The sequence below is a fragment of the Microvirga sp. M2 genome (genome assembly GCF_047497095.1).
In the GTDB taxonomy this organism is placed as follows: domain Bacteria; phylum Pseudomonadota; class Alphaproteobacteria; order Rhizobiales; family Beijerinckiaceae; genus Microvirga.
On record NZ_CP134063.1, the window covers coordinates 507701 to 734586 of the forward strand.

The 226886-nt window shown below is 64.7% G+C and carries 208 protein-coding genes, 1 tRNA gene and 2 pseudogenes (2 of these 211 running past the window's edge); 115 read left to right on the forward strand and 96 right to left on the reverse strand.

The genetic code is table 11. The features are described 5' to 3' along the window. The 7 genes from mdh to RE429_RS02485 form a co-directional block, all read left to right on the forward strand. Positions 1–205, forward strand: the 3' end of a protein-coding gene (gene mdh, locus RE429_RS02455) for a malate dehydrogenase (RefSeq protein WP_414472800.1). Its footprint begins 758 nt before the window's first position; 205 of the gene's 963 nt are visible here — the last part of the coding sequence; its start codon lies off the left edge, out of view; its stop codon occupies positions 203–205. 107 nt (positions 206–312) lie between these two features. Beyond that, positions 313–1512, forward strand: coding sequence for an ADP-forming succinate--CoA ligase subunit beta (sucC, locus tag RE429_RS02460; RefSeq protein WP_414472801.1), 1200 nt, complete (start codon positions 313–315; stop codon positions 1510–1512). A 12-nt stretch (positions 1513–1524) separates the two neighbouring features. After that, positions 1525–2412 (forward strand): succinate--CoA ligase subunit alpha, encoded by an 888-nt coding sequence (gene sucD / locus RE429_RS02465; RefSeq protein WP_370435847.1) that lies wholly within the window; start codon positions 1525–1527, stop codon positions 2410–2412. Positions 2413–2470: 58 nt separating this feature from the next. Next, a complete protein-coding gene (locus RE429_RS02470; protein ID WP_414472802.1) occupies positions 2471–5431 on the forward strand; it encodes a 2-oxoglutarate dehydrogenase E1 component in 2961 nt (986 codons plus the stop codon). Positions 5432–5493: 62 nt separating this feature from the next. Continuing rightward, on the forward strand, positions 5494–6723 hold the full coding sequence (odhB, locus tag RE429_RS02475; RefSeq protein WP_414472803.1) for a 2-oxoglutarate dehydrogenase complex dihydrolipoyllysine-residue succinyltransferase: 1230 nt from the start codon (positions 5494–5496) through the stop codon (positions 6721–6723). A 122-nt stretch (positions 6724–6845) separates the two neighbouring features. Next, positions 6846–8246 (forward strand): dihydrolipoyl dehydrogenase, encoded by a 1401-nt coding sequence (gene lpdA / locus RE429_RS02480; protein WP_414472804.1) that lies wholly within the window; start codon positions 6846–6848, stop codon positions 8244–8246. 9 nt (positions 8247–8255) lie between these two features. Beyond that, the gene (locus RE429_RS02485; protein WP_414472805.1) at positions 8256–8882 is read left to right on the forward strand and encodes a thymidine kinase; all 627 of its coding nucleotides are present in this window, start codon (positions 8256–8258) and stop codon (positions 8880–8882) included. A gap of 91 nt (positions 8883–8973) precedes the next feature. Here the strand turns inward: RE429_RS02485 and RE429_RS02490 are convergent, their stop codons facing one another. Beyond that, positions 8974–9954 (reverse strand): tyrosine recombinase XerC, encoded by a 981-nt coding sequence (locus RE429_RS02490; RefSeq protein WP_414472806.1) that lies wholly within the window; start codon positions 9952–9954, stop codon positions 8974–8976. A 93-nt stretch (positions 9955–10047) separates the two neighbouring features. Between RE429_RS02490 and RE429_RS02495 the strand changes: the two genes are divergently transcribed. Together RE429_RS02495 and RE429_RS02500 are read left to right on the forward strand one after the other, a co-directional pair. Further along, positions 10048–10668, forward strand: coding sequence for a class I SAM-dependent methyltransferase (locus RE429_RS02495; protein ID WP_414472807.1), 621 nt, complete (start codon positions 10048–10050; stop codon positions 10666–10668). Positions 10669–10710: 42 nt separating this feature from the next. Next, positions 10711–12873 carry a primosomal protein N' gene (locus RE429_RS02500; RefSeq protein ID WP_414472808.1) on the forward strand — a complete coding sequence of 721 codons (2163 nt, stop codon included), beginning with the start codon at positions 10711–10713 and terminating at the stop codon, positions 12871–12873. Here RE429_RS02500 and RE429_RS02505 read toward each other — a convergent pair. Then, a complete protein-coding gene (locus RE429_RS02505; RefSeq protein ID WP_414472809.1) occupies positions 12842–13120 on the reverse strand; it encodes a hypothetical protein in 279 nt (92 codons plus the stop codon). The genes RE429_RS02500 and RE429_RS02505 overlap by 32 nt on opposite strands. 350 nt (positions 13121–13470) lie before the next feature. Here RE429_RS02505 and RE429_RS02510 point away from each other — a divergent pair, with 350 nt between their 5' ends. From RE429_RS02510 to RE429_RS02540, 7 genes are all read left to right on the forward strand, one after another. Beyond that, positions 13471–14031: a histidine phosphatase family protein gene (locus RE429_RS02510; protein WP_414472810.1), complete on the forward strand. Its 561-nt coding sequence runs from the start codon at positions 13471–13473 to the stop codon at positions 14029–14031. 298 nt (positions 14032–14329) lie between these two features. Next, a complete protein-coding gene (locus RE429_RS02515) occupies positions 14330–14902 on the forward strand; it encodes a F0F1 ATP synthase subunit delta (protein WP_414472811.1) in 573 nt (190 codons plus the stop codon). Next, on the forward strand, positions 14902–16431 hold the full coding sequence (gene atpA, locus RE429_RS02520) for a F0F1 ATP synthase subunit alpha (protein WP_414472812.1): 1530 nt from the start codon (positions 14902–14904) through the stop codon (positions 16429–16431). Before RE429_RS02515 ends, atpA begins: the two co-directional genes overlap by 1 nt. A 37-nt stretch (positions 16432–16468) precedes the next feature. Further along, entirely contained in the window at positions 16469–17341 is an 873-nt protein-coding gene (locus tag RE429_RS02525) for a F0F1 ATP synthase subunit gamma (RefSeq protein WP_414472813.1), read from the forward strand. A 21-nt stretch (positions 17342–17362) separates the two neighbouring features. Then, a complete protein-coding gene (atpD, locus tag RE429_RS02530) occupies positions 17363–18817 on the forward strand; it encodes a F0F1 ATP synthase subunit beta (RefSeq protein WP_370435860.1) in 1455 nt (484 codons plus the stop codon). A gap of 113 nt (positions 18818–18930) precedes the next feature. Beyond that, positions 18931–19332 carry a F0F1 ATP synthase subunit epsilon gene (locus tag RE429_RS02535; RefSeq protein ID WP_414472814.1) on the forward strand — a complete coding sequence of 134 codons (402 nt, stop codon included), beginning with the start codon at positions 18931–18933 and terminating at the stop codon, positions 19330–19332. A gap of 38 nt (positions 19333–19370) precedes the next feature. Next, positions 19371–19880 carry a 2'-5' RNA ligase family protein gene (locus RE429_RS02540; protein WP_414472815.1) on the forward strand — a complete coding sequence of 170 codons (510 nt, stop codon included), beginning with the start codon at positions 19371–19373 and terminating at the stop codon, positions 19878–19880. Between the two features lie 103 nt (positions 19881–19983). Here the strand turns inward: RE429_RS02540 and putA are convergent, their stop codons facing one another. Beyond that, positions 19984–23082 (reverse strand): bifunctional proline dehydrogenase/L-glutamate gamma-semialdehyde dehydrogenase PutA, encoded by a 3099-nt coding sequence (putA, locus tag RE429_RS02545; RefSeq protein ID WP_414472816.1) that lies wholly within the window; start codon positions 23080–23082, stop codon positions 19984–19986. A gap of 112 nt (positions 23083–23194) precedes the next feature. On the opposite strand from putA, the gene RE429_RS02550 reads away from it, so the two are divergent. Further along, a complete protein-coding gene (locus tag RE429_RS02550) occupies positions 23195–23656 on the forward strand; it encodes an Lrp/AsnC ligand binding domain-containing protein (RefSeq protein ID WP_414472817.1) in 462 nt (153 codons plus the stop codon). 62 nt (positions 23657–23718) lie between these two features. On the opposite strand, the gene RE429_RS02555 is transcribed toward RE429_RS02550, so the two are convergent. Then, positions 23719–24753, reverse strand: coding sequence for a TerC family protein (locus RE429_RS02555; RefSeq protein ID WP_414472818.1), 1035 nt, complete (start codon positions 24751–24753; stop codon positions 23719–23721). Positions 24754–25003: 250 nt separating this feature from the next. Here RE429_RS02555 and RE429_RS02560 point away from each other — a divergent pair, with 250 nt between their 5' ends. Then, the gene (locus RE429_RS02560; RefSeq protein ID WP_414472819.1) at positions 25004–26041 is read left to right on the forward strand and encodes an ABC transporter substrate-binding protein; all 1038 of its coding nucleotides are present in this window, start codon (positions 25004–25006) and stop codon (positions 26039–26041) included. Positions 26042–26275: 234 nt separating this feature from the next. Here RE429_RS02560 and RE429_RS02565 read toward each other — a convergent pair whose 3' ends face one another. The 3 genes from RE429_RS02565 to RE429_RS02575 form a co-directional block, all read right to left on the reverse strand. Beyond that, a complete protein-coding gene (locus RE429_RS02565) occupies positions 26276–27427 on the reverse strand; it encodes a CobW family GTP-binding protein (RefSeq protein WP_414472820.1) in 1152 nt (383 codons plus the stop codon). 3 nt (positions 27428–27430) lie between these two features. Continuing rightward, the gene (locus RE429_RS02570; protein ID WP_414472821.1) at positions 27431–28336 is read right to left on the reverse strand and encodes a DMT family transporter; all 906 of its coding nucleotides are present in this window, start codon (positions 28334–28336) and stop codon (positions 27431–27433) included. A gap of 200 nt (positions 28337–28536) precedes the next feature. Continuing rightward, positions 28537–29874 carry a D-alanyl-D-alanine carboxypeptidase family protein gene (locus RE429_RS02575; RefSeq protein ID WP_414472822.1) on the reverse strand — a complete coding sequence of 446 codons (1338 nt, stop codon included), beginning with the start codon at positions 29872–29874 and terminating at the stop codon, positions 28537–28539. Positions 29875–30180: 306 nt separating this feature from the next. Here RE429_RS02575 and RE429_RS02580 point away from each other — a divergent pair, with 306 nt between their 5' ends. Beyond that, positions 30181–31335 carry a 2OG-Fe(II) oxygenase gene (locus RE429_RS02580; RefSeq protein ID WP_414472823.1) on the forward strand — a complete coding sequence of 385 codons (1155 nt, stop codon included), beginning with the start codon at positions 30181–30183 and terminating at the stop codon, positions 31333–31335. On the opposite strand, the gene RE429_RS02585 is transcribed toward RE429_RS02580, so the two are convergent. Together RE429_RS02585 and RE429_RS02590 are read right to left on the reverse strand one after the other, a co-directional pair. Continuing rightward, positions 31323–31727 carry an NUDIX hydrolase gene (locus RE429_RS02585; protein ID WP_414472824.1) on the reverse strand — a complete coding sequence of 135 codons (405 nt, stop codon included), beginning with the start codon at positions 31725–31727 and terminating at the stop codon, positions 31323–31325. The two genes, RE429_RS02580 and RE429_RS02585, sit on opposite strands and share 13 nt — an antisense overlap. After that, entirely contained in the window at positions 31724–32302 is a 579-nt protein-coding gene (locus RE429_RS02590; protein ID WP_414472825.1) for a TIGR00730 family Rossman fold protein, read from the reverse strand. Before RE429_RS02590 ends, RE429_RS02585 begins: the two co-directional genes overlap by 4 nt. Positions 32303–32453: 151 nt before the next feature. On the opposite strand from RE429_RS02590, the gene RE429_RS02595 reads away from it, so the two are divergent. Further along, on the forward strand, positions 32454–33620 hold the full coding sequence (locus RE429_RS02595) for an acetyl-CoA acetyltransferase (protein WP_414472826.1): 1167 nt from the start codon (positions 32454–32456) through the stop codon (positions 33618–33620). A gap of 118 nt (positions 33621–33738) precedes the next feature. On the opposite strand, the gene RE429_RS02600 is transcribed toward RE429_RS02595, so the two are convergent. Continuing rightward, positions 33739–34005 carry a BolA family protein gene (locus RE429_RS02600; protein ID WP_414472827.1) on the reverse strand — a complete coding sequence of 89 codons (267 nt, stop codon included), beginning with the start codon at positions 34003–34005 and terminating at the stop codon, positions 33739–33741. Between the two features lie 89 nt (positions 34006–34094). On the opposite strand from RE429_RS02600, the gene RE429_RS02605 reads away from it, so the two are divergent. From RE429_RS02605 to RE429_RS02620, 4 genes are all read left to right on the forward strand, one after another. Then, positions 34095–34724 carry a J domain-containing protein gene (locus RE429_RS02605; protein WP_414472828.1) on the forward strand — a complete coding sequence of 210 codons (630 nt, stop codon included), beginning with the start codon at positions 34095–34097 and terminating at the stop codon, positions 34722–34724. 114 nt (positions 34725–34838) lie between these two features. Further along, positions 34839–35828: a cobaltochelatase subunit CobS gene (cobS, locus tag RE429_RS02610; RefSeq protein ID WP_370435876.1), complete on the forward strand. Its 990-nt coding sequence runs from the start codon at positions 34839–34841 to the stop codon at positions 35826–35828. Between the two features lie 139 nt (positions 35829–35967). Further along, a complete protein-coding gene (gene cobT, locus RE429_RS02615; RefSeq protein WP_414472829.1) occupies positions 35968–37863 on the forward strand; it encodes a cobaltochelatase subunit CobT in 1896 nt (631 codons plus the stop codon). Further along, on the forward strand, positions 37860–38879 hold the full coding sequence (locus RE429_RS02620) for an esterase-like activity of phytase family protein (RefSeq protein ID WP_414472830.1): 1020 nt from the start codon (positions 37860–37862) through the stop codon (positions 38877–38879). The genes cobT and RE429_RS02620 overlap by 4 nt, the downstream gene beginning before the upstream one ends. Before the next feature lie 42 nt (positions 38880–38921). Here the strand turns inward: RE429_RS02620 and RE429_RS02625 are convergent, their stop codons facing one another. Both RE429_RS02625 and rpmB read right to left on the reverse strand, forming a co-directional pair. Then, complete coding sequence (locus tag RE429_RS02625; RefSeq protein ID WP_414472831.1) at positions 38922–39551, reverse strand: queuosine precursor transporter; 630 nt, start codon at positions 39549–39551, stop codon at positions 38922–38924. Positions 39552–39695: 144 nt separating this feature from the next. Beyond that, complete coding sequence (gene rpmB, locus RE429_RS02630) at positions 39696–39986, reverse strand: 50S ribosomal protein L28 (protein ID WP_370435880.1); 291 nt, start codon at positions 39984–39986, stop codon at positions 39696–39698. A gap of 242 nt (positions 39987–40228) precedes the next feature. Between rpmB and RE429_RS02635 the strand changes: the two genes are divergently transcribed. From RE429_RS02635 to RE429_RS02660, 6 genes are all read left to right on the forward strand, one after another. Continuing rightward, positions 40229–41095: a DUF3108 domain-containing protein gene (locus RE429_RS02635; RefSeq protein WP_414472832.1), complete on the forward strand. Its 867-nt coding sequence runs from the start codon at positions 40229–40231 to the stop codon at positions 41093–41095. Between the two features lie 192 nt (positions 41096–41287). Next, on the forward strand, positions 41288–44464 hold the full coding sequence (locus RE429_RS02640; RefSeq protein ID WP_414472833.1) for a helicase-related protein: 3177 nt from the start codon (positions 41288–41290) through the stop codon (positions 44462–44464). A 9-nt stretch (positions 44465–44473) separates the two neighbouring features. After that, positions 44474–44776 carry an RNA-binding S4 domain-containing protein gene (locus tag RE429_RS02645; protein ID WP_414472834.1) on the forward strand — a complete coding sequence of 101 codons (303 nt, stop codon included), beginning with the start codon at positions 44474–44476 and terminating at the stop codon, positions 44774–44776. 51 nt (positions 44777–44827) lie between these two features. After that, on the forward strand, positions 44828–45166 hold the full coding sequence (fdxA, locus tag RE429_RS02650) for a ferredoxin FdxA (protein ID WP_414472835.1): 339 nt from the start codon (positions 44828–44830) through the stop codon (positions 45164–45166). Between the two features lie 445 nt (positions 45167–45611). Next, positions 45612–46196, forward strand: a complete 585-nt coding sequence (locus tag RE429_RS02655; protein WP_414472836.1) for a CarD family transcriptional regulator — start codon at positions 45612–45614, stop codon at positions 46194–46196. 174 nt (positions 46197–46370) lie between these two features. Beyond that, positions 46371–47243, forward strand: a complete 873-nt coding sequence (locus RE429_RS02660; RefSeq protein ID WP_370435886.1) for an RNA polymerase factor sigma-32 — start codon at positions 46371–46373, stop codon at positions 47241–47243. Positions 47244–47417: 174 nt separating this feature from the next. On the opposite strand, the gene RE429_RS02665 is transcribed toward RE429_RS02660, so the two are convergent. The 4 genes from RE429_RS02665 to RE429_RS02680 all read right to left on the reverse strand — a co-directional run bounded on the left by RE429_RS02665 (position 47418) and on the right by RE429_RS02680 (position 51632). After that, entirely contained in the window at positions 47418–48842 is a 1425-nt protein-coding gene (locus tag RE429_RS02665) for a M48 family metalloprotease (protein ID WP_414472837.1), read from the reverse strand. Positions 48843–48848: 6 nt separating this feature from the next. Beyond that, entirely contained in the window at positions 48849–49679 is an 831-nt protein-coding gene (locus tag RE429_RS02670) for a thermonuclease family protein (protein WP_414472838.1), read from the reverse strand. A 206-nt stretch (positions 49680–49885) separates the two neighbouring features. Then, complete coding sequence (locus tag RE429_RS02675) at positions 49886–50230, reverse strand: hypothetical protein (protein WP_414472839.1); 345 nt, start codon at positions 50228–50230, stop codon at positions 49886–49888. After that, complete coding sequence (locus tag RE429_RS02680; protein ID WP_414472840.1) at positions 50202–51632, reverse strand: type II and III secretion system protein family protein; 1431 nt, start codon at positions 51630–51632, stop codon at positions 50202–50204. The genes RE429_RS02675 and RE429_RS02680 overlap by 29 nt, the downstream gene beginning before the upstream one ends. Before the next feature lie 447 nt (positions 51633–52079). Here RE429_RS02680 and RE429_RS02685 point away from each other — a divergent pair, with 447 nt between their 5' ends. From RE429_RS02685 to RE429_RS02735, 11 genes are all read left to right on the forward strand, one after another. Beyond that, positions 52080–52595 carry a tetratricopeptide repeat protein gene (locus RE429_RS02685; protein ID WP_414472841.1) on the forward strand — a complete coding sequence of 172 codons (516 nt, stop codon included), beginning with the start codon at positions 52080–52082 and terminating at the stop codon, positions 52593–52595. A gap of 329 nt (positions 52596–52924) precedes the next feature. Then, a complete protein-coding gene (locus RE429_RS02690; RefSeq protein WP_414472842.1) occupies positions 52925–53098 on the forward strand; it encodes a Flp family type IVb pilin in 174 nt (57 codons plus the stop codon). A gap of 92 nt (positions 53099–53190) precedes the next feature. Beyond that, positions 53191–53706 carry a prepilin peptidase gene (locus RE429_RS02695; protein WP_414472843.1) on the forward strand — a complete coding sequence of 172 codons (516 nt, stop codon included), beginning with the start codon at positions 53191–53193 and terminating at the stop codon, positions 53704–53706. Positions 53707–53752: 46 nt separating this feature from the next. Further along, entirely contained in the window at positions 53753–54517 is a 765-nt protein-coding gene (cpaB, locus tag RE429_RS02700) for a Flp pilus assembly protein CpaB (RefSeq protein ID WP_414472844.1), read from the forward strand. A gap of 101 nt (positions 54518–54618) precedes the next feature. Then, the gene (locus tag RE429_RS02705) at positions 54619–55989 is read left to right on the forward strand and encodes an AAA family ATPase (RefSeq protein WP_414472845.1); all 1371 of its coding nucleotides are present in this window, start codon (positions 54619–54621) and stop codon (positions 55987–55989) included. Between the two features lie 17 nt (positions 55990–56006). Further along, positions 56007–56597 carry a hypothetical protein gene (locus tag RE429_RS02710; RefSeq protein ID WP_414472846.1) on the forward strand — a complete coding sequence of 197 codons (591 nt, stop codon included), beginning with the start codon at positions 56007–56009 and terminating at the stop codon, positions 56595–56597. Between the two features lie 86 nt (positions 56598–56683). Continuing rightward, complete coding sequence (locus RE429_RS02715; RefSeq protein ID WP_414472847.1) at positions 56684–57007, forward strand: hypothetical protein; 324 nt, start codon at positions 56684–56686, stop codon at positions 57005–57007. A 281-nt stretch (positions 57008–57288) separates the two neighbouring features. Next, positions 57289–58773: a CpaF family protein gene (locus RE429_RS02720; protein WP_414472848.1), complete on the forward strand. Its 1485-nt coding sequence runs from the start codon at positions 57289–57291 to the stop codon at positions 58771–58773. A gap of 22 nt (positions 58774–58795) precedes the next feature. Then, the gene (locus RE429_RS02725; RefSeq protein ID WP_414472849.1) at positions 58796–59788 is read left to right on the forward strand and encodes a type II secretion system F family protein; all 993 of its coding nucleotides are present in this window, start codon (positions 58796–58798) and stop codon (positions 59786–59788) included. A 9-nt stretch (positions 59789–59797) separates the two neighbouring features. Beyond that, a complete protein-coding gene (locus tag RE429_RS02730) occupies positions 59798–60769 on the forward strand; it encodes a type II secretion system F family protein (protein WP_414472850.1) in 972 nt (323 codons plus the stop codon). An 11-nt stretch (positions 60770–60780) separates the two neighbouring features. Then, a complete protein-coding gene (locus RE429_RS02735) occupies positions 60781–62112 on the forward strand; it encodes a TadE/TadG family type IV pilus assembly protein (protein WP_414472851.1) in 1332 nt (443 codons plus the stop codon). A gap of 567 nt (positions 62113–62679) precedes the next feature. Here the strand turns inward: RE429_RS02735 and RE429_RS02740 are convergent. Beyond that, positions 62680–65322 (reverse strand): ATP-binding protein, encoded by a 2643-nt coding sequence (locus tag RE429_RS02740; protein WP_414472852.1) that lies wholly within the window; start codon positions 65320–65322, stop codon positions 62680–62682. Between the two features lie 120 nt (positions 65323–65442). Then, positions 65443–66126, reverse strand: a complete 684-nt coding sequence (locus tag RE429_RS02745; protein WP_414472853.1) for a response regulator transcription factor — start codon at positions 66124–66126, stop codon at positions 65443–65445. A 698-nt stretch (positions 66127–66824) separates the two neighbouring features. On the opposite strand from RE429_RS02745, the gene RE429_RS02750 reads away from it, so the two are divergent. Then, positions 66825–67583: an outer membrane protein gene (locus RE429_RS02750; protein ID WP_414472854.1), complete on the forward strand. Its 759-nt coding sequence runs from the start codon at positions 66825–66827 to the stop codon at positions 67581–67583. A gap of 74 nt (positions 67584–67657) precedes the next feature. On the opposite strand, the gene RE429_RS02755 is transcribed toward RE429_RS02750, so the two are convergent. Then, a complete protein-coding gene (locus tag RE429_RS02755) occupies positions 67658–67870 on the reverse strand; it encodes a sugar phosphorylase (protein ID WP_370435892.1) in 213 nt (70 codons plus the stop codon). 361 nt (positions 67871–68231) lie between these two features. Here RE429_RS02755 and RE429_RS02760 point away from each other — a divergent pair. Beyond that, positions 68232–68308: transfer RNA gene (locus tag RE429_RS02760), tRNA-Arg, on the forward strand. Positions 68309–69298: 990 nt separating this feature from the next. Here the strand turns inward: RE429_RS02760 and RE429_RS02765 are convergent. Then, entirely contained in the window at positions 69299–70219 is a 921-nt protein-coding gene (locus RE429_RS02765) for a LysR substrate-binding domain-containing protein (protein ID WP_414472855.1), read from the reverse strand. A gap of 90 nt (positions 70220–70309) precedes the next feature. On the opposite strand from RE429_RS02765, the gene RE429_RS02770 reads away from it, so the two are divergent. Next, positions 70310–71200, forward strand: a complete 891-nt coding sequence (locus RE429_RS02770; RefSeq protein ID WP_414472856.1) for a DMT family transporter — start codon at positions 70310–70312, stop codon at positions 71198–71200. Between the two features lie 323 nt (positions 71201–71523). Here RE429_RS02770 and RE429_RS02775 read toward each other — a convergent pair whose 3' ends face one another. Then, entirely contained in the window at positions 71524–72246 is a 723-nt protein-coding gene (locus RE429_RS02775) for a RibD family protein (protein WP_414472857.1), read from the reverse strand. An 89-nt stretch (positions 72247–72335) separates the two neighbouring features. On the opposite strand from RE429_RS02775, the gene RE429_RS02780 reads away from it, so the two are divergent. Next, on the forward strand, positions 72336–72509 hold the full coding sequence (locus RE429_RS02780) for a hypothetical protein (protein ID WP_414472858.1): 174 nt from the start codon (positions 72336–72338) through the stop codon (positions 72507–72509). Between the two features lie 115 nt (positions 72510–72624). On the opposite strand, the gene RE429_RS02785 is transcribed toward RE429_RS02780, so the two are convergent. From RE429_RS02785 to RE429_RS02805, 5 genes are all read right to left on the reverse strand, one after another. Then, complete coding sequence (locus RE429_RS02785) at positions 72625–72855, reverse strand: tautomerase family protein (protein ID WP_414472859.1); 231 nt, start codon at positions 72853–72855, stop codon at positions 72625–72627. 128 nt (positions 72856–72983) lie between these two features. Next, positions 72984–73364 carry a DUF2255 family protein gene (locus RE429_RS02790; protein ID WP_414472860.1) on the reverse strand — a complete coding sequence of 127 codons (381 nt, stop codon included), beginning with the start codon at positions 73362–73364 and terminating at the stop codon, positions 72984–72986. A gap of 16 nt (positions 73365–73380) precedes the next feature. After that, the gene (locus RE429_RS02795) at positions 73381–73875 is read right to left on the reverse strand and encodes a cyclophilin-like fold protein (protein ID WP_414472861.1); all 495 of its coding nucleotides are present in this window, start codon (positions 73873–73875) and stop codon (positions 73381–73383) included. Positions 73876–73916: 41 nt separating this feature from the next. Then, entirely contained in the window at positions 73917–74312 is a 396-nt protein-coding gene (locus tag RE429_RS02800) for a cupin domain-containing protein (RefSeq protein ID WP_414472862.1), read from the reverse strand. Positions 74313–74413: 101 nt separating this feature from the next. Then, positions 74414–75613 carry an arabinose transporter gene (locus RE429_RS02805; RefSeq protein WP_414472863.1) on the reverse strand — a complete coding sequence of 400 codons (1200 nt, stop codon included), beginning with the start codon at positions 75611–75613 and terminating at the stop codon, positions 74414–74416. A gap of 130 nt (positions 75614–75743) precedes the next feature. On the opposite strand from RE429_RS02805, the gene RE429_RS02810 reads away from it, so the two are divergent. Both RE429_RS02810 and RE429_RS02815 read left to right on the forward strand, forming a co-directional pair. Then, positions 75744–76640, forward strand: a complete 897-nt coding sequence (locus tag RE429_RS02810) for a LysR family transcriptional regulator (protein WP_414472864.1) — start codon at positions 75744–75746, stop codon at positions 76638–76640. 713 nt (positions 76641–77353) lie between these two features. Then, a complete protein-coding gene (locus RE429_RS02815) occupies positions 77354–78301 on the forward strand; it encodes an aldo/keto reductase (protein WP_414472865.1) in 948 nt (315 codons plus the stop codon). Between the two features lie 210 nt (positions 78302–78511). Here RE429_RS02815 and RE429_RS02820 read toward each other — a convergent pair whose 3' ends face one another. Beyond that, positions 78512–79405, reverse strand: a complete 894-nt coding sequence (locus tag RE429_RS02820) for a LysR family transcriptional regulator (protein ID WP_414472866.1) — start codon at positions 79403–79405, stop codon at positions 78512–78514. A 180-nt stretch (positions 79406–79585) separates the two neighbouring features. On the opposite strand from RE429_RS02820, the gene RE429_RS02825 reads away from it, so the two are divergent. The 6 genes from RE429_RS02825 (at position 79586) to RE429_RS02850 (ending at position 84586) form a co-directional block, all read left to right on the forward strand. Continuing rightward, positions 79586–80641, forward strand: coding sequence for an alpha/beta hydrolase (locus RE429_RS02825; RefSeq protein WP_414472867.1), 1056 nt, complete (start codon positions 79586–79588; stop codon positions 80639–80641). An 81-nt stretch (positions 80642–80722) separates the two neighbouring features. Next, entirely contained in the window at positions 80723–81949 is a 1227-nt protein-coding gene (locus RE429_RS02830; RefSeq protein ID WP_414472868.1) for an MFS transporter, read from the forward strand. 46 nt (positions 81950–81995) lie between these two features. Next, positions 81996–82406, forward strand: coding sequence for a cyclophilin-like fold protein (locus RE429_RS02835; protein WP_414472869.1), 411 nt, complete (start codon positions 81996–81998; stop codon positions 82404–82406). Positions 82407–82618: 212 nt separating this feature from the next. Further along, positions 82619–83161: a hypothetical protein gene (locus RE429_RS02840; protein ID WP_414472870.1), complete on the forward strand. Its 543-nt coding sequence runs from the start codon at positions 82619–82621 to the stop codon at positions 83159–83161. 172 nt (positions 83162–83333) lie between these two features. Then, a complete protein-coding gene (locus RE429_RS02845; protein WP_414472871.1) occupies positions 83334–83819 on the forward strand; it encodes a hypothetical protein in 486 nt (161 codons plus the stop codon). Positions 83820–84343: 524 nt separating this feature from the next. Further along, positions 84344–84586, forward strand: a complete 243-nt coding sequence (locus RE429_RS02850) for a hypothetical protein (protein WP_414472872.1) — start codon at positions 84344–84346, stop codon at positions 84584–84586. Between the two features lie 212 nt (positions 84587–84798). Here the strand turns inward: RE429_RS02850 and RE429_RS02855 are convergent, their stop codons facing one another. Beyond that, positions 84799–85041 (reverse strand): DUF6894 family protein, encoded by a 243-nt coding sequence (locus RE429_RS02855; RefSeq protein ID WP_414472873.1) that lies wholly within the window; start codon positions 85039–85041, stop codon positions 84799–84801. Positions 85042–85303: 262 nt separating this feature from the next. Between RE429_RS02855 and RE429_RS02860 the strand changes: the two genes are divergently transcribed. From RE429_RS02860 to RE429_RS02890, 7 genes and pseudogenes are all read left to right on the forward strand, one after another. After that, positions 85304–86044 (forward strand): Crp/Fnr family transcriptional regulator, encoded by a 741-nt coding sequence (locus RE429_RS02860; protein ID WP_414472874.1) that lies wholly within the window; start codon positions 85304–85306, stop codon positions 86042–86044. 181 nt (positions 86045–86225) lie between these two features. Then, positions 86226–86462, forward strand: coding sequence for a hypothetical protein (locus RE429_RS02865; protein WP_414472875.1), 237 nt, complete (start codon positions 86226–86228; stop codon positions 86460–86462). A 430-nt stretch (positions 86463–86892) separates the two neighbouring features. Beyond that, a pseudogene (locus RE429_RS02870) lies at positions 86893–87095 on the forward strand (IS5/IS1182 family transposase); the annotation flags it as partial. Between the two features lie 218 nt (positions 87096–87313). Further along, the gene (locus RE429_RS02875; RefSeq protein WP_414472876.1) at positions 87314–87664 is read left to right on the forward strand and encodes a HigA family addiction module antitoxin; all 351 of its coding nucleotides are present in this window, start codon (positions 87314–87316) and stop codon (positions 87662–87664) included. Next, positions 87654–89150, forward strand: a complete 1497-nt coding sequence (locus RE429_RS02880; RefSeq protein ID WP_414472877.1) for an ATPase domain-containing protein — start codon at positions 87654–87656, stop codon at positions 89148–89150. The genes RE429_RS02875 and RE429_RS02880 overlap by 11 nt, the downstream gene beginning before the upstream one ends. A gap of 2 nt (positions 89151–89152) precedes the next feature. Continuing rightward, a complete protein-coding gene (locus RE429_RS02885; RefSeq protein ID WP_414472878.1) occupies positions 89153–91903 on the forward strand; it encodes a PAS domain S-box protein in 2751 nt (916 codons plus the stop codon). Between the two features lie 69 nt (positions 91904–91972). Beyond that, entirely contained in the window at positions 91973–92110 is a 138-nt protein-coding gene (locus tag RE429_RS02890; protein ID WP_414472879.1) for a hypothetical protein, read from the forward strand. 986 nt (positions 92111–93096) lie between these two features. Here RE429_RS02890 and RE429_RS02895 read toward each other — a convergent pair. Next, positions 93097–93558, reverse strand: a complete 462-nt coding sequence (locus RE429_RS02895) for an N-acetyltransferase family protein (protein ID WP_414472880.1) — start codon at positions 93556–93558, stop codon at positions 93097–93099. 129 nt (positions 93559–93687) lie between these two features. On the opposite strand from RE429_RS02895, the gene RE429_RS02900 reads away from it, so the two are divergent. Continuing rightward, positions 93688–93876, forward strand: a complete 189-nt coding sequence (locus RE429_RS02900) for a hypothetical protein (RefSeq protein WP_414472881.1) — start codon at positions 93688–93690, stop codon at positions 93874–93876. 84 nt (positions 93877–93960) lie between these two features. Here the strand turns inward: RE429_RS02900 and RE429_RS02905 are convergent, their stop codons facing one another. From RE429_RS02905 to RE429_RS02920, 4 genes are all read right to left on the reverse strand, one after another. Then, entirely contained in the window at positions 93961–94203 is a 243-nt protein-coding gene (locus RE429_RS02905; protein WP_414472882.1) for a hypothetical protein, read from the reverse strand. Between the two features lie 221 nt (positions 94204–94424). Then, positions 94425–96278 carry an ATP-binding protein gene (locus RE429_RS02910; protein ID WP_414472883.1) on the reverse strand — a complete coding sequence of 618 codons (1854 nt, stop codon included), beginning with the start codon at positions 96276–96278 and terminating at the stop codon, positions 94425–94427. Beyond that, on the reverse strand, positions 96275–97525 hold the full coding sequence (locus tag RE429_RS02915) for an SIR2 family protein (RefSeq protein WP_414472884.1): 1251 nt from the start codon (positions 97523–97525) through the stop codon (positions 96275–96277). The genes RE429_RS02910 and RE429_RS02915 overlap by 4 nt, the downstream gene beginning before the upstream one ends. Before the next feature lie 192 nt (positions 97526–97717). Continuing rightward, a complete protein-coding gene (locus RE429_RS02920) occupies positions 97718–98077 on the reverse strand; it encodes a helix-turn-helix domain-containing protein (RefSeq protein WP_414472885.1) in 360 nt (119 codons plus the stop codon). 96 nt (positions 98078–98173) lie between these two features. On the opposite strand from RE429_RS02920, the gene RE429_RS02925 reads away from it, so the two are divergent. The 5 genes from RE429_RS02925 to RE429_RS02945 all read left to right on the forward strand — a co-directional run bounded on the left by RE429_RS02925 (position 98174) and on the right by RE429_RS02945 (position 102689). Beyond that, the gene (locus tag RE429_RS02925; RefSeq protein ID WP_414472886.1) at positions 98174–98869 is read left to right on the forward strand and encodes a hypothetical protein; all 696 of its coding nucleotides are present in this window, start codon (positions 98174–98176) and stop codon (positions 98867–98869) included. Between the two features lie 99 nt (positions 98870–98968). Continuing rightward, positions 98969–99364, forward strand: coding sequence for a DUF6634 family protein (locus RE429_RS02930; protein WP_414472887.1), 396 nt, complete (start codon positions 98969–98971; stop codon positions 99362–99364). Positions 99365–99379: 15 nt separating this feature from the next. Then, a complete protein-coding gene (locus RE429_RS02935; RefSeq protein WP_414472888.1) occupies positions 99380–100972 on the forward strand; it encodes an AAA family ATPase in 1593 nt (530 codons plus the stop codon). A 270-nt stretch (positions 100973–101242) separates the two neighbouring features. After that, positions 101243–101674: a hypothetical protein gene (locus RE429_RS02940; protein WP_414472889.1), complete on the forward strand. Its 432-nt coding sequence runs from the start codon at positions 101243–101245 to the stop codon at positions 101672–101674. Positions 101675–101756: 82 nt separating this feature from the next. Continuing rightward, the gene (locus RE429_RS02945; RefSeq protein ID WP_414472890.1) at positions 101757–102689 is read left to right on the forward strand and encodes an IS481 family transposase; all 933 of its coding nucleotides are present in this window, start codon (positions 101757–101759) and stop codon (positions 102687–102689) included. Between the two features lie 13 nt (positions 102690–102702). On the opposite strand, the gene RE429_RS02950 is transcribed toward RE429_RS02945, so the two are convergent. Next, the gene (locus tag RE429_RS02950) at positions 102703–103713 is read right to left on the reverse strand and encodes an IS1595 family transposase (protein WP_414472891.1); all 1011 of its coding nucleotides are present in this window, start codon (positions 103711–103713) and stop codon (positions 102703–102705) included. A 510-nt stretch (positions 103714–104223) separates the two neighbouring features. On the opposite strand from RE429_RS02950, the gene RE429_RS02955 reads away from it, so the two are divergent. Further along, the gene (locus RE429_RS02955; protein WP_414472892.1) at positions 104224–106242 is read left to right on the forward strand and encodes an amidohydrolase; all 2019 of its coding nucleotides are present in this window, start codon (positions 104224–104226) and stop codon (positions 106240–106242) included. 176 nt (positions 106243–106418) lie between these two features. Here RE429_RS02955 and RE429_RS02960 read toward each other — a convergent pair whose 3' ends face one another. From RE429_RS02960 to RE429_RS02995, 8 genes are all read right to left on the reverse strand, one after another. Beyond that, positions 106419–107492 (reverse strand): tyrosine-type recombinase/integrase, encoded by a 1074-nt coding sequence (locus RE429_RS02960; protein ID WP_414472893.1) that lies wholly within the window; start codon positions 107490–107492, stop codon positions 106419–106421. Further along, positions 107489–107716, reverse strand: coding sequence for a hypothetical protein (locus tag RE429_RS02965; RefSeq protein WP_414472894.1), 228 nt, complete (start codon positions 107714–107716; stop codon positions 107489–107491). The genes RE429_RS02960 and RE429_RS02965 overlap by 4 nt, the downstream gene beginning before the upstream one ends. A gap of 1540 nt (positions 107717–109256) precedes the next feature. Then, a complete protein-coding gene (locus tag RE429_RS02970; RefSeq protein ID WP_414472895.1) occupies positions 109257–111989 on the reverse strand; it encodes an AMP-binding protein in 2733 nt (910 codons plus the stop codon). A 224-nt stretch (positions 111990–112213) separates the two neighbouring features. Then, entirely contained in the window at positions 112214–114439 is a 2226-nt protein-coding gene (locus tag RE429_RS02975) for a PAS domain S-box protein (protein ID WP_414472896.1), read from the reverse strand. 243 nt (positions 114440–114682) lie between these two features. Further along, entirely contained in the window at positions 114683–115555 is an 873-nt protein-coding gene (locus tag RE429_RS02980) for a TonB family protein (protein WP_414472897.1), read from the reverse strand. A gap of 14 nt (positions 115556–115569) precedes the next feature. Beyond that, a complete protein-coding gene (locus RE429_RS02985) occupies positions 115570–116013 on the reverse strand; it encodes an ExbD/TolR family protein (RefSeq protein ID WP_414472898.1) in 444 nt (147 codons plus the stop codon). After that, positions 116013–116699 carry a MotA/TolQ/ExbB proton channel family protein gene (locus RE429_RS02990; protein ID WP_414472899.1) on the reverse strand — a complete coding sequence of 229 codons (687 nt, stop codon included), beginning with the start codon at positions 116697–116699 and terminating at the stop codon, positions 116013–116015. The genes RE429_RS02985 and RE429_RS02990 overlap by 1 nt, the downstream gene beginning before the upstream one ends. Positions 116700–116709: 10 nt before the next feature. Beyond that, on the reverse strand, positions 116710–117174 hold the full coding sequence (locus tag RE429_RS02995; protein WP_414472900.1) for a Tat pathway signal protein: 465 nt from the start codon (positions 117172–117174) through the stop codon (positions 116710–116712). Positions 117175–117825: 651 nt separating this feature from the next. On the opposite strand from RE429_RS02995, the gene RE429_RS03000 reads away from it, so the two are divergent. Further along, positions 117826–118017 (forward strand): hypothetical protein, encoded by a 192-nt coding sequence (locus RE429_RS03000; protein WP_414472901.1) that lies wholly within the window; start codon positions 117826–117828, stop codon positions 118015–118017. A gap of 94 nt (positions 118018–118111) precedes the next feature. Here the strand turns inward: RE429_RS03000 and RE429_RS03005 are convergent, their stop codons facing one another. Continuing rightward, positions 118112–119074, reverse strand: coding sequence for a catechol 2,3-dioxygenase (locus RE429_RS03005; RefSeq protein WP_414472902.1), 963 nt, complete (start codon positions 119072–119074; stop codon positions 118112–118114). A 234-nt stretch (positions 119075–119308) separates the two neighbouring features. Next, on the reverse strand, positions 119309–120196 hold the full coding sequence (locus tag RE429_RS03010) for a LysR family transcriptional regulator (RefSeq protein WP_414472903.1): 888 nt from the start codon (positions 120194–120196) through the stop codon (positions 119309–119311). A 187-nt stretch (positions 120197–120383) separates the two neighbouring features. Here RE429_RS03010 and RE429_RS03015 point away from each other — a divergent pair, with 187 nt between their 5' ends. The 7 genes from RE429_RS03015 to RE429_RS03045 all read left to right on the forward strand — a co-directional run bounded on the left by RE429_RS03015 (position 120384) and on the right by RE429_RS03045 (position 127345). Next, the gene (locus RE429_RS03015) at positions 120384–121406 is read left to right on the forward strand and encodes a Bug family tripartite tricarboxylate transporter substrate binding protein (protein WP_414472904.1); all 1023 of its coding nucleotides are present in this window, start codon (positions 120384–120386) and stop codon (positions 121404–121406) included. A 160-nt stretch (positions 121407–121566) separates the two neighbouring features. Further along, on the forward strand, positions 121567–122742 hold the full coding sequence (locus tag RE429_RS03020; RefSeq protein ID WP_414472905.1) for an ABC transporter substrate-binding protein: 1176 nt from the start codon (positions 121567–121569) through the stop codon (positions 122740–122742). 94 nt (positions 122743–122836) lie between these two features. Continuing rightward, complete coding sequence (locus RE429_RS03025) at positions 122837–123691, forward strand: branched-chain amino acid ABC transporter permease (protein WP_414472906.1); 855 nt, start codon at positions 122837–122839, stop codon at positions 123689–123691. Continuing rightward, on the forward strand, positions 123681–124739 hold the full coding sequence (locus tag RE429_RS03030) for a branched-chain amino acid ABC transporter permease (RefSeq protein ID WP_414472907.1): 1059 nt from the start codon (positions 123681–123683) through the stop codon (positions 124737–124739). Before RE429_RS03025 ends, RE429_RS03030 begins: the two co-directional genes overlap by 11 nt. A 1-nt stretch (position 124740) precedes the next feature. Continuing rightward, positions 124741–125493 (forward strand): ABC transporter ATP-binding protein, encoded by a 753-nt coding sequence (locus RE429_RS03035; RefSeq protein WP_414472908.1) that lies wholly within the window; start codon positions 124741–124743, stop codon positions 125491–125493. Then, positions 125486–126220 carry an ABC transporter ATP-binding protein gene (locus RE429_RS03040; protein ID WP_414472909.1) on the forward strand — a complete coding sequence of 245 codons (735 nt, stop codon included), beginning with the start codon at positions 125486–125488 and terminating at the stop codon, positions 126218–126220. The genes RE429_RS03035 and RE429_RS03040 overlap by 8 nt, the downstream gene beginning before the upstream one ends. Positions 126221–126244: 24 nt before the next feature. Beyond that, a complete protein-coding gene (locus tag RE429_RS03045; protein WP_414472910.1) occupies positions 126245–127345 on the forward strand; it encodes a 5-methyltetrahydropteroyltriglutamate--homocysteine S-methyltransferase in 1101 nt (366 codons plus the stop codon). A 78-nt stretch (positions 127346–127423) separates the two neighbouring features. Here the strand turns inward: RE429_RS03045 and RE429_RS03050 are convergent, their stop codons facing one another. The 3 genes from RE429_RS03050 to RE429_RS03060 all read right to left on the reverse strand — a co-directional run bounded on the left by RE429_RS03050 (position 127424) and on the right by RE429_RS03060 (position 131657). Then, the gene (locus RE429_RS03050; protein WP_414472911.1) at positions 127424–128293 is read right to left on the reverse strand and encodes a DUF1206 domain-containing protein; all 870 of its coding nucleotides are present in this window, start codon (positions 128291–128293) and stop codon (positions 127424–127426) included. A 199-nt stretch (positions 128294–128492) separates the two neighbouring features. Then, positions 128493–129293: a YoaK family protein gene (locus RE429_RS03055; RefSeq protein WP_414472912.1), complete on the reverse strand. Its 801-nt coding sequence runs from the start codon at positions 129291–129293 to the stop codon at positions 128493–128495. A gap of 129 nt (positions 129294–129422) precedes the next feature. Further along, positions 129423–131657 carry a glycoside hydrolase family 3 N-terminal domain-containing protein gene (locus RE429_RS03060; RefSeq protein WP_414472913.1) on the reverse strand — a complete coding sequence of 745 codons (2235 nt, stop codon included), beginning with the start codon at positions 131655–131657 and terminating at the stop codon, positions 129423–129425. A 142-nt stretch (positions 131658–131799) separates the two neighbouring features. Between RE429_RS03060 and RE429_RS03065 the strand changes: the two genes are divergently transcribed. Beyond that, the gene (locus tag RE429_RS03065) at positions 131800–133278 is read left to right on the forward strand and encodes a response regulator (protein ID WP_414472914.1); all 1479 of its coding nucleotides are present in this window, start codon (positions 131800–131802) and stop codon (positions 133276–133278) included. A 6-nt stretch (positions 133279–133284) separates the two neighbouring features. On the opposite strand, the gene RE429_RS03070 is transcribed toward RE429_RS03065, so the two are convergent. Beyond that, a complete protein-coding gene (locus RE429_RS03070; protein WP_414472915.1) occupies positions 133285–133986 on the reverse strand; it encodes a gamma-glutamyl-gamma-aminobutyrate hydrolase family protein in 702 nt (233 codons plus the stop codon). After that, entirely contained in the window at positions 133983–134960 is a 978-nt protein-coding gene (locus tag RE429_RS03075; RefSeq protein WP_414472916.1) for an amidoligase family protein, read from the reverse strand. The genes RE429_RS03070 and RE429_RS03075 overlap by 4 nt, the downstream gene beginning before the upstream one ends. A gap of 132 nt (positions 134961–135092) precedes the next feature. Between RE429_RS03075 and RE429_RS03080 the strand changes: the two genes are divergently transcribed. Then, positions 135093–136541 (forward strand): MATE family efflux transporter, encoded by a 1449-nt coding sequence (locus RE429_RS03080; RefSeq protein ID WP_414472917.1) that lies wholly within the window; start codon positions 135093–135095, stop codon positions 136539–136541. Between the two features lie 63 nt (positions 136542–136604). On the opposite strand, the gene RE429_RS03085 is transcribed toward RE429_RS03080, so the two are convergent. From RE429_RS03085 to crtI, 8 genes are all read right to left on the reverse strand, one after another. After that, positions 136605–137891, reverse strand: coding sequence for an FAD-dependent oxidoreductase (locus RE429_RS03085; RefSeq protein ID WP_414472918.1), 1287 nt, complete (start codon positions 137889–137891; stop codon positions 136605–136607). Beyond that, positions 137888–139561 carry a squalene/phytoene synthase family protein gene (locus RE429_RS03090; protein WP_414472919.1) on the reverse strand — a complete coding sequence of 558 codons (1674 nt, stop codon included), beginning with the start codon at positions 139559–139561 and terminating at the stop codon, positions 137888–137890. Before RE429_RS03090 ends, RE429_RS03085 begins: the two co-directional genes overlap by 4 nt. Positions 139562–139565: 4 nt before the next feature. Next, positions 139566–140669, reverse strand: a complete 1104-nt coding sequence (locus RE429_RS03095) for a glycosyltransferase (RefSeq protein ID WP_414472920.1) — start codon at positions 140667–140669, stop codon at positions 139566–139568. Further along, complete coding sequence (locus tag RE429_RS03100; protein WP_414474287.1) at positions 140666–141406, reverse strand: lysophospholipid acyltransferase family protein; 741 nt, start codon at positions 141404–141406, stop codon at positions 140666–140668. The genes RE429_RS03095 and RE429_RS03100 overlap by 4 nt, the downstream gene beginning before the upstream one ends. A gap of 92 nt (positions 141407–141498) precedes the next feature. After that, positions 141499–143034 (reverse strand): phytoene desaturase family protein, encoded by a 1536-nt coding sequence (locus RE429_RS03105; protein WP_414472921.1) that lies wholly within the window; start codon positions 143032–143034, stop codon positions 141499–141501. Positions 143035–143164: 130 nt separating this feature from the next. Continuing rightward, a complete protein-coding gene (locus RE429_RS03110; protein WP_414472922.1) occupies positions 143165–144247 on the reverse strand; it encodes an SAM-dependent methyltransferase in 1083 nt (360 codons plus the stop codon). Positions 144248–144254: 7 nt separating this feature from the next. Beyond that, a complete protein-coding gene (locus RE429_RS03115) occupies positions 144255–144659 on the reverse strand; it encodes a DUF2141 domain-containing protein (RefSeq protein ID WP_414472923.1) in 405 nt (134 codons plus the stop codon). Positions 144660–144669: 10 nt separating this feature from the next. Further along, positions 144670–146220 carry a phytoene desaturase family protein gene (crtI, locus tag RE429_RS03120; RefSeq protein WP_414472924.1) on the reverse strand — a complete coding sequence of 517 codons (1551 nt, stop codon included), beginning with the start codon at positions 146218–146220 and terminating at the stop codon, positions 144670–144672. Between the two features lie 300 nt (positions 146221–146520). Here crtI and RE429_RS03125 point away from each other — a divergent pair, with 300 nt between their 5' ends. The 7 genes from RE429_RS03125 to RE429_RS03155 all read left to right on the forward strand — a co-directional run bounded on the left by RE429_RS03125 (position 146521) and on the right by RE429_RS03155 (position 153071). Further along, entirely contained in the window at positions 146521–146934 is a 414-nt protein-coding gene (locus RE429_RS03125) for a septal ring lytic transglycosylase RlpA family protein (RefSeq protein ID WP_414472925.1), read from the forward strand. Positions 146935–147102: 168 nt separating this feature from the next. Beyond that, on the forward strand, positions 147103–147369 hold the full coding sequence (locus RE429_RS03130) for a hypothetical protein (RefSeq protein WP_414472926.1): 267 nt from the start codon (positions 147103–147105) through the stop codon (positions 147367–147369). Between the two features lie 102 nt (positions 147370–147471). Next, complete coding sequence (locus tag RE429_RS03135; RefSeq protein WP_414472927.1) at positions 147472–147777, forward strand: hypothetical protein; 306 nt, start codon at positions 147472–147474, stop codon at positions 147775–147777. Positions 147778–148019: 242 nt separating this feature from the next. Continuing rightward, a complete protein-coding gene (locus RE429_RS03140; RefSeq protein ID WP_414472928.1) occupies positions 148020–148256 on the forward strand; it encodes a polyhydroxyalkanoic acid system family protein in 237 nt (78 codons plus the stop codon). Positions 148257–148449: 193 nt separating this feature from the next. Further along, positions 148450–149667 carry a glycosyltransferase family 1 protein gene (locus RE429_RS03145; RefSeq protein ID WP_414472929.1) on the forward strand — a complete coding sequence of 406 codons (1218 nt, stop codon included), beginning with the start codon at positions 148450–148452 and terminating at the stop codon, positions 149665–149667. Positions 149668–149672: 5 nt separating this feature from the next. Beyond that, positions 149673–150827, forward strand: a complete 1155-nt coding sequence (glf, locus tag RE429_RS03150) for a UDP-galactopyranose mutase (protein ID WP_414472930.1) — start codon at positions 149673–149675, stop codon at positions 150825–150827. Between the two features lie 72 nt (positions 150828–150899). Further along, positions 150900–153071 (forward strand): family 1 glycosylhydrolase, encoded by a 2172-nt coding sequence (locus RE429_RS03155; RefSeq protein WP_414472931.1) that lies wholly within the window; start codon positions 150900–150902, stop codon positions 153069–153071. A 142-nt stretch (positions 153072–153213) separates the two neighbouring features. On the opposite strand, the gene RE429_RS03160 is transcribed toward RE429_RS03155, so the two are convergent. Next, complete coding sequence (locus RE429_RS03160) at positions 153214–155964, reverse strand: glycoside hydrolase family 2 protein (protein ID WP_414472932.1); 2751 nt, start codon at positions 155962–155964, stop codon at positions 153214–153216. A 338-nt stretch (positions 155965–156302) separates the two neighbouring features. Here RE429_RS03160 and RE429_RS03165 point away from each other — a divergent pair, with 338 nt between their 5' ends. The 6 genes from RE429_RS03165 (at position 156303) to RE429_RS03190 (ending at position 164757) form a co-directional block, all read left to right on the forward strand. Further along, positions 156303–156593 carry a hypothetical protein gene (locus tag RE429_RS03165; RefSeq protein WP_414472933.1) on the forward strand — a complete coding sequence of 97 codons (291 nt, stop codon included), beginning with the start codon at positions 156303–156305 and terminating at the stop codon, positions 156591–156593. Positions 156594–156733: 140 nt separating this feature from the next. Continuing rightward, complete coding sequence (locus tag RE429_RS03170) at positions 156734–159295, forward strand: DUF3772 domain-containing protein (RefSeq protein WP_414472934.1); 2562 nt, start codon at positions 156734–156736, stop codon at positions 159293–159295. Further along, the gene (locus RE429_RS03175) at positions 159292–159789 is read left to right on the forward strand and encodes a CAP domain-containing protein (protein ID WP_414472935.1); all 498 of its coding nucleotides are present in this window, start codon (positions 159292–159294) and stop codon (positions 159787–159789) included. The genes RE429_RS03170 and RE429_RS03175 overlap by 4 nt, the downstream gene beginning before the upstream one ends. Before the next feature lie 135 nt (positions 159790–159924). Beyond that, complete coding sequence (locus RE429_RS03180; RefSeq protein ID WP_414472936.1) at positions 159925–161943, forward strand: SbmA/BacA-like family transporter; 2019 nt, start codon at positions 159925–159927, stop codon at positions 161941–161943. A gap of 108 nt (positions 161944–162051) precedes the next feature. Next, entirely contained in the window at positions 162052–163854 is a 1803-nt protein-coding gene (locus RE429_RS03185) for a glucan ABC transporter ATP-binding protein/ permease (RefSeq protein ID WP_414472937.1), read from the forward strand. A gap of 27 nt (positions 163855–163881) precedes the next feature. Beyond that, on the forward strand, positions 163882–164757 hold the full coding sequence (locus tag RE429_RS03190) for an alpha/beta fold hydrolase (protein WP_414474288.1): 876 nt from the start codon (positions 163882–163884) through the stop codon (positions 164755–164757). A gap of 9 nt (positions 164758–164766) precedes the next feature. Here RE429_RS03190 and RE429_RS03195 read toward each other — a convergent pair whose 3' ends face one another. From RE429_RS03195 to RE429_RS03205, 3 genes are read right to left on the reverse strand one after another with little or no spacing between them, the layout of a single operon-like run. Continuing rightward, positions 164767–166068, reverse strand: a complete 1302-nt coding sequence (locus tag RE429_RS03195) for an HlyC/CorC family transporter (RefSeq protein ID WP_414472938.1) — start codon at positions 166066–166068, stop codon at positions 164767–164769. A gap of 2 nt (positions 166069–166070) precedes the next feature. Next, positions 166071–167213 carry a 3-dehydroquinate synthase gene (aroB, locus tag RE429_RS03200; protein ID WP_414472939.1) on the reverse strand — a complete coding sequence of 381 codons (1143 nt, stop codon included), beginning with the start codon at positions 167211–167213 and terminating at the stop codon, positions 166071–166073. Beyond that, the gene (locus tag RE429_RS03205) at positions 167210–167839 is read right to left on the reverse strand and encodes a shikimate kinase (RefSeq protein WP_414472940.1); all 630 of its coding nucleotides are present in this window, start codon (positions 167837–167839) and stop codon (positions 167210–167212) included. Before RE429_RS03205 ends, aroB begins: the two co-directional genes overlap by 4 nt. Before the next feature lie 134 nt (positions 167840–167973). Here RE429_RS03205 and RE429_RS03210 point away from each other — a divergent pair, with 134 nt between their 5' ends. Together RE429_RS03210 and xerD are read left to right on the forward strand one after the other, a co-directional pair. Beyond that, positions 167974–168123 carry a histidine kinase gene (locus RE429_RS03210; RefSeq protein WP_370435939.1) on the forward strand — a complete coding sequence of 50 codons (150 nt, stop codon included), beginning with the start codon at positions 167974–167976 and terminating at the stop codon, positions 168121–168123. Beyond that, positions 168120–169052, forward strand: a complete 933-nt coding sequence (gene xerD, locus RE429_RS03215) for a site-specific tyrosine recombinase XerD (protein WP_414472941.1) — start codon at positions 168120–168122, stop codon at positions 169050–169052. The genes RE429_RS03210 and xerD overlap by 4 nt, the downstream gene beginning before the upstream one ends. Positions 169053–169195: 143 nt before the next feature. Here the strand turns inward: xerD and metW are convergent, their stop codons facing one another. Then, entirely contained in the window at positions 169196–169780 is a 585-nt protein-coding gene (metW, locus tag RE429_RS03220) for a methionine biosynthesis protein MetW (RefSeq protein WP_414474289.1), read from the reverse strand. Positions 169781–169839: 59 nt separating this feature from the next. Continuing rightward, a complete protein-coding gene (gene metX / locus RE429_RS03225; protein ID WP_414472942.1) occupies positions 169840–171009 on the reverse strand; it encodes a homoserine O-acetyltransferase MetX in 1170 nt (389 codons plus the stop codon). 197 nt (positions 171010–171206) lie between these two features. Here metX and RE429_RS03230 point away from each other — a divergent pair, with 197 nt between their 5' ends. Genes RE429_RS03230 through RE429_RS03240 form a run of 3 tightly spaced genes read left to right on the forward strand, consistent with a single transcriptional unit; the run spans position 171207 to position 174146 of the window. Next, the gene (locus RE429_RS03230) at positions 171207–172046 is read left to right on the forward strand and encodes a chorismate mutase (protein WP_414472943.1); all 840 of its coding nucleotides are present in this window, start codon (positions 171207–171209) and stop codon (positions 172044–172046) included. Between the two features lie 47 nt (positions 172047–172093). Then, positions 172094–173203 carry a histidinol-phosphate transaminase gene (gene hisC, locus RE429_RS03235; RefSeq protein ID WP_414472944.1) on the forward strand — a complete coding sequence of 370 codons (1110 nt, stop codon included), beginning with the start codon at positions 172094–172096 and terminating at the stop codon, positions 173201–173203. After that, entirely contained in the window at positions 173196–174146 is a 951-nt protein-coding gene (locus RE429_RS03240) for a prephenate/arogenate dehydrogenase family protein (protein ID WP_414472945.1), read from the forward strand. The genes hisC and RE429_RS03240 overlap by 8 nt, the downstream gene beginning before the upstream one ends. A gap of 158 nt (positions 174147–174304) precedes the next feature. Here RE429_RS03240 and RE429_RS03245 read toward each other — a convergent pair whose 3' ends face one another. Continuing rightward, on the reverse strand, positions 174305–175354 hold the full coding sequence (locus RE429_RS03245) for a DUF2125 domain-containing protein (RefSeq protein ID WP_414472946.1): 1050 nt from the start codon (positions 175352–175354) through the stop codon (positions 174305–174307). A gap of 123 nt (positions 175355–175477) precedes the next feature. On the opposite strand from RE429_RS03245, the gene RE429_RS03250 reads away from it, so the two are divergent. After that, positions 175478–176014, forward strand: coding sequence for a gamma-glutamylcyclotransferase (locus RE429_RS03250; protein ID WP_414472947.1), 537 nt, complete (start codon positions 175478–175480; stop codon positions 176012–176014). On the opposite strand, the gene RE429_RS03255 is transcribed toward RE429_RS03250, so the two are convergent. The 5 genes from RE429_RS03255 to RE429_RS03275 form a co-directional block, all read right to left on the reverse strand. After that, positions 176002–176400 carry a hypothetical protein gene (locus RE429_RS03255; RefSeq protein ID WP_414472948.1) on the reverse strand — a complete coding sequence of 133 codons (399 nt, stop codon included), beginning with the start codon at positions 176398–176400 and terminating at the stop codon, positions 176002–176004. The genes RE429_RS03250 and RE429_RS03255 overlap by 13 nt on opposite strands. A 230-nt stretch (positions 176401–176630) precedes the next feature. Then, positions 176631–177371, reverse strand: coding sequence for a lysophospholipid acyltransferase family protein (locus RE429_RS03260; protein WP_414472949.1), 741 nt, complete (start codon positions 177369–177371; stop codon positions 176631–176633). Between the two features lie 181 nt (positions 177372–177552). Continuing rightward, positions 177553–178290, reverse strand: coding sequence for a YdcF family protein (locus RE429_RS03265; RefSeq protein ID WP_414474290.1), 738 nt, complete (start codon positions 178288–178290; stop codon positions 177553–177555). Between the two features lie 135 nt (positions 178291–178425). Further along, the gene (locus RE429_RS03270; protein ID WP_414472950.1) at positions 178426–179406 is read right to left on the reverse strand and encodes a cell division protein FtsX; all 981 of its coding nucleotides are present in this window, start codon (positions 179404–179406) and stop codon (positions 178426–178428) included. A 5-nt stretch (positions 179407–179411) separates the two neighbouring features. Further along, positions 179412–180035 carry a cell division ATP-binding protein FtsE gene (locus tag RE429_RS03275; RefSeq protein WP_414474291.1) on the reverse strand — a complete coding sequence of 208 codons (624 nt, stop codon included), beginning with the start codon at positions 180033–180035 and terminating at the stop codon, positions 179412–179414. A gap of 371 nt (positions 180036–180406) precedes the next feature. Between RE429_RS03275 and hpt the strand changes: the two genes are divergently transcribed. Continuing rightward, positions 180407–180976: a hypoxanthine phosphoribosyltransferase gene (gene hpt, locus RE429_RS03280; protein WP_414472951.1), complete on the forward strand. Its 570-nt coding sequence runs from the start codon at positions 180407–180409 to the stop codon at positions 180974–180976. Between the two features lie 160 nt (positions 180977–181136). Here the strand turns inward: hpt and RE429_RS03285 are convergent, their stop codons facing one another. Next, on the reverse strand, positions 181137–181646 hold the full coding sequence (locus RE429_RS03285) for a TspO/MBR family protein (RefSeq protein WP_414472952.1): 510 nt from the start codon (positions 181644–181646) through the stop codon (positions 181137–181139). Positions 181647–181740: 94 nt separating this feature from the next. On the opposite strand from RE429_RS03285, the gene RE429_RS03290 reads away from it, so the two are divergent. The 3 genes from RE429_RS03290 (at position 181741) to RE429_RS03300 (ending at position 186129) form a co-directional block, all read left to right on the forward strand. After that, entirely contained in the window at positions 181741–182895 is a 1155-nt protein-coding gene (locus RE429_RS03290; protein ID WP_414472953.1) for a trans-sulfuration enzyme family protein, read from the forward strand. Positions 182896–183092: 197 nt separating this feature from the next. Continuing rightward, positions 183093–185036, forward strand: a complete 1944-nt coding sequence (locus RE429_RS03295; protein ID WP_414472954.1) for a bifunctional 2',3'-cyclic-nucleotide 2'-phosphodiesterase/3'-nucleotidase — start codon at positions 183093–183095, stop codon at positions 185034–185036. A gap of 370 nt (positions 185037–185406) precedes the next feature. Then, complete coding sequence (locus tag RE429_RS03300; RefSeq protein WP_414472955.1) at positions 185407–186129, forward strand: hypothetical protein; 723 nt, start codon at positions 185407–185409, stop codon at positions 186127–186129. A 19-nt stretch (positions 186130–186148) separates the two neighbouring features. Here RE429_RS03300 and RE429_RS03305 read toward each other — a convergent pair whose 3' ends face one another. Next, positions 186149–187036: a YihY/virulence factor BrkB family protein gene (locus RE429_RS03305; protein WP_414472956.1), complete on the reverse strand. Its 888-nt coding sequence runs from the start codon at positions 187034–187036 to the stop codon at positions 186149–186151. A gap of 476 nt (positions 187037–187512) precedes the next feature. Between RE429_RS03305 and RE429_RS03310 the strand changes: the two genes are divergently transcribed. Further along, a complete protein-coding gene (locus tag RE429_RS03310) occupies positions 187513–188367 on the forward strand; it encodes a DMT family transporter (protein WP_414472957.1) in 855 nt (284 codons plus the stop codon). 54 nt (positions 188368–188421) lie between these two features. On the opposite strand, the gene RE429_RS03315 is transcribed toward RE429_RS03310, so the two are convergent. The 4 genes from RE429_RS03315 to RE429_RS03330 form a co-directional block, all read right to left on the reverse strand. Further along, complete coding sequence (locus tag RE429_RS03315; protein WP_414472958.1) at positions 188422–188589, reverse strand: hypothetical protein; 168 nt, start codon at positions 188587–188589, stop codon at positions 188422–188424. A 127-nt stretch (positions 188590–188716) separates the two neighbouring features. Further along, positions 188717–189805 carry a TRAP transporter substrate-binding protein gene (locus tag RE429_RS03320; protein WP_414472959.1) on the reverse strand — a complete coding sequence of 363 codons (1089 nt, stop codon included), beginning with the start codon at positions 189803–189805 and terminating at the stop codon, positions 188717–188719. 187 nt (positions 189806–189992) lie between these two features. Then, complete coding sequence (locus tag RE429_RS03325) at positions 189993–190499, reverse strand: hypothetical protein (RefSeq protein WP_414472960.1); 507 nt, start codon at positions 190497–190499, stop codon at positions 189993–189995. A gap of 161 nt (positions 190500–190660) precedes the next feature. Continuing rightward, positions 190661–191470, reverse strand: coding sequence for a DUF4142 domain-containing protein (locus RE429_RS03330; protein WP_414472961.1), 810 nt, complete (start codon positions 191468–191470; stop codon positions 190661–190663). Positions 191471–191609: 139 nt separating this feature from the next. Between RE429_RS03330 and RE429_RS03335 the strand changes: the two genes are divergently transcribed. Beyond that, a complete protein-coding gene (locus RE429_RS03335; protein WP_414472962.1) occupies positions 191610–192716 on the forward strand; it encodes a S1C family serine protease in 1107 nt (368 codons plus the stop codon). Between the two features lie 94 nt (positions 192717–192810). Further along, complete coding sequence (gene hpf, locus RE429_RS03340; protein ID WP_414472963.1) at positions 192811–193215, forward strand: ribosome hibernation-promoting factor, HPF/YfiA family; 405 nt, start codon at positions 192811–192813, stop codon at positions 193213–193215. 342 nt (positions 193216–193557) lie between these two features. Here hpf and clpB read toward each other — a convergent pair whose 3' ends face one another. After that, the gene (gene clpB, locus RE429_RS03345) at positions 193558–196182 is read right to left on the reverse strand and encodes an ATP-dependent chaperone ClpB (RefSeq protein WP_414472964.1); all 2625 of its coding nucleotides are present in this window, start codon (positions 196180–196182) and stop codon (positions 193558–193560) included. Between the two features lie 189 nt (positions 196183–196371). Between clpB and RE429_RS03350 the strand changes: the two genes are divergently transcribed. From RE429_RS03350 to RE429_RS03360, 3 genes are all read left to right on the forward strand, one after another. After that, positions 196372–196695, forward strand: a complete 324-nt coding sequence (locus RE429_RS03350; RefSeq protein WP_414472965.1) for a hypothetical protein — start codon at positions 196372–196374, stop codon at positions 196693–196695. A gap of 6 nt (positions 196696–196701) precedes the next feature. Beyond that, a complete protein-coding gene (locus RE429_RS03355; RefSeq protein ID WP_414472966.1) occupies positions 196702–196971 on the forward strand; it encodes a hypothetical protein in 270 nt (89 codons plus the stop codon). Between the two features lie 196 nt (positions 196972–197167). Continuing rightward, a complete protein-coding gene (locus RE429_RS03360; RefSeq protein WP_414472967.1) occupies positions 197168–197950 on the forward strand; it encodes an MOSC domain-containing protein in 783 nt (260 codons plus the stop codon). 138 nt (positions 197951–198088) lie between these two features. Here the strand turns inward: RE429_RS03360 and RE429_RS03365 are convergent, their stop codons facing one another. The 6 genes and pseudogenes from RE429_RS03365 to RE429_RS03390 form a co-directional block, all read right to left on the reverse strand. Beyond that, positions 198089–198994, reverse strand: a complete 906-nt coding sequence (locus tag RE429_RS03365) for a DUF4167 domain-containing protein (RefSeq protein ID WP_414472968.1) — start codon at positions 198992–198994, stop codon at positions 198089–198091. Between the two features lie 381 nt (positions 198995–199375). Continuing rightward, complete coding sequence (prmC, locus tag RE429_RS03370; protein ID WP_414472969.1) at positions 199376–200230, reverse strand: peptide chain release factor N(5)-glutamine methyltransferase; 855 nt, start codon at positions 200228–200230, stop codon at positions 199376–199378. Next, positions 200227–200370: pseudogene (locus tag RE429_RS03375) on the reverse strand (FosX/FosE/FosI family fosfomycin resistance thiol transferase); the annotation flags it as partial. The pseudogene RE429_RS03375 and the gene prmC, both read right to left, overlap by 4 nt. A gap of 494 nt (positions 200371–200864) precedes the next feature. Then, a complete protein-coding gene (gene prfA / locus RE429_RS03380; RefSeq protein ID WP_414472970.1) occupies positions 200865–201953 on the reverse strand; it encodes a peptide chain release factor 1 in 1089 nt (362 codons plus the stop codon). Then, a complete protein-coding gene (gene ptsP, locus RE429_RS03385; RefSeq protein ID WP_414472971.1) occupies positions 201953–204220 on the reverse strand; it encodes a phosphoenolpyruvate--protein phosphotransferase in 2268 nt (755 codons plus the stop codon). Before ptsP ends, prfA begins: the two co-directional genes overlap by 1 nt. Positions 204221–204323: 103 nt before the next feature. Beyond that, entirely contained in the window at positions 204324–205562 is a 1239-nt protein-coding gene (locus RE429_RS03390; protein ID WP_414472972.1) for an aspartate kinase, read from the reverse strand. A 130-nt stretch (positions 205563–205692) separates the two neighbouring features. Here RE429_RS03390 and ubiG point away from each other — a divergent pair, with 130 nt between their 5' ends. Then, a complete protein-coding gene (ubiG, locus tag RE429_RS03395; RefSeq protein ID WP_414472973.1) occupies positions 205693–206436 on the forward strand; it encodes a bifunctional 2-polyprenyl-6-hydroxyphenol methylase/3-demethylubiquinol 3-O-methyltransferase UbiG in 744 nt (247 codons plus the stop codon). On the opposite strand, the gene nhaA is transcribed toward ubiG, so the two are convergent. Both nhaA and RE429_RS03405 read right to left on the reverse strand, forming a co-directional pair. Next, positions 206409–207623, reverse strand: coding sequence for a Na+/H+ antiporter NhaA (gene nhaA, locus RE429_RS03400; protein WP_414472974.1), 1215 nt, complete (start codon positions 207621–207623; stop codon positions 206409–206411). The two genes, ubiG and nhaA, sit on opposite strands and share 28 nt — an antisense overlap. Before the next feature lie 279 nt (positions 207624–207902). Then, positions 207903–208427, reverse strand: a complete 525-nt coding sequence (locus RE429_RS03405; RefSeq protein ID WP_414472975.1) for a metallophosphoesterase family protein — start codon at positions 208425–208427, stop codon at positions 207903–207905. A 273-nt stretch (positions 208428–208700) separates the two neighbouring features. Between RE429_RS03405 and RE429_RS03410 the strand changes: the two genes are divergently transcribed. Beyond that, the gene (locus tag RE429_RS03410) at positions 208701–209030 is read left to right on the forward strand and encodes a hypothetical protein (RefSeq protein ID WP_414472976.1); all 330 of its coding nucleotides are present in this window, start codon (positions 208701–208703) and stop codon (positions 209028–209030) included. A gap of 3 nt (positions 209031–209033) precedes the next feature. On the opposite strand, the gene RE429_RS03415 is transcribed toward RE429_RS03410, so the two are convergent. From RE429_RS03415 to RE429_RS03430, 4 genes are read right to left on the reverse strand one after another with little or no spacing between them, the layout of a single operon-like run. After that, positions 209034–209477: a DUF1178 family protein gene (locus tag RE429_RS03415; RefSeq protein ID WP_414472977.1), complete on the reverse strand. Its 444-nt coding sequence runs from the start codon at positions 209475–209477 to the stop codon at positions 209034–209036. A 36-nt stretch (positions 209478–209513) separates the two neighbouring features. Beyond that, positions 209514–210380, reverse strand: a complete 867-nt coding sequence (locus tag RE429_RS03420) for a carbon-nitrogen hydrolase family protein (protein ID WP_414472978.1) — start codon at positions 210378–210380, stop codon at positions 209514–209516. A gap of 14 nt (positions 210381–210394) precedes the next feature. After that, positions 210395–210652: a glutaredoxin 3 gene (grxC, locus tag RE429_RS03425; RefSeq protein ID WP_414472979.1), complete on the reverse strand. Its 258-nt coding sequence runs from the start codon at positions 210650–210652 to the stop codon at positions 210395–210397. Between the two features lie 48 nt (positions 210653–210700). Then, positions 210701–211408, reverse strand: coding sequence for a ComF family protein (locus tag RE429_RS03430; RefSeq protein WP_414472980.1), 708 nt, complete (start codon positions 211406–211408; stop codon positions 210701–210703). Positions 211409–211617: 209 nt separating this feature from the next. On the opposite strand from RE429_RS03430, the gene RE429_RS03435 reads away from it, so the two are divergent. The 4 genes from RE429_RS03435 (at position 211618) to RE429_RS03450 (ending at position 214453) form a co-directional block, all read left to right on the forward strand. Further along, positions 211618–212499, forward strand: coding sequence for a class I SAM-dependent methyltransferase (locus RE429_RS03435; RefSeq protein WP_414472981.1), 882 nt, complete (start codon positions 211618–211620; stop codon positions 212497–212499). Between the two features lie 78 nt (positions 212500–212577). Then, entirely contained in the window at positions 212578–212763 is a 186-nt protein-coding gene (locus tag RE429_RS03440) for a hypothetical protein (protein ID WP_414474293.1), read from the forward strand. 98 nt (positions 212764–212861) lie between these two features. Next, entirely contained in the window at positions 212862–214010 is a 1149-nt protein-coding gene (locus RE429_RS03445) for an iron-containing alcohol dehydrogenase (protein WP_414472982.1), read from the forward strand. Positions 214011–214018: 8 nt separating this feature from the next. Beyond that, entirely contained in the window at positions 214019–214453 is a 435-nt protein-coding gene (locus tag RE429_RS03450) for an acyl-CoA thioesterase (protein WP_414472983.1), read from the forward strand. Here the strand turns inward: RE429_RS03450 and RE429_RS03455 are convergent. The 4 genes from RE429_RS03455 to RE429_RS03470 form a co-directional block, all read right to left on the reverse strand. Further along, positions 214437–215363, reverse strand: a complete 927-nt coding sequence (locus tag RE429_RS03455) for a DMT family transporter (RefSeq protein WP_414472984.1) — start codon at positions 215361–215363, stop codon at positions 214437–214439. The two genes, RE429_RS03450 and RE429_RS03455, sit on opposite strands and share 17 nt — an antisense overlap. A 9-nt stretch (positions 215364–215372) precedes the next feature. After that, positions 215373–215786, reverse strand: a complete 414-nt coding sequence (gene mutT / locus RE429_RS03460; protein WP_414472985.1) for an 8-oxo-dGTP diphosphatase MutT — start codon at positions 215784–215786, stop codon at positions 215373–215375. A 12-nt stretch (positions 215787–215798) separates the two neighbouring features. After that, positions 215799–217040: a bifunctional glutamate N-acetyltransferase/amino-acid acetyltransferase ArgJ gene (gene argJ / locus RE429_RS03465; protein ID WP_414472986.1), complete on the reverse strand. Its 1242-nt coding sequence runs from the start codon at positions 217038–217040 to the stop codon at positions 215799–215801. A 548-nt stretch (positions 217041–217588) separates the two neighbouring features. Further along, complete coding sequence (locus RE429_RS03470) at positions 217589–218485, reverse strand: peptidylprolyl isomerase (protein WP_414472987.1); 897 nt, start codon at positions 218483–218485, stop codon at positions 217589–217591. A 253-nt stretch (positions 218486–218738) separates the two neighbouring features. On the opposite strand from RE429_RS03470, the gene secA reads away from it, so the two are divergent. Both secA and RE429_RS03480 read left to right on the forward strand, forming a co-directional pair. Continuing rightward, entirely contained in the window at positions 218739–221552 is a 2814-nt protein-coding gene (gene secA / locus RE429_RS03475) for a preprotein translocase subunit SecA (RefSeq protein ID WP_414472988.1), read from the forward strand. Between the two features lie 225 nt (positions 221553–221777). Continuing rightward, positions 221778–222239, forward strand: coding sequence for an N-acetyltransferase family protein (locus RE429_RS03480; RefSeq protein WP_414472989.1), 462 nt, complete (start codon positions 221778–221780; stop codon positions 222237–222239). Between the two features lie 306 nt (positions 222240–222545). Here RE429_RS03480 and RE429_RS03485 read toward each other — a convergent pair whose 3' ends face one another. The 4 genes from RE429_RS03485 to RE429_RS03500 all read right to left on the reverse strand — a co-directional run bounded on the left by RE429_RS03485 (position 222546) and on the right by RE429_RS03500 (position 226659). Then, a complete protein-coding gene (locus RE429_RS03485) occupies positions 222546–223463 on the reverse strand; it encodes an oxygenase MpaB family protein (RefSeq protein WP_414472990.1) in 918 nt (305 codons plus the stop codon). 238 nt (positions 223464–223701) lie between these two features. Continuing rightward, positions 223702–224964, reverse strand: coding sequence for a L,D-transpeptidase family protein (locus RE429_RS03490; RefSeq protein ID WP_414472991.1), 1263 nt, complete (start codon positions 224962–224964; stop codon positions 223702–223704). Between the two features lie 239 nt (positions 224965–225203). Beyond that, positions 225204–226157 carry an acetyl-CoA carboxylase carboxyltransferase subunit alpha gene (locus RE429_RS03495; protein ID WP_414472992.1) on the reverse strand — a complete coding sequence of 318 codons (954 nt, stop codon included), beginning with the start codon at positions 226155–226157 and terminating at the stop codon, positions 225204–225206. 82 nt (positions 226158–226239) lie between these two features. After that, positions 226240–226659 (reverse strand): DUF2306 domain-containing protein, encoded by a 420-nt coding sequence (locus RE429_RS03500; RefSeq protein WP_414472993.1) that lies wholly within the window; start codon positions 226657–226659, stop codon positions 226240–226242. A gap of 63 nt (positions 226660–226722) precedes the next feature. Here RE429_RS03500 and RE429_RS03505 point away from each other — a divergent pair, with 63 nt between their 5' ends. Further along, positions 226723–226886, forward strand: partial view of a TetR/AcrR family transcriptional regulator gene (locus RE429_RS03505; protein WP_414472994.1) — the 5' end (the start) only. Its footprint extends 445 nt past the window's final position; only the first 164 of its 609 coding nucleotides appear in the window; the start codon lies at positions 226723–226725; its stop codon lies beyond the right edge, outside the window.

The following is a 226886-nucleotide window of genomic DNA, read 5'->3' on the forward strand; positions in this document are numbered from 1 at the left end:
TCTGCCCTGCGCCGCCTACCTGAACGGCCAGTACGGCGTGACGGACATGTTCGTCGGCGTGCCGATCGTGATCGGCGAGAACGGCGTGGAGCGCGTCGTCGAGGTCGAGTTCTCGGCGGACGAGAAGGCCATGTTCGAGAAGTCGGTGGCGTCCGTGCAGGGCCTCGTGGACGCCTGCAAACAAATCAATCCGTCGCTTGCATAAACACTGTACGTCATGGCCGGCCCGGGCCGGCCATCCACGTCTTCAACCGCCACGCTTCGAGGGCGTGGATGCCGGGGCGAGCCCCGGCATGACGGAGAGGAAAACACATGAATATCCATGAATATCAGGGCAAAGCCGTTCTGCGGGAGTTCGGCCTGCCCGTCTCCAATGGCGTCGCCATCTTCTCCGCCGAAGAGGCGGAGGCCGCTGCAAAGCAGCTCGGCGGCCCTCTCTGGGTCGTGAAGTCCCAGATCCACGCGGGCGGCCGCGGCAAGGGCAAGTTCAAGGAGGCCGAGGCCGGCGAGAAGGGCGGCGTGCGGCTCGCCAAGTCGGTCGAGGAGGTGAAGGAATTCGCCAAGCAGATGCTCGGCAAGACCCTCGTGACCGTGCAGACCGGCGAGGCCGGCAAGCAGGTCAACCGCCTCTACATCGAGGACGGCTCCGACATCCAGCGCGAGCTCTATCTCTCCATGCTCGTCGACCGCGCCACGGGCCAGGTCGCCTTCGTGGTCTCCACCGAGGGCGGCATGGACATCGAGCAGGTCGCCCACGACACCCCTGAGAAGATCGTCACCTTCTCGGTCGACCCGGCCACCGGCGTCATGCCGCATCACGGCCGCACGGTCGCCAAGGCTCTCGGCCTCAAGGGCCCGCTCGCCAAGGAGGCCGAGGATCTGGTCACGAAGCTCTACAAGGCCTTCACCGCGAAGGACATGGAGATGCTCGAGATCAACCCGCTGATCGTCACCAAGGACGGTCACCTCAAGTGCCTCGACGCCAAGATCTCCTTCGACGGCAACGCTCTCTACCGTCACCCCGACGTGGTTGCGCTGCGCGACATCACGGAAGAGGACGAGAAGGAGATCGAGGCCTCCAAGTACGATCTCGCCTATATCGCCCTCGACGGCACCATCGGCTGCATGGTCAACGGCGCGGGCCTTGCCATGGCGACGCTGGACATCATCAAGCTCTACGGCGAAGAGCCCGCGAACTTCCTCGATGTCGGCGGCGGCGCTTCCGAAGAGAAGGTGACGGCGGCGTTCAAGATCATCACCGCCGACCCGAACGTGAAGGGTATTCTCGTCAACATCTTCGGCGGCATCATGAAGTGCGACGTCATCGCCCGCGGCGTTCTCGCGGCCGTGAAGGCGGTCGGCCTGCAGGTTCCGCTGGTGGTCCGCCTCGAGGGCACGAACGTCGAAGAGGGCAAGAAGATCATCCGCGAGTCGGGCCTCAACGTGATTCCGGCCGACGACCTCGACGACGCCGCCCAGAAGATCGTGAACGCCGTGCGCGGCGGAAAGTAAGGTTTCGAGCTGATGTCCATCCTGATCGACAAGAACACCAAGGTCATCTGCCAGGGCTTCACCGGCAAGAACGGGACCTTCCACTCCGAGCAGGCCATCGCCTACGGCACCAAGATGGTCGGCGGCACCTCGCCGGGCAAAGGCGGCTCCACGCATCTGGGCCTTCCCGTGTTCGACACGGTGATGGAAGCCCGCGAGGCGACCGGCGCCGACGCTTCCGTGGTCTATGTTCCGCCCCCGGGCGCGGCCGACGCCATCTGCGAGGCGATCGCCGCCGAGATCCCGCTCATCGTCTGCATCACGGAAGGCATTCCGGTGCAGGACATGGTGAAGGTGAAGCGCTCGCTCTCGGGCTCCAAGTCGCGCCTCATCGGCCCGAACTGCCCCGGCATCGTGACGGCGGGTGAATCGAAGATCGGCATCATGCCGGCCAACATCTTCAAGCCCGGTTCCGTCGGCATCGTGTCGCGCTCCGGCACGCTGACCTACGAGGCCGTGTTCCAGACCACGAGCGAGGGCCTCGGCCAGACCACTGCCGTCGGCATCGGCGGCGATCCGGTCAAGGGTACCGAGTTCATCGACATGCTCGACATGTTCCTGTCCGACCCCAAGACGGAATCGATCATCATGATCGGCGAGATCGGCGGTTCGGCCGAGGAAGAGGCGGCCGAGTTCATCGCCCGCGAGGCCAAGAAGGGCCGCAAGAAGCCGATGGTCGGCTTCATCGCCGGCCGGACGGCGCCTCCCGGACGCCGCATGGGCCATGCCGGCGCGATCATCTCCGGCGGCAAGGGCGGTGCGGAAGACAAGATCGCCGCCATGGAAGCCGCGGGGATCCGCGTATCGCCATCCCCAGCCCGCCTCGGCAAGACTCTCGTCGAGGTTCTCAAGGGTCAATAACAAGAACAGGCCGCCCCGCTGTCGGGGCGGCCGATCAGCTTTTGGATTGTAGGTTGCCATGGCACGCCAAGACGCCAACGAAAACTTCCTGAACACCGCTTTCCTCTATGGGGCCAATGCGTCCTATATCGAGGAACTCCAGGCCCGCTACGAGAAGGATCCGTCCTCGGTCGATGCCGAGTGGCAGGCGTTCTTCGGCGCGCTGAAGGACGACAAGCAGGCTGTCGAGAAGGCGGCCAAAGGTCCCTCCTGGGAAAAGCCGAACTGGCCGATCCACGCCAACGGCGAGCTGATCTCCGCGCTCGACGGCAACTGGGCCCAGGTCGAGAAAGCCGTCGGCGACAAGATCAAGGCGAAGGCCAAGGACAAGGGCGCCGAGATCAGTCAGGCCGACGTGCAGCAGGCGACCCGCGATTCCGTGCGCGCCATCATGCTGATCCGCTCCTACCGGGTGCGCGGCCATCTCCACGCCAAGCTCGACCCGCTCGGCATCAACCCGCGTCAGAGCGACGAGGAACTGCATCCGTCCCACTACGGCTTCACGGAGGCCGACTGGGACCGCAAGATCTTCCTCGACAACGTGCTCGGCCTCGAATTCGGCACGATCCGCGAGATCGTCGCGATCCTCGAGCGCACCTATTGCCAGACCCTCGGGGTCGAATTCATGCATATCTCCGATCCGGTCGAGAAGGCCTGGATCCAGGAGCGCATCGAAGGGCCCGATAAGGAGATCTCCTTCACGAAGGAAGGCAAGCGCGCCATCCTCAACAAGCTGGTCGAGGCCGAGGGCTTCGAGAAGTTTCTCGATCTCAAATACACCGGCACCAAGCGGTTCGGCCTGGATGGCAGCGAGTCGCTCATTCCGGCGCTCGAACAGATCATCAAGCGCGGCGGCAATCTCGGCGTGCAGGAGATCGTGCTCGGCATGGCCCATCGCGGCCGTCTCAACGTTCTCACGCAGGTGATGGGCAAGCCCCACCGCGCCCTGTTCCACGAGTTCAAGGGCGGCTCCTTCGCGCCCGACGACGTGGAAGGCTCCGGCGACGTGAAGTACCATCTCGGCGCTTCCTCGGATCGCACCTTCGACGGCAACAACGTCCACCTGTCGCTCACGGCGAACCCCTCGCATCTCGAGATCGTCGATCCCGTGGTGCTCGGCAAGGTTCGCGCCAAGCAGGACCAGCACGGCTGCACGCCGGAGAACCGCAGCGCCGTGATGCCGCTCCTCATCCACGGCGACGCGGCCTTCGCGGGACAGGGCGTCGTGGCGGAGTGCCTCGGGCTCTCCGGCCTGCGCGGTCACCGCACCGGCGGATCGATCCATTTCATCATCAACAACCAGATCGGCTTCACGACCGATCCGCGCTTCTCGCGCTCCTCGCCTTATCCGTCGGACGTCGCCAAGATGGTCGAGGCGCCGATCTTCCACGTGAACGGCGACGATCCTGAGGCCGTGGTGTTCGCCGCCAAGGTTGCGACCGAATACCGTCAGCGCTTCCAGAAGCCCGTCGTCATCGACATGTTCTGCTATCGCCGCTTCGGCCACAACGAAGGCGACGAGCCGTCGTTCACGCAGCCGCTGATGTACCGCAAGATCCGGTCGCATCCGTCGATCACGGAGGTCTATACCAGGAAGCTCCTCGACGAGGGAATCGTCACCGAGGCCGACATCGAGGAGATGAAGAACAGCTGGCGTTCCAAGCTCGACGCCGAGTTCGACATCGCGTCCAACTACAAGCCCAACAAGGCCGACTGGCTCGACGGCCGCTGGTCGGGCCTCAAGGCCGTGCGCGAGGACCAGGACGATCCGCGCCGCGGCAAGACGGGCGTGTCGGTGGAAACCCTGCAGCAGATCGGCAAGGCGCTGACCTCGGTTCCCGAAGGATTCCACGTTCACCGCACGATCCAGCGCTTCCTCGACAACCGCAAGAAGATGCTGGAAACCGGCGAGGGAATCGACTGGGCCATGGCCGAGGCGCTCGCCTTCGGTTCGCTGCTCGTCGAAGGCCATCGCGTGCGCCTGTCCGGCCAGGATTGCGAGCGCGGCACCTTCTCGCAGCGCCACTCCGTCCTGACCGACCAGGAGAACGAGGAGCGTTACACCAACCTCAACCACATCAACGAGAAGCAGGCCCGCTACGAGGTCATCAACTCGATGCTCTCGGAAGAGGCGGTGCTGGGTTTCGAGTACGGCTACACCCTCTCCGAGCCGAACGCGCTGACCCTGTGGGAGGCGCAGTTCGGCGACTTCGCCAACGGCGCGCAGGTGGTGTTCGACCAGTTCATCTCGTCGGGCGAGCGCAAGTGGCTGCGCATGTCGGGTCTCGTATGCCTTCTGCCGCACGGCTATGAAGGCCAGGGCCCCGAGCACTCCTCGGCCCGTCTGGAGCGCTATCTCCAGATGTGCGCCGAGGACAACATGCAGGTGGCCTACTGCTCGACGCCCGCCAACTACTTCCACATCCTGCGCCGTCAGCTGAAGCGCGACTTCCGCAAGCCGCTGATCCTGATGACGCCGAAGAGCCTGCTGCGTCACAAACGCTGCACCTCGACGCTCGCCGCGATCTCGGAGGGCACGTCCTTCCATCGCGTCCTGCAGGACGATGCGCAGACGGGCCGCGACGGCATCAAGCTGGTCAAGGACGACAAGATCCGGCGCGTGGTGATCTGCACCGGCAAGGTCTATTACGACCTGCTCGAAGAGCGCGAGAAGCGCGGGCTGGACGACGTCTACCTGCTGCGCGTCGAGCAGCTCTATCCCTTCCCGGCAAAGTCGCTGGCGGCCGAGCTCTCGCGCTTCAAGAAGGCTGATGTGGTGTGGTGCCAGGAGGAGCCGAAGAACATGGGCTCCTGGAACTTCGTCGAGCCCTATCTCGAATGGGTGCTCAAGACGGCGGGCTCCAAGGTGGACCGTCCGCGCTATGTGGGCCGTCCTGCTTCCGCCGCCACCGCCACCGGCCTGATGTCCAAGCATCTCGCCCAGCTCCAGGCATTCCTCGACGAGGCTTTCGCGGCTTAACCCCCGCGAAGGCTCTCATCCTGTCCCCGTGCCCCGGCACGCCCGAAAAGACTAGAACGAACATGGCAACCGAAATCCGCGTACCCACTCTCGGCGAATCCGTTTCAGAGGCCACCATCGGCCGCTGGTTCAAGAAGCCCGGCGACCCCGTGAAGGCCGACGAGCCCGTTCTCGAGCTCGAGACCGACAAGGTCACTCTCGAGGTCAATGCTCCCGCGAGCGGCACTCTCGGCGAGATCGTCGCCAAGGACGGCGAGACGGTCGAACCGGGCGCGGTGCTCGGCTCGATCGTCGAAGGCGGCGCGGCTGCCTCGGCTCCCGCCGCCCCGAAGGCAGAAGCCCCCAAGGCCGCTGCTCCGGCTCCTGCCGTTTCCGCTCCGGCTCCGGCCGCGCCCGGCGCCGCCAAGGATCACGGCCCCGCCGTGGCCCGTCTGGCGGCCGAAAGCGGGGTCAGCCCGGCAGGCGTTCCCGGCACCGGCAAGGACGGCCGCGTGACGAAGGGCGACATGCTCGCGGCGATCGCCACCGGCGCTGCGGCCCCGGCGCCTGCCGCTCCGGTCTCCGTGCGGGCTCCTTCCGCTCCGGCCGATGCCGAGCGTGAAGAGCGCGTGAAGATGACGAAGCTGCGCCAGACCATCGCGCGCCGCCTGAAGGACGCCCAGAACACCGCCGCCATGCTCACCACGTTCAACGACGTGGACATGAGCGCCGTGATGAACCTGCGCAGCCAGTACAAGGACGTGTTCGAGAAGAAGCACGGCACCAAGCTCGGATTCATGGGCTTCTTCACCAAGGCCGTGATCCAGGCTCTGAAGGACGTTCCGGCCGTGAACGCCGAGATCGACGGACAGGACCTCGTCTACAAGAACTACTACCACATCGGCATCGCGGTCGGCACCGACAAGGGCCTCGTGGTTCCGGTGGTGCGCAACGCGGATCTCCTATCGGTCGCCGGCATCGAGAAGACCATCGCGGATTTCGGACGCCGCGCCCGCGACGGCAAGCTCGGCATCGATGAGATGCAGGGCGGCACCTTCACCATCACCAACGGCGGCATCTACGGCTCGCTCATGTCGACGCCGATCCTCAATGCGCCCCAATCGGGCATTCTGGGCATGCACCGCATCGAGGAGCGCCCGGTGGTCCGCAACGGCCAAGTGGTCGTGCGCCCGATGATGTATCTCGCGCTGTCCTACGATCACCGCATCGTGGACGGAAAGGAAGCCGTGACCTTCCTCGTTCGCGTCAAGGACGCCCTCGAGGATCCGGCCCGCCTCGTTCTCGACCTGTAAGATCCATCTTTCATTCGGCGTCATGGCCGGGCCAGCCCCGGCCATCCACGACTTCAAACCTTCTGAGACAAGACGTGGATGCCCGGATCAAGTCCGGGCATCGCGTTAAGTGGAGACAAAAGATGTCCTACGACCTCATCGTCATCGGCACGGGTCCCGGCGGCTACGTGGCCGCCATCCGGGCCGCGCAGCTCGGCCTCAAGACCGCCGTCGTCGAGAAGCGCAAGACCCATGGCGGCACCTGCCTCAACGTGGGCTGCATTCCCTCGAAGGCGCTGCTCCATGCCTCGCATATGTTCGAGGACGCGCGCGATCACTTCGCCGGTCTCGGCATCGGCGTTTCCACCCCGAAGCTCGATCTGAAGACCATGCAGGCCTTCAAGCAGGAAGGCGTCGACGGCAACACCAAGGGCGTCGAGTTCCTGCTCAAGAAGAACAAGATCGACGCCTTCCACGGCACCGCGCGCATCGCCGCCGTCGGCCAGGTCGAGGTGACCGGCGAGGACGGCTCCAACCAGATCCTCCAGACCAGGAACATCCTCATCGCCACGGGCTCCGACGTGACGCGTCTGCCCGGAATCGAGATCGACGAGAAGGTGGTGGTCTCCTCCACCGGGGCGCTCGAACTCGACGGCGTGCCGAAGCGCCTCGTGGTGATCGGCGCCGGCGTGATCGGCCTCGAGCTCGGCTCCGTCTGGCGCCGTTTGGGCTCCGAGGTGACGGTCGTGGAATATCTCGACCGCATCCTGCCCGGCATGGACGGCGAGGTCGCCAAGAACTTCCAGCGCATCCTGTCCAAGCAGGGCTTCCAGTTCAAGCTCGGCGCGAAGGTCACCGGCGTCGAGAAGACCGCCAAGGGCGCGACGCTCACCTACGAGCCCGCCGCCGGCGGCGCCGCAGACACCATCGAAGCCGATGTGGTGCTCGTGGCCGTGGGCCGCGTGCCCTATACGCAGGGTCTCGGCCTCGACCGTGCGGGCGTCCAGCTCGACAGCCGCGGTCGTATTCAGACCGACGCGCATTTTGCCACCAACGTGACGGGTATCTACGCCATCGGCGACGTGATCGCCGGCCCGATGCTCGCGCACAAGGCAGAGGACGAGGGCGTCGCCGTGGCGGAGATCCTCGCCGGCAAGGCGGGCCACGTGAATTACGACGTGATCCCGAGCGTGGTCTACACGTTTCCCGAGGTCGCCTCCGTCGGCAGGACGGAAGAGGAGCTGAAAGCCGCGGGCGTCGCGTACAACGTCGGCAAGTTCCCCTTCACGGCCAACGGCCGCGCCAAGGTGAACCGGACCACGGACGGCTTCGTGAAGATCCTGGCGGACGCTTCCACCGACAAGGTGCTCGGCGTGCACATCATCGGCCCCGAGGCCGGCAACCTCATTCACGAGGCGGCCGTCGCCATGGAGTTCGGCGCGTCGTCCGAGGACATCGCCCGCACCTGCCACGCGCACCCCACCCTCGCGGAAGCTGTGAAGGAAGCAGCCCTCGCGGTGGAGAAGCGCGCCATCCATATGTAATATGGATTCATGGCAAAACTCCACTTCCTCTACTCGGTGATGAATGCGGGCAAGACCACGCATCTCCTGCAGGTTCGTCACAACTACATCGAGAACGGCGGCCATGTGCTGCTGTTCACGAGCCCCATCGACGACCGGTTCGGCGTCGGCAAGGTGAAATCGCGCATCGGCATCGAAGCCGATGCGACGGTTCTGAGGAAGGACGAGGCCGTCGACGCCATCGTGGCGGCCGAGCACGCCAGGAGGAAGGTCACGGCAATCCTCATCGACGAGGTGCAGTTCATGACGGCCGACCAGGTCCGCCAACTCGCCTGGATCGTCGATGAGCTCGGCATCCCGGTCATGGCCTACGGCCTCAAGAACAACGTGTACGGCACGCTGTTCAGCGAAGCGATCCAGGCGATGATGGCCCTGGCCGACGACTTTCAGGAGATCAAGCAGCTCTGTCATTGCGGCCGAAAGGCCACGATGATCCTGAAGTTCGACCCGAACGGCGAGCCCGTGCGCTCGGGCGAGGTGGTCGAGGTCGGCGGCGAGAACCGCTACGTGTCGGTCTGCCGTCCGCATTGGACGAAGGGCGATATCGGCCCCGCCGCGCGCCAGCTTCTGGCCCAGGCCGTCATCGCGGCGGAATAAGGACGTCCGCGGGACCGACGGCAGGCGTTCGTCCGCTCTGTTCCGAAAGCGAGCCCGGGCCGGCTTTGCCGCCCGGGAGGATGACGGACGGCTACTTTGCCCGCGCCCTCGGATGCGCCGCGTCGAAAGCCTCCATGAGCCGTGCCGCGTCCACCTTCGTGTAGAGCTGCGTCGTCGAGAGCGACGCATGGCCCAGAAGCTCCTGGATGCCGCGCAGATCGCCGCCCTTGGCGAGAAGATGCGTGGCGAAGGAATGGCGCAGGGCGTGCGGCGTCGCGCTGTCGGGAAGTCCCAAAGCGCCGCGCAGCTCCTCCACCGCGAGCTGAATGATGCGGGGCGACAGCGGTCCTCCGCGCGCACCGACGAAGAGCGGGCCTTCCGGCGGGACGGCATAGGGGCAAAGGTGAAGGTATTCCTCGACCGCGCGCTGGATCGGCGGAATCACGGGAACGCTGCGCATCTTGCTGCCCTTGCCCGTTACCGTGATCGAATCGATCCCGTTGACGGGCGCATCCCGGCGCTGAAGGCCGAGCGCCTCGGAAATGCGCAGGCCCGCGCCGTAGAGCAGCGACAGCACGGCGGCGTCGCGGGCCAGGATCCAGGGCTTGCGGGCCTCGGAGGCGCGGGTCTCCTTGTCGGTCACCGCCACGGCGGACGAGGCGGAGAGGGGACGCGGCAGGTTCTTGTCGACCTTCGGCGAGCGGATCGCCGCAAAGGCGGAGGCCGTGCCGTGGCCCTCCCGCTCGAGATGGCGCGCGAAGGAACGCAAGGCCGCGAGCTGGCGCATGAGCGAGCGGCTTCCCACGGCCTTCATGCGGCGGGCGGCGAGAAAAGACCGGATATCGAGCGGCTTCAGGCCGAGCACGCCTTTGATGGAGGGGGGCTCGCCCAGATGCTCCGTGAGGAAGGTCAGGAACTGCCGCAGGTCGCGCCCATAGGCCTCCACGGTCTTGGGCGAGAGCCGCCGCTCCTTCGCAAGGCCGTTGAGCCAGGCGATGACCTCCCGGCGGGTATCCTCCGCGCCGGGCAGGACGAGATCGAGGGCTGAAGGTTGGTTCTGTCCGTTGGTCACGGGCCCAATATCGGACGGTGATCTTGCCAAATGATGAAACAGGACGTCCATTGGGGATTGTAATACTGTTTAATTCCCATGGGGAGGATGGATGTGAGCGCCCATGAAGGACATGTGCCGGGCACAGCCGGCTATGCCGAGGCAGCCGATTCGCTGGTCGATTCATATGAGAGCATCACCTTCGAGGATGTCTATCGCCCGGTCCTGGATCTTCTCCCGACAAACGGCCTGGCCCTCGATATCGGGGCGGGGACCGGCCGCGACGCGGCCGCGCTGGCGGCCAGGGGATTTCGCGTCCACGCGGCCGAGCCGACGGCGGAAATGCGCGCGCATGCCCGGCGCCTTCATCCCGATCTCGGCATCGTATGGACGGACGACGCCCTGCCGGATCTCGCGCAGCCGCGTGCCGAAGGTCTCCGCTTCGACCTCATTCTGATGACGGCCGTGTGGATGCATCTCGACGCGGCAGAGCGCGAGAGAGCGCTTCCGAACATCGTTCACCTGCTCGCTCCGGGCGGGCGCTTGTTCATGACGGTGAGAAAGGGCCCTGTTCCGCCGGGACGATGCATGTTCCCCATTCCGATCGAACCGTTGATTGCGGCGGCGAGGACATCCGGCCTCCGTCTTCTGCGGAGCTGCGACTTCCCGGATGTCCTCGGCCGTCACGACGTCAGCTGGACCCTGCTTGCCTTCGAGAGGGAAAATCGGGTCTAAGCATGTCGACCCGATGCACGAGATGGATCCGTTCGTTCTCCGATGGCCTCCAAGATTGCCGATGTCCTCATTCCGCTGGCGCTGGATACGGCCTATTCCTATGCCGTGCCGGACGATCTCCCGCTCGAGGAGGGCGATGTCGTGCAGGTGCCGCTCGCGACCCGGGAGGTGGCGGGCGTCGTGTGGGCCCTGCGCGAAGGGCAGGGCGCCAATTTCAAGAAGGTGACGGGTCTTCTCGAAGGGCCGAATCTGTCGCCTAAGATGCGCAAGTTCATCGATTGGGTGTCCTGGTACACCCTGTCGCCCAAGGGCTCCGCACTCGCCATGAGCCTGAAGTTTCCCGATCCGGACCGTACGGAGGTCGTGCGGGTGGGCGTCAGGCTCACCGAGAGCAGGCCCAAGCGGATGACGCCCGCGCGGCAGAGAGTGATCGAGGTCGCGCAGGATGGCGTGGTGCGCCTGAAGAGCGAGCTTGCCCATGCGGCCGGCGTCAGCCCCGGCGTCATCGACGGGCTCATCGACGAGAACGTTCTCGAAACGCTGACGCTTCTGCAGGAGCCGGTGGCCGGACGGCCCGATCCCGGTTTCGGCGACACCACGCTTTCCGATGGCCAGGGAGAGGCCGCGAGGGCGCTCGTCGCCGCCTCGGGCGAGGAGCACCCGCCCGTCATCCTGCTCGAAGGCGTGACCGGATCCGGGAAGACGGAGGTGTATTTCGAGGCGGTGGCCGAGGCCGTCCGGAACGGCAGGCAGGCTCTGATCCTCATGCCGGAAATCGCCCTCACGGCGCAGTTCCTCGACCGGTTCGCCGCGCGATTCGGGGTCAAGCCCGCGACCTGGCATTCGGGAGTCACGGGCCGCAAGCGCGAGCGACTCTATGCGGCGATCGCCTCGGGCGAGGTCAAGGTGGTGGCGGGCGCGCGCTCGGCTCTGTTCCTGCCCTACGCGGATCTTTCGCTCATCGTGGTCGATGAGGAGCACGAGACCGCCTACAAGCAGGATGACGGCGTGCACTACCATGCCCGCGACATGGCGGTGGTGCGGGGCAAGATCGAAAACGCCATGGTGGTCCTGGCCTCGGCCACACCGTCCATCGAGAGCCGGGTGAATGCGGAGCGCGGACGCTATCGCCACGTCAAGCTCCCAGAGCGCTTCGGCGGACGCTCCATGCCGCAGATCCGCGCCGTGGACCTGCGGCGCGAGCAGGTCCCGAAGGGGCGCTGGCTCTCGCCCTCGCTCGTCGCCTGTGTGGAGGAAACTCTCGGGCGCGGCGAGCAGGCGCTGCTCTTCCTCAACCGCCGGGGATATGCGCCGCTCACGCTCTGCCGTGCCTGCGCCCATCGCTACGAATGCCCGAACTGCTCGGCCTGGCTGGTGGAGCACCGCTTCAGGCGCGCCCTCGTGTGCCATCATTGCGGTCATGTGGAGCGCACGCCGCACGCCTGCGTGGAATGCGGCAGCATCGATTCGCTGGTGCCCTGCGGGCCCGGCGTGGAGCGGATCGCCGAGGAGGTGGCCGAGCTCTTCCCCGACAAGCGCTCCATCGTGCTCTCCAGCGACTTCCCGGGCGGTACGGAGCGGCTGCGGGCGGAACTCGCCGCCATTGCGGCGGGCGAGGTCGACATCGTCATCGGCACCCAGCTCGTGGCGAAGGGGCATAATTTCCCGCTCATGACCCTGGTCGGCGTGCTGGATGCCGATATCGGCCTGACCTCCGGCGATCCGCGCGCCGCGGAGCGAACCTTCCAGATGCTCCAGCAGGTGACGGGCCGCGCCGGGCGCGGCGAGAAGCCGGGGAGGGCGCTCGTCCAGACCTGGCAGCCGGACCATCCGGTCATCGCCGCCCTGGTTTCCGGCGATGCGGAGCGATTCTACGAGGAGGAGACCCGCGTCCGCGAGATGGCGGGCCTGCCGCCCTTCGGACGGCTCGCGTCGCTGATCGTATCGGCGGAGGACCGGGCGGTCGCCGAAGCCCATGCCAGGGCCATGGCCCTGGTGGCGGAGCCGCCTCCAGGCGTCATGGTGCTCGGGCCCGCCGAGGCGCCGCTCGCCCTGATCCGGGGGCGTTATCGCTACAGGCTGCTGGCGAAGACGGAGCGGGAGGTCGATCTCCAGGGCTATCTCCGTGCCTGGATGACCCGTTGTCCGAAGGCGAGGGGCAGCATCCGCGTGTCTATCGACGTGGATCCGCAGAGCTTTCTGTAAGAGCGTTCTCTGCAAGGCTGACCGCGGCGGTCTCGCCGGGCTGCACCCGAATGCCCTTCGGGGCGAGCACGAGGATGGGCTCGCGCGGAGCCGGCCAGGAAGCGAGCTCGGAGAAAGCGAGCTCGGAGGAAGCGACCTTGGAGGACGCGACCTTGGCGCGCACCGTCCTTTCGATCGCCGGGGGCAGGAAGGGATAGCTCCAGAACAGGCCCAAGGCGAGCAGGGTGAAACCGGCGAACAGGCGCATGGGAGCCTCCTTGGGTGAACCACGCATGGCAGCGCCGGTCGCAGAATCGAAATCACGTTTCAGGCTGTAACATTGCGATTCCGAGAATCTTCTCACGCAAAACCGGTTCCCACTTTTGGGTTCGATGCTCTAATGGTGTCGCCCGGCTCCGGCTTCTCAAGGGCGCAAAGGCATATCTGCGAGCGCGTACCTCGATCGGGTCGACCCGAAGACGGTTTTGTGATCGGAAGCGCCTCGCGCGGAAGGGCAGATCCGGCCCTGCGCCCGATGCGCCGGTTGACAATGAACACCGGACGGATCCGCGAAGGTGGATTTCACATTTCCGTCCGGTTCTCCAGCGAAAGGACCCCATGCCCAAGATCGTTCACTGCATCCGCCACGGCCAATCCACCTTCAACGCCCGTTTCGCCGAAACCGGCGAGGACCCGCTGCATTTCGATGCACCGCTCACCGAGCTCGGTCTCAGACAGGTGCAGGAGCGGGCCCGCGAGCTGCACCGGCACCCTTACGAGCTCGTCATCACCACGCCGCTCACCCGGGCGATCCAGACGACCATGGGGCTGTTCGGCGACCATCCGGCGACGCCTCCGATCCATGTGGAATGCCTCCATCGGGAGCATCTGGAGAGCAGCTGCGACGTGGGGCGCGCGCCGGCCCTGCTGATGCAGGACTTTCCGCACCTCACCTTCGACCACCTGGCCGAGGTCTGGTGGCACAATGAGGGCGAGCCGGACCCGCGCGGCTTCGTCTATGAGCCGGGCCACATCTTCGAGGGCCGGGTCGAGCAGTTCCGGCGCTGGCTCGAGGACCGGCCGGAGCGGATGATCGCCGTCGTGGGACACGGCACCTTCTTCAGCCGGCTCACCGGCCGGTCCCTCGGCAATTGCGAGGTCGCCGTCCTGGAACTCTGACCCGGACCTCTGACCCGGACCTTCCGCGCAACGGGCGATGCGGCCCGCGAAAAGTTCGGGCCGGCACGAAACTGCAATCCGTCCCCGGGGCGATGCTTCCGGGCGGGCTCACCGAATTTTTACAGGCCGCTCCTGGCTTAGCTCGCCTTGCGTCCCGGGAAAACCCATGCTAGTGCACCCCCGCCTATGGGCGGAGACGGTCCCGCCTAAGGCTCACTTCCATCGACCCGACGGGTTTCCCGACAGCTCGCTTCAAAGCTCGCCGGTGAGAAACCCGTAACTTGAGAGAGACGATTACGTGGCGCAAAGCGGTTCGCAAGAAGGACCCCTCCTGTCGGGCGTAGCGTTGCGCTATGCATCGGCGCTGTTCGAGCTCGCTCGGGAGGCCAACGCCGTGGACGCCGTCGCCGGCGACCTCGGCCGCTTCGAAGAGATGATCCGGGGCAGCGAAGACCTGCGGCGCCTGATCCGCAACCCCGTTTTCACGGCTGAAGAGCAGTCCCGCGTGATGGATGCCCTCCTGGCGAAGGCCGGAATCGCGGGCCTGGCGGGCAACTTCATCCGCCTGGTGGCCTCCAAGCGCCGCCTCTTCGCCCTTCCGGACATGATTCGCGCCTATCAGGGGTACGTGTCCGACGCGAAGGGGATCGTCCGGGCTCACGTGACCCTGGCAGAGACTCCGTCGGATGCCGTTCTCAACGAAATCAAGGCGGCGCTGCGCGACGTCGCCAAGGCTGACGTCGCTGTCGACGTCAAGATCGACCCGAGCCTCATCGGCGGCCTCATCGTGAAGATGGGTTCCCGCATGGTGGACGCATCGGTGCGCACCAAACTCAATTCCATTCGTCTAGCGATGAAAGAGGTCCGCTGATGGACATTCGAGCCGCTGAGATCTCCGCGATCCTCAAAGAGCAGATCAAGAACTTCGGCACCGAGGCTGAAGTCACCGAAGTCGGTCAGGTCCTGTCCGTCGGTGACGGTATCGCCCGTTGCTACGGCCTCGACAAGGTCCAGGCCGGCGAGATGGTCGAATTCGAGAGCGGCGTGCGCGGCATGGCCCTCAACCTCGAGACCGACAACGTCGGCGTCGTGATCTTCGGCTCCGACCGCGAGATCGCCGAAGGCCAGACCGTGAAGCGCACGGGCGCCATCGTGGACGTGCCGGTCGGCAAGGGCCTCCTCGGCCGCGTCGTCGACGCCCTGGGCAACCCCATCGACGGCAAGGGCCCGATCGAGTTCACCGAGCGTCGCCGCGTCGACGTGAAGGCTCCCGGCATCATTCCGCGCAAGTCGGTGCACGAGCCGATGGCGACGGGCCTCAAGGCCATCGACGCCCTCATCCCGGTCGGCCGCGGCCAGCGCGAGCTGATCATCGGCGACCGTCAGACCGGCAAGACCGCGATCGCCCTCGACACGATCCTGAACCAGAAGCCGCTCAACCAGGGCAACGACGAATCGCAGAAGCTGTACTGCGTGTACGTCGCCGTCGGCCAGAAGCGCTCCACGGTCGCTCAGTTCGTGAAGGCCCTCGAGGACAACGGCGCTCTGGAATACTCCATCGTCGTCGCCGCGACCGCTTCCGATCCGGCCCCGATGCAGTTCCTGGCTCCCTTCGCCGGCTGCGCCATGGGCGAGTTCTTCCGCGACAACGGCATGCACGCCGTGATCACCTACGACGACCTGTCCAAGCAGGCCGTCGCCTACCGCCAGATGTCGCTTCTGCTCCGCCGTCCTCCGGGCCGCGAGGCTTACCCCGGCGACGTTTTCTACCTGCACTCCCGCCTGCTGGAGCGCGCCGCGAAGCTGAACGACGCCAACGGCGCCGGCTCGCTCACCGCTCTGCCGGTCATCGAGACGCAGGCGAACGACGTGTCGGCCTACATCCCGACCAACGTGATCTCGATCACCGACGGCCAGATCTTCCTCGAGACGGATCTGTTCTACCAGGGCATCCGCCCGGCCGTGAACGTCGGCCTCTCCGTGTCACGCGTGGGCTCCTCGGCCCAGACGAAGGCGATGAAGAAGGTCGCGGGCAAGATCAAGGGCGAGCTGGCGCAGTACCGCGAGATGGCGGCCTTCGCTCAGTTCGGCTCCGATCTCGACGCCACGACGCAGCGCCTTCTGAACCGCGGCTCGCGCCTGACCGAACTCCTGAAGCAGCCGCAGTTCTCGCCGCTGAAGATGGAAGAGCAGGTCGCCGTGATCTATGCGGGCGTCAACGGCTACCTCGACAACCTGCCGCTCAACCGCGTGCGCGCTTTCGAGGATGGTCTTCTGGCGCTCCTGCGCGGCAAGCACGCCGACATCCTGGAATCGATCCGCGCTTCCAAGGACCTGTCGAGCGACACCGAAGCGAAGCTCAAGGACGTCGTCCAGGCCTTCGCAAAGTCGTTCTCGTAAGATCCAGCCGGAATTCCGGAGAGGGTAGGGCCGCTCGATGCCGAGCTTGAAAGACCTTCGTAACCGCATCGCCTCGGTCAAGGCGACGCAGAAGATCACCAAGGCCATGCAGATGGTCGCCGCCGCGAAGCTGCGCCGCGCGCAGACCGCGGCGGAGGCCGCGCGTCCCTATGCGGAGCGCATGGCCACGGTGCTCGGCAATCTCGCGTCCGGCATCACGGTCGGGCCCGAGACGCCGCGTCTGCTGGCCGGAACGGGCGCCGACCGGGTTCATCTCCTGGTCGTCTGCACGGCCGAGCGCGGCCTGTGCGGTGCGTTCAACTCCTCGATCGCGCGTCTTGCCCGCGAGCACGCCAACCGGCTCCTCGCCGAAGGCAAGACGGTCAAGATCATCTGCGTCGGCAAGAAGGGCTACGATATCCTGCGTCGCCAGTTCGCCGCGCAGATCATCGATCTCGTCGATCTCCGCTCCGTGCGTCAGATCGGCTTCGAGCAGGCGGATCAGATCGCCCAGAAGGTGCTCGGCCTCTTCGAGGCCGGTGAATTCGATGTGGCAACTCTGTTCTACTCGCGGTTCCGCTCCGTGATCGCCCAGATCCCGACCGCGCAGCAGATCATTCCCGCCCAGATCGAAGCCACCGGCACCGCATCGGACGCGGTCTACGATTACGAGCCCGACGAGGGCGAGATTCTGACGACGCTCCTGCCGCGCAATCTCACGGTTCAGGTCTTCCGCGCGCTCCTGGAGAACGCCGCCTCCGAACAGGGCGCCCGCATGAGCGCCATGGACAACGCGACCCGCAACGCGGGCGAGATGATCAAGAAGCAGACGATGACCTACAACCGGTCGCGTCAGGCGATGATCACCAAGGAACTGATCGAAATCATTTCGGGCGCCGAGGCGCTCTGACGAATCCGAGAGGAGCCTCACATGGCTAACACCGCTAATCCCGCCGGCAACGTCGGCCACATCACGCAGGTCATCGGCGCCGTCGTCGACGTGCAGTTCGAGGGCCATCTCCCCGAGATCCTCAACGCTCTCGAGACCACCAACCAGGGCAACCGCCTGGTGCTCGAAGTCTCGCAGCAGCTCGGCGAGAACACCGTGCGCTGCATCGCCATGGACACCTCCGAGGGTCTGGTGCGCGGCCAGGAAGTTACCGACACCGGAGCCCCGATCTCCGTGCCGGTCGGAGCCGCCACCCTCGGCCGCATCATGAACGTCATCGGCGAGCCCGTGGACGAGGCCGGCCCCATCGTTGGCGAGACCGAGCGCGCCATCCACCAGCCCGCTCCGTCCTATGCCGAGCAGTCCACCGAGGGCCAGATCCTCGTGACGGGCATCAAGGTCGTCGACCTGCTCGCTCCCTACGCCAAGGGCGGTAAGATCGGCCTCTTCGGCGGTGCAGGCGTCGGCAAGACCGTGCTCATCATGGAGCTCATCAACAACGTCGCGAAGGCGCACGGCGGCTACTCCGTGTTCGCCGGCGTCGGCGAGCGCACCCGCGAAGGCAACGACCTCTATCATGAGATGATCGAATCGCGCGTAAACGTGAACCCGGCCGAGAACAACGGCTCGGCCGCCGGTTCCAAATGCGCTCTCGTGTACGGCCAGATGAACGAGCCCCCGGGCGCCCGCGCCCGCGTCGCGCTCACCGGCCTGACGGTCGCCGAGCACTTCCGCGACCAGGGCCAGGACGTGCTGTTCTTCGTGGACAACATCTTCCGCTTCACCCAGGCAGGGTCCGAGGTGTCGGCGCTTCTCGGCCGTATCCCCTCGGCCGTGGGCTATCAGCCGACGCTCTCCACCGACATGGGCGCCCTGCAGGAGCGCATCACCACCACCACCAAGGGCTCGATCACCTCGGTGCAGGCCATCTACGTGCCCGCAGACGATCTGACCGACCCGGCGCCGGCCACGTCCTTCGCCCACCTCGACGCCACGACCGTGCTGTCGCGTTCGATCGCCGAGAAGGGCATCTACCCGGCCGTGGACCCGCTCGACTCGACCTCGCGCATGCTGTCCGCCGCCATCGTCGGCGAGGAGCACTACAACGTCGCCCGTCAGGTCCAGCAGGTGCTGCAGCGCTACAAGGCGCTCCAGGACATCATCGCGATCCTGGGCATGGACGAGCTCTCGGAAGAGGACAAGCTCTCCGTGGCCCGCGCCCGCAAGATCGAGCGCTTCCTGTCGCAGCCCTTCCACGTGGCGGAAGTGTTCACCGGCTCGCCCGGCAAGCTCGTCGCGCTTGAAGACACCATCAAGGGCTTCAAGGGCCTCGTCGACGGCCAGTACGATCACCTCCCTGAGGCCGCCTTCTACATGGTCGGCACCATCGAGGAAGCGATCGAGAAGGCCCAGCGCCTCGCGGCCGAAGCTGCTTAATTGAACGTATGGCTCGTCCCGGAGCGTGCCCTCACGCTCCGGGACTCGCTTTTAAAGCCTGTCTCCAACGACCCCGGACCGCTCCCTCGAGCGGCGGATGACGAGAAGTTCAGATGGCCACCTTCACTTTCGAACTCGTCGCTCCCGAGCGCGTGCTGTTCTCAGGCTCCGTCGACGCGGTTGTCCTGCCCGCGAGCGAAGGCGACATGACGGTTCTCGCCGGTCACGCGCCGACGATGACGACCCTCAAGACCGGCTTCCTCGTCATCACGAGCAATCCCGGCAACGGCCGTCGGGTGCTGGTGCGCGGCGGATTCGCCGACATCAACCAGAACGGCCTCACGGTGCTGGCCGAGCGCGCTCTTCCCGAGGAGGAGCTGACGCAGGAGGTCCTGGACAAGGAAATCCTCCAGGCCGAGATGATCTGGGACTCCACCGCGGAGCCCGCCGCCAAGCACGCCGCCGAATCGACCATCGCGCAGCTGCGCGAAGCCAAGGCGGCGCTGAACTACTGAATCGAAACAACCCGGCCCCGAGCCGGGTTTTTCTTGGCATGACCAAGTCTGCGCCTCTGATCCTGACCCTTGCTCTCGACGAGCGCTCCTTCGCCTTTCTCGACGAAAAGAGGCGGCGCTATTTCCCGCCCGAGCGAAACTTCATTCCGGCGCATCTGACGCTATTCCACCAGCTGCCCGGCGAGCGGGTTGCCGCCATCCAGGATGTCCTTGAACGAACCTGCCGGGAACGGGCCCGATTCCCGCTGAGCGTCACCGGCCTGCTCTCGCTCGGACGCGGCGTCGCCTACACGCTCGACGCTCCCGAACTCACGGGTTTTCGCAGCGGCCTCGCTCGTGAATGGGCGCCCTGGCTGACGGCTCAGGACAGGCAGAAGCACCGGCCCCACGTCACGGTCCAGAACAACGTCGATCCCAAAGACGCGAGCGACCTGCTGGCAAGGCTCACGGCCGAGTTCGTGCCGTTCGAAGCCACAGGCATCGGGGTGGATCTCTGGTGGTATCGCGGCGGTCCGTGGGAGCAAGTCGGGCGCTCCGCGTTCCGTTGACCGGCAAGGCAGTCCCTCTGACCGGCAAGGCAGTCCCCGGCTCCGAAGATGGAGATGCCCGGTGCAAGACCGGGCATCACGGGAGACACGAGCGATCCGACGATTACTCGCCCATCGCAATCAGATTGGCGTTTCCGCCCGCAGCCGCCGTGTTGATCGTCACGGTCTGCTCCGTTGCGAACCGCAGCAGGTAGTGAGGGCCGCCCGCCTTCGGGCCCGTGCCCGACAGGCCATGGCCGCCGAAGGGCTGCACGCCGACCACAGCGCCGATCATGTTGCGGTTCACATAGACATTGCCCACGGAGAGCGCATCGACGATGCGTTTCACGGTGGCGTCGATGCGCGAGTGAACCCCGAGCGTCAGGCCATATCCCGTCCCCTCGACGGCCTGAATCACGTCCTTGAGGCGATTGGCCTTGTACCGCACCACGTGCAGCACCGGGCCGAACACCTCCTGGGCCAGATCGTGCGGCCGGTTGAGTTCGAAAATATGCGGCGCCACGAAGGTCCCCGCGCCGGGCGCGGTGCCCGCGTAGCGCACCTTCGCCTGCGTCTGCATGGCGGCGATATGGGCGTCGAGCTTGTCTTTCGCCTCGCGGTCGATCACCGGCCCCACCTGGACCGAAATGTCCCGCGGATCGCCTAGCTTCAGTTCGCGGGCATTGCCCGCGATCATCTCGATCATCCGGTCCGCCACGTCCTCCTGCACGCACAGGAGCCGCAGGGCCGAGCAGCGCTGGCCCGCCGAACGGAAGGCCGACATCACCACGTCGTCGGCGACTTGCTCCGGAAGCGCCGTCGCGTCGACGATCATGGCGTTGATGCCGCCGGTTTCCGCGATCAGCGGGACGATGGCCGCATCCTTGTTCGCGAGGGTCCGGTTGATGATTCGAGCCACCTCGGTCGAGCCGGTGAACACGACGCCCGCCACATCCCTGTGCTCGACGAGGCGCGCGCCCACGCGGCCGTCACCCGGAACGAGATGAAGGGCGGTCTTCGGCACGCCCGCCTCATGCAGCATGCGAACCGCCATATCGGCGATCAGCGGCGTCTGCTCGGCGGGCTTCGCCACGACGGCGTTGCCCGCCATCAGGGCCGCGCTCACCTGCCCGAGGAAGATCGCGAGCGGGAAATTCCAGGGAGAGATCGCCACGAACACGCCGCGTCCCCGCAGGCGCAGCACGTTGCTCTCGCCGGTCGGCCCGGGCATCGCCTCGCCGGAGCCGAAGAGCGTCCGGCCCTGGACCGCGTAATAGCGGCAGAAATCGACCGCTTCACGGACTTCCGAAAGCGCGTCGTCGAGGGTCTTGCCCGCCTCGATCTGCAGCAGATGCAGCAGCGCGCCGCGTCGCTCCTCCAGGAGATCGGCCGCCCGCTCCAGTGCTTTGGCGCGGACATCGGCATCCGTACGGCTCCAGGGACCGAAGCCCGCCCAGGCCGACGCCATGGCGCGGTCGGCGACCTCCGGCGTCGCTTCCGCCACCTGGCCGACGACCGTCGTTCCGTCGACGGGGCTGACGACCGGGCGCGTCTCCCCGGGCGCGGCTTTGCCGTCGATCAGGGGATCGGCGCGGAAGCTCCGCTGGCCCGCCTGCGAGATCTCCTTGAGCAACCCTTCGAGCGAGGTACGATGACCGAACTCCACGCCCTTCGAATTGGCGCGCCCGGCTCCGTAGAGGTCGCGGGGCAGCGGCACCTTCGGGTGCCGCGCCTGATCGGCCGAGACGATGATGTCGGCCGGCCGCTTGAGCAGGGCCTCCACCGGCACGTTCGGATCGGCAGCCACCGACACGAAGGAGGAGTTCGCGCCGTTCTCCAGCAGGCGGCGCACGAGATAGGCCAGCAGATCGCGGTGGCCGCCGACCGGCGCATAGGCGCGGCAGGCCAGGCCCGGATTGTCCTCCAGCAGGCGCGCATAGAGCGCTTCGCCCATGCCGTGCAGACGCTGGAATTCGTAGCCCTCCGTGCCGCCGGCGCGCTCGAGAATGGACGCGACCGTGAGGGCGTTGTGGGTGGCGAATTGCGGATAGATGCGCGGGCGCAGGCTGAGCATCTTCTCGGCGCAGGCGACGTAATGCAGGTCCGTCATCGCCTTGCGGGTGAAGACCGGATAATCGTCGAGCCCGCGCTCCTGGGCGCGCTTGACCTCGGTGTCCCAGTAGGCACCCTTCACGAGACGCACCATCATCTGGCGATCATGGCGTTCAGCGATGGCCGCGATCGCGTCGACCACGGAGCCCGCGCGCTTCTGATAGGCCTGAATGGCAAGGCCGAAGCCCTTCCAGTCCGCCAGCGACGGATCGGCCACCACGGCCTCGATCACCTCGAGCGAGAGTTCGAGACGGTCGGCTTCCTCGGCATCGATGGTGAAGTTGAGGTCGTAGGACTTCGCCTGCTGGGCGAGCTGGATCACCAGAGGGACGAGCTCGCGCATCACCCGGTCGCGGCTCGTCGCCTCGTAACGCGGGTGCAGCGCCGAGAGCTTCACGGAAATACCGGGGCGGTTCGGCAGCGGCTCGTTGCCGGCCGAGCGGCCGATGGCGTCGATGGCGGAGGCGTAGGACTCGAAGTAGCGCCGCGCGTCATCCGCCGTGCGGGCTCCTTCGCCCAGCATGTCGAAGGAGTAACGATAGATGCGGCCCTTGGAGGAAGAGGCGCGCTTGAGCGCCTCCTCGATCGTTTGGCCCAGTACGAAGTGGTTGCCCATCACGCGCATGGCCTGACGGGTGGCGGTGCGGACGGCGGGAACACCGATGCGCTTCGTGAGCTGGCCCAGGATGCTCTCCGGCGTCTCTCCCGGCTGGATCACCCGGGCCGTGATGCCGAGCGCCCAGGCCGAAGCCGAAACAAGGAAGGCATCGGACTTCGCCTCGTGCCCGGCGAAATCCGCCTGGCCGAGCTTGTCCTCGATGAGCTTGTCGGCGGTGGCGGCATCGGGCACCCGCAGCAGCGCTTCCGCCAGCACCATGAGGGCCAGGCCCTCCTTGGTGGAAAGGGCATATTCCCGCAGCATCTCCTCCACTCCGCCGAGGCCGCTGCCCTTGGCCCGGATGGCCTCGATCAATCGCGTGGCGCGCTCGTCCACGCGGTGTTCACGCTCCGGAGGCAGGCGGGAGCTCGCCAGAAGGCGGGCGGCGATCGCCTTGTCGTCCTCGGCGAAGGGCGGATTGAAGGAAAGCGCGATGCTGGGGTTGAAGGTCATGGTGGGCCTCTGAAAGTTTCCCAACATATAAGCGGTCCCCGGCCGCGTTTCGATGGCAATATTACGGCTTTGTCCTTAAGATATGCGGCCAAGCTGGCAAACAGGCGTGAAAATGACGGAAATTGACCGGATCGATAGGAAGATCCTGAAGCTGTTGCAGCAAGATGGCAGGATTTCCACGGTGGACCTCGCCGAGCAGGTCGGCCTTTCGGCGACCTCCACCGGCGACCGGGTGAAGCGCCTGCAGCGGGAGGGCTATATCGCGGGCTTCGGGGCGAGGCTCGATCCCCATCGGCTCGGCCTGGAGCTTCTGGTCTTCGTGGAAGTCTCCCTCGACAAGACCACGCCGGACGTCTTCGAGAAATTCGCGGACGCCGTGAAGCGGGCACCCGAGGTTCTCGAATGCCACATGGTGGCGGGCGGGTTCGACTATCTGGTCAAGACGCGCGTCGCCGACATGGGAGCCTACCGCCATTTCCTCGGAGAGATCCTGCTGGCGCTGCCCGGCGTCAAGGAGACCCGCACCTATGCGGTGATGGAGGAGGTCAAGAGCGACGGCGTGCTGCCGGTCTGATGCCGTTGCACGATCATGGCCGGATCAGGTCCGGCCATGACGTCTTCAGGAGGCGACGGGAATCAGCCGGCGACCCGGTCGCCTTCAGGAGCTTCGTCGCGTGTTTTCCAGAGGCTCCACCCCACGCCCGCGGCCAGGATCGCGAAGGTCACGCCGAGCGAGACCGGAGCCGGGATCTTCGCAAGGCCCAAAAGGTCGGCCACGAAGATCTTGGAGCCGATGAAGATCAGCACGAATGCCAGGGCGTATTTCAGGTAATGGAAGCGGTGCACCATGGCGGCGAGCGCGAAATAGAGCGCGCGCAGGCCCAGGATCGCGAAGATGTTCGACGTGTAGACGATGAACGGGTCCGTCGTGATGGCGAAGATGGCCGGAACCGAATCCACGGCGAAGATCACGTCCGCGATTTCGACGAGCACGAGCGCCATGAAGAGCGGCGTCATGAACCACGCGAGCCTGCCGGTCTTCGGATGCGGCTTCTTCACGAAGAAGTGCTGACCATGGTGTTCGTCGGTGACATTGAAGCGCCGCCGCATGAAGCCGATCACCGGATTCTTCCCGATGTCGTATTCCGTGTCCGAGAAGGCGAGCATCTTCACGCCCGTGCCGATGAGGAACGCGGCGAAGAGATAGAGCACCCATGAGAACTGGGAGATCACCGCCGCGCCGAAGCCGATCATGAGGGCGCGCAGGAGGATGACGCCCAGAATGCCCCAGAACAGCACCCGATGCTGATAGAGGCGCGGCACGGCGAAGAAGGAGAAGATCATGGCGATGACGAACACGTTGTCCATCGCCAGCGCCTTTTCGACCGCAAAGCCGGTCAGGTAGTTCATGCCCGCCTCGGGGCCGATGTGCCACCAGACGAAGCCGCCGAAGGCGACGCCGAGGGTGATGTAGAAGGCGCTCATGAGAAGACTCTCGCGCACGCCGATCTCGCGGTGCTTGCGATGCAGCACGCCGAGGTCGAGGACGAGAAGAGCGACGACGATTCCAAAGAAGGCAAGCCACATCCATAAAGGCGTGCCAAGCCAGCTTAAGCCCAAGACTTCAAGCATATGACCGAACCCGTTGTTGAACCACGTCGGTTCCGACATCGCAGGGCTTCATGCGCCTGCCAGAGGGGCCCGGTCACCGACGAAAGCCAACATGGGGACGGTATCGGAACGCTTCAAGGACCCCGCGAACGGAAGGGGACGCTCAATTTTTCGTCAGATCACGGCCCTCAGGGCAAGCCTGTCCGGGCAACGGGCTTGACCCGGCGCACCGATCTGTTTGCATGGGTCCCAACCAGGCAAAGCTGGCATTCGGGACAGCTCGGCTAGAACAGAGGTGGTGGTAGTGGTGATGGTGTCGGAACGTTCGACGAAGGCGCAATGGGTCAGGGGGCTTCTGGCCGGTGCCGCGGTGCTTTTCGGCACTGTCGTCGCGCAGGCGCAGACTCCCGTGCGGTTTTCCCTCGACTGGCGCTGGGAGGGCCCGGCGGCTCCCTTCGCGGTGGCGCTCGACAAGGGCTATTTCAAGGCCGAGGGACTGGACGTCACGATCGATCCGGGAGCGGGCTCCCGCGAGCCGATCTCGCGCGTCGCCTCCGGCACTTACGACGCGGGCCTGGGCGACGTGAACTCGCTGGTGCGCTTCCGCGACGAGAATTCCGGCACGGACATCAAGGCGGTCATGATGATGTACGACCGCCCGCCCTTCGCGATCATCGGCCGCAAAAGCCGTGGCATCACCAAGGACGTCTCGAGCCTGCAGGGCAAGACGTTCGGTGCGCCGGCCGGGGACGGCGCCTTTGCGCAATGGCCGATCTTCAAGGCGGTCAACTCCATCGACGATTCCAGCATGAAGTTCGAGAATGTGGGGTTCCCGGTCCGCGAGCCGATGCTGGCGCAGGGCGAAGTCGATGCCGTGTTCGGCTTCGCCATGTCGTCCTATATCAACCTGAAGTCCCGCGGCGTGCCGGCCGACGACATCATCGTCCTGCTCATGAGCGATTACGGCGTGGATCTCTACGGCAACGCCATCATCGTGTCGGAGACGTTCGCGAAGGAGAAGCCCGAAGCCGTGAAGGGTCTTCTGCGTGCGATCATGAAGGGCGTGCACGACACGATCAAGGATCCGGCAAGCGCCGTGGATTCGGTCATCAGGCGCAACGACGTCGCCAAGAAGGACGTGGAGCTCGAGCGTCTCAAAATGGTGCTGGAGCAGAACATGATCACGCCCTGGGTGAAGGAGAACGGCTTCGGCGGCATCGACCAGGAGCGTTTCTCCAGGGCTCTCGACCAGATCGGGTTGACCTTCAGCTACAAGAAGAAGCCGACCGTGGAGAGCGTGTTCACGGACGAGTTTCTTCCCGCGGCCGATCAGCGGAAAGTGAACTGAGGCATTCCGGGGCCCGGGCGCAGTCGTGACCGGGCCGCTTTCATGCGACATGAAAGCGGCCCGCAGCATGATCCTGGCGGGCTTCGGGCTCGCCGTGGCGTTCCCGTGCAGGCGGGGATCCATACGATGCTCTAGAGCCTTTTCCATGAACTTCGGTTCATGGAAAAGGCTCTTGTTGTTTGAGAAAGACGCCTTTTCTTCGCAAAACCGGCACCCACTTTTGCGGAAAAGGCTCTAGCGCCTCAGCGACAAGGGATTGTCCGAGAGCGCGGCCGCATCGGGCTGGTCGACGGCGGGACGTCCGAGAAAGGCGTTCCAGAGCTTTTCCACCGTCTCGCGCTCCAGGTCGTCCACGATGAAGACGAGACGGCTGCGCCGGTCCTCGTTCGGCCAGCGCGGCAGGATGGCCGGAACATGGATCACGTGCTGCACGCCGTGAATGACCACGGGATGCTCCGGATCTTCCGCGAGAGCGACGAGCCCCTTCACGCGCAGGAGCTTCGCGCCTTGAGTGGAGCGGAGCAGATCCAGGAACATGTCGAGCGTGCCCTGGCGGATCGGCCGGTCGCTGGTGAGGCAGAAGGCGCGGATACGCTCGTCGTGCCGGTTCACGTCGTGATGGTGATGATGGTCGTGACGACCGTGATGGCCATGGTGATGATGCCCGTGCCGATGGGCGTGGCTCGCATGCTCGGCCTCTTCCACGGCTTCCGTCTTCAGCCACTCGGCCACGTCGGCGATCCTGCCCTCGAGATCGAACAGACCGCCCGCGACGATCTCGCCCACCGGTGCGTCGCCTTCGAGAACGGTTGCGCCCGGGTTGAGCCGGTGCAGTCTTTCCCTCAGGCCGTCGAGGGCTGCCCTGTCCTGGGCCAGATCCGTCTTGGTCAGGACGATCCGCTCCGCGACGGCCGCCTGCTTCACCGCTTCACGATGCGCATCGAGGGTTTGGGGGCCGTTCACCGCATCGATGACCGTCACCACGCCCTCGACCGCGTAGCGCATGGACAGATACGGGTGATAGAGCACGGCGTGGAGAATGGGCGCAGGATCGGCGAGACCCGTGGTCTCGATGATCACGCGCCTGAAGGGCATGATGCGCTCGTTGTCGCGCTTGCGCAGAAGATCCTCGAGAGTTGCGATCAGATCGCCCCGTACGGTGCAGCACAGGCAGCCTGCGGACAGAAGCACCATGCCCTCGTCGATCGTCTCCACGAGCAGATGGTCGAGGCCGATCTCTCCGAACTCGTTGATGATCACGACCGTATCCTGCAGCGCCGGATCCTTCAGCATCCGGTTGAGAAGGGTGGTCTTGCCCGCTCCCAGGAAGCCCGTGAGGATCGTCAGCGGGATCGGTTGAGGCGGGGTCATGGGCGTGTTCGTCATGGCTCAATCCGCAATCGGAATCAGAAGGGCGTTCTTCAGACGGCGCTGTTCCAGAAGAACGTTGGCGATGATGGCGGCCAGCACAAGGGTGCCGCCCGCGACCTGTATCGGAGAAAGGACCTCGTCCAGGATCAGCGCCGAGACGACGGAGGCGACCACCGGCTCCGTGCAGAAGATGATGCCGGCCGCGACCGCCGGGATCCGCCCGAGAGCCAGGAGCTGGAGCACGAAGCCGCCGACATAGCCGCCGATGGTCATCGCGACCGCGAAAGGAGCCAGGGCCAGGGTCGACGGCGGCGCGAGCTGCCCGGCCACGAGGCTGACGAGGATGGCGGTGGGCAGCACGATCAGCTGAACCCAGAACACCTTCGCCACCACGTCCGTTTTCGCGCAGCGCGCCGCCGCGAAGAACTGGACGGCCGTCCCGACGCTGCCGCCGAAGGCGAGCGCCAGGCCGCGCCAGTCGAGGCCCGTGAAGGCCGGGCCCACGACCAGGCAGACGCCCGCGGATGCGACCGCGGCTACGCCTAGAAGCTCAGGCGTCAGGGGCGTCTTCTCCACGAGCGGGTTCGTCAGGACGATGATGATCGGATAGGTGTAGAAGACCACCGCGGCGACCGTCACCGGAATGAACGCGACGGAGGACAGATAGCAGATGCCCTGCATGGCGCTGGCGATGCCGAGCAGGAGAAGCTGTCCTCGCTCCTTTCGGACCATGGCGAGCGAACGCCGCGCCATCAGGGCCACGGCGGCCACGAGCGCCAGCATCACGAAAACGCGGTAGACCACGATGGCCGACCCGCTGGCGCCGGCAAAGGAGGCCATGCGCGCGAAGACGATGTTGAAGCCGTACAGGCCGGCGGAGCCGATGGCGAGGACGAGGCCGGAGGCGTGGGCGGAGCGCGTCATGTCGAGGAGGGGGTTCGCGGAATGTGTAACCGTTCGCCCGGATCGCCAGGGAATGCAAGAGGCCGGGGCATCGGCGAAAAGTCGGGTCCGGTCTTGCCTCCCGCGGTCTTGTCGCCGATGCGACACTCCGGTTCTCCCCGAGGCAGCAACGCAAAACGCCCGGCGCGGGGCCGGGCGTCGCTCTTCATGGACAAGATAGATCAGTTCGCGGCCGACTTGGCCTTCGAGGACGCTTGCGCCTTCTGGTCCTTCTTGACGGGCGCCTTCTTGTCATGGCCCGTCACCGGCTTCACGGTCACGCTGACGCGGCCTTTGGACTTGGTCTTGTCGCCCTCCTCGATCACGGGCGTCACATCCGGCTTCTTCGCCGCCTGCTTGGCATTCTTCTTGGAGGAGGCCGCCCGCTTCTTCTGACGGGCCTGTTCGGCCGCCTCTTCGGCCGCAGCCTGCGCGGCGAGCTCGGCCTCCGAAGGCGGGTTCAGGCCGACCCAGACGCGCTCGGGCTGCACGGCGGTGCGGGGGCCAAGCACCGTGCGCACGGGCTTCTGCGTATCGCCCGCGAAGGCCATGACGTCGGATGAGAAGAGATTGGGAACGTTCGAGGTGTCGTCCTCGGCCACCACCGGAGCATCGTCTTCCTGCGGCACCGGCCCGCGGCGGTCGCAGATCACCGAGCGCATGTCGGGCGGCGTGGTGTTGGCCGAGGCCGGCAGGGCGGTGAGTTCGGGATTCGTGAAGTTCACCCGGCTGTTGAAGCCGCGGTCGAAGAGTTCGGCGGCCTGCATCGTTCGCTCGTTGGCGGAGGGCGCGCCGAGCACGACCGTGATCAGATGGCGGCCGTTGCGGGTGGCGGTGGCCACCACGTTGAAGCCGGACGAGCAGATGAAGCCGGTCTTCATGCCGTCCGCACCCGGATAGCGACCGATGAGGCCGTTGGTGTTGCGCATGATCCGGCGGCCGAACTGCACCGCACCGATATGGAACAGGTCCTCATATTCGGGAAACTCCCGCAGCAAGGCGCGGGCGAGGATCGCCATGTCGCGGGCGGTGGTCTGGTTGCGCTCGTCGGGCAGGCCGTGCGGATTGGCGAAATGGCTGCCCGTCATGCCGAGCCGCTGCGCCTGGGCGTTCATGAGCGCCGCGAAGCCGTCGGTCGATCCCCCGATGTTGTCCGCGATGGTGGCCGCCACGTCGTTCGCCGATTTCACCAGCAAGATCTTGAGAGCGTTGTCGAGGCGAATCTGGGTGCCCGGCTTGAAGCCCATCTTGGACGGCGGCAGCGCGGCGGCGCCGTCGGTCACCGTCAGCAGGGTGTCCATGCTCAGCTGCCCGGAGCGCACTTTGTCCAGGGCGACATAGGTCGTCATAAGCTTGGTGATGGAGGCCGGATACCACGGATCCGTCGCTCGCTCCGCGTGCAGCACGCGGCCGGACTCGACCTCGACCACGAGGGCGGGGGTTCCGGCGGCCCAAGCCTGACCGCCCAGAAGGGCGGCCACGGCAAAGGCGGTCACGCGAAGGGCTCGGCTAACGTTCATAAGGAACGACTCCTTGACTTAAGCAACGTTCGGAGAGGGGATCAGAAAGCCCCGCTTGCCAGCTGAGCTATATTGTTAGTCCCAAACCCTGGCTTTGACCAGGTAAGGGCAGTGCATCGCAATCCCGGTCTGACCTTTGTACCAAACTCCGTGGCAAGAGAGTGGCAAGAGCCGCTCCCTTTGAAGAACAACCAAGCGCGGCCATTGTTTCCCGGTGGATCGAGCCTTGTGGCACGCGAGAACAATCGATATGAATTAAGGCCGACGATATGAAATTACACCAAACGACGCCTCGTTGATCTCATCATGACCGATTCTGCCGATTCTGCCATCGTGAAACCTGCCTATCGCGCCCTGCAGGTCGGCGATCCCGCTCCCTGGTTCTCGCAGAATTCGACGAGCAACCCCCGGTATCATTTCGACGCGGCGGCGGGGCGTTATCTCGTCCTCTGCTTTTACGGCACGGGATCGGACGAGGTCGGGCGAGAGGCTCTGAGAACCGTCCAGGAAACGCACCGGCGTCTCTTCGACGACGACAAGATCGCCCTGTTCGGAGTGAGCGTCGATCCCTCGGACCTGTCGGAGCAGCGGGCCCTCCAGATCCTGCCCGGCATCCGGCACTTCTGGGATTTCGACGCAAGCATCGGCCGGCTCTACGGCGCCATCCCACAGGATGCCGAGCCGGGCCGGAGGGAGGTCCCGGCGCGCCGGTTCTGGATGGTGCTCAATCCGACGCTTCGCATCCGCGCCATCTTTCCCTTCAAGAGCGACGGCAGCGACCGCGAGGAGGTGATGGCTTATCTGAGCGCCCTGCCGCCGGTCGACCGCTTCGCCGGCTTCGAGATGCCGGCACCCATCCTGGTCATTCCGGACGTGTTCGAGCCCGCCCTCTGCCGGCATCTCATCGGCCTTTATCAGACGCATGGGGGAGAGGAATCGGGATTCATGCGCGAGATCGACGGCAGGACCGTTCCGGCGCACGACCCGGACCACAAGCGGCGCAAGGACTTCACCATCACGGATTCCGAGCTGATCGGGCAGCTGCAGCGCCGCATCGTCCGCCGCGTGAATCCCGAGATCGAGAAAGTGCATTTCTTCACCCCGACCCGCATGGAGCGCTATATCGTCTCCTGCTACGCGGCGGAAGACGGCGGACATTTCCGTCCGCACCGAGACAACACCACCAAGGGAACGGCCCACCGGCGATTCGCCGTGTCGATCAACCTCAACGACGATTTCGAGGGCGGGGAGGTGAGCTTCCCCGAATACGGATCGCGCAGCTACAAGGCCCCGCTCGGAGGCGCCGTCGTGTTCTCGGCTCCCCTGCTTCACGCCGTGTCCAAAGTCACCGCGGGGCGGCGCTTCGCCTTCCTGCCCTTCCTCTATGACGAGGCCGCCGCCAAGGTCCGTGAGGCGAACAATGCTGCCCTAGGGGAAGGGGTGGGAGCCTACAGGGCCTGACGCTCGAGCGACAGGGCGAGCGGCAGGACCGTGTCCCGCGTGAGGGGCGCGAGGATCCGCCCGCACGGCTCGCGCGGATCCACCCAGGCATATTCGGCGATCTCGGCCCGGCAGGCGATGGAGCCTTCGATCCGGGCCGCATAGGCCCGGGCCCGCACCCATTGACCGGGCTCGTTGGCGGCAGGGGCCTCGAAAACGCCGAGCGCCCGCGCGGAGCCCGGAACGAGGATGCAGCCGAGCTCTTTGCTCACCTCCCGCATGAGCGCCGCTTCGTCGCTCTCGCCGGGTTCGGGCTTGCCGCCCGGCTGCATGAAGCTCTGCGTGCCGCGCTTGCGGACGAGCAGCACATGGCCTTGCCCGTTGCGGATGAGGGCCGTGACGATATCGATCAACGCTCGCCCGCCTTGATCCATTTCGTGACCTTCGGCGGCTCGTACCGGCGGATCGCATCGATCAGGGCGGCCGGTTCGTCATGGACGATCAGCATGGCGCGGTGAATGGGTTTGATGAAGCCGCGTTCCACCACATCGTCGAGGAAATCCGCCAGCTTGTCGTAGAAGCCGGCGGCGTTGAGCAGGGCGCATGGCTTCTTGTGATAGCCGAGCTGGGCCCAGGTCCAGACCTCGAACAGCTCCTCGAAGGTGCCGAGGCCGCCCGGCAGGGCGATGAAGCCGTCGGACAGCTCGGCCATCAGGGCCTTGCGCTCGTGCATCGAGCCGACCACCCGCAGGTCGCTCAGGCCCGCATGGGCGATCTCCTTGTCGACGAGGGATTGGGGCATCACGCCGACCACGCGGCCGCCGGCGGCCAGCACCGCATCCGCGACGGCGCCCATCAGGCCGACCGAGGCGCCGCCATAGACGAGCTCGATGCCGTTTCGCGCCAGGGTCTCGCCCAGCACGCGGGCAGTCTCGACATAGACGGGATCCTGGCCCGCGCTGGAGCCGCAGAAGACGCAAAGACGCATGGGACTTGTCCGTTGATTCGTTCCGGGAGGTCTATGGAGGCCGAGAACGCCTCAAATTCAAGGCTCCTCCATCCTGTAACGAGGCCAGCTTGCCGAATGGCCGGAACCATTCCACCTTATGCCGAGGCACCAAACTCCCGAGGAGATCCCCATGACCGCCTGCATCGTCGGTTGGGCCCATACGCCCTTCGGCAAGCTCGACGCCGAGAGCGTCGAGAGCCTCATCGTCCGCGTGACCAACGAAGCGCTGGACCATGCGGGAATCGGCCCGGAGGATGTGGACGAGGTGGTGCTCGGCCATTTCAACGGCGGGTTCTCGCCCCAGGAATTCACGGCCTCCCTGGTGTTCCAGGCGAGCGACACATTCCGCTTCAAGCCCGCTACCCGGGTGGAGAATGCCTGCGCCACGGGCTCCGCGGCCGTGCACCAGGCCATCAAGACCATCGAGGCGAAGCGCGCCAGGACGGTGCTGGTCGTGGGCGTCGAGCAGATGACCCGCACGCCGGGGCCGGAGATCGGCAATATCCTGCTCAAGGCCTCCTATCTGCCGGAGGACGGCGACACGCCGGGAGGATTCGCCGGCGTGTTCGGCAAGATCGCGGGCCAGTATTTCCAGCGCTACGGCGACCAGTCCGATGCGCTGGCGCTGATCGCCGCCAAGAACCACAAGAACGGCGTGGACAACCCCTATGCGCAGATGCGCAAGGATCTCGGCTTCGCGTTCTGCCGCGCCGAGAGCGAGAAGAATCCGTTCGTGGCCGGCCCCCTCAAGCGGACCGACTGCTCGCTCGTCTCCGACGGCGCGGCCGCCCTCGTGATCGCGGATACGGAAACGGCGTTGCGCATGCGCCGGGCCGTCGCCTTCCGGGCGAGCGCGCACGCGCAGGACTTCCTGCCCATGTCGAAGCGCGACATCGTCGATTTCGAGGGCTGCGCGGAAGCGTGGCGGCGGGCGCTGGACCAGGCCGGGATCCAGCTCTCCGACCTCTCCTTCGTCGAGACCCACGATTGCTTCACCATCGCCGAGCTCATCGAATACGAGGCGATGGGGCTCACCCCGCGCGGGCAGGGGGCGATTGCCGTCAAGGAAGGCTGGACGAACCGCGACGGCCGGCTGCCGGTGAACCCCTCCGGCGGACTCAAGGCCAAGGGACATCCCATCGGCGCGACCGGGGTGTCCATGCATGCCCTGTCCGCCATGCAGCTCTGCGAAGAGGCCGGCGGCATCCAGGTCGGGAACCCGGTGCTGGGCGGCATCTTCAACATGGGCGGCGCGGCGGTCGCCAATTACGTGAGCGTGCTCGAGCGAATCAAATAGCGACAGGATGAGGATGACATTCCGAACGCCGTCCCCGGACGTGCTCCGGGGACGGCCGTGACGGCGGGGAGAAGCGCTGCTCGCCAGGTGCTGCTCGCCAGGTGCTGCTCGCCAGGTGCTACTCGCCCGGCGCCTTGGCGTGGACGGCCAGGGCGTGCAGGCCCCTGTCGAAGGCCTCCTTCAGCACCTCGTTGACGAGGCGGTGGCGCTCGACCCGGCTCTTGCCGGAAAAGGCTTCGGACACGATATGAAGCCTGAAGTGAGTTTCACCCCCCTCCCGCCATCCGCCGTGACCGCGATGCTGTTCCGACTCGTCCGTGACGGTCAGTTGGGACGGATGCAGGCGCTCCTGCAGAGTTTGCGTGATCCAGTGATGAAGGGTCATGCGTCTTGATAAACCTTTTTGAACGGGTCTGCGGCGAAAAGCTCTTAAGCCTTGGCTCAGGGCCTCAAGCCCCTCATAATGTTTGAATCATGGATCTCAACTCGCCACTTTTCGACCGAATCCGGATCAAGTCTTCCTGCGAGGAGCCGCGGGAGACGAAGGGACCTGCCTGCGAGCATCCCGGCTGCAAGGCCTCGGGTGAATACCGCGCGCCCAAGGGCCGGGACCGAGAGGGCCAGTATTGGCGCTTCTGCCTCCAGCACGTGCGCGAGTACAACGCATCCTACAACTATTTCTCCGGCATGTCCGATTCGGCCGTCGCAGCCTATCAGAAGGACGCGGTCATCGGGCACCGCCCCACCTGGGCCATGGGCGTGAACGCCTCCGGCAAGGCCGAGGAGACGGAACCGAAACAGGACACCCGCGACTGGGCTTATTTCGATCCCTTGGGAATCCTCCGGGGGGAGGATTTCACCCAGGCGCGCGGCCGCAGGACGCAAGCCGAGCCCCGGCGTCCCCGCTATACGGGGGCTGTCCGACGGGCGCTGGACATCCTGGGGTTGGACGAAGCGGCCGACGGGCCCGCCATCAAGGCCCAATACAAGTCCCTGGTGAAACGCTTCCACCCGGATGCCAATGGCGGGGACCGCTCCTTCGAGGAGCGGCTTCGCGACATCATCAAGGCGCACGACACCCTCAAAAGCGCCGGACTGTGCTGAAGCGCCGTCGTTTCATGCAGCCCCCTTAGGCGTTTAGGAAATTGCACCGCACAGCCATGGGGTTTAAGAAGCCATGGCACATAGTTGAAACCACCATCCGATCGAGAGGCCCCTATGACGGCACAAACCGATACAACGACCCTACTGCCGGATATGAAGGTATCCGTGCGACAGGTCTTCGGCATCGATTCGGATCTGGAAGTTCCGGCCTTCTCCCAAGCGGAAGAGCATGTGCCCGATCTCGATCCGGATTATCTGTTCGACCGGGAGACGACGCTGGCCATCCTGGCAGGTTTCGCGCGCAACCGCCGCGTGATGATCACGGGCTATCACGGCACGGGCAAGTCCACCCATATCGAGCAGGTGGCCGCCCGCCTCAACTGGCCCTGCGTCCGCGTGAACCTGGACAGCCACGTGTCCCGCATCGACCTGGTCGGCAAGGATGCCATCGTCCTCCAGGAGGGCAAGCAGGTGACCGCCTTCCAGGACGGCATTCTTCCCTGGGCGCTGCAGCACAACGTGGCCCTGGTCTTCGACGAGTACGATGCCGGCCGTCCCGACGTGATGTTCGTGATCCAGCGCGTGCTGGAGCAGTCCGGCAAGCTCACGCTGCTCGATCAGAAGCGCGTCATCCGTCCTCATCCCGCCTTCCGCCTGTTCGCCACCGCCAACACGGTCGGCCTGGGCGATACCTCGGGCCTGTATCACGGCACGCAGCAGATCAACCAGGGCCAGATGGACCGCTGGTCCATCGTCACCACGCTCAATTATCTGCCGCACGACAAGGAAGTGGACATCGTCCTCTCCAAGGCGAAGCATTATCAGGACAGCCCGGAAGGGCGCGACATCGTCAACAAGATGGTGCGCGTGGCCGACCTCACCCGAAGCGCCTTCATGAACGGGGACCTCTCCACCGTCATGAGCCCGCGCACGGTGATCACCTGGGCCGAGAATGCCGAGATCTTCGGCGATACGGGCTTCGCCTTCCGCGTCACCTTCCTCAACAAGTGCGACGAGCTGGAACGCGCCCTCGTGGCCGAGTTCTATCAGCGTTCCTTCGGCAAGGAGCTGCCGGAGAGCGCCGTGAACATGGTGCTGTCGTAATTGCACTCCTGTCATCCCGGGCCGCGGAAGCGGAGCCCGGGATCCATAACCGCTGACGATGCAAGGCTGGAGAGCAGCCTGTGTTTATGGATCCCCGCCGTCGCGGGGATGACAGAAAGCGGATGTCAGGAGAGGTGAGATGTCCATCTCGAACCGCAAGCCGGGTGAGAAGAAGGAAGCGCCGGCGGAGCCGCTGAAGCGCTCCATCGCGGGAGCCATGAAGGCTATCGCCCGCAAGCCCGATCTGGAGGTCGCCTTCGCGTCCGACCGGCCGGTGCTCATGGGCCAGGAGAAGGCCCGCCTGCCGGAGCCGCCCCGCCGGCTCACGCCCCAGGATGTCGCCATTCTGCGCGGCAACGCGGATTCCATGGCCCTGAGGCTCGCCTGTCACGACGTCGGTCTCCACCGTCGGCTCGCCCCCGAGGGACAGGCCGCCCGCGCCGCGTTCGACGCGGTGGAGCAGGCGCGCGTGGAATCCATCGGCTCGCGGCGCATGGCCGGCATTTCCTCCAACATCACGGCGATGCTGGAGGACCGCTATCACCGCGGCGGCAAATACGAGGAGATCACCGACCGCGCCGATGCGCCCATCGAGGATGCGCTGGCGCTCATGGTGCGCGAGCGGCTGACCGGCCAGAAGCCGCCCGCCGCCGCCGCCAAGATCGTCGATCTCTGGCGCGACTTCATCGAGGAGCGCGCGGGCAGGAACCTCGACGGGCTGTTGAAGAATATCGACAGCCAGCGCGATTTCGCGCGCGGCATCCGCGAGATGCTCTCCTCCCTGGACATGGCCGACGATGTGTCCCTCGACCAGGAGGACGAGGAGAACGAGGAAGACAACGAATCCGAGCAGCAGGAGCAGCAGGGCGAGGGCGAATCCGAGCAGGAATCGCAAGGCGACCGCGCCGAGGTCGAGATCAGCGAGGATTCGAGCGACGACATCGAGGACGGCGCGACCGAGGAGGCCGATGGCCCTTCCGGCGAGTTGCCCGAGGAGGCGGACGAGGCGGATTCGGACGAGGCCGGCGAGTCCTGGCGCCCGCCGTCCCGCTCCAACGAGGCGCGCGGACCCGACTACAAGGCCTATACGAACAAGTTCGACGAGATCATCCATGCGGAGGATCTCTGCGACGCGGACGAGCTGACGCGCCTGCGCGCCTATCTCGACAAGCAGCTCGCGCATCTTCAGGGCGTGGTGGGGCGTCTCGCCAACCGCCTGCAGCGCCGCCTGATGGCGCAGCAGAACCGTTCCTGGGAGTTCGACCTGGAAGAGGGAACGCTCGATCCGGTGCGCCTGCCGCGCATCATCATGGATCCGTTCCAGCCCTTGAGCTTCAAGCAGGAGCAGGACACCAATTTCCGCGATACGGTGGTGACGCTGCTGCTCGACAATTCGGGCTCCATGCGCGGACGTCCGATCACGGTGGCGGCGACCTGCGCCGATATTCTCGCGCGCACGCTCGAGCGCTGCGGCGTGAAGGTGGAGATCCTCGGCTTCACGACCCGCGCCTGGAAGGGCGGACAGTCCCGCGAGACGTGGCTGCAGAGCGGCAAGCCCGCCAATCCCGGGCGTCTCAACGATCTGCGCCACATCATCTACAAGTCTGCGGATGCGCCCTGGCGGCGCGCGCGCAAGAACCTGGGCCTGATGATGCGCGAAGGCCTGCTGAAGGAAAACATCGACGGCGAGGCGCTCGACTGGGCGCACAAGCGCCTGCTCGGCCGGCCCGAGCAGCGGCGCATCCTGATGGTGATCTCCGACGGCGCGCCGGTGGACGACTCGACGCTTTCGGTCAATCCCGGCAACTACCTCGAGCGGCATCTGCGCTACATCATCGAGGAAATCGAGACGCGCTCGCCCGTCGAGCTCATCGCCATCGGCATCGGCCATGACGTGACGCGCTATTACCGTCGCGCCGTGACCATCGTCGACGCGGAGGAGCTCGGCGGCGTGATGACCGAAAAACTCGCGGAGCTGTTCGAGGAAAACGCGCAGCCCGCGCGCGGAGCGCCCCGTCGACGGGCTCACGGGTGAGGCTTCTCACCCGGCGAAATCTTCTTGCGGGCGGCGGTGTTCTCACCGCCGCGGCCGTCGCAGGCGCGGCTCTCGCGCAACGACCGCAGGCCTTCCATGGCGTGACGCCGATCAGGGTCGCGGCTCAGCCGATCAGCCATCTGTCCAACACCGATCCCGACCGGACGCGATTCGGCTCGCTCGTTTTCCGCTCCGGTCTCGTCCTCAGATCGGACGTGTCCGCCTTCGGTGGTTTCTCCGCCCTTTGGCGTTCGCCGAAGGGTGAGGAGATCGCGGCGCTGGCGGACAATGCGCAGATCCTGAACGCGCGCGTGGACATGTCGGACGGGCGGCTATCGGGGCTCTCCCGGGCGGCGATGGCGCCCTTGCTGCTGAGCGACGGCACGCCCGCGCGCCGCTCCCCCTATTACGATACGGAAAGCCTCGCGATCTCCGGCGGCGTGGCGTTCGTCGGAGTCGAGCGCAACCACGCGGTGCTCCGGTTCCAGCGCGATCGGGAAGGGGGGCTCGTGCAGGGCGTCCCGATCGCGGTGCCGGGGAACCTCAAGGAGGATCTCAAGGACCTGCCGAACAACGGAGGGCTCGAGGCGCTCGCGCTGGCGCCGCCGCGATCAAGCCTCGCGGGCGCGCTCGTGGGCATCTCGGAGGGCGGCCGGGGCTTCATTCTCACGGGCGCGCGGCCGGGTTCGTTCGAGCTGGTGCGCCGCGACGGCTACGACGTGACGGACCTGGCATTCCTCGATTCCGACGATGCGCTCGTGCTGGAGCGCCGCTTCTCGCTGCTCGGCGGCTTCGAATGCCGCCTGCGCCGCATCGCCCCATCCGCCGTGAGGCCCGGTGCGAGCGTGGACGGCGAGGTGATCTATCAGAGCGAGACCTCGCACCGGATCGACAACATGGAAGGTCTCGCGGTTCATCGGGAGGAGCGCGAAACCGTCGTCTCGATGATCTCGGACAACAATTTCAACGCCAATCTTCAGCGAACGCTGCTGCTGGAATTCATCCTCGCGGCGTGATCGCCGGGTTTTCTTGATCGGGCTCTCCGGCGCGAGAGGGATCTAAACGGTGGCGCGCTGCGCCAGGCCCGGGCTCATGAGGCGCAGCACCACGCCATAAGGCAGGATGGAGAAGACCGAGAGCGCGAGCTTGACGCCGTAATCCGCGAGGCCCAGCGTCACCCAGGGAAGCGCGATGCACTGATCGGCGATGCCCACCTGAGCCAGCACCTGATCGATCGTCAGGCCGAGGCCCGGGATCGCGCCGCAATAGAACGCGAAGGAAAAGAAGATCGTCGTGTCGACGGCCGCCGAGATCGTCGAGGAGGCGAAGGGCGGCAGCCACCAGGCCATGTTCCTCAGTCGCGAGAAGATGCCGATATCGAGCAGCTGCGCCGTCAGGAAGGCGCTGCCCGAAGCGATGGCGATGCGCGGGGTCGCCAGGACGATCGAGAGCGCGACCGCCAGGACGAAGCCCACATAGACGACCCTCCGGGCTCCCTTGGGTCCGAAGCGGCGATTGGCCAGCTCCGTCACCAGGAACGAGAAGGGATAGGTGAACGCGCCCCAGGTGAAATAATCCTGGAGGCCCCAGGCCTCGAAGGGATATTGCACGAGGATGTTCGAGGCCAGCACGACGATGGTCATCGCGACGAGGGCGATCGTGAAGTCGCGGCGGTCGAGGGCGGTCATCTCATCCGGCTCCTGAGGGTCCTGGTCCTCTGTCTTGCACGGGAAGGGACCTTGCAGGAGCAGAGAGGATAAGCGCGTCGATTGCAACGCAAAACGGGCGGCCGTGAGGCCGCCCGCAGCGTCGAAGACGGGAAGAGGTCGAGATCAGCTCGCAGCCGCGAGCTTCTTCTCGATCTCGCGCTTCACAGCGAGGGCGGTGGTCGACAGCTCGGTAGCCGAGGCCTTCGCCAGGAAGGCGTCGAGGCCGCCGCGATGCTCGACGGAGCGCAGAGCATGGGCGGACACGCGCAGGCGCACGGAGCGCTGCAGGGTCTCAGACTGGAGCGTGACGTTGCAGAGGTTCGGCAGGAACTTCCGCTTCGTCTTGCGGTTCGAGTGGCTCACCAGATGGCCACTCAGCACGGCCTTGCCGGTCAGTTCGCAACGGCGCGACATGGGTTCAATCCTATCGTCATAAGGGTCGCGGCTTCAATTCGCGGGTTTGCCTCATCGCAGATCCCACGCCGCCGGACACCAGAAGTCCTTGGAAGGTGCAGGGCTATAGGCCGAAAACCTGGCCCGCGTCAAGAATAGTGCGGCGGCGCAACGCCATTTTTTGCGTCGCCACGGTCATGATTTATTCGGAATCTCATGCGATGCAACGGAATAGACTAACGGGACACCCCGGGAAAATCTCCATGCGCCTCCTCGCTTCAGCCCTGTTGACCGTGAGCCTGGCCGGAATCGGCTCTCAGGCCGAGGCTCAGCCTGCCCAGACGCTCAAGGTGAACTACAATCTCTCCCTGGCGGGCCTGCCGCTGGGAAAGGCTGACCTGTCGTCGACCTTCACCGGGCCGAAATACGAGATGCAGGGCAGCGTGAAGCTCTCGGGCCTCGTGAAGATGATCACGGGCGGCAAGGGGGCGGGCACAGCCTCCGGCACGATCGCGGGCGCTCAGCCTCAGCCGCGGGGCTTTGCGGTCAACACCAAGTCTTCGGGCGAGCAGCGCGTGGTGCGCATGGCGCTCGACGAGGGCAACGTCGCCGAGGTCGAGGTCGTCCCGCCCATCGAGGCGAAGGAGGATCGGGTGCCGGTCAAGGAGGCCGACAAGAAGGGGGTCATCGATCCCTTGAGCGCCCTCATCATGCCCGCGGTGGCGTCAAAAAGCCTCACCGACCAGGCGAATTGCAACCGCACCATCCCGGTCTTCGACGGAGGGGCGCGCCAGAACATCGTGCTCTCCTATTCCGAGACGAAGACCATCAAGGTCCCGGGCTATTCCGGTCCCGTCCTCGTCTGCAACGTCCGCTGGGTGCCGATCTCCGGCCATCGCCCGCAGCGCCCCACCATCAAGTTCATGCAGGAGAACAGGGACATGAACGTGTGGCTGGCGCCCGTGGAGGGCCCCCGCGTGCTCTTCCCGATCAAGGTCGCCGTGCGCACCATGATCGGCATGGGCGAGCTCGAGGCCGCGAGCTGGTCGGTGGAAGGCGCCGGCGCGGCGACCGCGGCAGGGGGCGGGGCCAGGGGGCGCGAGCCCGTCAGGGCCGGAGCCGGTCAATAAGCTCTCAAGAATCCTGGCGAATTTCGGAAAAAGCCGGTAGCGAAACCGGCGCAGGGTCCCATATAAGAGGGGGCCTGCCACCGGACGTTCGGGCCAGGCCCGTTATGTGAGAAGGCTGCCTGCATCCCCCGATGCGGGAGCGTCTCGTCCCTCTCACCCGGGATCGTATCCGACATTACCCCGCATCCAGGCATGGTTCGTCGTTCCCTTCCTCCGCAGGTGCGTGCGCGCGGCGTCACCGCCGTGCTCGGCCCCACCAATACCGGCAAGACCCATCTCGCCATCGAGCGCATGCTCGGGCACGACAGCGGCATGATCGGCCTGCCGCTGCGCCTGCTCGCGCGCGAGGTCTACGGCCGGGTCGTCGAGAAGGCCGGACCGCATAACGTCGCCCTCATCACGGGCGAGGAGAAGATCAAGCCCGATCAGCCCCGATACTGGATCTCCACCGTGGAGGCCATGCCCCGCGACATCGACGCGGCCTTCGTGGCGATCGACGAGATCCAGCTCGCGGCCGACCTCGACCGCGGCCATGTGTTCACCGACCGGCTCCTGAACCAGCGCGGCCGGGAGGAGACGATGCTGATCGGCTCCTCGACCATGCGCCCGCTCATCGAGGCGCTGATCCCCGGCGTCCATGTGGTCACGCGCCCGCGCCTCTCGCAGCTCACCTTCGCGGGCGAGAAGAAGGTCTCGCGCCTGCCCCGCCGCTCCGCCATCGTGGCCTTCTCGGCCGAGGAGGTCTACGGCATCGCGGAGCTGATCCGGCGCCAGAGCGGCGGCGCCGCGGTGGTCCTGGGCGCGCTCTCGCCCCGCACCCGCAACGCGCAGGTCGAGCTCTACCAGAACGGCGACGTGGATTACCTGATCGCTACGGACGCCATCGGCATGGGCCTCAACCTCGACGTGGACCATGTGGCCTTCGCGTCCGACAAGAAGTTCGACGGCTTCCGCTTCCGCAAGCTCTACAACCCGGAGCTCGCCCAGATCGCGGGCCGCGCCGGCCGCCACATGCGCGACGGCACCTTCGGGTCCACGGGCCGCTGCCCGCCTTTCGATGCGGAAACGGTTGAGGCCCTGGAGAATCATACCTTCGATCCGGTCCGGATCCTGCAATGGCGCAACCCTGACCTCGATTTCTCGACCCTCGGGCGCCTGCGGGACTCCCTGAGCCGGCAGCCGCGGGAGCACGGCCTCGTGCGCGCCCCGATGGGAGAGGACCTGGCGGCCCTCGAATTGCTGGCCCGGGACGACGACATCCAGGTCTTCGCCCGCACGAAATATGCCGTCGAGCGCCTCTGGCAGATCTGCCAGGTGCCCGATTATCGAAAAGTTTCGCCCCAGACCCATGCGGATCTGGTTGGCCAGCTCTACCGTTTCCTCATGAAGGAGGGGGCGGTTCCAGCAGACTGGTTCGCCCGTCATTTGTCGGCTTCCGACCGTACGGATGGCGATATCGACACCCTGTCCAACCGCATCGCCCAGGTGCGAACTTGGTCTTTCGTCGCTAACCGTCCCGACTGGTTGAAGGATCCGGAGCATTGGCAGGGTGTTGCGCGTCAGGTAGAGGACAAGCTATCGGATGCGCTTCATGAACGTCTCGCCCAAAGATTCATCGACCGGCGGACGAGCGTTCTCATGCGGCGCTTGAGAGAGAACACGATGCTCGAAGCGGAAATCACGACCACCGGCGACGTCACCGTCGAGGGGCAACATATCGGCCATCTGCATGGCTTCCATTTCGTGCCTGATCCCCAGGCCGATTCCACGGAGGCCAAGACCCTGCGCAATGCTGCCAGCAAGGCCCTGGCCGGCGAAATCGAGGCGCGGGCCGATCGGTTCGCCGAGGCGCCCGACACCACCCTGGTGCTGTCCAATGACGGCACGATCCGCTGGATGGGCGATCCCGTGGCCAAGCTGGAGACCGGCGACAAGCTGTTCGAGCCGCGGGTTCGGATCCTGTCGGACGAGCATCTCACCGGCCCCGCCCGCGACAAGGTGGACAGCCGCCTGCGCGCCTGGCTCAAGGCCTATGTGGTGCGCCTGCTCGGTCCGGTGATGGATCTCGAGACCAATGCCGAGCTGAACGGGATCGCCCGGGGCATCGCCTTCCAGGTCGGCGAGGCGCTCGGCGTGCTGGAGCGCGCCAAGGTTCTCAACGAGGTGCGCAGCCTCGACCAGGACGCCCGCGCGGCCCTGCGCAAGGCGGGCATCCGCTTCGGGGCCTATCATCTCTATCTGCCGGCCCTCCTGAAGCCTGCGCCCCGCGTTCTCGCGACGCAGCTCTGGGCGCTCCAGAACGGCGGCCTGGACCAGAAGGGGATCGACGAGATCGCCCATCTCGCCCAGTCGGGCCGCACGTCGATCCCGGTCGACCCGGAGATCGCGCCGGGCCTCTACCGCGCCGCGGGGTTCCGGGTCTGCGGCGGCCGCGCCGTGCGCGTCGACATCCTCGAGCGCCTGGCGGACCTGATTCGTCCGGCGATCGCCTATCGTCCCGGCATCACGCCCGGCGAGCCGCCGGCAGGCGCCGCCGACGGAGAGGGCTTCGTGCCGACCGTGGCCATGACCTCCCTGGTCGGCTGCGCCGGCGAGGATTTCGCCACGATCCTGAAGTCGCTCGGCTATGCGATGGAACGTCGTCCCGGCCCGGCCATCACCGTGCCGCTGGCCGCGGTGCCGCAACCTGCCGCGATCGAGGCCGCGCCTGCCGAGGTGTCCGCCGAAGCGTCTCCCGAAGCGTCTCCCGAAACGTCTCCCGAAGCGTCTGCCGAAGCGCCTGCCGAGACGACGGCCGAGACCACGGTCGAAGCGCCCGCTGAAGCGCTGCCCGTGGCCGAGGAGGCCGGCGCCGTGGCCGTGGAGGCACCCGACGCGTCCGTTAAGGTCGAGGCTATGGAGGCCAGCGCCGCCGAGGCCGTGGCTTCGCCCGAAGGACAGGCGATGGCTCCGGCCGAAGAGGCCGCGGAGGAACCGGCTCAGGCTCCGGCCGAACCCGAGATGATCGAGGTCTGGCGTCAGCACCGCCGTCACCACGAAGGCGGGCAGGCCCGCCAGGGCCGCGAGGCCCGCGGCAATCGTGGCGAACGTGGTGAGCGTGGCGACCGTCGCCCGCGTCTCGGCGAAGGCAAGGGCGAGCGTCCGCGCCGGGAGGCCCAAGGGGAGGGTGGACATCCGGAGGGCGGGCGTCCGCAGAACCGTCCGCCGCGGGGACCTCGGCCCGACGACCGCCGCGGTCCGCGCCCCGACAAGCGCGGCGAGAACCGCCGCGACGGGGGCCAGGAGCGCCGCGAGAAGCAGCCCGATCCGAATTCGCCGTTCGCCAAGCTCATGGCCCTCAAGGCTCAGCTCGAAGACGGGAAGAAGTGAGATCGGCCCATGCGTGAGGACCGGCAGCGGCTTGATAAGTGGCTCTGGTTCGCACGTTTCGCCAAAACCCGGACGCTCGCCGCCAAGCTCGTGACGAGCGGCTTCGTCCGGGTCAACGGCCAGCGCATCGACAGCGCCGCCAAGGCGTTATCCATTGGTGACGTGGTCACCATCGCTCTGGCCCGCACGACCCTGGTGGTGCGGGTCGAAGGCCTCGGCGAGCGCCGCGGGCCTGCGCCGGAAGCAAGGCAGCTCTACGCCGACCTCAACGAGGGCGACGGAGTGCTTGTCAGCGAAGGCGACAAGAGCTAGAGCGGCGGCAGCCTCGCGCTATGTTTGGAATTGACCCTCGAAGGACCGTTCATGACCTACGTCGTCACTGAAAATTGCATCAAGTGCAAATACATGGACTGCGTCGAGGTTTGCCCGGTGGATTGTTTCTACGAGGGCGACAACATGCTCGTCATTCATCCGGACGAGTGCATCGATTGCGGCGTCTGCGAACCGGAATGCCCTGCGGAGGCGATCAAGCCGGATGCGGAACCCGGTCTCGAGCAATGGCTGAAGCTCAATGCCGATATGGCCAAGAGCTGGCCCAACATCACGCAGAAGAAGGATCCTCCGGCCGACGCCAAGGAATTCGACGGCGTGGCCGGCAAGTTCGAGCAGTATTTCTCGCCCAATCCCGGCGAAGGCGATTGACGGACCGGCCTGCCGGGGAGGTCCACTCTCCTCGCGGTTCGGCAATCCGTGCTTGTCCCGGGCGAATCTGCCGATGCGGCAGGTCCGAAGCCCGGACATAAGGCGAGCTTCCTGACGCTACGCTTTGAAATATTTTTGCTTTTTGGGCCAGACTGTGATAGGGTCTGCGAATGCCGTCGCTTGCGCTCAAGCCGTGCACCGTCCCAGCAGGTCGTCGGTTCACACACTGAAGCAATGATGCACGAAACCTGACCGGAGGAAGATAATCCCCTTCCTTGGGTCCAGGGTGAGCGTGTTCTAGCTGCTGGCTTACATCAGGGAGTCGGACGGAATAGTCAAGTTCCGTTCTTGCTCAGCTCATTCCTGTTTCCCTGGGTCCCTGCCCAGGGGAACCACCGCTCTCGTGCCGGTCAGGCCGGGAGCCATGCAAGGAGGCCTCTCTCGCATGACAACCGCTAAGAAGTCCGCCCAGCGCCTGGGTTTCAAATCCGGTGAAGCCATCGTTTACCCCGCTCACGGCGTGGGCCGCATCACGGCCATCGAAGAGCAGGAAATCGCCGGCTTCAAGCTGGAGCTTTACGTGGTCTCCTTCGACAAGGACAAGATGGTCCTGCGGGTTCCGACCGCGAAAGCCGCGAGCGTCGGGATGCGCAAGCTCGCCGAGCCGGCCGTGGTTCAAAAGGCGCTGGACGTTCTGACGGGTCGTGCCCGCGTGAAGCGCACCATGTGGTCGCGCCGCGCCCAGGAATACGAGGCGAAGATCAATTCCGGCGACCTTCTCTCCGTCACCGAGGTCGTGCGCGACCTGTACCGGTCCGAGGCGCAGCCGGAACAGTCCTATAGCGAGCGTCAGCTCTACGAATCCGCCCTCGACCGGGTCGTGCGTGAAATCGCCGCCGTGAACAAGATCACCGACACCGAAGCCCTCAAGCTCATCGAGCAGAGCCTCGCCAAGTCGCCGCGCCGCGCCAAGGGCGCCGAGGCGGATGCCGAGGGCGAGGGTGAGGACATGCAGGAAGAAGCGGCCTGATCGAACGGCCCGATTTTATTGTGACTGCTTTGGAAAGCCTGGCTTTGCGCCAGGCTTTTTTATTGGCCGCGAACCCTTGTTTTCGCAGGAAGGGAATCTATTTCGCAAAACTTGGCTGTTGGGGGTGAACTTTTTCCCGCCTCGACCGTTGTGTCTCTGCCAAGGGAGGACACAATGGGAGAAATCTCAGGCGTTCGTCGTCGTTTCGTTCGCGCTGCAATGAACGCGCCTTTTCTCGAAAGGGAAGAGGAGCATGCTCTCGCCGTGCGCTGGAAGGAGAACCGCGACGAAACCGCTCTTCACCAACTGACGGCCGCGCATATGCGCCTCGTCATCGCTCTGGCGGCCCGTTTCCGCCATTATGGCCTGCCGATGGCGGATCTCGTCCAAGAGGGGCATGTGGGCCTTCTCGAGGCTGCCGCCCGGTTCGAGCCCGAACGGGAGGTCCGTTTCTCGACTTACGCGACGTGGTGGATCCGCGCTTCGGTGCAGGACTATATCCTTCGCAACTGGTCAATCGTCCGTGGCGGAACAAGTTCCGCCCAGAAGGCTCTCTTCTTCAATCTGCGCCGGTTGCGCGCCCGCCTGACCCGTGGCGGCGAGGAGCGCATTTCGTCGGACGTGCACGAGAAGATCGCCGAGGCCATTGGCGTCTCCAAGGCCGATGTGGCCCTCATGGACGCCCGCCTTTCGGCCCCCGATACGTCCCTCAACGCGCCGGTTCTCGATGCGGACCCGTCGAATTCGGCGGAACGCATGGAATTCCTCGTCGATACGAGCCCGCTGCCGGATGAGAGCGTGAGCGACGTGATCGACACCGAGCGCCGGGTGCGCTGGCTCAAGCAGGCGCTCGAAGTGCTCAATGAACGCGAGCTGCGCATCCTTCGGGCGCGCCGCCTCGACGACGAGCAGGTGACCCTTGAATTCCTGGGCGACCGCCTCGGAATTTCCAAGGAGCGCGTCCGTCAGATCGAGAACCGTGCCCTGGAGAAGCTCAAGCGGGCCCTGATGGACAAGTATCCTCAGGCCTCGGGCGCTTTCGTCTAAGGAAGTCGAGACCCTTAGAGAACCCCCAGTCAGGCGGGCCGGCCTCCGGCCCGCCTGACTGCATTTCAAGAGCCACTCTCGCGGAACGGGTTCCGGATGCAGGCTACGACATGCGGCCCTGCACGACAAAGAGCTGCTTCCCTAGGGGAAGCAGCTCTCAGGTTGAGATAAAGATTATTCGACGATGAGCTTGTAGCGCTCGCCGATCCTCAAGGGGCCGCCGCGGTCGAGCCCATTGAGGAGCAGGAAGCGGTCGAGCGCCTTGTCGACGGGCATGCGGGCGGCAAGCGACTGGGCCGTGTCGCCGCGCTGAGCCGTCACGATCTGGAGCTTGAGCGGCCGGATGCGGCGGGCTTCCTCCGGCTGCACCTGGCGTATGCTGCCGAGGGTCCGCTGGAACATGTCTTCCAGATCCGGGCCGCCGCTGCGGGCCGCCATGATGAGGCGGTAGGTCGTGTTGCCGATGCGAATGGCCGAAAGCCGGAAGGTCCATTCCTTGCCGTTGGAGAGGGCCGTCACGACGGGGAGGTCGTTGAGGGTGGTCGTGACCAGGCTGCCCGTCTCGATGGTGTCGGTCCAGGTGGAGCGCAGAACCTCTTCCAGGCTCTGCCCGGCCGGCGTGTCCGCCGCATCGAAGAGCAGGCGGCGCTCGCCGTCGCTCGAGGAGCCGAGAACGGCCTGGGAGGTATTCTCCAGGGTGAAGCCCGGCGGCGCCTCGAAGGCGACGCCGAGGCGGGCATGGATGAAGCGGCGGCCCTTCACGACGCCGTCGCTCGGGTCGTCCCCATAGGACAGCCCGTCGAGGGCCGTCAGGTATTCGAGCCGTCCGGTCTCGCCCATGCCAGGAGGTCCGGCGCGCCGGGCGGCCTGGAGGGCCTTCGCGACGCGCGCGGCGGTGCTGGGATGGGAGGCGACCCGGTCCGGGCCCGTATTGCCGCTGCTGCTCGCCGAGCGGCCGAGGGCCGTGAGGAACCGGGGTGCGCCATAGGGGTCGAAGCCCGCCCGGGTGAGAACGGTGATCCCGGTCTGATCGGCCTCGAGCTCCTGCGACCGGGAGAAGCTGGCAAGCGTCGAACGGGCCTGGTCCTGCACCACGGCCAATTCCTGGGAATTGTTCAGGACGTTTTCCGCCACGCGCTCGATCAGCTCCGAACGGGCCTGCAGCTCGCTGCGCTGAGAGGCGTGGCGGAGCGTGACATGGGCGATCTCGTGCGAGAGCACGGCCGCCACCTCCGACGTGTCGTTCGCCAGGGCGAGCAGCCCGCGCGTGACATAGAGCCGTCCGTTCGGCAGGGCGAAGGCGTTCACCACGGGCGAATTGAGGATGGTGACCTGATAGGACTCGTCAGGCCGGTCGGTCGCCATGACGAGCCGGTTCACCGCGTCCGTCAGAAGACGCTGGAGCTGGGGCGCGCGGCCCTCGCCGCCGAAGGCCGACACGAGGCGGATATGGTCGCGGTCGCGGTCCGGTCCGAGCACCCGCGGCGCATTGGCCGGCAGGGCGCCGTTTCCGCCAAAGCTCGAGCAGCCCGACACCAGGCCCGCGAGCATCAGGCCGGCAGCGATCCGGATCTTACCTCTGTGACGTCTATCCTGCATGCTTGCTCATCGGGCCAAGCGTCGATCTTCTTCCTCGTCCCCTTGAAGACGGCGGTCTTCAAGGCGCTCGATCATCTCCGGTAGATCAATGGCAAGGGCGGTGCCTTGCCAAGACTGCAAAATGCCTCGGGCCCGGAGGGGTCTGCCTTTCAGCGAAGCCGCCGAAATGCCCCGCTCCGCCATCCGGATCCAGGCTTTCCGAGGAATGATGATCGTGAAGTCTTCTGCCCAGTGCCCCCCGAAATTCAAATAGGTTCTCTGCTTGCGCTCGCCGACGCTGCGAACCCGCCCCTCGATGATGACGAAACGGCCGACTCGCTCTCTCAAGAGCTCAGCTTGGCCTACAGGAACGGGGTTATAGCGGTCATCGGCCCAAAGACCAAGGCGTCGTTCACGCGCCGTTTCCTCGAAAGCGAGAAGTTCGGTCTGACAGAAGACGGAATCGGCCCCTGGATCGACAAGGGCGAGGCCTGCTTCGACAAGGCCATGGCCCAGGTCGAGGGGCTGCGGCTCCCCGAGACGCGCGCGCAAGGGAAGGCGGTTCCAGCGGTCCCGGCCGCCCTGAACGGTGACGACGAGGGGCTGGCCGATTCGGGCCCTGAGCCAGTCCAGGGCCTCGCCCCTCTGGAGCCCGTCGTCGGGGAGCCGTATGCCCGGGAGACGGGCCAGCCCCAGCCCTTCGAGCAGCAGCTCTCCTTCGGGCGTGATGTCCGCGAGGCGGTCCTGCCGCGTCTCGCCCGCGCAGCCGGGGAATGCGGCCCGACCCGGATGAGGCGATGCGGAAACCTGCATCGCCCCGAACCCCGTCGCAATGACGGCCCAAACGCCTATCGCCACCCCGCCCCGCATGAGAGATCCCGATTAAACACCGTATCATACGGGCCGCGGGCGTGACGGCTAGAGCCTTTTCCGCAAAAGTGGATGCCGGTTTTGCGAAGAAAAGGCGTCTTTCTCAAACAACAGGAGCCTTTTCCATGAACCGAAATTCATGGAAAAGGCTCTAGGCTCGGGAGGGCGCCGTCGGCGCTTTTCCTGTGCGGGATCTATTGCGCGGCGCGCGACGCCGTCTGATCGGGCGACGCCGGCACCTGCGGCGCGAGGGTGATCGAGGCCCCGGAGGGACCGCCGCCGCCACCGCCGCTGAGATAACGCTTCGTCACTTTGTCGACGCGCTGGCCGTTTCCGGTGATGCGGGTGTTGCCCGAGTTCGGAGGCCAGGGATCGTCGATATGCACGACCTTGTCGAAGGCCAGGGCGTCACCGGCCGAGGCCGTGACCGTGTCGCTGCGCTTTACGTAATCGGCGCATGCGCCGAGAGCGAGCACCGGCAGAAGCGCCGCGCAGGCGACGAGGGATGGCTTAGCGCTTGACGATTTTCTTGGGGGCATTGCTCTGCTCCGGCTTCAGGTTGACGATATGCCCGTAGGGTCCGACGATGCCCGTTCCCTCGACGAAGCGGCGGCGCATGTCGCCGCTGACTTCCAGGTTGCCGAGCAGGAAGAACTCCGCATCGTTGCTGGGTTTTGCGGAATCGAGCGGCGTGCGCAGGGGCTGTCCCGGTTTCGCGGGGCGGACCAGATGGGGCGTCACGATGATGACCAGATCGGTCTCCTGCTCCTGGAAGGACGAAGACCTGAACAGAACGCCGAGCACGGGCACCTGTCCGAGCCAGGGCAGCTGTTCCTGGCTTTTGAGGTGAAGGCTCTGAAGCAGGCCCGCCATGGCGAAGCTCTGTCCGTCGCGCACCTCGATGGTCGTGCTGGCCCGGCGGGTGATGAAGGACGGAATGGCGATGGATCCCGTGCGGATCACGGTGTTCTCGTCGATCTGGCTCACCTCCGGTTCGAGCTTCAGGTTGATGGTGCCGTTGTCGAGCACGGTGGGCGTGAAGTTGAGACGAACACCGTATTCCTTGAACTGGACCGTGAGCTTGCCGTCGTTGTCGGCGATCGGGATCGGGATTTCGCCGCCGGCCAGGAAGCTCGCCCTTTCGCCGGACAGGGCCGTGAGGTTCGGCTCCGCCAGCCGGCGCCCGAGCCCCTTCTCCTCGAGGGCCTGTACGAGGATGTCGGCGCTGAAGCCGCCAGCCAGAACATTGGCGATCAGCGCCCCGAAGGGAGAGCTGCCGCTGAGCAACGGCGCGGCGATGATGGCTCCCTCCTTGTCGCGGGTCGCGTTGGTGACGAAGTTGACCCCGCTGCCGGGCTTTCCTCCATGAAGCCAGCTGATCCCGAGCTCTCTCCCGGCATTGCGGTTCGCTTCGACGACGCGGACCTCGAGCAGCACCTGCTGGCCCCCGGTTACGGTCAGGGCATTGATCACCGGGGAGGTGCTGTATTGCTCGGCGATTTCGAGGACCTTGCGCTGGGCGATCCCGTCGGGAACCGCTCCGCTCAGGCGCGTACGTCCATTGACCGTCTCCACCCTGACCTTGGCCTGGGGAACGGCCTCCCGGATCGTCTGCTGCAGGTCCGGCAGGTCGGGGCCGACCTCGACATCGATGAGGCCGAGAAGGGTCTCCTTCGCGCCGTAGACCGCCACGTTGGTGCGCCCTTCCGACTTGCCGAGGACATAGAAGGCCGTATCGGTCAGTGGAACGGCCGTCGCGATCCGGGGATCGCCGACCACCATGCGGCTGATATTCACTCCCGTGGCGACGTTCACGAATTTACCCTGCGCGACGCGGATGTCTTCCGCCCCTCCGGCTTCGAACCGAAGGTGACGTTCCTCCGATCGCGCGAGCGGCACCGCGCCGCCGTTCAGGACCATGAGGGCGCCAAACGCCAGCAAGGTTCTGAGCCTGCCCGGTCTGCTGCGCGGTGGAGGACGATGTCGTGTTTGCATGCCGGATATCGGTTCCATGAGGTATGCCCCGTGCCTGCGGCAGGCTCTTCATGGGAGGCACCTGAGAGGTGCGCTCCATTTCCGATCTGCACGCTGTTGCGCCTGTCGGCAGCCGCCGGGGAAATGGGAATTTTCGCCTGCTGCTGTGACAGAATAGAAACGTGATAACGTGCTATAGTAAATGGCCGGTTAAACCGGAGACGAGCCGCGAAGACGTTGCGGACCACGGATCTTCGCGGCACCGCACACCACCGCCAAAGCGAGTTTTGCCCCTTTGCCGATGCGACGATACATCGTAATAATATCACGAATCAGTCCGATGCGAACCAATCCGATGATGGTCTTGCGCGACGTCTGAGATTCGCACGAGCCGATGAAAGCCGAAGAACGACGATGACGAACTCGACACGCAACCCAGCATTGCACGTGACCGCGCTACTCTTGCTGCTTCTGACGGCCTGCAACGGCGTCGACATCACCTCGAGTTTCGGGAATCCGCTCACGCCCATCGAACTGCCCGACGAGGTCGAGCCCTATCCCGACAATCAGGTTCTCCAGGTTGCAAAGGCGCAGTTCGCGCAGGGCAATTTCGGCCACGCCGCCCGCTACTATGAAAGGGCCGTCGAACTCACGCCGCAGAACGGCGAAGCGTGGCTTGGTCTTGCGGCATCCTACGATCAGGTGCGCCGCTTCGATCTCGCCGACCGCGCCTATCGCGAGGCGGGGCGGTATCTGGGCCACAGGGCCGAGTACTACAACGGCATGGGATATTCCTACATGCTTCGCGGCGAGCTGGCGAAGGCGCATGGTCAGTTTCTGAAAGCGCAGGAGATCGATCCGTCGAATCCGACGATCGGCAACAACCTGCAGATGCTGCGCGACGCTCTCGCTCAGGCACGGCAGGGATAGACTCTGCGCGCAGCCTTGTGCGCCATGACGATGCCGCTGAAATTTGCGGGTGAATATGCCGTCCGGCAGACGATCATTTTTGCACGCATCGCCGAGTGGCATTGCTCGTCCGGCGTTCTTTCCCGATGAGAATAGAACCTCCGGCATAGGCCGTTCGGCCGAGACCCCGCATCGAAAAAGCCTAAACCATCAAGCCGAATAGACTCATCAAAGTCCGCATCCTTTAATCGAACCTGCCAGGCCGGGGATGACGGAGTGTCCAACCTCGGATCTGCAAAGAACACTGCCCATCGGCAGCGTACCGATTAACCAGGTTGGGGAATAAAACCATGAAGTCTCTTCTCGCTCGCTTCGCCAAGGACGAATCCGGCGCCACCGCCATAGAGTATGGCCTGCTTGCCGGTCTTATCTCTGTCGTGATCGTGCCGGCGCTGGTGCTCATCGGCCCAAAACTGTTGGCAGTATTTAATGCCATCGATGCCGCGCTGAGCAACATTCACTAGTCAAAGCAGGCTTCTGAAGCGGAGGGAAAATCCCTCCGTTTCATTCCGCCCGTCTGATTGAAGCGACGCCAGCCATGCCTGAAGAGGCCGTCATGATTATCTCGACGTCAGTAGCGTTCATCGGCAGCACCTGCCTTGCAGCAGCCGCCATATGGGCCGGGATTATGGATCTCAAGACGATGAAGATCCGCAACGAAATCGTGATCTTCCTCTTCGCCGCCTATGCAGCCCTCGCGCCGCTTGCCGGCTTCAACTACGGCGCGATCGCGCTCAGCCTCCTGGTGGCGCTCGGCGTCATGGTGGGGCTCTTCCTGTTCTTCAGCTTAGGCTGGATCGGCGGCGGCGACGCGAAGCTCATGGCCGTCATTGCCCTCTGGCTCGGCGCCGATCAAACGCCCGCATACCTCATAAGCACGACAATTCTAGGTGGACTTCTGACGCTTGGCATTCTCACGTTTCGCGCGATGCCGCTGCCGGCGTTCCTCGTAGAAATTTCATGGGTCGCAAGGCTGCATTCCTTCGAGAAAGGCATTCCCTATGGAGTCGCCATCGCGGCGGGTGCGCTTCTGATCCTGCCGCAAACACCGTGGATGACCGGCGTATTTTAACGAGCAACCCCGGCATCATCGCACCCAAGCCAATGAGGGTTTCCACATGCTCCGCATCATCATCCTGACTGTCGCGCTCAGTGCCGGCGGCGCCTGCGCCTGGCTTCTGACGGCCTCAAAGCCCGCGCAGACGGAGGTCGCCAAGGCCGCTCCGATGAACACGACGGAGATCCTCGTGGCCTCCGCCGATCTTTCTCCCGGACAGGTCGTCGGCGAAAAGGATCTGCGATGGCAGGCATGGCCGAAGGACGCGGTGAGCGCCGCTTACCTCACGCGCGCGGCCAAGCCCGATGCGCCGGCATCGTTCAAGGGGCAGATGGTCCGAGGGAGGATCGTCTCCGGAGAGCCTATCCTCGAAGACAAATTCTCGCGTTCCGCGTCCGGAATCCTCGCGTCCATGCTGCCGGCGGGCAAGCGCGCCGTCGCCATCCGTGTCTCGGCCGAAAGCGCGGCGGGCGGTTTCATCCTGCCCAACGACCGGGTCGACGTGATTCACACTCCAACGCAGATCGGCCAGAAGGGCGACACGGAGAATCTCGGCAAGACGATCCTGACGAATATCCGCATCCTCGCAATCGATCAGAAGGCGGAAGACGCAAAGAGCAACGCGGCGGTCATCGGAAAGACGGCAACGCTGGAGCTCAACGCGGATCAGGCCGAGACGATCGCGGCCGCGCAGGCGACGGGGACGCTCTTCCTTGCCCTCCGGTCCGCGACGGACGGTGACGACACCCCTGCCGTAAGGCGTGCGAACGTCACCTCCATCCAGGTTTTCCTCGGCGAGAAGAATGAAAAGGTGAGGGTCCAGTAATGAGCACGATCGAAATGCGGACGTCCTCGGTGATATCGGCCTTCGACGCGACTGAACCGCTCCGAACAGTGGATCCACCGAGTGCGCTTCCAGATCGTGTCGTGCCTGCATCATACGGCGGCGACGGCGCTCCGACCCATCATGTGCACCGAAGACAGAGCGGGATCGCCGTCGCTCCCGAGGCGGTCGAACCGTTATCCTATCGGCCATTTCAGCAGAATGAAGCCGTTCAGGAAGAGACCGTTCGGCAGCCGCGCGGCATCGCGCCCGTTCCCCGGATCACGATCCATGCCTTCTGCGAGAGCCACGATGTCCTCTCGGTTCTGGAGAAAGCCTCCGCCGACAGGATCATGTCCCGCGCGAGGACGGATATCTTCGCAGGCGGGATCAAGGCCGCAGTGGAATTCTACCGGCACAATTCCGCTCCCAATCTTCTCGTGGTCGAGCGAAAGGCGCCGAACGACGTGGTTCTGGCGGAGCTCGAGGAGCTCGCCGAACTCTGCGATCCGGGAACCAAGGTTCTGGTCATTGGATATTCGAACGAGATCGGCTTCTACCGGGAATTATTGCGGCGCGGGGTCAGCGAATACGTGATCGCGCCGGTCGATGCCATATCTCTGGTCGCGACGGTTTCGGGGATCTATCGGGACGCATCGTCGGGAAAACTTGGGCAGATCTATGCCTTCGTGGGCACGAAGGGCGGCGTCGGGTCCTCGACCGTGGCGCACAATGTCGGCTGGAGCCTCGCCCGCCGCCTGGGCTCCGATGTCATCCTGGCCGATCTCGATCTGCCCTTCGGCACCGCGGGCCTCAATCTCAATGTCGATACGCATCAGGGGATTGCCGAGGCCATTCAGGATTCGAGCCGCCTCGACGAGGTTCTGCTCGACCGGCTCCTGACCAAATGCGACGATCATTTCAGCCTTCTGGCGTCTCCCGGGACGCTCGAAACTCCTTATGATCTCGATGCGGACGCATTCGCCGGCTTGCTGGAGATCGCGCAAGCGAACGTGCCCTTCACGATCCTCGACATTCCGCATCTTTGGACGTCATGGGCCCGCAATGCTCTCGTCGCCGCCGATGAGGTCGTCATCACGGCGGCGCCGGATCTCGCGAATCTGCGCAATGCGAAAGGCCTGGTCGACTTCCTGAAGCAGGCGCGACCGCATGATGCTCCACCCTGGCTCGTGCTGAACCAGGTCGGCATGACGAAGCGGCCCGAGATCAAGCCCAGCGAGTTCGCCCGTCCTCTCGGGATCGAACCGCTCGCCAGCGTTCCGTTCGATGCGGCGCTTTTCGGAACGGCCGCCAACAACGGACGAATGATTGCGGACAGCGCGCCGAAATCGGCGGCGGCGCAGAGCTTCGCCGATATCGCGGCCGCTATCGCAGGCCGGAAGGAGCCTGCGAAGCGCAGGGCGGGCTTCCCCAATCTTCGAGCGCTGCTCGACGGCATGAAGCGAAAATCCTGAACGGGGAGGAGCCCGATATGTCTGGATATCTCACAGTGAAGAACTCGGCCACGATTCTGCAGGGAGTGCTGACCGGAGCACGGCGCCGGACGCGATGCACCGCTCGGCGGTTCACGCTCCTCCTCGGTCGCCAGGAGGGAGCCTCGGTCATCGAGTTCGCTCTTTTCAGCCCGCTGCTCGCGGCCGGGTTACTGTCCCTCGGACTGTTCGGGGTCCAAATCAACAATTACATCAAGATGGACCAGATTCTGCGCGCCGGAGCCGCCTACGCGATGACCGACCCTGGCAATGACGCGTTCATTCAGCGGCTCGAAGATATTGCACGATCGAAGGGGTATACTGCCGTCAATACCGAGGAGGGCAACATACCCGGCGTTCTTCATGTACAGGGCGGGAGGAATTGTTTCTGTCCTGGCGATGAAACAGACCTCGGCTGCCTTCTCCCGTGTGAAGGTCGGAGACCCGCGGTCGTGAGATATTTCCTCATTGCCGATTACCGGGAGCCGATTGCGTATGACTTCATGCAGGCGCTCATTCGAATAAGCCCGGATTTCGCGGTGCGGGCAATGTCCGACATCGAACTGCATAGACAGGTCGTGGTCCGATGAGAGCGCTGCTTCGGCCACTATGTCGGTCGCTGCGGAGCGATCGTGGGAGCGTCTCGATAGAGTTTGCGATCATCGGTCTCGTTCTCATGATGACCACTCTTGGAACCTTCGAACTCGGTCGCGTTCTGCTCACTTACCACAGGCTCACAAGTGCAGTCGGCACTGCGACGAGATTGATTCAAATGGGGGCTTCGGATGATTCCATCATCGGCAGCATCAGCTCCCGCTTCTCAGCAAGCGAGCAGGCATACCTGACGGTCGAGATCGATCCCGGGTATACCGCTCGCAGCGGATTGACTTATACGCGCGTCGACGCACGATACGCGCTGCCGCTCATCATGCCGAACTTCAATATCTTTCCTGAAATTCCCTACATCGTGCATGCCGTGGAACTCGTTCCGGAACACTGATCATCTGCCACCGGACAGAGCCACACGGCGTCTCATCGGTGCCATGCGCGAGAGCTTGTCGCCCCGAACAATGGGGCTGTCTTCGTTTCGAAGCCGCGTATTGCCGACGCCGCAGGAGATCGGCCCGGTCACCGTTTTCACGGGAGAAAAGCGACTGCCCAGCGTGCGACCTAGGCCACTTGGCCAGTGCTGCGACGCGCATTCTAGACCATCAGGCCGAATGGACCTGTTTCCGATGGTCGTCCTTAAATGCCGTGAAGACATTGTGATCGAGGACCGGAATGTTCGGTAGAAGAAGCGCATCAGATGGAGACGTTCTCCGCCCCCATCCCGCGGCCGCGTCGATGGCCGGGGAGAAGCCGGCGGGCCACGGTCAGCCGACGGGCAGGCTGCCTTCAGTCGATGGGCTGGGCGCCGGCGCGCAGGTGGCGCGGAGCCCCGCAGCGCAGAGCGTACGCGTCGCCGAAGCGGCAAGCCGCAAGACGGACGAGTATTACCAGCTCAAGGCGCGGATCTTTTCGGCCCTGATCGAAGCGATCGACGTGGCGCAGCTGGTCCGGCTGGAGCAGCAGGAGGCCCGCAGGGCGGTCGCGGATGTCTGCAACGACATCATCACGGCCCAGAAGGTCGTGATCTCGATCATCGAGCAGGAGGAGCTTCTCCAAGACATCTGCAACGACGTGCTGGGCTACGGTCCGCTCGATCCGCTTCTGGCCCGCGACGACATCGCCGACATCATGGTGAACGGGGCCGATACGGTCTATATCGAAGTGGGCGGCAAGGTTCAGAAGACGGAGATCCGCTTCCGCGACAACCAGCAGCTGCTCCATGTGTGCCAGCGCATCGTCAGCCAGGTCGGCCGGCGCGTGGACGAGGCGAGCCCCATCTGCGACGCCCGCCTGGCGGACGGCTCCCGCGTGAACGTCATCGCATCGCCGCTCGCGATCGACGGACCGTCGCTGACGATCCGCAAGTTCAAGAAGGACAAGCTCACCCTCGACCAGCTCGTGCGCTTCGGGACGATTACGCCCGAAGGCGCCGAGATTCTCCGGATCATCGGCCGGGTGCGCTGCAACGCCATCATTTCAGGGGGGACGGGATCCGGCAAGACGACGCTGCTCAACTGCCTCACCCGCTACATCGAGCCCGAGGAGCGCATCATCACCTGCGAGGACGCGGCGGAGCTGCAGCTGCAGCAGCCGCATGTGGTGCGGCTGGAAACCCGCCCCGCCAATATCGAAGGCGAGGGCCTGGTGACCATGCGCGATCTCATCAGGAACTGCCTGCGCATGCGGCCCGAGCGGATCATCGTCGGTGAGGTGCGCGGACCCGAGGCGTTCGACCTGCTGCAGGCGATGAACACCGGCCATGACGGATCGATGGGCACGCTGCACGCCAATACGCCCCGCGAGGCCTTGTCGCGCATGGAATCGATGATCACGATGGGGGGCTTCTCCCTGCCCTCGAGAACGATCCGCGAAATGATCGCCTCGTCCGTCGACGTCGTCGTTCAGGCCGCGCGCCTGCGCGACGGCTCCAGGCGGATCACCCACATCACCGAAGTTCTCGGAATGGAGGGCGACGTCATCATCACCCAGGACCTGATGACCTACGACATTCTGGGCGAGGACGCGAACGGGAACGTGATCGGGCAGCATCGCGCGGCCGGAATCGGACGGCCGCATTTCTGGGACCGCGCCCGCTATTACGGCGAGGAGCAGCGCCTCGCGGCCGCTCTCGATGCCGCGGAACGGGCCGCAGCATAAGGCCAGACGCAGGGAGAGGACCATGCCGTCACCCGATATGATCCCGATCCTCGTCGCGGCCCTCGCCGCGGTCTCGGTATTCGGCCTTCTCGCGGTCACCTTCTATTCGCGCCTCGACAGGAATTTCGAGGGGCAGAAGCGCCTGGCTGCGATCGGGGCAGGGGAGGCCACGAAGAAACGTGCTGCGCGACCGGACGAATCCAAGCGCCGGGATATCGAGAAAACGCTGCGCGAGATCGAGGACAAGCAGAAATCCAGCAAGAGGTCGAGACCCTCGCTTCTCGTCAGGATGCGGCAGGCCGGCCTGAGCTGGAGCACGCGGACTTATTACGCGAGCTGCGGTCTTGCAGGAGGCGCCGCCTTCCTCATTCTGCTGAGCTCGTCCGATCTCGGTCTCTTGCCGCCCCTCGGCTTCGGCGCCGCCGTCGGTCTCCTCGGGCCTCATCTCTATGTCGGTTTCCGGCGCAGCCGCCGGTTCGGGAAATTCGCCAAGGAGTTTCCGAACGCCATCGACGTGATCGTGCGCGGCGTCAAATCGGGACTTCCCGCCGCCGATTGCCTTCGGATCATTTCCGTCGAATCCCAGGATCCGGTGCGCGAGGAATTCCGCGAGGTCGTCGAGGATCAGACGCTCGGACTTCCCATCGATCAGGCCGTGCAGCGACTGCCGGAGCGCATTCCCCTTGCCGAGGCGAGGTTCTTCGCCATCGTCATCTCCATGCAGAGCCGCACCGGCGGCAACCTGTCCGAGGCGCTCGGCGGGCTCTCCAAAGTGCTCCGCGAGCGCCAGAAGATGCAAGCGAAGATCCGCGCCATGAGCGCCGAAGCCAAGACGTCGGCCGGGATCATCGGGTCGCTGCCCGTCATCGTGGTCACGTTGCTCTCGATCCTGTCGCCGAAATACATCGAGCCTCTGTTCACCGCTTTCGCCGGGAAGGTGCTGCTCGCGGCCTGCATCGCCTGGATGCTGACGGGCGTTCTCGTCATGTGGAAGATGATCCGGTTCGACTTCTGAGGGGGAGACATGTTCTTCGACGCCATCGCCCGCAACATGCAGTTTCTCACGGCCCTCTCCGCGGCCCTGTCGGTCTCCGCCGCCATCATCCTCGTGTCGTGGCCCTACCTTCAGCGCGACCAGCTCAGTGCGAGAATGGCTCATGTCGCAGCCGAACGGGAGCGGATCAGGATCCGCGAGCGGGGCCGCCTCAACAACCGCAATGCCAAGGTTTCGTTGCGGCACGAGCCCAAGCGCCTGTTCAAGGAGATCGTGGACCGTCTCGATCTTTCCAAGCAGGCCGAAAGCGACGATCTCGCCCTCATGCTCCGGCAGGCCGGGTATCGCGGGCGGGGGCCGATCATCGCGTTCCTGGCGATCCGGCACATCGCGCCCATCGGCATGCTGCTGCTGGCGGCTCTCTACGTGTTCGTGCTCCTGAATGTGCAGCAGCCTCTCGCCATGAAGCTCCTGATCGTCGCCGTGGCCGGCGGCTCCGGATTCTATGCTCCGAAGCTCTACATCAAGAACAGGATCACCAAGCGGCAGGCCGCGATCCGGCGCTCCTGGCCGGATGCTCTCGACCTTCTTCTGATCTGTGTCGAGTGCGGCATGAGCATCGACAGTTCCTTTCGAAAGGTCGCCGAGGAGATCGGCCTGCAGTCGCCGGAGCTCGCCGAGGAATTGAGCCTGACGACGGCGGAACTCTCCTATCTTCAGGATCGCCGGAGGGCCTTCGAGAATCTCGGCGACCGGACGGGGCTCGAAGGCGTCAAGGCCGTCGTGACCAGTCTCGTTCAGGCGGAGAAATACGGCACGTCCCTCGGGCAATCCCTGCGCGTGCTGGCGCAGGAGAACCGGGACATGCGGATGGCGGAAGCGGAGAAAAAGGCCGCCTCTCTTCCGCCGAAGCTGACGGTGCCGATGATCCTGTTCTTCCTGCCGGTTCTTTTCGTGGCGATTCTCTCGCCCGCCGCCATCAGCTATCTGGGGCTGCATTAGGAGTTCGAACCATGAATGCCTTTCGGATGCGAATGCCTTTCTCATGGCGCGCCGTTCCAGAGCTCCGAGAACTCAAGGAGCGCCTCTCTGCCTTCGCGAGGCTTGAAGGTGGAGCTGCCGCGATCTTCTTCGCGCTCATTTCTCCCGTGTGGCTCGGAGGGCTTGCTTTGGGAGCGGAGGTCGGGGTCTGGTATTATTCGCAGCAAAAGCTGCAGGCGACGGCGGATGCCGTGGGGTTCGGCATTGCGGCCCGCATCGGTACAGGGCCTTCTCAGGCCGAACTCGATCAACTCGCCAATGCCTTCTTGACGGCCAATCAGTTCGACTTTGCCGAAGGAACATGGGAGGTGACGCTGTCCTCGGCTCCTCAAGAATCCGTTTTCGTGGATGGGACCACCGTCACGGTCCGGCTTACGAGGTCCGTCAGGCGCTATCTAAGCGGAATTTTTCAACCGGGGGAAATTGAAATTCGAGTGAGTGCGACCGCTCGGGTCAATCAGGCGACCGAGGCATGTATCCTGTCCCTCGGGCTGACTGACGAGGCGTTCGGACTTCAGGTCTGGACGGGCAATGCTCGGGTGACCGGCTGCGAGGTGCTTTCGAATGGTGGTAACATTCGTGTCTGGGGAGGGACGAGCCTTGCAGCGGATTGCATTCGCAGCGCGGGGCAACTCACAGCGTTCGGAACCTTCGATACCCTCTGCCCGAGCGGACCGGTCAGTGAAGCGGGATTTACATTGGATCCCTATTTCTCGTTGCCGGATCCGGAGGTGCGCGGGGTGGGCTGCAATAATGACAACGTGACGATCACCGCCAACAATTGGGGTGCGGTCAGAACGATGGAGCAGGACGGCAGGATTTATGCGCGGTTCTGCTCAGGGGCGAACCTGACCATTAGTGGAACGGTGCCTATCATCATACCTCCACGCTCGACCTTTATTTTCGAGGGCGGGCAATTGGTGATCACGGATACGGATGTGGTCGGGAACGACGTGTCGTTTTACTTCACTGACGGTGGTTTTCCGGCTATCAACGCACCGGGCAATACGGTCAATCTCGCGACGGGCGATCCATCCGGCATGCTCCTCCGGGGAGCGAAGACCAACGCTCTTGACGCGGGCTTCATGAATCAGATTCGCGTCGGACCGGGATCGCGGCTCGACGGCGCGGTTTACTTCCCGGCTTCAGATGTCCAGTTCCAGGCAAGCGGTACCTTGGGCGGCTGCATGCAACTCATCGGGAGAAACATCAACCTTTGGGGAACATGGCAGCTGAACGGTCCATGCAATACGCCCGGGCTTCTCGATATCATCGCATCGCGGGTGACGAATCTGACACGGTAGCATTGTGCGAACTCGATTCCTCCGTTGGAGCGGTCCACGAAGGGTGTGACACGCCCTGATCGGCGCGGTCGCCTTGGCGCCCTCGAGACGGGCATCTCCGCCTATGGCGCGGTTCTTCCAGAGCCTTTTCGGTGAACTGGATCCGGCTCGCCGTCGAACGATGCGGCCGAGCCAAGGAGGAGTGCCGGTTCCACGTCAGTGGCAACAGCCCTGAGGCGGGGCTGGACGGGCGCGGTCCCCGGACCGAGTCCGACAGACCATGACGCGCGGGAATGGGACTCGACAGCACATGGCACTTCCCCTCGTCCTCCCCGCCACCGTGTCATCCCCGTGTAGGCGGGGAGGTGGATCCATATTCGCGATGCCCTAGCGCATCGTGCGGACCCAGCGGGCCGCGCTAGCGAAAAGTGGACCCGGTTTTCCGCTTGCAACGATGCGCCATTGAAGGAGTGGAGCATCGGATTGGATCCCAAAAGAGGGTCCACTTTTGGGTCTGATGCTCTAGGAAGTGCGCAGCGGCATGCGCTCGCCCGTCACTGTACCGCCTGCGGTTATGGATCACCCCGTTCAGAATTCCATCGCGGCTTCCGCGCGCAGCCGTGCGATCTCTGCGACGGCGTCCGCTGCGGCGTGACGCGCCCTTTCCAGCGGCAGCGTGAGATCGTCTCCCTGGTTGCAGGCCTGCTCGAGCGCGGTGCAATGCTCCGCGAGCCCGGAAAAGCCCAGGAGGGCGGCCTGTGAGATGAGCGCATGGGCGTGCTTGGCCAGGCGGTGGCGCTCCGGGAAAGCGGCCTCGTTCGGGTGTAGGATCTGCAACTGCTCCTCGAACCGGTCGAGCCACCCGGCCACGCGCTCCGCCCCCATCATGGTTCTGAATTCGAGAAAGCTCTCCCGGTCGAAGTCGGGCTTCGTCGCGGCCGCTTGGGGAGCCGGGAGGGGCTCGTCCCGCACCGCGCCGGGCACCTCGCGCGCGGGGAGCCACTTCGCGAGCGTGCGCAGCAGGTCCTCGCGCTTCATGGGCTTGCCGATATGGTCGTCCATGCCGGCCTGCTTGAATTGCCTGACCTGCTGCGGCAGCACGTTCGCCGTCATGGCGACGATCGGAATGGCGCAGGAGGGCTGAGACAGCGCGCGGATCGCGCGGGTCGCGGAAATGCCGTCCATGCCGGGCATCTGCACGTCCATCAGGATGAGATCGTAGGCTTTGCGCTGAACGGCTTCGAGGGCCTCGCTGCCGTTCCACGCGATGTCGACGCGATGGCCGTCGGCTTCGAGCAGGAAACGCGCGAGCTCCTGATTGACCTCGATATCCTCGGCCAGCAGGATCCGCGACGGCGCGGCCCTGGGCAGGTTCCCGATCTGGCTTTCCGGCGCGAGGATGTATTCCCCGCGCGGCAGCGACAGTTCGATCCAGAAGGTCGAGCCCCGGCCCTCTTCGCTTTCGACGCCGATCTCTCCCCCCATCAGTTCGATCAGGCGTTTGGAGATCGCCAATCCGAGCCCTGTGCCGCCGAATTCCCGGCTCACGGACCGGTCGACCTGCGAGAAGCGCCGGAACAGGCGATCGCGTTTTTCAGGCGCGATCCCGATTCCGGTATCGGTTACGGAGATGCGGATCGTCTCTCCGTCCGGGGACGAGCCCTTGTAGTGGGCCCGGGCCGTAATATGGCCGGCGCGGGTGAACTTGACCGCGTTGTTGAGAAGATTCAGCAGGATCTGGCGAAGGCGCGTCTCGTCGCCCACCAGGATGTCGGGAATCGTCGCGTCCCACTCGGTCCGCATCGGAATGCCCTTCTTCTCCGCTCCGCTGCTGACGATCGAGACCGTGTTGTCGATCAGCGAAATCAGCGAGAACGGCTCCTGCTGAAGCACGACCTGATCCGCCTCGATGCTCGAGAAATCGAGGACGTCGTTCGCCACGGTCAGGAGGGCGGAGGCGGAGATCTGGATCAGATCGGCATAGCGGCGCTGGTCCGCCTGGAGCGTGCCGTCGAGCAGACGGTCGGTATAGCCGATGATGCCGTTCAGGGGCGTGCGGATTTCATGGCTCATGGTGGCCAGGAAGTCCGTCTTCGCATTGTTGGCGAGCCGCGCCTCGCCCAGGGCGTTCTCGGCGACGTTCTTTGCCGCCGTGAGCTCGTGCTCCCGGTCGGCGACCGCCTTCGCCATCCGGTTGAGGACGCGGCCGAGCAGGCGGACCTCCCCTGCGCCGCCTTCCGGGTAGCGCGCGGTGAAGTCGCCGTGCTCGAGCGCCCTGGCGGTGTAGACCAGATCCCGCAAGGGGCGCAGGATGAGAAGCTCGGCCCCGAGAATGCCGAGAATGATGGAGCCGCCGATGATGAGAGTGATCAGGCTCAGGCGGAAGCGGAGAATGCCGTTGATCTCTCCGATGGCCGAGTTGTGGTCGATGCCGAGCGCGAAGGCGGCATCCGTGTAGGGAAGCGGCCGGAAGATGAACAGGCGCAGCTTTCCGCTGAAGTCCGCGACCTCGTTGGCGCCTTCGGTATGGGCAAGGGCCTTGCGGCCGGCCGGCCGGTTCCCGACGCTGGTTCCGATGAGGTCGCCCATCGGCGGATAATGCATGATCAGCGTTCCTCTCTGGTCGACCAGGAACATGCTGATATCGGCGCGAAGCTCGCCCGAGACATCCTGGAACAGATTGGACGTGATCCCGAGAGACAGGATGCCGGTCACCTGCCCGTTGTGAAGGATCGGCGCGGCCGCCGTCATGGTCAGCTCGCCGGTCTTCCGGTCCGTGCCGAGGTCGCCCAAGGCGAAGCCCCGCTCCTGCAGGGCTCTGTTGTAGGATTCCCGACCGCTCAGATCGAGCCCCTTCGCCATCGCCGTGTCGGCGCAGGTCACGGTTCCGGTCGTATCGGAGAGCTGCAGCGACGCCGCCCATTGATGCAGCGTGACGTGACGCGCCATGATCGCATCGCACGCGGCGCCCCCGCCGCGAACGTCAGGCGTCTCGGCGAGCACGTTCAGCAGGACCCGGGCATCGTCGACGATCTGGCGCTGATTGCCAAGGGCGTAGGACGCGAAGAGCTCGGCTCGCTCATGGGTGACGCGGATCGCCCAGTCGCGTTCGTTGCCGGCGAACTGCACCAGCGCCGCCACGAGCGGCGCGAGGGCGGCAATGCCGATGAGGAGGAAGCGCCAGACCAGGCTTCGGTGATGCAGCCATCCGATCGCGGCTTTGCTGGGCATCAGGCCCGCATCTCCGGCGGGCGTCTGCCGGGCGTCCGACGCGATCCGCCCGCGGCGTCGCTCATGCGTCCCCGACGAGCCACGCCGGTGAGGGCGGGATTTCCTGTCCTGCGCGTCACGCTAATGGGCCCGGACGAGATGTTGGGCGCCCATGGAGGAGCGTGTCGCCGCAACGGCTGCCGCCGCGCGGTTGGCCACGCCGAAATGCCTGAAGATCGCCGCGAGATGGACCTTCACGGTCCCTTCGCCAAGCTTGAGGGCCAGGGCGATCTCCTTGTTCGACTTGCCCCGGATCAGGAGATCGAGAACCTCCTGCTGCCGCCGGGTGAGGAGGTGCCCCGGATCGGCCGTGTCCGGCCCGGCGTGGTCGGGGCTCGCGGGCGGCTGGTCCTCGGGAGAAGCCTCGACGTCCGCCAGCATGGAGGGCACGTAGAGGCTGCCGTCGAGCACTGTCCGGAGCGCTCCCGTCAGTTCCGCGACGCCGAGGCTCTTCGGGACATAGCCGTGGACGCCCGCCTCCAGGGACTGGAGAATGTCGCGCCGGGACTGGGAGCCGGAGACCACCGCCACCCTGGCATTCGGAAAATTCTCCCGGACGATCCGCAAATTCGCCGGCGTCGTCATGCCGGGCATCGAGAGGTCGAACAGGGCCGCCGAGACATCGGCGTTCTGATCCAGGCAGTCCAGAGCCTCGGTGAGGGACCCCACCTCCATGATGCGCGAGAAGCCGAGCTGTCTCGTGAGAATCGCGCTCATGGCCATTCGGAAGTAGGTATCGTCATCCGCGATAAGACCTGTACGCATGGCCTTCTCCAGTGCTTGTGCAGGGGGCGATCGCAATGCAGCCGGGGAGTGGGCTTCGGCGATGGGAGCCGCAGCGCGCTTAACGGAGCTTGGAGATCGTTTCGTCGATACAACGATATAATATTAATAAAGGCCAGAAGGAAAACTTAGCCTTTCAGGGCCCGAACGGCCGAGGATGTGAAGGGCTCGAACCGGACGACAACCAAGGCCGCTGTAGCCGTTGTTACAAATCCTGCTCGACAAGGCGCGGAGCTAAATTACGTTACAACGAGGCAAATCGAAATGCTCTCTTTGTTCAAAGATTTAGAGCATCCTGTCGGGAGCGGTCTCAGAGACGCGAGAGATTGGGCCCTCAGAGGCTTCCGTTACGAGAGAGAAGCTGGAATCGAGCGCGATCTTTGCAAACGTGCATGCTACCTTTTGCCGGAACGCACAAGCTTGGCGTCGGTCGGAGCCCTGCGGAGCCTCCTCCGAAGAGCCGCGATCCTCATCGAACGCTGCGATCCAGCCCTCGCCGAGGAGATCATCCTCAGCGAGAATCGCGGTCCGTGAAGTGCTTTTGTGCAAACGGCGGATACGAATGCCGGACTGAGCGAAGAATTAAGCTTAACACTCTCTTTACGTAAAATGTTGCATCATAACGTTGCCGTTCACTGTCGAAGCGGCATCGGTGACTCGTTGGGTAAAGAAGAATTCCTATGAACGTGATCAGGATCGTGGCCGTGACAGGCCTTTACGCAGCAACCGGATCGGCTGCCTTGGCGGCCGACCTGCCCCAGGCATTCTGGGCCCCGACGCCCGTCCTGCGGGAAACGAGAGAGGCCGCTCTCGGCTGGTATCTGCGGGGCGATGTCGGCTATGTCGACTACAAGCGTCCCGAGGCGGACTTCGCCATTCAGCCCTTCACCGCCGGCTTCACCCATGAGACCATGGGCAATGCCGCCGTGATCGCCGCCGGTGTGGGGTATCGCTTCAACCCGAATGTCCGGATGGATCTGACGCTGGATCATGTCTTCGATGCCCGGTTCAAAGGGGTCGCTCCCGCCCCCACCCTCGCCACGGCATCGATCACGGATCGGGCGGCCTTTCAGACCTCGACGGTCATGGTGAACGGTTATCTGGATTTCAGGCCCGTCCTGGGGTTCACGCCCTATGTCGGCGCCGGTATCGGCGTGGCGCACAACGTGCTCTCCCGCCACATGCTGACGACCTATGATGCGGCGACGGGAGACGAGGTGTCGGAGTATTTGGCGGGCGGCGACACCTACAATTTCGCCTGGGCGCTCATGGCGGGTTTGGGATACCAGATGTCCTCGAACTTCACCCTGGATCTCGGCTACCGCTATGTCAGCCTCGGCGACGTGAAGACCCGCACCTACGGCGACGGCACCGGGGTCGACGTGGGCTCGATCGGCGCGCACGAGGTCCGGATGGGGGTCCGTTACAATTTCAGATGAGGATGCCTACTCTCATCCGGCACTTGGCTCGCAGGCTGCATGGCGTAGCCGATCGCTCGGCCGACAGGGGGCCGCTACCAGCGGATCACCACGACCGTCTGATGGCCGTTGCCGAGTTCGACGGCTTCCAGTCCCTCGGTTCTCTTGGTCTGTTGCTTGGCATTCTCGACGATCTCGAACTCCTCCACATGCGTGGCGAAAGCCTCGTCCACTTCCGCAACGCAGAGCAGGGTGTCGGGGGGAAGATTTTCAACTTTCCTGAGAAAATCACGCAGGGTCTGAGCCATGAAATGCCTCCGGTTCCTGTCACAAACCGATCCACGGGAAGGGAGTTCCGGCAAGCGTGGCGCTTTCGTGCTCAATCGGTCATTCTTCGGACTGTAGAGAGGAGTAGAGGAGGCGGGCCGGTCGCGCAACAACGGGCGGTGAGCCACCAAGGCGTCACACGCTCGCGTGGCGCACGGGCAGCATGACGGCTTTTGCCTAGGTCGGCATGACGTGGGCCCGCACGGGTTCGTGGGGAACAAGTTCCGATGGGAGGCTATCCTGGGCCCCGGAGGCCCGAAACGTTGCAGCCCGCATGCGGAGCATTCCTCCACAAGGGTCTGGTCCCCTGGGAGCGACCGTGCTAAATCCCCTTCTCTCAGCGGTCCCGTAGCTCAGCAGGACAGAGCAGCGGTTTCCTAAACCGAAGGTCGGAAGTTCGAGTCTTCCCGGGATCGCCAGATAAACCATTGCAGCAATTTTGCTTTTCGCCCTATCCCCACAGGCGCAACAGCGGGGGTTGACACTATTAGGGCGTGGTTTGACAACTCTTAGTGTGTCGCTTGTTCGACTTGAGACCGAATCCCAGTGCGGATCCTCTACACTTGAGATGAAAACAGGCACCTTGAGCGTACGCTCATGCTGTTTCTCGATTGTCCTTCGGCCAGGCATAATGCCGCGCGTCGAGTCCAATCCCGTGCTAAGGAACGGTGATTGGAATCCTGCTTGGGCGCCAGTATTCCCGGGAAAACAGGCGGTTCGTTTAGGAGACCTGACCTGGAACCAATAGCACGCCTGAGTCCTAAGCTCGAAGGCCGCAATCGTTATTGAACCGGACGTTCCGGAAACGCACGGAATTTTGGTTCCTGACCGAACCTATTCTCTGACGCCGGGCCTGAGATCAAGCTCTCTGTGTGAAAGTGCTGACCGATGCTGATTGGGCGCACCTTTATGTCTTGCAGTCTTTGGTAGGCGGCTCGCTAAAGGGAGTTTAGGCCAATTTATCCGATCCAGATAAACCGGGGTAAACTCTTTATAAATTGTCCAGGCCGAGAACGGATCGATGGCGAACGCTCGCCCATGGGAAACACCTGAGGCGTACCGGTCATTTGAACGAACTTCTGCAATCGCGGGAAAGCGGGCCTTCACACGGCCATGTCGAGCGTCTCAGGATGGCACGGGCCCGACCGTAACCGTACTTCCGCATTCGCGGGGCGAGCCGACCTCGATAAGGCCAAGCCCGAGGGCTCAGATTGACCAGAGCCGACTCTAGCTGTTCCAAGGTAACCCCGGCTCGACGAGGGCTTCCTTGACTTCGTGATATCGCCGTTGGGCTAATCGTCTGCGGCATACGAGCCTATCGCAATCTGGTTTTAGTCAGGTTGGCTGACCGACGGGATCGGGAACAGACCTTGAACGATGGCAGCGCGGTGGGCTCGGTTCAGGGTGCACTACGTTTTCAGGAATGTTTCTGCTGAGGCCCCGGCCAGACCGGCCTCCGCCATGATCCGTCGCGCCAGGACACCCGCGGATGGCCGCAGGCGGGTTGCCGGCCGATCCAGCCAGTAAGCGACTGGGTTCAGGGCCGTCCGCGGATCAACAGGCACGAGGCGCTTAATCCGCAGCGCCTCCCCAACGAGGGGCGGTCGCGCCAGCGCGACGCCGAGGCCATAGGCTGCTGCATCGAGCACAAGGTTGTAATCCTCAAAACGGCGATCCTGCGGTCGAGGCCTGTAATCCATGCCCTGCGCCGCAAACCAGGCCCGCCATGCCGAGGCATCCGAGTCGTGCACGAGCGGGTGTTGCAGGATCCGTTCCGGCTCGCCGCTGCGGAGTGCATCGGCAAGGGCAGGGGAGGCGATGGGGAAGCAGTGCTCCTCGAACAGGCGGACCGAGACCCGTCCCGGCAGGCTGCCCCGGCCGCAACGGATCGCCAGATCGAGCCCCTCCGCTTCGAGATCGATGCTGCGATGCTCGACCACGAACTCGATCCGCAGGGGGGGATCGCTACCCTCGAAAGAGCGAAGGCGCGGCATCAGCCACAGACTGCTGACGGACGGGATCGAAGTCAGGCGGACGATGGCAGCGCCGCGCCGTTCGATCCAACGGTCGGAGCTCTCGGCGATCAGGGCGAAGGCCTCGCTGGTCCGCTGATGCAGGCGCTGCCCGTGCGGGGTCAGAGCAACCCCGCGAGCCTGTCGCTCGAAGAGTCTCTCGCCCAGCCAGTGTTCGAGCTTGGCAACCTGACGGCTGATGGCTCCATGCGTGAGGTGAAGGTCGTTTGCCGCCGCTGAGAAGCTGCCGAGGCGGGCAGCGGCCTCGAAGGCGCGCAAGGCATCGAGGGGCGGCAGTGAAGGCGAGCTGTGATCCATGCTCACAGCAGATGCGCGAATTGTTCGATTGTCAATCAGCTCTGCCTGCGGAAATGCTGGGTTCAGCTATTCCTTCGCTGAGGTTCCATTATGAGTGCTGCCGCCATCCTCTCCAGTCGTAAGTCCATCGACGGTGTGACGACCACCGCGGTCCTAGTCACGATCCTGGCCTGGGCTTCGGCCTTTCCAGCCATTCGCGCCGGACTTCAGGCCTTCGGCCCGATCGAACTCGGCGCTCTGCGTTTTGTGATCGCGGCAGTTCCGGCAGCTCTCTTTCTCGTCGTCACGCGTCCGGCGTGGCCAAATGTTTCAGACTTCCTCCGGCTGGCAGCGGGCGGCCTCCTCTTCGTGGCGTTCTATACGGCGCTCCTCAACATGGGCGAGATGACAGTGTCGGCCGGAGCGGCGAGCTTCATCATCAACACCAATCCCATCATGACGGCCGGGCTTGCGATGATCATGCTTGGTGAGCGCTTCACTGCCCGGGCTTGGGCCGGAACGGCCGTATCGTTCGTTGGCATTGGGCTCATCGCCTTCGGCGAGGGCAAAGGGATGCACCTCGACATCGGAGCCCTGCTCATTCTCGGGGCCGCCCTCTGCAACTCGGTGACGACCGTGGTGCAGAAGCCGCTCTTCACCCGCCACAAGCCGCTGACCGTCTCGGCCTGGAACATGGTGATCGGCGCGCTCGCCCTCTCGCCCTGGCTGCCGAATGCCGCGTCCGAGTTCGCGGTTGCATCGGCTTCGGGCATTCAGGCTGTGGTCTATCTCGGGCTTGTGCCGAGCCTTGTTGCCTATGGCACGTGGGCCGTCGCGCTCTCGCGCTTACCGGCCAGCCGTGCGTCGAACTTCATGTACTGCGTGCCGCCTGTTGCGACGCTTCTCGGCTTCCTCTGGCTCGGGGAAGTGCCGACCATTCTCGGCGCCATCGGTGGTATTCTGGCTTTGGTCGGCGTCGCGGTCGTCAACTGGCGGCGATAAGACGGCATTTCCCTCCTCACTTCCCTCCTGGAGCAAGGGAAAGTCAGGAGCCATGTGGACCCGTTGCCACTACGTGCCAGTCCCATTTCGACAATAGTCTACGACACACCTGTGAGTTTCCAACGGGCTCATTTGTCTCGGAGTTCGAGATATCCGAAAGGTCCTTAGTTGGCACCTCCCGGAAGTAGACCCTGAGTCTGCTCTCGCCAGGAACATCGGACGTTCCTAGAGGTCAAGGACGCGGCAGAGGATGACCCGCAACAGACCTTGGCCGCCGTCGTGTACTGAGGGTGTCGGCCTGATCAGTACATGAATCGGGAGGATCAGGGGCTAGCAGGAGCACCCTCGACTGCGTAATGGAGCCAGACCATCCCGCCTTCCAACGTTTCGGTGGCGAGATGCCGAAGCGATCGCCCGGCAGCGGGTCTCTCGTCGTCGGTACCTCCGTACTCAAAGATGCTCGGCACCCCAGCCAGCCCATCGATGCCAGGATACATGAGGAGACTGATCCCATCGATCAGCCCTGCCTTCAGGAACGCACCGTTGATGGTGCCGCCGCCCTCGAGGAGGAGAGTGCTGATCCCGAACGTATCGCCGAGGATGTCCATGGCTCGGTGCAGATCGTGTCCGTCCGGACCTGCGAACAGGTAGGACACGCCGTCCTCCCGCAACTCCGCCAGGTACTCATCCGTCACCTGCTCGCCGAGGACTGCCACGATGTGGTCACCACCGGCATGGTCCCGTCCGTAGTGAAGCCTGCCATGCGGATCCATGGCCACCGCAGTATCGCGGCCCCTTCGATCGGCAACATGAGGCGCCCGAAGGTCGGCCGGGATGGTTCCAGGAGGCCGAGCTTTGCCCTTGGCATAGCCCTCCATGGTCTTGCGGCCGACGATCCATCCGTCGGCGTCAAACCGGGATGCCACCTGATCGTAGGTCCGGTGGACGATGTCCGCATCGATGCCCGCGGCCGGAGGCGTCCAACGGTCGACGAGCAAGCGTCCGTCGACGGAACTCACCATATGGCAGATGATCTTGGGACGCATGTGAACTCCTTCCAGAAACCCGCCACGCGGGTAGCTCCCCGAACCTGGTTCAACCGGCTGCCTGTTCGAGGATGGTGTCTTGATACGGGATGCTTGCCACAGACGCAGGCATCCCGCCCCTGAGCGCTCTGTATCGTCACTTCCCGGCCGCCTTCCTCCTGCACCCATCCGATCCCCGTCGTCACGATCAGGACCTGGCCGAGGGCCGCGACCCGTTCAGCGTGATGACGGCGCTCTCCGCGCAGGCGGCGTTGCGGCGATGACGGCGAGCGAGATGGTGGCTGCGAACCGTTCCACGCCAAGCCCATCGTCCGGAGACGACCCTCCGCCAGGGGAGGCCCGGCGGCGAGAGCGGTGAGCCCGGCGGTCCGCAGGCGCTCAGAGAGGGTCGTAGCCGGGCTTCTTGTAGACCGCGTCCCATTTGGACTTGATGTCGGGCCTGTAGACCTTCTCGGCCCACTCATCCGGCGCGACGTCCTCGATCGCGACCGAGATGGACTTGTCGGCGGAGCCGATGGCGGTCCGAACGGCCTTGGCGACCTCCTCCGCCAGCTTGACTTTCTCCTGCTCGGTCCGTCCGGCATACATCTTGACGATCACGTGGGGCATGGTCTTGCGTCCTTTGGCTCTCTGAAGCGGGCACCGCTCGGATCAGAATTCCTGGTTGGTTGGGCGGAACAGGATCTCATTCACGTCCACATGTCATGGCTTTTCCCTTTCCTGACAGTGCGCGGAGGTCAGATCCCTGTTTCGCGCGGCGTGATCCTGACGGTGGCAGCACGGGCCCGGGTGCCGATCATCGCGCCGAGATACGGACTGCTCCGGTACTTCGCCCGATAGGCGTCGTCGATGGCGTCATTGATCGGTCCGTCGATCGGCTCGAAAGCCACGTCCTTCGTCATGCCGGCGACCGAGATCCGGCCCGCCTTCCGGCGCGACGCGGCCTGGTACCAGCGGGAGTTCCGCCCGTTGTAGGCACGGACGTAGAGATCGCCGTCGACCACCACCGACCAGATCCATGTCGGCGTGCCGAACGTCACGCCGTCCTCGCGGAACGGTGCGACATGCAGGTCGTCGGCTTCGGCGATCCGGTGCAGTTCGTCCTTCGGCCACGTCATGGCAGATCCCTTCCTGTCAGTGCCCGTCAGCGAGCTCGATGGTCGCCTGCATAGATCCGCGCACGTTCAATGCCTCCATGCCGGCGTCGATCGTTCCCAGCTTGATGAGGCCGCTTGAGTAGCCGAAGTCCCTGTAGAAGATCGCCAGGTTGCCCCAGGGCGCGTAATAGGTGATGTCGCCGATCGAAGGGTCGACGCCTGCCGGGGCTCCTTCCGTCGACAGCCGCTTCGGCAGATCGGTGATCTTCTCGGTCGATGCGTAATCATCCAGCGTCACCGTCATCGGCAGCAGGGCGGCGAAGTCCTTGGCTGTCGCGTTGTCGGCCAGAGTGGCCGTGATGACCCTGTCCTGAATCCTGATGGTGATCCTCATGGCGCTTGTCCGTTCATGGAATGTCGCTCGCGGCATCGCGGGGGCTGTCGGGCCGCTCTTCGCGGCATCGACGCTCGCAACCGTTCCGCTCAACGCGGTCGCGAGGGTCAGGGCGAACCACGCCGCCCCTGGTCTCATGGCCTCGCACTGCCGTTCGAAGCGCCCAGCCTCCTGGAGCATCAGCCGCGGTACTGTTCGTCGGTGACGTGCTCCATCCAGTCGACGGGCGAGCCGTTGAGCTTCTCCTGGATGGCGATGTGGCTCATGACCGTGGTCGGGGACGCGCCATGCCAGTGCTTCTCGCCGGGCTCGAACCAGACCACGTCGCCGGGCCGGATCTCCTCGATCGGGCCGCCCTCGCGCTGGACGAGGCCGAGGCCCGTCATGACGATCAGGGTCTGGCCGAGCGGGTGTGTGTGCCAGGCCGTGCGGGCACCGGGCTCGAAGGTCACGAGGGCGCCCGCGACGCGGGCCGGTTCGGGCGGGCTGAACAGCGGATCGATGCGAACCGTCCCGGTGAAGTACTCGCCCGGTGCCTTACCGGACGGCTGTGATCCCGCTCTCTTGATGTCCATGGTCGGACTCCCTGTGTTCATGTGCAGATCAGGTCTGCCGTTGAAGTTGAATCTAGGTGCACACGCCTGGTCGATTAGTGGCGCGGATCCGCATGCACCTATTAGCCGGGGTTATGAATGACCTGCGGCCGCATGAGGCGGACTGCAATGACAGCAGCCCCGAGCACGGTCACGGTGCTGGTGAGAAACACGGCACCCAAACCCGCCCCGCTGGCAATCAGCCCCAGGATCGGGCTGGTGATGCCCAGCGCCAGATCGAGGAACGCCGTGTAGGCACCCATGGCAAGGCCTCGGCTTTCCGGCGGGGCGCTGTGCACCGCCTCGATCCCGAGGCCGGGGTAGACCAACGAGTAGCCGATGCCGGTCAGCACCGCCCCGGTCAGGGCGAGGGCCGCCCCGGGGGCGAGCCAGATCAGTGCCAGGCCGGCTGCCTCAACGAGCACGCTGACCAGCGCAACCTTCGCACCACCAAGCCTGTCCGGCAGGTGGCCGAAGACCATGCGCACCACCATGAACGAGGCCGCGAAGGCGCTGAAGGCGAGCCACACCGGGCTCCAGCCGCGGTCGACAAACAGCAGCGAGATGAACGCGGTGATCGCCCCGAAGCCGATGCTGCTGAATGCCAGCCCGATCCCCGGCACCCAGATGGCTCCGATCACCTTCGTGAAGGCAGGGCTGCCACGATGCTGAGGAGCGACCGGACGCAGCGCCGCGACCAGGAGCAGCGTGGCCACAGGCATGAGGGTGGTGGCCAGGGCAATCGCGAGGAACCCATAAGCCGCGTACAGAGCGGAGCCGATGGGTGCGCCCAGCGCGAAGGCGGCGTACATCGCGGTGCCAACCCAGGCGATGACCTTGCCCGTAGGCCGCGGCTCGACGAGCGCCAGCCCCCAGCTCAGGGCTCCCGTGATGATGAAGCTTTCTGCTCCACCGAGCAGGGCCCGGCCCAGCAGCAGGATCGCGGCCGAGGCCACCGGAGTGCCGACGAACCGGAGCGACAGGAGGTAGAGAAGGCCGGCGCCTGCCGCCATCATCAAGCCGGCAACGACGGCGCGCTTGGCGCCGCGGCTGTCGGAGTAGTGCCCCGACCACACCCGGGAGATCAGGGAGGCAGCGAACTGGCTGCCCGTGATGAGGCCGACCACGAAGGTGCCGAGACCGAGCACTTGGTGCACGTGCAGCGGGAGCACCGGCAGCGCCATGCCGATGATCAGGAAGCCGATCAGCACCACCGCCATGATCGGCAGAAGCACCATCGCGACGCCGTGAGCAGGCGTGGAGCGGGAAGAGGTGTGTGACATCGTCTGTTTCCAGGTGCCGTGGGGCCAGGTCGGATGAGGTCGGTTTCCTGCGGCTGATGGTAATCTAGCTGTTGGGGCGGCATGCGATTAGATGGCATGATCCGCATGGGCCTATTAGGGGAGCTTATGAATGCCGGGTGGCAACCTGAACGATCTCCTCGCATTCCTGGCTGTCGCCCGGGAACGCAGCTTCACCAAGGCCGCGGCGCAGCTCGGCGTCTCGCAGTCGGCGCTGAGCCAGACCATCCGTCAGCTCGAGGAGCGGCTCGGGCTCCGCCTGCTCACCCGCACCACCCGCAGCGTCTCGCCGACGGAGGCGGGGGAGCGCCTCCTCAGGAGCGTTGGCCCGCGGCTGGACGAGATCGAGGATGAGATCGAGGCCCTGAGCGAACTCCGGGATAAGCCCGCCGGGACCATCCGGATCACGGCCACCGACTATGCCATCGATCATGTGCTCTGGCCGAAGCTTGAGAGGTTCCTGCCGAAGTATCCGGACATCCATGTCGAGCTCAGTATCGACTACGGCCTGACCGACATTGCCGCCCAGGCTTTCGATGCGGGCGTGCGTCTGGGCGAACAGGTTGCCAGGGACATGATCTCCGTGCGGATCGGGCCCGACATCCGCTTCGCGGTGGTTGGCTCGCGATCCTATTTCCGCAAGCACCCGGCCCCGCAGACGCCCGAGGATTTGGTCCACCACACCTGCATCAACCTGCGCCTGCCGACCCGAGGCGGATTGTGGGCCTGGGAGTTCGAGAAGGACGACCAGGAACTGCGGGTACGGGTCGAAGGCCAGCTCGTGTTCAACGGCATCAACCAGGTGCTCAATGCGGCAGCAGCCGGGTTCGGGCTCGCCTATGTGCCCGAGGACCTGGCCCAGCCTCATCTCGCAACGGGACGTCTCGTCCGGGTGTTGGCTGACTTTTGTCCGGTCTGGCCCGGATACCATCTGTATTATCCGAGCCGCCGCCAATCCTCACCGGCTTTCGCCCTGCTGGTCGACGCCCTGCGCCACCGGCAACGGTAAGATCGGGATGCCGCGACGCCGATCCAGTTCCTAACCTTTGTGCCGATCCAGCACACGGAGCCGGGTCCAGGCGTGGATAGCTCCCTGATCTCAGTCGCTCCCACATCGCTGGCGACAAGATCCCGCGGCTGCATGGGTGTTTCCGTGGCCGACATCGCGATTAGAAGGACGGCAAGGATCCCCGCCGCCACCGACACCTGCGAGCCGATCAGTTTGGCGCCATCCATCAGGTCATTGGCGTAGTCAGGAGTGTCGGAGTATCGGCTACGGGGCATGTCAGCCTTCCTTTCCGGTGCTGCGGTTCGCGTTGGACCGACCGGCCCACTACCGGGGGACGGCCCTCGAAGAAAGCAACGTGACCGTCGCTGCACGCAGTCCCACGTCTGGATCCTCATGATCGGGTTGAGCCGTCGGGCGCTCCGGAAACGGCGCTTCGGCCTGCCGCTATCAAGAATAGGTGCTCGTTCGGCTCAGATTAGGCTCTCGATACTGATAGGACTTATCGCGTCAGCTTATCAATGAACGCAATCAAGCCCTCGTCGCCATAGCGAGGCAGGACGCATTCATAAGCTCTGCTAATAGCCCCATGCAGATTCCGACGCCTAGTCCTGCCTCGCCCTCACACTTAGCATCATCGGCTTCGAGGAAGTCGGCCCGGACGACTGGTACGCGAGAGCGTACGAACCGGACATTTGAGACAATGGAACATGCTCATGACGCAGCCGTGGCATGGCCGGGTCCAAAACCTGCTGCGGTTTGAGGTCAATGCAATGATCCTGGAAGAGACTTTCAATCTCGCCAACGGCGTCGAGATTCCGAAGCTTGGGCTCGGCACTTGGCGGATCCCCGACAGCGACGTCGCGCAAGTCGTGCGGGAAGCCATTCAAATCGGTTACCGCCACATCGACACCGCTCAGGCCTATGAGAACGAGCGCGGAGTCGGCGAGGGCCTGCGGGCCAGCGGCGTGTCCCGGAGCGAATTGTTCGTAGCCACCAAGCTCGCCGCCGAATGCAAGAGTTATGCGGAGGCCAAGGAACTCATCGACGGCTCTTTACGGGCGCTTGGGCTTGACCACGTCGACCTGATGCTGATCCACAGCCCGCAGCCCTGGGCGCAGTTCAGGGAGGGCGAGCACTTCTTCGAGGGCAATCTCGAGGCGTGGCGAGCACTCGAAGAGGCCTATAAAGCGGGCAAGCTCCGCGCGATCGGGGTCTCGAACTTCGAGCCGGCAGACCTCGACAATCTCCTCGCCAACGGCACCGTCCGCCCCATGGTCAACCAGGTCCTGGCCCATGTGGGCTCGACGCCCTTCGACCTGATCGAGTACGCGCACTCCAGGGACATCCTGGTTGAGGCCTACTCGCCGGTCGCGCACGGCGCGCTGCTGAACAATGCCGGGGTTGGGGCATTGGCCCAAAAGTATGGCGTGAGCGTCGCGCAACTCGGCATCCGCTACTGCCTCCAGCTCGGCCTCCTTCCCCTGCCGAAGACCACCAACGCGGCGCACATGCGAGCCAACGCCGCAGTGGATTTCGAGATCTCCGATGCCGACATGGAGACGCTCAAGAGCGCCCAGGGCGACACGGACTACGGAGCGGCCGGCATGTTCCCTGTCTTCGGGAAGAAACGGGAAGGCAGCCGCACGGCGACCGACCGCTGAGCCGTTGCGCCGGTTGCGCAACACCGAAGGTGCGTCATGACACCGGGAACCCTTGTCCGCTTATGACCGTGAGCGAGGAGGACAAGGCACCCGGTACCTTCAAGGGCGGCACGATCCTTGGCGTCGCGGTGGACGTGAGACCCAAAGCGGGCATTTCATGGAAGAACGCACCGCTGCCGCGACAGCCGTTGAAACGAGGGTTTGTCGTTATCAGCCGCGAAAGCGAAGTGCTTCCAGAACGACGGCGAAAGCGGGTGCGTGCTGCCGGCTGCTTGGGTAGTAGAGGTGGTATCCAGGGTAAGGTTCGCACCAGTCGTCCAGCACCCGTACAAGCCTCCCTTCCCTGATAGGCTCTTCGACCAGGTCGTCGGGCAGGTAAGCCAGCCCCGCTCCATCCAATGCCGCTCTCCGTGCAATTTCCAGGCTGTTGACCGCAAGTTGGCCTTCGACGCGCACGTTGATCTCGCGGCCGCGCCTCTCGAACTCCCAGGGGAAATACCCGCCTCGCGTGACCCGCCGCATGTTGATGCAGCGATGCCCGGTGAGGTCTTCCGGACGCTTTGGCACTGGGTTTGTCTTGAAGTAATCCGGCGTTCCGACGATCGCCTGCCGCATGTCCGGGCCGATGCGCACCGCGATCATGTCCTTCTCGACGAACTCGCCCACGCGGACACCGGCATCGAAACGTGCGCTCACGATGTCGGTCAGGCCCTCGTCAGTCACGATTTCGATCGTAATGTCGGGATACTCGCGCATCACTTTCGACAGCTTTGGCCAAAGCACGGTCTCGGCGGCATGCTGGGTCGACGTGATGCGGACGATGCCTGACGGCTTGTCCCTCAGCTCCGTGAGCGCCAGGAGACTTCCCTCGATCTGCGCGAATTGCGGCTCAATGCTGCGCAGGAGGCGCTCGCCGGCCTCGGTGGGCGCGACGCTGCGGGTGGTCCGGTTCAGGAGCCGCAGCCCTAGCCGGTCCTCGAGCCCTCTCATGGCCTGGCTCAGGGCCGGCTGGGAGACGCCGAGCCGAACCGCGGCCCGAGTGAAACTTCCCTCGCGCGCGACGATAATGAACGCGACCAGATCGCTGACGTTCTCCCGAAACATTCATAATTCCTGCTTATAGGCCCAAGAGCGATATAGCATCTAATCCTATGAGTAGGCAGCCGCTAAATTGAAGTCCGTGCCAGGCGATGAGCTTGGTCCGAACGGTATCCGTGCCGGTGTTGGATGAATCCAGCCCCGCTGGACGGATCAGCCCCATGGAACTCAAGGAAGGACGATGAGATGAAGGAATTCGCCTTAAGCCTCGCAATCATGCTGGGATCCGTGTCCGGCTTCGCTGTCAGCGCCTCTCCGGCCTTGGCTCAGGACATGTCGAACGGTGCTGCCAACTTCTACAAGAGCGATCGGGTCGACGTGAAGAGCGTGACCTTCCAGAACCAGTACAACATGAAGGTGGCGGGCCACCTCTTCACGCCCAAGGGCATGCAGCCGAACGCCAAGCTGGCCGCCATCGTCGTCGGGCACCCGATGGGCGCGGTGAAGGAGCAGAGCGCCGATCTCTATGCCACCAAGATGGCCGAGCAGGGGTTCGTGACGCTCTCCATCGACCTGTCCTTCTGGGGCGAAAGCGAGGGGAAGCCCGGCCACCTGGTGGCTCCGGACATCTATTCCGACGACTTCAGTGCCGCGGTTGATTTTCTGAGCACGCAGTCCTTCGTCGACCAGGAGCGCATCGGCGCGCTCGGCATCTGCGGCAGCGGCAGCTTCGTCATCAGCGCGGCCAAGATCGATCCGCGCATGAAGGCGATCGCGACCGTCAGCATGTATGACATGGGCGCGGCCTTCCGGAACGGACTGAAGCAGGCGGTGACGCTCGAACAGCGCAAGGACTTCATCCAGAAGGCAACGGCTCAGCGCCTGGTCGAGTTCGCCGGTGGCGAGACGGTCTACATCCCGGGCACGGTCAACGAGCTCACCGAGAGCACCGATCCGATCCAGCGCGAGTTCTTCGACTTCTACCGGACCTCGCGAGGCGCCTACACCCCGAAGGGGCAGCAGGCCGAGCTGACGACGAAACCGACCCTGAGCAGCGCGGTGAAGTTCATGAACTTCTACCCGTTCAACGACATCGAGACGATCTCGCCGCGGCCGATGCTCTTCATCACCGGCGACAAGGCGCATTCGCGGGAGTTCAGCGAGGACGCCTACAAGCGGGCGGGCGAGCCGAAGGAACTCTACATCGTCCCGAACGCCGGTCACGTCGATCTCTACGACCGGGTGAACCTGATCCCGTTCGGGAAGCTGACCGACTTCTTCCGCGGGAACCTGAGCTCGTAACCGCCGGGCCGATACAGCCCCTGCAACACGCCACGCCCGGCTGCCGGGCGCGGCGTCCCGTACGACCAAGGATGATGCCCGATGCAACGAGAGACCACGGTGGAAACCCTGGCGACGGCCGAGACGGCCTCGTGGGGCTCCGTCTTCGCCCTGACGCTCTGCGTGGCGACGCTGATCGCCTCCGAGTTCATGCCGGTCAGCCTCCTGACGCCCATCGCCTCCGATCTCGGGGTGACCGAGGGAACGGCCGGACAGGCCATCGCCGTCTCGGGGCTGTTCGCCGTCCTGACCAGCCTGTCGATCTCCAGTGTGACCCGGGGCATCGATCGCCGTACGGTGTTGCTGGGCCTCACGCTGGCGATGATCCTCTCGGGCGTGATGGTCGCCTTCGCGCCGAACACGGCGGTCTTCATGGCAGGACGGGCGCTCGTCGGCGTCGTCATCGGCGGGTTCTGGTCGATGTCGGCCGCGACGGTCATGCGCCTGGTGCCGGAGGCCCAGGTGCCGCGGGCTCTTGGCCTCCTCAACGGCGGCAACGCGCTTGCGGTCACGGTCGCGGCGCCTCTCGGCAGCTACCTCGGGCAATACATCGGCTGGCGCGGTGCGTTTTTCGCCGTCGTGCCCCTTGCGGCCATGACGCTTGCCTGGCTGTTCGTCAGCCTGCCATCGATGCCGGTGAAGGCGGAGAGAGGCGGGACCGTCTTCCGCGTCCTGCGCCGCCGCACCGTTCCGCTCGGCATGGCGGCAGTCTCATTGCTCTTCATGGGTCAGTTCGTCCTCCAGACCTACCTGCGCCCCTTCCTCGAGACGGTGACCGGGGTGAACACGTCCGTGCTCTCACTGATCCTTCTCGTCATCGGCGGGGCGGGCATTCTTGGAACCTACCTGATCGGACATCTGCTCAAGACGCGCCTTTACAGCCTGCTGATCGTCCTGCCGCTGCTCATGGCCGTCATCGGAGGGACCTTGACCCTGCTCGGTCATTCATCGTTCGCGACGACGTCACTGCTTGCGATGTGGGGACTGATCGGGACTGCGGCGCCAGTCGGTTGGTGGACCTGGCTCAGCAAGGCGCTTCCCGACGATGCCGAAGCGGGAGGTGGCCTTATGGTGGCCGTGGTCCAGCTCGCGATCGCGCTCGGCGCGTCGTCCGGCGGCTGGCTCTTCGATCACGAGGGATACCAGGTAGCCTTTGGGTTCAGTGCGCTCGTTCTGGTGATCGGTGCCGCCGCCGCGGGTCTTTGTGCCTACCGGGTTCGGTCGGGCATCCTGGGTCGTCGCCAATCAATGGAGGAGTGCTTGCCATGACGGAGAACTCGTTCCTGCCGCCCCGCGAAAGGGAGAAGCCTGTCGCATGCTGAACTTACTCTGCCGAACAATTGTCATCACACTGGGACTGATCGGACCTGCCATGGCCCAAGAGCGTGTTCTGATTTCCTCCGACTGGGGTCGGGTCACTGCCGAACTGGTGAACAACGATGCGACCCGGGCGCTGGTCCGGATGCTGCCGCTCACCATCGAGATGAGCGACCACCTTCGGCAGGAGAAGACCGGCAATCTGCCTTCGCCGTTACCAGCGACAGAGCGGCAGCTCGACTTCTCGACCGGAACGCTCGGGCTCTGGAACTCCGATCACTTCGTCATCTACTACCGCGGCGGCCGCGTCCCTCAGCCCGGGATAGTCTTGCTCGGCCGAGTGACGGGCGACGTATCGATCTTTGATCGTCCAGGTCGGGTTACCGTTCGTATCGAGCGCGTCGAATAGACCAGCCAAGCGCACCGGCACCCACTATTTCGAGCCAGGACATCGCCAGGGCCGGTCAGCGTCTGATTTTGCCTCCATCTCGCTCGCCGTTGCGATGATGGAGGGCGAGGATGCTGAGCGACGAGCAATGGGCCGCTCTGGGGCCGCCGATCGACTGAGAAGCTGGGGCTGATCATAGCCATGAAAGGAAGAAGCGAATGAAGAGCATAACCTTGCACACACCGAGGGGCATCCGGGGACTGCGACTGTTGGTCATTGCAGGCGCTGCTGCCGTGGTCGCGCTGGCAACAGTCCTGATTCCGGTACTACCTGCTGCCGCGCATCACGGGTGGCCCGGCTTCGAGACCGATCGCCTCGTCTACATCGCGGGAACGGTCTCCTCGGATGGTGTCTGGGGTAACCCGCACTCGCAGTTCGATGTCACCCTGGACAGCAACCTGCCTACCGACACTCCCGAACTCGCGATTCCAGAGCAGTTGCAAGATCCCGAGGACAGCGTCCGGATCAAGGCCGCTCCCTCGTACAAGGGGCCCCACAAGGAACTGGAGGTCATCATCGCGCCGCCGGCCTGGTCGGGCCAGTGGGGCTTGGGCCGTGCGCTGAAGATCGGGGAGCGCTTCAAGGCGGTCGGCTACATCAATCGGACGAATGACGGTCTGTTTCGTCCAGTCGTGTTTTGGTACGGGGACGACGACGTGCCGGTCAACCAGGTGCTCGGCAACGCGCTCCCGGTCCGAGCGCCGCTGCCGAAGTAGGCTTCCTCGACGGCTGCGAGCACCACCCCGGCCACCAGGTCAAAGCCGCAGCGCGAGACTCCGGGAATTCGATGTCGTGGACGGTGCTCGGGGCCATCGTCGTCGCAGCAAGTGCGGGTGGGTCCTCCACCCGCGCCCCCGCCCCGGGCGGGATTGAACGGAGTAGCTTGAATTGCTCGACACATTGCTGATGCTGTTGCAGGGCTCTGCGCTCGGCGAGACGGTGCGAAGTGGCCAATACCTCTATCCCGTGCTCGAGGCCATCCACATCCTTGGGATCGCCCTTCTGGTCGGCCCGGCTTTCACCTTCGACCTGCGGTTGCTGGGAGTCGGACACCGCGCCGTGTCTGTAACCAAAGCCGCGCGCTATCTGCTGCCCGTCTCACACATCGGCTTCGCCATCGCCGTTGCCACGGGTATCGCACTGCTCAGTGCGCAGGCCACCGTGGTCGCGGGTACCGGAGCCGCACCGTGGAAGTTCGGCCTGCTAATGCTCGCAGGCCTCAACGTACCGGTGTTCCACTACGGCATTTACCGCCGCGTCGATGAGTGGACGGATGCCGCCGTGACCCCGGTCGCCGCCCGCGTCGGAGCAGCCGTGTCACTGATCGCATGGGCGGGCGTGATCCTCGCCGGTCGGCTCATTGCCTACACCTGATCTCCTGAGCGTCAAGATACCTTCATCTGTAACGGAGTGTTCAACTCCGCCACGCGGTGTGCCGGCTGGGCCGCTGAGCGTCTCTACATAGGGGCGTCACGCATATGTCTCCTTCTGGCACGCTCGAGACCAAAGCCGAACGGCAGCAATCCTCACGCAACCGGACGTTCCCAAGTAGTCTGGAATTTCTCTGGGTGACCGATGCTGTTGAAAAACTCCGCAACTTCCGCTTTTCGCGTGGTCAGCATACAGAATGCTGGGCCTGATCCGGCCCGCTGACGCTAGTAATAGATGGACGAAGCAGCACTCAGGAGTTTTTCAACAGCATCGACCCACTCCGGACGTTCCCGGAGCAGTTCTCCCGTCAGGGTCCATGTTCCATAGCGTCCCGTTCCGAGAAAAAGCAGTTACAGGGCACAGTTCTGCATTAGGTTTTTTAGAGGGCGCATTAAACGGCTTCCATCCTGGTGCCTACGTGCTCCCCAATGGTGAACGATCCCGGGCAAGAGGAGGAGATGTCTGTCATGTCGAGATTAGCAATCGCGGTTGCGTTGGCACTGGCAGCGACCACCTCCAGCGCTCAAAATGCTCCATCCGGACAATCGCAGGCTCCGGCTGCGCCGAGCACGAATGGAACAAGGCCATTCCTGTTTGATGGACGGATGAAAGGTGATGGTATCCGGCAGGAGAAGCAGATGGGAAATCGACACCCTAACACTGGTGCCATCATCGTGCCGCCGAAAACGAGCCAGCTTGAGCGCAAATGATGCGCCCAGACCTCCGTTCATGACGGTCCTGACCCTAGGGAGCTGTGCTGGCCCGCGGGCCAGCATTCGCGAGGATCCAACTTCCGATCATGCGCTTCCAAAGACTGGGTAAGAATAACCCTTTGCTTACTTGTATAAGGAGCCGCTGCGAAATTCCTCCGAATACGCTGAAAGGACACCTTATCCGGTTCCAAAAAGGCGCCTCTGCGAAATCATGAGGTTTCGCGGCTCAGCTCTTCCAGGGAAAAGCGAAGCCTGAACAAGGCCTGTCCGGCGGCATCGGTAACCTCCATGTGCCAGTCGGAACCCATCCAGGAGTCGACGCCGTTACCCTGGATGATCTCACCGACGGTTTGAACGGCTTCCTGGCGCGCCTCCTCAAGCCCTGGAAACTCAGTTCCCTCGGTGTCGGGATGGGCGAGTCCGTTGAAGGTATGGAAGAAATAGCGAGGCATCTTGGACGCTCCTCTGCCGACAGGCGGGAGCACGGGGATCTCTCAGCCACCAACGCCTGGATCATCCATGCTGGTGATAAGCGTCAACGGCAAACGATTGCATTTGTTCGGGAACGACATTGTCAATTTGCGGTTTCAGACCGCTCTCAGGCCTTGCTCAAGATGCTTCCAGCCATAAAAATCAAGCATCGCCAGCAATTACACCTCGGGAGCTGGCGGCTGAGAGACATGCTCTCCCGCCTGATCACCCTGGGAGGCTGTCATGGATGCCATCCACCCTCACACCATCGCGCTGATCCGCAAGCTGGAGAGCATCGCCCGGCTCGCGCCGGCGGAGAAGGCAGCGCTCCAGCGCCTGCCGCTGCGGCTGAAAACCATTGCGGCCGACCAGGACATCGTCAGCGAAGGCGACACCCCCTCCGAGTGCTGCTTGATCGTCGAGGGCTTTGCCTGCCGCTACAACGTCACGGCCCAGGGCAGGCGACAGATCCAGTCGTTTCACATCAGCGGCGACATCCCGGATCTCCAGAGCCTGCACCTGAAGGTCATGGATCACAGCCTGGGCACATTGATCCCTTGCAAGCTCGCCTTCATTCCGCATGACGACATCCGCAGCCTCATGCGCAATCACCCTCGGCTGAATGACCTGTTCTGGCGTGACACCCTCATCGAAGCGGCCGTGTTTCGGCAGTGGGTGGTCAATGTCGGTCGGCGCCCCGCGCGGACCCGCATGGCGCATCTGCTGTGCGAGCTGTTGGTACGGCTGCGAGCGGTCGAGCTGGTGGAGGACCATGTCTTTGACCTGCCGGTCACCCAAGGAGAACTGGCTGATGCGCTCGGGATCTCGAACGTGCACGTCAACCGGGTGCTCCAGGAGCTCCGGAAAGAGAGCTTGATCTCCCAGCAAGGGACAACCCTGAAGGTACTGGACTGGGAAGGCCTGAAATGGGCCGGCGAGTTTGATCCGACCTACCTGCACCTGGTGAAGAAAGAGGCGCTCTGACCGGCAGGAGGGTTTCCAGCCCGCCCCGGATCGTTACGTACAGCGCTTATCGAAATTCGCGGCCTCGCTTGGACTTTGAAGCGGCAAGAGCGCATAGTCGGACTATCACTGGCCAATCCGAGCCCGTAGGCCCCGGTGACTGAGAGAGACGTGCGCTCCCGCCTGCGAAGCGAGAGATGCCATGGACCTCTACCAGCACCGTGAACAGCTCGCCAAGATCGATCAGCATCTTGGCGAGTGCGAGAGGCGTGTGGGCGATCAAGCCGCGTATGTCGAGCAGTTGCGCAAGGGTAGCCAGGAAACGGCTTTAGCCATGCGACTGCTCCACGCCTTCGAGCAAACCCTCGAACAGTTGCACATTCGCCGACAAATTATCCTAGGTACCATCACCCGAAAATCCACGCTCCCTCGGACCTGATCCCTGAACGGAGCGAGCCGCCTCTTCAGCCAGGATCTGATGCGACCGCCAAATGGCTCTCCTGGAGAACCTGATCTGCTCCCAAACCCAGACCTGTTCGGCCTGTTGAGCTTTCAGGATCTGCCACATCTCGGCAGGGGGACCAAACGGATTATGGTTGCTCTCGGCCATGAGAATACCCATCAAATCAAGCCAGTTCTCCAGCCTAAAATATGGCACTCTGCCAACCCTTCCATAAACGCCGTCCACACACGGCCTTCGGCAAAATTTTTGCCGTACGTCATTGATGGTATAGGACGCAGCGGTCTCCACACCAGGAAGGTCTCAAACTGGCACTCCCTAGATCAGAGAGCTTGGTCGACTTTGGCGTTTGAGGCAGCGTGGAAGCGCGCTGATCCGGTAGACTTTTCACCGGATCCAGGAGGCCACGATGGCGCGCTTCATCGAAGGCAAAGACCGCCGGCAGGCGCTGCTCCTCCCCGGGGGCCGAGACGACTATGTCACTCGAGACAATCGGGTGCGGGTGATTTACGCCTTCATTACGAACTCGATCTCCAGGCTCACGGCTTTGCCCGGGTCCAGCCTGCCGCCACAGGGCGGTCCGCTTACCATCCGGCCATTCTGCTCAAGATCGCGCCTAACAGCCGACGTTCGTTGATCAGTCGGGCCGTGGAATATTGCACCCAGGCCGGCCCTCCGCCTCCAATAATCTAAAGGAACAGAGAAGACTGGGCATTCGGAACGGCTATCAGGGTGGACCGACAGCTCGATCATGCAAAGATCAGCGTCAGCCCTTGTTTTCGGTGGCCTGTCGCCCATAACGCTACAGTCGGCTTAACCAAGGCAAGCGCATGCCCCGCTCCCGCGACGCCCTTCCGGTGCCTCCGACCCATCCAGGCTGGATCTTACGTGATCGGGTTCTGCCGGGCCTTGGGCTCTCCGTCAGCCAAGCGGCCCGCGAGCTTCGCATCGCCCGTCAGACGCTCCATCGTGTTCTCGCCGGCACGGCTGCGATCAGTCCCGAAATGGCCACGCGTCTGGCCCGTCTCTCGGGTACGGCACCTCACTTCTGGCTCGACCGCCAGCAACAGTACGACCTCTGGCACGCTGAGCAGGCGCTCACCGGTGTACTCGGACTGATCCCGACTCACACTCTTCCGGCTGCGATCCAGGCCGAGATCGGACTAAGTTATGAACACTAAGCCTCAGCGGTCTCCCAAAGCGCGGACCGGGGTTGCGGGTTTGGACGATATCCTCGTCGGGGGCCTGTCCCCCGGGCACGTCTATCTCCTGGAGGGCAGCCCTGGCACCGGCAAGACCACCATCGCGCTCCAATTTCTGATCGAAGGTGCCGAGGCGGGAGAAACGGGGCTCTACATCACCATGTCTGAAACCGAGCGGGAGCTACGCGACGGGGCGGCCTCGCATGGCTGGGCTCTTCGCGACGGCATTCAGGTGTTCGAACTCGTGCCGCCGGAGAACCTTCTCGACGAGGAGCACCAGCAGAGCCTGCTCTACTCGTCGGATCTGGAGCTGGGTGAGACCACCAAGGCCGTATTCGAGGCGATTGACCGAAGCCAGCCCGTTCGGATCGTGATCGACAGCCTGTCCGAAATCCGCCTCCTAGCGCAAAGCTCCCTGCGCTATCGCCGTCAGATCCTGGCGATGAAGCACTACTTCGCGAAGCAGGGCGCGACGGTGCTGATGCTGGATGACCTCACCACCGACACGAATGACAAGACGGTTCACAGCCTCGCCCATGGCGTGATCCGCCTGGAGGAACTCGCGCCCAGCTATGGAGCCGAGCGCCGCCGCCTGCGGGTGATCAAGTATCGTGGCCAGGCGTTTCGGGGCGGCTTCCACGACTTCACTATCGCACAAGGGGGCGTCCAGGTGTTCCCGCGCCTCGTCGCCGGCGAGCACAAGACTGGTTTTGACCGCCATGTGCTCACGAGCGGCATAGGGGAACTCGACGCCCTGCTGGGTGGTGGCATCGAGAAGGGCTCCAGCACGTTGATCATGGGGCCTGCGGGGGCAGGCAAGTCCCTGCTGGCCGTCCAATTTGCCGTTGCCGCTGCCGCGCGAGGCGAGAAGGCGGCCTTGTTCATTTTCGACGAGGAGCTTGGTCTGCTCATCGACCGAGCCAAGCTGATGGGCATCGATCTGGACGCGTTATGTGCCAGTGGCAACCTGTTCATCGAGCAGGTTGACGCCGCCGAGCTCTCGCCTGGAGAGTTTACCCATCGGGTTCGGGCCAGGGTGGATGGCAACAGCGTGAAGACAGTCGTCATCGACGGCCTCAACGGGTACCAATCCGCCATGCCGGACGAGAGCTTTCTGGTCCTGCACATCCATGAGCTGTTGCAGTACCTGAACCGGCAGGGTGCCTCGACCTTCCTGACGATAGCCCAGCACGGACTTGTCGGCGACATGAAGTCCCCTGTCGACGTCACCTATCTCGCTGACACTGTGATCCTGCTGCGCTACTTCGAGGCTTTCGGGCAGGTCCGGCGGGCGATCTCGATCATCAAGAAGCGGTTCGGCACACACGAAAACACCATCCGCGAGATCCGCATCGACAGCCGGGGCATTGCCATCGGCGAAGCCCTGGAGGGCTTCCAGGGGATCCTACGCGGCACCCCGGTCCTGGCCGATGGCGACCGGGCCCGGCTGCTCGAAGACCGCTGATCATGAGCGATACACTCCAATCCCGTTCGGAGCGGGCGCTCATCCTGGCTCCGCATGGGCGGGACGCCACTGTCGCGGTCCAGATTCTGGCAGCCGCTGGGATCGCGGCCGAGATCTGTCCCGACCTGCCCGCGCTCGTGCTCGCGATAGGGCATGGCGCGGGCTTTGCGATCGTGACCGACGAAACGCTGCGGACCGCCGATCTCAAAGAGCTGTCGCGGTGGCTTGCCCAGCAACCACCCTGGTCAGACTTTGCCTTTGTCGTCCTGACGCTGCGGGGCGGCGGTATCGAGCGCAACCCAGCCGCCAGACGCTACCTTGACGTGCTCGGCAACGTTTCGTTCCTGGAGCGTCCCTTCCACCCAACCACCCTCGTCAGCCTGGCCGGCGCGGCGCTGCGTGCGCGCCGACGGCAATATGAAGCGCGGGCACGGCTCGAAGCCTTGCGCGAGAGTGAGACGCGCTATCGCAGCTTGTTTGAGAACATCGACGAGGGCTTTTGTATCATCGAGTTCCTCAACGGACCTCACGGCCCCCTGAGTGACTACATCCATATCGAGGCAAACCCAGCCTACTCCATCCATGCCGGCATCCCGAACGTCGTAGGGCAAAAGGTGCGCGAGATGGTGCCCGACGAGGCGGAGGCCTGGGTGGCGCTCTACCGCCGCGTTCTGGAGACCGGCGAGCCCACCCGCTTCGAGCGGGAGCTCGTCGCCACCCGGCGTTACCTGGAACTGGCCGCCTTCCGCGTCGAGCCTGCGAGCCGGCGGCAGGTTGCGGTGGTTTTCCGGGACGTCACGGCCCGCAAGCAGGCCGAGCTGGCCCTGCGCGAGAGCGAGGCTCGCCTGCGGGCCCTCATTGCGGACCTTGAACGTCAGGTGGATGAGCGCACGCGGCAGCGCAGCCGCACCTGGCAAGTCAGCCCAGACCTCCTCGGCGTCGCGAATGCCACAGGTTACGTCACGAGCCTAAACCCGGCCTGGGAGCAAACCCTCGGATGGACGGAGGAGGAAATCGCTCGGACACCCTTCGTGGACCTGCTGCACCCGGATGACATCGGGCCAACGCTCGCTGCCTTCGACAAGCTCAAGCAGGGTGAGCCGGTGCTGCGGTTCGAGAACCGCTACCGCGCGAAGGACGAATCCTACCGCTGGATCTCGTGGGTCGCTGTTCCCGAGGGCGAGGAGTTCTATTGCAGCGGGCGTAACGTGACCGTGGAAAAGGAGCAGGCTGCTGAGCTCGCCGAGCGCAGGGCTGAGCTTGACCGACTCTGGACCTTGTCCGAGGATATGCTGGCGCGCGCTGATTATCAGGGGATGATGTCGGCCGTCAGCCCGGCCTGGACGCGAGTGCTGGGATGGACCGAAGCGGAGCTCCTGACGCGACCCTACGCGACGTTCATGCATCCCGATGATATGAACCGGACACTGGCGGCGCTCGCGCACATGAGCGAAACCGGCCAGCCGACGCGGTTCGAGAACCGCATTGCGACCAAGGACGGCGGTTGGAAGCCCATCGAGTGGACCGTTGCGCCTGAGGCGGAGGGTGTCAACTTCATCGCCGTCGGGCGTGATCTCAGCATTGTGAAAGCACGGGAGATGGAACTCGCGGTCGCACAGGACGCGCTGCGCCAGTCGCAGAAGCTGGAGGCGGTGGGCCAACTGACGGGCGGTGTGGCGCATGACTTCAACAACCTCCTCACGATCATCAAGAGCTCGACCGACCTTTTGCGTCGCCCCAACCTGGCCGACGAGCGCCGGCGTCGCTATGTGGACGCAATCTCTGATACGGTGGACCGGGCGTCGAAACTGACCGGCCAGCTTCTCGCATTCGCACGCCGGCAGGCGCTGAAGCCCGAGGTGTTCGACGTGCCCAAGCACGTCGAAGCCATTACTGACATGTTGCGCACGGTGGTGGGGGCGCGGATCCAGATCATCACAGAGGTCGATGCCCACGACTGTTTCGCTCAAGCCGACGTGAGCCAGTTTGAGACGGCGCTGATCAACATGGCGGTGAACGGGCGCGACGCCATGAATGGCGAAGGCAAGCTTAAGGTCACGGTGCGCAGCATGCCCATGTTGCCGGCCTTGAGGGGCCATGCCGGCAGCACGGGACCGTTTGTGGCGGTGTCCGTCAGCGATACCGGTGCCGGCATTCCGGCCGACAGGCACTCCCAGATTTTCGAGCCCTTCTTCACCACCAAGGACATCGGCAAGGGGACAGGTCTCGGCCTGTCCCAGGTCTATGGCTTCGTCAAGCAATCGGGCGGCGACGTTGCGGTCGTGAGCGAGACCGGACACGGCGCGACGTTCACGATCTATCTGCCTCAGGTCGAAGCAACGCCGGAGGAGCAGGTCGTTCAATGGGACGAGGCGGCAGGCGTATCGGCGGAGGGACGGGGCCGGCGGGTTCTAGTCGTTGAGGACAACGTCGAGGTGGGGCGTTTCTCCACGCAGCTCCTCCAGGATCTCGGCTATGAGACGACCTGGGCGGCCAATGCGCGCGAGGCGCTCGAACTCCTGGGCGAGGTCGATGGCTTCGACGTGGTGTTCTCGGACGTGGTGATGCCTGGCATGGGCGGCGTGGAGCTCGGCGAGGAGATCCGCCGCCGGCGCCCTGGCTTGCCCGTGATCCTGACGTCCGGCTACAGCCATGTGCTGGCTGAGGAAGGCCGTCATGGCTTCGAGCTCTTGCACAAGCCTTATGCGGCTGAGGAGCTGTCCCGGGTGCTGCGCCGGGTGACACGCCGTTGACCGGCAATCTTCCGGCCGGTTTTCAATCTCAACCCTGATCCCGCACCTGGAGAGCGATCAGGCCGCCACATGAGCATCATCCTTCAGCCCGTCCGCGTGGCGACCGGCTCTGGCGAGGACGGCATGCTGGTTCGCGATGAGGAGCAGCGACTGTTGGCGGTGTTGACCCGCATTTCGGACGAGAGCGACATGGCTCCGGGGCAGTGATACCTGGAGGCAGGCTTCGGTCGGCTGGATGGTCTCAAGCATCCGACCTTTGCCGATTTAGATGCAGCCCTGCTTTGGATCGGCCAGCGCCTCACCGGGGCTCAGTCAGCGGTCTCCGCGAGAATGCGCGTTGGCGCACAGGTGTGCCCGCCGAGTTCACTTCCTGATCCGCCATTTTGGACGGTCGTGGTGCCGATGACCACCATCGCCATGCGGACGGCCTCGATCGTAGCGACGAACGAGCCGCCAACATGCTGAAACGCTTCGACTCGATCTTCCGCTCGTCACCGAAAGATGTCAGCGGGTGTTGAAGCAAGCTTCGATTGATATCGTTCCCATTGCGGCCCAGCTAGGATACCCGCTTGCCACCGGCCGGTTTCGCCGGAATGCTGCCCTTGCTTTGGTTCACGAGGGGAGAGGCCGGATCGGGTTCTTGGGCTTGTCCTGCTTCGGCTTCTTTGCTTCACGGTTGCTGCGCTTTTCGCCTCTGACCTTGGGGTACCTCCGTTGTCAGTCAGGTTCTGGAAAACTTGTCTCAGCCGTGGGGTAACCTGTCGAGCAGATGATCAAAGTCGGCCAGCACCCGGTCGATCAGTCTGCGGCGACGCAGGTCGGGCGCATCCAAATTCCGCGCGAGCAGACCCGGCAGATAGCGCGCCTTCTCGGCAGCCTCCGGCCAGTCTGGCCTGCCTCCTGAAAAGTGATCCTCCCTGAAGTATGGCTTTTGAGCCTGAGGGCGGTCGTGGAAATACCAGTCAACCTAAACCGGATGTCACTGGATTAGGAGGAGGGCTCAGCTATGCCGTATCCCATATCACGCCGGAACTGGAAATGTCGCATATTGGCACATTCCGGAAGTAAACCGAACGTCCGTGATGCGGCGGTAACCGGACTTTTGCGGCATTCGGTAGCAAACGCCACCATAATTGAACCAACTGCATGAGCATGCTGGGAGAGTGCCTGAAGATTGCCATGTCCATCGAAGATTACAGCGCCAACTTGTAGCCGATGTGGCTCCCTGCGAACCCAAGTTTCTCATAGAAACGGTGGGCATCGGGACGTTCCCTGTCGGTCGTAAGCTGGACGAGATTGCATCCTCTGGCCCGGCACTGGGCAATGGCCCACTCGAACATCTGCTGCCCAAGTCCGGACCCACTATGTGCCGCTGCGGTCCTGACACCTTCGATCTGGCCGCGCCATGCGCCCTGGCGAGCGAGAGCTGGGATGAAAGAGAGCTGAAGGGTTCCGATCACCCCATCACCTTGTGTCGCAACCACTTGCAACTGGGTGGGATCGCTATCGATCGCCTGGAAAGCCTCGACATATTTCCGGTTCGGCGGAGAGCTGGCATCCTCTCGCTGCTGCCCGAGAATGTCGTCGGCCAGAAGGGCAATGATGGCCGGAAGGTCGGAAGCCTGGGCGCGGCGGAATGCCGGACTTTTGGGCAAACGGCGATTGCCTGAGATGTCACTCCCGAAAGTCCATCGCGCCCGCTCTGAGCAGCATAGGTCTGTGCTTTTCAATGTCTATTCGCCACCATGCCCCATGTCGGACATAGGCACAGGATGGACCTTCTGATGGTAGTGGCTCACATCGCCAATCAGGATCTCGGCCAGTCCATCGATCTCCCGCACCGCACGGTCGATCTGACGGTATTCCGGGCCGCCTATCGGGATGTCGGCCAGCGTCCGCGTGAGAAGATGGCGGGTCGGTCGCAGGGACTCCAGGAGCCTGTCGACAACCTCCCTGCTCATGAAGCGTCGTGATTTTCTCGAATGACCATTTCGCATGGGATCGCCTCAAGTTTTCTCATTGGCTTCGGCCGATTACGGTACTAGGCCACGTGGTCATCATGATCCGGTGGTTCCGCAGTGGCTTGAGCCAGCACGGAGCGGCATCACCCCAATCCGCCCGCGAACGTACCCAAACGACAAGGATGCGGCGAGACGTTCGATCTGCTGCTCTTGACTGTGATGCTCAACCAGAAGAGCCTTGATGGCTGTTCGTGGATCGCCGCCGAAAGCCTCGATAACGGCGGTGACATCCGCTTCCATCTCATCCACATGGGGTTTGGGCTGGGCCTGATCGATCATGTTCATCTCCATCGGGGAACGCCAAGGTATCAATTCGACCTCATCCCCACCAGCGTTGTGTTCTCGTTTTGTTCGAGATCTGTGGAATATGGGGATAGGCTGTGTGGCAGGATTCACGACCTTGCGTCAGGTGGTCCCGCCTATTCACCAAATGCTAAGGGAAGCTTCTCGCGGATTCTAGTGGATTGGGGTATCCCCCACTCCTGGAAATACCATGGCACCTAGTCAGGTGCCACCATCTCCCTTCGCCACCTCCTGACGACTGCCTCGACTGTCGCAATGTCTACCGGGGGCTGTGCCCAACCATCGGCGAAACGGATGTCGTTCGAATTGGGCAGTTCGGATTTGCGGAGCTCCCTGATCCTAACCCTCGCCGGAATCGCCGCAGCCTCGCCCACGAACACTGCCTCCCGTCTGATCAGGGATGGAAGCAATCGCGTCAGCCCCGCAAGGCTATCAGGGAGGAATCTCGCGACATGCTCCTGATCAGAGGAATTGGTAAGGCGCAGGATGACCCACGAGTTGCACTGCGAGAGAACTGTACTTTCAACGTCGGCAGGACGTTGCGAGACAAGCATCAGGCCAAGACCGTATTTGCGACCTTCGCGAGCAACGCGTCGGATTGCCACTTGAGCCGCTTCGTACTCAGCCTGTCCGGCATTTGGTACGTAACGATGTGCTTCCTCACAGACCAGCAGGACAGGGTCCCGCTCCCGTTCGGTTCGGGTCTGCCAGACCTTGTATTGGAACAGCAAGCGCGCGATCACGGCAGTGAGGGGACCGGCGACTTCGTTCGGAAGCCCTGAGATGTCTATTATGCGAATGTCACGCTGATCGCCCTGATCGCCCACGAATTGCGAGATGATGGCAGCGAGGTCGGGCGCCTCCTGGTCGTGTTCCTGCATCATGAACCGCAGACGTGGATCGGCTTTCAGGACTGCCAGTTTGTCCAGAATGGACCTATGGGACTTGAACTCCGTGGTGGATTTCCTCTTCCACTTGCCGGCTCCGGAGGAAGCCCAAGCGACACCTTGTTCGAGACGGATGTGGCTCTCGAAATCCGCGAGCCGAAACGGCAGCGGCAGGTCTCGGTCGAAGGATGTCACGCGGTCGGCGAACTCAGGGCGAAGTGGCCTGGGCTCGTCCGGCTCGATATCATCGGTCTTATCGATCCAATCCCTAGATGGTTCAATCAGACCAGCCTCGGCCATCCGCGCATGGGCCAGTGCCTTGTAGACGATGTTGTTCTGTGAAGTAGCCTCTTCCTCCGTCTTTCCGATGATCAGGGACCGGAACTCGTCACCGGACATAATCCAATAAGGCAAAGCAATCCGCTTGCCACTGTCAGATCCATTGTCTCCGGTAAGACTGTCATAGGCGCGATAGACTATCGCACGATCACCAAAAGCTGCCGAGTACTCGCCATGAGGGTCAATTACAACGACCCTCGGCCTCCACCCACGTCCTGTCTCGTTTCCTTTTCCAAGAAGTCCATGGAGTAACCCGGCAACGGTGGCGGACTTCCCCGAGCCAGTGGATCCGAGAACTGCACAATGCTGTCCGAACAGGCGGTTGGCGTTGGCGCGGGCCACCGCGCCTTCGGCCGAAACATACGTTCCGATGGTTATCATCGGATCCTCGCCATCGTCGCGCGACGCCTCGGCAGCCCGATAGAGTTCCTGCACCTCCTGCTGGGTCATCAGGTAGGCGGCTTGTAGCGGAAGCGGATAGGTGCTGACGCCACGGAGGAATTCGAGTTGACCGCCGCGCCAAACGCCCTCGCCAAAGAGGTCTGCCTCCATGATGCGCTGGTCGCGCTCAGGCGGGAGAGGGGCCGCTCCCGCCTCTATCTGGAGCTCCGACCGCATGCGTAGTAACCGGACGTACGCGAACAGAACTCGCCGCCCAAAGTGTATCTTAACGATGCTCGCGATCTGGCCGATTGGGTAGACACGTCCCGCATGCGTCCTGGTGAGTTCGGTTATGTCGCCATCGAGCTCAACTCGCACCGACGTCCCGGTGACTTCGACAATGGAACCGATACGGAGATCTTGGATGATGTCGAACGGTTTCATTCCGCAGCCTCCGTCAGCGTGACCTCGGGTGAGGGTATGGGGCCGGGAGCGGCCGCCGGAAGGTACTCAGGGCCCTCGGATAGAAAATTAGTCAGACCCTGAAATGTCCACCAATCCATGTCCTTTGCCGTATCGCACAGGTTAGTCATGCTTCCATGGTAGAGGCCCTTGCTACTCGCAACGAAAACTCGGTCTCTCCACGGTCGTGCAGTGAGCCATTCCCTCACTCGGGTAGGAAGCTGTGGCTCACCAAGGGGATCCAGTACCTCCTGCGCAAAGGCGACGATGACGGTCTTGGAAGATTGATGGCTCATCACTGCTTCAATTTCCCCATCGATGTGGTCATCTCCAAAGCTGTAGCCGCAGATCCCGAGGACATTGTCCGGACCGACCGAAAGGGTCTGCCGGAATAGGGAGAACAGCGCTGCGAACGGGTCCTTTTGGGTCGCGACATACTTTGTGGACTGCGGATAGATGAGAAGATTACCGTCGCGGCTCGGATAGGCGCACCCATTGCGGCACCGGATTACGCTACCGTCCTCGCTGCGGTGCCAGTCGACCGATCCATGGAGCTTCACGACACGGGCAGCCGCACGATTGGAGCGCGTCTCGGTGAACCCGACGTCCGGAGCCCAAAATCCCATCGCTCCCCCGAGGAAGCCGTCCGCGAACGGCACCTGTTGCAGCGCCAGGGCATCCTCGATGAGGGTATCGTAGTTGGTCGTGAAGAACGTGATCGGAACTTGCTGAAAGCCGGGCTTTTCGCGGGCTGCGAACAGATGCCGGACGAAGGAACGATGATCGTCAACGGAGATGATGGGTTGGCTGGCTGTCCCTCGGACCTCAGGCTGTCCGTTCCGCGGTGGCCGGTATCCGTACCTCACTGCATTCCCGATCGCCTCGAGAATCCTTGTGTGAAGATCCCGCAACGCGTCCGCGGCCACGTCTTTCCCCGTCATCTGAACAGAGCCGGCGCGGGACCGATCGGCAAGGGCGATGAAATCACCGATCTGGCTGAGCATGTGCTCGACATGACAGTCCTGTGGGAGCTGGTCGCGAATAGCAGTCAAAAGCTCGGCTTGCTCGGGAGAGTCCGCCGCAACGCGGTCGACGACATGGGTGGTCAAGGGGACCATAAGGGGAATGCCCGCCATGAAACTGACACCCGCCCCAAGCAGCCACGATTGACGATCCGATGTCAGGTGCTGCCACAAATCACGCAGTGCCGCGTCCAGTGCCGATTCCATGGAATATGCCCCCGATTGGCCGCTTCGCGGCTCATAGGGCGATGCTAGGCAATTCGGTACCACCATCAAGGGCACGTCTGGGTTTCGAAAGGATTCCCACAAATGATTCTTGTGGGACACCTCTCGCCATCGATGCGACTGTCATCTGGAGCGCAACGCCCTAACATTTGGCGTAGCGATCGCTGCGTTGCCTCAAGCTCGATCTTGTACTTCGGCCTTGGCCGACTCCGCAGGGTCAGGTGGCAGGAGGACACCACCAGCAGAATCCTTCGATGCTGCGATGAACTTGACGCCCCGGGCTTCCAGTGCCCGCTGGACGGCATCTGTGACGCGGATCGTCCTCGCCAGCCCTCTCTCGAGCCGATCAATGGACGCACGGCCGACTCCTGACGCCTTGGCCAACTCTTCCTGAGAGAGGCCAAGCATCAGTCTCGCCCCTCTCAAAAGCTTCCAAGACACCGCCATGAGGGGACATTGACCGGGTCGATTGTGTAACGCTATCCCTTTGTCAACAATTGGTGCGCTGTGCATCGGTATTGATGCATTGATCATCAAAAGGGATGGATCTTCGTGCCTTGGATCCTTATGGTGTCTCCACGCCCCCGGTCGACTTCTGGGGTGATTCGGTCTCAACAGGGATTTTCGGGAATGGAAACTTTTGTCTTCGCGGGTTCGACAGGCGGAGCGACGCGCACGGATTCAAGCATCCTGCTTGCGGCTGGAGCGCTAGGCCTAGGATTCGAACCCTTCCTCATACAGGTGTTCATTGAGGGAAACTCTTCGGTATCTGCACACGTCCGCGGGCTCCCATTTGTCACTTCAGTGATCGAGGCAGGACGCGGGGAGCGCATTACCGACCGGATTCGGGCACGTTCCCGTGGTAAGGCCAAGTACTCTCCGGTTATCGTGGACATGCCTGCCCAAGATGTCCTTGAGACACTGCTGATGCTGAGTGGCTTGCAAGTGCAAATATTGGTCCCGATGCCGGAGTGGCTGCCTGATCCTGGCGAGGCGGTGGCGGACTTCAAGAGGCTCAAAAATCACTGGCAGCATTGGGAGAAACTAAAAAGACAATGTGGGGCTCGGCCGGTTCCACTTTCAAGGCAACCGTCGGTTCGGCTCTTTCCTGTTGGGGTCGTACCGGACGACGTCGTGCCAAATCTGCGCCGTCGAAACCTCCTGTCGGACGATGAGTCCCAAGCCTCGGTAGTCTACCCTGGCCTACCTAGGTTCAATCCAAGCGAAATGAACTTCGCCAATGGAAGTCACTGTTTCGCACTGACTGAAAGCCAGATCGATGCGTCGGCGCGCATCGCCCGTGCGCTCTTGGTTGATATCGACTGATCACGGCCGCCCAACAGGTCACTTGGGCCGGATAGGCAGCCGCAAATGATACCCTGCCATCAGAATTGCGGCCGCGACGTTCAGGCTCGGGTGTTCGTCATGAACGCAAAGTGGCGCAGCCCGCTATTGCCCAATTCAACGGAAAAAGTTGCAATGATCCTCCTCACTCGCGAGTACGGCCCGTACCGGGGCCTTCTCGACCTCGAAATTGACCGCCTTGTTCGTCTGACCGCCGACCTCATGGCGATAAGGCACAGCAGGGGGCCGACGGCGTCGGATCTTGAAGACGCACCGATCCTCGACAATTGGGAACGTGGCACCCGGCCCGTCGCCTGCCTAGTGGGGAATGTCTGCAACCATCCGATGCTGCCTGGCATGGGACGCCCGATCGCCACGTCCGATCTCTGGGTCTTTGCCCCGGACAAGGGATGGGCGAGGACAATGTCGCGGTGGTACCGCCTCGGCCTGCCGCGTGAAGCCAACCCAACTTCGTGACGGAGGAAGGGACTCGTGGCCATCAAGGATTCGCCCGGGGCAGCCGAGCGCACCCGCGTCGCGCTCAGGCACTTTGAACGCCGCAAGAAGGCGGCAATCGCGGGCTTTCACCTGCCGACCGAAATTGAACTGCTTGCCGGAATGCCATTCCTTGGAGACGACATCCAGCGCGACATGCAAGCCTTTGCCGAGAGGTTGATGCCCCGGCTGCACAAGAAGGCGGATCACGCACACTTCGCAATGGTCTTCCACGGTCTGGAGCAATTGACCGTCAGCCCCGGGATGGATGAGGTTAGGGCGCTTGCGGACGTGCTAAGCACGGCAGAGACATCTCTCCCTGACGGAGCCAGATCCTGGCGGTTGCGCTGCCAGATTTATCTTGCCCATCTTGGAGATCACAGTGCCGGGATCGAAGTCGCCCGCCAGACGATCACGGCCGTGATCGGGTTGGAGCATGAACCAACCGAATGGGAATATGCCATCCCCCTGGTCACGTCGGCTTTGGGTTGGCTCTCCTTTGCCGCATCCGACCTGGCGTTCACGTACTTCGGGAAGGAAGCGCGGATGCTGCGCGCACGACGGCCCAGAGATCTCGTATCCCACTACGGCTGGCTCCTGACCAGCCTCATCGAGACACAAGCCGTTTCCGAGCAGGCAGCTAAAGTTAAAGCGGCAATCGAGAAACTGTCGGAAGAGGATCCGGTGAAGTCTCCGGCGATCTCGCCTCAGGCGGAAACTTTGGAGGCAAATTCCCCATCGTGCGTCGTCGTTTTTCATCAGGTGGGAAATGCGACCACAAGCGAGGGAAAGAAGGTGGCGAAGGAACTGGAGCCACTGACCGGAAAGGCATTGCCTTTGGTAAGCACGCCGGATCTGGTACAGGCACGGGCCACTTTGCATGCCGAGTTCCCCTTCGCGATCGACGTGATCGATCGGATTCTTATAGATATTGCCCCTCGCTCACACATCGTGATTCGCCCCACGATCCTCGTTGGTGCGCCGGGATCTGGAAAAACCCGTCTGGCGCGCCGTCTCCTGAGTGTGCTCAACGTACCCCACGATGTCGTTCCTTGCGGCGGGATCTCTGACGGAAGCTTTGCGGGCACTCCGCGTCGCTGGTCAACTGGCGAGCCTTCTCTCCCGGTCGCACTGATTACCCGGTATCGGATTTCGGGGCCGGGTGCAGTACTCGACGAAATTGAGAAGGCCGGTACCTCCCGGCTCAACGGACAGGTCCACGATTCGCTGCTCGCCTTCCTGGAACGGGAGACGGCATGCCGCTTCCACGATCCGTATGTGCAGGCGCCGTGCGACATATCGCATGTCACCTGGCTGATGACGGCCAACACGCTCGATGGGCTGTCGGCTCCGCTCAGGGATCGCTGCCGGGTCATCCCCTTCCCTGAGCCTGGACAGGAGCATCTCCCGACACTCAGCCGCCAGATCATTTTGGAGCTCATGGCCGAACAGGGATTGGACCACCGCTGGGTCAGGTTGCTGGATGAGATCGAATACGAAGCCGTCACAAAGGCATGGCCGGGCGGTTCGTTGCGCAAACTGCGAGGGGTGATCGAGGTCATTCTGGCGAGCAGGAGTGGAAGGCACTGACCTCGCCTATGGCCCGCTTCGGGGAAGGTGCATGGATTGAAGGTCTCACCGCCCGCATGAGAATAGAGCAGTGGTCATCAGCGGAAAGGCTGGCGCGGCTTAATTTAGGTGTACCATAGCCGGTGCAGAAAAGCGGAGCTTCGGCTCTTGAGGGTCTCAGATCCGGCATTCGGTAGCAAACGCCACCAGATTTTTGTGCCCTGATCCGTTAATGTCCGCAGCCAATCGTGCAACAGGATGTTGCTCGATTCGAGACGAGCGGAGTGTGGGATGGCGGCTGCCGTTGAGGAGTTGTTGAAGAAGCGTGCCGAGCTGACCGAGCGGCGCCAAACCCTGGAACAGCAGATCAAGCAAATCGACAGCGACGTGGAAGCCATCGATCAGGTCGCAAGGTTGTTCGATCCAAGCATTCTGCCGACCAAGACCCCAAGGAAGAGAGCGCCCGCTGGCAGAAGTCCATTCTCGGGAGAGAACCTGAGCGCGATCGTCCTCAAGACGATCCGGGAAGCCAAGGAACCCATCAGCACGGCAGCGTGCTCGGCGGCCATTGCAACAGATAAGGGACTCGGTGAGGACGATCCCTTCGTTGCGACAATGTCGAGCCGGATCTCGGCTACCCTCTCGAACCTGGAAAGGCGCGGACGGGTGCGGCAGGCAGGAACCGTGGATGGGCGCAAGAACCTCTGGGAGATCGCGCGCTAGGTGTGAGATCTAAGGAGGTTGTTCATTCCGTCTGAGGGCCTGAAGGTGGTCGTTGCGACACGATTACCGATGGACCTGAGGAATGAACAACCCGCATCAGAATGCCCGCACGACCCGGCTGGGTCGAGCGGAAATGATCCGCCGCATCCTCGAGGAGGGCCGCCCTGTCCGAGAGGTGGCGGCCGGCTTCGGCATCAGCGAGCGAACCGCCCGCAAATGGCTGGCCCGCTACAGGGCGGAAGGGCCGAGCGGACTGAACAACCGCTCGTCCTGCCCGAAAGCCATTGCCAATCGCACGGCCGCGGACTGGGTCGGCGTGATGGAGATGCTGCGGCGGGAGTACCGGCTCACGGCTGAGGAGATTGCCGCCAAGCTCAACCTGGCCCGCTCCACAGTCGCGGCCTGGCTCACCCGGCGTGGGCTGGGGCGCCTGAAGGCCCTTGAGCCGAAGGAACCACCACGCCGATATCAGCGGCAGCATCCTGGCGAGCTGATCCACCTGGACATCAAGAAGCTGGCTCGCTTCGAGCGCGCGGGCCACCGCATTACCGGTGACCGGCGCAACCCCAGTGCTGGGGCCGGATACGACTGCTTCCATGTGGCCATCGATGATGCCACCCGGCTGGCCTATGTTGAGGTGCTGCCGGATGAGACCCGCCGCTCGACCACGGCTTTCCTGGTCCGAGCCTTGCGCTGGTTCAGAACGCGCGGGATCCGGGTTGAGCGGGTGATGACGGATAACGGGTCTGGCTATGTCGCCAAGCTGTTCCGGAAAGCGCTGCGGATGCTCCGGATCCGGCACATCCGCACCCGACCTTACACGCCCAAGACCAACGGCAAGGCTGAGCGCTTCATCCAGACGCTCCTGCGCGAATGGGCTTATGCGATCCCGTTCCGCTCGTCTGATGCCAGAGCGCTCGATCTGCCGCGATGGCTGACTTGGTACAATCAGCAGCGCCCGCATGGTAGTCTCGGACGACGAACACCCGCTCAGGCCCTCGCCGGAACAACCTGATCAGAACTCACAGCTAGGCAGCCCTAACACTGGGCTCCCATACAAGGTCAGGCGGCTTATTGCCTTGCCAGTAGCCGCAAAGATTCCATGAAGTCGGATGAGCAAGCGCCCGAGCGAGCATCTCGACAGTCTGTCCACGGTTGCCGAGGCGACTGCGGTCCTCACGCCAAGAGAGTTCAGCGATATACCAGTCCAAGTACTTCACCGAGAAGCGATGATGGACACCCCGGTAGGCCCGCCGCACGCGCGCGAAGAAGCTCTCGATCTGGTTCGTCGAGACGCCCTTGCCATGCTGGTAGGCAACTTGGTGGTTCACGCGGGTGAGTTCGCAGAGACCGACGAGTTCATCATAGGCGGCATGCTCGTCCGCGAAGATGTGAGCATCCGGAGCAACGTGCTTCCGAACCATGTCCCAAGCGCAGTCGGCGTTCTCGCCGCGTGTGATCCTTGAGATAGACTTGCCTCCCTCCCGACGTTCGCGGATGGCCATCACGACCACCCGGTCGGGCGACTGGTTCTCAGGAAGGCGACGGTCGACCCGTTCCTCCTTGCGGTTCTTCGGCCGGACATGTCCGAGAGCATAGAGACCATCGATCTCAACCTCACCCTCAAGGACAGTTTCGTCACGCCGGGCCGCCAGCGCCTCGCGAAGCTTCATGAGGTTGGTCCAAGCCGTCTTGTACTGGACTCCGATCTCCCGACAGAGCTCCAACGCCGCCTTACCCTTGGCCCCGTTAGCCGAGAGCGCGATGATCGCGAGGATCTGGCGGAAGGGCAGCTTCCGGGAGGCGAAGATCGTGCCCGAAGTGACGGTGAACTCCTTGCGGCAGCCACTGCACTTGAAGCGGCGTCGGGTCAGAACGTAGCACTTCAGCACGCCACAGTGTGGGCAGGATGGCTCGCCCTTGGTCTCAGGCCAGCGGGCGCGCCGGAACCAGTTGTAGGCCGTGTCCTCGCTCATCCGGATGACCTTGGTCACCGGAAGATCCCTGGCGAGGCGGGAAAGGAGGAAGTGCTCGCTCATCGCTCAGCACCTCCCCAGAGTGGAAGAGGTACGAGCATGGTATTTCACGGCCCCCGACAAGGGTCGGGATCGTGAACTCCATGGGGATGATGGCGAGATGCATGCTTTGGCTCCGGCGGCCGGGAGTGGCCATATTTAGGACAGCGGCTACGCTTGGCGACCCTGGTTGGGACCGCGGCGGTTCAGGTCAGAGCTGTCGTATGAGCCTTTGCATGGCCACGCCTATGCCAGGAAAATTAGCCGGAGTCGATCGGAAAAGGGAGTGGTCTGCTCAGAATGATCCACATCACTTCGTACGCCGCTCAATCGCTGGAGGAGACGCGGAGGGTCTGAAGGGGTCAGGTCGGAAGCGTTTGTTCGTTGCCGCTGCCACAAGCGCGGCGCCTGTTATTGGAACCGCGCAGACAACCAAAATGGTGCACCGTATCTGCGGTGCGGGGCCATTGACCTAGATCAAGGTTCCTCTCGCTTACGGAGAGCAGATTTCGCGTAGCCTTGGGGAGGACTGCCATGCAGATGACCCGCCGCGCGTTGACCGCCGTCACTCTTGCTGCGTCCCTCGGCATTCTCGACTGGAGACGCGCGGCCTCACAGGGAATAGCGTTGCAGGACATCATCGGGCGCGTCGGCCCGCTGCCCGATGCGACGATCTATGTCGCACGGGAAATCCTCACCATGGATCCGACCCGCCCCCGCGCGGAGGCTGTGGCGGTGGTGGGAGGACGCATCGCGGCCGTCGGCGGCCTCGCTGAATTGCAGGCGCTCGCGGGCGAACAGCCGTTCCGGATCGATCGCACCTTTGCCGACAAGGTGCTGATCGCAGGCTTCATCGAACAGCACGTCCATCCGGTCCTGGCCGCGCTGATGGTCGTGGCCGACGTCATCGCGATCGAGGACTGGGATACGGTCGCGGGGTTCTCGCCCGCCGTCCGCGACCCGTCCGGGTATCGCCAGCGGCTCACCTCCGCTCTCAAGGCACAACGTGACCCCGACCAGGTTTATCTGACCTGGGGCTACCACCACTACTTCCATGGGGACATGTCGCGCGCACTGCTGGACGAGCTGGCGCCTGACACCCCCGTCATCGTATGGCACCGCTCGCAGCACGAGGTGTTCCTGAACTCCAAGCTGATGGAGCGCATGGGGGTGAATGAGGCCTTCCTGGCCACTTTCACGCCGAGCCAGGCGGCGATGGCGGATTTCGGCACGGGACACTTCTTCGAACAAGGCACGCTCAAGGTCCTGGAGAAGATCGCGCCCGCCATGGCAACGCCCGAGCGTCTGCGGGCCGGGCTTGAGTTCACCGTCGGGTACTATCATCGGCAGGGGATCACCATCGCCTGCGAGCCGGGAGGCTTTCTCTCGAAGCCGTTGCAGGATGCGATCAATGCGGTCTACGCGCCGGATGCAACACCGTTCAACCATTACTTCATCCCGGACGGGAAGTCGTTTGCTGCACTCTACCGCAATGACCCGACGCGGATGATCGCGGAGACGCGCAAGACGCTCGATTGGGGCTCCGGCCGGGTACGCTTCCTGCCGCAGCAGATCAAGTTCCTGACGGATGGGGCGATCTATAGCCAGCTCATGCAGATGACGGACGGCTACACCGATGGGCACAAGGGTGCCTGGATCATGGATCCCGACGTTTTCTCCTATGCCTTTCAAGCCTATTGGGATGCGGATTACCACATTCACGTCCATAACAACGGCGATGCCGGGATGGATGTGCTGCTGGCCAACCTCGAGCGGGCGCTGCGCCGGAAGCCGCGCTTCGATCACCGGACAACCATCGTGCATTTCGGCTATGCCCGACCCGAGCAGGTCGAGAAGGCCGGACGTCTCGGAGCAATCGTGAGCGCGAATCCGTACTATGTGACGGCGCTGTCCGGCCGCTATGCCGAGATCGGCCTCGGGCCGGAGCGGGCCCGGCGCATGGTCCCTCTGGCGGATGCACACCGCGCCGGAATGTCGATCTCCTTCCACTCGGACATGCCAATGGCCCCGGCCAAGCCGCTTCAACTCATTTGGTCCGCCGTGAACCGCGTCACAGCGGAAGGTCCGGTGAGCGGACCCGACCAGGTTGTCGATCTGGAGACCGCGCTGCGCGCCATGACCATTGAGGCCGCTTATTCCATTCGCCTCGAGAACGAGGTCGGCTCCATCACGCCTGGCAAGTTCGCGAACTTCACGGTGCTGGAACAGAGCCCCTATGCTGTGGCGCCCATGGATCTCAAGAACATCTCTGTCTGGGGGACCGTGCTGGAGGGTCGGGTCCAGCCTGCGCCGCCCGCGCCACAGCGGCGTGCCGAGATTTCTCCTCCGGTTCCTTCCATGCGCCGCCTGGGTCCGTTCGGAGCCGCTTGGCCGTCGGGCCGCTTCGTCGCCACGGACCCGACGCGGGTTGGCCTCGCGCGCTGCGAGCATCTGATGTGCAGCAGCCCGGGTGCGGAAGCGACCGTGAGCTGTGCCTGCGGCGGAGGCGCCTTCTCCGCCATCGTCAGCGCCATGATCGAGAAGCGCGGATAGGATACTGGCACGAAGGCATGGTCGGGAGGCCTAGCTCCGGTTCGCTCTTCCTATGCGAACGCGACCCACGCCCATTTCAGCAGCAGCAACTAGGGTTCAAACACATCTCCCATCAGATACTTAGCTCACATCTGGTGGCGTTTGCTACCGAATGCCGCTCAGATCCGGGGGCGATGCTACCAGTCTTCTCGGTTGGCAAAGTTTGTGCTCCGTTCGTCAAGTTCCGCCTCAAGGTCCTGTCCAATGCCGCGCATCTTGCGGCGCAAGTCGGCTCCCTTCGCGTAGTGCCTAGCCATCTCAATGGTATTCTGTCCAAGCACGTCTGCAATGTCGCGTTCGTGGCGTCCCATTTCACGGAGGATAACTGCCATCGTATGTCGGAGACCATAGAGAGTTAGCCCAGGGCCGATCCTGCCATCCTTTTCAAGCTTCTTACGAAATGTACGCCACGACGCTCGAAAACCATCACCGGTCCAAGGATGGCCGAGCGAGTTCGCACAGAGGGTAGGCGCAGAGTGAGCGGGCGCTCGTTCAAGGATTTCCACGAGCGGACGGATAGCTGGCGCGAAGACCGGTTCTCCGGTCTTTCCCCGCTTGGTTGCAATCGCGCCATCATGATAAAAGGAACGTGGGAGCTTCAAAGTATCGTCTGGCCCAAGACCTGTGTACATCATGACCCCAAGGGCAGGCTTCATATGTGCCGGAGCCAACTCCATAACTACATGACGCTCCTGGTCGGTCCAGGGGCGATTGGCGTCAGGTGTTCCCTTCGGACGGCGGATGTCCTTGATGTCGGAAGCAAAGTTCTCTTTGACGTACCCATATTGCCGTCCCCAGTCGAATATAAAGGAGAACCGTGCTTTTAGATCATTCGCGAATTTCCGTCCCTTCTTCCAGAAGGCCTTGTCACGAATTCCAACGATGAGAGGGGTGTCGAAACACCCGAGCGGTGTGTCAGCGATGGGCTGCAAATAGTCGAAAGCACGCTGGTAGGTTTCCTTCGTTCGAGGGGCGAGGATGCTGTACGCAGGGCTTTCTCGGTATTTTTCGATAAGCATACCAAGCGTGTTGGACTTCGTCGTCCTCCTCGCGTTACGGGCTGCGATCTTCTCGCATATCGCAAAAAAATCTGCTGAGCCGAGTGGCGCTTTCCTGAGGTCAATGGGGATTTTCGTCTTTCGATGATAGCAGCGCCATCTACCATGCCTATCCGCGAAGATCTTGAAACCCTTGACACGAACGAAGGTCACTTAAGCCTCGCGATGATGTCATCGTCATTGAACCTGACTTTTAGGCCGTCAATCCACGCATCGAGGTCTCGGACATCCCAGAGCTTTTCCCCACTGGGCATCTCAACCGGATGCACGGGGCATTGCCCCTCGAATTTTGCTGCGGTCAAACGGCAATAGTATGCCCCTTCTTTCCGTGTAAGCAGTCTGAATGGCTTTACACTGAGGCTGATCGTTGCTGCCATGTTCTAGCCCTCCCAGTTGTTTGCATGAGTGCTGCCCAGCACTCGCTGGTTGACTGGTGACCCGCATAGCCCTCAATGCCCGCTGTGTTCTTTTCTAACAGCGAGTTCGACCCCGCGAATGCGCCTAAGATTATCCAAACTCTCCGGTGTTGCTGTGTATACTTCGCATAGCTTAGCCATTGTCGAAATTAGCGTGAGGGGGCAGACTTCTTGCCCATAGTGCCAAAGCACTTGGCCATACTGGAACTTGTAGCGCCCTACAGACTAGGGTTTGCCCTCTGCTCAGCTTCCGCATAGACGTTCGATGCGGGCGGCCTAAATAAATCGCCGTGTGCATCTGATATCGCACCAATATATTTGCCTTGGATAGCACATATTCGAAATTCTATCAAGATGTAAAGCATGGGTGCTATCCAAGATGGCTATCCGGAATCCGGCATTCGGTGTATGTGCGAGAGAGACCATCTTAAATATATGTCGCTTGATTGGGCAGATATTGAATCCTTATCGAGCCGAGTGCGAGTGAATGCTTACAGAGGACAATGAATGCTTGATTTCAAGACGCGAATGCTAACGGACAAGGATTCTTTAGACGTCGGGCTGCTGGCGGACAGATTTGAATCCCAGATCGTCCGTCTCGTGGCAGGCCGCAAAAATTCGAGTTGAGTCCTTATCAGTGCGGGTTGTCTTGGCCGACCCGCTGCAAAGCGCCGTGCAAGTATGAGTCGATGCTTGCTAACCCTTCTGGGTGGGGCTTGCCGTGGCGTATCCACCCCCTAAAGCGGCAAATGACTAGATAGTGCCCACTCGGAACCAGAGGGAAAACTCGCACCCGCCATAGGCTCACCTTAGGGCGTCGGTCTGCCTCTGACCGCCCCGCACCGGACGGAGCAAGACGAGATGAAAACGATGCTCATGCGGAAAAGGACGTCCTCTAACTGGGATATGCCGCTGACGAGGACGCCTGGATGCAGTCGCTGGTGCACAATAAGCGCCACAATAAGTCACCAACGTCACCCTTAAGCCAGCATGGGCGATCTAACCAACATCTTTGCCGTTAGTCTTCCGACGCTTGCTGTTGTGATTGGATCTTGCATCAAAATATCAGAGAAGGCCCGTCGCTCCCTAGGAATTCCTAGGCCGTTAAAACACTAACGACCTCATGAGTGAAAACTTATGCGATCCATTGGCCCGCTCCTGATACCCGTACGCCTCATCATGCACGAGGGGCCCGAGGGTAGATTCGTGCGCAGAATGCGCCGATGCTCGCCTGGAGAGCCGCCTCTCCAACTCGACTTCAAATCCTGCGACACCCTTCCTAAGATTGGGCAGCAGCTTTCGAATGGGTCGAGAATCCCGGAACAGCAACCAAGAGTCCCGGAAAATCAATTGAGTCCCTTTGGGCCAGGGCGCAATAAAAAACTCGGTAGGGATTCCGGGAGGGTTTGACAATCCGCAGTTAAGTCATTGATATTCCGAAGCAGGGTTGACAATCACCGCACCCTTAACCCTTTGATATTATAGAATTAAGATCGGCTTCCTAAACCGAAGGTCGGAAGTTCGAGTCTTCCCGGGATCGCCAGTCTTTCGCGATGATCGCCGATGTCATGACGCCGTTCGCCGCGGCAGGCTCGTGTCGGGACAGAGCATCGAAGCGCCGCCGGAGATCGCCGGCCAGGATGTCAGCCCCCACCGAGATGCAGAAATTGTGCTCGCCCGGCAACTCGACGACCGCGAGGTCGGGGCTGAGCCGCCGCCATCTGCGCCCGTCGAATTCGGCTGCGTAATACACCACCGGCACGTCCAAAGGCCGGGGCCGGTAGCGGGCCATGAGAGGGGTGTAGATTTCGTTGAGGGCCGACGATGGAGCGTCGGAGGCGCCTCGCCCTTTGGCCATGAGGGCCGTTGATTTGGCCAGTCGCTGGCTCCAGGGCATCTTCGGCAGCTTCTCGTACCGGTTCATCTGCTCGTAGACCCATGCCAGACCGGCAGGCGGCGCGAGATGGTCGACCAGCGAGAGGGCGAGACGCATGGGCCCATGCGCGCTGGTGGTGGGGACATCGACCAATCCCACGAACTCGACTCTGTGGCCCGCCCGCGTCAACAGATGAGCCACTTCAAACGCCACCAATGCACCCTTGCATGAACCGATGATCCGGTACGGCCCGGCGGGTTGCCGCTCCAGGATCAGCCGCAGGCGCTCCTCCGCCATTGCCTCGATCGACCGGGGAGCAGGCCCGCCGCGCGAGCCATGGGGCTCGATCAGGACAACGGGTTGATCCGGCGGCAGCAGATGCACCAGTCGGCGGACCAGGAGGCTGCCCGTATCGAGATCGCCGTGGAGGAAGAAGAACAGAGGAGGCTGGTCGCCCTCGGCATTGAACACGGCGCAAGGACCTTCGGGGGCACTGATCTGCCGAGCCATCCTGGTCGCGAGGAGACGGATGGTTTCGCCCTGAAACAGGACCGAGGCTGGAAGCAGGAGGCCGATCGTTTTCTCGACCTCCAGCAACATCTCGACGGCCAGCAGAGAGTCGCCCCCGCGCTCGAAGAAATCGTCGTCGACCGTCAGGTCCTCCAGCTTGAGAACCCTGCGCCATATTCCCAGCAGCTCGCGTTCGAGCCACCGGATTCGTGCGCAGTCGGACGGGGCACCGGGGTCTTTGGATTCGTCCGGGCCCGCCGTGAGGAGATCCGCCAGCTGCCGGCGTTGAACCTTGCCGGTGATCCCCTTCGGCAGCTGTTCCAGGACCAGGATGATGCGCGGAATCTTGTAGGGCGTCAGCTTGTCTTCGAGGAACAGGCGAAGGTCCGACGGTTCGGCGGACGCGCCGGGACGGAGGACGACCGCCGCGGCGACATCCTCGCCGTAACGGGGATGAGGAGCCGCGAAGGCGGCCGCTTCCGCCACCGCCGGATGGCGCAGGAGCGCAAGATCGATCTCGACGGGTGAGACCTTCTCGCCTCCGCGATTGATCAGTTCCGTCAGACGCCCATGGAGGGAGAGAAAGCCGTCCTCGTCGATGCTGCCGAGATCGCCCGTTCGCAGCCAGCCGTCCACGAAAGCGGACCGGTTGAGCTCAGGATCGTCCAGATAGCCGGCGATCAGGGTAGGGCCGCGGACCCACACCTCACCCTGCTGGCCGTACGGCAGCGGAAGCCCCGCGTCGTCGACGATCGCCACGGTTCCAGGCCAGGGCACGCCACAGGTCCCCGGCTTGCTCGGACCCGGCGGCGGCAGATCGGCGGCGATCTGCGCGGCCTCGCTGGAGCCGTAATGCTCGAGGACAGGCACATTCAGGCTCGCCTGCAGTTCCTCGCGCACGGCCTGAGGGAGCGGCGAACCGCCCGAGGTGATGAACCGCAGGGCGTGCCTCGCGGCGATATCCGCGATCGTCCCGGCCTTGTCCAGCACGGCGCGGTGGAGCGTCGGACCTGCCGAGTACCAGGTCGGGCGCAGCGTCTCGAACCACTCGGTCAGATCGACCGCGGAGGGATCCGCCGGAAGCGCGATGCTCCCGCCGGTGAGCAGGGGCGTGAAGGCCGTCACCTTCAGGCCATGCGAGTAGAAGGGCGGCGACACGCTGAGGCAGCGGTCCTGGGGCGTCAGCCCGAACCAGGCCTGAAGCCGGGCCGCCGCCGCCAGCATGTTGGCGTGGCTGAACGGGATCAGCTTCTGGCGCCCGGTCGTTCCGGAGGTCTGCAGGATGAAGGCCGGGTCGTGGGGCGCGGGCTCGCCGTCAGGGGCGGGGGAGCGGGAATCAGGAACGTTCAGGTCCAGGCCGAGCCGGTCCCCCCCTTTGGGTGCAGCCTCGATGATGGCGAGGTCGCGCTGTTCGGCCGCCCGCCGCAGCTCGCGGTGGCTGCCTTGCAGGACCAGGAGGGCGTCCAACCGGAGCGCCCCAAGGCGTTGATCGAGCTCGGCGGTCGTCTGCCTTGGATCGAGGGGCACGGCCACGGCCGCACAGGCAATGGCCACGATGGCGAGGACCGCCTGCGGCCCGTTCGGCAACAGCACCCCGATCCGGGCACGGTGGGACAGTCCACCGCGACGCAGCCGGCTGCGGACATCATCGATCCGACCCTGCAGGTCGAGATAGCTCAAGGGTGCGAAACCGGGGGTGATCATGGCCGGATTCTGCGGCTGCAGGGCGGCAAGCCGGCCGATCACTTGGCCCAGGGTCAGTTGCGCCTCCGCGGCAGGCGCACCCTCCGGCGTCGACAGGGCGGAGGACGCCAGGGCGGCCTTCAGGATATGGTTCTCGCTCGTCACCGAGGCCGTCCTTCGGATGATATGCCAAGCACGCGGCTGATCACGGATAGGTGAAGAACGTCCTAGTGCGCGATTTTCTCCCGTGGATACTCCCAAAGAGATGATCTTCATCCCATAGGGCTGATGATCATCCCATAAAGGTGCCAATCGAGGTGTATATCCTCCGATTAAGTCTAAAGTTCCATTCGTTCCGGACTGAGCGGATGGAACTCGGGGCGGCCCGGTCACGAAGTCTTGGGCAGCGTTCTCAACGGAAAATCGATGCTGCAGACGACCCCCGTCGGCGCGTAGCAAAGGCGAACATCGCCGTTCAGTTCACGGGCCAGACCGCGCTCGAGAAGGCGGGTTCCGAAGCCGTTGCGAAGCGGGGGCGAGACGACAGGGCCGTCACGTTCCTCCCAGCGGATGGCAAGACGGGGACGGTCTCCGGACGGGCGCTCGGTCCAGGTGATCTCGACGCGCCCTCCGGGCTTGCTCAGGGCGCCGTGCTTGACGGCGTTGGTGCTGAGTTCGTGGAAGGCCATGGAAAGGCTGAGAGCGGTCTGGGGCGGCAGGCGGATGTCGGCCCCCGACAATCGGAAGGGGTCGCTGCCGGTCAGCCTCCCCTGATAGGGGGCGATCGCCTGCCTGAGAAGATCGACGAGGCTGACGGTATCCCAGTTCTCCCGCGTCAGGATGTCGTGAGCCCGCGCCAGCGCGAAGAGGCGCTCTTCGAAGGCGCTCTTTGCGGCGAGCGCCGTGCCTTCGTCCGATAGCCGGACCTCGCGGAGGCTTTGAGCGGCGAGCGACTGGACCGTCGCCAGGGTATTTTTGACCCGGTGGTTCAGCTCGTTGATCAGCAGACGCAGGTGCTCCTCGGCGCGGGTTCTCTCCGTCACGTCGTAGAACGTGCTCATGGCCAGGGTTTCGCTGCCGATGCCTTCGACCGGTGCGGAACTGACCACCAGGCTGATGGTCCGACCGTCCGCCCGGCGGTAGACGACCTCGTCCTGATCCACGCTTTCGCCGCGCAGGATGGTCCGGATGACGGAGGCCTGCTCTTTCCGGGGAGCCCCGCTGCGGCGCATCGCTTCGAATCTTGCCTCTCCCGGATCCTGAAGGAACGCCGCCCGCTGCCCAAGCAGATCGACGGCCATCGCGTTCTGGAAGAGAATGTCTCCCGTCGGAAGCCTTGCCAGGATCACTCCGACGGGCATGCGCTCCAGCAGTTTTCTGAGGCGCTCTTCGCTGGCTCTGACCGCATCCTCGGCGCGCCGATGCTCGGTCACGTCGATTTGCACCCCGTCCCAGATCACTTCGTCTTCGGATGAGAGGCGCGGGGCCCAGATGAGCCGGCACCAGCGGATTTCGCCGCTTCGCGCGTGACGGATCGCAATCTCGACATCCAGCGGCTGGAGGTCGCGCAAAGCCGCCATTTCGGCCGCCGCCAGCACGGGGACATATTCGGGCAGAACCAGCTTGTAGAGAAGGGATGGGTCTTTCATGACGTCGTCCGACGTCACGCCGTTCACCGGCCGGCAGCTGCGGGAGACATAGACGAACTTGCGCTGGGATCCGTCCCTGGAGCTCACGATCTGGTAGATCATCGTCAAGGGAATGTTGTCGGCCACCGCCATCAGCCTCGCTTCGCTCTCGCGAAGGGCGTCCTCCACGGCCTTGCGATCCGTAATGTCCAGGAGCACGCCGATCATCCGGACCGGAACGGCTTTTTCGAAGAGGATCTCCGCCCGCAGGAGGAACCATCTCCAGATGCCGTCCCCGCGGCAGAACCGGAACTCGGCATCGAAGTGCCTCTCGCCGCGGGAGACCGCTTCCTCGGCGATCGCACGGAGGCGTTCCCGGTCCTCGGGATGGTAGCGGTTCTGAAGCTCCTGGGGGGTGAGGTCCTGGTCCGGGCGAAATCCCAGGAGCATCCTGAGCTCCCGCGAGGGATGAAGAACCTTCCCCGGAACATCGTATTCCCAGACCGCGAGGCGGCCCGCATTGATGGCCAGCCGAAGCCGGGTCTCGCTTTTGCGCAGAGCCTCTTCCGTCCGGCTCTCGCCGGTCCTGTCCCTGAACTGGACTCCAAGGCCATCGCCGTAGCGAAACAGGCGGACCTCGCAGATCCTGTTCGGAAGCCGTGCCGATGCCGTCGTGAAGGTGGCGGGAACGCCCGTTTCCAGGACCTGCTCGCAGCGCGCCCTGAGATCGCCGCCATCGGTCCAGGGAACCGCGTCCCAGATCGTCGTTCCCAGCATCGCGTCGGGCGGTTTGCCGCAATAGGCCGCGGCGGCCCGGTTGACGTCGATGTAGCGCCAGCTGCGGTCGAGGGCGCAGAACGCATCGCCCATTCCCTCGAGGATGTCGGCCAGGCGTTTTTCAGCCGTGCCCGGCCCGAAATCCGCCCCGGGCAGGCCATGCGCCGCCGGTGCGGCGCCTTCCGGGCTTTCGCAGGAATTCAGGGGCACGGCCGATCCAGACGTCATTGCCATTCCGATGACGGGATTGCGCTCGAGGAAGCCATCGTCACTCCCGGTTCAGGGGGAATTCATTGTCTATATAACGATACAACGCTTCTGGCTATCGGGCGAAACCCTAAAGTGCTGTCGGGACACGAGGGAGCGGGGCCGGGCAACCGGGCGGGACACCCTGGAAACCGCGCTCCGGTCGCAGGCCGGGCTTCGGCGCCGAAGAGGAGCGGCGACCTCTCTTCAGCGGAGATGGAAGCGCAGAGGGACCGTGAAGGTGAACTGCTGCTGCGGCAGGGCATCCGGCGCCGCGGGAAGAGACGAGCCCGGACGCGCCGCCGCGAGGGCGGCTTCGTCGAGCACGGGGTGCCCCGCGCTGCGGACGAGGGCGGCGCCGAGGATCCGTCCCGAGCGATCCATGGAGAAACGCACGAGGGCTATCCCGGTCGTGCTCTGGCTGCGTGCCCGATCGGGATAGCGAAGGCGGTTGCGGAGGGAGGCTGCAACACTCGCGATATACCGGTTGAGCACGTTCGGATCCGCCGACGCGGCCGCCCCTTGCAGGTTCTCGCGCGAGGACGAGGCTTGCCCTCGGTGGGGATCCGCAGGCGGCGGGCTGTGCTCCGCCGTCACGCGGCGCGGCTTGGCCACGGGCTTGCGCTCGACCTCCCTGGGCGGCGGGGGCTTCACGGGTTGGGGCGCGGGTTTCTCTTCGACCGGCCGGGCGATGACGGCGTCTGCGGGATCGAGGGCCGGCACCGCCTCGGGCGCAAGGCTCTCCGCCGCAGGCACGGCCTCGACCTCCGTCGCCTCCGAGGGGGCGTCCTCGGTGACGTCCTCGGTGACGTCCTGGGTCATATCCTCGACGGGCAGCGCCTCGGCCCCGACCGGCTGGACCTCGGGCGCCGAGACCTCGGCCGGCGCAACCGACTCGACATTGTCCATGGCGGGGGCGAGATCGATGGTGATTTGCTGTTCGCCGGGCGGACTCACGGCCGCCTGCGACGGCCAGAGCGCCACCGCCAGCAGCGCCCCCGCATGGAGGGCGAGCGCCGTCAGAAACGCCAGGCCGACCCGGCCCGGCTCCTGCATCGATCCTGTGTTCTGCGCAAACATGGAGTGGCGACTGCTTAACGGTCGGACCCGCCGGGCGCCTGCGCGATCAGCGAGACCTTCTGAAAGCCCGCCGCATTGATCTGGCCCATGATTTCGACGATGCGCCCGTAAGGCACGGCTGTGTCCCCGCGCACCAGAACGACCTGCGCGGGATCGGCGCCGGCGAGCTCCCTCAGGCGCGGCATGACCGCCTCAGGGGCCAGCGGCTCCTTGTCGAGGAAGGGCTGGCCCAGGGCGTCGACGGTGACGACGACCGGCTGCTTCGGCTGCGAAACCTTCGGGGCGGCGGTCTTCGGCAGCTGCACGGGAACGCCGACCGTCATGAGGGGCGCCGCGACCATGAAGATGATGAGCAGCACGAGCATCACGTCGACCATGGGCGTGACGTTGATCTCGGACAGGGGGGCTGCGGTGAACTCGTCCCCGGAATCCGTCGTGCGGAGCGGTCCCAGGCCCATTATTCGGCGGCCTCCGACCGGAGGTGGAGCTTGCGGTCGCGGGCCAGACGGTCCCCGAGCGAGGCGATGCCCGCCGTGAAGGATTGCTGAAGGCGTCCGAGATCGGTGGTGAGCTTGTTGTAGGCGATCACGGCGGGGATCGCCGCCACGAGCCCGATGGCGGTGGCGAAGAGAGCTTCCGCGATGCCCGGAGCGACCACGGAGAGGCTCGTGTCCTGGCTCGACGCGATGGCCGAGAACGAATTCATGATGCCCCAGACCGTGCCGAACAGGCCGATGAAGGGAGCGGCCGAGCCGGTGGTGGCCAGAAAGGCAAGCCCCACCTGGAGCTGTCGAAGATCGACGGAGAGCGCCGCGCGCATGGCGCGCTCGATCCGCTCGCGGCGTTCCGCGCGGGTTTCCGAGGCGTCCTGGTCGCGCCACGCCTCATGGCCCGCCGCCACGATGCGGCCGCTGGTTCCGGGCATCTGCGGGTCGATTTTGCCGCCGGCGCGGGCCGATGTCTCGAAGGCGCGCGCCTGTCGGCGGATGGCCATGAAACGCAGGAGCTTGTCCAGGATGATGGTCCAGCAGCCCAGGGACGCCAGCGCGAGCAGGATCATGACCCCTTTGACGATGGGGTCCGCCTGCAGAAAGAGGCTCAGGAAAGAGAGGTCGTGCGAGGGGGCGGCGGCGATCTGATCCATGGCGCGATCCTCACTTGGCAAAGGTGACGGCTTCGATCTTCGAGGCCGTTTCGATGGCGGCCAGGCACTCCTCCCGCGAGGAGGCTGCACCGTCGCAGGCCACGACGTCGTTGAGGAGGACGCTCCCGATCCGCGGACAGCTCAAGCCCGGGAAGTCGAAGAGCTTCATGAGCTTCTTGCTGCCCGGCACGGGACCCACTTCCACGGCGAGCCGCTTGGCGGCGACGCCGTCCTTGTCGAGAGCGAAGAGATCGAGCTTGAGGGAGCGCCAGGATTCCTGCTGCCGGTTGTCGATCAGGAAATAGGCGCGGCAGTTTTCTCCGGCCGCTTCGATCTTGTTCAGCTCGACGCGCAGGGGCGTCGCGCCCTTCGAGGGTTCCTGGGCGACCGTCATGGGGCTGAAGCAGACGATCGCGGAGATGCAGGCCGCCCCCCTGATCGTCGACGTCACGGCATTCCGCCTGTTCCAGCGCATGGACATCATCTCCTTGGACCGGCAAGCATTTCGGATGCAGCGTCCAGTAAAGATGCCGAATGGAAAAACGCGTCGGCATCTTCGATCAATCGCAGGCCGTCCGATCGAGATCAGGCGGCGACAATCTGGAGATATCTGAAAGAAGATAAGAAGATCAAGGCTTTGAGAGTAAGTCAGATTTATTCTAAAAGAGCCTCTACTGCTTTGAGTTTCGAGCGGGAATGGCTTCTTTATAAATGTTTCAAAGTGTTTTTATTATCATCAAGGCCCGATCTGTTGTGCAAATGGCGGCATCCCGAAGTGGAATGGCCGCCCGCCGCCGAGCCGCGACGTTCTTTTATGGAGGAGGCCGCCGCGTGCCCGAGAGCACCGCCGGAACAGCGATGATCCATTACAGATCCGTAATGCGACCGTAAGCATGGCGTTGCCCCGGCACGCCTAGGCTCATGACGAGGCGGCGGCCGTCGAATCCCCGGCTCACATGCTGATGGGCCATGAGGGCTTTCATGAGGGCTTTCATGAGGGCTTCGGGGCCTCACGGGATTGGCGACCCGCAAAGCCACCCGGTCACCCGCCGGGACTTTGTTGAATTTTCGCGACTGCATCGAACCAAGTGGAGCCATGCCGATGATGATGGAACGGAGTTCGATCATGGACGAAGCCCAGCCTGTTGCGGCCCATGCCATCAGCGAGATCAAGGACGCGGTGCGCGAACTCAGGGATACGATGCCCGACAGTGTGCTGGCCAAACTTGCAGAGCAGAAGATCGAGAGGCTCGAACGGGATCGGTCGACGGATCGCGGCATCGGCGACGAGGGCATGGCCGGTCTTCGCAGGCTGTGAAACCCGTTCCGTCGTCCGATGCTCTCGCGACATCTCCGTCGGACCCTGCGCGCGCGCCTCGCCTGAAGGCCCCTCGGCGGATGCCGGCCAGCACTCACTCCCTCTCGTCGACGGGAGGGGTTCCGTAGGTGTGGAAGGATTCGACCGTCTTCATGCCCCAGGCCTGGCCCTTCTTCCGCTCTTCCTCCGTCCAGACGATCGGCTTCCAGTCCGGCGCGAGGATGAGGCGCGCGCCCGCGTTGCACACTTCGACGCGGTTGCCTCCCGGCTCGTAGACATACAGAAAGAACGTCTGCTGCACGGCATGCTTGTGCGGGCCGGATTCGATCGGGACGCCGGCCTCCAGGAAGATGTCGGCCGCTCTGAGGACGTCCTCGCGGCTGTCGAGGGCATAAGTGAGGTGGTGAAAGCGTCCCTTCGCTCCCGTATGGTCGCGGGTATACGCGAAATCGTAGCTCTTGTTGGTGACCGTCATCCACATGCCGGCCTCCGTGCCGTCATTCATGACGATCTGTTCGGTGAGGCGGCATCCCAGATACTTCTCGAAAAAGATGCGGTTCGCCCGGACGTCCGATGCAAGGCAGTTGAGGTGGTCGAGCCTGCGCACGTTGACGCCGCGGGCCGGGAAGCGCTGCGCCTGGTTCTTCAGGGCGGGCTTGAGCTCGGGCGGCGGGGCATACCATTCGGTCTCGTAATAGAGCTCGATCACGTGGCCGTCGGGATCCTGGCAGCGGAAAGCCGGCCCGTGGCCGAGATCGCCGTCCGTCCAGCCGATATCGTAGCCTGATCCTTTGAGGGCGGCGACCCGCCGCTCCAGCGCCTGCGGACTGCGCGTGCGGAAAGCCATGTGTCCCATGCCGGGCTTCTTCGCCGCCGTGAGCTTCAAGGTATGGCGCTCGTAATCGTCCCAGCCGCGAAGATAGACGGAATCACCCTGGCGGCCGCTCTCCGTCATTCCCATGACATCGACGAAGAAACGCAGGCTCTCGTCCAGCCTGGGCGTGAGCATTTCGAGATGGCTCAAATGGGCAAGATCGAGCACGGGTTCGGGCGGCATTCTCAATGTCCTTCTCAGGATGTCCTGTTGCGCGTTTCCTCCAAAATCGGGCGGGCGGGTCGAGAGCGGGAGAACGGCTCCTCAATCTCTCCAGACCCGATGTCGCCGTTTAGGGACACGCGATCGTCACGCGCCTCAGCCTGCCCGATGCCGCCGGATGCAACAAATGGCTTTTTTGGCATCGTCCGTGAATTCAATTCATGAGCACCCGGTCGCGACCGCAGGCGCCGTGCCTCACCCGAAAGTCCGGACGACGATCCTGCGGAATTCATCGGCGAGGGGGGACAGGGGAACTCCGCGTTTCGACACGATGCCGAGCTGGCGGGTCACGCTCGGATTTTTCAAGGGGACCAGCTTGAGGCCGCGCTCGTCGACCGTATCCATGGAGAGGCGCGGCACCACCGTCAATGCGACGCCTGTCCTGACCAGGGCGACGGCCGTTTGGATGTGCTGGACCTCGAAGCGCCAGCGCTGAGACTCGCGCCGGCTTCCCAGGGCGTCGTCGATGATGATCCTGTTGCCGGCCCGGGCGCTGATCCTGATCAAGGGCTCGTCGGCGATATCCGACCAGCTCAGGGAGGCGTGCGAGGCCAGGGGGTGGCCCTTGGGGCACACCAGCACGAAGGAATCCTTGATCAGCAGCTCGATGTCGAAGTCCCATCGATGGGCCGCCACCATGGTGATGCCGAATTCGACCGCGCCCGACTGGACGAGTTCGGCGATCTCCGAGGCGGAGTTGTCGTAGATGCGGACGAAGACATCCGGGTGCCGTTCCTGAAAACACTGCAGCGCCTGCGGCAGCCGCCCGGATGCGACCGTGGGAAGGCAGCCGATCGCGAGGGTCGCCTGGCGACTGCGTCCCGCCCGGCGGAGCTCGTCCAGCGAGCCCGCCAGGCCCTCGATGGTTTCCTTCACCCTGGGCAGGAGGGCGAGGCCGGCCTGGGTGAGCGAAACCTCCCGGGTCGTCCGGGACAGGAGCTTGACGCCGAGATCCTCCTCGAGCTTGCGGATGCGATGGCTGAGAGCCGTCTGCGACAGGTTCAGGTGCGCCGCCGCATGCTGAAAGCTGCCGCGCTCGGCGATGGCCACGAAAGCGTGAAGACCCAGAAAATCGATACGCATACCAAGCTCCGGCAGGGGCCGTTCTCATCGGGGGGCGATCGAGCCCGAAGGGCAGCATGAGTTATATTCATGAATCCTGCAAAATAAACCATTTGCTTCAGGTCGCGTTTGCTGGCGTGCTGATCGTGAAGCCACAACGCCATGAACCTGCGCGAAGACGCGGGGCGAGGTGGGAGGAGACTTTGCAATGACCGACAGCCCGAGCCCGTCCCGCGGGTCGATCCGTCCGGGCATGACGCGCCGCGGCGTCCTTCTGGGAGCGGCGGCCTGCGCCACGGCGGCTTTGCGCCCCGGGCGGGCTGCGGCTCAATCCTATCCGAGCCGCAACATCCTTCTGGTGGTTCCGTTCACACCCGGTGGATCGACCGATATCCTGGCCCGGCTTCTCGGGCAGAGGCTCGAGACCGCCTTGAACGTTCCGGTCGTCGTCGAATCCAGGCCCGGGGCGGGCGGCTCCGTCGGCGTGGGATCGGTGGCTCGCGCCGATGCCGACGGGCATACGCTCGTGATGGGCCATATCGGGACATTGGCCGTGAACCCGGCCCTTTATCCGAAGCTGCCATACGATCCTCTGAAGAGCTTCGAGCCGGTCAGCGGCATCGGGAACGTGCACAACATGCTCGTCGTCCATCCGGACGTTCCGGCCAGGACGCTTCAGGAGCTGGTCGACTATGCCAAGCAAAGGCCCGGAGCGCTGAATTATGCGTCGGGCGGTATCGGGAGCGCCGCCCATATCGCGATGGTGGCCTTTGCCGACCGCGCCGGCATCACGATGACCCACGTGCCCTATCGGGGCACCGCGCCGGCCGTGACGGACCTGCTCGGCGGGCGCGTGCAGCTCACCTTCACGGGAGCGCCCAATCTCGTCCAGCATGTGGAGGCCGGCACGATGCACGCCCTCGCGGTCTCCGGATCATCGCGTCTGAAGGCGGCTCCCACGGTCCCGACGGTCGCGGAATCGGGTTATCCCGGGTTCGAGGCGTCTCAGTGGTACGGGATCCTGGCGCCGGCCGGCACGCCGAAAGCCGTGATCGAGACGCTCAACGCCGAAATCCGGACCGCGATGGCGGCTCCCGAGATCGCTGAAAGATTGTCTCTTGAAGGCGCCGAAGTCTGGACCAATACTCCGCAGGAGTTCCGCGAGCACATCACGAAGGAAATGGCGCGCTGGGGGGATCTCGTAAAGCGAACGGGGATCAAGGTCGAATAGCCTGCAAAGGAGCGGGCCGGATAAGGAATGGCCGGGGGAGACCATGTCCCGACGGGACAGAAGGGTTTTGCGCCCGGCACTCCCCACCGGTTGCGGCATCTCGCGATGCAGCGGATTTTAAAAGAGAAGGCAGGAAATGCCGAAGAGGGAGAGAAGAACCATGCGACGTAGAACTGTTCTGAGCGCAGCGGGTGCCGCTCTGGCCATGCTGGCTCTCGGGGGCGCGGCTTCGGCCCAGGAGGCGACGAAGATCGGCCTGATCCTGCCGATGACGGGACCCTTCGCATCGACCGGCCGGCAGATCGAAGCCGCCGTGAAACTCTACATGCAGCAGAACGGCGACACGGTCGCGGGCAAGAAGGTCCAGCTCATCGTCAAGGACGACACGGGCGTGGCCGACGTGACCAAGCGCCTCGCGCAGGAGCTCATCGTCAACGACAAGGTCGGCGTGATCGCAGGGTTCGGTCTGACGCCTCTCGCCCTTGCGCCCGCGCCGCTCGCAACCCAGGCGAAGGTGCCCGCCGTCGTCATGGCGGCGGCCACCGCCACCATCACCGAGGCATCCCCCTACATCGTGCGCACCAGTTTCACGCTGCCCCAGGCCACCGTGCCGCTGGCGGAATGGGCTTCGGAAAACGGCATCAAGAAGGTCGTCACCCTGGTGTCCGATTACGGACCGGGGATCGATGCCGAGAAGGCGTTCTCCGGCGCCTTCTCGGCCAAGGGCGGTCAGGTCGAGAGCCTGCGCGTGCCGCTGGCCAATCCCGACTTCTCGCCCTTCCTGCAGAAGGTGGCCGACGCCAAGCCCGATGCGCTCTTCGTGTTCGTGCCCTCCGGCGTCGGCGCGCAGTTCATGAAGCAGTTCGTCGAGCGCGGGCTCGACAAGAGCGGCATCAGACTGATCGGCCCCGGCGACGTGACGGATGACGACATCCTCAACGGCATGGGGGATGTCGCGCTGGGCGCCATCACCACCCAGCATTACTCGACGGCGCATGACAGCCCGGAGAACAAGGCTTTCGTGGAGGCCTTCAAGAAGGCCAACAACGGCATGCGGCCGAACTTCATGGCGGTGGGCGGCTATGACGGCATGCACCTGATCTACGAGGGCCTGAAGAAGACCGGCGGGGCCGGCGGCGAAGCGCTGATCGGCGCCATGAAGGGCCTGAGCTGGACGAGCCCGCGCGGCCCGGTCGCGATCGATCCGCAGACCCGCGACATCGTCCAGAACATCTATGTGCGCAAGGTCGAGCGGGTGAACGGCGAGCTCTACAACGTCGAGTTCGCGACCATTCCGAACGTCAAGGACCCGGTGAAAGCCGCCAAGTCCAATTGATCGATGTCCAATTGATCGATGTCCAACTGATCGACGCAACGGACGGAGGCGCCGCCTCGGAGGCGGCGCTTCCGTCGGCATTTTCGGAGACCCCGTGCTCACCATCCTTTTCGACGGCATCGCCTACGGCATGCTGCTCTTCGTCCTGGCCTGCGGGCTGGCCGTGACCCTCGGGCTGATGAACTTCGTCAATCTCGCCCACGGGGCCTTCGCCATGGCGGGCGGCTACGTGACCGCCGTCCTGATGAACCGCTACGGCGTGCCGTTCCTGGCGACGCTGCCGCTCGCCTTCATCGTCCCGGCCCTTGCAGGGCTCGTGCTCGAGCGCACCCTCTACAGGCAGCTCTATGCCCGCAGCCATCTCGACCAGGTGCTGTTCTCGATCGGCCTGGTCTTCATGGCGGTGGCCGCAATCGATTACGCCATGGGGTCTCAGCAGCAGCTGATTCAGCTGCCCTCCTGGCTGCAGGGGCGCGTCGAGCTGTTCGGCATTCAGGTCGGGCTCTATCGCAGTTTCATCATCGCGGTCTGCGGGATCCTCGTCGTCGCGCTGCAGCTCGTTCTGACCAGAACGCGCTTCGGCAGCCGCCTCAGGGCCGCCGTCGACGATCCGCGGGTGGCCCGCGGGCTCGGGATCAATGTGAGCCTGATCTTCGCCGCGACCTTCGCGGTCGGCTCGGGGCTCGCGGGGCTCGGCGGCGCGCTCGGTGCGGAAATCCTGGGTCTCGATCCGACCTTCCCGCTGAAATTCATGATCTACTTCCTGATCGTCGTCACGGTGGGCGGAACGACGAGCATCACCGGTCCGTTCCTGGCCTCTCTCATTCTCGGCATCGCCGACGTGGCGGGCAAGTATTACGTCCCGAGCCTGGGGGCATTCGTCATTTATACGCTCATGATCGTCGTTCTCATTCTTCGACCGCAAGGACTCTTCGCCCGTGCACGCTGATCCGACTGCAAAGGCCGCACCATCGTCGACCACGGCCGATTTCGTCCGCAGGAGCCTGGTCCGGAAAGGTCGTTGGGGCGTTGCCGAGATCGCCTTCTGGGCCGTCGCGGCCGCGACCCTGTTCTTCCTGCCCGAACGCCATCTCATCCTCAACGAGATCGCCATCATCGGCTTGTTCGCGGTCTCCCTCGATCTGATTCTGGGATACGCGGGAATCGTGTCCCTGGGCCACGCGGCCTTTTTCGGACTGGGCGCCTATGCGGCCGGCATCGTGGCGAAGCACGGCTGGACCGATCCGCTGCTGGGACTGGCGATCGCCGCGGTCGCGGCCGCGTTTCTGGGCTTCGTCACGAGCTTTCTCGTGCTGCGCGGAACCGACCTCACGAAGCTCATGGTGACGCTCGGCGTCGCGCTTTTGCTCGGAGAGGTCGCCAACCAGGCCTCCTGGCTGACCGGCGGCGCCGACGGTCTCCAGGGCATCACGATGGGACCGGTTCTCGGCCGGTTCGAGTTCGACATCTTCGGAACGACGGCCTATGCCTACAGCCTCACGGTGCTCTTCGTGCTCTTCGTGGTCGCGCGGCGCATCGTCGTTTCGCCGTTCGGGCTTTCCCTTCGCTCGATCCGCGACAACCCGCTTCGCGCCCGCGCGGTCGGCATTCCGGTCAATCATCGGCTCGTGGCGGTCTACACGCTCGCGGCGGCCTATGCGGGCGTCGCCGGGGGGCTCCTGGCGCAGACCACTCAGTTCGTGTCGCTGGACGTGCTCGCCTTCCACCGCTCCGCCGATATCATGCTCGTTCTGGTGATCGGCGGCGTCGGGTATCTGTACGGCGGGCTTCTCGGCGCCATCGGGTTCAAGGTCCTGCAGGACATCCTCTCCGCCTGGACGCCGCAATATTGGCAGTTCTGGATCGGGCTGATCCTGGTGGTGCTCGTGCTCGTGGGACGCGAGCGGCTGGCGGGCTCGATCAAGTCTCTGCGGCCGAGGGTGCAACCTGCCGAGCAGGCGCAGGCCCTGCCGGCCACGACGGCGGGGGAGGTGTGACATGGCGGTCGCTCTCGAAACCCGAGGCCTCGTGAAACGCTTCGGCGGCCTCCTGGCCACCGACAACGTCACGTTCCGGCTGGAGCAGGGCGCGCGCCATGCTCTCATCGGCCCGAACGGGGCGGGCAAGACGACCTTCATCAATCTTCTCACGGGAGTGCTGACGCCGACCTCGGGGCAGATCCTGCTGGCGGGATCCGACATCACGCGCATGCGGCCCGAGCGCCGGGTCCGGCAGGGCCTGGCCCGCACGTTCCAGATCAACCAGCTCTTTCCGGCGATGACGCCGCTGGAGACCATCGGTCTCGCCGTGTCGGAGCGCATGGGAGGAGGGCGCGACTGGTGGCGCGTCACGGGCAGCAATCGCGCGATCGTGGATGAGATCGCCGAGATCGCCCAGCGCTTCCGTCTGACCGACGTGCTCGACGAGCGCACGTCGAACCTGGCCTATGGCAAGCAGCGCCTTCTCGAAATCGCCGTCGCCTTTGCGTGCCGCCCGCGGGTGCTGCTTCTCGACGAGCCCGCGGCCGGCGTGCCGGAGGCGGAGCGCCAGGAACTGCTCGCCACCGTGGCTGCCCTGCCGCGCGACGTCTCCGTGCTTCTCATCGAACACGACATGGACCTCGTCTTCAGTTTCGCCGACCGGATCTCCGTTCTCGTCAACGGGGCGCTCTTTACCGAAGGCACCGTCGAGGAAGTCTCGTCCGATCCGCGCGTGCGCGCGGTCTATCTCGGAGAAAGCGTCGATGAGTGACCTTCTCAATCTGCAGCAGGTGTCGGCGGGCTATGGCGAGGCCATCGTCATCACGACGATCGATCTGCGCCTGCAACCCGGCGAATCCCTCGCGGTCCTGGGGCGCAACGGAACCGGCAAGACCACCCTGCTCAACACCATCATCGGCGTGACGCGCCACCGGGGCGGCACCATCGCGCTGGCGGGCCGGAATGTGACGGGCCTGCGTCCGGACATGCGGGCGCTCGCGGGCATCGGCTGGGTGCCGCAGGAGCGCAACATCTTCAAGTCGCTGACCGTCGAGGAGAATCTGACCGCCGTGGCCCGCCCCGGCCTCTGGACGGTGCCCCGCGTCTACGAGATGTTCCCGCGACTGAAGGAGCGCCGCGCCAATATGGGAAACCAGCTCTCGGGGGGCGAGCAGCAGATGCTGGCGATCGCGCGGGCGCTCGTCCTGAACCCGAAACTCCTGCTGCTCGACGAACCCACGGAAGGGCTTGCTCCGATCATCGTCGACGAATTGCTGGCGGCTCTCAAACGCATCATTCAGCACGAAGGCATGTCGGCCATCGTGGTGGAGCAGCATGCCCAGAAAGTCCTAGGCGTGACCGATAGCGCCGTCATCCTCGATCGCGGTACGATCGTTCATGCCGGATCGAGTCGAACCCTGATCGAGAATCCCGCGCCCCTCGAACAGCACCTTGGGGTCACGGCCCGGAAGACGCCGCGCCGGGCCGCCAGTCACTGAACAACACCACCGGAGGACATGTCCATGCAGCGCACCCAACCACCTTTTCGAGCCGATATGGTCGGCAGCCTTCTGCGGACGGGGGCGCTGAAGGATGCGCGGCACCGGCACCATGAAGGGCAGCTTTCGGATGAGGGCCTGAAGGAGGTCGAGGATCAGGAGATCCGCAAGATCATCAAGCGCCAGGAAGAGATCGGTCTTCAAGCCGTCACGGACGGCGAGTTCCGCCGGGCCTTCTGGCATTTCGACTTCCTGGAGCATCTCGACGGCGTGACCTCGATCGAGGCCGATTCCGGCATGAACTTCAAGGGGGGCGTCGGCATCACCAAGGCCCTGCGGGTGACCGGCAAGGTGGGCTTCTCCAGCCATCCGATGATCGACCATTTCCGCTTCGTGAAGGACAACACGAGCCGCGTCGCCAAGATGACGATCCCCGGCCCGAGCATGCTCCATTATCGCGGCGGCCGGAAGATGATGAATGTCGGGGTCTATCCGGAGATGGACTCGTTCTACGCCGATGTGGGCGCGGCCTACAACAAGGCCGTGCACGCCTTCTACGACGCGGACTGCCGCTATCTTCAGTTCGACGACATCTCGTTCGCCTATCTGTGCGATCCCGATCAGCGCGAGATGCTGCGCCAGCGCGGCGACGATCCGGAAAGGCAGCCGGACATCTATGCCGGCATGGTGCGGGAGGCCCTCAAGGACAAGCCCGAGGATCTCACGATCACCATGCATCTGTGCCGGGGCAATTTCCGTTCCACCTTCATCGCCTCGGGCGGCTACGAGCCCGTGGCCGAGACGCTGTTCAACGCCATGCCGGTCGACGGCTACTTCATGGAGTGGGACACGGATCGGGCGGGCGGTTTCGAGCCCCTGCGCTTCCTGCCCAAGGGCAAGACCGTGGTTCTCGGTCTCGTCACGTCCAAGACGGGCACGCTGGAGAGCAAGGACGACATCAAGCGCCGGATCGACGAGGCCGCGAAATATGTCGGTCTCGACCAGCTCTGCCTTTCGCCGCAATGCGGCTTCGCCTCGACCGAGGAGGGCAATGTCCTCGCGGAGGACGAACAATGGGCGAAGCTGCGCATGATCGTGGAGATCGCCCAGGAGGTCTGGGGATAAGGGTTCCGGTCCTGCCTTGCAGCGCGGGTGCCGCCTGCAAGGCAGGGGTCTTGACGATTCCCTTCCCCACCGCGCCGCTCAGGGCTTCATCTGTGCCACGGCGGCCTTCGCATCGTCGAGATCCGGCGCGTCGATGTGGCGGTAGCGGGCCTGCACCAGGCCGTAGAGCCCGAAGGCGAAAAGGCCGATCGCCGTGAGCGCCAGAAGGATCCAGCCATAGGGCTGGCGCTGCAGCGTCTTGAGGGCGCCTCCAAGGCCGTGGACTTCCGCGGACGAATGATTGAGAGCGGCCAGGATCAGGAACCCGCCGACGATCACGAAGACGACGCCGCGGGCGGCAAAGCCCATGCGCCCGAGGAAGGCGATCCAGCTCTTCCTGTCGGGCGGCAGGACAAGGTAGGCGGCAACGTCGCCGCGCCACGCCTTCCAGGCGAAGCCGAGCCCGGTCGCCGCGATGCCGATCCCGATGAGCCCCACGAGCCAGGGGCCGAGGGGCTTGCTCATGAGCCAGACGGTCCAGTCCTGGGCGGATTGGTCTTCACCGCCGCCGGAGCCTTGGCCAACGGAGCCTTGGCCAACGGAGCCTTGGCCAAGCGCAAGGTTCAGGGCGGAGAGCGCAAGCCCGGCATAGATCGCGCCGCTGATCAGGTGCCCGGCTCTGATCGCCCAGCCTTTCATGTCGGATCCGCGGCGGTCGGCGTCGGTGAGGGGCTCCACCACGCGCCAGGTGCAGAATCCGAAGAGGCCGATCGCGATCAGAAACAGCCAGACCTGCCCGAAGGGCTGCGCGAGCAGCGCCTGCAAGGCGGACCGGCTGCCTCCGGCCTGACCGCCGGAGCCGAAGGCCGCGAGAAGGGCAAGGCCACCGACGAGCCCGTAAACCACTCCGCGCGCGCCATAGCCGAACCGGGCCAATGTCTCGAGGGGGTTGAACGTGGGGTCAGGCATCACAGGCGGCTCCGCTTCCATGATCATGAACCGACAACACGTGCCGGATGTTCCTCAGCGGGGCGAGCCTGCCGGCTTTCTCAGGACGGGCTCGGAACGCCTGCCGCGACGAACCCGATCGGAACGCCTTCGCCGACGGCGACGAAATCCCGGTTCGCGCATTGTCGCTCCGGCCGCTCGGCACGGCTTCGGGAGACGGCTACGGGCTGCGCGAGCGCCGGACGCGGGCGATCACGTCGTCGGCCAGCGTCGGCCCTGCAAGCAGCACGAGCAGAAGGGCGAACGGCAGGGAGAACAGGAACCCGATGGAGCTGAACCCGATGGCTCCCGTGATGCCGCCGATGAAGAAGGAGCCGAGCAGCAGGAGGAGAAGGCGAAGCTTCTCCCGATCCGCCCTCACGATCTCGCCCGTATGACGGCTGCGGTTCCAGTAGAACAGCTTGCCGAGTTCGATGCCGACATCCGTCACGATGCCGGTGACGTGGGTCGTCCGCATGCGTGCGCCGGAGATCTTGGTGACGGTCGCGTTCTGCAGGCCCATGATGAAGCACAGCAGCGGCACCGCGCCCGCCGCGAATGCCGGTGACGGATGGGCGAGCCAGCCGATCACGCCGAAGAGGCAGAGAAGAACGGCCTCCAGCATGAGTGGGAGGGCGTAGCGGCTGCCGAGGCGATGCCTTCGGCCCCAGTTGATGAGAATGGCCGAGCAGGCGGCTCCGGAGACGAAGGGAACGAAGGCGGCAAGGCCCAGGGTGACGAGAGCGGCACTGCCAACGGCGAGATTGTCCGCCATGGACGAGAGAATGCCCGACATGTGGGAGGTGTATTGCCCGACGGCGAGAAAACCGCCCGCATTGATCGCGCCGGCGATGAATGTCAGCGCCATGCCGAGCAGGGTATCCGTGACGCCCGTCCGCTCCGAGGCGGCAATTGCCTTGACCGATCCCAGGGTGCGGGCGGCGAGGGTGCGGTGCCTTATGGATGTACGCTTGAGGTCCATGTCGAAAAGAGATTACCGCGGCGCTCCGCCCGGGTCATTCATCAATCAAAGGGCTGTTCGCAAAGAGCCGCTCGCAAAGAGCCGCTCGCAAAGAGCCGCTCGAAGGATCTCGAGCGGCCCTCTCGTGGCTCATTGCGCGAGGCCTGTCGAGGCGGAAGCGCGCCGCTCTTCGGGCGGCATTCTGATCGTCTTCGCGATCTCCGCCTCGCCGGCGCTTTCGGCGAGAGAATTTCCGCCGACGAAGACCTGGATCGCGCCGGCCTCGACGACATAGCTGCCGTCATCGAGATGGAAGCCGAGGGATTCGACCGGAACCCGCAGGGTCACCCGTTTCGTCTCCCCGGGGGCCAGATCGATCTTCTCGAATGCCTTCAATTCCCTCAGAGGGCGGCTGCGGCTCGCCACCGGATCACGCGTATAGAGCTGCACGACCTCCTGGCCGGATCGCGAACCCTTGTTCGTCACGTTCACGGCGACATCGAGAGACTCGCCCGCCTCGAGCGAGCGCTTCGCGATGGCGGCGCCGGAATAGGCGAATCGGGTGTAGCTGAGGCCCCAGCCGAACGGGTAGAGCGGCGTGATCGCCTCGTCGATATATTGCAGCGTGAAGCGGTTGTTCGCGAGTGTCGGGCGGCCCGTGGGCAGGCGGTTGTAGTACAGGGGCAGCTGGCCGGTCGCGCGCGGCCAGGTGAGCGGGAGCTTGCCGCTCGGGTTGACGTCGCCGAACAGCGCGTCCGCCACGGCATTGCCACCCTCCGTGCCGGGATACCAGGCCATGAGGATCGCTGGAACGTGTTCCGCCACCTGGCCCAGGATTTGCGGCCGGCCGCCCATGATCACGAGCGCGACCGGCTTTCCGGTCGCGGCCAGCGCTTCCAGGATCTGGGCCTGCTTGCCGTTGAGCCTGAGATCGGCGCGCGAGGCCGCTTCGCCCGAAAGCTCCTGCGGCTCGCCGAAGACCGCAATCACGAGGTCCGCCTTCTTCGCGGCATCGAGGGCCGCGGGCAAAAGGTCCGTCGAACCGCACCTGAGATCGCAGCCAGGGGCGTGGCTCACCGTCATGCCGGCGGATTGCGCGCGCCGACGGATGCCCTCGAGGATCGTGACGCTGTCCTCCTTATGGCCGCGAGCCGCGTGCGGGCCCAACTGGTCCTGGGGCGCATCGGCCAGGGGGCCGATGACGGCGATCGAGCGCGTGCCGGATTTGACCGGAAGGACGTCTCCCTCGTTCTGCAGGAGCACGAGGGTTTCGCGCGCGACTTCGCGCGCGGCCCGTCGGGCCTCCTGCGAGGGAAAACCGTCATCCGTGCGCGCGGGGTCGATGGGAGCCTGATCGAACAGGCCGAGGCGGAACTTGGTGCGCAAGACCCTGCGCACCGATTCGTCGATCACGCTCTCCGGCACACGCCCGGCGCGCACTTCGTCGGGCAGGTGCCTGATGTAGAGCTGCCCCATCATGTCCATGTCGACGCCGGCGAGAACGGCCTTGCGGGCGGCTTCGGCGCCGTCCGCCGCGATGCCGTGATTGATCAATTCGCCGATGCCGACCCAATCCGAGGTGACGAAGCCGTCAAAGCCCCATTGGCTGCGCAGAACGTCGGTCAGCAGCCAGGGATTGGCCGTGGAAGGCTCGCCGTTGAGCGCATTGAAGGCGGCCATGAAGCTCGCCGAGCCGGCCTCGACCGCCGCCCGGAAGGACGGCAGGTAGGTATCGTACATCTCCGCACGGGGAATGTAGGTGGTATCGTAGTCGCGGCCGCCCTGCGGCGCGCCATAGCCCGCGAAATGTTTCGTCGAAGCCGCGAGCCCGCCCTTGCGGAACCCTTCCACCCGGGCAGCGGTCAGGACCGAGCCGAGATAGGGATCTTCGCCGAAGCCTTCGACGATGCGGCCCCACCGGCTGTCGCGCGAGAGATCCGCCATGGGGGCGAAGGTCCAGTTCACGCCCACATAGGACGCCTCCTTGGCGGCCCATTCCGAGGCGAGAAAGGAGATCCGCGGGCTGAATGCGGCAGCCTCTCCCAAGGGAAGCGGGAACTGGGTGCGGAAGCCGTGCAGCACATCGAGGCCGAAGAGCAGCGGGATCTTGAGGCGCGATTGCCGGACGAGAGCCTGAGCCCGGGCCACGTCCCCGGCATTGTTGAAGTTCAAGACCGCCCCGGCCTTGCCGTCTGAAATATCCTCCCAGCGCAAAGGCGGACCATGGGAGACGAGGTTCAACTGCCCGACCTTCTCCTCGAGCGTCATCTGTCCCAGCAGTTCGTCCACGCGCCGCTCGACGGCGTCCTGCGCCGAGGCTCCGGCCTGGAGCAGGCTCGACACGGCCAGGGCGGAAAAAAGGCCTAGGACATAAGAAAGCCGCACATTCGTCTCCATAACTCGGCACGAGAACATGATGGCGAGAGCCGCCCCGCTTCCTATTCCTTTGTGCTCCACAAGACAGCGCCCCGAAGTGGCGTCTTGCGGGCCTGAGGTCAATGGCTTTGTGAGAATACGCGAGCAACCCGTGCCGACAATCCTGAGGCTGCCCTTCCTGGCTCTGTCCTGCGCCCTGATTCTGTCGGGTCTGGCGCTGGCGGCGGCTGCCTATACCCGCAACGCCGAGGCGCTCGCTACGTCCCTGGCCTTTTTCCTCGCGGTGGCGGCCGGCGCTCCCCTGCTGGTCGGCCGTCAGATCGGCCGGCTGCTCGACGAGCAGGCTGTCGAGGACGCCTCCATTTTCGCGGCGGTCACGGCGGAGCCCGCCATGGAGCCGGAGCCCGTCCAGGCCGTGGAGGAGCCTGCGCCGGAGGAGGGCGAGGAATCCCTGCGCCGCCTCCAGAAGGCCGAGGCCGTCGGGCATCTGAGGGACGGAATCGTCCATGATCTCAACAACAAGCTCACGGTGATCAGCGCCAATATCGACGCGGTCGCCCGCCATATGAAGGATCAGCCTCCGATCCAGCGCAAATTGCTCTCGGCCCTCGTCGCGGCCGACCAGGCGGCGAAGCTCATCGCGAAATCCGCGTCCTTCTCCCGTCAAGGCGAGCCGCAGGTTCAGTATCTCGACCTGTCGGAGAGAATTGGCTCGGTCGCGATCCTCATGGGACGCTCGCTCCTGCGCGACACGGTGGAGCTGCAACTGTCGCTGGCCGAGGATCTCTGGCCCGTGGAGGCGGATCCGGACGATCTCGAAACGGCGATCGTCACCTTGAGCGCCTATGTCCGGGATACCCTGACACAGGGCGGCACGATTTCTCTCGAAGCGCAGAATACGTGGATCGAGAAGGGCACTCTCCCGCACCTGACCATCGAAGGCGATTTCGTCGAACTCAGGATCTGCAGCGCTCCTGCGGGCGAGAGTCCGCAGAATGCCGATGACGGCGTGGAGCAGGCGTTCATGCTGCAGGAGGTCGATGTCTCGTCCTGGCTTCGCCTCAGCCGAAGCCTGCACTTTCTCCAAGGCATCGGCGGCGCCTCGAAGGTGTCCCGCAGCGGTGCCGAGATGACGATCGCGCTGTACCTGCCCCGCGCGCGAGCCGCGACGATGCTGCCCTTCGGCCCTCAGGCGGAGGACGAGCCGCCCGAGGATGCCGTCCGGCGGAATGCCGAGATCCTCATCGTCGACGACGAACTCGAGGTTGCGCTCGCACTGCAATCGACATTGGAGGAGTTCGGCTACGTCACGAGCATCGCGACGGATGCCGCGCAGGCGATCAGAAACCTCAAGGCGCGCCGGCCGGACCTCGTGCTGACGGATGTGGCCATGTCCGGGACCATGAACGGCGTCATGCTGGCCCGCGAGGTACGGCAGATCTTCCCCGGCCTCCCGGTCCTCCTGATCACCGGCAATCCCGTCATGGCCGATGAAAACGGCGAGTTTCCGTTGCTGCAGAAGCCCGTCGTCAGCCGCGATCTGCACGCCGCGATCCAGCGGCAGCTGGTGCCGCCGCAGGACGGGGGCAACAAGGTCATTCCGCTGTTTCCGCGCTCACGGAGCGCGTGAGGATCCTCACGTCGCCAAGGTTTGGGCCGCCAGGGGAGATGCCGCCCGGCCTGCGGCCTGCGCCAGCGCCGCGAACAGCCGCTGCTGCGGCTTTTTCCAGACCAGAAGCTCGGGGTGCCACTGAACGCCGATCAGGAAGGGCGCTTCGTCGCTTTCGATGGCCTGAACGATTCCGCTCTCGTCGCGGGCCGCGATCCTCAAGCCTTCCCCGAGCTTGTCCACGGACTGGTGATGCAGGGCATTCACGAGACAGGGATTGCAGCGCAGGATCCCGTCGAGGCGGGAATCGGCCTCGATCGCCACGCGTTTCTTGGGCAGGACCGTGCGCATCTTCGGAGCCTGGACATAGACCTCGTAAATATCCGTGTGGAGGGTGCCGCCCAAGGCCACGTTGATCATCTGCGATCCGCGGCAGATGCCCAGGACGGGAAGCTGCCGGGGCAGCGCGGCCTTCAGAAGCGAGAGCTCCATCTTGTCGCGATCGGGGTCGATGCGGACGTCCGGAAGAACCTTGCCGCCGTAGATCTCCGCGCCGATATCGTCGCCGCCGCCGATGACGAGGCCCTGGAGAGGCTCATCCGGCAATGCCTCTCCCGGAACGAGGCGGGCGGCGCGTGCGCCCACGCGGGCGAGCGCCAGCCAGTGCATCAGATAGCTGCGCCAGCCGCCCCGCCGGGACGTGGTGATGCCGATCAGAGGCGCCGTCATGATCGTACGACCTGCTCCACGATATTGGCCCAGCTTTTGTCCTCGCCCTTGAAGGCGAGGTAGGTGCTCCCGACCATGTCGAGCATCGCGCGATCGGACGCCAGGCGCTCGACGGCGACCCAGCGGTTCCAATCGGGCGCGATGCTCCAGCCGGGATCGCTCACGCGCGCGTCCGGGAGCCGGTAGTGGAAGGTCGGACGCCCATTGATCTTCGCGTTCGGAAGCATGGCCCGGACGCGGTCCTTGTCGAGATGATGCAACAGGGGCAGCAGATCCAGGTCGCGATTGCGGGTCGGATTGACGGCCAGATAATCGTCGATGAAGCGCGGAAGATCGGGCCAGTAGCCAGGCGAGACGATCAGGCGGACGTAATCGGACGGGAACGGATCGGCGAAGCCGAGGAGGTCTCGGGTGCGGTCGGGCGAGACCTCCCGGCGCAGCCAGGGATTCAGGAGCACGAAGCTCTTCATGAAGGCGGTGACGGTGGAGGCGTCCTGGCGCGGAATCTCCGGATTGAAGTGAAGGCCGAAGGCATAGAAGGGTGCATCCTGCGTGCCCTTCGCGCCGAGGCCGCGCAGAATCTCGAGAATGCGGTCGAGCTTCTGCAGGTGGTCGACCGGCGTCGGCGCCGTCACCAGCTCGCAGGGCACGAGATAGCTCGCCGCGAAGCCGAAAAGGGCCGCGATCCTGGGCAGCACACCTTTCTGTCCGCCCCCGTTCTTGCCCGGATGCAGGATGCGGCTGTCGAGCTCGACCGTCAGCTCGCCGATCGACGAATCCTTCAAGGCGTAGGAATGCGGATCCACCTCGATGAGGTGGCCCCCGAGCGCCTCCCGCAGGGCCTGCACGGTCTTTTCGGCGGAGGGGCCGACGAACTCGATCTCGACCCCCACGGTGCGCACTTCGCCGCGCTCGTTGTACAGGACGGGCGGGGACAGGAAGTCGATCGAGGTCGGAAGGGCCGACTGCACCATTCAGGACTCCGGCAGAACGCAAAAATGCGAGGCGTTTGAGGAACGGGCGCGGTGTGGCTGAGTTCCTTGGCCCGACCGTCCCGCTTCTTTTCGAAAGGCCCGGTTTTCGAAAGACCCGGTGTGGCTTTCCGGATGTCCTTTGGTTACAAGCCCGCCATCATGATCGCGAACCATCGGAACTTCGACAAATCCGCCTGGATGGCGGAGCTGCGCGCCACGATCGCCTTGGGCTGGCCCCTGGTCCTGACCAACGTGGCCCAGAACTCCCTGATGACATCGGACGTCATCCTCATGGGATGGCTCGGCTCCGATGCGCTGGCGGCGGGCGCGCTCGGCACGAATCTCTATTTCGCCTTTCTGATCTTCGGCATCGGCCTCATGAGCGCGACCTCGCCCCTGATCGCGGAGGAGCTGGGCCGCCGGCGGCATTCGGTTCGGGAAGTGCGCCGCACGGTCCGGCAGGGGTTCTGGGCCGCCATCACCGTCGCGGTGCCGATCTGGATCGTGTCCTGGAACGGGGAGGTCCTCCTCCTCGCCATGGGGCAGGAGCCCGCGCTCGCCCATATGGCGGGTCAGTACATCCGCGCTCTGCAATGGAGCCTGCTGCCCTTTCTGCTCTACCTGGTCCTGCGTTCGTTCCTGGCGGCGCTGGAGCGCCCCGGCTGGCCGCTCATCATCGGCAGCCTTGGTGTGCCGGTGAACCTGGGCGCCGCCTATTGCTTCATGTTCGGCAAGTTCGGCATGCCTCATCTGGGGCTGATCGGGGCAGGCGTCGGCACCGTGCTCTCGAGCGCCTTCATGTTCCTGGGGCTCGCCCTCGTGATCTGCCTGGATCCGCAACTCAGGCGCTATCACATCTTCGGCCGCTTCTGGCGGCCCGACTGGCCGCGCTATCGCACCCTGTGGCGCATCGGCGTGCCCATCGGCCTGACACTCGCCTTCGAGGTGACGATCTTCAACGCGGCCGCGCTGCTCATGGGGCGCATCGGCGCCAACGAGCTGGCGGCCCATGCCATCGCCCTGCAGATCGCCTCCTTCTGCTTCATGGTGCCTTTCGGCCTCAGCCAGGCGGCGACCGTGCGGGTCGGCCGGGCCTACGGGGCTCAGGATCCGGCAGGGGTGGCCCGGGCAGGCTGGACGGCCTTTGCCCTCGCCACGAGCTTCATGGTCGTGACGGCCTCGCTCATGCTCTTCGCCCCGCGCCTGCTGCTGAGCGCCTTCCTCGATCTCGACGATCCGAAGAACGCGCCCGTGATCGGCTTCGCCGTTTCGTTCCTGGTCATGGCGGCGGTCTTCCAGCTCGCCGACGCGTCGCAGGCCATCGGAGCGGGCATGTTGCGCGGCCTGCAGGATACCCGGGTGCCGATGATCTATGCGGCGTTCGGCTATTGGGGAGTCGGCCTGCCGCTCGGCGTGATCCTGGCCTTCGGGACGCCTCTTCGCGGCATCGGCATCTGGATCGGCCTGGCGACGGGCCTCGGCGTCGTCGCCGGCCTGATGCTCTGGCGCTGGGTGCGCCGCGACAGGCTGGGCCTCGTCACGGCCATGCCGAAGGACGTTCAGGAGGCATTCGCGGGCTGAGCGATCGGCCAGGAAAACGACCAGAAGAGCGACCAGGAGCGCCGTCAGGGGGACGGTTCCGGATCACGCCGCGTCCTCGCGCCGGGGCGAATGATGGCGTGCGGCATGCATTCCGGCGCTCGGACTGCGCTCCAGCACCGCGGCGGCCTCCTCGCCGGAGATGACGGCGCTCTCGATCGTGGCCGGGAGGGCACCCAGCCAGTCTCCGGCAAGCGCCAGATTCGCGAGAGGCCGCAGGGGCGGCTGGGGCAGCAAGGTCGCATCCTGGCGGATCGTGGCGCGCTTCTCCTTGACGACCCGCGCCTCGGGCTGCCGGGCGGCGGAAGCGTCGATGCCGATGTGACTCAAAATCGGGGCGATCTCGTGCCAGATGGCGGATGCGAGATCCGCCGCATTCTCGTTCAGGGTGGCATCGGCCGCCGAGATCGTGACGCTCACATGATCCCGGCGCGCCAGGAGCCATTGGGAGCGCGCTCCGGTGATGCCGATGAAGCGCGGGCTTTCGGATCCGGGCAGGCGGAAATGCACGTTGAGGATGGCCTCGAAGCGCCGGGGGACGGGCAGGGCGGGCAGCAGGCGCCCGATTTCATAAGGGGGCAGGGCCAGGATCACCCGTTCGTCGGGGCTCAGAGCGACGGTACGGTCCGTGAGGCTCAGGCCGATGACCCGATCGCGGCTGGTGACGAGGTGTCTGAGGCGTTGCCCCGCCAGAATGGGAACGCCTCGCACCCGCAGGGTCTCGACCGCGGGGCGGACGAGATCTTCGCCCAGCCCGGTGCCGGCCACGAGCAGCCGGCTTGCGCGCGGCCACATCAGCCGCCGCAATGCCAGCCCGAGACGCTGGGCGGACGCCACGTCGGGCGATGTGTTGAGAACCGCGATGGTGAGCGGTCCGATGAGGCTGTCCATGATCGGTCTGTCGCCGATGATGGAGGCGACGGGGCACTCCTGCGCGGAAAAGGCGAGGCGGAGGATCCGGGCGAGATCGGTGATGCCCAGGCCCGTCGGGCGGTGGGACCGCCAGAGCCACGACCATGGCGACAATCCGATCTGCCGCATCCTGCCGGTGCGCGTATCATAGAGCGGGAGCCCCTTCCGCTCAGGCTCGATCCATCTGTCCCTTGCGCCGACGGTCTTGAGCAGATTCAGCGCGTGCCGATTGGCCGTGAACAGGACATGGGTGCCGTTGTCATGCGCGAAGCCACGCTCGGGACGGATCGTCCGGCAGCGGCCTCCGGGCTGGGGCGCGGCCTCGTAAAGGACGGCCTCGCCTCCTTCCCGGGTGATCGCGAGCGCGGCGCTCAGACCGGCAATGCCGGCACCGACGATGTGAGTGCGTCCTGCCGTCATGTGGGCCTCATGGCGCGGGTGAGAAGGTGCAGTTTGTCTCCCGTGGTGAGGTGGAGCCTGCCTTGCCGTTCGTTCCAGCCCCGGGCCGTGAGCCGGTCGAGGACGCGGCGGTAATTCTCCATCATCAGGATCGCGGGCTTGAGTGCGGCCCGATCGAGGCGCTTCAGGGCCTCGTCCGCCGCGGCGAAGCCTGCCCGCGCCTCCCCGGCCAGGGCTTCGCAGGCGCGGGCGAAGCGCGGATCGGACACAAGAAGGGGCGCCGGCGCATCGTCGAGCCCGAGCCGGGCGAGGCGGGAGAGCGGGATGTAGACCCTGTCGCGCGCCGCGTCCTCATCCACGTCCCGCAGGATGTTCACGAGCTGCAGGGTGCGCCCGAGGTCGAGGGCGAAGGCGCGGGCCGTCGGCACTCCGAAGATGTGCACCGACAGAGTCCCGACGGAGCCGGCGACGCGCCGCCCGTAAAGCCGAAGGTCGTCGTCGGTTGCCAGCCGCACCCGGTCGGCGCTGTCGGTCTCCATGCCGTCGAGCAGGGCATGGCATTCGTCGAGAGGCAACCGGAACAGGCCGGAGGCGCGCGAGAGCTCGCGGCCGATCGGCGTTTCAGGGGCACGGTGCAGGCGGTCGATTTCCCGGCGCCATTCGCGCAGCGCGTCCAGCTTCTCCGAGGCCGGGGCGGCCCCGTCCGCGACATCGTCCACGGCACGGCAGAAGGCATAGACCGCGTGGATGGCGCGGCGGCGCTCATGGCTCAGGCTCTGCATGCCGAGCCGGAACGAGGAGCCGGATCGGCGGACCGCCGCCGCCGTGACGCGGGAATCGCTTCCCTTCTGCTTGGCGACGAGGCCGGGCAGCCCGGTCAGAAACGCGCGGGCCACATCCAGCTTGCCGATCCGGGCATGTTCGATCGCCGGGTCGATCCGGCGCAGGATCCGGCTCAGGCGCTCCGCCAGCGCGATGGTGGCCATGCTCTGGGCACGCAGGCGCCTGTTCTGAAGCCGCTCGGGCAGAACCCGGGCCCGGTCGATCAGCTCATCGACGCGATCCAGCACGGCGTCCAGAACCATGCGTCTCGTCCCGGCCTGGGCCGGGGTGAAAAAGGCGGTCTCGCTCCCTGCCAGCAGCATCCATTGAAGAGGAATGTAGATGCGCCCCAGGCGCTCGTGGTCCTGGCGGCAATCCTGAATGTGGTTGAGGATCTGCAGGGCGGTGCACAGGGCATCCGCCGGCGCCTGCGCCGAGGCTGTTTCCCCATGCAGCTGCAGCAGGAAGCGTCCCGCCGGATTGGCCGAGAAGCGGCAGGAGTCGAGAAGGTCCGCCCAGTCGTTGTAGCGCGACTTGATCGCATCCTGCCGGAAGGCCCGCAGCATCTCGCGCGCCTGCGCGATGCCGGTGTCATACTTTCTCTCGATCCGGAAAAGCCCGTAAGCCTCGGGAACCTTCGGGTCCCCTGCGACGAGCGCCTGCTCGATGGCCTCGAGCTGCGTCAGCTTCTCGGCCGTGGTGAGATCCGGTGCATCGGCAATGTCGTCGGCCGATCGTACGAAGGCATAGAAGGCGAGCACGGCCTCCCGGTGATCGGGCGACAGCACCAGGGACGCGACGGGAAAACTCTCGTCCTTCGGACTCTTGGTTGCATTCCTGGCGGTTGCATTCCTGGCCAGCGTGCTCATGGCGTCATCCCACCGGATAGAGCCTGCCCTTCCAACCTGTCCGACCCGCGCGGCCGATCCGCAGGAGAACGCACCATTGGAGTGCGAGGCTGACAAGAACGGTGAAGGGGTGGAAAGGAATGGAGACAGGAGACTCGCGCGTGGCGACCGTCACCATGGCGCGCGCCGCGAGCGACAGCAGCGCGGCACAGGCGATGGGCCATCCCGGCGCAAAGGGCAGCAGTAAAAACGGCAGGACGTGCCCGCCGAAGAGCAGGGCCGTCCAGACCGGCAGCGCCACGGGCTTGGCCATCCCCTCATGGGCATTCTTGGCGAAACCGTTCCATGCGTCCTCGAAGCGCGAATACATGCGGCACGCGGCAAGCCTGTCCCCCGGCACGAGATCGGTCATGAAGCCGTTGCGCCGGATCTGGCGGGCGAGCTGGATGCCGTCGTGGATCAGAGACCGGATGGCGGCATGCCCGCCGCTTGCATGATATGCTTTTCTCTCCACGAGCATCAGCTGTCCGCAGGCCGCGCCGAAGCCCGGATGCGCCGAAGCGCGCATGAGGCTGACGGGGAGATAGCCGAGGAGCAGCAGATTGATCGTCGGCACGGTCAGCCACTCGCCCGGCGTCTTCATGATCTGCCGCGGGACCGCGCTGACGAGGCGAGCGCCCGTCGTCTGCGCATGGCCCGTCAGAAGAGCCGCGGCGCGAGGCGCCACCCGCACGTCGGCATCGACGAAGAGGAGATAGGCTCCGCGCGCGTGGTGCGCGAGATGATGGCAGGCATGGACCTTGCCGGTCCAGCCTTCCGTCAGGGGCGGGGCGCTCAGCAATCGCAGGCGCGGGTCACGGGCGGAGATCGTCCGGACGATCTCCGCCGTGGCGTCCGTCGAACCGTCATCCATGACCAGCACTTCGATCTCGACGTCCCGGCTCGCAAGGGCCGCCTCGGCGGTGGACGCGATATTCGCCGCCTCGTTGCGGGCGGGGATCAGGATCGAAACGAGCGTTCGCGCCGGTGCGGGAGCATGGGGCGTTCTGTCCAGGACGGCGAGGTTGATGACGACGAGCGCTGCTGGAAGGGTCGCGAGTGCGAGAAGGATGATTCCGAGCGTCGTCATGATCGGCGGCCCTCGTGCGACGGATCGAAGGCCTGCCCGCGCAAGGCGGATGTCAGGCGACGCCAGCCGTCGTAGATCCCGCCGATGCCGGCCCGGCCCTCGAGCAATGTCCGGAAGCGGGCAGGATCGCGCGCCTTCACATCCTCGCTCAACCGGTCGAGCACGGTCGCGAGTTCGGCATCGAGACGCTTCAGGCGAGCGGGTCGCGGACGTTCGAGCAGATCGGCGCTGCGCATGGGATTGCCAAAGGCAATAAACGCTTCCGCTCCCCGTTCGAGCCAGAAGCCGTACTCGATGGCGAGAGGGATGACCGTGCAGTCCGGCGATGTCTCGATCAGCCGCGCGATGCCGGGTTTCAATTCCAGCGGACGCTCGCGCGCATCCGCGAAGCGCCCCTGTGCCGTTATCCAGAGCGCGCGATCGGGGGATGACAGGATGTCGGCGCTCGTCTTCATGAAACCGGCGGCGCCCCGCGGGCTGCCGAGGTCTATGCCGAAAGCCCCGATGCGCCTGAAGATGCCATACCGCTTCAGCATGCCGGCATCGATGGGAGCATAGCTTTCGTAAGCCGGAAAGAGGAAATCGGCCGCGAGAATGTAGACGGCCGCGTCCCACCATGACGGATGGTTGGAATAGACGATGAGCGGACCCTTGGATGGCACCATGGGCTGGCCCCAGCCCGCGATCCGCAGCGCATTCATGTGACGTGTGAAATTGCGGCGGAACGCCGAGACCATGAAACGGTGGGCGACGGGGGAGCGAAGCGCGACGGGGGAGGGCTCTGCCTGTCGGGAGAGCCGGCCCCTTGCCGCGCTGTGTCGATGCTGCATCAAGATGCGTTCCGCAAGTTGTCGGCCCTGAGATCCGAATCCAGAGCGTCGGCCGCGATCCAGCCGGACATCATCACCATCGGCATTCCGGGGCCCGGATGAGCCGCGCCGCCTGCGAGGTAGAGCCCGCGGATCTGCCGGCTCCGGTTGCCGGGCTTGAAAGCTCCCATGAACTTGCCGTGGCTCGCCAGGCCATAGATGGCGCCATTCAGCACCCTGTAGCGATCATGGATGTCCTGGGGAGTCAGATGGCGCTCGAAAACGATGCGGTCCTCGATGTCCTGCATGCCGGCCGTGCGCTTGAGCTTGTCGACGATCGTCTGGCGGTAGGCGGGAAACATCCGAGACCAGTCATGGTGCGGCCTCAAGTAGGGCGTGTGCACCAGAACATAGAGCGCCTCGCCGCCCGCCGGCGCGACGGTGGGATCGGTCGCGGCCGGAGCGGCGAGATAGCATGTCGGATCGGGGGCAGGCTCGCCTCGGCGGTAGATGAAGTCGAACTCTTCCTCCGGATCGCGCGAGAAGACGAAGTCGTGATGAAGAATGTGGTCGTAGCGCTTGCTCAGGCCGAGATAGAGCACCACGCCCGAACAGGCCGGTTCGAAATCCTTTCGCGCGTAATGCTCGCCGACCTCGCCGCCGACGAGTTCGCGGTACGTGCGGATGGAATCCATGTTGGAGATCACGCAATCGTACGATGCCGTCTCGCCATCGGCGAGGACGAGGCCCTTCACCTCGCCGCTCTCGATCTGAAGGGACGCCACCTCCGATCCGGGCTTGAAGGTTGCGCCAAGCTCGGCCGCGAGCTTCATCAGCGCCTCCGCGACGGCGCGCGTTCCGCCCATGGGATACCATACGCCCTCGGCGGCCTGCATATGGGCGATGGCGCAGAGAACGGCGGGCGATCCATAGGGCGATGACCCGACATATTGCGTGAAGTGATCGAGCATCTGCGCCAGACGCTCGTCCTTCACGTTGGACCGGATGGTGCCCGCGACGGACGAGCCCATGCGCAGGGACAGGACATCCCGCAGGGTCGCGGGATTCATGTTCGCGCGGATGTCGATCGTATCGAAGAGGTCCTCCACCGACTTCCAGAAGAAGAAGCGGTTGGAGATATCATGAAGATGAGCCGAGATTTTCTGAAAGCGCCGATAGCCGGCACCGGCGCTCGTGCCGGGCGCGAAGCGGTCCATGACGGACGCCATCGCGTCGATGCTTTCCTGCAGATCGATATGGGTGCCATCGTCGAAGAAGCAGCGCCATTGCGGATCGAGCCGCACGAGATCGAGATAGTCGGACAGATTGCGCCCGGCTTCCGCGAAGATGCGCTCCAGCACGCGCGGCACGGTGAGGATGGTCGGTCCCATATCGAAGCGAAAGCCGCCTTCGCTCAGAACGGCCGCCTTGCCTCCGAGCCAGGGATTTTTGTCGTAGAGCGTGACGGCGTGCTCGCGCGCCGCTGCGACGCAGGCCGCGGCCAGTCCCCCAAGGCCTCCGCCGATCACGGCAACCGAAGCGCTTCGAGCATTCACGACGTTCCTCCCATCGGGTCCGGACGGCGGAATTCGGGCCGGAAAGCGCGCAGATCTCGTTCCCCGGTATCTCGTTTCCCGGTCATGCGCCTCACCTGACGTTTTGGTTGTAGGAGGGGCCAAACGCAGTTCAAGGTGAACTCCCGGCCAAGGGACGGCGGGCGCAGATCATTCGAATGGTGCGCCCGCCCGGTGCCCGGATGACAGGATCGAAGCCGGCGGCAGCGAAGTGCGGTTTCAGACTCTCGAGGCTGCGGGTGCCGCCGCCCCAAAGCAGGTTCTTCAGGCGATTGAGGGAGGAGGCGAGGTCGGGCCCCCGATCAGCCAGCACCGCCACGAGGAGCCAGCCGCCGGGGCGCAGGCTGTAAAAGATCCGCCGGGCCGCTTCCGCCACAACGGCGCCCGGCAGGAACATCTGCGGCAGGAAGGCGAGGTCGAACGCAGCCTCGTCCTCCATCTCTTCCACGCGCTGGCGGCGCAGGGTGATGCGCGTAGAAAGGCCCGACTCGCGCACGCGCCGTTCCCCGATGACGGCCGAGGGCTCCGCCGGCTCGAGGGCGACGGCCGTCAGATGGGGAAAGGCCCGGCACAGGACGATCGACAGCCCCGCCGCTCCGGCGCCGACGTCGAGGAGGCTTGCGCCTTGCCTTTCCAGGCATGGGACGAGACCGGGCAGAAACCTGAGTTTCGGCAGAGCCTTCGCGGTCCAGAGCCGTGTCAGCGCGCCCTGGGCGTCGATGATGGCTTCGTCGGTATGCGTCCAGCCCGCGAGTGCAAGACGGCCTTCCCGGAGCCTGGCTCTGAAATCCTCCGTCTGCAGAAGCGGAGCCTGAAGGGCGGCCTTGAAGGCCTCTGCCCCTTCCTCGGACGTGAAGGACCGCAAGGCCGGGGCTGCCCGGACGCGGCCGTGTTCGCAGCTTGCAAGACCTGCTCCGACCAGAACATCGACCAGGGTCGCGACGAGCGCCGGATCGCGAGACAGTCTCCCGGCCATTCCCTCGATCGTCGAAGGCGTTTCAAGGCACCGGAGCATGCCCGAATCCGCGCAGGCCATGAGGGCGCTCGCGAGCCACAGAGCTTCGTCCGTCCGCTCCAGCAGGTCGAGCACCTCTTCGGGGCGCCGCCGGACAGGAGGGGGCGCGGACCTTCGCCAGGAGCGCCATCCCATGCGATCCCCGCCATGGGAGAGGAGGGCATAGGCGCGCCACAACATGGCAGGCCTACCGGACCGGGATGACGATTGTCGTCGAGGGTTCCCTCACGACGATCCGGGCGGCTTCGAAATTCGGCGGGCCGCGGCGCCCCACGTCGTTCGAGAAACCGTAGGGTTCGCTCGGCAGGCCGAGGATATTGCGGTCGAGCTTGCCGTTCCCGTTGGTGTCCTGAAACACCGCGATGGAATAGGAGCCCGGTTTGACGTTCCGGATCCGCAATTCGACGGTGCCGGGCCGCGCCGCTTCCCGGTCCCTGTAGGGGCAGGTCCTCTCGTCAAAGCTCGTGTCGCAGACCCCCGCATAGATCATGCCCTGCGCCGAGGCGACGCCCTCGGCCCGGATCGTGAGCGTGGCGGCCTGGGCCGCGGGGGCGATCAGAACGAGGCCGAGAATACATCCAGCGCGTCTCATGGGTGGTTCCTCACGATATGGCCTCGCGGATCGCTTCGCTTCCCGGTTCGGGCTGGGGCCATCCTGCGCGCCGGCGCTCCCGGTCTTCCATCAAAAGACGTGCGGTGATGCGCGCGCCCTCGAAGATCACGGGCAGGCCGCTGCCGGGATGGGTTCCGCCGCCGACCAGATAGACATTGCGGCCGAACCGGTTGTGCGGCCGGAAATACAGCATCTGCGAGAGATTGTGCGCGAGGTTGAAGGTCGCCCCTTCAAAGACGGAGAACTCGCTCTGCCAGCCGCGCGGCGTGACCGTGCGCTCGAAGCGAATGCGGCTCTCGATATCGCCGAGCCCCAGCAGCTTGAGGCGATCGAGCGCAAGCCTGCGATATCTCGGCGCCTCCTTCTGCCAGTCGATATTGCATCGCAGGTTCGGCACCGGAACGAGGACGTAAAGGCTCGTGTGCCCTTGCGGGGCCAGCGTCGGGTCGGTTGCGCCCGCATGCTGGACGTAGATGGAAGGCTCGTCCGAGAGAATGCCTTCGGTGATCTCGCGAATGTTGCGTTCGTAATCCTTCGCGAGAAGAATCGTATGATGGGACAGGTCGCCCACATCGCCCTCGAGGCCGAGATAGAGCATGAAGGTCGAGCAGGAGAGCTTTGCGCGATCGAGCTTCGCGTTCGTCCAGCGCGGGCGCATGGCTTCCGGCACGAGGCGGCGCATCGCATGACCGAAATCGCCGTTGACGACGATGGAGCCTGCCGCGAACGTCTCCCCGCCGGCTTCCACGCCTACCGCTTCGCCGTTGTCGTAGAGAATGCGATCGACCGGCGTGTCGAGGCGGATATCGACGCCCATCTTGCGGGCGACAGCCGCCATGGCTTCCGAGACGGCGCCGCAGCCGCCGATCGGGTGATAGACCCCATGCTCGTATTCCAGGAAAGAGAGAATCGTGAAGAGACTCGGGCACTGGAACGGTGACATCCCGAGGTATTTGGTCTGGAACGAAAAGGCCAGGCGCACGCGCGGATCCGCGAAGTAGCGCTTCAGGTCGCCATCGACGCTGGACAAGGGCCGGAGCTTCGGCAGGGCCGCCAGCATGGCAGGCGATACGAGATCGGCAGGGCTTGTGAATGCCTGCTCGAGAATCGGCCGAAAGGCCTCGAGCTTCGCGCGGTTGTCGTCGAAGAAAGGGCGGACGTTGCGCGCATCCGCAGGCGCAAGTCTCGCGATTTCCTGTTCGAGGCGCGTGAGATCGGCCGTTGCGCGCATCTCGCCGCTGCCCTCGAAGACGAGATGGTATTGCGGGTCGAGCCGTCTGAGTTCGACATGGTCTTCGAGGCGCTCGCCGCAGGCCTCGAAGATGTCCTTCAGGATGCGCGGATAGAGAAAAAACGTAGGGCCGAGATCGAATTTGTAGCCGCCCGGCGCGTGGACCGTTCGCGTGCGGCCGCCGACGGCAGGGCCGCTTTCGAACAATGTTACAGGAATGCCCTCGCGGGCCAGCAACATGGCCGATGCGAGACCTCCGGGACCTGCGCCGACGATGGCCACACGCAAAGAGTGCGAGGCGTTCGACATGAGCCGGCAATCCTTATGGATCGAAGGGGGCTAGGCCGGTGGTGAATCATGGCAAGTAGAACAGGCTTTTCCGGTGACCAGAGGCAGGGCCGGAAAGAAGATAAAAATCGAAAGCTTCTCTTGTGAGAATGAAACCATATTCAGGCTATATCTTGCCTGGAGCAAGGGTAGGAAGGGTATTGTCTCAGTTTACTCACCGCTCTGGAAGTATGTGTTTATTAAGGGAAAATCGAGCCGCCTTATTCTCGCCTTTTTAAAGTTGAGCTTCACTTCCAACTGAAACGGAAGGGGAGACCATCTTTGAAAAACATCCTCACCCGCATGTCCGCAATGGCGCCACTTCTATTCGTCGCGGCATGCAATACGACTGCTTCCCATGATCCTTCGACAACAGGATCCATCTCGCAAGCCAGCCTGGGTAAGGAAGTTCAGCGTGGCGCGGCATCCTGGTACGGCCCCGGCTTCCAGGGCCGAAAGACCGCCAGCGGCGAGCGCTTCAGCTCCAGCGCCATGACGGCGGCCCACCGTTCCCTGCCTTTCGGCACGCGGCTGAGGGTCGTCAACGAGGAGAACGGCCGCTCGGTGGTCGTGCGCGTCAATGATCGCGGCCCCTTCGCCCACCGCCGCATCATCGACCTGGCGCAGGGGCCCGCCCAGGCTCTGGGGCTGACCTCCGCCGGAACCGGATATGTCTCCCTTCACACGGTCGAATGAAGCCGATTGCCGGAATTAGGCGCTTCTTAATCCCTTGCGGCGAATCTTGGCCCCGATTCGGGACCAAGGGTTGCTTATATGGAATCGAGATCGTCTCAGCCGACGAACGTCATCCGCTTTCCGGGCGCACGCTCGTCAGCCAGTCACCGCCGCGATCAGAAGTGCCTCATGGATGCGGTCTATACCGCGGGCTCGCTTCCGATTGCGGCCGCCGATCGGGCGACCAAGGACATGGCGAAGCGGCTCCACATCTTCGGCTTCGTCGTCATCGACGAGATTCTGTCCGACGGCACGGTCCGTCGCCTGCGTCCCTCCGAGTCGTTCCACTCCTCCATGCTCCATCCCTGGCGCGTCTCGAAGCCTTCGGGCCGCTATCGGGTCGATGACGATTGGCCCGAGACGGATCGGGAGCTTTTCGCAGCCCTGCTGGCTTGATCCTCGGCCTCGCCTTTTCATCCGCCTGAACTATTTCCTGCCGGGCGATGCGGAGTGGCTTGCGCAAGCTCCGCGAACACTCGCGATTGCAGGGACGGGACGATGCATCTGGTGCAGCTTCTTCTGCCGCTGGCCGACAATGCAGGCCGCCGCTTCGACGAAAGGGCCTATGGCCGCGTTCGCGCCGAACTGTCGGAACGGTTCGGCGGCGTCACCAGCTTCACCCGCGCCCCGGCCATGGGCGTCTGGAAAGAAGGCGGCCATACCGCGCACGACGATATCGTGGTCTTCGAAGTCATGGCCCGGGAGATCGACCACGGCTGGTGGGAGAATTATCGTGCGGAGCTGGAACGGCGATTCCAGCAGGAAGCCATCGTGATTCGCGCCATCAAGGTCGAAATGCTCTGACGGTGGAACCCGGGCCGTGCCGCTTCGCTTGTCGTGTCGGTGAAGCGCATCCTTCGGCAGGGTGGGGCCGTTCTCCCTGCCGAAGGATGCGTACCGGTCGGAAAAGAGCTTCGGGCCGGCTCCGGGGAGCGGGGCTATCCAGGTCCGAGCTCCAGCGGAGCATCGTCATGTCGAAGCCTCTTATCGTTTCCATCCCTCACAATCTCGGTAAGGCCGAGGCTCTGCGCAGGCTTCAAGGGGGGATGAGCAGCCTGAAATCCCAGTTCAGCGACAAGATTGCCGCCATCGATGAAAGCTGGGCAGGAGACCGGATGGATTTTCACGTCGGCGCCATGGGCCAGAACGTCAGCGGAAACGTTCTGGTGATGGAGGAGCAGGTGCGCGTGGAAGTGCAGCTGCCATGGATCTTGGCCATGGTCGCTGAAAAGGCAAAGACGTTCATTCAAAAACAGGGAACCTTGATGCTGGAGAAGAAGTGATGTGACCGATCATCATGAATAGCTGTTCACGAACATGAATGTAGATGGAACCAAATTGCACCCGAGGCGTTGAATAAACGATTGCGCCCGTGACCCATCTCCGGTGCGCTTCATTAAAGACATCGCATAATTCGCCCCGGACAGTGATTTTCCGTCCGATCGTGACAACACATCTGTTTCTGAGGATCGCGCCATGCATGAGCGTTTGATGACGCAGTCGCATGCCTCTCGTTCTCCCACTAAGCCCGGTTTCGAAAAGCCTCTCCTCGTCTGTTTCTCGCACCTTCGTTGGGACTTCGTCTGGCAGCGTCCGCAGCATCTGCTCAGCCGCGCCGCCAAGCATTACAATGTGCTGTTCGTCGAAGAGCCGATCTTCAAGCCGGGCATCAAGCCGCATATGGATGTGACCTCGCGTCCGCAGGGCGTTAAGGTAGCGGTGCCGATATTGCCGGAGGGCCTCTTGCCGGAGGACATCCTCGCCGAGCAGCATGACCTCGTCGAGACCCTGATCGGCCGTGAAGCCCACGGGGCGCGCGTGTTCTGGTACTACACGCCGATGGCCATGGCCTTCAGCAGCGATTTCGAGTGCGATCTGTGCGTCTACGACAATATGGACGAACTGTCGCTCTTCCGCGGGGCGTCGCAGAAGCTGCTCGACCTGGAAACCGCGCTCTTCTCCCGCTGCGACCTCGTCTTCACCGGCGGCATGAGCCTCTATGAAGCCAAGAAGAGCCGCCATCGCAGCGTTCACGGCTTCCCGTCCTCCATCGACTTCGGCCACTTCTCGCAGGCCCGCTCCATCGAAAAGGATCCGGGCGATCAGGCACATATTCCGCATCCCCGACTCGGCTTCTTCGGCGTCGTGGACGAGCGCATGGACGTGAATCTCCTGGCCGACGTCGCGGAGCTGCGCCCCGGCTGGCAGTTCGTGATGATTGGGCCCGTCGTGAAGATCGATCCGGCGACGCTGCCTCAGCGCCCCAACATTCATTGGCTCGGCGGCAAGCACTACAGCGAATTGCCGCACTATCTCTCCGGCTGGGATGTGGGATTCATGAACTTCGCCTTGAACGAGGCGACGAAGTTCATCAGCCCGACGAAGACGCCTGAGTTCCTCGCTGCCGGAGTCCCGGTCGTCTCGACGCCCATCACCGATGTGGTGAGGCCCTACGGCGAGAAAGGGCTTGTCGAGATCGCCCGCACCGCCGAGGAGGTCGTGGCAAAGGTCGAGACGATTCTGACCCGTCCGAAGGAGGCTTGGCTCGCCAAAGTCGACCGGCATCTGGCGCAGGGATCCTGGGACAAGACGTGGAGTGCAATGCACAGGCTGATGCTCGACGCGACCGGCGACACGACATCGGACCGCTCCGCCGCCTCCCTTCCCATCTACGCCACGACGCCTGCGGAGTAATATGAATGTACGACTGGCTGATTGTCGGCGCCGGCTTCGCGGGTAGCGTTCTGGCCGAACGCCTCGCAACCGAGCGCAACGAACGCGTCCTCCTCATCGATCGCCGCAACCATATCGGCGGAAACGCCTACGACCGTTACGACAATGACGGCCTGCTGATCCATCAGTACGGGCCGCACATCTTCCACACCAACTCGAAGCAGATCTTCGATTATCTTTCCCGGTTTACCGATTGGCGCTTCTACGAACATCGGGTCCTGGCGGAAGTGGACGGCATGCAGGTGCCGATTCCGATCAACCTCGATACCGTCAACAAGCTTTATGGGCTGAATCTCAGTTCGGAACAGTTGAAGGACTGGTTCGCCGAGAGGGCCGAGACGGTCGGCGAGATCAGGACGTCCGAGGACGTGGTGGTGTCGGCGGTCGGACGTGAACTCTACGAGAAGTTCTTCCGCGGCTACACCCGAAAGCAGTGGGGCCTCGATCCGTCAGAGCTCGATAAATCCGTCACCTCGCGCGTGCCAACCCGTACGAACCAGGACGACCGTTATTTCACGGACGAATTCCAGTTCATGCCCAAGCACGGTTACACCCGGATGTTCGAAAGGATGGTGAGTCATCCGAACATCCACATCATGACCCAAACGGATTATGAGGACGTCAAGCACGCCGTGCCTCATCGCCGCGTGATCTACACGGGTCCTATCGACGAGTACTTCAAGTTTCAGTTCGGAAAGCTGCCCTACCGCTCGCTTCGATTCGAGCACGTCACTCTCGACAAGCGATGGCATCAGTCGGTGGGGGTGGTGAATTATCCGCAGACGCATGATTACACGCGCGTCACGGAATACAAGCATCTCACCGGTCAGGAGCACGCGAAGACCGCTCTGACCTATGAGTATCCGTCCACCGAAGGCGATCCCTATTATCCAATTCCGAAGCCGGAAAATCAGGAGCTCTTCAAGAAGTACGAGCGTCTGGCGCTCGCGACGCCCGATGTGTGGTTCGTGGGCCGTCTGGCAACCTACCGCTACTACAACATGGACCAGATCGTCGGCCAGGCGCTCGCGACATTCCGGCGCATCAACGAGGCCCTGCCGGCCGATGCCGATACATCGAGCGTCAAGGCCATGTCGTCCCCGGCGGCCCTCGTTTCCTAGACAGGGCCCTTCATCGAACATTTCGAATGAGCGCAGTTTTGAGTGCTTGATAAAATAGCTCGGAGATGAACGATGAAGCGACCCCTGGAGCTGTGGGGCGGGATTGAATGTACCGTTGCGCGCGTCGGCGACGAATACCGCGACCAAAGCCGGGAGACCGGGTATAGCGACCGGATCGAGGATCTCGACCGCATCGCCGCGCTCGGAATCCGCACGCTGCGCCATCCCGTGCTCTGGGAGACGATTTCCCCTGAGAGCCCCGATCGCACGGACTTTTCGTGGCATGACGAGCGGGTCCGTCGAATGCGGATGCTCGGGATTCGTCCGATCGCAGGCCTGTGCCATCACGGCAGCGGCCCGCGTTACACCCATATGCTCGACCCGGCCTGGCCCGAGCTTCTCGCGCGGCACGCCGCCAATGTGGCCAGGCGCTATCCTCATATCGACCTTTACACGCCGGTCAACGAGCCGCTCACCACGGCGCGGTTCTCGGGGCTTTACGGACACTGGTATCCGCACCGCACCGATGACGGGTCCTTCCTCAGGATCCTCGTGAACGAATGCAAGGCGACGCTCCTGTCCATGCGGGCCATTCGCAAGGTTCAGCCCGACGCGAAGCTCGTCCAGACGGACGATATGGGTAAGACCTTCTCAACGCCCCTGCTCGCCTATCAGGCGGAGCACGAGAATCAGCGGCGCTTTCTCGGATTCGATCTCCTGTGCGGCATGGTGGATCGCCGGCATCCCTGGTGGCCCATCTTCATCGCGTGCGGGGTCGCGGAAAGAGATCTCGAGCTCCTCCTCGAGGGCGATGCCGCGCCGGACCTCATCGGCATCAACCATTATCTCACGAGCGAGCGCTATCTCGACGAGAGCATGAAGCGTTATCCCGAGCATCATTGGGGAGGAAACGGCCGGCATCTTTATGCGGATGTGGAAGCCGTCCGCATGCCGCTGCCGCCCGGGGATCTCGGCCCGGCCGCCCGGTTGCGGGAGGTCTGGGAGCGCTACAAGCGCCCCATCGCCGTCACCGAGGCCCATCACGGCAGCTCGCGCGACGATCAATTGCGCTGGCTCATGGAGGTCTGGAACGATGTCGGCATGCTTCGGGACGAAGGGGCCGATATCCGGGCCGTGACGGTCTGGTCGCTGTTCGGCGCCGTGGACTGGAACAGCCTGCTCACGCAGCGCAACGGCTACTACGAGCCGGGACCTTTCGATGTGCGGACCGACGAGCCTCGGCGCACGGCCCTGGCTCATGCCGCCGAGGCGCTGGCGAAGACCGGGACCTACGATCACCCGGTTCTCGACCGCGCCGGCTGGTGGAAGCGGGATATCCGCTTCTACAAGCGCCCTGCCCAGCAATCCCGGGCCTGCTGGCTCGCCGACGAGCCGCGCCGGCTTCTGATCACGGGCGCCACCGGCACGCTGGGCCGCGCTTTCTCGCGCCTCGCCGAGTTTCGGGGCCTCAACCACGTGCCGCTCTCGCGCGGCGACCTGGATATCGCCGATGCCGGGAGTGTGAAGGCCGCGCTTGCCGGTCACCGTCCCTGGGCGGTGATCAATACGGCCGGATACGGGCGCGTCCCGGAGGCGGAGAACGATGCAGCGGCCTGCTTCCGCGAGAATGCCGTCGGGGCCGAAGTGCTGGCGAAGGCCTGCGCGGATCTGGAGATCCCGCTCCTTACGTTCTCATCGGACCTCGTCTTCGACGGAACGCGCGACAGACCTTATGTGGAGAGTGACGAGGTCAATCCGACGACGGTCTACGGCGCCAGCAAGGCCGAAGCGGAGCGGCGGGTTCTGGCTGCGCACGACAGGGCGCTCGTCGTTCGGGCGAGCGCCCTCTTCGGACCATGGGACCGCAGTCATTTCATCTGGTCCGTTCTCAATGCCCTGAGCAGGGGCGCAGGAGTTCGGGCCAGCGTCGACGTCGTGTCGCCGACCTATGTGCCGGACCTCGTCAACGCCTCTCTCGACCTGCTGATCGACGGAGGCGCCGGGATCTGGCACATGGCCAATGTCGGCGAAGTCTCCTGGCGCGATTTCGCCGCGCAGGCCGCGGAGCGCGCCGGCTTCGATCCGGATCTCGTGACGGATGCGGGCGATCTGCCGGTGCTGAACACCGCTCTTGCCACCGAACGCGGCATCCTCATGCCCCGGCTGGACAGCGCCATCGACCGGTTCTTCATCGACAGCGAGGCGGACTGGTCGGAGGAGACCATGAAAGTGGCGGCCGAGTAGCGCATCGTGCGAAAAAGTGGCCCCGGTTTTTCGCACGATGCGCTCTTTCCAAGAAGGGAGCATCCCCCGCGCCGCCGGGTGTTTTCATGAAAACGGCGCGGATCTCTCCGCGCCGTTCCTTTCTTGATGATGGGGAATGGGATCAGGCGGCGGCTTCCGCCGCCCGCACCGCATCCTCGAGGCGGGCGGTTCGGGATTCGACCGCGAGCTCCACCAGGGCATCCGTCAGGATGGTGGCCGTCGGATCGGCGAGCGGCTCGTCCCGCAGCAGACGAAGAGTGGAGGCGACAAGGCGACCGCGTCCGTAGGAGCGCTCGACACCGAGCGCCACGGGCTTATGGATCCAGCCGACCACGAGGCCGGCAAAGACGCGGGCCTGGAAGTCCAGCAGGTTGCAGCCCGAGATCACATGATCCGGCAGAACCCGGTCCATGGTCTCGTCGAGGAGCGGACCCGAGGGGAAGCGGGCGAAGTGACCCGCGCGGCGCAGCCAGGCGAAGGAGGAGGCCCAATCGCCCGACCACAAGGTCCCGTGACGCGCCTGAACTCTCACCGCCTGCCAATGCGGGAAGAAGGGATAGAGACTCATGTCCTCTTCCGGCAGGAGCAGCAGCTTGGCTCCGGCGCGCACGTGATCGGCGATCGCCTTGTTGTGCGTGCGGGAGACGATCAGCGTCGATTCCTCGAAGGCCCGCGCCATGGTGTAGCCCAGGGCGCTGAAACGCTCGCGGATGTCTTCGTCAGGAGACCACACCAGCTCCCGGACATGCACCGGGCGGGTGCGGACGGGATGGATGGCGATGTCGTGATGATTCTGAGCCACGAGGTCTCCGTCGGACGAACGCAGGGTGAAGCTGATGCGTCGCAGCGACGGCTCGTTCATCTCCGGCACCCGGACCTCGATACGCCCGACATCGAACACGGACGGAGCCTCGATGCGGGGCAGGTCGATCGTCTGCGTCTCGTTGCAGACGCTGATCTCGAGCTTGCAATCCTCCAGGGCCGGTCCTGCACCCTGGGCGACGGCGAGTTCCAGGGCCACCGTCTCGCCCGACCAGTAGGAGGCGCGCTCCCATTTCGGCACGATGACGGTATCGGAGTTGAAGATGTGGAACAGCTCGTGGAACACGCGCGTGTTGCGGCGCATGTCGAGAAGGCCGTTCGACTCCCAGTGGCAGTCGTGCAGTTCGGTGATCACATAGCCGGCCAGGTTCGGCTTCCTGCGCATGGCCTCGATCTCGTACTTGAAGGCACGGAACTGCTGCCATTGCGCCGCGATCACGAAGCGGCGGAGATCGCCGAAGACCCGATCCATGCTCCAGTCGGAGAAGCGGTTCTCGACGCCATGGGCGTACATCACGCCCTCGCCCCAGTCGTGACCGGTCTCGAACCACCAGGGCTCCTCGCCCTTAGCGTCGCGCAGGTCCTTCGGATAGGGCAGGCCCCAGTTGCCGAACTCGGAGCACATGAGAGGCTCCCGGCCCGTGATCACCGCATCGCCGTGGGGCGAATAGAGCCAGGAAGCCCGGTTCGAGAGCTCGTCCACGAATTGATCCCACTGCGCCCGGTGGTCGGGGTAGGCGGCGTAGAAGTGATAATCCGCGATGTCCGATTCCACGTGGAAGCTCGGAGCGAGGGGCGAGTTGTCGACGACGAGGCGCGTCGGATCGTAGGCCTTCAGCCACGCGAAGGTGCGCTTGAGCCAATCGCGATGGTCCGCGTCGTTGACGAGGTCGACGCCCCAGTTCTCGTTGATGATCGTCCAGATGATGATGGACGGGTGATTGCCGTCGCGGTCGACGATGCCCTTCAGGAGCTTTTCCTTGCGCCCGCGCGAGCGGTCGGTGGCCATGCCGCCGTTGGGCAGTTCCGTCCAGATCAGCATGCCCATGCGGTCGGCGGTCTCGTAATAGCGCGGATCCGCCGCCTTGATGTGGCAACGCAGGCAGTTGAGGCCGAGCTCCTTGGCCTTTCTGAACTGATCCTCCAGGAACTCCACCGAGGGCACGGTGCAGATCGTGTCCGGATAGTAGTCCTGGTCGAGCGCCGCGCGCAGGTAGAACGGCTCGCCGTTGAGGTAGAAATGGCCGTTGCGCGCTTCGATGGTGCGGAATCCGAAATGATCGACGATCTCGTCCTTCACGTCGCCGCCGCGCATGAGCTGCAGGCGGATGCGATACAGGTTCGGGTGATCGGGCGACCAGGGCTGCACGTCGGGCACCGTCAGCTCGAAGGGCATGCTGGTCACGCCTACTTGCGTCTCGTGCATCTCGTCGACGACGCTCGTGCCGGACGGATCGGTGACCTCGATGTGAATCTGCGTGGCATCCGAGAGCGGACGCGCGAAGAACACGCCCGACGTCACCCGGCCCGTGGCCAGTTGCGGGACGAGGCGGACCCGGCTCATGTGGTCGGGAATGCGGCGCTCCAGATAGACCGATTGCCAGATGCCGGAGAGCGGGCCGTACCAGCTCTGCTTGCCGAAGGGGATTTCGGCGAGCGGCGAATCCGGAAACTCGGCCGGATTGTCGGTGGGCGAATCCACGCGCACCTTGATCTCGTTGGGGCCGGGCCTGAGATAGGGCGTCACATCGAACGAGAAGGGCAGGAACCCACCCTCGTTATGACCTACGGCTTCGCCGTTGACGAAGACCTTCGTGTTGTGGAAGACGGCGCCGAACCGGATCCAGATGCTGTCGTGCAGCCACGCTTCGTCGATCTCGACCGTCTTGCGATAGATGCCGATCCCCGCCCGCATGCGCAGATCCGAGAACTGGGCCTGCCAGGGACTTGGCACAACAATCTGGCGAACCTCCGCCGGGCCCGACAAACGGTCGTCGGCCACGTGCAGAAATTCCCAAGTCCCATCCAGACTGATGCGATTGTCCTGCATGATTTCTCCTTGAATCCGAGATTACCCAAGGGTCTCCAAGACGGCGAAAAAAAGGCTGCGGACCGGAAGATGAAAGCCTTGCCGGCAGGTGCGACAATCGATGCCCTTAAATTGCGTCGGAACCATCGGCCCTCCTCCCGGCCCCCGGTGGGTGGCCCGTCTCGAACAACGGCGGAGTCCGGCATTGGATCCAGGAGCGCATCGGCATGGAAGGTCATGCCGCCCGCCCGGCTTGGCAGGAGCCGCCTCCAGGAACCGCCCTTTGGATCCGGCGTTGCCCCGATAACGCCGAGCCTTGCCGCTCGCCCGACAATCCCCGCTTTTCGAAGAGGCTTCAGATGGCTCAACAAGTTCCAGACGATCGCGCCCGCCAGGGTACTCCCGGACGCCCGGTTCTGGGCGTCCTGCTCGGCGCGCTGCTTCTCGTCGCGATCGCCGGCACCGGCTACATGATCTGGGCCGGGTCGCAATCGCCGGACGATCCCGGCACGGACGCCGCCCGCGCGGCCACGACCGGCTCGACGACCGGCTCCTCGAACGCAAATCCGACGAACCGGATCACGCCTGCCAACCCGGCCTATCCCGCCCCGGACGCTCAACCCTCCGCAAACGAGCCGGCGCAGCGTTAGGAAGCCGCCTTCCCGTCAAAGGCCTGGAGGGGCCCTCCCATCCAGGCTTTTTTGTTGCACTTCGTTCACCCGGCGGCGAGTTTTTGCCTTATTGATTCGCAATGAACCGGCCCGCAAGGGAATGTGATAAGGCGGACTGCATGACCGGGATTGGACTGAAGCGGCTGTTTGCGGCCGCAATCGTTGCGTGCGGCCTCGCCTCGGGCGGCTTTGCCTTTGCCCAGCAGGCGCCGGTGCCGGCCCAGCAACAGGCTCCTGCTTCCCAGGCTCCTGCTTCCCAGGCTCCTGCTTCCCAGGCGCCGGCCAAACCGGCCGCACCGCCCGATGGTCCGGCCGTCAACGTGTCGACCGAAACGAAGGCGGCCCGCGCCAAGCTCGATGGCTTCAAGGCCGATCTCGACCAGAAGGAAATGGCGCTCCAGGGCCGCGTCCTGTCCGATCCGGAACTGCAGAACCTGCGCCAGCAGATCGAGCCGATCATCGCCGACATCCGCGCCGTCATCGAGGAGCAGGCTCCTCGGCTGGAGGCGAGCCGCCAGCGCCTCTCGCAGCTTGGGCCGAAGCCCGCCAGCGGCCAGCCCGAAGAAAGCGCCGACGTGGCCCGCGATCGGGCGGACCGTGAGGCTGCCGTTGCGGAACTCGACGAAACGCAGCGTCTCGGACGCGCGCTTCTGGTCCAGGCCGAACAGCTGAGCGCTCAAATCGGCGACCTGCGCCGGGCCGGATTCACGCGCGCGCTGTTCGAGCAGGGCGACGGGCTCCTCAGCCCCAATCTCTGGATGAGCGTCATCCATGCGATCCCGCGGGAGTTGCGGGCTCAACGGATCGTGCTGTCGGACAATTTCGAGCAGATGCAGCGTGCCACGACCCTCGGCGTGCTGCTGCTTCTGGGCCTCGCCGTCGGCGTTGCCGTGGCGCTTTATGCCGGCCGCCGCTCCATCGCGCCCCGCCTCGTCCGGCGCGACCCGGCAATCACGGACCCGTCGCGCCGCAGCCGCCTGATGGCCGCAGTCGCCGTCCTTGTCCTCGGCGCCGGCCCCGCCATCGCAGGAAGCTGGCTCGTCTGGATCGCCTTCGACTCGGTGGACATCGTCACCCCCCGTCTGGAGGCGGTGGCGCGATCGATGCTCGGCGGCCTGGCATTCATCGCCTGCGTGCGTGCCCTCATCGACGCCGTTCTCGCGCCGGACCATCCGTCCTGGCGCCTGATCCCCCTGCGGGACGCATCCGCCACGCGCATCATGAAATTCTCGGTGGCCCTCGCAACCGTCCTGATCATCGGAAAGGTCATCGAATCGTTCAACAAGGCCATCGCGGCGGCCCTGCCGATCACGGTCATCACCCGGGCTGTTTTCGCCGTGGCCATAGCGCTCATCTTCGCCGACCTGCTGCGCCGCTTCGCAGCGCGGGAGAACGAGGAGAACTGCCTCGGTCCCTACGTGGCGCAGGACGTCGATATCGGCGGCCCGGTGCGGGGGTTGGGATGGTTCGTGGTGGCCGTCGTGATCTGCGGCGTGCTCGGCGGCTACACGGCGCTCGCCTCGTTCGTGATCGACCAGGCGGTCTCGATCTCTCTCATCATTGCGATGCTCATTCTCTGTATCACCCTCGCGGACGAGTTCATTGCGGGCTCCCTGCGCGCCCAGAGCAGGCTCGCCACGACGCTGCAGGCCAATACGGGCATCCGCCGGCGTTCGCTGGAGCAGATCGGCGTGCTGGCGAGCGGCGTCGCGCGCCTGGCGCTGATCGTCATCGCGATCCTGCTGATCCTGCTGCCCTGGGGCATCGAATCGACCGATGTGGCGAGCTCCCTGCGGGCGCTGTTCTTCGGCTTCAGTGTCGGCGACGTGACGATCTCCCTTTCGTCGGTCCTGATCGCGGCGCTGCTCTTTGCGGCGGGCTTCACGGTCACGCGCATCATCCAGCGCTGGCTCGACAACACCTTTCTGCCGGCGACGGACCTCGATGCGGGCCTGCGCAACTCGATCCGCACGGCGGCGGGCTATGTGGGCATCATCACGGCGGGCGTCATCGCCTTCACCTATCTCGGCCTGAGCCTGGAGCGGCTGACCATCGTGGCCGGCGCCCTGTCGGTGGGTATCGGTTTCGGCCTCCAGTCCATCGTCAACAACTTCATCTCGGGCCTGATCCTGCTGTGGGAGCGCCCGATCCGCGTGGGCGATCTCGTGGTCGTCGGCGACGGCGAGGGCTATGTTCGCCGGATCAACGTTCGCTCCACCGAGATCCAGACCTTCGACCGCTCGACGCTGATCGTGCCGAACTCGAACCTGATCTCGGGGATCGTCCGCAATCGCGTGCGCAACGATCGCGTCGGACGCGTCATCGTGTCGGTCCCCGTGCCGCGCGCGACCGATCCCGATCTGATGGCGGATATCATGCGCAGCGCCGCGCTGGCGCATCGCGAGGTCATGAGCGAGCCCAATCCGCGCGTCCTCTTCAAGAAGGTGACGGAGAACACCATCGATTTCGATCTCGTCTGCTTCGTGGACGACATCGACGCCGCGGGCCGGGTTTCGAGCGATCTCTATTTCGAGGTCTTCCGGGGCCTGCGGAAGGCAGGGATCGGCGTGCCCGTGCCGGCCGCTCCGGAGCCCGAGGGCGAGCCGGACGCCGATCCATCCAAGAAGGAGGGGGATGAGGATGAAACCTTAACCCTTCTCAAGGATAAGTCGCCGGCATGAAGAGCCTCCTTTGCCTCAGCCTTTCCGCGCTTGCCCTTGCGGGCTGCCAGTCCGAGCAGCGCCATGCCCGTTCGCAGACGCCGAGCTTCTATGCCTCCATGGCCGATGCCGGAGCCGTGGTCGACGCGGCCATGGCGCGGGACATGATCGGCGCCTATCGCCGCAACAACGGCTTAGGGCTGCTCACGCTCGATCCCGCATTGCAGGCGGCGGCGCAGGCCGAGGCGGACGCCATGGCAAGGGCGGACAAGCCCAGCTCGGCCGAGACGTTCAAGCGCCGGCTGGCCTCAGGGGGCTTCGCCGCACCGGCCGCCAACCTTTCCGCCGGCTACCGCACCCTCGCCGAAGCCTTCTCCGGCTGGCGCGAGAGCCCGCAGCACAACAGGGTGCTGCTCGACCCCAAGGCGGCGCGGATCGGCATCGCCACGGCCTATGCGCCCGGTTCCAAGTACAAGGTCTATTGGGTTCTGGCCGTCGCGGCGGATCGAAGCTGAGCCGGAGCAAGGCATTTCCGGGGCAGCCTGGAACCGAACCCGAAGCGTAGCTCTTTAGCATGGGCGCCAGAGTCGGCGGTGTAAGAGCGTGCCTCGATTCCAATGCCTGATTTCGATCCCAAGTTGGGCAAACAGATGCCCCCGCCCCCTGCCACCGGAAGCGACCAGGAGGTCGGGCCGGGGCAGGATAAGACGCTCGCGAAGGAAGCGGATCACGTCGCCGCTCACCAGCTCGAGCCCCAAGATCCGCTCGAGCCCCAAGATCCGCTCGAGCCCCAAGATCCGCTCGAGCCCCAAGATCCGCTCGAGCCCCAAAATCCGGAGGCGTCCCGCGAGTTAGGGCCCAGCATCGGGCGGGAGCTGGTCCTGCTGTTCCGGGACATGGTCCGGAACCGGAAGGGCTGGCCGATGATCCGGCTGGCCATCGCGATCGTGGTCGTTCTCATCTGCAACATGGTGGGGCAGGTCCGGCTGAACCAGTGGAACGGCGCATTCTTCGACGCGGTGGAGAAGCGCAATACGGCGGCCTTCTTCGACCAGCTTCTCGTCTTTGCGGCCATCGTTGCCGTGCTGCTGGTCCTCGTCGTGGGTCAGACCTGGCTGCAGGAACGGCTGAAAATCCGCCTGAGGCAGAGATTGACGCAGGTTCTGCTCAATCTCTGGCTGAAGCCGAACCATGCCTACCAGCTCGGTTTCATGGGAGAGGCAGGCCATCAGCCCGATCAGCGCCTGCAGGAGGATTGCCGTCTCTTTTCCGAGCTCTCGACGGAGCTGGGCGTCGGCATGCTGCAGGCATTCCTCCTGCTGGTCAGCTTCATCGGGGTCCTGTGGACGCTCTCGGGCGCGACGACCTTCGTGATCCATGGGGACGAGATCACGATTCCCGGCTACATGGTGTGGGTCGCCATCGGCTATGCGGGCATCGGCTCCGGCCTGACCTGGCTGGTCGGGCGGCCGCTGATCCGGCTCAACACGCTCCGCTACGCCCGCGAGGCCGATCTGCGCTTCGCTCTCGTGCGCGTCAACGAAAGTGCCGAGAGCGTCTCCCTGTACAACGGCGAGGACGACGAGCGGCGCAATCTCGACGAGTTCGTGGAGGCGGTTCTCAAGGCGACGCGCCGGCTGTCCGGCGCGCTTGCGCGCCTGACCTGGATCACGTCGGGCTATGGCTGGCTCGCGATCGTCGTGCCGATCCTGGCCGCGGCGCCGGGTTATTTCAGCGGAAAGCTCTCCTTCGGCGGCATGATGATGGTGGTCGGCGCGTTCAATCAGGTGCAGGCGGCCTTGCGCTACTTCGTCGACAACTTCCCGAAGATCGCCGATTGGCGCTCGGCGGTGCTGCGCGTCGCTACCTTCCGGCAGGCGGTCATGGATCTGGAGGAGGTGACGGCCGAGAACGGCAAGATCGACATTCAGCCTCATCCCAAGGGTTGGCTCAGTTTCGAAGGGCTTTCCATCGCCTTGAACGACGGCAGCATCCTCATCGAGGATGCGACGGCGGAGATCCGGCCCGGCGAGCGGGTGCTGATCATGGGCGAATCCGGAGCCGGCAAGAGCACGTTGTTCAGGGCCATCGCGGAACTCTGGCCCTGGGGGTCCGGCACGATCCGGATGCCGCCGGGAAACGAGATGATGTTCCTGCCGCAGCGCCCGTATCTCCCGCTTGGAACGCTCAGAGCCGCGCTCAGCTATCCGGCTTCGCCCGACACCTTCGACGACGCGGATATTCGCGCCGCCCTGGAGCGCTGCGGGCTGGGCGAGTTCGTGGACATGCTCGACAAGAACGAGCGCTGGGACAGGACGATGTCGCTCGGTCAGCAGCAGCGCGTCGCCTTCGCCCGCGTCCTGCTGCACCGGCCCCGATGGGTCTTCATGGACGAGGCGACCTCGGCTCTCGACGAGGAAAACCAGGCCTCCATGCTGTCCCTGTTCGAGAACGAGCTGAATGGCGCAACCGTGATGTCCATCGGACATCGGCCGGGGCTCGAAGCGTTCCACACGCGCACGCTTCACATCCGCAAGACCGAGGAGGGGGCCATCCTGCTCGCGAAGCCCCGCCCTCGGCGGACCGCGTCGTCGCGGCGGAGATGGATCGGAAGTCTTCGCAAACGGTTCAGGAGAGCCGGTCATGGTCACGAGCCCGGAAAGGCGTGAGGCACCGATGCGGTCCGGCCTTGGCATCCCAGGCGAACAGGATTACGAAACTCCCTGCGGCGGCGGGAGTTCTCCCTTTGAGTTTCGTCGTGCTGGCAGGTTGATCCCATGCGGCTGATCAGGCTTTACGTGCGCGTTCTGGGCCAGCTCGGGTCGGACCTGAGGATCGGCGCAGTGCTCGCCATGGCGAATGTCGCCCTCGCCATTTCGGCCTTTGCCGAGCCGATCCTCTTCGGCCGCATCATCGACGTTCTGACCCGTGCGCAGATCCCGGGTTCGACTCCGGTCACCTTCCCGGTGCTGATGCCCTTGATCCTGGCATGGGTGGCCTTCGGCCTCTTCTCCATCGGGGCGGGCGCACTCGTGGCGCTCCACGCGGACCGGCTGGCCCATCGCCGCCGGCTGGCGGTGGTGGCCAATTATTTCGAGCACGTTCTCGAACTCCCGCTCGCTTTTCACACCACAACCCATTCGGGCCGCGTTCTGAAGGTGATGCTGGAAGGTTCGGGCGGCATGTCCTGGCTCTGGCTCGGCTTCTTCCGCGAGCATCTCGCGGCCCTCATCGCGCTCGTGGTGCTTCTTCCGCTCACCGTCTTCCTGAACTGGCGGCTGGGACTTCTCCTCGTGGTGCTCGTCGGCATCTTCACGGTGCTCACCGCCATCGTGCTGCGCAAGACCGAGACCCTGCAGGGATCCGTCGAGCGCTATCACTCGACTCTCGCCGAACACGCATCCGACGCCCTGGGCAACGTGCCGGTCATTCAGTCCTTCACGCGCATCGAAGCCGAGAGCCGCTCGCTGCGTGTGATCATCCAGCAATTGCTGCAGGCGCAGAATCCCGTTCTGTCCTGGTGGGCGCTCGCCTCCGTGGCCTCCCGGGCATCGGCCACGATCACGGTCACGGCCATCTTCCTGCTCGGCACCTGGCTGCATCTGAACGGTCTGGCGACCATCGGCGAGGTCGTCATGTTCATGAGCATGGCCACGATGCTGATCGGGCGGCTGGAGCAGGCGGTGAGCTTCATCAACCAGCTCTTCATGCAGGCGCCGAAGCTGCAGGAGTTCTTCGAGATTCTCGATACGACGCCCGCCGTTCACGATCGGCCGAACGCCAAGGCGGTCGACCGCTTCCGCGGCGAGGTCGTGTTCGACGATGTGAGTTTCTCCTATGACGGAAAGCGTTCCGCCGTCCAGGATGTGTCCTTCGCGATCCGGCCCGGGGAGAATGTGGCGCTCGTCGGCGCGACCGGCTCGGGCAAGTCGACGACGCTCGGCCTGCTGCACCGGGCCTTCGACCCGCAATCGGGCTGCATCCGCATCGACGGCGACGACATTCGCGACTTGAGCCTCGCGTCCCTGCGCCGCAATATCGGCGTCGTGTTCCAGGAGCCGATGCTCTTTGCCCGAACGATCCGCGAGAACCTCCAGGTCGGGCGTCCCGACGCCACGGATGCCGAGATGATCGAGGCCCTGCAGCGCGCGCAGGCGATCGAATTCATCTCCCGCCAGGCGGAAGGGCTCGATACCGTCGTGGGCGAGCGCGGCCGCTCCCTGTCGGGCGGCGAGCGCCAGCGTCTCTCCATCGCTCGCGCTCTGCTGAAGAACCCCCCGATCCTGATCCTCGACGAGGCGACGAGCGCCCTCGACGCGGCGACCGAACAGAAGCTGCAGCGTGCGCTCGACGAGGTGATGAAAGGGCGCACGACCTTCGTGATCGCCCATCGCCTCGCCACGATCCGCAACGCCGACCGCATCCTCGTCTTCGAACAGGGACGCGTCATCGAGACCGGGACCTTCGACGAGCTCGTGGCCCGGGGCGGGCGCTTTGCGGAACTGGCCCGCGCGCAGTTCATGGCCGCGGAGGAACCGGCCAAGCCGATGGTGCGGGACGCCGTCGCCGCGCCCGTATGAGTACGGTCACAACCTCCCGGATAAGGCATCGTGCACGCGGTCGATCCCCACACGCCCGGCATTCGTTTCGAGGTCAACGGCATCACGCTCCATGGCATCGAGGCCGGGCCGAAGGACGGTCCCCTCGTCATCCTGCTGCATGGTTTCCCCGAATTCTGGTGGGCCTGGCGCTATCAGATCGAGCCGCTGGCGAAGGCGGGCTTTCGCGTCCTCGCGCCGGACCAGCGCGGCTACAATCTCAGCGACAAGCCCGAGGGCCGAAGGGCCTACGATCTCGATACCCTCGCCCAGGACGTCATCGGCCTCGGCGAGGCGCTGGGATACGGCACCTGCTCGCTCGTGGGCCACGACTGGGGCGGCCTCGCCGCCTGGTGGACGGCCTCGCGCCATCCGGACAGGATCGAACGGCTCGTGGCGATCAACGCGCCGCATCCGGCCATCGCGGGCGACTACATGCGCCGTCATCCGAGCCAGATGCTGAGGAGTTCGTATATCGGGTTCTTCCAGCTGCCCTATCTGCCCGAGATCCTGCTTTCGGCGGGAGGCTACAGGCGCCTCAAGCGAGCGCTGCGGCGCTCGAGCGGTTCCGGCACGTTCCCGGAGGCGGATCTGGCCGAATACGAAAAAGCCTGGAGCCGTCCCGGCGCGCTCACGGGCATGCTCAACTGGTATCGGGCGCTGCCTTTCAGGCCGCCTCAGCCCTCACTCGGGCACCTTGCGATGCCGGTGCTGGCGATCTGGGGCATGCAGGACCGGTTCCTGGAATTCGGCCTCTGCGAGCGGAGCCTGGCGCTCTGCCATCGCGGCAGGGCATTGCCCGTTTCACAAGCGAGCCATTGGGTTCACCTCGAGGAGGCCGAGACGGTCAACGGCGCGCTGCTCGACTTCCTCTCGACTTCCTAAAGTCCCGACTCAGGTCTCCCTCGCGCGCACCAGCGAGAGCGGTGTGATCCTGAGCGCCGTGATGCGGTTGCGCGATTTGCGCAGGACCTGGAAGCGGAAGCCGTGGAAGGTGAAGATCTGCCCGGTATCCGGGATCGTCTGCGCCTCGTGGATCACGAGCCCGGCGATGGTGGTGGCCTCTTCGTCCGGCAGATTCCAATCCATGGCGCGGTTGAGATCGCGGATCGGCACCGAACCGTCCACGTTCACCGAGCCGTTCGGCTGGGGGCGCACGCCCTGCACCGAGAGATCGTGCTCGTCCTTGATGTCGCCGACGATCTCTTCGAGGATGTCCTCCAGGGTCACGAGGCCCATCACCTCGCCGTATTCGTCCACGACCAGGGCGAAGTGGGTCTTCTTGGCCAGAAAGGCCTTGAGCTGATCGCGCAGCGAGGTCGTGTCCGGCACGAACCAGCTCTCCAGCGCGATCGCCTCCACTTTCAGCCTGCTCGCGTCGCCGCCGACCGCATCGAGCGCGCGCAGCAGGTCCTTGGCATGGAGGACGCCGACGATGTTCTCCTGGCTGCCGCGCCAGAGCGGCATGCGCGTATAGGGCGAGGAGAGCACCTCGCGCACGATTTCCTCCGAGGAGAGATCGGCGTTGATGGTGCGCATCTTCGTGCGGTGAACCATGACCTCCGAGACGGTGAGGTCCTCGAGATCGAGCAGGCCGCCCAGCATGTCGCGCTGCACCTTCGCGACGCCGCCTTCCTTGTGCAGCAGATCGACCTGGCCGCGGATTTCCTCCGACGCGGACAGGATCAGCGTATTCTCCCCGATCCGGATGCCGAAGGGACGCAGCATGAGGCGTACCAGTCGCTCGATGGCGATCGCGATCGGGCCGAGAAACGCGACGACCCAGGACATGGGACGCGAGAGAAAGAGCGAGACGCTGTCGGGGGATGAAATGGCGACGGTCTTCGGCAGAACCTCCGCGAACACGATCACCAGCGCCGACATGATCGCTGTCGCATAGAGCGCGCCGCCGTCGCCGAAGATCGCCACCAGCACGCTGGTGGCGAAGGCCGACACGCCGATATTGACGATGTTGTTGCCGATCAGGACCGTGCCGATGAAGCGCTCCCGTATTTCGAGGAGACGGTTCACCATGCGGGCGCGCTTGTCGCCGCTCTTTTCCAGCATGAGCATGCGGGAGCGGGATGCGCCGGTGAACGCCGTCTCGCCCGCCGAGAAAAAGCCTGAGAGCAGAAGGCAGAAGATGACGACAAGGGCGGCGAACCAGAGGTCGGTGGAGGAGGATGCCTCGGTCATGGCTACGATGCGTCGATTTCACTCGTCAGGAAGGAGCGGACCTTCTCGGCTTCGACGCCCGGGGCGATGAAGCTCCGTCCGATTCCCCTCGCGAGAATGAACGTGAGCGAACCGCCCTTTACTTTCTTGTCCTGTGCCATGGCGTCCAGAAGCTCGTCGACCGTGCCGCATCCGCCCGGTACATGGGACAGCCGCGTGGGAAGTCCAACGCTCTTCAGATGCGCTTCGACGCGCTCTGCCTCCGACACGGGGCAGAGCCCGAGCGCGGCGGAGAAGCGGAAGGCGAGATTGAGGCCGATGGCGACGCCTTCCCCATGAACGAGACGGGCGGAATCGTACCGCGTGATCCGCTCCAGGGCATGGCCGAAGGTATGACCGAGATTGAGCAGCGCGCGGTCGCCGGTCTCATGCTCGTCGCGCACCACGACGGCGGCCTTGGCGCGGCAGCTCTGCGCGACGGCCTCGTCGCGCTCCGGGCCGCCGTCGAAGATGCCCTCCCAATGGGCTTCGCACCAGGCGAAGAAGCGCGCCTCGTCGATGAGGCCGTATTTCACGACCTCCGCGTAGCCCGCGCGCATCTCGCGAACGGGCAGCGTGTCGAGAAGGGCCGTGTCGGCCAGAACGAGGCTCGGCTGGTGGAACGAGCCGACGAGGTTCTTGCCGTGGCGCGAATTGATGCCGGTTTTGCCGCCGACCGATGAATCGACCTGCGAGAGCAGGGTGGTGGGCACCTGGACGAAGCGCACGCCGCGACGCACCACGGCGGCGGCGAAGCCTGCGAGATCCCCGATCACGCCGCCGCCCAGCGCGACCACGAGATCGCCGCGCTCGATCCTGGCTTCGAGCACGGCGTCGCAGACCCGTTCCAGATTGGCATAGGACTTCGTGGCTTCTCCCGGCGGAAGGGTGAGCACGGAGCTGCGCAGGCCGTTGGCCGTCAGCGATTGGCCGAGGGCCTGCGCGTAGAGCGGGCCCACATGCTCGTCGGTCACGATGGCGACGGCGCGGGCGCCGAGGGCCGCGATGCGCGGGCCCGCGCTCTCGATCAGGCCGCGCCCGACCAGGATGTCATAGGCCCTTTCGCCGAGCGGAACCGGGACCGTGATGGTGGATGCGCTGCTGGCGTGAGCCGGTACGCTGCTCATTCGGCATTCCCCTGATTTTCCCTGTCGAACCAGCCGCCCAGGGCCTTGATGATGTCGGCCACCACACGATCGTGCGGCGCCTCGTGCGAGTCGATGGTGAGATCGGCCAGGGCATAGACCGGATGGCGGAGCTCCATGAGCCTGCGCATGGTGCCTTCCGGGTCGGGATTGCGCAGGAGGGGCCGGGTGTCGCGCTTGCGCACGCGCCGCATGAGGATGTCGAGATCGGCTTTCAGCCACACGGAAATGCCGTGCTCGGCGACGTTCCGGCGGGTTTCCTCGTTCATGAAGGCGCCGCCGCCGGTCGCCAGCACCATGGGGCCTTCCTGGAGCAGGCGTGCGATGACCCGGCGCTCACCGTCACGGAAATGCTCTTCCCCGTGAATGGCGAAAATGTCAGGAATCGTCATGCCGGCCGCCGCCTCGATCTCGTGATCGGCATCACGGAAGGGAAGCTTAAGCATCTGGGCCAGTCTGCGGCCCACCGTGCTTTTTCCGGCGCCCATGAGCCCGACGAGCACGATCGACCGCGCGCCGAGCTGGCGGCCGATGGGATGGCCGCGTCGGCGAGTGTCCGTCTGCCCGCCAGCTTCATCGAGCGGATTGAAGCGGCTGATTTCGTTCATGGCCCTGTCCTAGCACGGGTCCCGGCTCTGTCACAGGGGCTTGTCGGGTCTCCGGCCAAGGCCAAACTCAAGGTTAGGTCTTGCCTTTGCGGTCCATGCATGGTTCTACCGAGGTAACGCTCAAAGAGGATCCCTTGCCCACGCTCTTCCGGTTTCTTCTCGTCGTCGCCATTCTCGCGGGCCTCGGGTTCGCGGCGATGTACGCGTTGGCGACCCTCGTGCATCCGGATCCCCGTGAGATCACGGTGCCGGTCCCGACCCCGCGTCCGCCCTCGTCCTCATGAACGGGGCGCGCCAGGCCAGCCTTTTCCTGGACATGCTCGCCGCCGAGCGCGGCGCTTCCAAGAATACCCTCGATGCCTACCGGCGCGATCTCGATGATTATCTGGCCTATCTCCGTGAGGGAGGCGCTCAGCCCGACACGGCATCGGCCGCCACCATCCGCGGCTTCGTGGCGGGCCTCGAGGAGCGGGGCCTGAAAGCCTCGTCTGCCGCCCGGAGACTCTCCGCCGTTCGACAGTTCCACAAGTTTTTATATGTGGAGGGGCATGCCCCGGCCGATCCGACGGCGGCCGTTTCGGCCCCCAAGCGGGGCCGGGCCCTGCCCAAGGTCCTGTCGGTCGATCAGGTCGATCGCCTGCTGCAGGCGGCCCACGAGGGTGCGTCCCGACCGGAAGCCTCGCCCGCCGAGCGGCTGCGGGCGGCCCGCATGGCCTGCCTGCTCGAACTCCTCTATGCCACGGGACTGCGCGTCTCGGAGCTCGTGTCGCTGCCCCGCAGCGCGGCCAAGACCCGCGACCGCTTCCTGGTGGTGCGCGGCAAGGGCGCCAAGGAGCGTCTCGTGCCGCTCACGGACGTGGCCCGCGATGCCGCGCGCGCCTATCTCGCGCTGCTGGAGGCGCAGGGAAAGACCGCGGGTTCCTGGCTGTTCCCCGCGGACAGCGAAACCGGCCATCTGACCCGGCAGGCCTTCGCACGGGATCTGAAGGTCGTGGCGTCCGGCGCGGGACTGCGCGCCGATACGATCAGCCCCCACGTGCTGCGCCATGCCTTCGCGAGCCATCTGCTCCAGAACGGCGCGGATCTGCGCATCGTACAGGAGCTTTTGGGCCATTCCGACATCTCGACCACGCAGATCTACACCCATGTGCTCGACGAGCGCCTGAAGAGCATGGTCCGCGACCTGCACCCCTTGTCGTCCGGGGAGGGATAACGCCCCCGGTCGTTCCGGGGCGAGCGAAGCCTGTGCTTTTCCTTCAGACGTCGCCGTCACGGATGTCCGCCTGCGCTTAAGGTATCTGCGCCTGGGATAACGGCGGAGACGCGGGAATGGGCCGGGGTGACCCCAGGGCGCGCCTATCGCCGCTTCAGCAGGAACACGCCCTGGTCGCCGAGCAGGTTCCACACCCACCAGGGCAGGCTCACCTGCATGGGCCGGCCGCCGGCGTTCAGCGCCACGGCCTTTTCCATCTGCGCGCCGACCTCGCGGCACAGTTCCACGAAGTCGCGGATGGTGCAGAAATGGATGTTGGGCGTGTCGTACCAGGAATAGGGCAGGTTCTCCGTCACGGGCATCCGGCCGCGGAGGGCCAGTTCCACGCGCACGCGCCAATGGCCGAAATTCGGGAACGACACGATGGCGCGGCGGCCGATGCGCAGAAGGTGTTCGAGCACCACGCGCGGCTGGCGCGTCGCCTGGATCGTCTGCGAGAGGATCACGTAGTCGAAGGCGTCGTCCGGGTAGTCGGCGAGATCCGTATCCGCGTCGCCCTGGATCACGGGCAGGCCCTTGGCGAGGCAGGCGTTCACCCCTTCGCGGGACAGCTCGATGCCGCGTCCGTCCACGTTCTTGCGTTCCCTCAGGAGCGAGAGCAGCGCACCGTCGCCGCAGCCCACGTCGAGCACGCGGGAGCCCGGCTCCACCATCTCGGTGACGAGCATGAAGTCGAGGCGATGGCCCGTGACGCTGTCGGTCGCGGGCACGGCGAGGCTCGACGCCATCACGCAATCCCCCGCACCCGGGCCGCGGCGTCGATGAAGCCCCGCGCCGCCGCGAACATCTCGGGCTCGTCGAGCAGGAAGGCGTCGTGGCCCTTGTCGCTTTCCACCTCCACGAAGGCCACCGATGCGGCCGCCGCGTTGAGCGCATGGACGATGGCGCGGGAGTCCGAGGTCGGGAACAGCCAGTCGGACGTGAAGGAGATCACGCAGAAGCGCGTGGCCGTGCCCTTGAAGGCCCTGGCGAGCGAGCCGCCCTGCTCGGCGGCGAGGTCGAAGTAATCCATCGCGCGCGTCATGTAGAGATAGGAATTGGCGTCGAACCGCTCGACGAAGGAGATCCCCTGATAGCGCAGGTAGCTCTCGATCTGGAAGTCCGCGTCGAACGAGAAGGTCGGCGCGCTGCGGTCCTGGAAATTGCGGCCGAATTTCCGGTGCAGGGCCATTTCGGACAGATAGGTGATATGCGCGCCCATGCGGGCCACCGCGAGGCCCTTGGAGGGGCGCGTGCCTTCGAGCAGGTAGCGGCCGCCGCGCCAGTCGGGGTCGGCCATCACGGCCTGGCGCCCGACCTCGTGGAAGGCGATGTTCTGCGCGGAGTGGCGCGCGGCGGTGGCGATGGGCAGGGCCGAGAAGACCCTGGCCGGATAGCTCGCCGCCCATTGCAGCACCTGCATGCCGCCCATGGACCCGCCGATGACGCAGAACAGGGTCTCGATCCCGAGCTTGTCGACCAAAGCCGCCTGCGCCCGCACCATGTCCCGGATGGTGACCACCGGAAAGTCCAGGGCGTAGGGCTGGCCCGAGGCGGGATCGATGGAGGCCGGGCCCGTGGAGCCCATGCAGCCGCCGATCACGTTGGCGCAGATCACGAAGAACCGGTTCGTGTCCACCGGCAGGCCCGGACCCACCATGGTCCGCCACCAGCCGGGCTTGCCGGTCACCGGATTGTCGTTCGCGGCATGCTGGTCGCCGGTGAGCGCATGGCAGATCAGGACCGCGTTCGACTTCTCGGCATTGAGCGTGCCGTAGGTCTGGTATGCAATCTGCCAGGGGGCGAGCGCGATGCCTGCATCCATCATCAAAGGCTCGTCCGCGCCAAAGCGCATCACGAGGCTCGACGGATCGTCGACCTGGCTTCGCGCTTCCTGGGAGAGGGGGGACAATGTCATGGATCGGGCAGCAGCTGCGTTCGGTTTGCCGAACAAGCCGTAATTCGAACAGGTCCGATCGTCAACGAACATGACGCCCGGTGCGGCGCATTCGCCTCGGCCGGGATGACGCGGTGGTGGGGCTGACGCGAGAGGCGAGGGATGACAAAGGGCGTTAAAATGTTCAAAGAAGAGCCATTGTCTGAAAGATCGAAGCCATGACCAGCGAGAAGTCCGTTCCGTCCCTTGCCGAGCTGCGCCAGGAGATCGACCGTATCGACGAGGCGATGCACAGGCTGCTCATGGAGCGCGGCACGATCATCGACCGTCTGATCGAGTCCAAAAAGGCCTCCGAGACGGGCCTGAGCTCCGCCTTCCGGCCTGGCCGCGAGGCCTCGATGATGAGGGCGCTGGCCGAGCGCCACAAGGGCCTGCTGCCGCTCGACACGGTGGAGAGCATCTGGCGGGTGATCATCGGCACCTTCACCTATGTGCAGTCCAACTACGCGGTCCATGCCGACGTCTCGGGCGGCGACGCGCCCATGCGCGACTCGGCCCGGTTCCATTTCGGCTTCACGGTGCCCTACATCACCCATCCGAGCGCCGCGGCCGTCATCGAGGCCGTCGCGGGCTCGAAGGGCGACCTCGGAATCTTCCGCCTCGACCAGGGGGCGACCAGCGGCGCCTGGTGGCGGACGCTCGCCGAAAAGGAGCGCCCGAAGATCATTGCGCGCCTGCCCTTCATCGAGCGCCCGGATCATCCGGCGGGCACCCCGGTCTTCGTGATCTCCAAGCCCCTCACGGACGCGTCCGTGCGGGACGTGGTGCTCTATGCGGCCCAGTTCGAACGCTGGCACAAGGGGGCGAGCGAGGCGCTGACGCGGCTCGGCGGCGAGGTGGTGGCGAGCGCGGCCGATGCCAGCGGCCTGTCCGAGCTGATCGCCGTCCCCGGGAGCGTGGAAGCCTCCCGCCTCCAGCAGGAGCTGACCGAAGCCGGGGCGAGCCTCGCCCAGCTCGCGGAAGTCGGCAGCCATGCCGAACGTTTCCGCGTGAAATGATCGCGAAGCTGCGCTAGAGCCCTGTGCGCCATCGATTGTGTAGGAAGTTGTCCATGTCCGTTCGTCCCGAACCCCGTCCCGGCGTGATGCAGATCGACGCCTATGTGCCCGGCAAGAGCAAGGCCGCAGGGGTTTCGAAGATCTACAAGCTTTCCTCCAACGAGACGCCGCTCGGCCCGTCGCCGAAGGCCATCGAGGCGGTCAGGACGTTCGACCAGCTCGAACTCTACCCGGACGGTTCGGCCACGAGGCTGCGCGAGGCGATCGCCGCGAAATACGGCCTCGATCCCGCCCGCATCGTCTGCGGCGCGGGCTCGGACGAACTGCTCAGCTACATCACCAATGCCTATGTGGGCCCGGGCGACGAAGGCGTCTTCTGCGAGCACGGCTTTCTCGTCTATCGCATCGCGATCCTGGCCGCCGGCGGCACGCCGGTGGTGGCCGAGGAGAAGAACTACCGCACGGACGTGGATGCGATCCTGGCGAAAGTGACGGACAGGACGAAGATCGTCTTCCTGGCCAATCCCAACAACCCGACCGGCACCTATATTCCCTTCGACGAGGTCAAGCGCCTCCATGCGGGCCTTCCCTCGAATGTGGTGCTGGTGCTCGACGCGGCTTACGCCGAATACGTGCGCCGCAACGACTACGAATCGGGTCTCGAACTCGTCGCCACCGCCGAGAACGTGGTGATGACGCGCACCTTCTCGAAGATCTACGGCCTGGCGAACCTGCGCATCGGCTGGATGGTGGCGCCTGCGCATATCGTCGATGCGGTGAACCGCATCCGGGGGCCCTTCAACATGAACGGCCCCGCGATGGCGGCCGGAATCGCGGCGGTCCAGGACGACACGCATGTGGCGAAGGCGGTCGAGCACAACGCGCAATGGCTCGAATGGCTCACCCGGGAGATCGAGACCCTGGGGCTGAAGGTCACGCCGAGCGTCGCCAACTTCCTGATGATCCATTTCCCCGACGAGCCGGGCAGGACCGCGCAGGACGCGGATGCCTTCCTGTCGGGCCGGGGCCTGATCCTGCGCCGGATCGATGCCTACGGCCTGCCCCACGCCCTGCGCCTGACCGTGGGCAGCGAGGAGGCGAACCGCCTCGTCGTCGAGGCCCTGCGCGATTTCGTGAATGAGGCTAGAAATGCCTGAGCGTCTCGGACCGCCCCTCGAGAAGCCGCTATTCGACCGCATCGCGCTGATCGGCCTCGGCCTGATCGGCTCGTCGATCGCCCGCGCCGCGAAGCATCTCAACCTGGCCGGCAGCGTCGTCGCCATCGACCGAAGCGAGGAGGTGGTGGCGCGCGTGCGCGAGCTTGGGATCGCCGACGAGGCGACGACGGATCCGGTGGCGGGCGTGCAGGGCGCCGACCTCGTGATCCTGTGCGTGCCCGTGGGCGTCTGCGGGGCCGTTGCCGAAGCCGTGAGGCCGGGATTGAAGCCCGGCTGCATCCTGTCGGACGTGGGCTCCGTGAAGGCTTCCGTGGTGGGACAGGTTCAGCCCCACCTGCCCGAGGGCGTTCACTTCGTTCCGGCCCATCCGGTGGCGGGCACGGAGCATTCGGGCCCCGATGCGGGCTTCTCGACGCTCTTCCACAACCGCTGGTGCATCCTCACGCCGCCGGAGGGCACGGACGAGCAGGCGGTCGAGCGCGTGCGCGCCTTCTGGACCGCCATGGGCTCGAACGTGGAGGTCATGAGCGCCCAGCACCACGATCTCGTGCTCGCCATCACGAGCCATGTGCCGCATCTGATCGCCTACAACATCGTGGGCACGGCGGCGGATCTGGAGACCGTCACTCAAGGCGAGGTGATCAAGTTCTCGGCCGGCGGTTTTCGCGACTTCACGCGCATCGCCGCGTCCGATCCCACCATGTGGCGCGACGTCTTCCTGCACAACAGGGAAGCGGTGCTCGAAATGCTGGCCCGCCTCAACGAGGACATCGCGCTGCTCGCCCGCGCCATCCGCTGGGGCGAGGGCGACAAGCTGTTCGATCTCTTCACCCGCACGCGCGCCATCCGGCGCGGCATCATCTCGTCGGGTCAGGAAACGCCCGAGCCCGATTTCGGGCGGCGGCGCGAGGACAAGCCGTAACCCGGCCGAGGGCGATCGGCCGTCATGGACCTCTCGTCATGACCCTCCCGTCATGGCCGGGCATGTCCCGGCCATCGACGTCCTGGAAACACCGCGCTTCAAAAACGTGAATGCCCGGCTCAGGGCCGGGCATCACGATGCGGCATGGGCCGTGCCGCTCAATAGAGCGGCTGCAGCCTGAAATTGGGAATCACGAAGGGCCCCATCGCCAGAAAGCCGTTGTTGAGGGAAAGCGGCGGCAGCTGGGCCACTGGGGGCTGAGCGCCGGTCTTGTCCCGGGCGCGCGGATTCTGCCCGAGCAATGCGCCCAGAAGAGCCCCGCCCGTGCGATTGCCCGTGATGTTGCCGATGAGGCCGTCGAGGCCCGCCGCGGCCACGTTGAGCTGGCCCGCGGGGCGGTGCTCCCCGTCGAGATTGAGCTGGCCCTTCGCCTCCAGGCGGCGCGGTCCCTTGGTCACGGACAGCATCAGCACGTCGAGCACGCCGCCCGCGCCGCGCCAGCGCTCGAGTTCCTGGGCCAGGGGCCGGCCCTGAAAATCCGCCGTCTGGGTCGCGGTGGCATCCGCGTTCAGGTCCGTGAGCTCGGTGCCGCCGATGAGCGCGTCGAGCTGGGGGATGCTCGCCTGCTTCACCGACAGGGCGGCGTCATAGGCGTTCTCGGAGGCGCGGGAGGGATTGGGCCTCAGGTGAAGTTCCAGATGCTGGCCGGAGGTTGCGATCTCCTGGGGCAGCAGCCCCGTCACCGTGACCTTCGGCGCGTTCGCGGCGATCGAAAGGCGCTGGAGCCCGGCCTGGGAGGCGTGGATGCTCGCCTGCAGCAGATCCCAGCGGCCCTGCACCGTCACCTTGCCGTCGCTCACATGCAAGGGGCCCGCGACCTCGGCGATCACGAGGCGCGGCTGATACACCTGGGCGATGGCTTCCGTGCGCCCGAAGGAGGCGGTCACCGCCCCCTGCTTCAGGGAAAGGGCGCCGCAGACGATCTCGATGCGGAAGGGGTACCCGGCGATGGTGCGGTCCGTGCAGGTCCAATGGCGGCCGATGCGCTTTTCCGACACGATCCAGGCATCGAGCGTCTCGGCCGCGCGGTTGCGGATCACGAACCACGCCACGCTCCAGGCGGCGGCGACGAGAAGCAGCAGAATGAGGGGCGTATAGAGCCAGAAGCGGCTGTGACGTCCGCTTTCCGCCGGGATGGCCTCGGCCATGCAAGATCTCCTGTTGTGCGGCTGCTTCGTAACTGGTAGCGCCGCGGAGGAAAAGTGGTCTTCGCTTTTCCGGGAAGCAGGCGGCTTAAAAGGCAAAGCAGGCAAGGTTCGGGCAGGGGAACGATGACGGACGGCTCGGAGGATCTGTGGGTTTTCGGCTATGGCTCCCTCATGTGGAGGCCGGGTTTTCCCTTCGCCGAACGCCGCCACGCGCATCTGTTCGGCTATCATCGGGCGCTGTGCGTTCTCTCCCATGTCCATCGCGGGACGCCCGACAATCCAGGTCTCGTGCTCGGCCTCGACCGGGGCGGACGCTGTCACGGCGTCGCCTTCCGGGTCCTGAAGGAGGAGGCCCGGTCGACCGTGCATTACCTTCGCGAACGCGAGCAGGCCACGAGCGTCTATCTGGAGCGGCACCTGCCCGTGCGCCTCGACGACGGCCGCGCCGTCACGGCCTTAGGGTATGTGGCCGACCGCAAGCATGAGCAATATGCGGGAACCCGCGTCTTCGAGGAGGTGCTTTCCCTGGTGCGGCAGGGGAAGGGAATATCGGGCGCCAATCCCGACTACGTCCGCTCGACCCATGAGCATCTCCTGGGCATGGGCGTGGTCGATCCGCTGATGGAGCGGATCGTCGCGGCGCTCGATCAGGAGGCCTGATCGGCATTCTCGCGCAAATCGGCCAGGATTTCGCGGCGGCGCGCCTCCGTGTCGGCGAGGCGGTGGATATGGAGTTCGTTCGCGCCGCGATCCCGGGCCCGGTCGAGCCACCGGGAGCGGGTTTCCACGCTCGGCTCGTCGCCCGCCAGAACCGATTCGACCACGTGAGCGGTGCCCGTCTCGTCACGGCTGACGGCGAGGATCACCGCGTCGGTAACCTCCAGCAGTTCCGTCAGGTCGAGGGCATGCACGCCGACGATGTAGCGGCGGCCCGACAGGCCGCGCCAGGAGCTCAAGGTGGCGGATGACCGAAGCCCCGCCGTTGCTCTCAACCGTTCCTCGCGCACGCCAGCCCTCCGCATCCGGTCGTTGCGGAGATCCCGCATGGCCGTGTTCCAGGATATGGTCCGTTTGTTCGCCATTTGTTCTTATATATAGGAAGGACGATGCGCGCCGTCAAGATTGGGAAAGCTTAGCAGTATCAGATATTTGAAGCAGGAGCCGCGGGTGTCTAGAGCATCGGACCCAAAAGTGGATCTGCACTTTTGGGTCCGATGCTCTCTTTTTAGATGAGCGCATCGTTTGAGCGGCCCGCTGGGTCCGCTCAAACGATGCGCTAGGCCGAATCGGGAAGGCCGAGTTCCCGTCGCCCTTCGGCCAGCAGCCGGTTCGAGGAATCCTCGATCTCCGTCTGAACGCGCCTGAAGAAGTCCTCGCGGGGCAAGCCGGGCGCGATGGGGTCGAGAATCTCGACGCGAATCGTGCCGGGTCGGCGGATGAACTGGCGGCGGGGCCAGTAGAGGCCCGAATTCAACGCGACCGGAACGCAGGGGAAGCCGAGGTTCTGGTAGAGGTGCGCCACCCCGTATTTATAGGCGGCGGGCGCTCCCGGAGGACGGCGCGTGCCCTCGGGGAAGATGATGATCTGGCGGCCGTGCCGGGCTTCCTCCTTCGCGCGGGCCGTCATCTGCACGAGCGCCTGGGACCCCGCCTTGCGGTTCACCGGCACGCATTGCGCCTTGCGCAGATACCAGCCGAAGAAGGGGATCCACATCAATTCGCGCTTCAGGATGAAGGTCGGATCGTCGAAGATCGTCAACAACGCGAAGGTTTCCCAAAGGGATTGGTGCTTGGCCGCCACGAGGGCGCCGCCTGCCGGGATTTTCTCCGCCCCGCGGACCTCGACCTTGGTGCCGGCGAGGACCCGCAGCAGCCAGAGGGACACGTGCGCCCAGACCTGGACCAGCCTCAGGAAACCCCGGCGGGGCACGAAAACGGCCGGGATCAGAATGATCAGCCACAGGACGAGGTTGGCGTAGAAGGCGACGTTGAAGAGCAGGGAGCGGACGAACAGCATGGCTTCGCGAAAAGGAAAAGCGGAGCAGCAGACTCCGCGGGCGGCGCACCTTAGCGCATCGTGCGGAAAAGTGGACCCGTTTTTCCGGCGCGGGCATGGGGCAGGCGCGTGGGGTGGGAAGGCCAGGAACTTTGGATGTGCGGCGACAATGCCGGCTTCAGCGCCGGCTTCAGCGCCGGCTTCAGCGCACGGTCGTTTCGGCGTTCGCCCGCTGGCTGGGGGCGCCGCCGCTGATGAGGTGGGCGACGGACGAACGCTCCGGGTCGTCCTCGAAGCGGGTGCGAAGCCAGACGGCCAGGAACTTCAGGTATTCGGACGCCAGGATCTTGGCCGTTGTCGGATTGCGCCACCACTCGTGCGGATCGATGGTCGCCGCGACCGGATAGGGAATTTTCTGCAGGTTCGGCAGAGCGTGATCGAGTTCCACCATGGTGCGGGGCATATGGTAGTTCGACGTCACGATGATGATCGTGTCGAACCCGTTCGCCTCGGCCCAGCGGCGCGTCTCGATGGCGTTGCCGATGGTGTTGCGGGCCCGGTAGTCCAGATCGACGCAGCAGGCGAAGAGCTGCCGCTGGCCGGGATTGAGGCGGGAAATTTGATCCCGGCTGGTCTTCTCGTTGACGCCCGAGATCAGGAGACGCTTCGCATAGCCTTTCGCCAGGAGGTCGATGGCGTCGCCGATGCGCTGCGCGCCGCCCGTCAGGGCCACGATGCCGTCGGCCCGCGTCTCGGGCCGCTGCTCGAACCGGTCGAGGCTGTAGACGAAGGCGAGGAAGCCGAAAAAGCCCAGGAGGCAGCAGGCCACGAAGCTCCAGGCTCCGATGCCGAGGAGGCGCCGGGTCAAGGAGCGTCTCACGGGAGGTGCGTGATCACCATGCATTGTCCAGCGCCAGCCCAGGGCCTCGGCAGGTTCCATCGTGTCCGGCGTCGCCCAGTTCTGCGTCGGCCAAGTCTGCGTTCGCGAGCTCATCCTGGGCGATGATAGGGGTGAATGCGGCAATGGAGAGGCAGCCCTCTTTATCCACGGAAAACGGTCACAGGTAACTGAAGATCAACCATTTCCGTTAAGAAAACGTCTCACCGTGAGCCGCGACACGATGCCTGTGACCAGCGCCACCAGGAGCGCGATCAGGATCACGACCACATAGCCGGTCCAGCTGATGCTGAAGGCGCCGAACAGGGCCTCGATCTGGTCGCCTGCCGGGCTGGCGCGCCAGGAACGCGTGATCAGGCCGAGCGCGACCGTCAGCGCGAGCGCCGCTCCGGCCCCAACCGCGCTGCCGCGCAGGCCGAGCTTGAAGAAGCGACGCTGGAACTCCTTGGCGATGAAGTCGTCGTTCGCGCCCACGAAATGGAGCACCTCCACCACCTCCTTGTTGCCCGCCATGGCTCCCCGCGTGGCGAAGACGACGGCAAGGCCCACCGCCACGAGCACGAGGGCGACCAGGAAGATGCCGATGCCGATGATCGTGTTGGCCATGGTCGAGAGGCGGGACACCCAGAGCGCATGATCGTCGAGAGTCGCGCCCGGAACCTCCTTCTGGAGGCTCTGGCGCAGCGGCCCGAAATCAGGCCGCGCATCCTCCTTCAGCTTGATGACGATGAGGCGCGGCACGGGCAGATCCTTGAAATCGAGGCCGCTTCCGAGCCACGGCTCGAGGAGACGCTCGGATTCCTCCTTCGTGAAGGCCTGCGCCTGCTCCACCCCTTGCGTCTGGCGCGCCAGGGCAACCGCCCGGGCGACGTCGTTGTCGATGGCGCGCTGGGGATTGGGGCGGATCTGAATGGTCACCTCGCGGGCGATCTCCGAGCGCCATTGCGCGGAGCTGGCGGCGACGAGCTCCGCCCCGCCCGCGCAGAGGGCGGCCAGGAAGGCCAGGATCGCGATGACCGCGGCGAGCGCCTGCCCTCCGGCCGAATCCACAGGCACGAGAGGCGCGTTGCGGCTCAACGAGGCGGGCACCGAGCGTTTCTCGCTTCCCTTCGCTTTGTCCCGGGCGGCCTTCCTCAGGTGGGGTTGGGGGGCGCTCATCCGGCTCACTCGTCGATATGCAGCCTGCCGTCGCCGAGCACGAGGCGGCGGACGTTGAGCTGATCCATGAGGCTGAAATCGTGGGTGGCGATCACCACCGAGGTTCCGAGGCGGTTGAGTTCGATGAACAGGCGCAGCAGGCGCCGGGCGAGGGAGGGATCCACGTTGCCGGTGGGCTCGTCCGCGAGCAGAAGGTCGGGCCGCACGATGAGCGCGCGGGCGATGGCCGCGCGCTGCTTCTCGCCGCCCGAGAGCACCGGCGGCAGCATGTGCATGCGGTCTCCGAGGCCGACCCAGCGCAGCAATTCCACGACCTCGGCGCGATAGCTCGATTCCTCCTTGCCCTGGACCCGCAGGGGCAGGGCGACGTTCTCGTAGGTCGTCAGATGATCGAGCAGACGGAAATCCTGGAACACCACGCCCATGCGCCGGCGAAGCCCGGTCAACTCGTCCTTGGAAATCCGGGAGACGTCCTCGCCGAAGAGGGAGATCAGCCCGCGCGTCGGCTTGACCGAGAGCAGGATGAGGCGAAGCAGGGTGGTCTTGCCCGCGCCCGAGGGACCCGTGAGGAACTGGAAGGAGTTCGGCTCGATGGAGAAGGTCAGGTCGCGCAGAACCTCGGGCCCCATGCCGTAACGCACGCCCACATTCTCGAAATGCACGGACGGAGCCGCCGCGCTGTCGTCGAATTCCTCGTCGTAATAGGCTCTCACGCGCGCCTGAATCCTCCTGGAGAAGCTGGCGAAGTGACGGACTTGAGACGTCGGTCACGGGCGATTCGCCCCGTTATCGCCCCGCCATGGTTAGCAAGCCATAAACTTGCGGGCAGAGGACGCAAAGCGAAGCGTTCGTGGAACATTGACGCAGGATCCGGGTAAAGGGCTTCAAAGGCGCGGAATCGCCGGAAAAATCATTAAGTCCGTTTGACTTCCGCGCTCCGCCATGATCGACAGGCGAGAGACTTTTGAGTGTTTCCGTGAATTTTCTGGACTGACAGACGATGACCGTTGCCCACCGTATCCGGGTTCTCTTCGACGAAGACACCATCGCCAAGCGCAACGAGTCGCTGGCGAAGGAGATTGCAGACGCCAAGCCGGAGAATCTGCTCGTGGTCGCCGTCCTCAAGGGCAGCTTCATGTTCGCGGCCGACCTGATCCGGGCCCTGCACCGGACGGGCCTCGAGCCGCAGGTGGAGTTCGTGCACCTGTCCAGCTATCTCGACGGAACCGTCTCCTCAGGGCAGGTCGCCATTCTTCGCGACGTGGAGAGCGACGTGCGCGGCCGGGACGTGTTGATCGTGGACGATATTCTCGAATCGGGCCGCACGATCACCTTCGCCAAGGACCTGCTGATGGCCCGCGGCGCGAAGAGCGTGAAGACCGCCGTTCTCCTGGAAAAGCCCGGCAAGCGCGCCGTGAGCATCGATCCTGACTATGTCGGCTTCACCTGCCCCGACGTGTTCGTGATCGGCTACGGCATGGACGTGGCCCATTCCTACCGTCAGCTGCCGTTCGTCGGCGTTCTCGACCGCCACGACACCAATCCGGACCTGTTCGACAAGCGGGACTAGAGCATCGGGCGCAAAAGTGGGCACCGGTTTTGCGTGAAAAGATGCTCAGGCAAGGAGAGCATCGGGCGCAAAAGTGGGCACCGGTTTTGCGTGAAAAGATGCTCAACGACAGAGACTGACAGCATCGGACGTGGGTTCGATGTCACGTCCGATGCTGTCGTCAGCCGTTCATCTGCCAGACCGCCCCGTTCAGGGCGGTCGCGAACAGCACCCAGGCGAGATAAGGCGCGAGCAGGAGGGCCGCGATCCGGTCGAGCGGCCGGAAGGCGCGCATCGTCGCCAGGATCGCGGCGACCAGGGCCAGGATGACGATAAGGCCCGCGGCCGGGCTGTGCGCGCCGAAGAAGGCGAAGGACCACAGGCAGTTCAGGGCCAGCTGCACGAAGAACATCGCGACGGCGCCGGAGCGGGCGGGGGTCTCCCTCGGCAGGGACAGGATGCGCCAGAGCGACAACGCCATCAGCCCATAGAGCAGGGTCCATGCGATCGGAAAGGCCCAGTTCGGCGGCGTGAAGCCCGGCTTTTCCAGACCGGCATACCAGCCGGGAATGTTCGGGCCCGTGACGAGGCTTCCCGCCACCCCGACGGCCACGACCGGGAGCACCGCGATCAGGAGCTTCCGGAAAGGCGGCGTTGCATGGCTGCCCGGCATCGTTTTATCTGTCCGCATCCTCGAAGTTCCTTTATGTCGGCTGCATCTTTTCCAGATCTTTTCCAGATCTTTTCCAGGTGACGAAACCAGTCACGCTTTTGGAGGTTCCCCCATGTCGTCGTCGCGTTCCCCTTGGTCGAAGCGCAGCCTGACCGCCCAGGCGATGGGCCATGTGGATCCCCTCACGAAGGCGATCGTGCCTCCGATCCATGTGGCGACCACCTATATCCGCGACGAGGACAACGGCTATTCCTCCGGCTATGTCTACGGCCGCCCGGACAACGCCACGATCCGCGAGGCGGAGGAGGTGCTGGCCATGCTGGAGGAGGCGGAAGCCGGCGCTCTGCTGTTCTCCTCGGGAATGGCGGCGGCCACCGCCGTGTTCCAGGCGCTCGATCCCGGCGATCACATCGTCGCCTCCAAGGTGATGTACTGGGCCCTGCGCAGCTGGCTGATGACGGAGGCCGTCCGCTGGGGGCTTCACGTCGACTTCGTGGAGACGGACGATCTCGATGCCGTGCGCGCCGCCGTGATCCCGGGCCGCACCAAGCTGATCTGGGCCGAGACGCCGTCCAATCCGCTCTGGACCGTCACCGACATCGCGGCCGTGGCCGGGATCGCCCACGCGGCGGGGGCGCGGCTGGCGGTCGATTCCACGACCGCCTCACCGATCCATACGCGGCCGCTGACCCTTGGCGCCGACATCGTGATGCATGCGGCCACGAAGGTGCTCAACGGTCATTCGGACGTGGTGGCGGGCGCGCTCGCGGGCGCCAAGGCCGATGCGTTCTGGGCGAAGGTCGCCTCCATCCGCAAGATGCAGGGCGCGATCCTCGGCCCCTTCGAGGCCTATCTGCTCATGCGCGGCATGCGCACGCTCCATGTGCGCGCGGCGGCTCAGGCGAAAAGCGCGCTCGACCTCGCGCAGCGCTTCTCCGCGCATCCGAAGGTGGCGCGGGTGCTCTATCCCGGCCTGCCCCAGCATCCCGGCCACGACATCGCCAGCCGGCAGATGGAAGGCGGCTTCGGCTATATGCTCTCCATCCAGGTTGCCGACGGAGAGGCCTCCGCGATCAGGACGGCCGCGCAGGTGCGCCTCTGGAAAAGGGCCACGTCGCTGGGCGGCGTCGAGAGCCTCATCGAGCACCGCGCCTCCATCGAAGGCCCCGGCACGCCTTGCCCGCCGGACCTCCTGCGCCTGTCGACCGGCATCGAGGACGTGGAGGACCTTTACCGCGACCTCGACGAGGCGCTCAGGGCATCCTGAGACCATTCCTCCCGTCATGATTCTCTCACGTCGCGGCCGGGCGTGCCCCGGCCATGACGATGCGGATGGATCCTCGTCCGCGCGGGATGACGGAGGGGGGCCGCCGCCCGGATCCTTGAGCCGGCTATCTTGATCCTGTCATAAAAGTTGTGCTCTCCTCTGCTTTAGGAACATCGTTCCATAAGGGGAAGCCGTCCATGACAACGTCGATCACTCGCCGCCGCGTCCTTCAAACCGGCGTGGCCGCCGCCGCTCTCACCGGCCTGCCGCATTTCGCCTGGGCGGCCGGCCCGGCGGTGAAGCTGCGCATCCTGGAGACCACCGATCTCCACGTGAACATCTTCCCCTACGACTACTATCGCGATGCGCCCGACGACACGGTCGGCCTGGCGCGCACGGCGACTCTCGTGAAGGCGGCACGGGCCGAGGCGAAGAACAGCCTGCTCTTCGACAACGGCGACATCATCCAGGGCTCGCCGCTCGGCGATTACGTGTCCTATCGCAAGGGCATGAAGAAGGGCGACGTGCATCCCATCGTGGCCGCCATGAACACCCTGAGCTACGATTGCGGCACGCTCGGCAATCACGAGTTCAATTACGGCCTGGAATTCCTGCAGAACTCCCTGGGGGCTGCGAAATTCCCGGTCGTCTGCGCCAACGCGATCAAGGCGGACGGCGAAACGCTCTACAAGCCCTGGCTCGTTCTCGACCGCGAACTCGTCGACGAGTCGGGCGCGAAGCAGAAGCTGAAGATCGGCGTGATCGGCTTCGTGCCGCCGCAGATCGTCCAGTGGGACAAGGCCAATCTCGACGGCAGGGTCACCACCATCGATATCGTGGATGCGGCGAACAGGCATGTGCCCGATCTGAAGAAGGCGGGCGCCGACATCGTCGTCGCGCTCTGCCATTCCGGCATCGCCGGCGGCGAGCGCAAAGGGGGCGAGGAGAACGCGGCGCTCCATCTCGCCAAGGTCGACGGCATCGACGTGATCCTCACCGGCCACCAGCACTTCGTGTTTCCCGGCGGCAAGGAGTTCAACAATATCGACGGTGTCGACGTGCAGAAGGGCACGCTGCACGGCAAGCCCGCCGTCATGGCCGGCTTCTGGGGCAGCCATCTCGGCGTCATCGACCTCGATCTCGTGAAGGACGGGGATTCCTGGAAGGTCGCGCAGTTCCGCACCGAGGCACGTCCGATCTACGACCGCGTCGACCGCAAGGTGGTGGCGAAGGTGGATCCGGAAGCGGGCGTGCTGGCCGCCACCCAGGCCGATCACGATGCGACGCTCAAATACGTGCGCGAGCCCGTCGGATCCACGGCGGTTCCGATCCACTCCTACTTCTCCCTGGTCTCCGACGACGCATCCGTGAAGCTCGTCGCCGAGGCGCAGGCCTGGTACGTCGCGGATCAGCTCAAGACCTCGCCCTTCAAGGATCTGCCGATCCTCTCGGCGGCGGCTCCCTTCAAGGCGGGCGGCCGCGGCGGCCCGAACTACTTCACCGAGATCAAGCCCGGTCCGCTCGCCATCAAGGACATGGCGGATATCTACATCTATCCGAATACGATCCGCGTCGTGAAGGTGACGGGCGCGCAGGTGCGCGAATGGCTGGAGCGGTCCGCCGGCATCTATAACCAGATCGATCCGGCGAAAGGCGGCGAGCAGGACCTCGTCAACGCGAAGTTCCCCGCCTACAACTTCGACGTCATCGCGGGCGTGCAGTACAAGATCGATCCGACCCAGGCCTCGCGCTACGACGACAACGGCAAGGTCGTGAATGCCGATGCGCACCGCATCAAGGACCTGACCTACAACGGCAAGCCGGTGGCGGAGGATCAACAGTTCCTCGTGGTGACGAACAATTACCGCGCCGGCGGCGGCGGCAACTTCCCCGGCAACGATGGCACCACCATCGTGTTCGAGGCGCCCGACCTCACCCGCGATGCGATCATGCGCTACATCGTCGAGAAGAAGGAAGTCGCGCCGAAGGCCGACGGCTCCTGGTCGCTCGCCGTGCCCGCGGGCGTCACCATGACCTTTACCACCGGCCCGAACGCCGCCGCCTATCAGCCGGCGGGCATCAAGGTCGAGAAGATGGGCGATGCTCCGGAAGGGTTCGTCAAATACCGCGTCGCCGGTTGATTGTCCCGAGAGGGTGACGTGGAGCGGCCGGGCTCAAGCCCGGCCGCTTCCGTTTAGAGCATCGGACGCAAAAGTGGCACCGGTTTTGCGTGAAAAGATGCTCAAGACCAGAGACTGACAGCATCGGATGTGGGTTCGCTGTCACGGCCGATGCTGGAGCGCCATGCGTCCTTGTGTCCAGCACTCGCTTGTGAGGCAATTCTGCCAGGGCGCAGAAGGGATTCCAGGATGTGGTCGGTCAGCCGAATCGGGTTTGATGAATATTTGTTCATCGTCAAGACTATAATGAGGCTTGTCGCTTTGTTAAACCGATTGAATTCGAATGAACTACGTACATCTCCCGGTTTAAGATTATATTCTTTGTTGAAATATGCCTTTCCAGTCTCGGAACATCGCTGGTGCGCTCGTTTGTCTTCTTGTCTCCGTCTCCGCGGCTCAGGCGCTTGAGGACGGCGGCGGACTCACGGCCGAAAGCCAGCCTTGGACGATCGACGATGTCGCGGCGAGCCGCGCGAAAGCGCCAGGACGCGCCTTTTCGCTGAGCCGCACCCAGACATGGGCGAGCGGCCTCGTTCCCTCGCGCATCCCCGCCTTCACGCCATCCCCCGTCGACAGGACCCTCGGGGCGAAGCTGCGGCCCTTTCACGACTGGAATTTCCTGATCGGCACGGAGCTCACCCGCGGCGGCGGGGAGAGCGGGTTCCTGTCGTCGAAGGCGATGTGGGAATCGTCCTGGTCGCAGGATGTGGAGCGCTTTGGGGGGCTTACATTCGGCCTCTCGACGACGGGCTCCGTCAGCAACGCACAGGCCGATTATCTCCAGTCGTTCAGCGGGAGTCTGAACCTGCCTCTGGAGCTGCCTTTGAACGCATGGGACCTGGAGCTCCGGTTCTCGCCCAACATGAACGTGGATGTCTCGAAGGGAGCTCTCAGCTCGAATCTGATGTCGGAGCTCGTCGGGAAGACGGTGCTCAGCCCTCAGAACGGGGCGTTCCGATCGGTGCTCGACGTGTCGGTCGGGTATAATCTCGCCCCCGATGCGCGCCCGGCCGCATCGGCCCGGATGCAGCTCACGATATCGCCGAATCTGTGACGAGAAACCGCGTCGCCCGTCAGGGGAGCGTGATCACGTCGTTGGGGTTGGGGTGCGGCTCCTCGTCGAGGCGCCTCTGCTTCGCGGCCAGGATGGTTCCGTTCAGTTCGCCGCCGAACAGAAAAATCGCCCCCAGCGTGTAGAGGAAGATCAGCGCCACCATGGCGGTGGCGAGGCCGCCATAGGTGGACGCGTAGGCGCCGGGATAATAATCGAGATACCAGCTGAATCCGAAGCCTCCGAGGAGCCACAGGACGAGCGTGACGCAGACGCCCGGCACCACGGAGCGGAACGCGCGGCGCCCGGCCGGAACGAGCTTGTGGGCCATCGTCAGCCCGGCCACGATGATCAGGGTTGCGATGCCCAGGCGCAGGAACCCGACCAGGGCGTCGAACGGCTCGAGAGCGGGCAGCCACCGCAGGACCCCGCGCCAGATGAAGGGCCCGAGGACCACGAGCAGAGCCATGGCCATGAGCACGAAGGCTCCGCCGATCACGAAGGCGATGGATTCGAGCCGCGTCAGCCACCAGGCGCGCGTTTCGCGCACGTTGTAGGCCCGGTTCAGGCCGACCCGGAGGCTCTCCACGCCGCTCGAGGCGAAATAGAGGGTCAGAACGACGCCGAGGGTCAGGACGTCGCTGCGCCGTCCCGTCAGGATGTTGTGAACCTCTCCCGCGATCGGACCGGCGATTTCACGCGGCCAGGCTTCGAGGATGAGATCCGCCACCTCGTCGGCCAAACTGCCCGTGCCGAAGACGCTCGCCAGGGCCGTGACCAGGATGAGGAAAGGGAAGAACGAGGTGAGCACCGACAGCGCGATATGGCTCGCGATCGCCCACGCATCGTGCAGCACGAATCGGTTCATCGTGATCGCAAGCAGTTCGAGGAAAAGACGCAGACGTTTCAAAGGCAGGGCTCCAGACTGCTGGAGATGGTGTGGCGGAGGGCAGGCGAGGCAAGGCTCGTTGCTTGGTTCATCGCTTGGTCCATCGCTTGGTCCATCGCTTGGTCCATCGCTTGGTCTTGGCGCAGACTTTGCCCGAACCCTCTTAAACGGCAAAGCTGCCGTTCGTTCCGTCCTGCCCCCGCCGGCGTCCTAGCTCGGTCCGATCCATGCATGTCCCGTGATGGGTTTCCAAGGGAAGGCCCGTGTCAGATTCTCGGCCGTTGTCGACCGAAAAACCGGTTCTTCCGCGCCGCCTCGCCGATTTCGGCGCTACCCGGCTAAAGCATGGCTGTGCTCGGGCGCGCGGCTCGGCTAGAGGAGCGGCCATGAAAAAGCGGAATTGCGATTTCGGAATCGGTCCGACGCTCCCCTCTCTCAAGTGAGCTCATCGTCGATGCGGACCTTCGGTTCCGCAGGATGCGCCAGGATTACTGCCGATGCTGACCCGCCTCGCTCCCCCTCTCTTCGTGCTCATCTGGGCCACCGGCTTCATCGTCGCGCGGATCGTGGCGCCCCATGCCGAGCCGCTCACCTTTCTGCTGGTGCGCTACGTGCTGGCGCTGCTGGTGCTCGGCGGAATCGTCCTGGCGGTGCGTGCGCCCTGGCCTCGCCGCCCCCGTGAATGGGGGCAGGCCATGGTGGCGGGCGTCCTCCTGCACGGGTTCTACCTCGGCGGCGTCTTCTGGTCGGTGAAACATGGGCTGCCGGCGGGCATCTCCGCCCTCGTCGCGGGGCTGCAGCCCCTGGTGACGGCCGCTCTGGCCGGGCCTCTTCTCGGAGAGACCGTGACCGGCCGCAAATGGGCCGGGATCCTCACCGGGCTTGCCGGCGCATCCCTCGTGGTCGCGCCCAAGATCGGCGACGGCGGTGTGCCGCCTCTGGCGCTCGGGGTCTGCTTCTTCGGCATGCTGTCGATCACCCTCGGGACGATCTGGCAGAAGCGGACCGGCCACACCCTGGACCTGCGCGTGAATGCCCTGGTGCAATATGTGGGGGCTGCCCTTGTGACCCTGCCTCTCGTTCTGCTGCTGGAGGAGGGGCGAATCGAATTCACGCCGCCGCTCATAGGGGCGATGGCCTGGGCCGTGCTCGGCCTGTCCGTCGGAGCGATCGGGCTTCTGCTCTACCTGATCCGGCAGGGCGCGGTCGTGGGGGTGGCGACGCTGCTTTATCTCGTTCCGCCCGTGGCCGCCCTCATGGCTTTCGCCCTGTTCGGCGAAACCTTGAGCCTCGTGCAGATGATCGGCATGGTCCTGGCCGCAACGGGGGTCGCCGTAGCGAGCCGCAGCTGAACAGGGCAAAAAAAGGCCCCGGGTTTCAGGATCCGGGGCCGATCTCTCACGATGTTACTTCGTGATCTTCACGGAAACCGGATCGCTCGCCGGAAAGGTCTCTTCCACGCCTTCATCGAGCTTCTTGTCGAGGGACTTCTTGGAGTTTTCCGGCAGCTTGTCGTCCTTCGGGATCGTCTTGCCGGCCGATTTGTCCTGCTTGTTGTGAATCTTCTCGTTCATGTCATGTCTCCAGGGATTGAAGAAACCTTGGGGCTTGAGGAAACCTTGTCCTGGTGACAACGCGGCAGAACGGGCATCGATCCCGCCCGTTATGGAAAAGGCGACGCTTTCGCGCCGCCTCGTCCGATTAACGCTGGCCCTGCTGCTGGTTGACGAAGTAGTCGAAGGGCAGCTCCGCGATGCGGAACCAGGTCAGCTCCTTGTCGCGGAACGCATTCCAGTTATCGAAGACCTTCTTGAACTTCGCATTGGAAGCCGCGATCTCGTTGTAGACCTTGAAGGCTTCCTTGTAGCTCTGCTCCATCACGTCCTTCGGGAAGGCGCGAAGCAGCGCGCCCTGCGCGACCAGACGGCGGATCGCCTCGGCGTTCTGGGCGTCGTACTTGGCCATGCACAGCGCATTGGCCTCGGCGCAGGCGGCTTCGAGAATGGCCTTGTAGTGGGCGGGCAGCGAATTCCACTTGTCCATGTTCACATAGACGGATGGCTGCGCGCTTCCTTCCCAGAAGCCCGGATAGTAGTAGTACTTCGCGACCTTCACGAAGCCGAGCTTCTCGTCGTCATAGGGACCGGAGAACTCCACGGCGTCCAGGGTGCCGCGCTCGAGAGCCGGATAGATGTCGCCGCCCGCGAGAACCTGCGGCACCACGCCGAGCCTGGCCATGATCTGGCCGCCCATGCCCGCGATGCGCATTTTCAGGCCCTGCAGGTCGGCAACGGAATTGACCTCCTTCCGGAACCAGCCGCCCATCTGCGCGCCGGTCTGGCCGGCCGGGAAGGAGATGACGTTGTAATCCTTCAGGAATTCCCGCACCAGTTCGAGGCCGCCGCCGTAATACATCCAGCCATTGTGCTGGCGCACGTTCAGGCCCCACGGCACCGAGGTGTCGAACATGAAGGTCGGATCCTTGCCGATGTAATAGCTCGACAGGGTGTAGCCGCATTCGACGGTGCCGTCCTGCGTGGCGTCGAGCACCTGCAGGCCGCTCACGATCTCGCCGGCTGCGAAGACCTGGATCTGGAACTTGTTGTCGGTCGCGGCGGCCACGCGCTTGGCGACCATCTCGCCGGCGCCATAGAGCGTATCGAGGCTCTTGGGATAGCTCGACGCCATGCGCCAGCGGATTTCCGGCTGCGACTGCGCGATGGCCGGGGACGCGACGGCGCCGGCGGCGGCGGCGAGACCGGCGCCTTTGAGAATCTTTCTTCTATCCATGGGGAGTTTCCTCGTCACTTCATTGCATGAAAGCCGGATCGGGCTGGAACGATGCATAGAGCGCGAGGCTGCCGGCTGTCACTCCATCTTCCGTCTGACGAGCCGATCGGGAGAGGACGAAGGCGTAACGAGATCACCCCGGAGGCGCGACGCCTCCAGGGTGATCATGACATCCTGGCCAAAACCGTCAGCGCTTTTCCGAGCCGCCCTTCTTGGCGAGGGGACGCCGATCCTGCCCTTCGCCGACGACGTTGCCCGGAGCGGGCACGCGCTTGCGCGAGGCCGCGCCGCCGCTCATCCCGATAGGCCCCGTCTCGTCGGCGGTCTGCGCCGAACGAGGAGCGGGGCTCTTGTTCGCCGTCGTCGAGACGCCCTCGGCGATCTCCTCGTTCGACAGCGTGAATCCGGCGTCGTCATCCTCCTGATCGGGCACGTCCTTGAACGAGCGGATGCCTGCGTTGGAGCCGCTGGTGACGCGTCCGTCGTCCACATGATCGATGTCGAGATCGGGATCGATCTTCTTCGAGGCGCCCATCACGCCGGTGGCCTTGGCTGCCGCGCGCTTGGTGTTGCCGACATCGTTGCGCTGGGTCGGACCTGCAATGAAAGTGTCGCCGCCCTCTTCCTGAACCACCTCGTTCAACACCTCGTCGACCGGGGGCTCCGGCGGGTATCCGCGCTTGTCTCGCGCCATCGGATATTCCTCTTCTCGATTCTCCGGCGGGCCCGGACGCGGCCCGCGCCTCCTCAGGCAACGACCTGTCGAAAGAGGGGTTCCGGCCTCGCGGGGCAAACGGGCGGAGCCGGAAATCCTCAGCGGCCAAGTCCTTTTTGTTAGCGGCCAAGTCCTTTTTGTTAGCGGCCAAGCCCCTTTTGAATGTCTTCGAGCAGCGCGATGTGCTCCTTGATCTGCCCACGTGCGAGCTTGGCGATGTTGATCATTTCGCGATTGCCGGAATTCTGCAGATAGTCCTCCTGCAGCTTCAGCAGCTTCTGGTGTCCTTCGATCTGCATGCCGACATATTCGCGATCCAGAGCCGCGCCGGGCTGCGCTTTCGAGAGTCGCTCCATGGCGACCGAATCCGCCTGCGACAGCTCCGGCGCGGTTGATGCGGAACCCTGCGCGCCCGTGGTCGTCGATGCGGTCGCGGCAGGATCGGCGAAGGAATGCAGGACGTCGGTGAGGGTGTTCTGCTCGCCGATCTCGAACTCCGCAAATTGTTTCACACGCGGATCCTGGGCCTTCGACAGGGCGAAATTCGACTGCTGGAGCGAGACAGTGCTCAATGCGAGCGCCTGCTGAACGTATTGGCCGTCTTCCTGCGATTGCCGCTGCCCCTGCGCGGCGGGAGCGCCGTTGGCCTGTCCTTGACCCATATGGCTCCGCGTATCCTGAGGCGCGCCTCCCGCTTGCGTGCGCTGCTGGCGCTGGTCGGCGCCTTGTCCGAGCGCCTGATTGGGGTGGGTTTCGGCAGGCTGCGGCGTCACGGGATAGGGGATCGCCTGGTTCTGCTGCTGAGCAAGGGCCGGGAGGGCAAAGGCAACGGCGATGCCGGCGATCACGGCGTGGCGGACGGACATGGGTTTCTCCCGCGAGGGCGTGGGCTTCTCCCGCGAGGGCGTGGGCTTCTCCTGCGAAGGCATGGGCTTCTCCTGCGAAGGCATGGGCTTCTCCTGCGAAGGTCTGTCGGGGCGAACGCTCGCGAACGCCTTTTGTTCGAGAGAGGATCGGGTGAGGAACGAAGTCTGCCCAGGCGCGTCCATTGTAGAGAACATCGTAAGACACCGACGGTGGGGAAGCGTGATGCAGGATCGGATAACGCGCGTGATCATGCTGGCGGTCGCGGTGCTGCTCGCGATCCTCGTCGTTCAGCCCTATGTGGACTCGTATCTCTTTTCCGCACGCACGCCGCGTCCGGTCGTGGCGCGCGGCGACCTGTCGGAGCTCGAGCGTTCGACGATCCAGGTCTTCGAGACCGTGGCGCCCTCGGTCGTACAGGTGGTCAGCCTGTCGCAGCGCAGCCCCAGGGCGGAAGCGGAGCCGTCCGAGTCCGGAACGGGCTTCATGTGGGATGCGGCCGGGCATGTGGTCACCAATGAACATGTGGTGGCCAGCGGCTCGGGTTTCGTCGTGCGCCTCGCCTCCGGCGAGGTGCTGCCCGCCGAGGTCGTCGGGCAAGCGCCCAACTACGATCTCGCGGTGCTGCGCCTCAACAGCCGGAGCGGTCTGCCGCCGCCCGTGGCGGTGGGTAGCTCGGCGGATCTGAAAGTGGGTCAGACGGCCTACGCCATCGGCAATCCGTTCGGCCTCGATCAGTCGCTCACGACCGGCATCATCAGCGCGCTCAAGCGGCGGCTGCCCACCAGCGGCGGGCGCGAGATCGCGGGCGTGATCCAGACCGATGCCGCCATCAACCCCGGTAATTCCGGCGGTCCGCTGCTCGATTCGGCTGGGCGGTTGATCGGCGTCAACACGGCGATCTACTCGCCGTCCGGAACGAATGCGGGCATCGGCTTCGCCATTCCCGTGGACGTGGTGAACCGGGTCGTCCCCGAACTCATCCGCGAGGGGAGGGTTCCCACGCCCGGAATCGGCATTCTCGCCGCCGACGAGACCGTGGCGGCTCGGCTCGGCGTAACAGGCGTCATCGTGGCCGGCGTCGCGCCGGGATCGCCCGCGGAACAGGCCGGCCTGCGCGGGGTCAACCCGGCCGTCGGGGCGATCGGCGACGTCATCGTCGGTGTCGGAGACGAGCCCGTGCGGCGCCTGTCCGACCTCACGGACAGCCTCGAGCGCGCCGGCGTCGGACAAACGGTTGCCCTGAAAGTGATGCGTAACGACAGCACCCGCACGGTCGAGGTTCGCATCGTGGATATCGGCCAGGAGCCGTCGCAGCCGCGCAGACCTTGAAGACGCGTTGTCGGGCCGTTTATCTTGAGCCGGCGCGGCAACCATCGCGCTTGTGCCCCGTTAGCCATTGAATCGTTATCCAGCGGAGGAGCGAATGAGTCTTGAAGGCGCCGAGAGCAGCATTCTGGTGCAAAGCTCGAATGTCGATCTGGGAGATGCGTTTCCCGAGTTCGCCAGGACCAATATCCGCCAGGTGGCCGGGAAGTATTTCGGACGGCTGAGCAATGCGTCCGTGTATGTGAGCCGCGAGGGCATCACCTATCGATGCACGGTGAATATCCAGATGGGCGCACTGAAGGTGATGACCGGCGAGGCCAAGAACAAGGAGGTCTATGCCGCGTTCCGTCAGGCCCTGCAGAAAGCTGCCAAGCAGCTTCGCCGCTCCAAGCGCGAGCTTCGCGAGGACAAGGCGGAACGTATCGACAAGGATGTGGTCCTGCGTGAAGGCGCCCGGGCGCCTGCTCGAGACGAGGACGAGTTCCAGGCGGCTGCGGAATAGGCCAGGTCGTGCCTGAAATCCCACGCGCCTGAAATCCCACATGCCGGGTCGCAGACCCATCGTTATCCTCATCCCGGGGCCGCGAAGCGGAGCCCGGGATCCCATAACGGCCGCCGATGCCGAAGCGAGTGCAACGGCACCTGCCGCCCCGGTCCCCGCCATGGCGTGTTCATGGACGTGTTCATGGACGTGTTCATGGTTCCCCGCCGCCGTGGGGATGACCGAATACGGGCTTCCGCTCACCGATGTCGGAACCCGACTCAAAAAGATCTTACAGTCGGCCTTCTGATGCAAAAGCCCCGCAATGTCTGCGGGGCTTTCATGTCGCTGCCGTCAATAGGTTCAGTTCAGCCGCACGCCCTCAGGCGGACGTTCCGCCGTCTTGGCCACGGTGGCGTTGCCGATGGCCAGGCCCATCGGGCCCGCATGCACGGGCACGGTCTCGCCGTCCTTGATCTCGCCGGCGAGGATGGCCTCGGCGAGCGGATCCTGCACGTTCTTCTGGATCACGCGCTTCAAAGGCCGGGCGCCGTAAGCCGGGTCGTAGCCCTTCTCGGCGAGCCACTCGCGGGCATCCTCGTCGAGCTGCAAGGTGATCTTGCGGTCGGCGAGCAGCTTCTGCAGGCGGTTCAGCTGGATGTCGACGATGGCTCCCATCTCCGAGCGCTTCAGGCGGTGGAAGAGGATGATCTCGTCCACGCGGTTGAGGAACTCGGGCCTGAAGTGCGAACGCACCACGCCCATGACTTCGTCGCGCACCGCGTCGGTATCCTGGCCCTCGGGCTGGTTGACCAGATATTCGGACCCCAGATTCGAGGTCATGATGATGAGCGTGTTGCGGAAGTCCACGGTGCGGCCTTGTCCGTCCGTGAGGCGGCCGTCGTCGAGCACCTGCAAGAGAACGTTGAACACGTCCGGATGCGCCTTCTCGATCTCGTCGAACAGCACCACCTGATAGGGCCTGCGGCGGACGGCTTCCGTCAGGGCGCCGCCTTCCTCGTAGCCCACATAACCGGGAGGCGCGCCGATGAGCCGGGAGACCGAGTGCTTCTCCATGTATTCCGACATGTCGAGGCGCACGAGCGCGGTCTCGTCGTCGAACAGGAAGGCCGCGAGCGCCTTCGTCAGCTCGGTCTTGCCGACGCCCGTGGGGCCGAGGAACATGAACGAGCCGATCGGCCGGTTCGGATCCTGCAGGCCCGCGCGGGCACGGCGCACGGCGGTCGAGACCGCCTCCACCGCTTCGCGCTGGCCGACGACGCGCTTTCCGAGATCCTGCTCCATGTGCAGCAGCTTCTCGCGCTCGCCTTCGAGCATCTTGTCGACGGGCACGCCCGTCCAGCGGGAGACGACCTGCGCCACGTGGTCGGGCGTCACCGCCTCTTCCATCAGGCCGCCGCCATCCGCCCTGGCTTCGACTTCGGCGAGCTGCTTCTCGAGGCCCGGAATGACGCCGTAGGAGAGCTCGCCCGCCTTCGCCCAATCGCCGTTGCGCTGGGCTGCCGCCAGCTGATTGCGGGCTTCCTCGAGCTTCTTCTTCAGGTCGGCGGCGGTACCGAGCTTGTCCTTCTCGGATTTCCAGCGCGCCGTGATGGCGGCGGACTGCTCTTCCAGATCCGCGAGTTCCTTCGTGAGGCGCTCGAGGCGATCCTTGGAGGCGGCGTCCGTCTCCTTCTTCAGGGCCTCCTGCTCGATCTTGAGGCGCACGATCTCACGGTCGATGTTGTCGAGCTCCTCCGGCTTCGAATCGACCTGCATGCGCAGGCGCGACGAGGCCTCGTCGACGAGGTCGATGGCCTTGTCCGGCAGGAAGCGGTCGGTGATGTAGCGGTTCGACAGGGTCGCTGCCGCGACGAGCGCCGAGTCGGTGATGCGCACGCCGTGATGCTGCTCGTACTTTTCCTTCAGGCCGCGCAGAATCGACACCGTATCCTCGACGGTGGGTTCGCTGACGAAGACCGGCTGGAAACGGCGGGCGAGCGCGGCGTCCTTTTCGACGTGCTTGCGATACTCGTCGAGCGTGGTTGCGCCGACGCAGTGCAGCTCGCCGCGCGCCAGTGCGGGCTTCAACAGATTCGAGGCATCCATCGCGCCGTCGGCCTTGCCCGCGCCGACGAGCGTGTGCATCTCGTCGATGAAGAGAATGATGCCGCCTTCGGCCGCGGTCACCTCCTGCAGAACGGCCTTGAGGCGCTCCTCGAACTCGCCGCGATATTTCGCGCCCGCGATCAGCGCGCCCATGTCGAGGGCGAGCAACTGCTTGTCCTTCAGGGATTCGGGCACGTCGCCGTTGACGATGCGCAGCGCCAGGCCCTCGACGATGGCGGTCTTGCCGACGCCGGGCTCGCCGATGAGAACCGGGTTGTTCTTGGTGCGGCGCGAAAGGACCTGGATCGTGCGGCGGATTTCCTCGTCGCGGCCGATCACCGGATCGAGCTTGCCCTCGCGGGCCGCTTCGGTGAGGTCGCGCGCGTATTTCTTCAGCGCATCGTAGGCGTTCTCCGCCGTCGCGTTGTCGGCCGTGCGGCCCTTGCGCAAGGTATTGATCGCGGCATTGAGACCCTGAGCCGTCACGCCGGCCTGGGCGAGAATCCTGCCGGCCTCGCTGTCTTTCTCGACCGCCAATGCCAGCAGCATCCGCTCGACGGTCACGTAAGAATCGCCTGCCTTCTCGGCGGCTTTCTCGGCGGTGTCGAAGAAGCGCATCAGCTCGCGCGTCGCCTGCGGCTGCGCGGCGGAGCCGGAAACCTTCGGCTGCTTGGCGAGCCATTGCTCGACTGCCGCATGCGCATCACGCGAGCGTCCGCCCGCCCGGTCGATGAGACCGGCGCACAAGCCTTCAGGATCGTCGAGCAGAACCTTCAGGACATGGCCCGGAGAGAGCTGCGGATGCCCTTCCCGCATGGCCAAGTTCTGCGCAGCCTGGACGAAACCCCGGGCACGCTCGGTGTATTTTTCAAAATTCATCGTGTCATCCTCCTCAGATCCGCCCGCCCTCTTCGGAGGCACGGGCCGACCCTGCGATGTCGGACCTTCGCCGGGAAGCATCCGCTGTACCTAAGGTGGGAATATCGATCCGGAACAACAAGAGGGGAACCCCGTTCGGGCCCTCGCATTGACCCTGCAAGCAGTTCCAACGGATTGAAGGAGGCTTCCATGTCGCGCGACCCGCGCTCAGATGCCGAGAAGGCCCGCGCCGACCTGGCGCGCAATGCCGAGCTGGGGCTCGCCGTGCCGGAGAGCCCGCTGGAGGAGCGGCCTTCGGTGACTCCCCAGACCTTCGGCGACACCACCGAGAACGGGCGTGTGCTTCGCGACGAAGAGGGCCCCATGGCCGTCGACGTGGGTCAGGAGATCGGTGATTCCACCGGCACCATGAAGACCTCCCGCGACATTCCCGAGAACCGTCAGAACGTCGATACCCCGCCCACGCATGGCAGCGATCGCAGCGATGGCGTGCTCTCGCGCGCAAAGGAGTGATTCATCATGGGATTTTCCGATCTTCTCGCCCGTTTCAACCCGAAGAAGCGTAAGGCCGAACAGGCCCGTCAGGAGCTCATGGCCAATGCCGAGAAAGCATTGCGCATGAAGCAGGAGGCCGGGTCCACGGCCAACATTCCCGAGCACCAGACCTCACATGAGGGCATGCAGAATGACCCGCATAAGGTCGAATTCGATCGGTCCGGCGGACGCGAGGCAGGCTTCACGCCCCAGCTGAAGCGCTCGAAGGTCGCCCGCTCTGGAGATGCTTCGTAGTCGACGCCATCGTCCCTTATGCCGTTTTTCGGGATCCCCGGGCTCGTTCCGGGGATCCACGTTTTTGCAGGGGGCAAGGACGTGGGTGGGGCATGAATGGCCGGAAGATGTCCGGCCATGACGTAGGGTGAACGCTCAAGCAGGCTGCCTTGCAAGATGCCTTGCCCACCGATCCCGCGACCACTATCGGTAGGGCATGAGCATCCGCATCGCCTCTCTCCAACGCTATCCCGTGAAGGGCCTGTCGCCCGAGACACTGGAAACCGCAGCCCTTGCCAAGGGCGGGTATTTCCCCGGTGACCGGCTTTTTGCCATCGAGAACGGCCCTGCCGGGTTCGATCCGGAAAACCCGCAGCACCAGCCCAAGATCAAGTTTCTCATGCTCATGCGCAACGAGAGCCTGGCGCGGCTGAAGACCCGCTATCTCGACAGCATCACGACGCTCTTCATCGAAGAAGGCGGGCGTGAGGTGGCGCGGGGCGATCTCTCCACGCGGGAAGGACGGCTGGCCATCGAGGCTTTCTTTCGCCGCTTCATGCCGAAGGAGCTGCGCGGTCCACCGAAGGTGCTCGCCGCTCCGGAGGGCTTCCGCTTCACCGATTCCCGGCGCGGCTTCGTCTCTCTCATCAATCTCGCCAGCGTCCGGCAGGTCGAGAGCGTGGTCGGCGCCCCGGTCGATCCCTTGCGTTTCCGCGGCAATGTCCACCTCGACGGACTGGAACCCTGGGCCGAGTTCGACCTCGTGGGCCAGGTGCTCACCACCGCGTCCGGCGTGCGCCTGAAGGTGACGAAGCGCATCGAGCGATGCGCGGCCACCAATGTGGATCCCGGGACCGGCATCCGCGATCTGCAGATCCCGAAGAGCCTCATGGAGGCCTACGGGCATTTCGATTGCGGCATCTATGCCGAAGTGCTGAGTGACGGCGTTGTCGCCGTTGGCGACAGCCTCGAGACGGAACAGGCCGTTCTGGCTCTTTAGAATATCGAACGCAAAAGCGGGAACCGGTTCGGCGTGTTTCGACGGCGAACCGGATCACGTCGCCGGAATAGGCACCAGGCAACGAAAAAGGGAGAGCGCCGCTCTCCCTTTTTCATCGTGCCGTAGCGCCCGAGGCCCTTACTCGGCAGCGGGCGTCTCCACGTCCGGCGTGAAGTTCGCGGCCTCGTCGCCCGTGCCCTCGACCACGTCGCGACGGGTGCGGCGGGTGCGGCGGCGCGGACGCTCCTCGACGGGCTCGCCGCCGAAATCCAGCGTCGGAGCCGGGTTCGGCTCTTCGGCGGCAGCGACCGGGGCGGAGCGCACCGGATTCGTCAGGAAGGCCGGCAGGGTGCCCGCATCGGAGACATCGGCCTCCTCGCGGCGGCGCTCACGCGGGAAGCGTTCGCGGCGCTCAGGGCGCTCCCCACGCTCAGGACGCTCACCGCGCTCCGGGCGCTCGCTGCGCTCAGAACGCTCACTGCGCTCGAAGCGGGCGGGACGCTCGCCCTCGCCGCTGGAGGATTGCTCATCGCGCTGGAAATCCTGGCGGGGCGCACGCTCGCGCTGGAAGCGCTCACGACGTTCGCCGCGCTCGGGACGCTCGCCGCGCTCCTGCCGCTCGCCGCGCTCGGGGCGCTCATTGCGCTCGAAGCGGGCCGGGCGTTCGCTCTCGCCGCGCATCTCGTAGGGCTGCGGCTGGGAGCCGAAATCCGCGTCCTCGCCGTTGCGTTCGAAGTTCGGGCGCTCTCCTTGAGCGAAGCCCTCCTCGTCGCCGTCCTCGTCGAAACGCTGCTGGTAGCCATACTGCTCGCGCAGCTGCTCCTGAGCGGCCGCGATGATGCGGAAGTAGTGCTCGGCATGCTGGAAGTAGTTTTCTGCCGCCACGGGGTCGCCGCTCGCCTGCGCATCGCGGGCGAGCTGGCTGTATTTTTCGGCGATATGCTGAGCCGTGCCGCGGATCTTCACGTCCGGACCGTTCGACTCGTAGCTCTTGGTCAGGGGATTGGGCCCCTTGTTCCCGTTGTTGCGGTTGCGACCGCGCATTCGCCTGTTCTGTCCTGGTCTCATTTTATGCTCTACGAGCCTCGCTGGTTCTTAAGCCCACGCGATATTGCAAGCCAATGTTCACCGAACGGGCTCAACGCCCACCGTTCGCGTGGCAAACCGTCTGTTGTTCAGCCAGAGCCGATCGAGCGCCTGACTATCCTTCAGTATCGGGTTCAGATGATCGCGCCCGGCTGTTCAAAAGCCCCTGCCTGCGCGATGGATATCGTTTGGTCTTCCGTCATGTCCCCCTCAGGGGCTGCCGTTTTCTTCCGACCGAGGACGATCTCTATGATCGAATCTAGCGGGTTCCTCTCGGTCCAACAAGCCATTTTTCAGCTTTTACCCCTTCCTGAGGCAAGAATGCCTCACCCAACAGGGTCACGTTCGCCTCATGGCGACGCATCGGGGATTGTCAGATAGATCGTGTGCCACCTTCAGGATTTCAAGGGCATGGATCGCGGCCAGGCTGCGCAGGGCGTCGGCCTGATCGAATCCGATCTCGACGACCAGGAGCCCGCCGGGGACCAGGAGGCGCTCGGCGTCTCCAAGGAGGTCCCGGTAGGGAGCGAGGCCGTCCGGACCGCCGTCGAGGGCCAGCAACGGGTCATGCTCGCGCACCTCCCGGTCCAGGGTGGGGATCACCGGCGAGGCGATATAGGGCGGATTCGAGACGATCAGGTCGAAACGGCCGGCGATGGCGTCCGCCCAGCGGGAGAGGGCGAAAAGACTGCGCTCGCCCACGCCGTTCCTCCGGGCGTTCCCGCGGGCCGTTCTCAGGGCTCCGAGCGACAGATCCACGCCGAGGCCCGTGGTCCGGGGCAGCTCGTGCAGGAGCGCCACCAGAAGACAGCCCGATCCCGTGCCGAAATCCGCCATCAGCAGGGGCGCCTGCCGGTCGGGGAGCAGTTGGAGGGTGGTCTCCACCACCGTTTCCGTATCCGGGCGCGGCACCAGGGTCTCGGGCGACAGGGCGAAGGGCAGTCCCCAGAATTCCCGCTCGCCGACGATGCGCGCGACGGGCTCGTGATCGAGGCGGCGGCGGGTCGTGGCCTCCAGGCGCCCGATCTCCTCGGCGGTCAGCGGAACCTCGGGACGGGCCACAAGCTCCATCGCGGGAATGCCGAGCGCGGACAGGAGCATGAGCCGCGCGTCGAGAGCGGCCGTTTCGAAGCCTGCATCCGAGAGGGTCCGGCGCAGGTTCTTCAATGCCTGGGCGCGGGTGAGGGCGGTCAAGCGGCGAGGCCCCGGCGATACCGTTCGAGCCGCTCGTCCAGGGTACCGGTATGCAGTTCGAACAGGTGATTGTCGTGGTCGTAGAAATAGAGCGAATGGCCCTCGCCATCGACGCGCGGGCGCGACTCGCGCAGCTCCAGCGCATCGTGCGAAAAAGTGGCCCCGGTTTTTCGCAGGAACGATGCGCTCTTTCCAAGAAGGGAGCATCGGATCGATCCCAAAAGTGGATTCCACTTTTGGGTCCGATGCTCGCGCGCATCGTGCGAAAAAGTGGCCCCGGTTTTTCGCAGGAACGATGCGCTCTTTCCAAGAAGGGAGCATCGGATCGATCCCAAAAGTGGATTCCACTTTTGGGTCCGATGCTCCAGGCCGAGGCTTTCGATGCGGGCGCGGTAATCGCCGATGGCCGCGGCCGGGATCTTGAAGGCGATGTGGTTGTAGCTGCGCGAGGGCAGGCTCTCGCCCTCCATCACGGCGATCCACTGGCCGCCGACGATGAAGAATTTTTCGCGCGAGAGGGAGAAGGTCTCGTCGCCGGAGGAGTAGATTTCCCGGCCGTCGAGGACATGGCCCATGATCGCGCTCATCCGTGCCAGGTCGCTGGTGATGAGCGTGATATGGCTCAGGCCCTCGATCATGCGGCCTGATCCTGCGCGGCGAGCTGAGCGGCCTGATGCTCGGTGATGAGCGCGTCGATGAGTTCGTCGAGGGCGTTGCCGGCGATCACCTCTTCGAGCTTGTAGAGGGTCAGGTTGATCCGGTGATCCGTGACGCGCCCTTGCGGGAAATTGTAGGTCCGGATGCGCTCGGAGCGGTCGCCGGAGCCGACCTGCGACTTGCGGTCGGCGGCACGCGCGGCGTCCTTGGCCGTGCGCTCCGCGTCGTAGAGGCGCGAGCGGAGGAGACCCATGGCGCGGGCGCGGTTCTTGTGCTGCGAACGCTCGTCCTGCACGAACACCACGGTGCCGGTCGGAAGATGCGTGATGCGGATCGCCGATTCGGTCTTGTTCACGTGCTGGCCGCCCGCTCCCTGGGCGCGCATGGTCTCGATCTTCAGATCGGCGTCGTTGAGAACGATATCGACGTCCTCGGCCTCCGGCAGAACCGCGACCGTCGCGGCGGAGGTGTGGATGCGCCCTTGCGTTTCGGTATCGGGCACGCGCTGGACGCGGTGCACGCCGCTCTCGAATTTCAGGCGTGCGAACACGCCGCGCCCCTTGATTTCGGCGACCACTTCCTTGTAGCCGCCGGCTGTGCCCTCGCTCTCGGACACGATTTCGACCTTCCAGCCCTTCAGGTCCGCGTAGCGCGTATACATGCGCAGGAGATCGCCCGCGAAGAGGGCCGCCTCGTCGCCGCCCGTGCCGGCGCGGATTTCGAGGATCGCGCTTTTTTCGTCGGCCTCGTCCTTGGGCAGCAGCATGATGCGCAGATCCTGCGCCGCCTTTTCGAGGTCCTCGCGCGCCTGCGGCAGCTCTTCCTCGGCAAGCTTGCGCATCTCGGAATCGGTCGAGGGATCGTCGATCAGCGCCTCGAGCCCGTTCAGGTTGTCCTCCATGGCGCGATAGGCGCGGATCGCGCCCGCGACGCCGTCGAGCTCCGCGAGCTCGCGCGAGAGCGCCACGAAGGTTTCCGGATCGGGGCCGGCATTGAGCGTCGCCGTGATGATGTCATGGCGGGCCAGGATGGCGTTCAGGCGGTCGGAGGGAGGAGCGATCGTCATCAGACGGGAATACCACGGGTTTCCGCGAAATGGGCAAGCTTCGGGCGCAGCGTATCGCCGCTCCCGGCATGCTCCAGCTCTTCGTGAAGAAAGGTTTCGATCTCGCCCACGTCAAGGGCGAGGAGCATGGCCTTGACCGGCCCGATGGAGGCCGGAGACATGGACAGCGAGCGGAAGCCCAGGCCCAGCAGCGTCATGGCTTCGAGGGGGCGTCCGCCGATCTCTCCGCACAAGGTCGCGAGGCAGCCGGAGGCCTTCGCCTGCTGGGCCACGAGCCGCAGGGCGCGCAGCATGGGCGTGCTCAGGGGATCGAAGCGATCCGCCACGCGCCGGTTCTCGCGGTCGATGGCGAAGAGAAACTGCATCAGGTCGTTCGAGCCGATGGAGATGAAATCGGCGCGGTCGCAGATTTCCTTGAGCTGGAAAAGGAGCGAGGGCACCTCCAGCATCACGCCGAGCTTCAGGTCGGACGGCAAGGCGTGGCCATGGTGCGAAAGATAGCTCTTTTCGCGCTCCACGATGGCGCGTGCGCGCTCGAACTCGTCGCAGGTCGCCACCATGGGGAACATGATCTTCAAGGGGCGTCCGGCGGCCGCCTTCAGGAGCGCGCGGACCTGGGCCCGCAGCAGGCCCGGCCGGTCGAGGCCGATCCGGATCGCGCGCCAGCCGAGAGCCGGGTTCTCCTCCTCGACCGCCTGCATGTAGGGCAGGATCTTGTCGCCGCCGATGTCGAGGGTCCGGAAGGTGACCGGCCGGTCGCCGGCTTCCGCGAACACGGCGCTGTAGAGCGCCTGCTGATCGGAGGCCGAGGGCATCCTCTCGGCGATCATGAACTGCAATTCGGTGCGGAACAGGCCGACGCCCGCCGCCCCGGTTTCGGAGAGGTGAGGCAGGTCGACCAGGAGGCCCGCATTGAGCTGCAGGGCGATCTCGACCCCGTCCCTGGTGACGGAGGGCACGTTGCGGAGCTTCTGATACTGCTCCTGGCGCTTGGCGCGAAGCCGCGCCTTCTCGGCATAGGCCGCCTCCACGTCGGCGCTGGGGCGGATCTGCACCTCGCCCGCGGCGCCGTCGACGATGATCGCGTCGCCCGGCTCGGTGATCGACGTGGCATTCTGCACCTCGCCCACGGCCGGGATCCCGAGGGCCCGCGCCACGATGGCGATGTGGCTCGTGGGACCGCCCTCCTCGAGCACGAGGCCGCGCAGGCGCGAGCGGTCGTAATCCAACAGGGCCGCCGGCCCCATGGAGCGGGCCACCACGATGGCGTTCTCGGGCAGGGATTCGCGCTCGGCCACCATGTCGCGCCCCACGAGGCGGAAGAGCAGCCGGTTGGCGAGATCGTCGAGATCGTGCAGGCGCTCCCGCAGATAGGGGTCGGTCTGGCGCAGCATGCGGGCGCGGTTGTCGGACTGGACCCGCTCCACGGCCGCTTCCGCCGTGAGGCCGGAGGCCACCGCCTCCCGCATGCGGCGGAGCCAGCCCTGGTCATGGGCGAACATGCGGAAGGTTTCGAGGACCTCCCGGTGCTCGCCGTGATGGGCCACGTCGCCGCGTTCGATCAGCTCGTCGATGGAGGTGCGGACCTGCGCGATGGCGTCTTCCAGGCGCTGCAGCTCCGCCTCGACGTTCTCGGCGATCAGGTTCTTGATGACGACACGGGGCTCGTACAGCACCACGTAGCCGAGGCCCACCCCGTCGGCGAGCGCCGTTCCCTTCTGGTAGACGGGGCGGCGCAGCGCGATGCCGGTCTCGACCGGGGCGAGGGCCTGCAGCTCGCCCGTCGCCAGCATCTCGGCCACCACCATGGCGGTGGTCTGAAGCGCCTCGACCTCTTCTTCCGTATAGACGCGGTAGGTGCGGTTCTGGACGACGAGGACGCCGAGGGTATTGCCCGCCCGGAGCAGCGGGACGCCCAGAAAGGCGTGGTAGATCTCTTCACCCGTTTCGGGCTTGTAGGAGAAGGCCGGATGGCTCTGGGCGTCCGACAGGGCCAGGGGCTCCGCCGTGGATGCGATGAGGCCGACGAGGCCCTCGCCCGAGCGCATGATCGTCTGGTGGACGGCTTCCCGGTTCAGGCCTTCCGTGGCGAACAGCTCGAGGACGCCATCGCCGCGCAGAACATAGACGGAGCACACCTCGGCCACCATGTTGGCGGCGATTTGGATGACGATTCTGTCAAGGCGGTCCTGCGCCCCCACCGGCTCCGCCATAATCTCGCGGAGGCGGCGCAGCAGAAGGCGCGGACCGCCGGGAGCACTTGGCATGAGCGTTTACGTTCCCGTCCTTCGGAGCCGGCAAAGCGAACCGGCGGTGGTGCCTTAAGTGTTGCAGCCCGACCGACCAGCCGTCAATCGGGCTGCTCACCGATTAGGCCTTATCCAGGCCGTATAGCGAGTGAAGCGTGCGGACAGCAAGCTCCGTATAGGCCGAGTCGATCAGAACGGAGAACTTGATCTCCGAGGTGGTGATCGCCCGGATGTTGATGCCCTTGTCCGCCAAGGCCTTGAAAGCCCTGGCCGCCACGCCGGCGTGGCTGCGCATGCCCACCCCGATGGCCGAGACCTTCACCACGTCGGTAGCGCCCTGAAGATCGCGAAACTCGATCTCGGACTTGTGAGCGTTGAGGACGGTGCAGGCCCGCTCGTACTCGGCCGACGGGACCGTGAAGGTGATGTCCGTGGTGGTGGTGTCGTCCGAAACCACCTGAATGATCATGTCCACGTTGATGTTGGCGTCCGCCAGGGGCACGAAGATCGAGGCGGCAATGCCCGGCTTGTCGGCCACATTCCGCAACGTAATCTGGGCTTCGTCGCGCGAATAGGCGATGCCCGTGACAACCTGCTGTTCCATGATGTCTTCCTCGTCGCAGATGAGGGTGCCGAGCTTGGGGTCGGCGGGATCGTCGAAGCTGGAGCGGACATAGGTCGGGACCCGGTGCATCATGGCGAGCTCGACCGAGCGCACCTGGAGCACCTTGGCCCCGAGGGAGGCCATCTCCAGCATTTCCTCGTAGGACACCTTATCCAGGCGCTGTGCCTTGGGCACGATGCGGGGATCGGTGGTATAGACGCCGTCCACATCCGTATAGATGTCGCAGCGCTCGGCCCCGATGGCGGCGGCCAGCGCCACGGCGCTGGTGTCCGAGCCGCCGCGGCCGAGGGTCGTGACGCGGCGGGTCTCCTGATGAAGGCCCTGGAAGCCCGACACGACGGCGACCTCGCCCTGCTTCTCGAAGCTTTCGATGATGCTCGAGCCGTCGATGTCGACGATTCGCGCCGTTCCATGGGCGCTCGAGGTCATGATCGGGATCTGCCAGCCCTGCCAGGAGCGGGCCTTGACGCCCATTTCCTGCAAGGCGATGGCGAGCAGCCCCGACGTGACCTGCTCGCCCGAGGCGACGACCACGTCGTATTCCTTGGCGTCGTAGAGGGCGTGGGCATCCTTCACCCAGCCGACCAGCTCATTGGTCTTGCCGGCCATGGCCGAGACCACGACGGCCACGTCGTACCCGGCCTCGACCTCGCGTTTGACATGCCGCGCCACGTTACGAATGCGCTCTACATTGGCGACGGATGTACCGCCGAACTTCATGACAAGACGGGGCATGCGAAGAAGGCCGTTAGGTTAAGGGAAAAATTTTGCCCTTCGCGAGTTCGGAAAGGCGCGTATACATGACGGTAGGGCCGCGCGCTGTCAACGCGCGGAAATCATTTCTTCGGACGAGGAATTAAGTCTTATGACTCGCGGCGCATCCACGACCATCGATCCGGCCGAAGTGGCCCGTTTCGAAAAGATCGCGGCGACGTGGTGGGACCCGAGCGGCCCCATGAAGGTCCTGCACAGGTTCAACCCGGTGCGGCTGGCCTATATCCGGGACGAAGCCTGCCGCCGGTTCGGGCGCGACCCTCGCTCCGCCCGCTCGCTGGAGGGACTGACGATCCTCGACGTGGGCTGCGGCGGCGGAGTCCTGTCGGAGCCGCTGGCGCGCCTCGGGGCCGGGGTTACGGGGCTCGACCCGGCGCCCACCAACATCTCGGTGGCCCGCCTCCATGCGGAGCGGGCCGGGGTGCCGGTCGACTTCCGCAACGAAACCGTCGAGGCGGTGGTGGCGCGGGGCGAGCGCTTCGACGTCGTTCTCGCCATGGAGGTGGTGGAGCACGTGGCTGACGTGCAGGCCTTCGTGACGGCCTGCGCCCAGGCCGTGAAGCCGGGCGGCTGCCTCGTCATGGCGACGATCAACCGGACGCTGCGCTCCTTCGCGTCCGCCATCGTGGGGGCCGAGTACATCCTCCGCTGGCTGCCGAAGGGCACTCATGAATGGGACAGGTTCGTCACTCCGGACGAGCTGTCCGACGCCCTCAGGCAGGCGGGATTCTCCGTGAACGACCTCACCGGCGTCGGGTACAATCCTTTACGGGACAGCTGGTCCCTCTCGCAGGATCTGTCCGTCAATTACATGCTTCTGGCCTCGCGGACCTGAAGCTTTTCGCGCGGGGCGACGCTGAGAAGCGCGTAGCCCGCCAGGGCCGAGAGGGCCGAGCCCATGAGCACGCCGATCTTGGTGGCGCTGGTGAGGTCCGGGCTGTCCGGGAAGGCGAGAGCGCCGATGAACAGGCTCATGGTGAAGCCGATGCCGCAGAGCAGCGCCACGCCGTAGCATTGCAGCCGCGTGGCGCCCGCCGGCACATCGGCGAAGCCCAGACGGATCGCCGCCCACGTGAAGGAATAGACGCCCGCCTGCTTGCCGATGAACAGGCCCAGGGCGATGCCGAGCGGCAGGGGACTGAGCAGGGCGTCGAGGGTCAGGCCCGAGAGCGGGACGCCCGCATTGGCCAGGCCGAAGACCGGGATGATGCCATAGGCCACGGGCTTATGGAGCGCATGCTCCAGGCGATGGAGCGGCGCATCCTCCGCGCGCGTCTTCTTCGGGGCGGCCTGAAGCGGGATGGTGAGCGCCAGGGCGACGCCCGCCAGCGTGGCGTGAATGCCCGATTGCAGCACGAAGAACCACAGCACCGCGCCCACGAGCAGGTAGGGCAGGAGGCGCGTGACGTTGAAGCGGTTGAAGGCCACCAGCACCGCGAGGCAGAGGGCGGCCGCGCCCAGCATCGCAAGCGAGAGATCGCTCGTATAGAACAGCGCGATGATCACGATCGCCCCGAGATCGTCCAGGATGGCGAGCGCCGTCAGGAAGATCTTGAGGGAGGTGGGCACGCGCGGTCCCAGCACCGCCAGCACGCCGAGCGCGAAGGCGATGTCGGTGACGGCCGGAATCGCCCAGCCGTGATGGAATTGCGGCTCGTTGCGCGTGACGACGAGAAACACGAGGGCGGGCACGATCATGCCGCCGAGCGCCGCGATGCCGGGCAGGACGCGGCGCGGCCAGGTGGAGAGCTGGCCGTCCAGCATCTCGCGCTTGATCTCGAGCCCGACCAGCAGGAAGAACACCGCCATCAGGGCATCGTTGATCCAGTGCAGGACACTGAGGCCGACAACATAGGTCTTCAGAATTCCGAAATAGGCTCCTGACAGGGGAGAATTGGCGAGAACGAGGGCGATCACCGTCACGCCCATGAGGATCATTCCGCCCGATGCCTCGCTGTCGAAGAACTTGCGCATCAGCGAGATGCGCCGCTTCGGCGTCACGGTCCTGTTCGGCTGATCCATGCCTTCATCCTCTTTCACTCAAACCGGTCATACGATGAAAGGTTCGCCATGAAAGGGCGAAGGCCCCGCTGTCCCATCACAAATCCAGGAGCAACTCTGCTGCCTGAGGTTGCCAGACGCCGGACGTGAAAAGTGGAATCCACTTTTCACGTCCGATGCTGTAGCGCATCGTGCGAAAAAGTGGCCCCGGTTTTTCGCAAGGACGATGCGCTGTTCCCAAGAAGGGAGCATCGAATTGATCCCAAAAGCGGAATCCGCTTTTGGGATCAATTCGATGCTCTAGGCGGAAGCGGCCCGAGGCGCTCGGCGGCGCCTGGTCCCGAGGATCGTCTCGAGCGTGACGGGCCGGTAGTTCCACACATCCACCCCCACGTCGTATTGCCGCGTCTGGGGCTTCAGCCTGCCGTGCGAGTGGCCGTGCAGATCAACCCAGCCGCGGCCCATGTTCTTCCAGGTGCGAAACGCATAATGGCACATCACCACGAAGCGGCCGCCGACGTTGAGCTCCGCATAGGCCCGTACGTCGGCCCATCCCTTGGCGGCGAGCGTTGCCGGGCCGTCGTTGTTGCCAATGATCAGATGTTTGTGCCCGTTGAGCCTGGAGAGCAGCTCGTCGATGCGTTCCGGGGGAGCGTGCAGGGAGAAATCGCCGAGGTGCCAGACCTCGTCGTCCGGCGCGACGGTCTCGTTCCAATAGGCGACGAGCGCTTCGTCATGCTCGGGAATGGTCTTGAACGGGCGCTTGTCGATCCGCAGCACGCGCGGGTCGCCGAAATGAGTGTCGCTGGTGAAGAATACCGCCAAGGGACCGCCCCTGCCACGCTTCAGGAGGAAATGGAGCAGCTGACGTGAAGGTCGAGAGCCGAAAAGCCCCGTTCCGGGCGGCGATGGCGCGGGCCGGATCGGAATTGATGGGATAATATGCAAATGTGCCTATTTACCTAGCGTAAGATTATGCTATCGCCACCGCGCATCCAGGGAAGCCGAGACAATAAAAGTCGCAAACAGCTAGGCTCGCCGGAACTCGGGTGCGGCCGGCAGGACCATCCTGCCGCATTCAACACCCTGGGGGCCATCTTGAAAATCATCGCAACGCTTGCGGCGGCGGGCTTTATCGCCGCGCTCGCCTCGACCGCCGCTTCCGCGGCCAACCGGAAGGTCGACATCATCAACGAGACCGGCCTGACGATGTCGGAATTCTACGCCTCGAGCACCGGCACGGAGGATTGGGAGGAGGATATCCTGGGCGCGGACATCATGGAGCCCGGCGACACCTTCGAGATCGATATCGACGACGGCAGCGGCGCCTGCCATTTCGACTTCAAGGCGGTGTTCACCAACGGCTCCTCGCACGTCCGGCGCAACGTGAACGTCTGCAAGATCTCCAGCTTCACCTACACGCGCTGACCGTCAGTTCCGGTCATCCGGCACATGAGGGATCGGCAGCACGTCGATCCCTTCCTCCAGCAGCGCGCGCGCTTCCTCGAGATCGGCCTCGCCGTAGATCGAGCGCTCTTCCGCTTCGCCGTAATGCATCTTGCGCGCTTCCTCGACGAAATCCTTGCCCACGTCCTCCGAGTTCCTGATCACGTGCTCGCGAATGGCGCGCAGGGCCGCCCGGATCTCGCGCTCCTTGTCCGAGAGAACGGCCATGGGCTGCACCTCGGGTTTGGCGCCGGGAGCCTTGTCGGTTCGCGCGACGGACGGCGCCATGATCTGTTTGTCCACCTTCGACGAGTCGCAGAAAGGGCAGGTGACGAAGCCGCGTTGACGCTGCGTCTCGAACGCCTCGCTTGAGGGAAACCAGCTCTCGAATTCGTGGGCCTGTTCGCAGGCCAGGGCGTATTTGATCATGTCCTTGAGGATTACAGTACACGCAACGTTGAAAGATCAGGCGGAAGCCGCCCGGCCGAGAGGCTGAGGATTCGGCGCGACCGTCACCTTGAAGCCGCGCGCATTCTTCAGGGTGGGAATGCGCCCGCGCACCTCCGTGACGAGGGCAGGGTCGATCTCCGCCAGGATCACGCCGGGCTCCGTGCCCGCTTCCGCGAGCACGCGTCCCCAGGGATCGACGATGATCGAATGGCCGAAGGTCTCGCGGCCGCTCTCGTGAAGGCCGCCTTGGGCGGCGGAGATCATGAAGGAGCCGGTCTCGATGGCGCGCGCCCGGTGCAGCACCTCCCAATGGGCCTCGCCCGTCTGCCGGGTGAAGGCGGCCGGGGCGGAAAGAAACGATGCCCCGTTCTCGGCGAGCGCCCTGTAGAGGGCCGGGAAGCGCAGGTCGTAGCAGATCGTCATGCCGAGAAGGCCCCAGGGCGTCTCGGCCAGCACCGCCGTGTCTCCGCCCGCATAGGTGGCGGATTCGCGCCAGCTCTCGCCGTTCGGGAGGTCCACGTCATAGAGATGGATCTTGTCGTAGGAAGCGACGATCTCGCCCTTCGCGTCGATCAGGAAGGAGCGGTTGGCGACCTTGTCGCCGTCCTTCACGGCGAGCGAGCCGATCTGGACCATGATGCCCTTCTCACGCGCCGCCTCGCGAAGGGCCGCCAGCACCGGATCCCGAGCCTGCGGACCGATCTTCTCGAACAGATCCGCCCGGTCGCGGCTGATGAGCGACGTCATCTCCGGCGTCTGGGCGAAATGCGCGCCCTTGTCGGCGGCCTCGCGCACGAGGGCCACTGCGGCATCGCGGTTCTTCAGAACGTCGCGGCCGGAGCGCATCTGGATGCAGGCGGCGATGAAGCGGGGGGCGGCCATCGGGTCCGTTCCCGTCAGGCCTGCAGAAGAGGTTGAAGCTGCCCCCGGTCGTCGAGCGCATAGAGGTCGTCGCAGCCGCCCACATGCGTCTCGCCGATGAAGATCTGCGGCACGGTGGTGCGTCCGCTGGCCTTCTGGATCATCTCGGCGCGCGCCCCGGGGGCCTTTTCGATGTCGATCTCGGTGAAGGCCGCGCCCTTCTCGGTGAGAAGTTCCTTCGCGGCCGAGCAATAGGGGCACCAGCCTTTGGTGTAGATTGTGATGGACGGCATCCATGTCTCCGTGCGTTGGACCTAGATATAGGGACAATCAGGTCCGGTTCACAACTCCCGTACGACCCTCGCGAAGGTCAGAACGTCCACCGCGGCCGCGCCGCCTCGCAGAAGCGCCCGCGCGGCGGCATTCGCGGTCGATCCGGTGGTGAGCACGTCGTCGACGAGGAGCGCCCGTCTGCCCTTCAGGCGGGCCTTCGCCTCGGGCGGCACGTGGAAGGCGCCCTGAAGGTTCTCCTGCCTCTGCGCCTTGGTGAGGCCCACCTGCCGTGCGGTGCGTTTGACGCGGGCGAGAAGCAAGGGATCGCACGGCACGCCGCTTTCGGCCGAGACGGTCTTCGCCAGCGCCATGGCCTGATTGAAGCGTCTCCGCCAGAGCCGCCAGCGATGGAGCGGCACGGGGACGATCACGTCCGCCTCGCGGAGAAGGCCCGCGCCGGCCCGGACCATCATGCCGCCCAGGGCGCGAGCCAATTCCAGGCGGTCGTTGTATTTGAGCCGATGCACGAGCAGGCTCGCGGTCCCGTCGTATTCCGCCACCGCCCGGGCGCGCCCGAACACCGGAGGATCGGCCAGGGCGGCCGGCGACATCAGCGGCTGCCCGAGATCGACCTGGAACGGCGTGCCGAGCCGTTCGCAGAATGGGCGCTCGATGAAGCGGATCCCCGACCAGCAGACGGCGCACAGGCCATGAGGATCGCCGGTCGCCGCGTGACAGGCGATGCAGCCGGGCGGATAGACGAGATCGATCATCATGCGACCGGTCGTCCGCGCCAGGCGGAGCACCCGGGAGGCATATCGCGGCTTTCGCGTCTCGACAGGAGCCCTCATCGGCAGAGCTTAACGGATCGAGGGAGAACGGACGATATAAAGTTTCGGCGGCCTTCGCGGGGAAAGGGAGAAACGGTTGCATCCTTCGAAAATCACTTGGCTCCGGGGGCGCGAGGGGCCATATCGAGCGCCTTATGACAACACCTCTCGTCTTCGATCGCTCTCTTGTCCGCCGGCGCCTGGCGCGCGCCTTGAAGGCGGGCTATGCCGATTTCCTCCTGGCGCGGGCGGTCGAGGATGTGCAGGAACGGCTCTCGACCGTGCTGCGCTCCTTCTCCCGGGCCATCGACGTGGGGACGCCGACGCCGGCTGCCGCCGAGGCCCTGTCGCAGGCGGGGCTCGCCGAGACGGTCGTTCGTCTGTCGCCGACCCCTGAGCCCGGCAGCGTGTTCGGCGACGAGGAGCGGCTGCCGTTCTCCGGCGAGCGCTTCGACCTGGCGGTGTCGCTTCTTGCCCTCCACAGCGTCAACGATCTCCCGGGTTCGCTCATCCAGATCCGTCGCGCGCTCAAGTCCGACGGCCTGTTCATCGGAGCCATGCTCGGCGGCGCCACCCTGACCGAATTGCGGCAGGCCCTGACCCAGGCCGAAGCCGAGATGGAAGGGGGCGTGAGCCCGCGCGTCGCGCCCTTCGCGGATCTGCGCGACATCGGAGGCCTGCTCCAGCGGGCGGGATTCGCCCTGCCGGTCACCGACACGGACGTCGTCCGGGTGCGCTACGCTCATGCCTTCGCGCTCATGCGGGACCTTCGCGCCATGGGGCTCACGAATGCGCTGAACGACCGCCGCCGTACGCCGCTGAAGCGGGCCACCCTGATGCGCGCGGCGGACATCTATGCCGAGCGTTTCGCCGACCCGGACGGACGCATCCCGGCGACGTTCGAGATCGTCTGGCTCTCCGGCTGGGTGCCCCATGAGAGCCAGCAGAAGCCGCTCCGTCCCGGCTCCGCCAAGATGCGGCTCGCGGAGGCCCTGGGCGTGAAAGAAGGAGAGCCCGCGCCGCAGCGGAAGGAATGATCTTTCGTAGCGGGGCCCTTTGGCCGTGACCGAGCTGCTCTATCTTTGTTCCCGAGAGTCCCTCGGGAGCCCTGCGCCATGAAAGAGCCCGGTCCGGATCATCCGATTACGATCACCCGAAACCCGCACCGCATCCGGGTCATGCTCGGCGGCTTCATCGTCGCCGAGACGACGCAGGCGCTGACCCTCCAGGAGGCGACATGTGGCCTTCGATCCCGAGAAGGTCGACGCGATCGAGGAATTCCGGGACTGACGGAAGAATGAACGGCTTCCGCCCCGCGGTCCAAGGCGAGAGCGGTCCAAGGCGAGACTTGCCGTCGCGGCCGCGCCGGGTCACTCTCTTCGTGAAAACGGATGCTCCCATGCCGCCCTTCACGTTCAACACCGCTCCTTCCCTGATTTTCGGCTCCGGCTCCATCGCGCGCATCGGCGAGATCGCCGCGCAGCGGCTGGGGCCCCGGATCGCTCTCGTGACCGATACCGGGCTGGTGAAGGCGGGACTTATCGTGAAGGCCCTCGAGTCTCTCGAAGAGGCAGGGGTCGCGGTCGATGTGTTCGACGGGGTCGTGGCCGATCCGCCCGAGGCGGTCGTGCGCGCGGCCGTCGAGAGGGCGAGAGCCTTCGAGGCGCGGGCGGTGATCGGCTTCGGCGGAGGCTCCTCCATCGACGTGGGCAAGCTCGTGGCCCTGCTCGCCGCAGGCGACGAGGACCTCTCCGATATCTACGGCGTCGGGGTCGCGAAAGGCCCGAGGCTGCCGCTTCTCGCGGTCCCCACCACGGCGGGCACCGGATCGGAGGTGACGCCGATTTCCATCGTCACCACCGGCGCGCACGAGAAGAAGGGCGTGGTGTCCCCCCTCATCATTCCCGACATCGCGCTCCTCGATCCGGATCTGACCCTGAACCTGCCGCCGGCCGTGACGGCCGCGACGGGCATCGACGCGATGGTCCATGCCATCGAGGCCTATACCTCCACGAGCGCCAACAACAACCCCGTCTCGAAGGCGCTCGCGAAAGAGGCGCTGCAACTGCTCGGGCGCAACATCGAGCGGGCCGTCCACCACGGCCAGGACCAGGAGGCGCGGGCGGCGATGCTCCTCGGATCCATGCTGGCGGGCCAGGCTTTCGCCAATTCGCCCGTGGCCGCCGTGCATGCGCTCGCCTATCCGGTCGGCGGGCATTTCGGCGTGCCGCACGGCCTCTCCAACGCGCTCGTGCTGCCGCATGTGCTGAGCTTCAATGCGGGCGCCTGCGCGAGAGCCTATGAAGACCTCGCGCCGTTCGCCTTTCCGGATATCGGGGAGCGAGGAAGCGCCGATGTCTTCGTCGAGGCGGTGGCCGGGCTCTGCGCGCGGATCGGCCTCCCGCCGCGCCTGCGCGACGTCGGCATCCCGCAGGAGGCGCTGCCGATGCTGGCGGAGGATGCGATGAAGCAGACGCGGCTGCTCGTGAACAATCCGCGCCCCCTCTCCCTCGACGACGCGCGCGCCATCTACGAAGCCGCCTGGTGAGCAGCGCCATGTCCGAACGTCCCGTGCGGCTGACCCGCTCCGCCTTCAGGCTGTTTCGCCCCATCGCCACGCGCTGGATGGACAACGACGTCTACGGGCACGTGAACAACGTGCATTACTATTCCTATTTCGACAGCGCGGTGAATGCCTGGCTCGTCGAGGAGGGATTGCTCGACATCGGGACGAGCCCGGTGGTCGGGCTCGTGGTGGAATCGGGCTGCACCTATTTCGAGAGCGTCGCCTTTCCCGAACGGCTGGAGGCCGGCATCGCCGTCGCGCATCTCGGCCGCTCGTCGGTGCGCTACCTGATCGGCATCTTCAAGGAGGGAGCCGAGATCGCGGCGGCGCAGGGCCATTTCGTCCACGTGCATGTGGAGCGGGCGACGCAGCGCCCCGTCGACATTCCCGCGAGGACGCGCGAGGCGCTTACGCGGCTCGCCTGAGCCGGCCCGTGAAGGACACGAGGGCGACGCCCGACAGCACCACCGCGCCGCCGCACAATTCGCGCAGGCCAACGCTCTCGTTCAGGAACAGGACCGCGAGCAGGATGGTCCAGACCGGCCCGAGATAGCTCACCATGGAGGCCCGGGTCGGTCCCGTGCGCCGGATCAGGTACATGAACAGCAGGATCGGCAAGGCTGTCGACATGACGCCGAGCGCCAGAAGCGGCGCCAGATGCGACGGCACGGGCGCGAAGGCCGAGGGGCCGGCGATCATCAGCGCCAGGATCGTCGCCGCCGTGCCGGAGCCGATCTGCTGGCCGAGCGCCATGCGCGCCGGGTCCACGTTCCGGACGGTGCGCACATAGACATTCGCCGCCCCGTAGCTGCAGGCGACCAGCACCATGGCGGCAATTCCGAGGGGGCTGATTCCGCTGTCGGGCAGGGCCGCCGGGCCGATGAGGATGCCCATGCCGACAAAGCCCACCAGAACGCCGAGAAGCCGCTGCGGGCTCAGCCGTTCCTCCGCGAACAGCAGGTGGGACACGATCGTGACGATCAGCGGGGACGAGGCCTGGATCATCGCGGCGGGCGCGGTGTCGATCTGCGTCAGCGCATAGGCCACGAGGACGTTCGGCAGCCAGCCGTTGAAGGTGCCGAGAAAGGCCCAGACCTTGAGCTCATGGCGCTGCGGCAGGATGGTCTTGCCCTGGGCCAGGAACCACGCGGCCAGGGATGCCGCTCCGATCAGCCCCCGCATGGCGGCCAGGACGAACGGGTTCAGGTTCCCGCTCAGCTTCACGAACAGGAGCGCGCTGCCCCACAGGAAGGAGCAGACGAGCAGATTGGAGAGAATGAAGGCCGGAGACGGGGCTGGGGGCGATGGAGCCGCCTTGGCGGTCTGGGACGACATGGACCGGCCTTATGGTCCGAGGAGATCGAGAAGGAAGGGGATCAGCGGCTCGTCCGCGGGCGGCATCGGATAGCTGCGCAGCTCCTGCGGCTTGACCCATTTCAGGGCCTGGCCCTCCATGGATCGCACGAAGCCCTCCCAGCGGCGGCAGATGTAGAGCGGCATCAGGAGGTGGAAGCTCTCATACGCGTGGCTCGCGAAGGTGAGCGGCGCGAGACAGGGCTCCTTCACGGTGATGCCGAGCTCCTCCTGAAGCTCGCGGATCAGGGTCTCCTCCGGCCGCTCGCCGGGCTCCACCTTGCCGCCCGGAAACTCCCACAATCCGGCAAGCTGCTTTCCCTCGGGCCGCTGGGCCAGAAGGATGCGGTTGTCCGTGTCGATCAGCGCGACCGCGACGACGAGGGTGAGTTTGAGCGGCTGCATGGCTCCTGGGCCTCAGCTCCGGTAATCGCCGTTGATTTCCACATAGGCCTTGGTGAGGTCGCAGGTCCAGGCCGTGGCCTCGCTGCGTCCGAGGCCGAGATCGACTCGGATCGTGATCTCGTCGCCCTTCATGTAGGCCGAGGTTTTGGTCTCGCTGTAGTCGGGATCGCGCGCGCCCTTCACGGCCACGCGGATGTCGCCGAACCAGATGGCGAGCTTGTCGCGCTCGGCCGGCTCGCCCGCCTTGCCCACGGCCATGACCACGCGGCCCCAATTGGCGTCCTCGCCGGCCACCGCCGTCTTCACGAGCGGGGAATTGGCGATCGCCATGGCGATGCGCTTGGCCGAGGTCGAGCCCGTCGCACCCGTCACCTTCACGGTCACGAACTTGCGCGCGCCCTCGCCGTCGCGGGCGACCTGCTGGGCGAGGTCGCAGAGCAGGCCCTCGAGCGCCGCGCGGAATTCCTTCAGGCGCCGGTCGCTCGGCAGCGAGATCGTGGGCGCGCCGCGCTTGGCCGCGGCGCCGGTCGCGAAGAAGAGCAGGGTGTCGGAGGTGGAGGTGTCGCTGTCCACCGTTACGCAGTTGAAGCTCTTGTCGGCGCCCTTCTTGAGCAGGGCCTGGAGGACGGGAGCGGCGATCGGCGCGTCGGTGAAGATGAACGAGAGCATGGTCGCCATGTCGGGCGCGATCATGCCCGCGCCCTTGGCGATGCCGTTGATCGTCACCTCGACGCCGCCGATGGTGGCCGTGCGGGTCGCGACCTTCGGGAAGGTGTCCGTGGTCATGATCGCCTTCGCGGCGTCGAGCCAGGCGGAGGGCTTCGCCTTCTTCTCGCAGGCTTCCAGCACGCCCTGGAACTTCGACGCGTCGAGCGGCTCGCCGATCACGCCCGTGGAGGCGATGAACACCTGGGAGGCGCGGCAGCCCGCGGCCTCGGCGGCGATCTCGGCGGTGAGCTTCACCGCCTCGGAGCCCTTCCTGCCGGTGAAGGCATTGGCATTGCCGGAATTCACCACGAGCGCGCGGGCCGTGCCCTTGGCCAGGTTCTTGCGGCACCAGTCGACGGGAGCCGAGGGGCATTTGGAGCGCGTGAACACGCCCGCCACGGTCGTTTCCTTGGGCAGGGTCACGTAGAGCACGTCCGTCCGGTTCTTGTATCGGATCCCCGCCTCCGCCGTGGCCAGCCGGACTCCGTCGATGGCGGGCAGGCTGGGGTACGTCTTGGGCGCGAGCGGAGACACTGTCTTGGACATGCGGGCTCTCAGAAGGTGAGCGATGGAACACTGTTAGGAACCGCGACCTGTGGTTTTTTAAGGCTTTTTGTCAAGTCAAAGCTGCACGGGGAGGGGGCGTGGCGGCAAGGAACGCGGGTGCTGTGTCCTCGTTGACCCGGTCTGCAGCCGATGGGGGCATACATGGCCGGCGAGGATCCGCGTAACCTGGATGGCGGCTCGACCTTCGAGGGCGAGGTCGAGAACCAGACCAACCGCCAGGGCGGCATCGACCCGAACCGCATGGGCCGGGCGAACAAATAATGGATCTCCACCGTCATTCCGGAGCGGGCGGCCGCCGCTCCGCCCTTCCTCCACGGGTCGCGGATATGGATCCGCGCCTGCGTGGGGATGACAAGGGCGGCAATGGGCGGAACGAAAAAGGGCGGCCTAGCGCATCGTGCGGCCCTTCGGGGCCGCTCGAACGATGCGCTCTTCCAAGAAGGGAGCATCGGATGGAATCCCAAAAGTGCAAGTCCACTTTTGGGATCGATGCTCCAGGGGCCGCCCTTTGACCGTGAAAGGCGTGCTTACTGCTTCTTCTGCTCGACGAGGTTGCCCTTCTCGTCCAGGCGTTCGATCTTGGCGTCCTTGCGCAGGCCCGTGATGAGGTCCTGCTGCGCCTTCCGGCCGAGATAGGCCTCGACCTGATCCTTGGTTTCATCGAAGCTCGGCACCGGCTTGGTGCGCTTCTCCTCCACCTTGATCACGTGCCAGCCGAACTGGCTCTTCACGGGCTCGGAGATCTGACCCGGCTCGAGCTTGAACGCGGCTTCGGCGAAGGGCTCGACCATCCGGTCCTTGGTGAAGAAGCCGAGATCGCCGCCGTCGGTCTTGGAGCCGGGATCCTTGGAGACCTCGCCCGCGACCTTGGCGAAATCCTCGCCGCCCTTCACGCGGTCATAGGCCTTCTTGGCCTCTTCCTCGCTGTCGACGAGAATGTGGCGGGCACGCACCTCCTGCTCGGGAGGCAGGCCCTTGACGGTCTCGTCGTAGAGCTTGCGGGCGGCTTCGGGGTTCACGGCCTTCTTGGCGGTCTGATCGAGATACGCGTCCAGGAGAGTCTTGTCCCGGTTATAGGCGAGCTTGCGGGCAAAATCCGCGCCGCTGCCGACCTTGGCGGCTTCGGCGGCCTTGGCGCCGAGCTTCAGGTCGATCAGATAGCCTATCAGAAGCTCGCGCTTCTGCTCGTCGGGCACGTTCGGCATCTGCAGGGCAGGATCCTCGGCCGCGATGGCGAGATCCCCTTCCGTGATCTCCATGCCGTTCACGCGGGCGACCACCTTGGAGGGGTCCACGGCGGGCACGGCGGCCGGCGAGGTTGCCGGGGACGAGGCCGGGGGCGTCTGGGCGAAGGCGGCGCCGGCCATCAGGGGCAGGGCGACTCCAAGGGCAAGAAGGCTTTTACGTACCGGGAGTGAAGACATGTCGGATCCTCTGGTGGGCTGACTGAGCCCATGGACAGCAAGTTCAGATGGCTCAACCTGTTTACGTTTGCAAGCGATGGCATAATTATGCCACAGCATCCCGCAGGGCGCGGCCTTATTTCCAGGCCCGTTCGCGGGGTCTTGGGCTGCGCCGTTCCGGCACGGTCTTTAAGATGCGCATCCGCATAATTAGGTCTATAAGGCGGCCCCAACGCCCCTTATCTCCTGGAATCTGGAATTCTGAAGGCTCTCGATGTTCGGTTCATTCGCGAAGAAAATCTTTGGCTCGGTCAACGACCGCCGGCTGAAGTCCTACCGGCCCAAGGTCGCGGCCATCAACGCGATGGAGGCCGAGCTGGAGGCTCTCTCCGATAGCGAGCTGCGTGCCCGCACGGAGGAGTTCAAGGCTCAGCTCAGCCAGGGCAAAACCCTGGACGACATCCTGGTCCCCGCCTTCGCGACGGTCCGCGAGGCGGCCAAGCGGACGCTCGGCCAGCGCCACTTCGACGTGCAGCTGATCGGCGGCATGGTGCTTCACGAGGGCTCGATCGCCGAAATGCGCACCGGTGAGGGCAAGACCCTGGTCGCCACCCTGCCGGTCTACCTGAACGCCCTTGCGGGCAAGGGCGTCCATGTGGTCACGGTGAACGACTACCTCGCCCGCCGCGACGCCGAATGGATGGGCCAGATCTACCGCTTCCTGGGGCTGACCGTCGGCATCATCGTCCACGGCCTCGACGATGCCGAGCGCGCTCAGGCCTATGCGGCCGACATCACCTACGGCACCAACAACGAATACGGCTTCGACTATCTCCGCGACAACATGAAGTACGAGATGTCGCAGATGGTCCAGCGCGGGCACAACTTCGCGATCGTGGACGAGGTGGACTCGATCCTCGTCGACGAGGCCCGCACGCCGCTCATCATCTCGGGGCCCCTCGACGACCGCTCCGAACTCTACAACGCCGTCGACAAGGTCATCCCGCGCCTGAACAAGAGCGACTACGAGCTCGACGAGAAGCAGCGCTCCGTGGCCCTGACCGAGGATGGCACCGAGAAGATCGAGGAGCTGCTGCGCGCCGAGGGCCTGCTCAAGGAGGGCGACCTCTACGATGCCCAGAACGCCACCCTCGTCCACCACATGAACCAGGCGCTTCGGGCCCACACCCTCTTCCAGCGCGACAAGGACTACATCGTCCGCAACGGCGAGGTGGTGATCATCGACGAGTTCACCGGCCGCATGATGCCGGGCCGCCGCTATTCGGAAGGCCTGCACCAGGCGCTCGAGGCGAAGGAGCACGTGCAGGTTCAGCCCGAGAACCAGACGCTCGCCTCCATCACCTTCCAGAACTATTTCCGCCTCTACGAAAAGCTCGGCGGCATGACCGGAACGGCCGCGACCGAGGCCGACGAGTTCCTGGAGATCTACAATCTCGAAGTGGTCGAGATCCCGACCAACCGTCCCGTCTCGCGCATCGACGACGACGACGAGGTCTACCGTACGGCGGAGGAGCGCTATCACGCGGTCATCCGCGACATCGAGACGGCGTCCGCGCGCGGCCAGCCGATCCTGGTGGGTACCACCTCGATCGAGAAGTCGGAATACCTCGCGGACTTCCTCGTCAAGGAAGGCTACAAGCTCATCGACTTCGAGGACCCGCAGGCGCTGGAGCCCCTCTACAGGGATGCGCGCGCCGGCCGCGGCACGAAGCATTTCGCCGTGCTGAACGCCCGTTTCCACGAGCAGGAGGCCTTCATCGTCGCTCAGGCCGGCGTGCCGGGCGCGATCACCATCGCGACCAACATGGCCGGCCGCGGCACCGACATCCAGCTCGGCGGTAACGCCAAGATGCGTATCGAACGCGAGCTCGTCGGGGTCGAGGGCGAGGAGCGCGCGCGCCGCGAGAAGGAAATCCTCGACGAGATCGCAGCCTTCAAGGAGAGGGCCCTGGCCGCCGGCGGCCTCTACGTGCTCGGCACCGAGCGCCACGAGTCCCGGCGCATCGACAACCAGCTGCGCGGCCGCTCGGGCCGCCAGGGCGATCCGGGCCGCTCCAAGTTCTACCTGTCGCTCCAGGACGACCTGATGCGCATCTTCGGCTCCGACCGCATGGACGGCATGCTGCAGAAGCTCGGTCTCAAAGAGGGCGAGGCCATCATCCATCCGTGGATCAACAAGGCCATCGAGCGGGCTCAGGCGAAGGTCGAGGCGCGCAACTTCGACATCCGCAAGAACATCCTGAAATACGACAACGTCATGAACGACCAGCGCAAGGTCGTGTTCGAGCAGCGCAAGGAGTTCATGGCGGAAGAGAGCGTGCGCGAGACCATCGACGACATGCGCCACGGCGTGATCGAGGACACCGTGTCCCGCGCCATCCCCGAGAACGCCTACGCGGAGCAGTGGGACATCCAGGGCCTCAAGCAGAACGTGGCCAACTTCCTCAACCTCGACCTGCCCATCGAGGACTGGGCGAAGGAGGAGGGCATCGCGGACGACGAGATCCGCGAGCGCATCACCAAGGCGGCCGACGAAGCCTATGCGCAACGCGTGGAGGCGAACTCGGCCGAGGTGATGAACTACGTGGAGAAGCAGGTTCTGCTGCAGAGCCTCGACCATCTCTGGCGCGAGCACCTCGTCACCCTCGACCACCTGCGCCAGGTCATCGGCTGGCGCGGCCTCGCCCAGCGCGATCCGCTCAACGAGTACAAGTCCGAGGCCTTCGAGCTGTTCAACAACCTCGTCACGCATCTGCGCGAGCAGGTGACCGGCCAGCTCATGCGCATCCAGGTGGTGTTCCAGCAGCCGGAGGCGCAGCCCCTGCCGGCCATGTTCCCGCAGCATCTCGATCCCGCCACCGGTGAGAACGAGTTCGACATGCCGCAGGGTGCGGCCTTCGGCGAAGGCGGAGCTCAGGGCTTCGCCGCGACCTCCATCAACCCGGCTACCGGCGCGCAGCGCGACCCGAACGACCCCTCCACCTGGGGCCGGGTGAGCCGCAACGAGCCCTGCCCATGCGGGTCCGGCAAGAAGTTCAAGCACTGCCACGGCCAGTTCGTGGCGTAAGGCGAGGAGCCCGATAGGATATGAAAAAGCCCGGCCGTTGCGCCGGGCTTTTTCTTGGCCGGCTTCAGAACAGCCTCGCGTATGAAAGATGTTCCGACGTTCGTGATTAACGTTATGTCATCTAGAAATGCGGGTTGATATGACATAATACCATTGCCATGATGCCATTCTCGGCTGTCAAATGCGCTCAAGTAGGCAAGACGTGTCACACGCTCAGGATCGAATATGGCCGAAGAAATTTACGTCCGCGCCGTAACGCGGCAGGATTTCGAGCAATGGCTTCCCCTCTGGGACGGATACAATGCGTTCTATGGGCGCTCTGGAGCGACCGCGCTCGCCGCTGACATCACGCAAATAACATGGGCCCGTTTCTTCGATGCCTACGAGCCCGTTCATGCTCTTGTCGCGGAGAGCAACGGGCGATTGCTCGGACTCGCCCATTACATCTTCCACCGCAGCACGACCGCGCTCGGCCCCACCTGCTATCTGCAGGATCTGTTCACCGATGAAGCGGCTCGCGGACAAGGTGTCGGCAGGGCGCTGATTCAGGAGGTTTATGAGCAAGCCAGCAAGGCCGGGTCACTGCGGGTCTATTGGCAGACTCACGAGACGAACCGGACAGCGATGCAGCTTTACGACAACGTTGCGGACCGTACAGGCTTCGTCGTTTATCACAGGCGCTGGTGATAAGGGCCGACGTCCATAGGACTCACGATGCTTGCTCTCTCTCTTTGGTGAAGCATCGTTCTTCGCGAAGAACCGGTTCCCATTTCTTCGCACGCGGCTCTCGATGCCGTTTCCCCGCCTGCTGCCGCTATATTGCGAAATGGAGCGGGAGCTGGTTGAAGACAGGTCACATATGCTCTTTTTGTTGCGATCTCCGGACTTACCCCGGGGATCCCCGACTGCGAGGACGCAGCGTTCCCGAGACGTGGATGGCCGGATCGGGTCCGGCCACGACGATGAGTTTCCGAACGAGCGGCCGTGGCGCCGTTAACGGCGATAAAGATAGTCGTCGGGAAGACCGAGGCGGCGGCAGGACTGGACGGCGGGGGAGGATGGCAGGACGAGCCGGTCGGCCGTCCGGGCCATGGTGTATACGAAGGCGCGCTCGAACGGGTTGAGCCTCCAGCGCTCCTCGAGACCGAGCCGTCCGCGCACCCAGGGGGGCAGGATTTCGACGGCGGCCTTGAGCAGCACCCTTTGCAGGGGGCGCGCCGGAACGGGCAGGATCGGGGCCCGCCTCATGATCTCAAGGAATTCGAACACGATGGGCGAGGGAGCGATCCTCGTTCTCATCGCGTCGAACAGGCCGTCGAGTTCCTCCGGCGAGGAGGGGGCTCCCACGGCCCCGTAAAGCCGCGCGATCGGCGCGGATTCCACGAACAGCGAACGCCGTTCGCTCGTGGTCAGGCGCTTCGCATAGGCCTGATAGGCCTGGGTGAAGCCGAAGCCGGCCGTGGCCTGAACCCAGGAGAGCAGGGCCGGATCGTTCGCATGGTACGGCTCGCCCTCGCGGGTGAGTCCGACGACGCGGTCATGGCGCCTGACCACGCCCGCGATCATCGCCTCCGCCTTGCTGCGGGGACCATAGACGGTGATCATCGCGGCAAGGCCGGTCCGCCGGAGCCGGGTGAGGGGATCCGTCCGAAAGCGGCTGTGCTGCCACACGCCGTCTCGAACGCGCGGCTCGCCGAATTCGAGCAGGACGGCCGTTACTCCGCCGATGAAGACGCTGACCGGGTTCTTGAAGACGCGCCAGGAAACGGATTGGGCCGGGATGAGGGCGGGCTCGAAGGGCGGAGACGAGAAATCGAAGGTCCGGACAGGCTGCAGGAGCGATCGGGCGAAGCTGTCGATCTGACGCTGCAACAGCTTCGGGACGGCGATGAGACTCGGATCGTCGGACACGGCAGGCCTCCGATCTTCAATTCGCTCGCAAACGGGAAGTTGCCGATGCCATGGGGAGCCTGCCGGAGCATCCACAAAAAAGCCCGCCTTAGCGCATCGTGCGAAAAAGTGGCCCCGGTTTTTCGCACAAACGATGCGCTCCTCTAAGAAGGGGGCATCGGATTGATCCCAAAAGTGGATTCCACTTTTGGGTCCGATGCTCGAGGGGCGGGCTTTGACACGAGGTCGTTCGGGCCGGTCAGTTCCTGACCTGGGCCAGCTTCAGGCCGGAGGCGGCGTCGGCGCGCTTCTGCGGCTTTGCCGGGATCCTGGCGGCCGGGGCGATCGCAGCCGGCGCGGCCTGGACCGATTCCGCCGCAGGCTGAGAGGGGGCGCTGAAGAGGTCGGCGACATTGCCGAACATCTTCTTGTAGAAGGGCGTCTCCTCGGAGGACGGGGCCGGAGCGGAGGCCGCCGGCTGAGCCGCCGCCACGACCTTGGGCTTCGGGGCCTCGGCGGGCACTTCCTTCATGGACGCGAAGGCCAGGGCCGGAGCCGGGGTCTCGATCTTCTCGCGGCCGCTGTCGTCGAGGGCGATCTGCTGCGGTCCGGACGCGATGCCTTCGGTCCGGCTCACGAAGCCGAGCTTGGTATCGGTGACGCCGGACGCGTTGGCCAGCGCCGTGCGGAAGGATTCGTGGGTGTCGCCGTCGTGATAGACGAGCTTGATCGGCTTCATGCCCTTGGAGACGAGGTCGGCCACCTCCTGCTCGTCATGGCGCTGCTTCTGCGCCACGGCGGAGGCTACCTCGGAATCGGCATTGAACTGATAACGCCGGTTGGCGACTGAGACCTGCACCTCTTCCTTCGAAATCTCGAAGGTGTCGGAGCCTTCCTTCAGGTTCTTCCAGAAGGCGATGTTCGTATCGAGGCGGTGCTTGGCCAGGTTCTCGGGCGTCATCCGGAACGGATAGGACTGGAACTGGAAGGCGCGCTGGCCGCTCGCGAAGGACTCGCGGGCAATCGCGTAGATTTCCGCGATGTTCTGGTCCGTCATGGCGAAGCAGCCGCGCGAGGAGCAGGAGCCGTGAACCATGATGTCGCCGCCATTGCGACCGAAGGAGCGGTCATAGGCGTTCGGGTAGCCGGTGTCGAACGACAGGTAATAGGCGGAGTTCGGGTTCATCTGCGCCGGGGTGACCGCGTAGAAGCCTTCCGGCACCTGGCGGTCGCCCTCACGGGTCTTGGGCCCGAGCTGGCCGGACCAGCGGCAGATCGGATAGGTCTTGAGCAGCGCGTATTTCCCGTTGGAACCGCGCTTCCAGACCTCCAGCTCCGACTCCTTCTTGTAGGCCCGGATCAGGATGGGATCGTTCTTGGACATGCCCTTGGTGGACATGAGCGCCATGGTGGCCGGCGGAATCGGTGAAAGATGGCGCGTAGAGCCTCCGGCGAGATTCTCGTCCTGGCAGGCAGCAAGCGCGAGCGCCAGGCTCGCGGCCAATGCGATACGCTTCAACATGGGGGACCCCGCAATTCTGATCTGTCGGCTCTATGCCTGACAGTTCCCCTTAATCCCTAAATCGTTAGCCTTAACTGCTCATTACTGCAAGCGTGGCCGTGATAAAGTCATAGTTAAGGGGAGGTAAACACGCCCCCTTCCCGTATTCCGGAGGGCCACCTCTTCGGAGGGAGAGGCGGCCTGAAAGGGACGCGAGGGCCGCGACCGGAGGGCGGCCCTGGCAGATCGCGGCGCTCTGTTCAGAGCTTGCGGCCGATATTGAGGAACTTCTCGGCCCGGTGATCCCGGATCTCCGCCGGACCCATGTTGCCGAGATCGTGGAGGGCTTCCTCGATGGCGGCGCCGGCAGCCTGGATGGCGGCTTCGGGGTTGCGGTGGGCGCCGCCCACCGGCTCGGTGACGATGGCGTCGATGATGCCGAGGCGCAGGAGATCCTGGGCGGTGATCTTCATGTTGGTGGCGGCGTCCTGGGCGCGCGCCGAGTCGCGCCAGAGGATCGAGGCCGCGCCTTCCGGCGAGATCACGCTGTAGATGGCATGCTCCATCATCAGCACCTTGTTGGCGGTGGCGATCGCGATGGCGCCGCCCGATCCACCCTCGCCGATGATGATGGACACGTTCGGCACGCCCAGGCCGAGCTGCGTCTCGGTCGAGCGGGCGATGGCTTCGGCTTGGCCGCGCTCCTCCGCCTCGATGCCCGGGTAGGCGCCGGCCGTGTCCACGAAGGACAGGACGGGCAGGCCGAAGCGGTCGGCCATTTCCATCAGGCGCACGGCCTTGCGGTAGCCCTCGGGGCGGGCCATGCCGAAATTGTGCCGGATGCGGGTTTCCGTGTTATGGCCCTTCTCCTGGCCGAGCACGCAGACGGGCTGGCCCCGGAAGCGGCCGAAGCCGGCCATGATGGCCTCGTCCTCGGCGAATTTGCGGTCGCCGGAAAGCGGCGTGAACTCGGTGATCAGGCCGGCGCAGTAATCGACGAAGTGGGGCCGCTGCGGATGGCGCGCGACCAGGGTCTTCTGCCAGGGCGTGAGCTTGGAATAGAGATCCTTCAGGGCGTCCGCCGCCTTGGCTTCCAGGCGGGACACGTCCTCCGTGATGGAGACGGCGTCCCGGTTCTCCCCGAGGGCACGGAGCTCTTCGACCTTCGCCTCAAGCTCGGCGACAGGTTTTTCGAAATCGAGATAACTGCGCATCAGACTCTATGAAAAATGAAGGCCGGCGACGCTGAAGAGCCTCGCCGGTGGGGGCGGACACTGGCGATTTAGGGCCTTCAAGTCAAGTTCCGAGCCCGATCGAGCTTCCAAACACCACCTGATGCATGAGCCGTCCGGGGATCAGCGTGAATGCTCCCGTGAGGACAAGGCCGATGAAGAAGAGAAGCATCATCGCTCTGCGGTGGCCCGCGATCCGGCCCCGTCTGGCGTGGATCACGGCGATCGGCAGGGTCATCAGGGTCAGGGCGGAGAGGGCATGGATCGGCCCGAAGGGGCCGATCCAGGGACGGCTCGAGACGATGCCGAGGGAGCTTAACGCCACCACGCCCATGAGCACGACCCAGAGCCAGCCGGCCCGCCGGTGGCCCCGCATGCCCTTGCGGCTCGCCATCTGATAGGCGCCGAGCCCGAAGGCTCCCAGAGCCGCCGCCGCGTGAATCTGAACCACGGGCGGAGCCGACAGGAGGGGTGCGAAGGACATGGTGCGGCCTTGGCTTTCACGGCAGGATCGATCATTTATGTTGGCAGTGACAACATAAGGGTCATGTTGATCGTGTCAACATCGGAATCCGATAAGCGGAAAAGACATGGCGGCCGATCCGGCAAGGGGGGGCGCTCCGCTTCCGGATATCACCATGGCGATCTCCGGCGGGCGCTGATCGCGGCGGGGCGCGAACTCGTCGCGCGGGACGGACCCGCCGCCCTGAG

What these genes read in the sequence shown, in the direction of transcription:
- RE429_RS02855 (WP_414472873.1), bottom strand. Translation starts at nt 85,041, where the DNA reads ATGCCTCGCTATTTCTTCCATACCTTCAACGGACTCGCCCATCCCGAC.
- RE429_RS02505 (WP_414472809.1), bottom strand. Translation starts at nt 13,120, where the DNA reads ATGCGCCTGTTCGCCGGTTTCACCCTGCTCGCCTTGGGCCTGTTCTGG.
- RE429_RS03445 (WP_414472982.1), top strand. Translation starts at nt 212,862, where the DNA reads ATGCCGCCCTTCACGTTCAACACCGCTCCTTCCCTGATTTTCGGCTCC.
- RE429_RS03245 (WP_414472946.1), bottom strand. Translation starts at nt 175,354, where the DNA reads ATGGCCGAGGCCATCCCGGCGGAAAGCGGACGTCACAGCCGCTTCTGG.
- RE429_RS03160 (WP_414472932.1), bottom strand. Translation starts at nt 155,964, where the DNA reads ATGCAGGACAATCGCATCAGTCTGGATGGGACTTGGGAATTTCTGCAC.
- RE429_RS02550 (WP_414472817.1), top strand. Translation starts at nt 23,195, where the DNA reads ATGACGGAAATTGACCGGATCGATAGGAAGATCCTGAAGCTGTTGCAG.
- RE429_RS02945 (WP_414472890.1), top strand. Translation starts at nt 101,757, where the DNA reads ATGAACAACCCGCATCAGAATGCCCGCACGACCCGGCTGGGTCGAGCG.
- RE429_RS02815 (WP_414472865.1), top strand. Translation starts at nt 77,354, where the DNA reads ATGACGCAGCCGTGGCATGGCCGGGTCCAAAACCTGCTGCGGTTTGAG.
- RE429_RS03080 (WP_414472917.1), top strand. Translation starts at nt 135,093, where the DNA reads ATGTCCTTTGGTTACAAGCCCGCCATCATGATCGCGAACCATCGGAAC.
- RE429_RS03335 (WP_414472962.1), top strand. Translation starts at nt 191,610, where the DNA reads ATGCAGGATCGGATAACGCGCGTGATCATGCTGGCGGTCGCGGTGCTG.
- mutT (WP_414472985.1), bottom strand. Translation starts at nt 215,786, where the DNA reads ATGCAGCCGCTCAAACTCACCCTCGTCGTCGCGGTCGCGCTGATCGAC.
- RE429_RS02990 (WP_414472899.1), bottom strand. Translation starts at nt 116,699, where the DNA reads ATGGATCAGATCGCCGCCGCCCCCTCGCACGACCTCTCTTTCCTGAGC.
- RE429_RS03035 (WP_414472908.1), top strand. Translation starts at nt 124,741, where the DNA reads ATGGCGGTCGCTCTCGAAACCCGAGGCCTCGTGAAACGCTTCGGCGGC.
- RE429_RS02640 (WP_414472833.1), top strand. Translation starts at nt 41,288, where the DNA reads ATGGTTCGTCGTTCCCTTCCTCCGCAGGTGCGTGCGCGCGGCGTCACC.
- RE429_RS03110 (WP_414472922.1), bottom strand. Translation starts at nt 144,247, where the DNA reads ATGTTGTGGCGCGCCTATGCCCTCCTCTCCCATGGCGGGGATCGCATG.
- RE429_RS03315 (WP_414472958.1), bottom strand. Translation starts at nt 188,589, where the DNA reads ATGAACGAGAAGATTCACAACAAGCAGGACAAATCGGCCGGCAAGACG.
- RE429_RS03140 (WP_414472928.1), top strand. Translation starts at nt 148,020, where the DNA reads ATGAGCAGCCTGAAATCCCAGTTCAGCGACAAGATTGCCGCCATCGAT.
- RE429_RS02600 (WP_414472827.1), bottom strand. Translation starts at nt 34,005, where the DNA reads ATGACCCTTCATCACTGGATCACGCAAACTCTGCAGGAGCGCCTGCAT.
- secA (WP_414472988.1), top strand. Translation starts at nt 218,739, where the DNA reads ATGTTCGGTTCATTCGCGAAGAAAATCTTTGGCTCGGTCAACGACCGC.
- RE429_RS03185 (WP_414472937.1), top strand. Translation starts at nt 162,052, where the DNA reads ATGCGGCTGATCAGGCTTTACGTGCGCGTTCTGGGCCAGCTCGGGTCG.
- clpB (WP_414472964.1), bottom strand. Translation starts at nt 196,182, where the DNA reads ATGAATTTTGAAAAATACACCGAGCGTGCCCGGGGTTTCGTCCAGGCT.
- RE429_RS02790 (WP_414472860.1), bottom strand. Translation starts at nt 73,364, where the DNA reads ATGACGTGGCCGAAGGACGAACTGCACCGGATCGCCGAAGCCGACGAC.
- RE429_RS02750 (WP_414472854.1), top strand. Translation starts at nt 66,825, where the DNA reads ATGAACGTGATCAGGATCGTGGCCGTGACAGGCCTTTACGCAGCAACC.
- RE429_RS02605 (WP_414472828.1), top strand. Translation starts at nt 34,095, where the DNA reads ATGGATCTCAACTCGCCACTTTTCGACCGAATCCGGATCAAGTCTTCC.
- RE429_RS02865 (WP_414472875.1), top strand. Translation starts at nt 86,226, where the DNA reads ATGGACCTCTACCAGCACCGTGAACAGCTCGCCAAGATCGATCAGCAT.
- RE429_RS03450 (WP_414472983.1), top strand. Translation starts at nt 214,019, where the DNA reads ATGTCCGAACGTCCCGTGCGGCTGACCCGCTCCGCCTTCAGGCTGTTT.
- RE429_RS02920 (WP_414472885.1), bottom strand. Translation starts at nt 98,077, where the DNA reads ATGATCAATGCATCAATACCGATGCACAGCGCACCAATTGTTGACAAA.
- RE429_RS03500 (WP_414472993.1), bottom strand. Translation starts at nt 226,659, where the DNA reads ATGTCCTTCGCACCCCTCCTGTCGGCTCCGCCCGTGGTTCAGATTCAC.
- RE429_RS03195 (WP_414472938.1), bottom strand. Translation starts at nt 166,068, where the DNA reads ATGACCGAGGCATCCTCCTCCACCGACCTCTGGTTCGCCGCCCTTGTC.
- xerD (WP_414472941.1), top strand. Translation starts at nt 168,120, where the DNA reads ATGAACGGGGCGCGCCAGGCCAGCCTTTTCCTGGACATGCTCGCCGCC.
- RE429_RS02925 (WP_414472886.1), top strand. Translation starts at nt 98,174, where the DNA reads ATGGAAACTTTTGTCTTCGCGGGTTCGACAGGCGGAGCGACGCGCACG.
- RE429_RS02880 (WP_414472877.1), top strand. Translation starts at nt 87,654, where the DNA reads ATGAACACTAAGCCTCAGCGGTCTCCCAAAGCGCGGACCGGGGTTGCG.
- RE429_RS02835 (WP_414472869.1), top strand. Translation starts at nt 81,996, where the DNA reads ATGCTGAACTTACTCTGCCGAACAATTGTCATCACACTGGGACTGATC.
- RE429_RS03265 (WP_414474290.1), bottom strand. Translation starts at nt 178,290, where the DNA reads ATGGAACCTGCCGAGGCCCTGGGCTGGCGCTGGACAATGCATGGTGAT.
- RE429_RS03490 (WP_414472991.1), bottom strand. Translation starts at nt 224,964, where the DNA reads ATGTTGAAGCGTATCGCATTGGCCGCGAGCCTGGCGCTCGCGCTTGCT.
- hpt (WP_414472951.1), top strand. Translation starts at nt 180,407, where the DNA reads ATGACCGTTGCCCACCGTATCCGGGTTCTCTTCGACGAAGACACCATC.
- RE429_RS03390 (WP_414472972.1), bottom strand. Translation starts at nt 205,562, where the DNA reads ATGCCCCGTCTTGTCATGAAGTTCGGCGGTACATCCGTCGCCAATGTA.
- crtI (WP_414472924.1), bottom strand. Translation starts at nt 146,220, where the DNA reads ATGTCGAACGCCTCGCACTCTTTGCGTGTGGCCATCGTCGGCGCAGGT.
- RE429_RS03205 (WP_414472940.1), bottom strand. Translation starts at nt 167,839, where the DNA reads ATGAACGAAATCAGCCGCTTCAATCCGCTCGATGAAGCTGGCGGGCAG.
- RE429_RS03155 (WP_414472931.1), top strand. Translation starts at nt 150,900, where the DNA reads ATGAAGCGACCCCTGGAGCTGTGGGGCGGGATTGAATGTACCGTTGCG.
- ubiG (WP_414472973.1), top strand. Translation starts at nt 205,693, where the DNA reads ATGACTCGCGGCGCATCCACGACCATCGATCCGGCCGAAGTGGCCCGT.
- RE429_RS03360 (WP_414472967.1), top strand. Translation starts at nt 197,168, where the DNA reads ATGAGCATCCGCATCGCCTCTCTCCAACGCTATCCCGTGAAGGGCCTG.
- putA (WP_414472816.1), bottom strand. Translation starts at nt 23,082, where the DNA reads ATGACCTTCAACCCCAGCATCGCGCTTTCCTTCAATCCGCCCTTCGCC.
- RE429_RS03310 (WP_414472957.1), top strand. Translation starts at nt 187,513, where the DNA reads ATGCTGACCCGCCTCGCTCCCCCTCTCTTCGTGCTCATCTGGGCCACC.
- RE429_RS03415 (WP_414472977.1), bottom strand. Translation starts at nt 209,477, where the DNA reads ATGATCAAATACGCCCTGGCCTGCGAACAGGCCCACGAATTCGAGAGC.
- RE429_RS02540 (WP_414472815.1), top strand. Translation starts at nt 19,371, where the DNA reads ATGACCAAGTCTGCGCCTCTGATCCTGACCCTTGCTCTCGACGAGCGC.
- RE429_RS02820 (WP_414472866.1), bottom strand. Translation starts at nt 79,405, where the DNA reads ATGTTTCGGGAGAACGTCAGCGATCTGGTCGCGTTCATTATCGTCGCG.
- RE429_RS02725 (WP_414472849.1), top strand. Translation starts at nt 58,796, where the DNA reads ATGCCGTCACCCGATATGATCCCGATCCTCGTCGCGGCCCTCGCCGCG.
- RE429_RS03055 (WP_414472912.1), bottom strand. Translation starts at nt 129,293, where the DNA reads ATGGACCTCAAGCGTACATCCATAAGGCACCGCACCCTCGCCGCCCGC.
- RE429_RS02695 (WP_414472843.1), top strand. Translation starts at nt 53,191, where the DNA reads ATGATTATCTCGACGTCAGTAGCGTTCATCGGCAGCACCTGCCTTGCA.
- RE429_RS02770 (WP_414472856.1), top strand. Translation starts at nt 70,310, where the DNA reads ATGAGTGCTGCCGCCATCCTCTCCAGTCGTAAGTCCATCGACGGTGTG.
- RE429_RS03000 (WP_414472901.1), top strand. Translation starts at nt 117,826, where the DNA reads ATGGACGAAGCCCAGCCTGTTGCGGCCCATGCCATCAGCGAGATCAAG.
- sucC (WP_414472801.1), top strand. Translation starts at nt 313, where the DNA reads ATGAATATCCATGAATATCAGGGCAAAGCCGTTCTGCGGGAGTTCGGC.
- cobS (WP_370435876.1), top strand. Translation starts at nt 34,839, where the DNA reads ATGACGGCACAAACCGATACAACGACCCTACTGCCGGATATGAAGGTA.
- RE429_RS02580 (WP_414472823.1), top strand. Translation starts at nt 30,181, where the DNA reads ATGACCGATTCTGCCGATTCTGCCATCGTGAAACCTGCCTATCGCGCC.
- RE429_RS03270 (WP_414472950.1), bottom strand. Translation starts at nt 179,406, where the DNA reads ATGAGCGCCCCCCAACCCCACCTGAGGAAGGCCGCCCGGGACAAAGCG.
- RE429_RS02660 (WP_370435886.1), top strand. Translation starts at nt 46,371, where the DNA reads ATGGGAGAAATCTCAGGCGTTCGTCGTCGTTTCGTTCGCGCTGCAATG.
- RE429_RS02885 (WP_414472878.1), top strand. Translation starts at nt 89,153, where the DNA reads ATGAGCGATACACTCCAATCCCGTTCGGAGCGGGCGCTCATCCTGGCT.
- RE429_RS03480 (WP_414472989.1), top strand. Translation starts at nt 221,778, where the DNA reads ATGGCCGAAGAAATTTACGTCCGCGCCGTAACGCGGCAGGATTTCGAG.
- RE429_RS02735 (WP_414472851.1), top strand. Translation starts at nt 60,781, where the DNA reads ATGAATGCCTTTCGGATGCGAATGCCTTTCTCATGGCGCGCCGTTCCA.
- RE429_RS03180 (WP_414472936.1), top strand. Translation starts at nt 159,925, where the DNA reads ATGCCCCCGCCCCCTGCCACCGGAAGCGACCAGGAGGTCGGGCCGGGG.
- RE429_RS02525 (WP_414472813.1), top strand. Translation starts at nt 16,469, where the DNA reads ATGCCGAGCTTGAAAGACCTTCGTAACCGCATCGCCTCGGTCAAGGCG.
- RE429_RS03230 (WP_414472943.1), top strand. Translation starts at nt 171,207, where the DNA reads ATGACCAGCGAGAAGTCCGTTCCGTCCCTTGCCGAGCTGCGCCAGGAG.
- RE429_RS03355 (WP_414472966.1), top strand. Translation starts at nt 196,702, where the DNA reads ATGGGATTTTCCGATCTTCTCGCCCGTTTCAACCCGAAGAAGCGTAAG.
- RE429_RS02995 (WP_414472900.1), bottom strand. Translation starts at nt 117,174, where the DNA reads ATGCGCTGGAACAGGCGGAATGCCGTGACGTCGACGATCAGGGGGGCG.
- RE429_RS03365 (WP_414472968.1), bottom strand. Translation starts at nt 198,994, where the DNA reads ATGCGCGGTCGCAACCGCAACAACGGGAACAAGGGGCCCAATCCCCTG.
- RE429_RS02555 (WP_414472818.1), bottom strand. Translation starts at nt 24,753, where the DNA reads ATGTCGGAACCGACGTGGTTCAACAACGGGTTCGGTCATATGCTTGAA.
- RE429_RS03320 (WP_414472959.1), bottom strand. Translation starts at nt 189,805, where the DNA reads ATGGATAGAAGAAAGATTCTCAAAGGCGCCGGTCTCGCCGCCGCCGCC.
- RE429_RS03330 (WP_414472961.1), bottom strand. Translation starts at nt 191,470, where the DNA reads ATGCCTTCGCAGGAGAAGCCCATGCCTTCGCAGGAGAAGCCCACGCCC.
- RE429_RS03015 (WP_414472904.1), top strand. Translation starts at nt 120,384, where the DNA reads ATGACCGACAGCCCGAGCCCGTCCCGCGGGTCGATCCGTCCGGGCATG.
- RE429_RS02985 (WP_414472898.1), bottom strand. Translation starts at nt 116,013, where the DNA reads ATGGGCCTGGGACCGCTCCGCACGACGGATTCCGGGGACGAGTTCACC.
- RE429_RS02470 (WP_414472802.1), top strand. Translation starts at nt 2,471, where the DNA reads ATGGCACGCCAAGACGCCAACGAAAACTTCCTGAACACCGCTTTCCTC.
- RE429_RS02500 (WP_414472808.1), top strand. Translation starts at nt 10,711, where the DNA reads ATGGCCTCCAAGATTGCCGATGTCCTCATTCCGCTGGCGCTGGATACG.
- RE429_RS02755 (WP_370435892.1), bottom strand. Translation starts at nt 67,870, where the DNA reads ATGGCTCAGACCCTGCGTGATTTTCTCAGGAAAGTTGAAAATCTTCCC.
- RE429_RS03100 (WP_414474287.1), bottom strand. Translation starts at nt 141,406, where the DNA reads ATGGTCTCGGCGTTCCGCCGCAATTTCACACGTCACATGAATGCGCTG.
- RE429_RS02875 (WP_414472876.1), top strand. Translation starts at nt 87,314, where the DNA reads ATGCCCCGCTCCCGCGACGCCCTTCCGGTGCCTCCGACCCATCCAGGC.
- RE429_RS03010 (WP_414472903.1), bottom strand. Translation starts at nt 120,196, where the DNA reads ATGCGTATCGATTTTCTGGGTCTTCACGCTTTCGTGGCCATCGCCGAG.
- RE429_RS02795 (WP_414472861.1), bottom strand. Translation starts at nt 73,875, where the DNA reads ATGAGACCAGGGGCGGCGTGGTTCGCCCTGACCCTCGCGACCGCGTTG.
- RE429_RS02805 (WP_414472863.1), bottom strand. Translation starts at nt 75,613, where the DNA reads ATGTCACACACCTCTTCCCGCTCCACGCCTGCTCACGGCGTCGCGATG.
- RE429_RS03275 (WP_414474291.1), bottom strand. Translation starts at nt 180,035, where the DNA reads ATGGGGCCCGAGGTTCTGCGCGACCTGACCTTCTCCATCGAGCCGAAC.
- nhaA (WP_414472974.1), bottom strand. Translation starts at nt 207,623, where the DNA reads ATGGATCAGCCGAACAGGACCGTGACGCCGAAGCGGCGCATCTCGCTG.
- RE429_RS02965 (WP_414472894.1), bottom strand. Translation starts at nt 107,716, where the DNA reads ATGGCAGCAACGATCAGCCTCAGTGTAAAGCCATTCAGACTGCTTACA.
- RE429_RS02740 (WP_414472852.1), bottom strand. Translation starts at nt 65,322, where the DNA reads ATGCCCAGCAAAGCCGCGATCGGATGGCTGCATCACCGAAGCCTGGTC.
- RE429_RS02635 (WP_414472832.1), top strand. Translation starts at nt 40,229, where the DNA reads ATGCGCCTCCTCGCTTCAGCCCTGTTGACCGTGAGCCTGGCCGGAATC.
- RE429_RS02665 (WP_414472837.1), bottom strand. Translation starts at nt 48,842, where the DNA reads ATGCAGGATAGACGTCACAGAGGTAAGATCCGGATCGCTGCCGGCCTG.
- RE429_RS03440 (WP_414474293.1), top strand. Translation starts at nt 212,578, where the DNA reads ATGAAAGAGCCCGGTCCGGATCATCCGATTACGATCACCCGAAACCCG.
- RE429_RS02685 (WP_414472841.1), top strand. Translation starts at nt 52,080, where the DNA reads ATGACGAACTCGACACGCAACCCAGCATTGCACGTGACCGCGCTACTC.
- RE429_RS02900 (WP_414472881.1), top strand. Translation starts at nt 93,688, where the DNA reads ATGGTAGTGGCTCACATCGCCAATCAGGATCTCGGCCAGTCCATCGAT.
- RE429_RS03430 (WP_414472980.1), bottom strand. Translation starts at nt 211,408, where the DNA reads ATGATGATCGATCTCGTCTATCCGCCCGGCTGCATCGCCTGTCACGCG.
- RE429_RS02745 (WP_414472853.1), bottom strand. Translation starts at nt 66,126, where the DNA reads ATGCGTACAGGTCTTATCGCGGATGACGATACCTACTTCCGAATGGCC.
- RE429_RS02535 (WP_414472814.1), top strand. Translation starts at nt 18,931, where the DNA reads ATGGCCACCTTCACTTTCGAACTCGTCGCTCCCGAGCGCGTGCTGTTC.
- RE429_RS02730 (WP_414472850.1), top strand. Translation starts at nt 59,798, where the DNA reads ATGTTCTTCGACGCCATCGCCCGCAACATGCAGTTTCTCACGGCCCTC.
- RE429_RS02690 (WP_414472842.1), top strand. Translation starts at nt 52,925, where the DNA reads ATGAAGTCTCTTCTCGCTCGCTTCGCCAAGGACGAATCCGGCGCCACC.
- metW (WP_414474289.1), bottom strand. Translation starts at nt 169,780, where the DNA reads ATGCTCGTCACCGAGATGGTGGAGCCGGGCTCCCGCGTGCTCGACGTG.
- cpaB (WP_414472844.1), top strand. Translation starts at nt 53,753, where the DNA reads ATGCTCCGCATCATCATCCTGACTGTCGCGCTCAGTGCCGGCGGCGCC.
- RE429_RS02485 (WP_414472805.1), top strand. Translation starts at nt 8,256, where the DNA reads ATGGCAAAACTCCACTTCCTCTACTCGGTGATGAATGCGGGCAAGACC.
- RE429_RS03260 (WP_414472949.1), bottom strand. Translation starts at nt 177,371, where the DNA reads ATGCTGTTCGTCCGCTCCCTGCTCTTCAACGTCGCCTTCTACGCCAAC.
- RE429_RS02915 (WP_414472884.1), bottom strand. Translation starts at nt 97,525, where the DNA reads ATGGAATCGGCACTGGACGCGGCACTGCGTGATTTGTGGCAGCACCTG.
- RE429_RS03325 (WP_414472960.1), bottom strand. Translation starts at nt 190,499, where the DNA reads ATGGCGCGAGACAAGCGCGGATACCCGCCGGAGCCCCCGGTCGACGAG.
- fdxA (WP_414472835.1), top strand. Translation starts at nt 44,828, where the DNA reads ATGACCTACGTCGTCACTGAAAATTGCATCAAGTGCAAATACATGGAC.
- RE429_RS02565 (WP_414472820.1), bottom strand. Translation starts at nt 27,427, where the DNA reads ATGACGAACACGCCCATGACCCCGCCTCAACCGATCCCGCTGACGATC.
- RE429_RS03090 (WP_414472919.1), bottom strand. Translation starts at nt 139,561, where the DNA reads ATGAGCACGCTGGCCAGGAATGCAACCGCCAGGAATGCAACCAAGAGT.
- RE429_RS03175 (WP_414472935.1), top strand. Translation starts at nt 159,292, where the DNA reads ATGAAGAGCCTCCTTTGCCTCAGCCTTTCCGCGCTTGCCCTTGCGGGC.
- RE429_RS02890 (WP_414472879.1), top strand. Translation starts at nt 91,973, where the DNA reads ATGAGCATCATCCTTCAGCCCGTCCGCGTGGCGACCGGCTCTGGCGAG.
- RE429_RS02775 (WP_414472857.1), bottom strand. Translation starts at nt 72,246, where the DNA reads ATGCGTCCCAAGATCATCTGCCATATGGTGAGTTCCGTCGACGGACGC.
- RE429_RS03165 (WP_414472933.1), top strand. Translation starts at nt 156,303, where the DNA reads ATGGCTCAACAAGTTCCAGACGATCGCGCCCGCCAGGGTACTCCCGGA.
- RE429_RS02825 (WP_414472867.1), top strand. Translation starts at nt 79,586, where the DNA reads ATGAAGGAATTCGCCTTAAGCCTCGCAATCATGCTGGGATCCGTGTCC.
- RE429_RS02570 (WP_414472821.1), bottom strand. Translation starts at nt 28,336, where the DNA reads ATGACGCGCTCCGCCCACGCCTCCGGCCTCGTCCTCGCCATCGGCTCC.
- RE429_RS03135 (WP_414472927.1), top strand. Translation starts at nt 147,472, where the DNA reads ATGCATCTGGTGCAGCTTCTTCTGCCGCTGGCCGACAATGCAGGCCGC.
- RE429_RS02715 (WP_414472847.1), top strand. Translation starts at nt 56,684, where the DNA reads ATGATGACCACTCTTGGAACCTTCGAACTCGGTCGCGTTCTGCTCACT.
- RE429_RS02830 (WP_414472868.1), top strand. Translation starts at nt 80,723, where the DNA reads ATGCAACGAGAGACCACGGTGGAAACCCTGGCGACGGCCGAGACGGCC.
- RE429_RS02980 (WP_414472897.1), bottom strand. Translation starts at nt 115,555, where the DNA reads ATGTTTGCGCAGAACACAGGATCGATGCAGGAGCCGGGCCGGGTCGGC.
- RE429_RS02780 (WP_414472858.1), top strand. Translation starts at nt 72,336, where the DNA reads ATGCTTGCCACAGACGCAGGCATCCCGCCCCTGAGCGCTCTGTATCGT.
- grxC (WP_414472979.1), bottom strand. Translation starts at nt 210,652, where the DNA reads ATGCCGTCCATCACAATCTACACCAAAGGCTGGTGCCCCTATTGCTCG.
- RE429_RS02800 (WP_414472862.1), bottom strand. Translation starts at nt 74,312, where the DNA reads ATGGACATCAAGAGAGCGGGATCACAGCCGTCCGGTAAGGCACCGGGC.
- cobT (WP_414472829.1), top strand. Translation starts at nt 35,968, where the DNA reads ATGTCCATCTCGAACCGCAAGCCGGGTGAGAAGAAGGAAGCGCCGGCG.
- RE429_RS02850 (WP_414472872.1), top strand. Translation starts at nt 84,344, where the DNA reads ATGTCGAGATTAGCAATCGCGGTTGCGTTGGCACTGGCAGCGACCACC.
- RE429_RS03295 (WP_414472954.1), top strand. Translation starts at nt 183,093, where the DNA reads ATGACAACGTCGATCACTCGCCGCCGCGTCCTTCAAACCGGCGTGGCC.
- RE429_RS03040 (WP_414472909.1), top strand. Translation starts at nt 125,486, where the DNA reads ATGAGTGACCTTCTCAATCTGCAGCAGGTGTCGGCGGGCTATGGCGAG.
- RE429_RS02940 (WP_414472889.1), top strand. Translation starts at nt 101,243, where the DNA reads ATGGCGGCTGCCGTTGAGGAGTTGTTGAAGAAGCGTGCCGAGCTGACC.
- sucD (WP_370435847.1), top strand. Translation starts at nt 1,525, where the DNA reads ATGTCCATCCTGATCGACAAGAACACCAAGGTCATCTGCCAGGGCTTC.
- atpA (WP_414472812.1), top strand. Translation starts at nt 14,902, where the DNA reads ATGGACATTCGAGCCGCTGAGATCTCCGCGATCCTCAAAGAGCAGATC.
- odhB (WP_414472803.1), top strand. Translation starts at nt 5,494, where the DNA reads ATGGCAACCGAAATCCGCGTACCCACTCTCGGCGAATCCGTTTCAGAG.
- RE429_RS02625 (WP_414472831.1), bottom strand. Translation starts at nt 39,551, where the DNA reads ATGACCGCCCTCGACCGCCGCGACTTCACGATCGCCCTCGTCGCGATG.
- RE429_RS03420 (WP_414472978.1), bottom strand. Translation starts at nt 210,380, where the DNA reads ATGGCCGCCCCCCGCTTCATCGCCGCCTGCATCCAGATGCGCTCCGGC.
- RE429_RS03130 (WP_414472926.1), top strand. Translation starts at nt 147,103, where the DNA reads ATGGATGCGGTCTATACCGCGGGCTCGCTTCCGATTGCGGCCGCCGAT.
- hpf (WP_414472963.1), top strand. Translation starts at nt 192,811, where the DNA reads ATGAGTCTTGAAGGCGCCGAGAGCAGCATTCTGGTGCAAAGCTCGAAT.
- RE429_RS02955 (WP_414472892.1), top strand. Translation starts at nt 104,224, where the DNA reads ATGCAGATGACCCGCCGCGCGTTGACCGCCGTCACTCTTGCTGCGTCC.
- rpmB (WP_370435880.1), bottom strand. Translation starts at nt 39,986, where the DNA reads ATGTCGCGCCGTTGCGAACTGACCGGCAAGGCCGTGCTGAGTGGCCAT.
- RE429_RS02910 (WP_414472883.1), bottom strand. Translation starts at nt 96,278, where the DNA reads ATGAAACCGTTCGACATCATCCAAGATCTCCGTATCGGTTCCATTGTC.
- RE429_RS03495 (WP_414472992.1), bottom strand. Translation starts at nt 226,157, where the DNA reads ATGCGCAGTTATCTCGATTTCGAAAAACCTGTCGCCGAGCTTGAGGCG.
- RE429_RS03170 (WP_414472934.1), top strand. Translation starts at nt 156,734, where the DNA reads ATGACCGGGATTGGACTGAAGCGGCTGTTTGCGGCCGCAATCGTTGCG.
- RE429_RS03255 (WP_414472948.1), bottom strand. Translation starts at nt 176,400, where the DNA reads ATGCGGGATCTCCGCAACGACCGGATGCGGAGGGCTGGCGTGCGCGAG.
- RE429_RS02765 (WP_414472855.1), bottom strand. Translation starts at nt 70,219, where the DNA reads ATGGATCACAGCTCGCCTTCACTGCCGCCCCTCGATGCCTTGCGCGCC.
- RE429_RS02575 (WP_414472822.1), bottom strand. Translation starts at nt 29,874, where the DNA reads ATGAACGTTAGCCGAGCCCTTCGCGTGACCGCCTTTGCCGTGGCCGCC.
- RE429_RS03145 (WP_414472929.1), top strand. Translation starts at nt 148,450, where the DNA reads ATGCATGAGCGTTTGATGACGCAGTCGCATGCCTCTCGTTCTCCCACT.
- atpD (WP_370435860.1), top strand. Translation starts at nt 17,363, where the DNA reads ATGGCTAACACCGCTAATCCCGCCGGCAACGTCGGCCACATCACGCAG.
- RE429_RS03300 (WP_414472955.1), top strand. Translation starts at nt 185,407, where the DNA reads ATGCCTTTCCAGTCTCGGAACATCGCTGGTGCGCTCGTTTGTCTTCTT.
- RE429_RS03020 (WP_414472905.1), top strand. Translation starts at nt 121,567, where the DNA reads ATGCGACGTAGAACTGTTCTGAGCGCAGCGGGTGCCGCTCTGGCCATG.
- RE429_RS03075 (WP_414472916.1), bottom strand. Translation starts at nt 134,960, where the DNA reads ATGGTGCAGTCGGCCCTTCCGACCTCGATCGACTTCCTGTCCCCGCCC.
- ptsP (WP_414472971.1), bottom strand. Translation starts at nt 204,220, where the DNA reads ATGCCAAGTGCTCCCGGCGGTCCGCGCCTTCTGCTGCGCCGCCTCCGC.
- RE429_RS03250 (WP_414472947.1), top strand. Translation starts at nt 175,478, where the DNA reads ATGACGGACGGCTCGGAGGATCTGTGGGTTTTCGGCTATGGCTCCCTC.
- RE429_RS02905 (WP_414472882.1), bottom strand. Translation starts at nt 94,203, where the DNA reads ATGATCGATCAGGCCCAGCCCAAACCCCATGTGGATGAGATGGAAGCG.
- RE429_RS03005 (WP_414472902.1), bottom strand. Translation starts at nt 119,074, where the DNA reads ATGCCGCCCGAACCCGTGCTCGATCTTGCCCATTTGAGCCATCTCGAA.
- RE429_RS03045 (WP_414472910.1), top strand. Translation starts at nt 126,245, where the DNA reads ATGCAGCGCACCCAACCACCTTTTCGAGCCGATATGGTCGGCAGCCTT.
- RE429_RS02785 (WP_414472859.1), bottom strand. Translation starts at nt 72,855, where the DNA reads ATGCCCCACGTGATCGTCAAGATGTATGCCGGACGGACCGAGCAGGAG.
- metX (WP_414472942.1), bottom strand. Translation starts at nt 171,009, where the DNA reads ATGACATTGTCCCCCCTCTCCCAGGAAGCGCGAAGCCAGGTCGACGAT.
- RE429_RS03455 (WP_414472984.1), bottom strand. Translation starts at nt 215,363, where the DNA reads ATGTCGTCCCAGACCGCCAAGGCGGCTCCATCGCCCCCAGCCCCGTCT.
- lpdA (WP_414472804.1), top strand. Translation starts at nt 6,846, where the DNA reads ATGTCCTACGACCTCATCGTCATCGGCACGGGTCCCGGCGGCTACGTG.
- RE429_RS02510 (WP_414472810.1), top strand. Translation starts at nt 13,471, where the DNA reads ATGCCCAAGATCGTTCACTGCATCCGCCACGGCCAATCCACCTTCAAC.
- RE429_RS02655 (WP_414472836.1), top strand. Translation starts at nt 45,612, where the DNA reads ATGACAACCGCTAAGAAGTCCGCCCAGCGCCTGGGTTTCAAATCCGGT.
- RE429_RS03285 (WP_414472952.1), bottom strand. Translation starts at nt 181,646, where the DNA reads ATGCGGACAGATAAAACGATGCCGGGCAGCCATGCAACGCCGCCTTTC.
- aroB (WP_414472939.1), bottom strand. Translation starts at nt 167,213, where the DNA reads ATGAGCAGCGTACCGGCTCACGCCAGCAGCGCATCCACCATCACGGTC.
- RE429_RS03470 (WP_414472987.1), bottom strand. Translation starts at nt 218,485, where the DNA reads ATGTCTTCACTCCCGGTACGTAAAAGCCTTCTTGCCCTTGGAGTCGCC.
- RE429_RS03085 (WP_414472918.1), bottom strand. Translation starts at nt 137,891, where the DNA reads ATGACGGCAGGACGCACTCACATCGTCGGTGCCGGCATTGCCGGTCTG.
- argJ (WP_414472986.1), bottom strand. Translation starts at nt 217,040, where the DNA reads ATGTCCAAGACAGTGTCTCCGCTCGCGCCCAAGACGTACCCCAGCCTG.
- RE429_RS02930 (WP_414472887.1), top strand. Translation starts at nt 98,969, where the DNA reads ATGAACGCAAAGTGGCGCAGCCCGCTATTGCCCAATTCAACGGAAAAA.
- RE429_RS02590 (WP_414472825.1), bottom strand. Translation starts at nt 32,302, where the DNA reads ATGCGTCTTTGCGTCTTCTGCGGCTCCAGCGCGGGCCAGGATCCCGTC.
- RE429_RS02645 (WP_414472834.1), top strand. Translation starts at nt 44,474, where the DNA reads ATGCGTGAGGACCGGCAGCGGCTTGATAAGTGGCTCTGGTTCGCACGT.
- RE429_RS02560 (WP_414472819.1), top strand. Translation starts at nt 25,004, where the DNA reads ATGGTGTCGGAACGTTCGACGAAGGCGCAATGGGTCAGGGGGCTTCTG.
- RE429_RS02710 (WP_414472846.1), top strand. Translation starts at nt 56,007, where the DNA reads ATGTCTGGATATCTCACAGTGAAGAACTCGGCCACGATTCTGCAGGGA.
- RE429_RS02595 (WP_414472826.1), top strand. Translation starts at nt 32,454, where the DNA reads ATGACCGCCTGCATCGTCGGTTGGGCCCATACGCCCTTCGGCAAGCTC.
- glf (WP_414472930.1), top strand. Translation starts at nt 149,673, where the DNA reads ATGTACGACTGGCTGATTGTCGGCGCCGGCTTCGCGGGTAGCGTTCTG.
- RE429_RS03435 (WP_414472981.1), top strand. Translation starts at nt 211,618, where the DNA reads ATGACAACACCTCTCGTCTTCGATCGCTCTCTTGTCCGCCGGCGCCTG.
- RE429_RS02950 (WP_414472891.1), bottom strand. Translation starts at nt 103,713, where the DNA reads ATGAGCGAGCACTTCCTCCTTTCCCGCCTCGCCAGGGATCTTCCGGTG.
- RE429_RS03070 (WP_414472915.1), bottom strand. Translation starts at nt 133,986, where the DNA reads ATGACGGCGCCTCTGATCGGCATCACCACGTCCCGGCGGGGCGGCTGG.
- RE429_RS02720 (WP_414472848.1), top strand. Translation starts at nt 57,289, where the DNA reads ATGTTCGGTAGAAGAAGCGCATCAGATGGAGACGTTCTCCGCCCCCAT.
- RE429_RS03290 (WP_414472953.1), top strand. Translation starts at nt 181,741, where the DNA reads ATGTCGTCGTCGCGTTCCCCTTGGTCGAAGCGCAGCCTGACCGCCCAG.
- RE429_RS02675 (WP_414472839.1), bottom strand. Translation starts at nt 50,230, where the DNA reads ATGCCCCCAAGAAAATCGTCAAGCGCTAAGCCATCCCTCGTCGCCTGC.
- RE429_RS03095 (WP_414472920.1), bottom strand. Translation starts at nt 140,669, where the DNA reads ATGACGACGCTCGGAATCATCCTTCTCGCACTCGCGACCCTTCCAGCA.
- RE429_RS03050 (WP_414472911.1), bottom strand. Translation starts at nt 128,293, where the DNA reads ATGCCTGACCCCACGTTCAACCCCCTCGAGACATTGGCCCGGTTCGGC.
- RE429_RS03240 (WP_414472945.1), top strand. Translation starts at nt 173,196, where the DNA reads ATGCCTGAGCGTCTCGGACCGCCCCTCGAGAAGCCGCTATTCGACCGC.
- RE429_RS02810 (WP_414472864.1), top strand. Translation starts at nt 75,744, where the DNA reads ATGCCGGGTGGCAACCTGAACGATCTCCTCGCATTCCTGGCTGTCGCC.
- RE429_RS03350 (WP_414472965.1), top strand. Translation starts at nt 196,372, where the DNA reads ATGTCGCGCGACCCGCGCTCAGATGCCGAGAAGGCCCGCGCCGACCTG.
- prfA (WP_414472970.1), bottom strand. Translation starts at nt 201,953, where the DNA reads ATGACGATCGCTCCTCCCTCCGACCGCCTGAACGCCATCCTGGCCCGC.
- RE429_RS03115 (WP_414472923.1), bottom strand. Translation starts at nt 144,659, where the DNA reads ATGAGACGCGCTGGATGTATTCTCGGCCTCGTTCTGATCGCCCCCGCG.
- RE429_RS02860 (WP_414472874.1), top strand. Translation starts at nt 85,304, where the DNA reads ATGGATGCCATCCACCCTCACACCATCGCGCTGATCCGCAAGCTGGAG.